Annotated in this window: 202 protein-coding genes, 3 tRNA genes, 1 pseudogene, 1 riboswitch and 1 other annotated feature (2 of these 208 running past the window's edge); of the genes and pseudogenes, 133 read left to right on the top strand and 73 right to left on the bottom strand. The window is 61.2% G+C overall.

The window, feature by feature from the left end; translation table 11 throughout:
* Together L085_RS01305 and L085_RS01300 are read right to left on the bottom strand one after the other, a co-directional pair.
* Positions 1–250: the 5' end (the start) of a CoA-acylating methylmalonate-semialdehyde dehydrogenase gene (locus L085_RS01305; protein ID WP_044029762.1), read on the bottom strand. 1,259 nt of this gene lie to the left of the window's left edge; only the first 250 of its 1,509 coding nucleotides appear in the window; the start codon lies at positions 248–250; its stop codon lies off the left edge, out of view.
* Between the two features lie 10 nt (positions 251–260).
* The gene (locus L085_RS01300; RefSeq protein WP_044029761.1) at positions 261–1,601 is read right to left on the bottom strand and encodes an aspartate aminotransferase family protein; all 1,341 of its coding nucleotides are present in this window, start codon (positions 1,599–1,601) and stop codon (positions 261–263) included.
* A 135-nt stretch (positions 1,602–1,736) separates the two neighbouring features.
* Between L085_RS01300 and L085_RS01295 the strand changes: the two genes are divergently transcribed.
* Positions 1,737–2,666 carry a LysR family transcriptional regulator gene (locus tag L085_RS01295; protein ID WP_033651382.1) on the top strand — a complete coding sequence of 310 codons (930 nt, stop codon included), beginning with the start codon at positions 1,737–1,739 and terminating at the stop codon, positions 2,664–2,666.
* A gap of 134 nt (positions 2,667–2,800) precedes the next feature.
* Here the strand turns inward: L085_RS01295 and L085_RS01290 are convergent, their stop codons facing one another.
* Positions 2,801–3,928, bottom strand: coding sequence for an iron-containing alcohol dehydrogenase (locus L085_RS01290; protein WP_004933220.1), 1,128 nt, complete (start codon positions 3,926–3,928; stop codon positions 2,801–2,803).
* 229 nt (positions 3,929–4,157) lie between these two features.
* Between L085_RS01290 and L085_RS01285 the strand changes: the two genes are divergently transcribed.
* The 3 genes from L085_RS01285 to L085_RS01275 all read left to right on the top strand — a co-directional run bounded on the left by L085_RS01285 (position 4,158) and on the right by L085_RS01275 (position 6,703).
* Positions 4,158–4,916, top strand: a complete 759-nt coding sequence (locus tag L085_RS01285) for a helix-turn-helix transcriptional regulator (RefSeq protein ID WP_015376515.1) — start codon at positions 4,158–4,160, stop codon at positions 4,914–4,916.
* 101 nt (positions 4,917–5,017) lie between these two features.
* Positions 5,018–6,319 carry an FAD-binding oxidoreductase gene (locus L085_RS01280; protein ID WP_015376516.1) on the top strand — a complete coding sequence of 434 codons (1,302 nt, stop codon included), beginning with the start codon at positions 5,018–5,020 and terminating at the stop codon, positions 6,317–6,319.
* An 18-nt stretch (positions 6,320–6,337) separates the two neighbouring features.
* Complete coding sequence (locus L085_RS01275; protein WP_004933207.1) at positions 6,338–6,703, top strand: cupin domain-containing protein; 366 nt, start codon at positions 6,338–6,340, stop codon at positions 6,701–6,703.
* 46 nt (positions 6,704–6,749) lie between these two features.
* On the opposite strand, the gene L085_RS01270 is transcribed toward L085_RS01275, so the two are convergent.
* The 4 genes from L085_RS01270 to L085_RS01255 form a co-directional block, all read right to left on the bottom strand.
* Complete coding sequence (locus L085_RS01270) at positions 6,750–7,556, bottom strand: alpha/beta hydrolase (RefSeq protein ID WP_044029759.1); 807 nt, start codon at positions 7,554–7,556, stop codon at positions 6,750–6,752.
* 93 nt (positions 7,557–7,649) lie between these two features.
* Entirely contained in the window at positions 7,650–8,762 is a 1,113-nt protein-coding gene (locus tag L085_RS01265) for a class II histone deacetylase (protein WP_033636961.1), read from the bottom strand.
* Positions 8,759–9,946 carry an MFS transporter gene (locus L085_RS01260; RefSeq protein ID WP_044029756.1) on the bottom strand — a complete coding sequence of 396 codons (1,188 nt, stop codon included), beginning with the start codon at positions 9,944–9,946 and terminating at the stop codon, positions 8,759–8,761. The genes L085_RS01265 and L085_RS01260 overlap by 4 nt, the downstream gene beginning before the upstream one ends.
* Positions 9,947–10,085: 139 nt before the next feature.
* Positions 10,086–10,733: a LuxR family transcriptional regulator gene (locus L085_RS01255; RefSeq protein ID WP_004933198.1), complete on the bottom strand. Its 648-nt coding sequence runs from the start codon at positions 10,731–10,733 to the stop codon at positions 10,086–10,088.
* A gap of 482 nt (positions 10,734–11,215) precedes the next feature.
* On the opposite strand from L085_RS01255, the gene L085_RS01250 reads away from it, so the two are divergent.
* The 7 genes from L085_RS01250 (at position 11,216) to L085_RS01220 (ending at position 18,677) form a co-directional block, all read left to right on the top strand.
* On the top strand, positions 11,216–12,928 hold the full coding sequence (locus L085_RS01250; protein WP_044029755.1) for an arylsulfatase: 1,713 nt from the start codon (positions 11,216–11,218) through the stop codon (positions 12,926–12,928).
* Complete coding sequence (locus L085_RS01245) at positions 12,925–14,109, top strand: anaerobic sulfatase maturase (RefSeq protein WP_044029753.1); 1,185 nt, start codon at positions 12,925–12,927, stop codon at positions 14,107–14,109. The genes L085_RS01250 and L085_RS01245 overlap by 4 nt, the downstream gene beginning before the upstream one ends.
* 129 nt (positions 14,110–14,238) lie before the next feature.
* On the top strand, positions 14,239–15,732 hold the full coding sequence (locus tag L085_RS01240; protein WP_015376523.1) for an APC family permease: 1,494 nt from the start codon (positions 14,239–14,241) through the stop codon (positions 15,730–15,732).
* Entirely contained in the window at positions 15,707–16,297 is a 591-nt protein-coding gene (locus tag L085_RS01235; RefSeq protein WP_044029752.1) for a DUF3156 family protein, read from the top strand. The genes L085_RS01240 and L085_RS01235 overlap by 26 nt, the downstream gene beginning before the upstream one ends.
* A complete protein-coding gene (locus tag L085_RS01230; protein WP_015376525.1) occupies positions 16,290–17,072 on the top strand; it encodes an SDR family oxidoreductase in 783 nt (260 codons plus the stop codon). Before L085_RS01235 ends, L085_RS01230 begins: the two co-directional genes overlap by 8 nt.
* Positions 17,073–17,083: 11 nt before the next feature.
* A complete protein-coding gene (locus tag L085_RS01225; RefSeq protein ID WP_044029751.1) occupies positions 17,084–17,881 on the top strand; it encodes a molybdenum cofactor biosynthesis F family protein in 798 nt (265 codons plus the stop codon).
* 4 nt (positions 17,882–17,885) lie between these two features.
* A complete protein-coding gene (locus L085_RS01220; protein WP_044029750.1) occupies positions 17,886–18,677 on the top strand; it encodes an SDR family oxidoreductase in 792 nt (263 codons plus the stop codon).
* A 104-nt stretch (positions 18,678–18,781) separates the two neighbouring features.
* Here the strand turns inward: L085_RS01220 and hpaR are convergent, their stop codons facing one another.
* The gene (hpaR, locus tag L085_RS01215; protein ID WP_004933183.1) at positions 18,782–19,234 is read right to left on the bottom strand and encodes a homoprotocatechuate degradation operon regulator HpaR; all 453 of its coding nucleotides are present in this window, start codon (positions 19,232–19,234) and stop codon (positions 18,782–18,784) included.
* A gap of 326 nt (positions 19,235–19,560) precedes the next feature.
* Here hpaR and L085_RS01210 point away from each other — a divergent pair, with 326 nt between their 5' ends.
* The 11 genes from L085_RS01210 to hpaC all read left to right on the top strand — a co-directional run bounded on the left by L085_RS01210 (position 19,561) and on the right by hpaC (position 29,976).
* Complete coding sequence (locus tag L085_RS01210) at positions 19,561–20,193, top strand: fumarylacetoacetate hydrolase family protein (RefSeq protein WP_044029749.1); 633 nt, start codon at positions 19,561–19,563, stop codon at positions 20,191–20,193.
* On the top strand, positions 20,190–20,954 hold the full coding sequence (locus L085_RS01205; RefSeq protein ID WP_044029748.1) for a fumarylacetoacetate hydrolase family protein: 765 nt from the start codon (positions 20,190–20,192) through the stop codon (positions 20,952–20,954). The genes L085_RS01210 and L085_RS01205 overlap by 4 nt, the downstream gene beginning before the upstream one ends.
* Positions 20,951–22,405 (top strand): 5-carboxymethyl-2-hydroxymuconate semialdehyde dehydrogenase, encoded by a 1,455-nt coding sequence (hpaE, locus tag L085_RS01200; RefSeq protein WP_015376536.1) that lies wholly within the window; start codon positions 20,951–20,953, stop codon positions 22,403–22,405. The genes L085_RS01205 and hpaE overlap by 4 nt, the downstream gene beginning before the upstream one ends.
* Before the next feature lie 50 nt (positions 22,406–22,455).
* A complete protein-coding gene (gene hpaD, locus L085_RS01195; protein ID WP_044029747.1) occupies positions 22,456–23,313 on the top strand; it encodes a 3,4-dihydroxyphenylacetate 2,3-dioxygenase in 858 nt (285 codons plus the stop codon).
* Between the two features lie 9 nt (positions 23,314–23,322).
* A complete protein-coding gene (locus L085_RS01190) occupies positions 23,323–23,709 on the top strand; it encodes a 5-carboxymethyl-2-hydroxymuconate Delta-isomerase (RefSeq protein ID WP_004933172.1) in 387 nt (128 codons plus the stop codon).
* A gap of 14 nt (positions 23,710–23,723) precedes the next feature.
* Complete coding sequence (gene hpaH, locus L085_RS01185; protein ID WP_015376538.1) at positions 23,724–24,527, top strand: 2-oxo-hept-4-ene-1,7-dioate hydratase; 804 nt, start codon at positions 23,724–23,726, stop codon at positions 24,525–24,527.
* Positions 24,528–24,603: 76 nt separating this feature from the next.
* Positions 24,604–25,398 (top strand): 4-hydroxy-2-oxoheptanedioate aldolase, encoded by a 795-nt coding sequence (hpaI, locus tag L085_RS01180; protein WP_033631724.1) that lies wholly within the window; start codon positions 24,604–24,606, stop codon positions 25,396–25,398.
* Between the two features lie 3 nt (positions 25,399–25,401).
* Entirely contained in the window at positions 25,402–26,772 is a 1,371-nt protein-coding gene (hpaX, locus tag L085_RS01175; RefSeq protein ID WP_044029746.1) for a 4-hydroxyphenylacetate permease, read from the top strand.
* Positions 26,773–26,806: 34 nt separating this feature from the next.
* Positions 26,807–27,703 (top strand): 4-hydroxyphenylacetate catabolism regulatory protein HpaA, encoded by an 897-nt coding sequence (hpaA, locus tag L085_RS01170; RefSeq protein WP_004933161.1) that lies wholly within the window; start codon positions 26,807–26,809, stop codon positions 27,701–27,703.
* A gap of 178 nt (positions 27,704–27,881) precedes the next feature.
* Positions 27,882–29,444 (top strand): 4-hydroxyphenylacetate 3-monooxygenase, oxygenase component, encoded by a 1,563-nt coding sequence (gene hpaB, locus L085_RS01165; RefSeq protein ID WP_004933158.1) that lies wholly within the window; start codon positions 27,882–27,884, stop codon positions 29,442–29,444.
* Between the two features lie 16 nt (positions 29,445–29,460).
* Complete coding sequence (hpaC, locus tag L085_RS01160) at positions 29,461–29,976, top strand: 4-hydroxyphenylacetate 3-monooxygenase, reductase component (protein WP_004933156.1); 516 nt, start codon at positions 29,461–29,463, stop codon at positions 29,974–29,976.
* Positions 29,977–30,009: 33 nt separating this feature from the next.
* Here hpaC and ampH read toward each other — a convergent pair whose 3' ends face one another.
* A complete protein-coding gene (gene ampH, locus L085_RS01155) occupies positions 30,010–31,152 on the bottom strand; it encodes a D-alanyl-D-alanine-carboxypeptidase/endopeptidase AmpH (RefSeq protein ID WP_015376541.1) in 1,143 nt (380 codons plus the stop codon).
* Between the two features lie 127 nt (positions 31,153–31,279).
* Positions 31,280–32,038, bottom strand: coding sequence for a FadR/GntR family transcriptional regulator (locus tag L085_RS01150; RefSeq protein ID WP_044029745.1), 759 nt, complete (start codon positions 32,036–32,038; stop codon positions 31,280–31,282).
* Positions 32,039–32,273: 235 nt separating this feature from the next.
* Between L085_RS01150 and L085_RS01145 the strand changes: the two genes are divergently transcribed.
* Genes L085_RS01145 through fucP form a run of 7 tightly spaced genes read left to right on the top strand, consistent with a single transcriptional unit; the run spans position 32,274 to position 38,435 of the window.
* Positions 32,274–33,014 carry an SDR family oxidoreductase gene (locus L085_RS01145; protein WP_015376542.1) on the top strand — a complete coding sequence of 247 codons (741 nt, stop codon included), beginning with the start codon at positions 32,274–32,276 and terminating at the stop codon, positions 33,012–33,014.
* Between the two features lie 25 nt (positions 33,015–33,039).
* The gene (locus L085_RS01140) at positions 33,040–33,885 is read left to right on the top strand and encodes a fumarylacetoacetate hydrolase family protein (RefSeq protein WP_044029744.1); all 846 of its coding nucleotides are present in this window, start codon (positions 33,040–33,042) and stop codon (positions 33,883–33,885) included.
* Between the two features lie 14 nt (positions 33,886–33,899).
* The gene (locus L085_RS01135; protein ID WP_044029743.1) at positions 33,900–35,177 is read left to right on the top strand and encodes an L-fuconate dehydratase; all 1,278 of its coding nucleotides are present in this window, start codon (positions 33,900–33,902) and stop codon (positions 35,175–35,177) included.
* Between the two features lie 14 nt (positions 35,178–35,191).
* Positions 35,192–36,055, top strand: coding sequence for an amidohydrolase family protein (locus L085_RS01130; RefSeq protein WP_044029741.1), 864 nt, complete (start codon positions 35,192–35,194; stop codon positions 36,053–36,055).
* On the top strand, positions 36,033–36,809 hold the full coding sequence (locus L085_RS01125; RefSeq protein WP_044029740.1) for an SDR family oxidoreductase: 777 nt from the start codon (positions 36,033–36,035) through the stop codon (positions 36,807–36,809). The genes L085_RS01130 and L085_RS01125 overlap by 23 nt, the downstream gene beginning before the upstream one ends.
* The gene (locus L085_RS01120) at positions 36,806–37,165 is read left to right on the top strand and encodes an L-rhamnose mutarotase (protein WP_015376547.1); all 360 of its coding nucleotides are present in this window, start codon (positions 36,806–36,808) and stop codon (positions 37,163–37,165) included. The genes L085_RS01125 and L085_RS01120 overlap by 4 nt, the downstream gene beginning before the upstream one ends.
* A gap of 40 nt (positions 37,166–37,205) precedes the next feature.
* On the top strand, positions 37,206–38,435 hold the full coding sequence (gene fucP, locus L085_RS01115; RefSeq protein WP_044029739.1) for an L-fucose:H+ symporter permease: 1,230 nt from the start codon (positions 37,206–37,208) through the stop codon (positions 38,433–38,435).
* A 1-nt stretch (position 38,436) separates the two neighbouring features.
* Here the strand turns inward: fucP and L085_RS01110 are convergent, their stop codons facing one another.
* Entirely contained in the window at positions 38,437–39,639 is a 1,203-nt protein-coding gene (locus L085_RS01110) for an MFS transporter (protein ID WP_044029738.1), read from the bottom strand.
* A 108-nt stretch (positions 39,640–39,747) separates the two neighbouring features.
* Here L085_RS01110 and L085_RS01105 point away from each other — a divergent pair, with 108 nt between their 5' ends.
* Positions 39,748–40,659, top strand: a complete 912-nt coding sequence (locus L085_RS01105; RefSeq protein ID WP_044029737.1) for a LysR family transcriptional regulator — start codon at positions 39,748–39,750, stop codon at positions 40,657–40,659.
* Positions 40,660–40,669: 10 nt separating this feature from the next.
* Here L085_RS01105 and L085_RS01100 read toward each other — a convergent pair whose 3' ends face one another.
* Entirely contained in the window at positions 40,670–41,866 is a 1,197-nt protein-coding gene (locus L085_RS01100; protein ID WP_044029736.1) for an MFS transporter, read from the bottom strand.
* A 137-nt stretch (positions 41,867–42,003) separates the two neighbouring features.
* On the opposite strand from L085_RS01100, the gene L085_RS01095 reads away from it, so the two are divergent.
* Positions 42,004–42,600 carry a TetR/AcrR family transcriptional regulator gene (locus tag L085_RS01095; protein ID WP_015376551.1) on the top strand — a complete coding sequence of 199 codons (597 nt, stop codon included), beginning with the start codon at positions 42,004–42,006 and terminating at the stop codon, positions 42,598–42,600.
* Positions 42,601–42,637: 37 nt separating this feature from the next.
* Here the strand turns inward: L085_RS01095 and L085_RS01090 are convergent, their stop codons facing one another.
* A complete protein-coding gene (locus L085_RS01090; protein ID WP_044029735.1) occupies positions 42,638–43,717 on the bottom strand; it encodes a GGDEF domain-containing protein in 1,080 nt (359 codons plus the stop codon).
* Positions 43,718–43,975: 258 nt separating this feature from the next.
* Here L085_RS01090 and L085_RS01085 point away from each other — a divergent pair, with 258 nt between their 5' ends.
* Positions 43,976–44,260, top strand: coding sequence for a DUF1435 domain-containing protein (locus L085_RS01085; RefSeq protein ID WP_033641783.1), 285 nt, complete (start codon positions 43,976–43,978; stop codon positions 44,258–44,260).
* Positions 44,261–44,358: 98 nt separating this feature from the next.
* Here L085_RS01085 and L085_RS01080 read toward each other — a convergent pair.
* The 4 genes from L085_RS01080 to L085_RS01065 form a co-directional block, all read right to left on the bottom strand.
* Positions 44,359–44,445: transfer RNA gene (locus L085_RS01080), tRNA-Leu, on the bottom strand.
* Positions 44,446–44,487: 42 nt separating this feature from the next.
* Positions 44,488–44,574 (bottom strand) — tRNA-Leu (locus L085_RS01075).
* 36 nt (positions 44,575–44,610) lie between these two features.
* Positions 44,611–44,697, bottom strand: a tRNA-Leu gene (locus L085_RS01070).
* Between the two features lie 72 nt (positions 44,698–44,769).
* Complete coding sequence (locus tag L085_RS01065; RefSeq protein ID WP_044029734.1) at positions 44,770–45,714, bottom strand: LysR family transcriptional regulator; 945 nt, start codon at positions 45,712–45,714, stop codon at positions 44,770–44,772.
* Positions 45,715–45,832: 118 nt separating this feature from the next.
* Here L085_RS01065 and L085_RS01060 point away from each other — a divergent pair, with 118 nt between their 5' ends.
* Positions 45,833–46,825 (top strand): aldo/keto reductase, encoded by a 993-nt coding sequence (locus tag L085_RS01060; RefSeq protein WP_044029733.1) that lies wholly within the window; start codon positions 45,833–45,835, stop codon positions 46,823–46,825.
* A gap of 52 nt (positions 46,826–46,877) precedes the next feature.
* On the opposite strand, the gene rsmC is transcribed toward L085_RS01060, so the two are convergent.
* Positions 46,878–47,918: a 16S rRNA (guanine(1207)-N(2))-methyltransferase RsmC gene (gene rsmC / locus L085_RS01055; protein WP_044029732.1), complete on the bottom strand. Its 1,041-nt coding sequence runs from the start codon at positions 47,916–47,918 to the stop codon at positions 46,878–46,880.
* 146 nt (positions 47,919–48,064) lie between these two features.
* Here rsmC and L085_RS01050 point away from each other — a divergent pair, with 146 nt between their 5' ends.
* From L085_RS01050 to deoD, 13 genes are all read left to right on the top strand, one after another.
* Positions 48,065–48,502, top strand: coding sequence for a DNA polymerase III subunit psi (locus L085_RS01050; RefSeq protein ID WP_044029731.1), 438 nt, complete (start codon positions 48,065–48,067; stop codon positions 48,500–48,502).
* Entirely contained in the window at positions 48,447–48,890 is a 444-nt protein-coding gene (gene rimI, locus L085_RS01045; RefSeq protein ID WP_044029730.1) for a ribosomal protein S18-alanine N-acetyltransferase, read from the top strand. The genes L085_RS01050 and rimI overlap by 56 nt, the downstream gene beginning before the upstream one ends.
* A 151-nt stretch (positions 48,891–49,041) precedes the next feature.
* Positions 49,042–50,631 carry a peptide chain release factor 3 gene (gene prfC / locus L085_RS01040; RefSeq protein ID WP_004933094.1) on the top strand — a complete coding sequence of 530 codons (1,590 nt, stop codon included), beginning with the start codon at positions 49,042–49,044 and terminating at the stop codon, positions 50,629–50,631.
* 516 nt (positions 50,632–51,147) lie between these two features.
* Complete coding sequence (osmY, locus tag L085_RS01035) at positions 51,148–51,762, top strand: molecular chaperone OsmY (RefSeq protein ID WP_004933091.1); 615 nt, start codon at positions 51,148–51,150, stop codon at positions 51,760–51,762.
* 161 nt (positions 51,763–51,923) lie between these two features.
* Positions 51,924–52,085, top strand: coding sequence for a DUF1328 domain-containing protein (locus L085_RS24265; protein WP_004933089.1), 162 nt, complete (start codon positions 51,924–51,926; stop codon positions 52,083–52,085).
* Between the two features lie 68 nt (positions 52,086–52,153).
* Positions 52,154–52,339, top strand: a complete 186-nt coding sequence (locus L085_RS01030; protein WP_004933086.1) for a hypothetical protein — start codon at positions 52,154–52,156, stop codon at positions 52,337–52,339.
* 10 nt (positions 52,340–52,349) lie between these two features.
* Positions 52,350–53,468, top strand: coding sequence for a patatin family protein (locus L085_RS01025; RefSeq protein WP_031300414.1), 1,119 nt, complete (start codon positions 52,350–52,352; stop codon positions 53,466–53,468).
* On the top strand, positions 53,465–54,247 hold the full coding sequence (locus tag L085_RS01020; RefSeq protein ID WP_044029729.1) for a TatD family hydrolase: 783 nt from the start codon (positions 53,465–53,467) through the stop codon (positions 54,245–54,247). Before L085_RS01025 ends, L085_RS01020 begins: the two co-directional genes overlap by 4 nt.
* A 183-nt stretch (positions 54,248–54,430) precedes the next feature.
* The gene (locus L085_RS01015; RefSeq protein WP_004933076.1) at positions 54,431–55,708 is read left to right on the top strand and encodes a NupC/NupG family nucleoside CNT transporter; all 1,278 of its coding nucleotides are present in this window, start codon (positions 54,431–54,433) and stop codon (positions 55,706–55,708) included.
* A 370-nt stretch (positions 55,709–56,078) separates the two neighbouring features.
* A complete protein-coding gene (gene deoC, locus L085_RS01010; RefSeq protein ID WP_044029728.1) occupies positions 56,079–56,858 on the top strand; it encodes a deoxyribose-phosphate aldolase in 780 nt (259 codons plus the stop codon).
* A gap of 66 nt (positions 56,859–56,924) precedes the next feature.
* On the top strand, positions 56,925–58,247 hold the full coding sequence (gene deoA / locus L085_RS01005) for a thymidine phosphorylase (RefSeq protein WP_004933068.1): 1,323 nt from the start codon (positions 56,925–56,927) through the stop codon (positions 58,245–58,247).
* Positions 58,248–58,317: 70 nt separating this feature from the next.
* Positions 58,318–59,541, top strand: coding sequence for a phosphopentomutase (deoB, locus tag L085_RS01000; protein ID WP_015376593.1), 1,224 nt, complete (start codon positions 58,318–58,320; stop codon positions 59,539–59,541).
* A gap of 96 nt (positions 59,542–59,637) precedes the next feature.
* Positions 59,638–60,369 carry a purine-nucleoside phosphorylase gene (gene deoD / locus L085_RS00995; protein WP_004933059.1) on the top strand — a complete coding sequence of 244 codons (732 nt, stop codon included), beginning with the start codon at positions 59,638–59,640 and terminating at the stop codon, positions 60,367–60,369.
* A gap of 169 nt (positions 60,370–60,538) precedes the next feature.
* Here the strand turns inward: deoD and L085_RS00990 are convergent, their stop codons facing one another.
* The gene (locus L085_RS00990; protein WP_004933054.1) at positions 60,539–61,222 is read right to left on the bottom strand and encodes a YtjB family periplasmic protein; all 684 of its coding nucleotides are present in this window, start codon (positions 61,220–61,222) and stop codon (positions 60,539–60,541) included.
* A gap of 110 nt (positions 61,223–61,332) precedes the next feature.
* Between L085_RS00990 and serB the strand changes: the two genes are divergently transcribed.
* The 4 genes from serB to L085_RS00970 all read left to right on the top strand — a co-directional run bounded on the left by serB (position 61,333) and on the right by L085_RS00970 (position 66,615).
* Positions 61,333–62,310 carry a phosphoserine phosphatase gene (gene serB / locus L085_RS00985; RefSeq protein ID WP_004933052.1) on the top strand — a complete coding sequence of 326 codons (978 nt, stop codon included), beginning with the start codon at positions 61,333–61,335 and terminating at the stop codon, positions 62,308–62,310.
* 19 nt (positions 62,311–62,329) lie between these two features.
* Positions 62,330–63,715: a DNA repair protein RadA gene (gene radA / locus L085_RS00980; RefSeq protein WP_044029727.1), complete on the top strand. Its 1,386-nt coding sequence runs from the start codon at positions 62,330–62,332 to the stop codon at positions 63,713–63,715.
* Positions 63,716–63,773: 58 nt separating this feature from the next.
* Positions 63,774–65,048 (top strand): multifunctional transcriptional regulator/nicotinamide-nucleotide adenylyltransferase/ribosylnicotinamide kinase NadR, encoded by a 1,275-nt coding sequence (gene nadR, locus L085_RS00975; RefSeq protein ID WP_021505379.1) that lies wholly within the window; start codon positions 63,774–63,776, stop codon positions 65,046–65,048.
* A 133-nt stretch (positions 65,049–65,181) separates the two neighbouring features.
* On the top strand, positions 65,182–66,615 hold the full coding sequence (locus L085_RS00970) for a glycosyltransferase family 39 protein (RefSeq protein ID WP_015376597.1): 1,434 nt from the start codon (positions 65,182–65,184) through the stop codon (positions 66,613–66,615).
* 31 nt (positions 66,616–66,646) lie between these two features.
* Here the strand turns inward: L085_RS00970 and L085_RS00965 are convergent, their stop codons facing one another.
* Positions 66,647–67,648 carry a zinc-binding alcohol dehydrogenase family protein gene (locus L085_RS00965; RefSeq protein ID WP_033631747.1) on the bottom strand — a complete coding sequence of 334 codons (1,002 nt, stop codon included), beginning with the start codon at positions 67,646–67,648 and terminating at the stop codon, positions 66,647–66,649.
* A gap of 97 nt (positions 67,649–67,745) precedes the next feature.
* Between L085_RS00965 and L085_RS00960 the strand changes: the two genes are divergently transcribed.
* Complete coding sequence (locus L085_RS00960; protein ID WP_015376599.1) at positions 67,746–68,657, top strand: LysR family transcriptional regulator; 912 nt, start codon at positions 67,746–67,748, stop codon at positions 68,655–68,657.
* A gap of 30 nt (positions 68,658–68,687) precedes the next feature.
* Here L085_RS00960 and ettA read toward each other — a convergent pair whose 3' ends face one another.
* The 4 genes from ettA to L085_RS00940 form a co-directional block, all read right to left on the bottom strand.
* A complete protein-coding gene (ettA, locus tag L085_RS00955; RefSeq protein WP_015376600.1) occupies positions 68,688–70,355 on the bottom strand; it encodes an energy-dependent translational throttle protein EttA in 1,668 nt (555 codons plus the stop codon).
* 142 nt (positions 70,356–70,497) lie between these two features.
* Complete coding sequence (locus L085_RS00950) at positions 70,498–70,995, bottom strand: OmpA family protein (RefSeq protein ID WP_015376601.1); 498 nt, start codon at positions 70,993–70,995, stop codon at positions 70,498–70,500.
* Positions 70,996–71,033: 38 nt separating this feature from the next.
* Complete coding sequence (locus tag L085_RS00945; RefSeq protein ID WP_021505375.1) at positions 71,034–72,281, bottom strand: diguanylate cyclase; 1,248 nt, start codon at positions 72,279–72,281, stop codon at positions 71,034–71,036.
* Complete coding sequence (locus L085_RS00940; RefSeq protein ID WP_044031909.1) at positions 72,278–72,883, bottom strand: YfiR family protein; 606 nt, start codon at positions 72,881–72,883, stop codon at positions 72,278–72,280. The genes L085_RS00945 and L085_RS00940 overlap by 4 nt, the downstream gene beginning before the upstream one ends.
* Positions 72,884–73,521: 638 nt before the next feature.
* On the opposite strand from L085_RS00940, the gene sltY reads away from it, so the two are divergent.
* Positions 73,522–75,450, top strand: a complete 1,929-nt coding sequence (gene sltY, locus L085_RS00935; protein ID WP_044029726.1) for a murein transglycosylase — start codon at positions 73,522–73,524, stop codon at positions 75,448–75,450.
* 54 nt (positions 75,451–75,504) lie between these two features.
* On the top strand, positions 75,505–75,834 hold the full coding sequence (trpR, locus tag L085_RS00930) for a trp operon repressor (protein ID WP_044029725.1): 330 nt from the start codon (positions 75,505–75,507) through the stop codon (positions 75,832–75,834).
* A gap of 11 nt (positions 75,835–75,845) precedes the next feature.
* On the opposite strand, the gene yjjX is transcribed toward trpR, so the two are convergent.
* A complete protein-coding gene (yjjX, locus tag L085_RS00925; protein WP_004933015.1) occupies positions 75,846–76,364 on the bottom strand; it encodes an inosine/xanthosine triphosphatase in 519 nt (172 codons plus the stop codon).
* 101 nt (positions 76,365–76,465) lie between these two features.
* Here yjjX and gpmB point away from each other — a divergent pair, with 101 nt between their 5' ends.
* Positions 76,466–77,113, top strand: a complete 648-nt coding sequence (gpmB, locus tag L085_RS00920; protein ID WP_004933012.1) for a 2,3-diphosphoglycerate-dependent phosphoglycerate mutase GpmB — start codon at positions 76,466–76,468, stop codon at positions 77,111–77,113.
* On the opposite strand, the gene robA is transcribed toward gpmB, so the two are convergent.
* A complete protein-coding gene (gene robA, locus L085_RS00915; RefSeq protein WP_015376605.1) occupies positions 77,110–77,979 on the bottom strand; it encodes an MDR efflux pump AcrAB transcriptional activator RobA in 870 nt (289 codons plus the stop codon). The two genes, gpmB and robA, sit on opposite strands and share 4 nt — an antisense overlap.
* A 342-nt stretch (positions 77,980–78,321) precedes the next feature.
* Between robA and creA the strand changes: the two genes are divergently transcribed.
* The gene (gene creA, locus L085_RS00910) at positions 78,322–78,801 is read left to right on the top strand and encodes a protein CreA (protein ID WP_004933005.1); all 480 of its coding nucleotides are present in this window, start codon (positions 78,322–78,324) and stop codon (positions 78,799–78,801) included.
* Between the two features lie 51 nt (positions 78,802–78,852).
* Here creA and arcA read toward each other — a convergent pair whose 3' ends face one another.
* Positions 78,853–79,569: a two-component system response regulator ArcA gene (gene arcA / locus L085_RS00905; protein ID WP_004933003.1), complete on the bottom strand. Its 717-nt coding sequence runs from the start codon at positions 79,567–79,569 to the stop codon at positions 78,853–78,855.
* 629 nt (positions 79,570–80,198) lie between these two features.
* Between arcA and L085_RS00900 the strand changes: the two genes are divergently transcribed.
* From L085_RS00900 to thrC, 5 genes are all read left to right on the top strand, one after another.
* On the top strand, positions 80,199–80,885 hold the full coding sequence (locus L085_RS00900; protein ID WP_021505374.1) for a tRNA/rRNA methyltransferase: 687 nt from the start codon (positions 80,199–80,201) through the stop codon (positions 80,883–80,885).
* 193 nt (positions 80,886–81,078) lie between these two features.
* Positions 81,079–81,165 (top strand): thr operon leader peptide, encoded by an 87-nt coding sequence (gene thrL, locus L085_RS24260; protein ID WP_071525951.1) that lies wholly within the window; start codon positions 81,079–81,081, stop codon positions 81,163–81,165.
* Positions 81,104–81,221 (top strand) — a sequence feature (Thr leader region). (Overlaps the previous gene by 62 nt.)
* A 24-nt stretch (positions 81,222–81,245) precedes the next feature.
* Positions 81,246–83,705: a bifunctional aspartate kinase/homoserine dehydrogenase I gene (gene thrA / locus L085_RS00895; RefSeq protein WP_004932996.1), complete on the top strand. Its 2,460-nt coding sequence runs from the start codon at positions 81,246–81,248 to the stop codon at positions 83,703–83,705.
* 1 nt (position 83,706) lies between these two features.
* Entirely contained in the window at positions 83,707–84,636 is a 930-nt protein-coding gene (gene thrB / locus L085_RS00890) for a homoserine kinase (RefSeq protein ID WP_044029724.1), read from the top strand.
* Positions 84,637–84,639: 3 nt separating this feature from the next.
* A complete protein-coding gene (gene thrC / locus L085_RS00885; RefSeq protein WP_044029722.1) occupies positions 84,640–85,929 on the top strand; it encodes a threonine synthase in 1,290 nt (429 codons plus the stop codon).
* Between the two features lie 47 nt (positions 85,930–85,976).
* On the opposite strand, the gene yaaA is transcribed toward thrC, so the two are convergent.
* Together yaaA and L085_RS00875 are read right to left on the bottom strand one after the other, a co-directional pair.
* Entirely contained in the window at positions 85,977–86,753 is a 777-nt protein-coding gene (yaaA, locus tag L085_RS00880) for a peroxide stress protein YaaA (RefSeq protein ID WP_044029721.1), read from the bottom strand.
* A gap of 105 nt (positions 86,754–86,858) precedes the next feature.
* A complete protein-coding gene (locus L085_RS00875; RefSeq protein WP_044029719.1) occupies positions 86,859–88,295 on the bottom strand; it encodes a sodium:alanine symporter family protein in 1,437 nt (478 codons plus the stop codon).
* A 383-nt stretch (positions 88,296–88,678) separates the two neighbouring features.
* On the opposite strand from L085_RS00875, the gene tal reads away from it, so the two are divergent.
* The 3 genes from tal to L085_RS00860 all read left to right on the top strand — a co-directional run bounded on the left by tal (position 88,679) and on the right by L085_RS00860 (position 91,803).
* Positions 88,679–89,632, top strand: coding sequence for a transaldolase (gene tal, locus L085_RS00870; protein WP_004932982.1), 954 nt, complete (start codon positions 88,679–88,681; stop codon positions 89,630–89,632).
* Between the two features lie 151 nt (positions 89,633–89,783).
* Complete coding sequence (mog, locus tag L085_RS00865; protein ID WP_015376607.1) at positions 89,784–90,371, top strand: molybdopterin adenylyltransferase; 588 nt, start codon at positions 89,784–89,786, stop codon at positions 90,369–90,371.
* Positions 90,372–90,495: 124 nt separating this feature from the next.
* Positions 90,496–91,803, top strand: a complete 1,308-nt coding sequence (locus tag L085_RS00860; RefSeq protein ID WP_044029718.1) for an MFS transporter — start codon at positions 90,496–90,498, stop codon at positions 91,801–91,803.
* Positions 91,804–91,847: 44 nt separating this feature from the next.
* Here the strand turns inward: L085_RS00860 and satP are convergent, their stop codons facing one another.
* Positions 91,848–92,447 carry an acetate uptake transporter gene (satP, locus tag L085_RS00855; protein WP_015376609.1) on the bottom strand — a complete coding sequence of 200 codons (600 nt, stop codon included), beginning with the start codon at positions 92,445–92,447 and terminating at the stop codon, positions 91,848–91,850.
* A 324-nt stretch (positions 92,448–92,771) separates the two neighbouring features.
* Between satP and dnaK the strand changes: the two genes are divergently transcribed.
* The 4 genes from dnaK (at position 92,772) to nhaR (ending at position 98,411) form a co-directional block, all read left to right on the top strand.
* Complete coding sequence (gene dnaK / locus L085_RS00850; RefSeq protein ID WP_044029717.1) at positions 92,772–94,685, top strand: molecular chaperone DnaK; 1,914 nt, start codon at positions 92,772–92,774, stop codon at positions 94,683–94,685.
* Positions 94,686–94,791: 106 nt separating this feature from the next.
* On the top strand, positions 94,792–95,916 hold the full coding sequence (gene dnaJ / locus L085_RS00845) for a molecular chaperone DnaJ (protein WP_004932969.1): 1,125 nt from the start codon (positions 94,792–94,794) through the stop codon (positions 95,914–95,916).
* 236 nt (positions 95,917–96,152) lie between these two features.
* Complete coding sequence (gene nhaA, locus L085_RS00840; protein ID WP_021505367.1) at positions 96,153–97,319, top strand: Na+/H+ antiporter NhaA; 1,167 nt, start codon at positions 96,153–96,155, stop codon at positions 97,317–97,319.
* Between the two features lie 192 nt (positions 97,320–97,511).
* On the top strand, positions 97,512–98,411 hold the full coding sequence (gene nhaR, locus L085_RS00835) for a transcriptional activator NhaR (RefSeq protein ID WP_004932962.1): 900 nt from the start codon (positions 97,512–97,514) through the stop codon (positions 98,409–98,411).
* Positions 98,412–98,482: 71 nt separating this feature from the next.
* On the opposite strand, the gene rpsT is transcribed toward nhaR, so the two are convergent.
* Positions 98,483–98,746 (bottom strand): 30S ribosomal protein S20, encoded by a 264-nt coding sequence (gene rpsT, locus L085_RS00830; RefSeq protein ID WP_004932960.1) that lies wholly within the window; start codon positions 98,744–98,746, stop codon positions 98,483–98,485.
* A 390-nt stretch (positions 98,747–99,136) separates the two neighbouring features.
* On the opposite strand from rpsT, the gene ribF reads away from it, so the two are divergent.
* The 5 genes from ribF to ispH are packed head-to-tail and all read left to right on the top strand — an operon-like array spanning position 99,137 to position 104,853.
* The gene (ribF, locus tag L085_RS00825) at positions 99,137–100,075 is read left to right on the top strand and encodes a bifunctional riboflavin kinase/FAD synthetase (RefSeq protein WP_044029716.1); all 939 of its coding nucleotides are present in this window, start codon (positions 99,137–99,139) and stop codon (positions 100,073–100,075) included.
* Positions 100,076–100,107: 32 nt separating this feature from the next.
* Positions 100,108–102,924 (top strand): isoleucine--tRNA ligase, encoded by a 2,817-nt coding sequence (gene ileS / locus L085_RS00820; RefSeq protein WP_044029714.1) that lies wholly within the window; start codon positions 100,108–100,110, stop codon positions 102,922–102,924.
* Between the two features lie 13 nt (positions 102,925–102,937).
* The gene (gene lspA / locus L085_RS00815; protein ID WP_044031908.1) at positions 102,938–103,447 is read left to right on the top strand and encodes a signal peptidase II; all 510 of its coding nucleotides are present in this window, start codon (positions 102,938–102,940) and stop codon (positions 103,445–103,447) included.
* Between the two features lies 1 nt (position 103,448).
* Positions 103,449–103,919, top strand: coding sequence for an FKBP-type peptidyl-prolyl cis-trans isomerase (fkpB, locus tag L085_RS00810; protein ID WP_016929135.1), 471 nt, complete (start codon positions 103,449–103,451; stop codon positions 103,917–103,919).
* Positions 103,900–104,853 carry a 4-hydroxy-3-methylbut-2-enyl diphosphate reductase gene (gene ispH, locus L085_RS00805; protein WP_004932946.1) on the top strand — a complete coding sequence of 318 codons (954 nt, stop codon included), beginning with the start codon at positions 103,900–103,902 and terminating at the stop codon, positions 104,851–104,853. The genes fkpB and ispH overlap by 20 nt, the downstream gene beginning before the upstream one ends.
* Before the next feature lie 270 nt (positions 104,854–105,123).
* Here the strand turns inward: ispH and L085_RS00800 are convergent, their stop codons facing one another.
* Positions 105,124–106,029, bottom strand: a complete 906-nt coding sequence (locus tag L085_RS00800) for a LysR family transcriptional regulator (protein WP_021505363.1) — start codon at positions 106,027–106,029, stop codon at positions 105,124–105,126.
* Between the two features lie 212 nt (positions 106,030–106,241).
* Here L085_RS00800 and pvcA point away from each other — a divergent pair, with 212 nt between their 5' ends.
* From pvcA to kefC, 8 genes and pseudogenes are all read left to right on the top strand, one after another.
* Positions 106,242–107,210: an L-tyrosine isonitrile synthase gene (gene pvcA / locus L085_RS00795; protein WP_044029713.1), complete on the top strand. Its 969-nt coding sequence runs from the start codon at positions 106,242–106,244 to the stop codon at positions 107,208–107,210.
* Between the two features lie 96 nt (positions 107,211–107,306).
* Entirely contained in the window at positions 107,307–108,170 is an 864-nt protein-coding gene (locus L085_RS00790; RefSeq protein ID WP_016929131.1) for a TauD/TfdA family dioxygenase, read from the top strand.
* A gap of 25 nt (positions 108,171–108,195) precedes the next feature.
* Positions 108,196–109,456 (top strand): annotated as a pseudogene (locus L085_RS00785) (nucleotide disphospho-sugar-binding domain-containing protein).
* A 263-nt stretch (positions 109,457–109,719) separates the two neighbouring features.
* Positions 109,720–110,541, top strand: coding sequence for a 4-hydroxy-tetrahydrodipicolinate reductase (gene dapB, locus L085_RS00780; RefSeq protein ID WP_021505361.1), 822 nt, complete (start codon positions 109,720–109,722; stop codon positions 110,539–110,541).
* A gap of 470 nt (positions 110,542–111,011) precedes the next feature.
* Positions 111,012–112,160 carry a glutamine-hydrolyzing carbamoyl-phosphate synthase small subunit gene (carA, locus tag L085_RS00775; RefSeq protein WP_004932920.1) on the top strand — a complete coding sequence of 383 codons (1,149 nt, stop codon included), beginning with the start codon at positions 111,012–111,014 and terminating at the stop codon, positions 112,158–112,160.
* Between the two features lie 16 nt (positions 112,161–112,176).
* Entirely contained in the window at positions 112,177–115,401 is a 3,225-nt protein-coding gene (gene carB / locus L085_RS00770; protein ID WP_044029712.1) for a carbamoyl-phosphate synthase large subunit, read from the top strand.
* A gap of 171 nt (positions 115,402–115,572) precedes the next feature.
* Complete coding sequence (gene kefF, locus L085_RS00765) at positions 115,573–116,130, top strand: glutathione-regulated potassium-efflux system oxidoreductase KefF (RefSeq protein WP_004932911.1); 558 nt, start codon at positions 115,573–115,575, stop codon at positions 116,128–116,130.
* On the top strand, positions 116,123–117,976 hold the full coding sequence (gene kefC / locus L085_RS00760; RefSeq protein WP_021505358.1) for a glutathione-regulated potassium-efflux system protein KefC: 1,854 nt from the start codon (positions 116,123–116,125) through the stop codon (positions 117,974–117,976). Before kefF ends, kefC begins: the two co-directional genes overlap by 8 nt.
* 35 nt (positions 117,977–118,011) lie before the next feature.
* Here kefC and L085_RS00755 read toward each other — a convergent pair whose 3' ends face one another.
* On the bottom strand, positions 118,012–118,626 hold the full coding sequence (locus L085_RS00755) for a LysE family translocator (protein WP_015376619.1): 615 nt from the start codon (positions 118,624–118,626) through the stop codon (positions 118,012–118,014).
* Between the two features lie 128 nt (positions 118,627–118,754).
* Between L085_RS00755 and L085_RS00750 the strand changes: the two genes are divergently transcribed.
* The 4 genes from L085_RS00750 to L085_RS00735 all read left to right on the top strand — a co-directional run bounded on the left by L085_RS00750 (position 118,755) and on the right by L085_RS00735 (position 122,713).
* Complete coding sequence (locus L085_RS00750) at positions 118,755–119,555, top strand: threonine/serine exporter ThrE family protein (protein ID WP_015376620.1); 801 nt, start codon at positions 118,755–118,757, stop codon at positions 119,553–119,555.
* On the top strand, positions 119,552–120,016 hold the full coding sequence (locus L085_RS00745) for a threonine/serine exporter (RefSeq protein WP_015376621.1): 465 nt from the start codon (positions 119,552–119,554) through the stop codon (positions 120,014–120,016). Before L085_RS00750 ends, L085_RS00745 begins: the two co-directional genes overlap by 4 nt.
* Positions 120,017–120,159: 143 nt before the next feature.
* On the top strand, positions 120,160–120,642 hold the full coding sequence (gene folA / locus L085_RS00740) for a type 3 dihydrofolate reductase (protein WP_033631766.1): 483 nt from the start codon (positions 120,160–120,162) through the stop codon (positions 120,640–120,642).
* A 181-nt stretch (positions 120,643–120,823) separates the two neighbouring features.
* The gene (locus L085_RS00735) at positions 120,824–122,713 is read left to right on the top strand and encodes a PhoX family phosphatase (RefSeq protein WP_044029711.1); all 1,890 of its coding nucleotides are present in this window, start codon (positions 120,824–120,826) and stop codon (positions 122,711–122,713) included.
* Between the two features lie 46 nt (positions 122,714–122,759).
* Here the strand turns inward: L085_RS00735 and apaH are convergent, their stop codons facing one another.
* The 6 genes from apaH to lptD form a co-directional block, all read right to left on the bottom strand.
* Entirely contained in the window at positions 122,760–123,611 is an 852-nt protein-coding gene (apaH, locus tag L085_RS00730) for a bis(5'-nucleosyl)-tetraphosphatase (symmetrical) ApaH (RefSeq protein WP_044029709.1), read from the bottom strand.
* 2 nt (positions 123,612–123,613) lie between these two features.
* Positions 123,614–123,991, bottom strand: a complete 378-nt coding sequence (gene apaG / locus L085_RS00725; protein ID WP_015376624.1) for a Co2+/Mg2+ efflux protein ApaG — start codon at positions 123,989–123,991, stop codon at positions 123,614–123,616.
* Between the two features lie 12 nt (positions 123,992–124,003).
* On the bottom strand, positions 124,004–124,822 hold the full coding sequence (gene rsmA, locus L085_RS00720) for a 16S rRNA (adenine(1518)-N(6)/adenine(1519)-N(6))-dimethyltransferase RsmA (protein ID WP_004932881.1): 819 nt from the start codon (positions 124,820–124,822) through the stop codon (positions 124,004–124,006).
* On the bottom strand, positions 124,815–125,807 hold the full coding sequence (gene pdxA, locus L085_RS00715; protein WP_044031907.1) for a 4-hydroxythreonine-4-phosphate dehydrogenase PdxA: 993 nt from the start codon (positions 125,805–125,807) through the stop codon (positions 124,815–124,817). Before pdxA ends, rsmA begins: the two co-directional genes overlap by 8 nt.
* The gene (gene surA, locus L085_RS00710; RefSeq protein WP_004932876.1) at positions 125,794–127,095 is read right to left on the bottom strand and encodes a peptidylprolyl isomerase SurA; all 1,302 of its coding nucleotides are present in this window, start codon (positions 127,093–127,095) and stop codon (positions 125,794–125,796) included. Before surA ends, pdxA begins: the two co-directional genes overlap by 14 nt.
* Before the next feature lie 65 nt (positions 127,096–127,160).
* The gene (gene lptD / locus L085_RS00705) at positions 127,161–129,521 is read right to left on the bottom strand and encodes an LPS assembly protein LptD (protein WP_021505352.1); all 2,361 of its coding nucleotides are present in this window, start codon (positions 129,519–129,521) and stop codon (positions 127,161–127,163) included.
* A gap of 228 nt (positions 129,522–129,749) precedes the next feature.
* On the opposite strand from lptD, the gene djlA reads away from it, so the two are divergent.
* A complete protein-coding gene (gene djlA, locus L085_RS00700; protein ID WP_015376627.1) occupies positions 129,750–130,571 on the top strand; it encodes a co-chaperone DjlA in 822 nt (273 codons plus the stop codon).
* Between the two features lie 143 nt (positions 130,572–130,714).
* On the opposite strand, the gene rluA is transcribed toward djlA, so the two are convergent.
* The 3 genes from rluA to L085_RS00685 form a co-directional block, all read right to left on the bottom strand.
* On the bottom strand, positions 130,715–131,365 hold the full coding sequence (rluA, locus tag L085_RS00695) for a bifunctional tRNA pseudouridine(32) synthase/23S rRNA pseudouridine(746) synthase RluA (RefSeq protein WP_004932866.1): 651 nt from the start codon (positions 131,363–131,365) through the stop codon (positions 130,715–130,717).
* Positions 131,366–131,422: 57 nt separating this feature from the next.
* A complete protein-coding gene (rapA, locus tag L085_RS00690) occupies positions 131,423–134,329 on the bottom strand; it encodes an RNA polymerase-associated protein RapA (RefSeq protein WP_031300401.1) in 2,907 nt (968 codons plus the stop codon).
* Positions 134,330–134,576: 247 nt separating this feature from the next.
* Complete coding sequence (locus L085_RS00685) at positions 134,577–136,943, bottom strand: DNA polymerase II (RefSeq protein WP_044029707.1); 2,367 nt, start codon at positions 136,941–136,943, stop codon at positions 134,577–134,579.
* Positions 136,944–137,157: 214 nt separating this feature from the next.
* On the opposite strand from L085_RS00685, the gene L085_RS00680 reads away from it, so the two are divergent.
* Complete coding sequence (locus L085_RS00680) at positions 137,158–137,928, top strand: DedA family protein (protein WP_044029706.1); 771 nt, start codon at positions 137,158–137,160, stop codon at positions 137,926–137,928.
* 27 nt (positions 137,929–137,955) lie between these two features.
* Here L085_RS00680 and ilvN (L085_RS00675) read toward each other — a convergent pair whose 3' ends face one another.
* From ilvN (L085_RS00675) to sgrR, 7 genes are all read right to left on the bottom strand, one after another.
* Positions 137,956–138,249 carry an acetolactate synthase small subunit gene (gene ilvN / locus L085_RS00675; RefSeq protein ID WP_033641839.1) on the bottom strand — a complete coding sequence of 98 codons (294 nt, stop codon included), beginning with the start codon at positions 138,247–138,249 and terminating at the stop codon, positions 137,956–137,958.
* Positions 138,250–138,252: 3 nt separating this feature from the next.
* Positions 138,253–139,947, bottom strand: a complete 1,695-nt coding sequence (gene ilvB, locus L085_RS00670; RefSeq protein ID WP_044029704.1) for an acetolactate synthase large subunit — start codon at positions 139,945–139,947, stop codon at positions 138,253–138,255.
* Between the two features lie 111 nt (positions 139,948–140,058).
* Positions 140,059–140,157 carry an ilvB operon leader peptide IvbL gene (gene ivbL, locus L085_RS25140; protein ID WP_099785722.1) on the bottom strand — a complete coding sequence of 33 codons (99 nt, stop codon included), beginning with the start codon at positions 140,155–140,157 and terminating at the stop codon, positions 140,059–140,061.
* Positions 140,158–140,259: 102 nt separating this feature from the next.
* On the bottom strand, positions 140,260–140,964 hold the full coding sequence (gene thiQ / locus L085_RS00665) for a thiamine ABC transporter ATP-binding protein ThiQ (protein ID WP_044029703.1): 705 nt from the start codon (positions 140,962–140,964) through the stop codon (positions 140,260–140,262).
* Positions 140,951–142,558, bottom strand: coding sequence for a thiamine/thiamine pyrophosphate ABC transporter permease ThiP (gene thiP / locus L085_RS00660; RefSeq protein ID WP_044029702.1), 1,608 nt, complete (start codon positions 142,556–142,558; stop codon positions 140,951–140,953). The genes thiQ and thiP overlap by 14 nt, the downstream gene beginning before the upstream one ends.
* Complete coding sequence (gene thiB / locus L085_RS00655; RefSeq protein WP_044029701.1) at positions 142,534–143,520, bottom strand: thiamine ABC transporter substrate binding subunit; 987 nt, start codon at positions 143,518–143,520, stop codon at positions 142,534–142,536. Before thiB ends, thiP begins: the two co-directional genes overlap by 25 nt.
* A 57-nt stretch (positions 143,521–143,577) precedes the next feature.
* A riboswitch (TPP riboswitch) is annotated at positions 143,578–143,696 on the bottom strand.
* A 37-nt stretch (positions 143,697–143,733) separates the two neighbouring features.
* The gene (gene sgrR / locus L085_RS00650; protein ID WP_015376637.1) at positions 143,734–145,395 is read right to left on the bottom strand and encodes an HTH-type transcriptional regulator SgrR; all 1,662 of its coding nucleotides are present in this window, start codon (positions 145,393–145,395) and stop codon (positions 143,734–143,736) included.
* Between the two features lie 90 nt (positions 145,396–145,485).
* Between sgrR and sgrT the strand changes: the two genes are divergently transcribed.
* The 3 genes from sgrT to L085_RS00640 all read left to right on the top strand — a co-directional run bounded on the left by sgrT (position 145,486) and on the right by L085_RS00640 (position 148,626).
* A complete protein-coding gene (gene sgrT / locus L085_RS24255) occupies positions 145,486–145,659 on the top strand; it encodes a glucose uptake inhibitor SgrT (protein ID WP_004932838.1) in 174 nt (57 codons plus the stop codon).
* A gap of 153 nt (positions 145,660–145,812) precedes the next feature.
* Positions 145,813–147,009, top strand: a complete 1,197-nt coding sequence (locus L085_RS00645; protein ID WP_044029700.1) for a sugar efflux transporter — start codon at positions 145,813–145,815, stop codon at positions 147,007–147,009.
* A gap of 144 nt (positions 147,010–147,153) precedes the next feature.
* Entirely contained in the window at positions 147,154–148,626 is a 1,473-nt protein-coding gene (locus tag L085_RS00640) for a DASS family sodium-coupled anion symporter (RefSeq protein WP_044029699.1), read from the top strand.
* A gap of 37 nt (positions 148,627–148,663) precedes the next feature.
* Here the strand turns inward: L085_RS00640 and leuD are convergent, their stop codons facing one another.
* From leuD to leuA, 4 genes are read right to left on the bottom strand one after another with little or no spacing between them, the layout of a single operon-like run.
* Complete coding sequence (leuD, locus tag L085_RS00635; protein WP_004932829.1) at positions 148,664–149,266, bottom strand: 3-isopropylmalate dehydratase small subunit; 603 nt, start codon at positions 149,264–149,266, stop codon at positions 148,664–148,666.
* Between the two features lie 9 nt (positions 149,267–149,275).
* Positions 149,276–150,676: a 3-isopropylmalate dehydratase large subunit gene (gene leuC / locus L085_RS00630; protein WP_044029698.1), complete on the bottom strand. Its 1,401-nt coding sequence runs from the start codon at positions 150,674–150,676 to the stop codon at positions 149,276–149,278.
* Position 150,677: 1 nt separating this feature from the next.
* Entirely contained in the window at positions 150,678–151,769 is a 1,092-nt protein-coding gene (leuB, locus tag L085_RS00625) for a 3-isopropylmalate dehydrogenase (RefSeq protein WP_004932823.1), read from the bottom strand.
* Between the two features lie 2 nt (positions 151,770–151,771).
* Positions 151,772–153,346, bottom strand: a complete 1,575-nt coding sequence (leuA, locus tag L085_RS00620; protein ID WP_004932820.1) for a 2-isopropylmalate synthase — start codon at positions 153,344–153,346, stop codon at positions 151,772–151,774.
* Positions 153,347–154,221: 875 nt separating this feature from the next.
* Here leuA and leuO point away from each other — a divergent pair.
* From leuO to cra, 5 genes are all read left to right on the top strand, one after another.
* Entirely contained in the window at positions 154,222–155,169 is a 948-nt protein-coding gene (gene leuO / locus L085_RS00615; RefSeq protein ID WP_004932811.1) for a transcriptional regulator LeuO, read from the top strand.
* Between the two features lie 464 nt (positions 155,170–155,633).
* Positions 155,634–157,442, top strand: coding sequence for a long-chain fatty acid--CoA ligase (locus tag L085_RS00610; protein ID WP_044029697.1), 1,809 nt, complete (start codon positions 155,634–155,636; stop codon positions 157,440–157,442).
* A 316-nt stretch (positions 157,443–157,758) separates the two neighbouring features.
* On the top strand, positions 157,759–159,477 hold the full coding sequence (ilvI, locus tag L085_RS00605) for an acetolactate synthase 3 large subunit (protein WP_044029695.1): 1,719 nt from the start codon (positions 157,759–157,761) through the stop codon (positions 159,475–159,477).
* Positions 159,478–159,479: 2 nt separating this feature from the next.
* Positions 159,480–159,971: an acetolactate synthase small subunit gene (gene ilvN / locus L085_RS00600; protein WP_004932806.1), complete on the top strand. Its 492-nt coding sequence runs from the start codon at positions 159,480–159,482 to the stop codon at positions 159,969–159,971.
* Between the two features lie 217 nt (positions 159,972–160,188).
* Complete coding sequence (gene cra, locus L085_RS00595; RefSeq protein WP_044029694.1) at positions 160,189–161,193, top strand: catabolite repressor/activator; 1,005 nt, start codon at positions 160,189–160,191, stop codon at positions 161,191–161,193.
* A 37-nt stretch (positions 161,194–161,230) separates the two neighbouring features.
* Here the strand turns inward: cra and L085_RS00590 are convergent, their stop codons facing one another.
* A complete protein-coding gene (locus L085_RS00590; RefSeq protein WP_004932798.1) occupies positions 161,231–161,671 on the bottom strand; it encodes an L-alanine exporter AlaE in 441 nt (146 codons plus the stop codon).
* A gap of 862 nt (positions 161,672–162,533) precedes the next feature.
* Here L085_RS00590 and mraZ point away from each other — a divergent pair.
* The 16 genes from mraZ (at position 162,534) to lpxC (ending at position 180,385) form a co-directional block, all read left to right on the top strand.
* Positions 162,534–162,992 (top strand): division/cell wall cluster transcriptional repressor MraZ, encoded by a 459-nt coding sequence (gene mraZ / locus L085_RS00585; protein ID WP_031300396.1) that lies wholly within the window; start codon positions 162,534–162,536, stop codon positions 162,990–162,992.
* A 2-nt stretch (positions 162,993–162,994) separates the two neighbouring features.
* Positions 162,995–163,936 carry a 16S rRNA (cytosine(1402)-N(4))-methyltransferase RsmH gene (rsmH, locus tag L085_RS00580; RefSeq protein ID WP_004932794.1) on the top strand — a complete coding sequence of 314 codons (942 nt, stop codon included), beginning with the start codon at positions 162,995–162,997 and terminating at the stop codon, positions 163,934–163,936.
* Positions 163,933–164,253: a cell division protein FtsL gene (gene ftsL / locus L085_RS00575; protein ID WP_015376645.1), complete on the top strand. Its 321-nt coding sequence runs from the start codon at positions 163,933–163,935 to the stop codon at positions 164,251–164,253. The genes rsmH and ftsL overlap by 4 nt, the downstream gene beginning before the upstream one ends.
* Positions 164,254–164,295: 42 nt before the next feature.
* Positions 164,296–166,059, top strand: a complete 1,764-nt coding sequence (locus tag L085_RS00570) for a peptidoglycan glycosyltransferase FtsI (RefSeq protein ID WP_004932790.1) — start codon at positions 164,296–164,298, stop codon at positions 166,057–166,059.
* Complete coding sequence (gene murE, locus L085_RS00565) at positions 166,046–167,533, top strand: UDP-N-acetylmuramoyl-L-alanyl-D-glutamate--2,6-diaminopimelate ligase (protein ID WP_044029690.1); 1,488 nt, start codon at positions 166,046–166,048, stop codon at positions 167,531–167,533. Before L085_RS00570 ends, murE begins: the two co-directional genes overlap by 14 nt.
* Positions 167,530–168,891: a UDP-N-acetylmuramoyl-tripeptide--D-alanyl-D-alanine ligase gene (gene murF, locus L085_RS00560; RefSeq protein WP_044029688.1), complete on the top strand. Its 1,362-nt coding sequence runs from the start codon at positions 167,530–167,532 to the stop codon at positions 168,889–168,891. The genes murE and murF overlap by 4 nt, the downstream gene beginning before the upstream one ends.
* Positions 168,885–169,967, top strand: a complete 1,083-nt coding sequence (gene mraY / locus L085_RS00555) for a phospho-N-acetylmuramoyl-pentapeptide-transferase (RefSeq protein WP_004932782.1) — start codon at positions 168,885–168,887, stop codon at positions 169,965–169,967. The genes murF and mraY overlap by 7 nt, the downstream gene beginning before the upstream one ends.
* Before the next feature lie 2 nt (positions 169,968–169,969).
* Complete coding sequence (gene murD, locus L085_RS00550) at positions 169,970–171,289, top strand: UDP-N-acetylmuramoyl-L-alanine--D-glutamate ligase (protein ID WP_033651671.1); 1,320 nt, start codon at positions 169,970–169,972, stop codon at positions 171,287–171,289.
* Positions 171,286–172,488 (top strand): cell division protein FtsW, encoded by a 1,203-nt coding sequence (gene ftsW, locus L085_RS00545; protein ID WP_015376649.1) that lies wholly within the window; start codon positions 171,286–171,288, stop codon positions 172,486–172,488. Before murD ends, ftsW begins: the two co-directional genes overlap by 4 nt.
* A 3-nt stretch (positions 172,489–172,491) precedes the next feature.
* Positions 172,492–173,556 carry an undecaprenyldiphospho-muramoylpentapeptide beta-N-acetylglucosaminyltransferase gene (gene murG, locus L085_RS00540; protein ID WP_004932773.1) on the top strand — a complete coding sequence of 355 codons (1,065 nt, stop codon included), beginning with the start codon at positions 172,492–172,494 and terminating at the stop codon, positions 173,554–173,556.
* An 84-nt stretch (positions 173,557–173,640) separates the two neighbouring features.
* Positions 173,641–175,116, top strand: coding sequence for a UDP-N-acetylmuramate--L-alanine ligase (gene murC, locus L085_RS00535; protein WP_044029686.1), 1,476 nt, complete (start codon positions 173,641–173,643; stop codon positions 175,114–175,116).
* Positions 175,109–176,029, top strand: a complete 921-nt coding sequence (locus L085_RS00530; protein ID WP_021505336.1) for a D-alanine--D-alanine ligase — start codon at positions 175,109–175,111, stop codon at positions 176,027–176,029. The genes murC and L085_RS00530 overlap by 8 nt, the downstream gene beginning before the upstream one ends.
* Before the next feature lies 1 nt (position 176,030).
* Positions 176,031–176,882, top strand: coding sequence for a cell division protein FtsQ (gene ftsQ / locus L085_RS00525; RefSeq protein WP_004932761.1), 852 nt, complete (start codon positions 176,031–176,033; stop codon positions 176,880–176,882).
* A complete protein-coding gene (ftsA, locus tag L085_RS00520) occupies positions 176,879–178,135 on the top strand; it encodes a cell division protein FtsA (protein ID WP_004932758.1) in 1,257 nt (418 codons plus the stop codon). Before ftsQ ends, ftsA begins: the two co-directional genes overlap by 4 nt.
* 74 nt (positions 178,136–178,209) lie before the next feature.
* On the top strand, positions 178,210–179,364 hold the full coding sequence (gene ftsZ / locus L085_RS00515) for a cell division protein FtsZ (RefSeq protein ID WP_004932757.1): 1,155 nt from the start codon (positions 178,210–178,212) through the stop codon (positions 179,362–179,364).
* A gap of 103 nt (positions 179,365–179,467) precedes the next feature.
* Positions 179,468–180,385, top strand: coding sequence for a UDP-3-O-acyl-N-acetylglucosamine deacetylase (gene lpxC, locus L085_RS00510; RefSeq protein ID WP_004932754.1), 918 nt, complete (start codon positions 179,468–179,470; stop codon positions 180,383–180,385).
* 104 nt (positions 180,386–180,489) lie between these two features.
* Here the strand turns inward: lpxC and L085_RS00505 are convergent, their stop codons facing one another.
* Positions 180,490–181,005, bottom strand: a complete 516-nt coding sequence (locus L085_RS00505; RefSeq protein ID WP_004932751.1) for a DUF721 domain-containing protein — start codon at positions 181,003–181,005, stop codon at positions 180,490–180,492.
* A gap of 26 nt (positions 181,006–181,031) precedes the next feature.
* On the opposite strand from L085_RS00505, the gene secM reads away from it, so the two are divergent.
* The 3 genes from secM to mutT all read left to right on the top strand — a co-directional run bounded on the left by secM (position 181,032) and on the right by mutT (position 184,838).
* Positions 181,032–181,562 (top strand): secA translation cis-regulator SecM, encoded by a 531-nt coding sequence (secM, locus tag L085_RS00500; protein ID WP_044029684.1) that lies wholly within the window; start codon positions 181,032–181,034, stop codon positions 181,560–181,562.
* Positions 181,563–181,644: 82 nt separating this feature from the next.
* Positions 181,645–184,353, top strand: coding sequence for a preprotein translocase subunit SecA (gene secA / locus L085_RS00495; RefSeq protein ID WP_044029683.1), 2,709 nt, complete (start codon positions 181,645–181,647; stop codon positions 184,351–184,353).
* Positions 184,354–184,433: 80 nt separating this feature from the next.
* A complete protein-coding gene (gene mutT / locus L085_RS00490) occupies positions 184,434–184,838 on the top strand; it encodes an 8-oxo-dGTP diphosphatase MutT (RefSeq protein ID WP_033631788.1) in 405 nt (134 codons plus the stop codon).
* 39 nt (positions 184,839–184,877) lie between these two features.
* On the opposite strand, the gene yacG is transcribed toward mutT, so the two are convergent.
* From yacG to coaE, 3 genes are read right to left on the bottom strand one after another with little or no spacing between them, the layout of a single operon-like run.
* The gene (gene yacG, locus L085_RS00485) at positions 184,878–185,069 is read right to left on the bottom strand and encodes a DNA gyrase inhibitor YacG (protein ID WP_004932737.1); all 192 of its coding nucleotides are present in this window, start codon (positions 185,067–185,069) and stop codon (positions 184,878–184,880) included.
* A gap of 51 nt (positions 185,070–185,120) precedes the next feature.
* On the bottom strand, positions 185,121–185,873 hold the full coding sequence (gene zapD / locus L085_RS00480) for a cell division protein ZapD (RefSeq protein WP_004932732.1): 753 nt from the start codon (positions 185,871–185,873) through the stop codon (positions 185,121–185,123).
* A 5-nt stretch (positions 185,874–185,878) separates the two neighbouring features.
* Positions 185,879–186,493, bottom strand: a complete 615-nt coding sequence (gene coaE, locus L085_RS00475) for a dephospho-CoA kinase (RefSeq protein WP_004932729.1) — start codon at positions 186,491–186,493, stop codon at positions 185,879–185,881.
* A 362-nt stretch (positions 186,494–186,855) separates the two neighbouring features.
* On the opposite strand from coaE, the gene L085_RS00470 reads away from it, so the two are divergent.
* Complete coding sequence (locus tag L085_RS00470) at positions 186,856–187,899, top strand: GMP reductase (protein WP_004932727.1); 1,044 nt, start codon at positions 186,856–186,858, stop codon at positions 187,897–187,899.
* 52 nt (positions 187,900–187,951) lie between these two features.
* Here the strand turns inward: L085_RS00470 and hofC are convergent, their stop codons facing one another.
* The 4 genes from hofC to nadC all read right to left on the bottom strand — a co-directional run bounded on the left by hofC (position 187,952) and on the right by nadC (position 192,113).
* On the bottom strand, positions 187,952–189,151 hold the full coding sequence (gene hofC, locus L085_RS00465) for a protein transport protein HofC (RefSeq protein WP_044029682.1): 1,200 nt from the start codon (positions 189,149–189,151) through the stop codon (positions 187,952–187,954).
* Positions 189,148–190,590: a type II secretion system protein GspE gene (gene gspE / locus L085_RS00460; RefSeq protein WP_044031906.1), complete on the bottom strand. Its 1,443-nt coding sequence runs from the start codon at positions 190,588–190,590 to the stop codon at positions 189,148–189,150. The genes hofC and gspE overlap by 4 nt, the downstream gene beginning before the upstream one ends.
* Before the next feature lie 5 nt (positions 190,591–190,595).
* A complete protein-coding gene (ppdD, locus tag L085_RS00455) occupies positions 190,596–191,033 on the bottom strand; it encodes a prepilin peptidase-dependent pilin (protein WP_015376659.1) in 438 nt (145 codons plus the stop codon).
* 189 nt (positions 191,034–191,222) lie between these two features.
* Complete coding sequence (nadC, locus tag L085_RS00450; RefSeq protein WP_004932717.1) at positions 191,223–192,113, bottom strand: carboxylating nicotinate-nucleotide diphosphorylase; 891 nt, start codon at positions 192,111–192,113, stop codon at positions 191,223–191,225.
* A gap of 84 nt (positions 192,114–192,197) precedes the next feature.
* On the opposite strand from nadC, the gene ampD reads away from it, so the two are divergent.
* Together ampD and ampE are read left to right on the top strand one after the other, a co-directional pair.
* On the top strand, positions 192,198–192,794 hold the full coding sequence (gene ampD / locus L085_RS00445; RefSeq protein ID WP_044029681.1) for a 1,6-anhydro-N-acetylmuramyl-L-alanine amidase AmpD: 597 nt from the start codon (positions 192,198–192,200) through the stop codon (positions 192,792–192,794).
* Positions 192,794–193,648 (top strand): beta-lactamase regulator AmpE, encoded by an 855-nt coding sequence (gene ampE / locus L085_RS00440; RefSeq protein ID WP_004932714.1) that lies wholly within the window; start codon positions 192,794–192,796, stop codon positions 193,646–193,648. The genes ampD and ampE overlap by 1 nt, the downstream gene beginning before the upstream one ends.
* Positions 193,649–193,707: 59 nt before the next feature.
* Here ampE and hemL read toward each other — a convergent pair whose 3' ends face one another.
* A complete protein-coding gene (hemL, locus tag L085_RS00435) occupies positions 193,708–194,997 on the bottom strand; it encodes a glutamate-1-semialdehyde 2,1-aminomutase (RefSeq protein WP_015376661.1) in 1,290 nt (429 codons plus the stop codon).
* 174 nt (positions 194,998–195,171) lie between these two features.
* Between hemL and clcA the strand changes: the two genes are divergently transcribed.
* Both clcA and erpA read left to right on the top strand, forming a co-directional pair.
* A complete protein-coding gene (clcA, locus tag L085_RS00430; protein WP_033634217.1) occupies positions 195,172–196,611 on the top strand; it encodes a H(+)/Cl(-) exchange transporter ClcA in 1,440 nt (479 codons plus the stop codon).
* An 89-nt stretch (positions 196,612–196,700) separates the two neighbouring features.
* On the top strand, positions 196,701–197,045 hold the full coding sequence (gene erpA, locus L085_RS00425) for an iron-sulfur cluster insertion protein ErpA (RefSeq protein ID WP_004932708.1): 345 nt from the start codon (positions 196,701–196,703) through the stop codon (positions 197,043–197,045).
* A 126-nt stretch (positions 197,046–197,171) separates the two neighbouring features.
* Here erpA and L085_RS00420 read toward each other — a convergent pair whose 3' ends face one another.
* The 3 genes from L085_RS00420 to mtnN are packed head-to-tail and all read right to left on the bottom strand — an operon-like array spanning position 197,172 to position 199,295.
* Positions 197,172–197,786 (bottom strand): TRIC cation channel family protein, encoded by a 615-nt coding sequence (locus tag L085_RS00420; RefSeq protein ID WP_015376663.1) that lies wholly within the window; start codon positions 197,784–197,786, stop codon positions 197,172–197,174.
* Positions 197,786–198,571: a vitamin B12 ABC transporter substrate-binding protein BtuF gene (gene btuF / locus L085_RS00415; RefSeq protein WP_044029677.1), complete on the bottom strand. Its 786-nt coding sequence runs from the start codon at positions 198,569–198,571 to the stop codon at positions 197,786–197,788. Before btuF ends, L085_RS00420 begins: the two co-directional genes overlap by 1 nt.
* Positions 198,572–198,593: 22 nt before the next feature.
* Positions 198,594–199,295 carry a 5'-methylthioadenosine/S-adenosylhomocysteine nucleosidase gene (gene mtnN, locus L085_RS00410; protein ID WP_015376665.1) on the bottom strand — a complete coding sequence of 234 codons (702 nt, stop codon included), beginning with the start codon at positions 199,293–199,295 and terminating at the stop codon, positions 198,594–198,596.
* Positions 199,296–199,423: 128 nt separating this feature from the next.
* Between mtnN and dgt the strand changes: the two genes are divergently transcribed.
* Both dgt and degP read left to right on the top strand, forming a co-directional pair.
* Positions 199,424–200,941 (top strand): dGTPase, encoded by a 1,518-nt coding sequence (dgt, locus tag L085_RS00405; protein WP_044029676.1) that lies wholly within the window; start codon positions 199,424–199,426, stop codon positions 200,939–200,941.
* 181 nt (positions 200,942–201,122) lie between these two features.
* Positions 201,123–202,562, top strand: coding sequence for a serine endoprotease DegP (gene degP, locus L085_RS00400; RefSeq protein WP_044029675.1), 1,440 nt, complete (start codon positions 201,123–201,125; stop codon positions 202,560–202,562).
* A gap of 68 nt (positions 202,563–202,630) precedes the next feature.
* On the opposite strand, the gene barA is transcribed toward degP, so the two are convergent.
* The gene (barA, locus tag L085_RS00395) at positions 202,631–205,357 is read right to left on the bottom strand and encodes a two-component sensor histidine kinase BarA (protein WP_044029674.1); all 2,727 of its coding nucleotides are present in this window, start codon (positions 205,355–205,357) and stop codon (positions 202,631–202,633) included.
* 66 nt (positions 205,358–205,423) lie between these two features.
* On the opposite strand from barA, the gene rlmD reads away from it, so the two are divergent.
* The 8 genes from rlmD to L085_RS00355 all read left to right on the top strand — a co-directional run bounded on the left by rlmD (position 205,424) and on the right by L085_RS00355 (position 216,375).
* The gene (gene rlmD, locus L085_RS00390; protein ID WP_044029673.1) at positions 205,424–206,773 is read left to right on the top strand and encodes a 23S rRNA (uracil(1939)-C(5))-methyltransferase RlmD; all 1,350 of its coding nucleotides are present in this window, start codon (positions 205,424–205,426) and stop codon (positions 206,771–206,773) included.
* A 9-nt stretch (positions 206,774–206,782) separates the two neighbouring features.
* Positions 206,783–209,014 (top strand): GTP diphosphokinase, encoded by a 2,232-nt coding sequence (gene relA / locus L085_RS00385; protein ID WP_004932686.1) that lies wholly within the window; start codon positions 206,783–206,785, stop codon positions 209,012–209,014.
* A 102-nt stretch (positions 209,015–209,116) separates the two neighbouring features.
* Entirely contained in the window at positions 209,117–209,911 is a 795-nt protein-coding gene (gene mazG / locus L085_RS00380) for a nucleoside triphosphate pyrophosphohydrolase (protein WP_044029672.1), read from the top strand.
* 351 nt (positions 209,912–210,262) lie between these two features.
* A complete protein-coding gene (gene pyrG / locus L085_RS00375; RefSeq protein ID WP_004932674.1) occupies positions 210,263–211,900 on the top strand; it encodes a CTP synthase (glutamine hydrolyzing) in 1,638 nt (545 codons plus the stop codon).
* An 81-nt stretch (positions 211,901–211,981) separates the two neighbouring features.
* On the top strand, positions 211,982–213,277 hold the full coding sequence (eno, locus tag L085_RS00370; protein WP_004932670.1) for a phosphopyruvate hydratase: 1,296 nt from the start codon (positions 211,982–211,984) through the stop codon (positions 213,275–213,277).
* Between the two features lie 283 nt (positions 213,278–213,560).
* Positions 213,561–214,751, top strand: a complete 1,191-nt coding sequence (locus L085_RS00365) for an FAD/NAD(P)-binding oxidoreductase (RefSeq protein WP_044029670.1) — start codon at positions 213,561–213,563, stop codon at positions 214,749–214,751.
* A complete protein-coding gene (locus L085_RS00360; RefSeq protein ID WP_081835494.1) occupies positions 214,748–215,152 on the top strand; it encodes a hypothetical protein in 405 nt (134 codons plus the stop codon). The genes L085_RS00365 and L085_RS00360 overlap by 4 nt, the downstream gene beginning before the upstream one ends.
* A 29-nt stretch (positions 215,153–215,181) precedes the next feature.
* Positions 215,182–216,375: a methionine gamma-lyase gene (locus tag L085_RS00355; RefSeq protein WP_044029669.1), complete on the top strand. Its 1,194-nt coding sequence runs from the start codon at positions 215,182–215,184 to the stop codon at positions 216,373–216,375.
* 36 nt (positions 216,376–216,411) lie between these two features.
* On the opposite strand, the gene L085_RS00350 is transcribed toward L085_RS00355, so the two are convergent.
* The 4 genes from L085_RS00350 to L085_RS00335 form a co-directional block, all read right to left on the bottom strand.
* On the bottom strand, positions 216,412–217,806 hold the full coding sequence (locus L085_RS00350) for an amino acid permease (RefSeq protein WP_015376675.1): 1,395 nt from the start codon (positions 217,804–217,806) through the stop codon (positions 216,412–216,414).
* Between the two features lie 102 nt (positions 217,807–217,908).
* Positions 217,909–219,444 (bottom strand): histidine ammonia-lyase, encoded by a 1,536-nt coding sequence (gene hutH, locus L085_RS00345; protein WP_044029668.1) that lies wholly within the window; start codon positions 219,442–219,444, stop codon positions 217,909–217,911.
* Entirely contained in the window at positions 219,441–221,132 is a 1,692-nt protein-coding gene (hutU, locus tag L085_RS00340) for a urocanate hydratase (RefSeq protein WP_015376677.1), read from the bottom strand. Before hutU ends, hutH begins: the two co-directional genes overlap by 4 nt.
* Positions 221,133–221,507: 375 nt before the next feature.
* Complete coding sequence (locus tag L085_RS00335; RefSeq protein WP_044029667.1) at positions 221,508–222,848, bottom strand: aromatic acid/H+ symport family MFS transporter; 1,341 nt, start codon at positions 222,846–222,848, stop codon at positions 221,508–221,510.
* A gap of 323 nt (positions 222,849–223,171) precedes the next feature.
* On the opposite strand from L085_RS00335, the gene queE reads away from it, so the two are divergent.
* Complete coding sequence (gene queE, locus L085_RS00330; protein WP_004932641.1) at positions 223,172–223,843, top strand: 7-carboxy-7-deazaguanine synthase QueE; 672 nt, start codon at positions 223,172–223,174, stop codon at positions 223,841–223,843.
* A gap of 30 nt (positions 223,844–223,873) precedes the next feature.
* Here the strand turns inward: queE and queD are convergent, their stop codons facing one another.
* Complete coding sequence (gene queD, locus L085_RS00325; protein ID WP_004932638.1) at positions 223,874–224,233, bottom strand: 6-carboxytetrahydropterin synthase QueD; 360 nt, start codon at positions 224,231–224,233, stop codon at positions 223,874–223,876.
* Between the two features lie 436 nt (positions 224,234–224,669).
* Between queD and cysJ the strand changes: the two genes are divergently transcribed.
* From cysJ to L085_RS00310, 3 genes are all read left to right on the top strand, one after another.
* Positions 224,670–226,472, top strand: coding sequence for an NADPH-dependent assimilatory sulfite reductase flavoprotein subunit (gene cysJ / locus L085_RS00320; RefSeq protein ID WP_015376679.1), 1,803 nt, complete (start codon positions 224,670–224,672; stop codon positions 226,470–226,472).
* Positions 226,472–228,187, top strand: coding sequence for an assimilatory sulfite reductase (NADPH) hemoprotein subunit (gene cysI / locus L085_RS00315; protein WP_044029664.1), 1,716 nt, complete (start codon positions 226,472–226,474; stop codon positions 228,185–228,187). Before cysJ ends, cysI begins: the two co-directional genes overlap by 1 nt.
* Positions 228,188–228,248: 61 nt before the next feature.
* Positions 228,249–228,983, top strand: a complete 735-nt coding sequence (locus L085_RS00310) for a phosphoadenylyl-sulfate reductase (protein ID WP_015376681.1) — start codon at positions 228,249–228,251, stop codon at positions 228,981–228,983.
* A 55-nt stretch (positions 228,984–229,038) separates the two neighbouring features.
* On the opposite strand, the gene L085_RS00305 is transcribed toward L085_RS00310, so the two are convergent.
* The gene (locus tag L085_RS00305; RefSeq protein ID WP_044031904.1) at positions 229,039–230,109 is read right to left on the bottom strand and encodes an aminopeptidase; all 1,071 of its coding nucleotides are present in this window, start codon (positions 230,107–230,109) and stop codon (positions 229,039–229,041) included.
* Positions 230,110–230,370: 261 nt separating this feature from the next.
* On the opposite strand from L085_RS00305, the gene cysG reads away from it, so the two are divergent.
* Positions 230,371–230,686, top strand: the start of a protein-coding gene (cysG, locus tag L085_RS00300) for a siroheme synthase CysG (RefSeq protein WP_044029663.1). It continues 1,115 nt past the right edge of the window; the window shows 316 of its 1,431 coding nt (coding positions 1–316); it begins with the start codon at positions 230,371–230,373; the stop codon falls past the right edge of the window.

The raw sequence follows: 230,686 nt of genomic DNA, 5'->3' as shown, positions 1-230,686 counted from the left end.
ATTGGCAGACTGCGTCGGCATGCTGCTCCAGCAGATCCTTGAGCTTCATCATGATGCGCGCGCGTTTCAGCGGCGGGGTATCGCGCCAGGCGGGATAGGCCTGTTCGGCGGCGGCGATGGCGCGCTCCACCGTGGCGCGGTCGGCCAGCTGCACCTCCTGCGCCGATTGGCCGGTGGCCGGGTCGTAAACCGGCTGGCTGCGTTCGCCGCCGGTGGCGGGCTCGCCGTTGATCCAATGGGTAATGGTCATGGTTATCTCCTTATTCGGTGGCGTTGAGGGCGTCGCCGACGGCGTTGATCAACGCGTCGATCTGCGCCTCGCTGCTGATGAACGGCGGCGCCAACTGCAGGGTGTCGCCGCCGTAGCGCACGTAAAATCCGCTTTCCCAGCAGCGCATCGCCGCCTCGAAGGGGCGCCGCGCCGGTTCGCCGGGCCGCGCCGCCAACGTGATGCCGGCCGCCAGGCCGATATTGCGAATGTCGGCGACGTGTTTGGCTCCTTGCAGGCTGTGCACCGCGCGCTCGAAATAGGGCGCCAGCGCCTGCACGCGCTCCACCATCTGTTCACGCTGCAGGATGTCCAGCGTCGCCAGCGCGACCGCGCAGCTGACCGGATGGGCGGAGTAGGTGTAGCCGTGCGGGAATTCGAGCTGGTAGTCCGGCTCGCCGCCGTTCATGAAGGTGTGGTAGATCTCCGGCCGCACCACCACCGCGCCCATCGGTTGCGCGCCGTTGGTCACCTGTTTGGCGATGTTCATGATGTCCGGCGTGACGCCGAACGCCTCAGCGCCGGTCATCGCGCCGCAGCGGCCGAAGGCGGTGATCACTTCGTCGAAGATCAGCAGAATGTCATGCTGGGTACAGATCTCGCGCAGGCGCTGCAAATAGCCGACCGGCGGCACGATCACGCCGGCGGAACCGGAGAACGGTTCGACGATCACCGCGGCGATCGTCGAGGCGTCGCGCAGCGCGATGATGCGGCTGAGCTCATCCGCCAGCTCCGCTCCCTGTTGCGGCATGCCGCGCGAAAAGGCGTTGCCGGCCAGCAGGGTGTGCGGCAGATGGTCCGCCTCGGCGCCGGCGCCGAACGTCTTGCGGTTGCCGGCGATGCCGCCGACCGAGATGCCGCCGAAGTTAACGCCGTGGTAGCCCTTTTCCCGGCCGATAAAGCAGGTTTTGCCCGCCTGGCCTTTGGCGCGCCAGTAAGCGCGCGCCATTTTCAGCGAGGTGTCCGCCGCTTCCGAGCCGGAGCCGGTGAAGAATACGTAATCCAGCCCCGCCGGCGTCAGCGCCTTGATTTTGTTGGCCAGCTCGAACGAGAGCGGGTGGCCGAACTGAAACGCCGGCGAGTAATCCAGCGTCGCCAGCTGGCGCTGGGCGGCGTCGGTGATTTCCTGCCGGCCGTGCCCCAATCCGCAGCACCACAATCCGGACAGGCCGTCGAAAATCTTTCTGCCGTCGTGGCTGGTGTAATACGCCCCTGCGGCCTGAGTAATGATGCGCGGCTGCGCTTTAAAATTGCGGTTGCCGGTAAAAGGCATCCAATGGGCTTCTAACCCTGCGGCATCGAGACGATTAAGCGAATAATTTTCAGCGGCCATGTTTTCCTCCGGGCAGGAAAATAAGTGCGATTAATTAAATAAAATGAGTTGTTAACGAATTGTTGTGCGAAATTGACTATGTACCGCTTGTTCTCTACTGTGAATAATCATATGTCGAAACTTACTTAAGGTTTTATGCAAGTAAAAAAGCGCGCGTTGCTGGGACAATTGTCGGATATGGATCTGCGTTTGCTGCGGGTATTCAAGGCCGTAGTCGACTGCGGCGGCATGAGCGCCGCCGAACTGGAGCTGAATATCAGCCTGTCGACCATCAGCAAGCACATCAAGGATCTGGAGCAGCGGCTGGGCCTGACGCTGTGCCAGCGCGGGCGCGAGGGCTTTGCGGTCACCGACGAGGGGCTGATTATCTACCAGGAAACCGTCAACCTGCTGGCGGCCACCGAGGCGTTCCGACGCGGGGTGGACGAGGTGCACCAGCGCATGGGCGGGCAGCTGCACGTGGCGATATTCGACCATACGGTCAGCAATCCGCAGGCGCAGATCGGCCGGGCTATCGCGTTATTCAGCGAGCGCGCGCCGGAGGTTTCTTTGCAAATGTATGTGGAGCCGATTAATACCATTGAACGCGGCGTTATTGACGGGCAATTTCAGGTTGGGGTTATTCCCATGCACCGCAGCGCGGAAAGTTTATCTTATCATTCGTTATTCAGTGAGAGGATGTTCTTATATTGCGGCGCGCAGCATGAATTATTTTCCGCCCGCCATGAAACATTAAATTGGGATCTGCTGCACAATTATGCCTTCGCCGGATTAGGCTATCATTCGCCGAATATGGAACTGAGCCTGCAGCAACATTTGCATCGCAAGGCGACGGGGTTTGCGCAGGAGTCGATAGCGACGTTAATTCTGTCCGGCAAATACGTCGGCTTTCTGCCGGATCACTACGCGGCGTTTTTTGTGGCGCAGAACCTGATGCGGGCGATCAAACCGGCGCTGTTCCGCTATCACTGCGAATACTCCAGCGTGCTGCGCCGCTCGCCGGTGCCGCAGCGGGTGGTGAAGCTGTTCCATGAGTGCCTGCTGGCGGCTCACGGAACAGCGTGACGCTTACTGCTCTTTCTTCTTGCCGAAGATTCTGATCAGCGCGCCGACCAGGATGCCGACCGCGATGCCGGCGAAGATCCAGCCGATGATGCCCATTAACTTACTCCTGCTAGTGCGTTGATCTGATTATATAATCATTCGACGCGAAACGCCTCTTCGATCATCCGTTGCCGCTGTGCCGGCGCATAGTCGATCCAGGAATTCTTGCTGTTGGATTTCTCCAGCGCCACCGCCAATTCCTGGCCGGAAATCGGCAAATCATCCTGCCAGAACGGCGCGATGGCGTGGCGGGTGATGAAATCGGTCAGGTAGCTCTCCGGGCTGCCCTGCCAGTGCGGGTACAGGCGCGCGGCCAGCTCGGCCATCAGCGCGCGCTGCTGCGGCTGTTCGCTGCTTTCCAGCAGGGTGAGGAACGGCAGTAGCAGGCGGCCGCAGACCTGGCCGTGATGGTAGTCGCGCAGCGCGCCGATCTCGCCGGCGATGCCGTGAATGACCCCCAGCCCGGCGGCGCTCAGCGTCAGCCCCCCGAGGTACGAAGCTTGCATAATCGCTTCGCGCGCCGCGTCGCTGCGGTTGAGCGCCGGCCAGGCGGCGAGGAAGTGGCGGATGCCGCTCAGCGACATATCGCGCGTCATGGCGCCGGCGGTTTTCGACAGATAGGCCTCGAACAGGTGGGTGAAGGCGTCGATGGCACAGTAGGCCAGCACCTTGTCCGGGGCGCCCGCCAGCAGCTGCGGATCGAGAATGGCGGTGTGTGGCACGAAGTTATTATGGCGCAGCGAGGCTTTCACCTTGCTGACCTGGGTGTCGGTGATCACCGCGTTCTGCGTCACCTCGCTGCCGGTGCCGGCGGTGGTGGGGATGGCGATCAGCGGCAGGGTGGCGCCGCTGATTTTGCTGTCGCCCACCTTTTCCATATAGCGCAGCGTCGGCAGCGGGTGCTCCACCAGCGCGGAGAACGCCTTGGCGGCATCCAGCACGCTGCCGCCGCCAATGGCCACCACGCGCCGCACCTGGCCGCGCCAGCGCGCCACCCAGGCGTCTATTTCCTGCGGCGACGCCTCGTGGCTGACGATCTCGGTGCCGATGAACAGCGGCGTCAGCGACTCGCTCAGGCCGGCGTACACTGGGCCGTTGAGAAAAGAGCGGCAGCTGAACAGCAGCGTCGGCTGCGGATCGGCCAGCAGCAGCGGCGGCAGCTGTTGGATGCTGCCGTGGCCGAACCAGGTCTGGCGGTTGGCGATGATGTGGCTGACGGACATGAGGTCTCCTTGACGGCGTTGCGGGGCGCGATGCCACAGCATAAGCCAGCGGGCGCGGAGCGGCCACCGCTTTCCCCGCCGCGGCAACCTGTGAGTTGTTTAACATGTAAACGATGTCGTTCTTGCATTTCGGCGCGCCGGATGCTTTTTTTAACAGTACCGGCCGTCATGCGGCCAACCCCATCCGAAATCGGTAGATTGTTAATGTATTAATAATGGCGAGGCGGGTATGGATATTCAGGTTGAACGCTTGTCTGCGGTGATCGATGCGGTGGCCAGCCCGCGTTTTTATCCCAGCCTGCTGAACTGGCTGGAAGGGTTTTTCGCCTTCGACAACGCCATCGTCTATGCCTTCGAACGCGGCCGGCCGCCGCGCTGCCTGATCAAAACCGAGCGGGAAAACAGCGACGCGGTCAACCAGATCTACCAGCAGGGCGCCTACCTGCAGGATCCGTTTTACCGCGCGCTGAACGACGGCGGCGAAGGCGAGGTGCTGACGCTGCGCCAGTTGGCGCCCTGTGGGTTTTATCACAGCGACTATTACCGTAACTTTTATCGCAAGACCGGCTGGCACGACGAGGCCGGCGTGCTGCTGCAATTGACGCCGGAGCGCGGGCTGGGGGTATTTTTCGGCTCGGCGCGCCGCACGGTGGCGGTGCGTTACCCGCAGCGGGCGGATCTGCGCAGCGCGCTGACGCTGGTAAAAAGCGTGGCGCGGCTGCACGGCGAAGTGGTGGCGGCACCGGCCGAGGCCGACACGGAGAACCACGACGGCGCGCAGGCGCGCTATCTGTTGACGCCGCGCGAGCGCGAGATCGTCGATCTGATCCTCGCCGGCTGCGGTTCGCAGCAGATCGCCGACCGGCTGTTCATCAGCCTCGGCACGGTAAAAAATCACCGCAAGAACATCTACGGCAAGCTGAACATCGGCTCGCAGGCCGAACTGTTCAGCCTGCTGCTGACCGCCCCGCAGCGGCGCAGCGCGTGAATGTTAATTTTTTGTAGCGAATGTCCCTAAGGGGACATAGCGGCACGGCTGCTGCCTCCCGATAATCCGATGTCATGGCATAGGCAATCGGGAGTGCGACAGTGAACAACGAAATCGAGTCCTTAACCTACTACGCGGCGACCAAAAAATACGATCTGCGCTTCCCGACGCTGGAAGAGGATCTGGACGTCGACGTGGTGATCATCGGCGGCGGCTTCTCCGGTATCAACACCGCGCTGGAGCTGGCGGAGAAGGGCATCACCAACATCGCCATCCTCGAAGGCCGCTATCTGGGCTACGGCGGCACCGGGCGCAACGGCGGCCAGGTGATGGCCGGCATCGGCCACGATCTGGAGAAGATCAAACGCCACGTCGGCCCGGCCGGGCTGGAAACCATCTTCAAGATCAGCAACCTCGGCGCCGGCATTATCCGCGAGCGCATCAAGAAATATGACATCGACGCCGACTTCTGCTTCGGCTACGGCTATCTCGGCAGCAACGCGCGTCAGGAGAAGACCCTGCGCGGCTGGCTGAAGGAGTTCAGGGCGGTGGCGCCGGAAGAGGAGATCGAGCTTTACACCGGGGCGGAGGTGAAGCAGGTGGTGGGCTCCGACGCCTACACCTGCGCGCTGAAACACATGGGCGGCGGCCACGTGCATTCGCTCAACCTGTTGCTGGGCGAGGCCAAGGCGCTGAGCGGCTACGGGGTGAAAATCTTCGAGAACAGCAGCGTGCTCAACGTGGAGTACGGGCCGCGCATCACGGTGCGCACCGCCATGGGCTCGGTGCGCGCCAACAAGATGCTGTGGGCCTGCAACGGCTTTCTCAACGGCATGGAACCGCAGATCTACCGCAAGACCATCAACACCTACGCCTTCCAGCTGGCCACCGAGCCGCTGTCTGACGATCTGATCCGTCAGATCAGCCCGATCCGCGGCGCCTACAGCGACATCCGCCCGGTGATCGACTATTACCGGGTGACCAATGAGAACCGGCTGCTGTTCGGCAGCGCCACCCGCCTGATCGAATATTTCCCGTCGGATCTCAAGGCCTGGAACCGCAACCTGATGCTGAAGGTGTTCCCGTACCTGAAAGACGTGAAGATCGATCTGGCCTGGGGCGGCCCGCTGTGCTGCAGCGCCAACCTGTTCCCGCAGATCGGCACGCTGCCGGATCGCGACAACGTGTTTTATGTGCAGGGCTACTCCGGCTTCGGCGTGACGCCGAGCCACATCGTGTGCAAGGTGCTGGCGGAGGGCATGAGCGAAGGATCCGATCGCTACGATCTGATGAGCTCGATCCCGCACGTCAACATTTTCGGCAAGGACAAGCTGCGGCGGGTGATGACCACCGCCGGTAAGGTTTGGCACCAGACATCCGGCTACTGGAAAGGCCGCCGTTAACCCTCAGAGGAGAATGACATGAAACCGTTACTGCTTAAACAACCGCTGCCGGAACTGCTGGAGATCGGCAGCGTCAGCAACCTGGGCGCCACGGTGATCGCCGGCACGCCAAACGTCGGCGTGGCCAGCATCTTCGGCGAACCGACCGACAACCTGAACTGCGGCGTGTTCAGCTGCACCCGCGGCAGCTTCGTGATGGAGTATCCGTTCGCAGAGCACGCCACGGTGTGGGAAGGCAGCGCCACCCTGACCAACGAACGCACCGGCGAGTCGGTGCACTATCAGGCCGGCGATTCCTGGTTCGTCGAGAAAGGCACTCCGGTGCGTTGGGACATCACCTCGGATCGCTTCGTCAAACACTACCTCGCCATCGTCGAGGGCTGACGCCGTCATGCCCCCCTCAGCAGGCTGAATGCCGAGGGGGAGCACCTTAACCTAACGCCCGAGCAATAAAGTCGGTTACCCGTTTGAGGATCTGATCCTTATTGGTTTCGTTAAAGCTCTCGTGCCGCCCGCCCGTGTTGATCATCCGTTCGAAATCGTCGCCCTGCAGACGATCGAGCGCGGTTTGCGTTTCGCTCATCAGCACCAGCCGATCGTCGTCGCCGTGGATCCACAGCGTAGGCAGCGCGCCGAACCCCGGCCCGGCGTTGATGGCGGCGAGGATCCGTTGCATGGCGCGCAGAGTGGGGCGTTTGAACGGCCCGTGCCACACCAGCGGATCTTCCTGATAGGCCGCGCCAACCGCCGGATCGCGCGCCAGGGTGGCGGTATCCAGCGGCGCGTCGGGGATCGTCGGCAACTCGGCCAGATCGGAAATCGCCGTTCTGTCGCCGAGCAGCGGGCCGGACAGCACCAATGCGCGCACCTCCTCGCCATAACGCTGCACGTAGCGGGTGGCGATCATGCCGCCCATCGAATGGCCGATCACCACCAGCGGCAGCGTCGGATACTGTTGGCGAAGATGCTCGACCACGCGCTGAACGTCGTCGATGATGGCGTCATAATCCTCGATCAGCACGCGCTCGCCCTGCGACAGGCCGTGGCCCAGATGATCGGGGCCGAATACCCGCGCCCCATGTGCCTGTAGCGTGCGCGCCACGTATTGATAGCGGCCGAGATGCTCGCCGTAGCCGTGTACCAGCAGCGCCAGATAGCGCGGCTTGTCGTTTCCCCAGTCGTGCACGGCGATGTCGCCGTGACGGCCTTTGATAAAGCTGACGGTTTGTTCGGACATGTTATTGTTCTCATGGTGGTAGGGTTGCCCTTCAGCGTAGCGGCTGGCGGCGAGCTTGTCAGGGGCGCCGGATGCGGCGCCCGCAGGAGGGGATTACAGGCCGAACTGGCGCGCCAGTTCGTCGAGCGCTTCGCGCTGGAAGCGGTTGAACGCGTCGCGCGGCTGCTGTTGCTGGATGAACGCCAGCAGCGGATCCTGCACTTCCGTGCGCACGCCGCTCAGCTGTTCCATCACCGCCAGCCCGCAGAACGGCACATAGGATTCGGCGTAGCCGCCTTCATGCACCATCACCAGTTTGCCGCCGCACAGCCGGTCGGCGGCGTCTTGCACCAGCGCGGTCATGGCGCGGAAGCTGTCGCTGTGCAGCTGCATGCGCGCCAGCGGATCGAGCGCGTTGGCATCGTAGCCGCAGGCGACGATGATCAGCTCCGGCTCGAATTTTTCCAGCGCCGGGATAATGATGCGCCGCATGGCGTGCAGGTAGCCGTCGTCGCCGGCGCCGGCCAGCATCGGCACGTTGACATTGCAGCCTGCCCCGGCGCCTTCACCGCGATCCTGTTCGCCGGAATAGCCCGCCGGGAAGCAGCCGTCCTGATGCAGCGACAGCGTCAGCACGTCGCCGCGCTGCCAATAGATATGCTGGGTGCCGTTGCCGTGGTGCACGTCCCAGTCGAGCACCGCCACCTTGCCCAGACCGTAGCGGGCCTTGGCGCGCTCGATGGCGATGGGAATATTGGCCAGGAAGCAGAAGCCCATCGATTGATCCGGCAGGCAGTGGTGGCCCGGCGGGCGTGACAGCGCATAGGCGTTATCCAGCTCGCCCTGCAGCACCGCCTCCACCGCCGCGCAGGCCAGCCCGGCGGAGAGTTTGGCGATTTCATAGCTGCCCGGCCCCAGCGGCGCTTCCTCCCCCAGCAGGCCGCCGCCGCTGTCGCTCACCTGTTTGAAGCGCTGCAGGTAGTGGGCGGGATGGATGCGCAGCAGGTCTTCTTCCGTCGCCGGTTCGGCGCTCAGCAGGGTGAGTTGGCGCGACAGACCGGACACGTCCATCAGATTCTTCATGCGCCGCTTGGTTTCCGGCGATTCGGCGTGGCCGGCGCCGGAAGGCGGTTGCACCCAGCCACCGACCGGCAGGGTGGTGGCGTGCAGGCCGGTGCTGTGCCAGAAACAGCGTTCATCAAACAAGAAACCGGTTGTTCTTTTCACCTTTCTCCTCCTGTTATACGGCGCGGTGCGCGCGGTGAAGCCAGCGAAATCAACAGCAGCGACAGCAGCGCGCAGCCCAGCGCGCCGAACAGCAAAGCGTTGAAACCGCCGGAATATTCGATTAAAGAGCCGGCCAGCGTCGGGCCGATGGCCATGCCGCCGCCGATCACCAGGTTGATGCCGTTCATCAGCTTGCCGTCGTTATCCAGCCCGGCGACCCGCGCCAGAATGAATGGCAGCACGAAGGTCCAGGTGAATTTGAACAGCAGGGCCGCCAGGGCGAAGCGCAGCAGCAGGGGTTGGCCTGTCAGCAGCGCCACGCTGGCCAGCAGCAGGGCGTACCCCAGTACGATCAGGCGCCCGCCGCTGAAGCGCGCGCCGATCAGCGCCGCGGCGCCGGCGCCGACGATGCCGAGCAAGGTGGCGACGGCCAGCACCTGGCCGCTGTGGGCCGGCGACAGCCCGGCGCCGGCGGCGATGCCGCCGATAAAGGTCCAGACCGCGCTCAGGCTGATGTAAAAGGTCAGCACCGCCAGCACGGCGCACAGCTTGCGCGCCGGCGAGGCGGCGGGGCCGCTGCGGGCGGCGCGGGCGGCGGTAAAACCGTTGGGGAACGCCGGGATGAGCGGCAGGCAGCACAGCATGATGGCCGCCAAAATCAGGTAGACCGCCATCAGACCGAAGTGCGCGAACAGCGGCGGCAGCACCAGCAGCCCGACCGCGCCCAGCACCAGCTGGCCGAGCACCCAGAAGGCATACACCCGGCTGGGATTGGCGGTGCCGGCGGCGCAGGTGATGCACAGGATCATCAGGGTGCCGCCCGCCAGCGAGGCGATAAAGCGCAGCGGCAGCAGCAGGGTGAAATCCTGCACCAGCGCCGAAGCCAGGTTGCCGGCGATAAACACCAGCGCCGACAGCATAGCGACCCGCCGCCAGTTGATGCGCCCGATCCACCACCACGCCGGCAGCGTGGCCAGGCTCATGGCGCCGAGTTCGGTGGAGAACAGGTGGCCGATCTGCGCCGGGCCGAGTTGCCACTGAGTCGCGAGCTGGGCGGCCACGGCGGGGGCGGTCATCAGAATGCCCGGCGCAATGGCGGCGAAGACGATAATGGCGGTCAGCAGCCGCGGCGGGCAGGGGAGCGCCGCGCCGACGGCGGGCGCGGAAACCGAATCACTGGACATAAACCTTTTCCCCAAGCGTTGAGTGACGATGAAATATCCCGCCCGGCCCGATTGCGGGCAGGGGGAAGCCGCGCCATAAATGGCGAATATGTTCTGGCGTTATTTTCCGGCCGCCGGCAGCGGCGGCCGTTATCGGGCGTTAACCGTGAGCGAGAAAACCGCCGGCGACCAGTTCGGTGCGGTTCACCACGTCGGTTTTGGCGAAAATATTGCGCATATGGGTTTTCACCGTAGACAGCGATATGCCCAGCTTCAGGGCGATGCGCTTATTGCTGGCGCCTTCGCGCACCATGTTGACGATCTCTTGCTCTTTGGCGGTCAGCAGCTGCGCCTCGCTGTCGGGCAGCAGATCGCGCGTCGCCAGCTCGATCAGCGGCAGTACCGCGCGCAGGCGGCCGCGCTCCACTTCGGTAAACGGCGTATCGCGGATCAGCGACACCCCGGCAACGATGCGCTTACGCTGGCGAATAAAAATCTCCGTCATGTCGCGCATGTCGTTCGGCAGCATAAAGTCGTGGTAATAGCGGCGGTTGCCGGCGATCGCCGCCGGGCTCATGCCGACCATGGTGATGTCCTGGCGATGGAAATTGGCCGGCTGCAGCGGATCTATCTGCTGGAAGTGGTTCAGATACTGCTGATGCGTTTTATCGGGCATGCCGTGCAGGATGTAGTGATCCGGCCGCAGGTCGCGATCGACCAGATAAAACACCCCGGCAGACACCGGGATCAGGTGCGTAATGGTCGCCAAACAGCTGTTGATAAAGGCATCGGATGCGGTGCTGTGCATGATTCGTGTTCCTCCCTTTATCGTTCAATCTGGAGAAGGTTGGCGGTCAATATATGAACGATACAAGCATAGTTGTAGCAATTTGGCAACACAATAAAAACATATTAACAACGTGAGGCCGATTGCAATAAAACACATAAATAACAAGATGACACTGCGTTAATCAGGGCTTTTTCGTTCGGATTTATCGCGATTTTCATTAATAGGTTAATGAAATAATTCACCGCTTTTCCCGCTGAATTTACAGCGCTTTTCAATGCTTGCTCGGGTGAAGCTTTCGCCGCCCCGCGCGTGCTACAGCCGCCGCTGTCGTCGCCGTCCCTCGTTCTTAAGAACGATAGCCAGGCTTTTCCGCCGCTTTCTACACTGCGAATTGAAGATAGCGCCAGGCGGCGCCAAACGTATAAGACGAAAAAATGATGACCTTTCTCGGGCTGAGGCGTCGGGTTGTTCAGTCCGCATGACCATACAGGGGACGGACGATGCAGAAAAAAACGTTGGCGGTGGCGTTGAGCGGCGCCTTATCGGGCCTGGCTCAGGGGGCGGACGCCGATCGCCCCAATGTGCTGATCATTCTGGTGGACGACATGGGCTACTCCGACATCAGCCCGTTCGGTGGCGAGATACCGACGCCCAACCTTCAGGCGCTGGCCGAACGGGGCGTGCGCATGAGCCAGTACTACACCTCGCCGATGTCGGCGCCGGCGCGTTCGATGTTGATGACCGGCAACACCAATCAGCAGGCCGGCATGGGCGGCATGTGGTGGTATGAGAGCACCGCCGCGCAGCCGGGGTATGAAATGCGCCTGACCGACCGCGTGACCACGTTGCCGGAGCGTTTTCGCGACGCGGGTTACGCCACCATGATGGCGGGCAAATGGCACCTGGGCTATGTTGATGGCGCCAAACCGACCGATCGCGGCTTTGAGCGCGCCTTCGCCTTTATGGGCGGCGGCACCAGCCATTTCGACGACGCGAAACCGCTGGGCACCGTGGAGGCGTTCCACACGTTTTACACCCTGAACGGCAAACGTGTGTCGTTGCCCAAAGATTTCTATTCCAGCAAGGCCTATGCCGACCAGCTGGAACAGTGGATCCGTGATACTCCGCAGAATAAACCCGTCTTCGCCTATCTGGCGTTTACCGCGCCGCACGATCCGCTGCAGGCGCCGGATGACTGGATCGCCAAATTCGACGGCAAATACGACGCCGGCTATCAGCAGGCCTATCAGCAGCGCATTCAGCGCCTGAAGGCGCTGGGGTTGATTTCCGATCGCACGCCGATGCCGACGCTGGCGCTGGATAAGGCCTGGAACGCGCTGACGCCGGAACAGAAAAAATATGAAGCCAAGACCATGCAGGTGTACGCGGCGATGATCGCTTACATGGACGTTCAGGTCGGCGCGGTGCTGAATACCCTGAAGCAGACCGGCCGCGACCAAAATACGGTGATCGTGTTCGCCACCGACAACGGCGCCAACCCGGCCAGCGGCTTCTACTACGGCTCGAAGCCGGAGTATTGGCGGCAGTTCGACAACAGCTACGCCAACCTCGGCCGCAAGGGATCGTTCATCTCCTACGGGCCGCACTGGGCCAACGTCAGCAACGCGCCGTACGCCAACTACCACAAAACCACCAGCGCGCAGGGCGGTATCAATACCGATTTCATCATCTCCGCGCCGGGGTTGAAGGGCCGCGGCGGTATCGACCGCACGCCGATGGCGGTGTATGACATCGCGCCGACGCTGTATGACTATGCCGGCATCGACGCCAGCAAACCGCTGAAGGCCAAACCGACGCTGCCGATGGTCGGCGTCAGCTTCAAGCGCTATTTCAGCGGCGAGGCCGACGGCGTGCCGCGCGCGACCTACGGCGTGGAGCTGCATAACCAGGCCGCCTACGTGGATGGAGTCTGGAAGCTGCGGCGGTTGGTGAAGGCCGGGCCGATGGCGCAGATGGCGCCGTGGGGGCTGTTCAACCTGCATGACGATCCGCTGGAGACGCGCGATCTGGCCGCCGCCGACCCGGAGCGGGTCAAACGGCTGAGCGAGGCGTATCGCCGCTTTGCGCAGCAGGGCATGGTTATTGAAGCCAAAGGTGCAGCGATCGACTATCTCGGCGTCGACGCCAACACCGGCGACTACATTGGCCTGGATCCGCAAACCCACAAACCGTTGCCGCAGGCGGCGCCATGAACCTGGCCCAGCTGCGCACGCAGCAGATCCCGGTAGAGAGCGAGCCGCGCGCGGCGGCGCCTTTTCACCTGCTGGTGAAACCGATCGGTGCCGGCTGCAACCTGGGCTGCCGCTACTGCTACTACCCGCAGCGCCAGCAAACGCGGACGCGCAAGATGGACGACGACCTGCTGGCGGAGTTTATCCGCGGCTACATCGCCGCTCAGCCGCGCTACAGCCGCGAGATCAATTTCGTCTGGCAGGGTGGAGAGCCGCTGTTGGCGGGGATCGGTTTTTACAAGCGGGCGCTGGCGTTGCAGCGCCGCTTTGCGCCGCCGGGCGTGCGGATCAGCAACAGCCTGCAGACCAACGGTACCCTGCTGAACGATGCCTGGTGCCGGCTGTTCCGGCAGCATCAATTCATCATCGGCGTCAGCCTGGACGGCGATCGCGAGGTGCAGGACGCTCATCGGCCGGACAAGCGCGGCGGCGCCAGCTATGACGCCGCGCTGCGCGGCATTGCGCTGCTGCAGCGCCATCAGATCGACTTCAACCTGCTGATGGTGGTGCACGACGGCGTCGCGGACCGCGCCGAGGCGATCTACGATCATGCGGTGGCGATCGGCGCGCGCTATCTGCAGTTTCAGCCGCTGATGCTGGAAGGGGATGCGCCCACCGCCGGCTATGGGCTGAGCGCCGCCAACTGGGGGCGCTTCATGCTGGCGGTATACCGCCGCTGGCGCAGCCGCGGGCACGTCGGCCAGGTGTTTGTGATGAACATCGAGCAGGTCTACGCGCAGTATTTTACTCACGTCAGCCCCAGCTGCGTGCACGCTGAACGCTGCGGCGGCAATTTGGTGATGGAGCCGGACGGTCGCCTCTACGCCTGCGATCATCTTATCAACGCGCAGCACCTGCTCGGCCATGCCGATCGCCACACGCCGCTCGCCACCCTGGCGGCAAAGGCGGCGGGGATGCCGTTCGGCAAGAACAAAAGCCTGCGTCGCGAGTGCCAACGCTGCAGCGTGAAAAGCGTCTGTCAGGGCGGCTGCCCGGCGCATGTGGGCGAAGATCGCTACAACCGGTTGTGCGCCGGCTATTACGCCTTCTTTTCCGCGCTGCTGGCGCCGCTGCGCGCCTACCCGCGCAGCCCGCAGGGGGCGATGCAGTGGCGCGCCGCCGTGAGCGCGGCCGCAGGTTGAAAGCGTCTCGTCCTTAAGGACGATAGTCAGCATTTTCCTTTCCTCTCTATAGTGAGATGACCGCCGCTGGCGGTGAAAAACCTGCAAGCACCTGCATGCATCAGGCCAAAACTATAAGAGGAAATAACCATGAACCTGTCGTCGCGGTTGCACGCCCACCTGGCTCGAGGCAAGGTCGGCTTTCCCACCACCCTGGCCAGTTCGGTCGGGGTGATCATGGCCAGCCCGGTGATCCTGACGGTCACCAGCGGCTTCGGCATCGGCGGCGACACCTTCGCGCTGGCGATGCTGATCGCCTTCATCATGATGCAGGCGCAGCTCACCACTTTCTCCGAAGCGGCGGCGCTGCTGCCGACTTCCGGTTCGGTTTACGACTACATCTCCTGCGGCATGGGGCGCTTTTTCGCCATCACCGGCGCGCTGTCGGCCTACCTGATCGTGCACATCTTCGCCGGCACCGCCGAGACCATTCTCTCCGGCATCATGGCGCTGGTGAACTTCGAGCACCTCAACACCCTGATGGAAAGCCACAACGCCTCCTGGATGGTCGGCGTCGGGCTGGTCGTCGTGTTCGGCCTGCTCAATGCGTTTGGCATCGAGGCCTTCGGCAAGGCGGAGATCGTGCTGACCTTCGCCATGTGGAGCACGCTGGTGATTTTCGGCATCGTCGGGCTGCTGTCGCCGCATGCGGTGCCGCTCGAGGGCTGGTTCGGCAGCACGCTCGATCTGAACGATCCCTTCGCGGTGTTCAGCCTGATCGGCATGGCGATGTTCATGTTCGTCGGCTGTGAGCTGGTGACGCCGATGGCGCCGGAGATCAAACGCTGCGATCGGGTGATCCCGCGGGCGATGGCGCTCGGGCTGTGCGGCGTGGCGGTGTGCATGGCGCTGTACGGCGCGGCGCTCAGCCACCAGGTGGAAAACGTGGTGATCGACGCCGCCAGCGGCACGCGTCTGCTGGAAACGCCGATGGCCATCCCGGCGTTCGCCGGCCAGGTGATGGGCCAGTTCGGCAAATACTGGCTGGGCGTCGGCCTGCTGCTGGCGGGCGCGGCGACCATCAACACGCTGATGGCGGCGGTGCCGCGCATTCTGTACGGCATGGCGCTGGATGGCGCGCTGCCGCGCATGTTCGCCTATCTGCACCCGCGCTTTAAGACGCCGGTGGTCGGCATTCTGGTGGCGGTCCTGATCCCCTGCGTACATGCCTTCGCCATTCAGGGCAACCTCGACAGGATCATTCCGCTGGTGCTGGCGGCGGTGTGCGCCTGGGGCGTGGCCTACCTGCTGGTGACCTGCTCGGTGGTGATCCTGCGCCTGCGCCGCCCCGATCTGCCGCGCGCCTATAAATCGCCGTGGTTCCCGCTGCCGCAGATCGTCTCCAGCGTCGGCATCGTGCTGGCCATCGTCTACATCACGCCGCCGGGGATGAACCCGCGCGACGTCTACATTCCCTTCGGCTGGATGATCGGCCTGACCGCCGCCTATGCGCTGTTCTGGACGCTGTGCGTGCAGAAAGTGAATCCGTTCAAGCCGGTGCCGGTCGAGCAGGTGCTGGAGAACGCGTTCGCCAAGGGCGAAAACGAGGAGGCGCAGTTTGATCGGCTTACTTCCCTCACTTAATCGCGCCTGGCGGCGAGCGCCGTCGGGCTATCGGCCGGGCGCCGCGCTGGATCGTCTGGCGCGTAACCTGGAACCCTACGCGTGCGAACGCCTGGCGCCGGGCCTGCTGCGGCTGACGCTGCCGCAGGGGCCGCAGATCGAGGTCAGCGAACAGGTGCAGGGGCTGTTTATGGCGCATATTGTCAGCCACCGTTTTCGGCTGCAGGGAGTATGCGCAGCGCAGCCCCCGCTGACGCTGGATGTGGTGACCGGCGGCTGGCTGCGGCGGCGCGGGGTGCGTTATCTGTTGCGCCAGCGCCATGCGGCCGCGCAGCGGGTGCTGGAAGGCCTGCAGCGCTACCCGCAGATCGGCGAGACGCTGGCGCAGCTGGATTTTCGCCGCGTGCGGCTGACGGTGAACGACGGGCGCTGGCAGGTGGATATCGAGCATTTCGCCGCGTCGGAGGTGGTCAGCCGTTTGCCGGCCGGCCGCCGCTATCTGCGGCTGGACGCCGAACAGCGGCGGCTGCTGTTGAGCAGCCTGCTGATGATCGGCCAACTGATGGAGAAGCTGAATCATGAATAGAGTGGTTGTGATTACCGGCGGCGGCACCGGCGTCGGCGCCGCCTGCGCCCGTCTGCTGGCGGCGCAGGGCGATCGGGTGTTCATCATCGGCCGCCGCCCGGAACCGCTGGCGGCGCTGGCGCATGAGATCGGCGCGCAGGCGCTGGTGGGTGACGCCGCCAGCGGCGAGAGCTGGGCCCACACGTTGCTGCCGGCCATTCTGCGCGACGCCGGGCGCATCGACTGCCTGATTGGCAGCGCCGGCGGCATGGGCTTCAAGCGTATTACCGAGATGACCGACGCGCAGTGGCAAGGGGCGATGGACAGCAACCTCAACAGCGCTTTCGCCAGCGCGCGCGCCTGCCTGCCGGAGCTGATCAAGAGCGGCGGCAATCTGCTGTTCGTCGCGTCGATCGCCTCGCTGGCCGCCGGGCCGGAGGTCTGCGGTTATGTCACCGCCAAGCACGCGCTGATCGGGCTGATGCGCTCCATCGCCCGCGACTATGGCCCGCTGGGCGTGCGCGCCAACGCGGTGTGCCCCGGCTGGGTGACCACGCCGATGGCGGACGAAGAGATGCAGCTGCTGATGGACGCCCATCAGATCTCGCTGGAGCAGGCCTACCAGATGGTCTGCCGTGACGTGCCGCTGCGCCGGCCGGCCAGCGCCGAGGAGATCGCCCGCGTCTGCCGTTTCCTCTGTTCCAGCGAGGCTTCAATCATTACCGGCGCGGCGCTGGTGGCCGACGGCGGCTCCACCATCGTCGATGTGCCGACATTGGCTTTCACTTCCCTGTAAGGAGCATTTCCATGAGTTCAGAAGCGGTATTCATTCAGGTTGGCGCGCTGGCGGAAGGCTTTGCGCCGCACAGCAATACGCTGGAACGCCAGCACGGCCTGGCGGGCACCACGCTGACGCTGCGTTTCAGCGACGGCGCGACGCAGCGCTGTCGGTTTACCGACGAGCAGACGCTGGAGTGGGGGGAGCGGCGCGGCGTCGCCTATCGCGCCACCAGCATTCGCCCCGGCGTGCTGTTCATCGATTTTCTCGATCCCGCCCGCGCCAACGCCAGCATTACGCTGGTATGCGACCGCAATCAGGGCAACCTTACCGCGGTATACGGCCAGCTGCCGGACGAAGCGCAGGCGCGGCTCGACGCCTTCAGCCGGGTGGAACAGGGGCTGCCGCTGACCGCGGTCGAGGCCGAATTCCGCTTCGGCACGCTGGATGACGCCGACGTGGCGCCGCCGGGTTTTACCGATGAGCTGATCGGCATGCGCAACATGTACACCTACAGCCCGACCGAACGTTACGAGCACATCTACCTGAACGACAACTTCTATGCCTGGCAGTGTCTGGACGGGGTGGAGAAAGGGCTGGCGGACGTCGACCGCTGCCACTACGTGAAGGTGGCGGAGCAGCTTTATCTGTTTGTCTGGCGCGAGAAGATCATTCCGACGCTGGGCGTGGTGATGATCGATCTGCAGGGCATGCGCACCGACGGCAAGATCCTCGGTTATCAGGGCAGCGATTTCAGCGCGCTGAGCAACTTTGCGGTGGGCGCCCACGCGCAGGTGCTCAACACCACGCGCCACCCGCGAGGATAGGCCGATGAACGCAACCTATGCGGCCGACGCCTTCGCGGGGCAGGCGGTGCTGGTGACCGGCGGCGCGCAGGGCATTGGGCTGGCGATCGTCAGCGCCTTTGCCCGGCTGGGCGCCGAGGTGACGATTGCGGACGTGCAGCTGCCGCAGGCGCAGGCGGCGGCGCAAACGCTGCGGGGCGAAGGGTGGAAAGTGCAGGCGCTGGCCTGCGATCTGGCCGAACCGGGGCAGGCCGCCGAGTTGGTGGCGATGGTGGGTGAGCGGCATCAACGGCTGGACGTGGTGATCCACAACGCCGCTTACTTTCCGCTGACGCCGTTCGCCGCCATCGACGCGGCCCTGTTGCAACGCACGCTGAGCGTCAATCTGATGGCGCCGTTCTTTCTGGCGCAGGCGGCGCTGCCGTGGATGCGCCGCTCCGGCGGCGGCAGCCTGCTGGTGACCTCGTCGGTGACCGGCCCGCGGGTGGCCTACCCGGGGCTGGCGCACTACGCCGCTTCCAAGGCCGGGGTGAACGGGTTTATTCGCGCGGCGGCGCTGGAGCTGGCGGCGGAGAACATTCGCGTCAACGGCGTGGAGCCGGGGATGATCCGCACGCCGGCGATGGCCAACCTGGGCGACGCGCAGGTGAATCAGGCGATCGCCGCCGCGGTGCCGCTCGGGCGGCTGGGTGAACCGGAAGACATCGCCGCGGCGATGGTGTTTCTCGCCTCGCCGGCAGCGGCCTATATCACCGGCCAGACGCTGGTGGTGGACGGCGGCGCGCTGTTGCCGGAAACGAATGCTCCGCTTGCTTGACGCAGCCACGCACCCCAGTCGCTTACTTGAGTAAGCGACTGGGGATTTACGCCTTGGCCGCCTGGCTGCAACGCCAATTAATGTGAGAATTCCGGTGGGTTAAATCACTGCTTGGCGGGATGCGCGGTGACGTTGGCGGGCAGGCTGTCGCCCAGGGTGATCAGCTCGTCCAGCAGCGTCATCAGCTGGTCCATTTTCTGCCGCGAGAAAGCGGCTTCAATCTCGGCGTAGCCCTGTTCCACCTGGTGGCGCGCCACTTCATACAGATCCTGACCCTGCTGGGTCAGCGACACGTACAGCTTGCGCTGATCGTTGACCGGCTTGAGGCGGAAGATCAGTTTGTCGCGCTCCATGCGCGACAGAATGCCGGTCAGGCTGGGGCGCAGGATACAGGTTTCCGCCGCCAGTTCGTGGAATTCGATCGAGCGGCTGTTGGCCAGCACGCGGATGATGCGCCACTGCTGCTCGGTGAGATTGTGGCTTTTCAGGATCGGGCGGAAGAACCCCATGGCGGTTTCACGCGCCTGCAGCAGGGCGATGGTTAACGATTCATGCATAAGTTTGGCCTTAGCTATCAAGGTGTTCGCTGTTACGGCGCTCGTCATGGGGGCGCCCGCCCCGCAAAGCCCGATTTGTTAATAACTTAATAGTAGCCAAAGTTACCCGCAGGGATAAAGCAAAAATGCGTAGCGCAGCGAAAAATGGCGATAAAAATGATTAATGCGTTGAATAATCACGCCAATGTTTGTTGTTTGTGAATATTTTGTTATCACGATCACAAATCATTCCAAGCGCGTTGCGTAAAAGCTGCACAGCGTATAAAAGTAATCATTAATATATTAATGAATGCCGGTTGTCATGTTTTGCCATTGGAGGAGTTCGCATGAAAGGCACCGTATTTTCCGTTGCGCTGAACCACCGCAGCCAACTGGACGCCTGGGATCAGGCGTTTCACCAGCCGCCGTACCAGACCCCGCCCAAAACCCCGGTGTGGTTTATCAAACCGCGCAATACCCACCTCGCCAACGGCGGGGCGATCCCGTTTCCGGCCGGTGAAACCGTGCAGAGCGGCGGCACGCTGGCGGTGATCATCGGCGACACCGCGCGCAAGGTGCCGGCAGCGCAGGTGAGCCGTTATCTGGCCGGTTACGCGTTGGCCAACGACGTCAGCCTGCCGGAGAGCAGCTTCTATCGCCCGGCGATCAAGGCCAAATGCCGCGACGGCTTCTGCCCGCTGGGTGAGATGGGCCAACTGGAGAATGCCGATCGGCTGGAGATCGTCACCGAGATCAACGGCGTGGAGCAGGATCGCTGGTCCACCGCCGATCTGGTGCGCTCGGTGCCGGAGCTGATCGCCGCCATCAGCGATTTCATCACCCTGCAGCCGGGCGATGCGGTGCTGATCGGCACCCCGCACCAGCGGGTGGCGATCAAACCGGGGGATGAGGTGACGGTGCGCGCCGCCGGCCTGCCCACTCTGAGCAACCGCGTCACCCAGGCAGGAGCCGCATCATGAAACATGCCCGTATTCGCCATCATGGCCAGATCGTCAACGTTCAGGTGGACGACCAGCTGCGCGTCACGTTGCCGAACGGCGAGGTGCTGCAGGAGCGCGAAGTGGAATGGCTGCCGCCGGCGCAGGGCACGGTGTTCGCCCTGGGGCTGAACTATGCCGACCACGCCAGCGAGCTGGAATTCAAGGCACCGGAAGAGCCGCTGGTGTTCCTCAAGGCGCCGAACACTCTGACCGGCCATCGTCAGGTATCGGTGCGTCCGGCCGACGTGGAGTACATGCATTACGAAGCCGAGCTGGTGGCGGTGATCGGCAAGACCGCACGCAACGTCAGCCGCGAGCACGCCATGGAGTATGTGGCGGGTTACACCCTGTGCAACGACTACGCCATCCGCGACTACCTGGAAAACTACTACCGGCCGAATCTGCGGGTGAAGAGCCGCGATACCCTGACGCCGATCGGGCCGTACATCGTCGATCGCGACGACGTCGCCGATCCGCACCGGCTGGCGCTCAGCACCTACGTCAACGGCGAGCTGCGCCAGCGCGGCAGTACCGCCGACATGATTTTCGACATTCCGTTCCTGATCGCCTACCTGAGCGAATTCATGACGCTGCAGCCGGGCGACATGATCGCCACCGGCACGCCGAAAGGGCTGGCCGACGTGCGGCCGGGCGACGAAGTGGTGGTGGAGATCGAAGGCATCGGCCGTTTGGTTAACCACATTATCAGTGAAAAAGATCACGAGGAGAGCCTGCGATGAAAACCATCAACCACTGGATCAACGGCAAGAACGTCGCCAGCAAAGAGTATTTCACCACCACCAACCCGGCGAACGGCGAGGTGCTGGCGGAAGTGGCCTCCGGCGGCCAGCTGGAGATCGACCAGGCGGTGGCGGCCGCGAAAGAGGCTTTCCCCAAGTGGGCTAACACGCCGATGAAAGAGCGTGCGCGCCTGATGCGCCGTTTGGGTGAACTGATCGACCAGAACGTGCCGCAGATCGCCGAAATGGAAACCGCCGACACCGGCCTGCCGATCCATCAGACCAAAAACGTGCTGATCCCGCGCGCCTCGCACAACTTCGAATTCTTCGCCGAGGTATGCCAGCAGATGAACGGCAAGACCTACCCGGTGGACGACAAGATGCTCAACTACACGCTGGTGCAGCCGGTGGGGGTCTGCGCGCTGGTGTCGCCGTGGAACGTGCCGTTCATGACCGCCACCTGGAAAACCGCGCCTTGCCTGGCGCTGGGCAACACGGCGGTGCTGAAAATGTCCGAACTGTCGCCGCTGAGCGCCGATCGCCTGGGCGAGCTGGCGCTGGAGGCCGGCATTCCGGCCGGGGTGCTGAACGTGGTGCAGGGTTACGGCGCCACCGCCGGCGACGCGCTGGTGCGCCATAAAGACGTGCGCGCGGTTTCGTTCACCGGCGGCACCGCCACCGGCCGCCGCATCATCGAAAGCGCCGGGCTGAAGAAATTCTCCATGGAGCTCGGCGGCAAGTCGCCGGTGTTGATCTTTGAAGACGCCGACATCGAGCGGGCGCTCGACGCCGCGCTGTTCACCATCTTCTCGATCAACGGCGAACGCTGCACCGCCGGTTCGCGCATCTTCATTCAGGAGAGCATCTACCCGGAATTCGTCAAACGTTTCGCCGAGCGCGCCAACCGTCTGCGCGTCGGCGATCCGCAAGATCCCAACACCCAGGTGGGCGCGTTGATAAGCCCGCAGCACTGGGAAAAAGTCTCCGGCTATATCCGCCTCGGGGTGGAGGAAGGGGCGACCCTGTTGGCCGGTGGCCCGGATAAACCGGCCGGCTTGAGCCACGGCAACTTCCTGCGCCCGACGGTGCTGGCGGATGTCGACAACCGGATGCGCGTGGCGCAGGAGGAGATCTTCGGGCCGGTGGCCTGCCTGCTGCCGTTCAAATCAGAAGAAGACGGCCTGCGCATGGCCAACGACGTGGAGTACGGCCTGGCGTCGTACATCTGGACGCAGGATGTGAGCAAGGTTCTGCGCCTGGCCCGCGGCATCGAAGCGGGCATGGTTTTCGTCAACACCCAAAACGTGCGCGATCTGCGCCAACCGTTCGGCGGCGTGAAAGCCTCCGGCACCGGCCGCGAAGGCGGCGAATACAGCTTCGAAGTGTTCGCCGAGATGAAGAACGTGTGCATTTCCATGGGTGATCACCCGATCCCACGCTGGGGCGTTTAATCAGGCCTCGGCATCGTTCACGGAATCATTTTTGTTTCATGTGAGGACTTATGGGTAAGTTAGCGTTAGCCGCCAAGATTACACATGTGCCATCGATGTATCTGTCGGAAATCCCTGGGAAAAACTTTGGCTGCCGGCAGGCGGCCATCGACGGCCATAAAGAGATCGGCGCGCGTTGCCGCGAGATGGGCGTCGACACCATCGTGGTGTTCGACACCCACTGGCTGGTGAACAGCGCCTATCACATCAACTGCAGCGCGCATTTCTCCGGCGTGTACACCAGCAACGAGCTGCCGCATTTCATCCGCGACATGACTTACGACTACGACGGCAACCCGGCGCTGGGCCAGCTGATCGCCGATGAGGCCTGCAAGCGGGGCGTACGCGCCAAGGCGCACGACATCCCGAGCCTGAAGCTGGAATACGGCACGCTGGTGCCGATGCGTTACATGAATGCCGACAAGCATTTCAAGGTGGTGTCGATCTCGGCGTTTTGCACCGTGCATGACTTCGCCGACAGCCGCCGGCTGGGCGAGGCGCTCAAAAGCGCCATCGAGAAATACGACGGCACCGTGGCGGTGTTGGCCAGCGGCTCGCTGTCGCACCGTTTTATCGACGATCAGCGCGCCGAAGAGGGCATGAACAGCTATACCCGTCAGTTCGACCAGCAAATGGACGAACGGGTGGTCAAGCTCTGGGAAGAGGGGCGCTTACGCGAGTTCTGCGAAATGCTGCCGGAGTATGCCGATTATTGCTACGGCGAAGGCAACATGCACGACACCGTGATGCTGCTGGGCCTGCTCGGCTGGGACAAGTACGACGGCAAGGTGGAGTTCATCACCCCGCTGTTCGCCAGTTCCGGCACCGGGCAGGTCAACGCCGTGTTCCCTTTGCCCGCTGAAGCCTGAGGTGTGTGAATGCCCCATTTTTACGCTGAATGTACCGACAATATCCGCCGCGAGGCGGATTTGCCCACCCTGTTCGCCAAGGTCAACGAGGCGCTGGCGGCGACCGGCATCTTCCCGCTGGCCGGCGTGCGCAGCCGGGCTATCTGGCTCGATACCTGGCAGATGGCCGACGGCAAGCAGGATTACGCCTTCGTGCACATGACGTTGAAGATCGGCCACGGCCGCAGTCTGGAAAGCCGTCAGCAGGTGGGTGAGATGCTGTTTGCGCTGATCAAGGAACACTTCGCCGCGCTGATGGCGCAGCGTTACCTGGCGCTCTCTTTCACCATGGAAGAGCTGGATCCGGTGCTGAATTACAAACAGAACAATGTCCACGCGCTGTTCAACAAGGCGTGAATAAGGGGGCGTAAATGCTGGATAAAGAGCAGGTTAACCGCGCCGTGCAGCGTCTGCATCAGGCGGAAAAGAGCCGTGAGCAGATCCGCGCGCTGTCGCTCGATCATCCCGAGATCACCATTGAAGACGCCTATGCCATTCAGCGGCAGTGGGTAGATCTGAAGATCGCCGAGGGGCGCACGCTCAAAGGCCACAAGATCGGCCTGACCTCGCGCGCCATGCAGGTGAGCTCGCAGATCACCGAGCCGGATTATGGCGCGCTGCTGGACGACATGTTCTTCAACGACGGCAGCGACATTCCGATCGATCGCTTTATCGTGCCGCGGGTGGAAGTGGAGCTGGCGTTTGTGCTGGCCAAGCCGCTGCGCGGGCCGAACTGCACGCTGTTCGACGTCTACAACGCCACCGACTACGTCATTCCGGCGCTGGAGATCATCGATGCGCGCAGCCACAACGTCGATCCCGAGACGCAGCGGCCGCGCAAGGTGTTCGACACCATCTCCGACAACGCCGCCAACGCCGGGGTGGTGATGGGCGGGCGGCCGATCAAGCCGGATGCGCTGGATCTGCGCTGGATCTCCGCGCTGCTGTACCGCAACGGCGTGATTGAAGAGTCCGGCGTGGCGGCGGCGGTGCTCAACCACCCGGCCAACGGCGTGGCCTGGCTGGCCAACAAGCTGGCGCCGTATGAGGTGGAGCTGGAGGCGGGGCAGGTGATCCTCGGCGGTTCCTTCACCCGGCCGGTGCCGGCGCGGCGCGGCGATACTTTCCACGTCGATTATGGCCCGATGGGCTGCATCAGCTGCCGCTTCGTCTAATAAGCAGGCTCGGCGAACCGGGCCGCAATAACCGGGCGGGGGCCAAGCGCCGCGCCCGCTTGTCAGGGAGAATACGATGTTAACCAACCACTTCAAGCGAGCGCTGCAGGAAAAACGCCCGCAGATCGGGCTGTGGCTCGGGCTGTGCAGCAGCTACAGCGCCGAACTGTTGGCCGGCGCCGGTTTCGACTGGCTGTTGATCGACGGCGAACATGCGCCCAACAACGTGCAGACGGTGCTGGGGCAGCTGCAGGCGGTCGCCCCTTACCCGAGCCAGCCGGTGGTGCGGCCGCCGTGGAACGACGCGGTGATCATCAAGCAGTTGCTGGATGTCGGCGCGCAAACCTTATTGATCCCGATGATTCAGAACGCCGAACAGGCGCGCGACGCGGTGCGCGCCACGCGCTATCCGCCGCACGGCGTGCGCGGCGTTGGCAGCGCCCTGGCGCGCGCTTCGCGCTGGAACCGGGTGCCCGATTACCTGCAGCAGGCCGACGAGCAGATGTGCGTGCTGGTGCAGATTGAAACCCGCGAGGCGGTGAAAAACCTCGACGCCATTCTGCAGGTGGAAGGGGTGGACGGCGTGTTCATCGGCCCGGCGGATCTCAGCGCCGACATGGGCTTCGCCGGCAATCCGCAGCATCCGGAGGTACAGCGCACCATCGACGACGCCATCGCGCGCATCCGCGCCGCCGGCAAGGCGCCGGGCATTCTGATGGCCAACAAGGCGCTGGCGCAGCGCTATCTGGAAGCCGGCGCGCTGTTCGTCGCGGTAGGGGTGGATACCACCCTGCTGGCGCGGGCGGCGGAAGCCCTGGCGGACGAGTTCAAACAGGGCGGGGCGCAAGCGCCTTCATCGGGAGTCTACTGAACCATGAACCACGTCGATTCGCTGCCGCCGGCCAACCCGGCGCAGCAACATAAAGCGTTAACCGCCGCCGAGCAATCGGTGATTAAAAAGTTGTTTCGGCGCCTGATTATTTTCCTGTTCGTGTTGTTTGTTTTCTCTTTCCTCGATCGCATCAACATCGGCTTCGCCGGGCTGACGATGGGCAAAGATCTCGGCCTCAGCTCGACCATGTTCGGGCTGGCGGCGACGTTGTTCTATGTCACCTACGTGATCTTCGGCATTCCCAGCAACATGATGCTGAGCCGGGTCGGCGCGCGGCGCTGGATCGCCACCATCATGGTGCTGTGGGGCGTCGCCTCCACCTGCACCATGTTCGCCACCGGACCCACCAGCCTGTACGTGCTGCGCATGATCGTCGGCATCACCGAGGCCGGCTTTCTGCCGGGCATTCTGGTGTACCTCACCTACTGGTTCCCGGCGTTCTACCGCGCCCGCGCCAACGCCTTGTTCATGATCGCCATGCCGGTGACCATGGCGATCGGCTCGCTGGTCTCCGGCTATATTCTGGCGCTGGACGGGGTGATGAACCTGAAGGGCTGGCAGTGGCTGTTCCTGCTGGAAGGCATTCCGTCGGTGCTGCTGGGCGTGGTGGTGTGGTTCTACCTCGACGACACGCCGGCTAAGGCCAAGTGGCTGACCGACGAGGAAAAAGCCAGCCTGAAGGCGATGATGGAGGCCGACAAGCTGCAGCTGGTGCAGCCCAACGGGCCGAGCAGCCACCGCGCGCTGCAGCAGCGCAGCCTGTGGCGCGAGATTTTCACGCCGATTGTGTTGATGTATACGCTGGCCTATTTCTGCCTGACCAACACCCTGAGCGCGATCAATATCTGGACGCCGCAGATCCTGCAGAGCTTCAACCAGGCCAGCAGCAACGTGACGATCGGCATTCTGGCGGCGATCCCGCAGATCTGCACCATCGCCGGCATGGTGTGGTGGAGCAAACGATCCGACCGGCTGCAGGAGCGCAAGCATCACACCGCGCTGCCGTACCTGTTCGCCGCCGCCGGCTGGCTGCTGGCGTCCGCCACCGATCACAGCCTGATCCAACTGCTGGGGATCGTGATGGCGTCGGTCGGTTCCTTTACCGCCATGGCGATCTTCTGGACCACGCCGGATCAGTCGATCAGCCTGGAAGCGCGAGCGGTGGGGATCGCCGTGATCAACGCCACCGGCAACATCGGATCGGCGCTCAGCCCGCTGCTGATCGGCTGGTTCAAGGATCTGACCGGCAGCTTCAACTCCGGGCTGTATTTCGTCTCGGCGCTGTTGATCGTCGGCGCCGTGCTGGTGTGGCGCATCCCGATGAAGGATTCGCGCCCGAGAGCGACGCCTTGATACGCAGACAGGCAGGATTGCAGGAGGTAATGAGGTGCGGAAAAGTACCGGTTTTATCGCCAACATCGATATTTGCAAAGAGTATGACGCGCGCTACGCCGCCGACGAGGTGCACTACGAAACCTTCGCCGGGCTGGCGGCATTCTTTGGCCGCGACATGCAGGTGCACTGGCACGACTGCTTCTTCCAGGTGCATTTTCTGGAGACCGGCAAGATAGAGCTGCAGCTCGACGATCAGCACTATTCGGTGCAGGCGCCGCTGTTCATCCTCACGCCGCCGTCGGTGCCGCATGCGTTCTTCACCGAACCGGACAGCGACGGCCACGTGCTGACGGTGCGTCAGGAGTTGATTTGGCCGCTGCTGGAGCGCCTGTACCCCGGCAGCAACCTGGCGCTCGACATGCCGGGCATCTGCCTGTCGCTGGCCGACGCGCCGCAGGAGCTGACGGCGCTCAGCCACTATTGGGCGCTGATCCGCCGCGAGTTCGCGCAGAACCTGGCCGGGCGCGAACAGACGCTGGCGCTGCTGGCGCAGGCGGTGTTCACGTTGCTGTTGCGCAATACCGCGCTGGAAGACAGCGCCAACAGCGGCGTGCGTGGCGAACTGCAGCTGTTTCAACGCTTCAACAAGATGGTGGACGAGCGTTTCCGCGAGCATCTGCCGGTGCCGGAGTATGCGCAGGCGTTGGGCGTGACCGAATCGCGGCTCAACGACCTGTGTCGGCGCTTCGCCAACCGGCCACCCAAGCGGCTGATCTTCGATCGATTGCTGCGCGAGGCCAAGCGCATGCTGCTGTTCAGCGCCTGCACGGTGCATGAAACCGCCTACAGCCTCGGCTTCAAGGATCCGGCCTATTTCGCCCGGTTTTTCAATCGGCTGGAAGGCTGTTCCCCCTCGACCTACCGCGCGGCGCAGCACGCCCTTTCGTAACCGCGATCACAGTTTGCCGCGAAAGCGGCAAACTGACCTGAAAAGTACCGGCGATTGCCGCAAAAGTCTCTTCTCGAAACCGGCTTTGGCAGCTTCAATTAAGCAACCAAAAGAAAACATTATTTTAACAAATGGCCGACTCCACGGCCTGAAAAATGCCGATGACGAGGAAGACCCGATGAAACCAGAAGACTTTCGTGCCGACAGTAAACGCCCGTTCACCGGCGCCGAATACCTGAAAAGTTTGCAGGACAGCCGTGAAATTTACATTTACGGCGAGCGCGTGAAAGACGTCACCACCCACCCGGCGTTCCGCAATGCGGCGGCGTCTGTCGGCCAGCTGTACGACGCGCTGCACGATCCGGCCAGCCAGGATCGCCTGTGCTGGAATACCGACACCGGCAACGGCGGCTACACCCACAAATTCTTCCGCTATGCCCGCAGCCCGGAAGAGATGCGCCAGCAGCGCGACGCCATCGCCGACTGGTCGCGCCAAAGCTATGGCTGGATGGGGCGCACGCCGGATTATAAGGCGGCCTTCGGCTGCGCGCTGGGCGCTTATCCGGAGTTCTACGGCCAGTTCGCCGACAACGCGCGCCACTGGTACAAACGCATTCAGGAAACCGGGCTCTATTTCAACCACGCCATCGTCAATCCGCCGATCGATCGTCATAAGCCGGTCAACGAGGTGAAGGACGTCTACATTCAGGTGGAGAAAGAAACCGACGCCGGCATCATCGTCAGCGGCGCCAAAGTGGTGGCCACCAACTCGGCGTTGACCCACTACAACTTCATCGGTTTCGGTTCGGCGCAGGTGATGGGCGATAATCCGGACTTCGCGCTGATGTTCGTGGCGCCGATGGACGCCGAAGGGGTGAAGCTGATTTCGCGCGCCTCCTACGAGCTGGTGGCCGGCGCCACCGGTTCGCCGTTCGACTACCCGCTCACCAGCCGCTTCGACGAGAACGACGCAATCCTGATCATGGATCATGTGCTGATCCCGTGGGAAAACGTGCTGATCTACCGCGATTTCGACCGCTGTCGCCGCTGGAGCACCCAGGGCGGTTTCGCCCGGCTGTTCCCGCTGCAGGCCTGCGTGCGCCTGGCGGTGAAGATGGACTTCATCACCGCGCTGCTGCAAAAGAGCCTCTCGTGTACCGGCGTGCTGGAGTTCCGCGGCGTGCAGGCCGATCTGGGCGAAGTGGTGGCCTGGCGCAACCTGTTCTGGTCGCTGAGCGACGCGATGTGCGCCGAAGCCACTCAATGGGAAAACGGTGCCTACCTGCCGGATTCCGCCGCGCTGCAGACCTACCGGGTGATGGCGCCGATGGCCTACACCAAGGTGAAACACATCATCGAGAAGAACGTCACCAGCGGCCTGATCTACCTGCCGTCCAGCGTGCGTGACATGAACAATCCGGAGATCGACAAGTACCTGGCGCGCTACGTGCGCGGATCGGACGGCATGGATCACGTCGAACGCATCAAGATCCTCAAGCTGATGTGGGATGCGATCGGCAGCGAATTCGGCGGCCGTCACGAGCTGTATGAGATCAATTACGCCGGCAGCCAGGATGAGATCCGCCTGCAGTGCCTGCGCCACGCGCAGGGATCCGGCAACATGGATCGCATGATGCAGATGGTCGACAAGTGCCTGGCCGATTACGATCAGCACGGCTGGAAGGTGCCGCACCTGCGGAACAATGACGATATTAATCAGTTGGATAATCTGCTGAAGTAATTCAGGAGGAGGTTGTATGTCTCAGGAAAATGAACAGCGGCTGCGCTTTCGCGACGCGATGGCCAGCCTGTCGGCGGCGGTGAATATCGTCACCACCGACGGCCCGGCGGGGCGCTGCGGCATCACCGCCACGGCGGTGTGCTCGGTGACCGATACGCCGCCGACGCTGCTGGTGTGCATCAACCGCAACAGCGCGATGAACCCGGTATTTCAGGAAAACCGCAGGCTGTGCGTCAACGTGCTTAACCACGAGCAGGAGCTGATGGCGCGCCACTTCGCCGGCATGACCGGCGTCAGCATGGAAGATCGTTTCCGGCTGGAAGAGTGGCAGCTTGGCGCGTTGGGGCAGCCTGTATTGCGCAATACCCTGGCCAGCCTGGAAGGGGAGATCGAGCAGATCCAGAGCATCGGCACCCACCAGATGTACCTGGTGCAGATCAAGCAGATCGCGCTGAGTGAAGCCGGCAACGGCCTGATCTATTTCAAGCGCAACTTCCATTCGGTGATCCACCAGATGGCGGTGCCGGCCTGAGGCGTGGGGGCGCAGTTGGCTGCGCCCCTCATCTCAACTCTTGTTGGCCGCCAGATCGCTCACCAGGCGGTTGACCGGATCGCTCATGTTGGTGAACTTGCTCAGCTCCGAACGGGTCACCACCACGAACACCCCGACGTTTTTCGCCGGGATCATCGCCATGTAGGTAATGAATCCGCCGCCGCCGCCGGTCTTCTGAATGATGCCCGGCAGCCCGTCCTTCGGCGCCATATACACCCAGCCCAATCCCAATGCATCCGCTTGCCCCGGCACGTCCATGCCCTTCAGCGACACCAGATCGTGGCGCTGGAAGTACATGGTTTGCTCGCTGGCGGCGGTGGCTTTGCGCGGGCCGCTGGCGCTGGAGGAGAGGAACTGCTGCATCCAGCGCTGCATGTCGCGCGGGGTGGAGTAGACGCCGCCGCTGCCGGCTGCGGCGGTGGTGTCGCGACAGGCGCTCGGGCCGGCCGCCGCCACCATCAGGCGCGAGCACTGTTCGGGGCTCGGCGTCAACGTGGTGTCGACCATGCCGAGCGGCGCGGTGATTTTCTCTTTCAGCAGCGCGCTGTAAGGCTTGCCCGCGGCGCGCGAGAGCGCGTCGGCCAGTAGATCGTACGCCAGGTTGGAATACGCGGCGCGTACGCCCGGCGGCACCGTGACGTTGGCATGCGCCAGCCATTGCCAGCGCTGAGCCTTGGTCGGCCAGGTGAACACCGGCGTTTTCGGCGGCTTTTTGCCCGGCTGCTCGCGCGGCAGCGCGCTGGTGTGGGTCGCCAGGTTCAATAACGTGATCGGCTGGCCGGCGTTGTAAGACGGCACATAGGCGCCCTTGGGAGCGTACTTGCGCAGCGGGTCGGTCAGCTTGACCTGGCCTGCCGCCGCCATTTTCACCATCACTTCACTGGTCATCAGCTTGGTGATCGAGGCGATGCGGATCAGCGAATCCGGGCGCGGGCGCAGGTTGTTGCCGGGCTTGGTGTCGCCGAAGCTGCGGTTAACCACCTGATTGCCGTCGATCACCACCAGCGCCATGCCGGTGGCGCCGCTGTTGTAGAAAATATGTTCGGCATACTGGTCGACGATTTGCGAAGCCAGCTGCGGGGGCGCGGCCTGCACGGCCAGCGGCGCGGCGCACAGGCCCAGCGCCAGCAATAAAGCGGAGACAGAGTTCTTCAACGGTCGTTATCCATTTAACAATGCAGCGGGAAAGGGCGTAATCCATCGCCCAGTGTAATGCGCCCGCCCCCCCGCTGCATGTAGAAAAAAGAGCGGTGGCGATAAAATTTTTTTAACCGCCGGCGGCTTACTGCGCGCGGGCGAAAATGGCGATCACTTCGTCCAGGTGCGCCTTCATCGCCTTGCGGGCGCCGCGCACATTGCGCGCTTCGATCGCCGCCAGGATCGCCCGGTGTTCCAGCTCGGAGCGGTGCGGCATGTCGTCCGGCGTATAGTGGCGCTGCAGCACGCGGAACATGCTGCCGTAGCGGTGGCCGAGCAGATGGCCGATGATGAACGCGTAAGCCGGGTTGCCGCTGGCCTGGGCGATGCGGATGTGGAACAGCCGATCGCCGGGGTGGGTGGCGGAGCCGGCGCGGTTATCGCGGCAGTTCTGCTCATAGGCGGCGCGGATGCCCGCCAGCTCCTCGTCGGTGGCGTGGCGCGCGGCCAGCGCGGCGGTCTCCGGTTCAATCAGCAGGCGGGTTTGCAGCAGTGAAAACGGCGGCAGCTCGGCGTTGAAATCCAGCTCGATATTCAGTTCGTCGTCGATCTCCGCCCACTGGTTGCGGCCGGCCTGAGCCATCACCGATTCCTGCGACGCCGCCGGTGGCGTTTGCGAACGCACGATCACCCCGTTGCCCACTTTGACGTCCACCAGGCCGATCACTTCCAATGCGATCAGCGCCTCGCGCACCGATGCGCGGCTGACCTGCAATTGCTGGGCGAGATCGCGCTCCGAGGGCAGGCGGCTGCCAGGCGGAAATTCGTTATTCTCGATAAGACGTTTGAGCTGGTCGGCTATCTGTCTGTAAATCCTTGGGTTTTCCAGTCGGGTAATCGGCATTTTTGACCTTTGACGATTCGGCGTTCAGTGATTTGGCGCACAATTATGCGACAAGGCGCTTGAGTAATCGTTATTCAAGTGTAAAAAAATGGTTAATTGAAATGTGGTTTCAAGGCTGTTTTATTAACTTATTCCCCCAACGATAACGCGTAAAGCGTCTTTTGTCATGTTAGAGGCCTGACCTTTAATCGCCCTTAGTGGCCTGACCATTAGACCTTTAGGCCGAGGAGTCAAGATGGATTTAACCGGGAAACGCGTACTGATCACCGCCGCCGGGCAAGGGATCGGTTTTACCACCGCCAGGCTGTTCGCCGCCGCCGGCGCCGAAGTGATCGCCAGCGACATCAACCTCGAGCGCCTGCAGGGCTGCGCCGGGATCCGCGCGCTGGCGCTGAACGTCACCGATCCGGCCGCCATCGCGGCGGCGGCGGAGGCGATCGGCCCGATCGATGTGCTGTTCAACTGCGCAGGCGTGGTGCACAGCGGATCGATCCTCGATTGCAGCGAAGATCAGTGGGCGTTCGCGCTCGATCTCAACGTGACCGCGATGTTCCGCATGATCCGCGCTTTCCTGCCGGGCATGTTGGCGCGCGGCAAAGGCTCGATCATCAACATGTCCTCGGTGGCTTCGAGCGTGAAAGGGGTGCCGAACCGCTTCGCCTACGGCGCCAGCAAGGCGGCGGTGATCGGCCTGACGCGCTCGGTGGCGGCGGATTACGTCACCCAGGGCATCCGCTGCAACGCCATTTGCCCCGGCACGGTGGAATCGCCGTCGCTGCGCCAGCGCATCAATGAGCAGGCGCGCGAACAGGGGCGCAGCGAGCAAGAGGTGTATCAGGCGTTCGTCGCCCGTCAGCCGATCGGGCGCATCGGCACCACCGAGGAGATCGCCCAGTTGGCGCTGTATCTGGCCTCCGACGCCAGTTCGTACACCACCGGCACGGTGCAGATCATCGACGGCGGCTGGAGCAACTGAGCCGCCATTTTTGAGAGAGGAACGCATGAAACTTTTACGTTACGGGGAACCCGGGCAAGAGCGCCCCGGGATGTTGGATGCGCAAGGTCGCCTGCGCGATCTGTCGCAGCATATCGCCGACGTGGGCGGCGCCGCGTTATTGCCGGCATCGCTCGCCAAACTGCGCGCGCTGGACAGCGCCGCGCTGCCGCTGGTCGAGGGGCAGCCGCGCCTCGGCGCCTGTGTCGGCGGCATCGGCAAGTTTATCTGCATCGGCCTGAACTACGCCGATCACGCGGCGGAAACCGGCGCGGCCATTCCTGAAGAACCGGTGGTGTTCAACAAATGGACCAGCGCGGTGGTCGGCCCCTACGACCGGGTGGAGATCCCGCGCGGCTCGCAGAAAACCGACTGGGAAGTGGAGCTGGGCGTGGTGATCGGCCTGGGCGGGCGCTACATCAGCGAAACGGACGCGATGCGCCACGTCGCCGGTTATTGCGTGATCAACGACGTCTCAGAACGCGAATATCAAATTGAGCGCGGCGGCACCTGGGACAAGGGCAAAGGCTGCGACACCTTCGGGCCGATCGGGCCCTGGCTGGTGACCGCCGACGAGATCGCCGATCCGCACAGCCTGAACCTGTGGCTGGAGGTGGACGGCAAGCGCTATCAGGACGGCAACACCAGCACCATGATCTTCCGCATTCCGCAGATCGTCAGCTACCTCAGCCGCTTTATGAGCCTGCAGCCGGGCGACGTGATCTCCACCGGCACGCCGCCGGGCGTCGGCATGGGGCAGAAACCGCAGCCCATCTACCTGCGGGCGGGCCAGACGATGCGTCTGGGCATCGAAGGGCTGGGCGAACAGCGCCAGCAAACCGTACAGGCTTAACCGGGAGCGCCGCCATGACCACCATTACCGCACTGCGGGTTGAAGACATTCGTTTCCCCACGTCGCTGGGGCTGGACGGATCCGACGCCATGAATCCGGATCCCGACTATTCCGCCGCCTACGTGATCCTGGAGACCGATCGCGCGGATCTCAGCGGCCACGGGCTGACGTTCACCATCGGGCGCGGCAACGAGATCTGCTGCGCGGCGATCCGCGCGCTGGAGCATCAGATCGTCGGCGAGCGGCTGGAGGATATCGCCGCTGACATGGGCGCCTTCTGGCGGCGCTTCACCAGCGACAGCCAGCTGCGCTGGATCGGGCCGGACAAGGGCGCCATTCACCTGGCGACCGGCGCGGTGGTCAACGCGGTGTGGGATCTGTGGGCCAAATCGGTCGGCAAGCCGGTATGGCGGCTGGTGGCAGAGATGACGCCGGAGGAGCTGGTGCGCTGCATCGACTTCCGTTACATCACCGACTGCATCACGCCGCAGGAAGCGCTGGCGCTGCTCAAGCAGCGGGCCGAGGGCAAAGAACGCCGCCTGGAACGGCTGCTGCAGGAAGGGTATCCCTGCTACACCACTTCGGCAGGGTGGCTGGGTTATCCGGACGACAAGCTGCGCCGCCTGTGCCAGGAAGCGGTCGACGCCGGTTTCTCCTACCTGAAGCTGAAGGTCGGGCGCGATCTGGAAGACGACATCCGCCGGGTGCGCATCGCCCGCGAGGTGATCGGCCCGGATCGCCGGCTGATGATCGACGCCAACCAGGTGTGGGAAGTCGATGAAGCCATTCCGTGGGTGAAACATCTGGCGTTCGCCAAGCCCTGGTTTATCGAAGAGCCGACCAGCCCGGACGACGTGGAAGGGCATCGCCGCATCCGCGAAGGGGTGGCGCCGGTCAAGGTGGCTACCGGCGAGATGTGCCAGAACCGGATCATGTTCAAGCAGTTCATCATGCGCGGCGCGGTGGACGTGGTGCAGATCGACGCCTGTCGCCTCGGCGGCGTCAACGAAGTGTTGGCGGTGATGCTGATGGCGGCCAAATACCAGCTGCCGGTCTGCCCGCACGCCGGCGGCGTCGGGCTGTGCGAATACGTGCAGCACCTGTCGATGATCGACTTCCTGTGCATCGCCGGCACCCACGAAGGCCGGGTGATCGAGTACGTCGATCATCTGCATGAACACTTTGTCGATCCCTGCGTGATCAACGGCGCGGCCTACATGCCGCCGAGCCGGCCCGGTTACTCGATCGAGATGCATCCGGCGTCGATCGAGCAGTATCGGTTCCGCGGGTGAAGCGGGAGGATCGCATGCCGCGCATCGACGCTCACCAGCACTACTGGCGCTACCACCCGCAGCATTACCCGTGGATCGACGAGCGGATGCGCGTGCTGCGGCAGGATTTCGATCCGCCCCGGCTGCGGCCGCTGTTGCAGGAACACGGTTTCGACAGCGCGCTGGCGGTGCAGGCACGCCCCAGCGAGGAAGAGACGCTGGCCTTGCTGGCGCTGGCTGAGCAGAGCGAGGGCGTATGCGGCGTGGTGGGGTGGCTGGATATCGCTTCGCCACAGCTGGCGCAGCGTCTGGAAACTTTGCGGCCTTATCGCGCGCTGCGCGGGGTGCGCCATCAGGTGCAGGACGAAGCGGATCCGGCGGCCTGGTTGGCGCGGCCGGAGGTGGAACGCGGCATGCAAACGCTGCAGCGCGCCGGGTATGTGTACGAGATCCTGGTGACGCACCGGGATCTGGCGGCCGCGGCGGCGTTCGCCGCCCGCCATGACGAGCACTGGCTGGTGCTGGATCACCTCGGCAAGCCGGACATCGCCCGCGGCGCGCGGCACTGGGCGCAGCAAATCCGGCCGCTGGCGGCGCTGCCGCACGTGGCCTGCAAGCTCTCGGGGCTGATCACCGAGGCGCCGGGCGGCCGGTGGCGGGCGGAGGAGCTGCTGCCGTTCTTCGACGCCGCGCTGGAGGCTTTCGGCCCGCAGCGGCTGATGTTCGGCTCCGACTGGCCGGTGTGCCTGTTGGCCGGCGACTACCGCCAGGTGGTGCAACTGTGCGAACAGGCGCTGGCGACGCTGGGGGCCGCCGAACAGGCGGCGATTTGGGGCGGCACCGCCTGGCGAATTTACGGTTTAACGGAGTCTGGTTATGGATCTGTATCTGCAAGATAAGGTGGTGTTGGTTACCGGCGGCGGTTCCGGCATTGGCGCGGCGATTTCTCATGTGCTGGCCGAGGAAGGGGCGATCCCGGTGCTGGTCACCAACGCCGCGCCGGAGGCGGCGCTGCTGGCCGATTTGCAGCGGCTGCAGCCGCGCACCGGGGTGATACTCACCGAATTGTGCGACGAGGCGGCCTGCCGCCGGGCGGTCAGCCAGACGCTGGCGACCTTCGGCCGCATCGACGGACTGGTGAATAACGCCGGGGTCAATGACGGCGTCGGGCTGGAGGCGGGGCGCGAAGCGTTCGTCGGCTCGCTGGAAAAGAACCTGGTGCATTACTACCTGATGGCGCACCTGTGCCAGGCGGCGCTGCGGGAGAGCCGGGGCGCCATCGTCAACATCGCCTCCAAGACCGCGCTCAGCGGCCAGGGCGGCACCAGCGGCTACACCGCCGCCAAGGGCGCGGTGCTGGCGCTGACGCGCGAATGGGCGGTATCGCTGCGCCATGACGGGGTGCGGGTGAACGCGGTGGTGCCGGCGGAGGTGATAACCCCGCAGTACCAGCGCTGGCTCAACACCTTCGCCGAGCCGCAGCGGCAGATGGAGAAAATCACCGCGCGCATCCCGCTCGGGCAACGCATGACCACGCCGCAGGAGATCGCCGACACCGTGGCGTTTCTGCTGTCGTCGCGGTCATCGCACACCACCGGGCAGTGGCTGTCGGTGGACGGCGGCTACCTGCATCTCGATCGGGCGCTGACGTGAGCGGCGCGGCGGCAGGGCGGCGCCGTTTCTGCCAGGCGCTCGATCTGATTGACTCACCGGCGCTGATTGCGGAGTACCAGCAGCATCATCAGCGCATTTGGCCGGGCATCGCCGCGCATTTGCGCGAGCACGGCATTCTGGACATGGAAATTTACCGGTTGGGCACCCGGCTGTTCATGATCGTGGAGGTCAGCGCCGATTTCGACGCCGCGCGTTTTGACGCCGCCAGCCTGAACAACCCCGAAGTGCAGCGATGGGAAGCGCTGATGTGGCACTACCAGGCCGCCACCCCCTGGACGCCGCAGGGCGAAAAATGGGTGGAAATGGCGCGGATTTTCTCTCTGCAACAGCAATAACGCCAACATCATCATCGCCAGACGATACGAGGGTATCACCATGCTTGCTGAAAAAAGTGCGGCCTCCGCGCAGCCGGGCGTCCCCGTGACCGCCAATCTGCGCTGGGCCTTTATCCTGGTCACCAGCCTGTTCTTCATGTGGGGGCTGTCCTACGGCCTGCTGGACGTATTAAACAAACATTTTCAGGAGACGTTGCACGTCACCAAGGCGCAGTCGGGGCTGCTGCAGGCGGCCTACTTCGGCGCCTATTTCCTGGTGGCGCTGCCCGCCGGGTACTTTATGGATCGCAAGGGTTATAAGGCGGGCATTCTGGTCGGGCTGTGCCTGTACGCGCTGGGGGCGCTGCTGTTCGTGCCGGCGGCATCGGCCAACAGCTTCGGCGTATTCCTGTTTGCGCTGTTCGTTATCGCCAGCGGCCTGGGCTGCCTGGAAACGGCGGCCAACCCGTACGCCACGGTGCTGGGCGACGCGCAGGGCGCCGAACGGCGGCTCAACCTGGCGCAGTCGTTCAACGGCCTCGGGCAGTTTATCGGCCCGCTGATCGGCGGCACGCTGTTCTTCTCCGCCGGCCAGTCCGCCGGCGACGGCGATCAGAGCGCGGTGAAGATGACCTATGTGGCGATCGCCGCGCTGGTGTTGCTGATCGCGCTGTTGTTCAGCCGCACCCGGCTGCCGGCGATCCGCGAAGAGGAAAAACCGGTGCACGGCGTGATAGCGCAGGGATTGTGGCAGCATCCGCATTTCGTCGGCGGGGTTATCACACAGTTCTTCTACGTGGCGGCGCAGGTGGGCGTGGGGGCGTTCTTCATCAACTACGCCACCGAGCACTGGCGCGAGGTGTCTAACCAGAACGCCTCTTACCTGCTGTCGATCGCCATGATCTGCTTTATGGTCGGGCGCTTCTTCAGCACCTGGCTGATGGGGCGAGTCAAACCGGCGACGCTGCTGGCGGTCTATGCGCTGATCAACATCGCGCTGTGCGGCGTGGTGATGCTGAGCGTCGACGGCGTATCGGTGGTGGCGCTGATCGCGGTGTTCTTCTTTATGTCGATCATGTTCCCGACCATTTTCGCCCTGGGGGTGAAAAATTTGGGTAAACACACCAAGCGCGCCAGCTCCTTTATGATCATGGCGATCGTCGGCGGCGCCATCATGCCTTACTTTATGGGGGCGCTGGCCGACCGTTACAGCACCGCGCTCTCTTATCTGCTACCGCTGCTGTGCTTCGTGGTGGTGCTGGTTTACGGCCTGCGGCAGCGCCGCGCCTGATTCACCCCGGCGGCGAATCGGCTTTCGCCGCCGCTTTCGGCATCTGCCGCCGGGTTCCCATCAGGATGGCCAACGCCAGCAGCAGCACCAGGCCGGACAGCGCGCCGTTTATCGTCAGGCCGCCGGCATCCACCACCAGCCCGCCCACCAGTGAACCGCAGGAAATCGCCAGGTTAAACAGCGCGATATACAGCGAAGAGGCGACCTCGGCCGCATCGGGCGCCGCCTTGAGCATCCACGCCATCAGCGCAACGGAAACGCCACCGTAGGCGATGCCCCACAGCAGCAGGAAGGCGCCGCCGCTCAGCGGCGCGTGGCCCAGCAGCGGCAGCAGCAGGACGGCGAGCGCCAGCCCGAGGGCGATCAGCGCCAGGGTGCGGCGCAGCCGTTTGGCGGCGGCCTGGCCGGCGATGAAATTCCCGACGAGGCCGGCGACGCCGTAGGCGAACAGCAGCGGCCCCACCCAGCGGCTCTCGATACCGGAGACCGTCTGCAGCAGCGGACGGACAAAGGTGTAAGCCATAAAGTGACCGGCGACCAGCAAAAACGTCAGCAGCAGCCCGGTCAGCAGCCGGCGATTCGCGCGCTGCGCGGTGAATGACCGCCAGCCGATTTCCTGCGTGACCGGCAGCGGCGGCAGCACGCACACCAGCAGCAGCAGGGTCAGCGCCGCCAGAACGGCGACCGCCAGAAACGCCAGGCGCCAGCCCAGCGCTTCGCCGAGGAATACCCCGAGCGGCACGCCGAACACCGAGGCCGCCGCTACGCCGCCGAAGATGACGGACAGCGCCAATCCGACGGAGGCCGGCGGCACCAGGCGTTCCGCCAGCCCGCCGGCGATGGCCCAGATACCGCCGATGCAAAAACCCAGCAGGATGCGCGCGGCGAACAGCAGGGCCAGGGAGGTGGCGGCGGCGGCCAGCAGGTTGGCGGCGATCAGCAGCAGCAGAAAGCCCGCCAGCAGGCTGCGGCGGTCCGTGCGCCGGGCGCCCAGCACCACCAGCGGGGCGAACAGCGCGGCGAACAGGGCCGGCAGGGAAATCAGCAGCCCGGCGCGGCCGATCGATGCGTTCAGGGTGCTGACGATCGGGGTCAGCAGCCCGACGGGCAGCATTTCTGCGGTGACGACGGTAAAGGTGGAAAGGCCGACCGCGAAGGTCGCCAGCCACGCTTTTGCGCCGCCGTCGGCGTGTAAGGCACTCATAATGACTCTCCCAACAGATGAAGAACCTCAGTGTATCCGCGCCAAAATGGCTGATAAACTGGCCTGAATGCGCAACATTGGGGAAAAATCGTGGCTAATTTACCGTCTATGCCGTTGGATAACCTGACCGACCTGCTGGTATTCATTCGCGTCGCCGACGCCTGCAGCTTCACGCTGGCGGCTGAGAGACTGGGCATCTCCCGATCGGCGGCGGGCAAATGCGTGACCCGATTGGAGGCGCGATTGGCGACCCGGCTGCTGCAGCGCACCACGCGTAGCGTCAGCCTGACCGAAGACGGCGCGGTGTTTTACGAGTATGCGCAGCGCATCCTGTCGCAGGCCGAAGAGGCGGAAACGGCGCTCAATACGCGGCGGCAAACCCCGCGCGGACGGCTGCGGCTGGATGTGCCGGTCTCGTTGGGCCGGTTGCATATTTTGCCGATTCTGCGGGAATTTTTGGCGCAGTGGCCGGAGGTGGACGCAGACGTCAGCTTCTCCGACGATTACAGCGATTTGGTGCGCGACGGCATCGATGTGGCGATCCGCGTCGGCGGCAGCGACGACAGTCGGCTGGTGCGGCGGGTGCTCGCGCCGCATCGCCTGATCACCTGCGCGGCGCCGGACTATCTGGCGCGCTACGGCACGCCTGCGAAACCGGAGGCGTTGAGCGATCACGAGACGCTGATCTTCAGCCACCAGGGATTGCCGGCGCCCTGGCGCTATCGGGTTAACGGCCAACTGCACGAACAGCCGGTGCGCGGCCGGATGCGTTTCAACAACGTCGAGGCATTGCGGGATGCGGCCGTCGCCGGGGCTGGTCTGTGTCAGGTAGGAGCGTTTCTGGTCGGCGAGCAGATTGCGGCCGGCACGCTGGTGCCGGTGCTGGAGCGCTATTGTCGCCCGGGGCCGCCGATCTGCGCCGTCTATCCCAGCCGGCGCCACCTCACCCCCAAGGTGAAACTGTTTCTGGCGGCGATCGAACGGCGCTGGCAGGGCAAGGCGATTTGGGAAAGCGCCTAGCGCGAGCGGTTCATGCCGCTTGCACGGCCAGCGTTCGCCGCATTAAGCGATAGCCGCCGGCCGCCACCAGCAGTACGACCAGGCCGGCCGTGAGCGTGACGCCAAAGCCGGCCTTGATCCCCACCGCATCGATCGCCAGTCCCGCCAAGGCGGCGCCGAGCGCCACGCCAACCCCCAGGCCGGTCACCATCCAGGTCAATCCTTCCGTCAAGCGTGAAGGCGGCACGAGGCGTTCAACCAACCCCATGGCGACGATCATGGTCGGCGCGAAAAACAGTCCGGCGACAAACATCGCCGCCGCCAGCGTTAAGACATTGTGCACCCACAGCAGCGGCAGCGTGGTGAGTGCGGTGGCGAAGGCGGCGTATAAGAACTGCCGAGGCAATGGGGACGGCAGCTTTATTGCGCCGAAAATCAGCCCGGCGAGGCAGGAGCCGCCTGCGTAAACCGACAGCACGATGCTGGCGGCGGCCGGCTGCCCCTGCTGCTCGGCGAAGGCCACGCTGATGACGTCCACGGTGCCGACGATGGTGCCCAGCGCGATCAGCGCCAGCACCAGGATCTGCATCGACGGCATGGCCAGGATGGCGCGCTGCCGCTGGTTATTGCGGGGATAAACCGGGGGCTGAGTGCTTTTTTGCCAGGCGAATGCCGAAACGCCCGCCACCAGAAGCAGCGCGGCCGCCAGAGGGCCGGCCTCAGGGAAGAGCGCAACGCTGAGCCCCACGGCGATCGGCGGGCCGACGATAAAGGCGACCTCATCCAACACCGACTCGAATGAAAACGCCGTGTGCAGCTGCGGCGTGCCGCGATAAATTTCGCTCCAGCGGGCTCTGACCATCGCGGAGATGCTGGGCATGCCGCCCGCGAGCGCGGCGAAGACGAACAGCGTCCAGTCCGGCGCCCGATAGTGGGTGCAGATCAGCAGCAGCAACAGGGCGAGTGCGCTGACCCCGGTGGCGTAGGGCAGCACGCGACTTTGGCCGTAGCGGTCCGCCGCGCGTGCGATTTGCGGCGCGAGCAGCGCCATGGAAAAGGCGAATGTCGCCGCCACCGCACCCGCCAGCCAATAGGAGCCGTGTACCTGCGAAAGCATGGTGATGATGCCGATACCGGTCATTGAGATCGGCAGGCGCGCGATCAACCCGGCAGAGGAAAACGCCTTGCTGCCCGGTGCGCTGAACAGTGTGAAATAAGGATTTGCCATGAATAGGGCTCCTGAATGTTGGCGGCTCGGTATTCGCGCAATGCCCATCATTGACATACGCCACGTATGTTACGTTAATTGACATACATGGCGTATGTCAATTATAACGTCATCAATGGCGAGACGGGAGTGAATCCATGGCACGTAAAGCGCGCACAGAAATGATTGAAGAAACCCGGCGTAAGCTGGTGGCGGCCGCCCGTCAGCAGTTCGGTGGCGTGGGGTATGCCGAGACGGTGATGGATGAGCTTACTGCGCAAGCCGGTATGACGCGCGGTGCGCTCTATCACCATTTTGGCGACAAGAAGGGATTGTTTTTGGCCGTCGTGCAGGAAATCGACGCCGAAATGGATGCGCGCCTGGCCGACATTACCGCGAGCACGCCAGATGACTGGGAGGCCTTCGCGGGGCGTTGCCGCGGTTATCTGATCATGATGACGGAGCCGCAATCGCAGCGCATTCTGTTGCGCGATTCGCCCTCGGTGCTGGGAGCCGACTATCTGCAGGCCAGCAAACTGGGTTGCATCACCTGGATGACGGGGGCCTTACAGGCGTTGATGGCGCAGCGGCGTATCGCTACCGCCGAACCGGAAGCGCTGGCGCATTTAATCAATGGCGGCCTGATGGATGCTGCGCTGTGGGTCGCCCATCAGCCGGAAAAAGACGTGGCGCTGGAGCAGGCCTTGGCCAGTTTGAACCTGTTGTTGAACGGGCTGCGTTCCACCTCTGCTTAAGTTTTACTGGCGGCCGCCGCGCCGTTTCGGCGGCGGCTTAAGGGTGAATGACGACGGGCTGGACGTTTTGCGCCAGCTGGATATTGTTGCGGCCGCTGTGTTTCGCCAGATAGAGCGCGGCGTCGGCTGCGCCTATCGCCGATTCGATGTCCAGTTTTTCCAGCGCGGAGATGCCGGCGCTAAGCGTCAGCGTGCCGCTGTGCTGCGGGCTGGCGCCGTGCGGAATGTTCAGTTCCGCCACGCGTTGGCGCACCCGCTCGGCCAGCTGCGCCGCGTAGCCTTCGTGCACGTTGGTCAGCAGCACCAAAAACTCTTCCCCGCCGTAACGCACCACGATATCGCGCGAACGCACCGCATCGCGGATGGCGACCGCCACCTGCACCAAAGCCCGATCGCCCATGGCGTGGCCGTAGCTGTCGTTGTAGACCTTGAAGTGGTCGATATCCAGCAATAGCACGTAATGGTGGCCGGTTTGCGGTTCCAGCAGCATAGTGATCTTATTCTCCAGACCACGTCGGTTATAAAGGCCGGTCAGGGGATCGAGCATGCTCAAATTATTGAATTTGTCCCGCTCGTTATACAGGTTGGCCACCAGCGCGTGGGTAAAGATTTCACTGCGTTTCAACATCAGGTGGTGAATGGAGAAAGCGATAATAGGTAATAGCGTGGTGAATAATATCCGCAGGGTATTATGCATGCCGTCTAGAGCCAGGATCATCATTGCGGAAGGTACGGCGTGTAAACAAAAGGCGGTAAAGTTATCCGTCAGAGAAATAGCGCTGATAAAAAAGATGCTAAACAAACTAATTAATAAAAAATCTTGGTTATTCGGTAGGCAATGTTGACTTTTAACGTAAATATGTGCGGCCCAGAGCAGGCCAAGTACGCTGGCGAACAGGTTGAGTTTGCACAAATATTTACGTGGCGTTTGCAGGGAAAATAGCGCCGCTACCAGACAAAATAGCGGTATACATAATAAAGGTAGGGTAAATGCGGGCGTATCCCTAAAAGGGAACAATAATGTAAATACGGAAGAGGCGGCATTCATTACCAAAAAAAGAAATAATGCCAGGCGCTGCTTGCTGTTCAGTAATTCCTGATAAGAACGGGCGTTCATACGGAGGTCACTCTTTGCAAAGTCGTTCTGTCGAATAATTAAGGTTGAGAAGCATTCCTTTGGCGCGAATATCCACTTGAATTGCATGGTTGAGGATTGTGATTATTATCATGCAAACAGGACTAGGAATTTTCTTATGTCAAATTATCATTTTTTCATGCTGGTGTCATCTGGGTTTGGTCAGCGCAGTGAAAATGATGCGGCGGCCAAAAAAGTGTTATATGATATTGGTTATCATTATCACTTGAAGGGGGTGTCATGCTTACCGCCATGATTGCCGCGTGCGGGCTGTGGGGCGTCAGTTGGTGCCTCGGGGATCGCCTGGCCAGCGCCTGGGGCGTTTTGCTGCCTTGTGCGCTGATGCCGCTGCTGGCCTTGATCGACCTGGATATGGTGCAGTTGCGCACCCTGATCGTGATAGCGATGTTGGCCACGCTGGTCATGTTGTTCAACAGCCGGCTGCGCCACTATCTGCTGTTGCCTTCCTGCATGGCGCTGGCGGGCGGCCTGGCGGCAGTCAGCCTCAACTTCAGCTTTGGGTGAAACGCCAGAAACGCCAGAAACGGCAAAACCACGCTTAAGCGTGTTTATCATCAATGCGTTGGGATTTTTTCGAAGTAACTACCGGAGAGATCATCAATTGGTGCGAAGAGAGGGACTTGAACCCTCACGTCCGTAAGGACACTAACACCTGAAGCTAGCGCGTCTACCAATTCCGCCACCTTCGCACAGTCGATGTTGTTGCTTTGATTTATATTACGTCGCCAGCTTGGTGCGAAGAGAGGGACTTGAACCCTCACGTCCGTAAGAACACTAACACCTGAAGCTAGCGCGTCTACCAATTCCGCCACCTTCGCATCGATGCTGAGTGCAATATAAATCATGTGGTTATTTGGTGCGAAGAGAGGGACTTGAACCCTCACGTCCGTAAGGACACTAACACCTGAAGCTAGCGCGTCTACCAATTCCGCCACCTTCGCGTTCCAGAAACATTACCGGAGTAACGTTACCACGGAGGCGAATTCTAGAGATTTTGGCGGGCACGTCAACAGTTATTTCCCCGCTTTGCGGGCGTTTGCTGGAAAAACAGCCATATCGCCGCTTTTCTGCTGGTCAAACAGCCAAATCAGCCAATCAATCAACACCCTGACCCGCGGCGCCAGGAAACGGCCGGGCGGATACATGATGTAAATCGGCATTGGCGGAGGCGGCGTGTCCGCCAACACCTCCACCAGCTCTCCCTGTTTCAGCCAGGGCGCCAGCGAATAGCGCGCCGCCTGAATCAAGCCCATGCCGGCGCGTGCGCCGGCGATGTAGGCGTCGGCGCCGCTGACGCTGAGCTGGGCGGGCAGCTCGCGCAGTTCCAGCTTGCCGCCGCGGCAGAATTCCAGCGGGTAATCGCGGTTGCTGGCCAGTGAAAAATACCCCACCGCGCGATGCGGCTCCAGGCTATCGATGTCAAGCGGCGTGCCGTGGGCCTGCAGATAAGCGGGGGAGGCGCAGGTGACCTGCGGCAGTTGGGCGATGCGCCGCGCCGCCAGGCCGTCGTCTTCGGTTTCCCAGGCGCGCAGCACGCAGTCCACGCCTTCGCGCAACAGATCGACGTGGGTGTCGTTGGCGCCCAGCGCCAGCGTGATGTCGGGATACCGCCGATAAAAGTCGTCCAGCGCCGGAATCACCACCTCGCGCGCCAGCGAATGGGGCATATCGATGCGCACCTTGCCGGACGGCTGCAGCTTATGCTGGCTGAACAGCGTGTCCGCCTCCTCCAGCGCGCCCAGCAACTGTACGCAGCGTTGATAGTAGAGACTGCCTTCGCTGGTCACCTGCACCTGGCGGGTGGTGCGGATCAGCAGGCGCACGCCCAGCCGCTGTTCCAGCCGTTTCAGCGCGTTGCTGACCGTGGCGCGCGGCAGCTGCAGGCGTTCGGCCACCCGGCTGAAGCTACCCAGTTCGACGATGCGGGTAAAAATGCGCATGGCTTGAACCTGATCCATGTCCACTCCGGATTGTTGGTGATTTTTGAACAGTGATGTGCAATCTGCATTATTTATCTTTGTCGCGTAAACAACCAGACTTTGCTGCGTTATCCATTCACCGCATGAGGGCAGCACAATGCAACAACGTAAACTCGGTTCCAACGGTCCCGTCGTCTCCGCCCTGGGGCTGGGGTGCATGGGCATGAGCGACTTCTATTCCACCGGCGCCGATCGGCAGGAAGCCATCGCCACGCTGCACCGGGCGCTGGAGTTGGGCGTCACGCTGCTCGACACCGCCGACATGTACGGGCCGCACACCAACGAAGAGCTGGTGGGGGAGGCGATCAGGGGCAAGCGGCAACAGGTGTTCCTGGCCACCAAGTTCGGCATCCTGCGCGATCCGGCGGATCCTTCGGCGCGCGGCGTCAGCAGCCGGCCTGAGTATATCCGGCGCTCCGTCGAGGGGAGCCTGCGGCGCTTGGGCGTGGAGGAGATCGATCTCTATTATCAGCACCGGGTCGATCCGCAAGTGCCGATCGAAGACGTCGTGGGCACGATGGCGGATCTGATCCGCGAAGGCAAGATCCGTCACATCGGCCTGAGCGAGGCGTCGGTCGCCACGCTGGAGCGGGCGCACAAGGTGCATCCGATCACCGCGCTGCAGACCGAGTATTCGCTGTGGACGCGCGACGCCGAGCAGGGCGTGCTGGCGGCCTGCGAGCGCCTGGGCATCGGCTTTGTGCCCTACAGCCCGTTAGGGCGCGGTTTCCTCACCGGCGCTATCCGGCGGCCGGAGGATCTGGCCGAGGACGATTTCCGCCGCAGTAACCCGCGCTTCCAGGGGGAAAACTTCGCCCGCAACCTGGCGCTGGTGGAGAAGGTGGGCGAGCTGGCGGTGCAGAAGGGCGTCAAACCCTCACAGCTGGCGCTGGCCTGGGTGTTGGCGCAGGGCGAGCACATCGTGCCGATCCCCGGCACCAAACGCCGGCGCTATCTGGAAGAGAACGTCGCCGCGGCGGAGATCGCGCTGAGCGCGACTGAACTGGCAGCGATAGAAGCGGTGTTCCCGCTGAGCGCGGCGGCCGGCGATCGCTACGGCGCGGAGTCGATGACCTATATCAACGGCTAAAAAAAAACGCGCGGCCTCGGGCCGCGCTCTGTCGTTTTCCGCCAACGGAAACTTATTTCTTCTTCGGCGCGCGCGGCGGGCGGCCGACGGTCGCCTGGTACACCTTGAAGCGGCCGTTTTGCGCCAGCACTTCGTGGCTGCCGAAGGTGGCGTCCAGAATGTCCGGGTAGGGCAGGAAGGCGTTGGCGACGATGCGCAGCTGGCCGCCGATCGGCAGGTGCTTCACCGCGCCGCGGATCAGCGTTTCGGCGGCGGTCAGGCTGGTCTGCAGCCCGTCGTGGAACGGCGGGTTGGAGATGATCATGTCGAAACGGCCGGTGATATCGGAGTAAACGTTGCTGACGATCACTTCGCCTTCGATGCCGTTGGCGGCCAGCGTTGCGCGGCTGGATTCCACCGCGGCGGCATTGACGTCGCTGAGGGTCAGTTTCACCTTCGGCGACAGCTTGGCCATCACCGAGGCCATCACGCCGGCGCCGCAGCCGATGTCCAGCACCTTGCCTTTCATGTGTTTTTCCAGCGTCGACAGCAGCAGCGAGCTGCCGACGTCCAGACCGTCGCGGCTGAACACGCCCGGCAGCGTTTTCACTTCCAGATCGTGCAACTGATAGCTGTCCCACCACTCGTTCAGGTCGAACTCGGTCTGCGCGTCCAGGCGGCCGTGATACAGGCCGCAGCGGCGCGCGCTGTCGATTTTCGCCAGCGCAACGTGGCCTTCCAGCGTTGGCTCGGCGCTGCGCACGCCGCTGCGGTTTTCACCGACCACGAACACGTCCGCGCCCACCGGCAGCAGCGCCAGCAGGTTGCACAGCTGGAATTGCGCTTCCTGCTTGCTCTTCGGCCAGTAGTAAACCAGCGTGTCGCAGTCGGCGACGAAAGCGGGATCGACGGTCAAACCGAACTGCACGTTATCGCCCATCGTCCGGTTCAGTAACTGCCAGTGATGGTATTGCTGAGTGTGGACGCGCACGTCCGCGGCCTCGAATTGGGCCGGCAGGCTGTCCTGCAGGTCGCCGGCAAACAGCACGCGGCGTTCGATAAATTCATCACTGTGGCGCAGCATGACTTCACTGGCGGGGGTTAATGCAGACATCAGATATTGGCTCCTGGAAATGAGACCGGGGATTATAGAGCTTTGTGGCGATATGTTCGACGGGTTTGTTGGCGCGGGCTGCGCGGGTTTGTTAGCATAGCGCGGCGCATGGCAGGCATGGCGCACCACAATGGGTAGGAATCGGCATGGCATCAAAACGCGACTGGCTGTTACAACAACTGGGTATTACGCAGTGGACATTGCGCCGCCCGGGCGTGTTGCAGGGCGAAGTGGCGGTCAGTCTGCCGCCCGAGGCGCGCCTGCTGGTGGTCGCGCAGACGCTGCCCGCACCCGACGATCCGCTGTTTTGCGACGTGCTGCGCAGCCTGGGGCTGACGCCGGCGCAAACCTACAGCCTGACGCCGGAACAGGCGGCGATGCTGCCTGAAGAGACCACATGCAACAGTTGGCGGCTGGGCGTGACGGAACCGCTCGCGGTCGCCGGCGCGCAGCTACACAGCCCGGCGCTGGCCGAGCTTTCCCAAGACGCGGGGGCCAAACGCGCCCTCTGGCAGCAGATTTGTCATCATGAACACGATTTCTACCCTGACGGCGGCCGACCTGGCTACAGCCTTCACCATTGAGCAAGCCAGCCACGCCTTTCCCTGGACGGAAACCACCTTCGCCAGCAATCAGGGCGATCGCTACCTTAACCTGAAGCTGAGCGCCGACGGGGAGATGGCGGGATTCGCCATCACGCAAATCGTGCTGGACGAAGCCACGCTGTTCAACATCGCCATTCATCCGCAGCACCAGCGCCGGGGTTTTGGCCGCCTGTTGCTCAACGCGTTGATCGAACAGCTGGAGAGCCGCGGCGTGGTCACGCTGTGGCTGGAGGTGCGCGCCTCCAACCAGGCGGCGATCGCGCTGTATGAAGATCTCGGTTTCAACGAAGTCACCGTGCGCCGCAATTATTACCCGAGCGCCCACGGCCGCGAAGACGCGATCGTGATGGCGCTGCCGCTGGGGTAATCAGCCCGGCCGGAAAAAGCATTGATTGTCACCGGTTGGCAAATCGGCGAAAATGCCCGGCTGTTATCTTTTATTCACCGCTTTGCCCGGCGCCGCGATCGGCGCGTTCTGATGATGTCGCAGGGCGGACTAACCGTAGAACCTGAAAACCATGTCTCCTAGTGAATTTGCCCGCGAAGTCTCCAAAAGAAGAACTTTCGCCATCATCTCGCACCCCGATGCCGGTAAAACCACCATTACCGAAAAAGTGCTGCTGTTCGGACAGGCGATCCAGACCGCCGGTACGGTAAAAGGCCGCGGCTCCAGCCAGCACGCCAAATCCGACTGGATGGAAATGGAAAAGCAGCGCGGGATCTCGATCACCACCTCGGTGATGCAGTTCCCGTACCGTGACAGCCTGGTCAACCTGCTGGATACCCCGGGGCACGAAGACTTCTCCGAAGATACGTATCGCACCCTGACCGCGGTCGACTGCTGTCTGATGGTGATCGACGCCGCCAAGGGCGTAGAGGATCGCACCCGCAAGCTGATGGAAGTCACCCGCCTGCGCGACACGCCGATCCTGACCTTCATGAACAAACTGGACCGCGACATCCGCGATCCGATGGAGGTGATGGATGAAGTTGAGCGCGAACTGAAGATCGCCTGCTCGCCCATCACCTGGCCGATCGGCTGCGGCAAGCTGTTCAAGGGCGTTTACCACCTGTACAAGGATGAAACCTACCTGTACCAGACCGGTAAAGGCCACACCATTCAGGAAGTGCGCATCGTCAAGGGCCTGAACAACCCAGAGCTGGATGCGGCGGTGGGCGAAGATCTGGCGGCGCAGCTGCGCGATGAGCTGGAGCTGGTGCAGGGCGCTTCTCACGAGTTCGATCAGGAAGCTTTCCTGAGCGGCGAGCTGACGCCGGTGTTCTTCGGTACCGCACTCGGCAACTTCGGCGTGGATCATATGCTGGACGGCCTGGTGGCCTGGGCGCCGGCGCCGATGCCGCGCAAAACCGACACTCGCGAAGTGACGGCGGCGGAAGAGAAATTCACCGGCTTCGTGTTCAAGATTCAGGCCAACATGGATCCGAAGCACCGCGACCGCGTAGCCTTTATGCGCGTGGTGTCCGGCCGTTATGAGAAGGGCATGAAGCTGCGCCAGGTGCGCACCGGCAAAGACGTGGTGATCTCCGACGCGCTGACCTTTATGGCCGGTGACCGCTCGCACGTGGAAGAAGCCTACCCGGGCGACATCATTGGTCTGCACAACCACGGCACCATTCAGATCGGCGATACCTTCACCCAGGGTGAAGATATGAAGTTCACCGGCATCCCGAACTTCGCGCCGGAACTGTTCCGCCGCATTCGCCTGCGCGATCCGCTGAAGCAGAAACAGCTGCTGAAGGGGCTGGTGCAGCTGTCCGAAGAGGGCGCGGTGCAGGTGTTCCGCCCGATCGCCAACAACGATTTGATCGTCGGCGCGGTCGGCGTGCTGCAGTTCGACGTGGTGGTGGCGCGCTTGAAGAGCGAGTACAACGTGGAAGCGCTGTATGAGTCGGTCAACGTGTCGACGGCGCGCTGGGTCGAGTGCGACGACGTGAAGAAGTTCGAAGAGTTCAAGCGCAAGAACGAGATCAACCTGGCGCTGGACGGTGGGGACAACCTGTCCTACATCGCGCCGACCATGGTGAACCTCAACCTGACGCAGGAACGTTATCCTGACGTGACCTTCCGCAAGACCCGCGAACACTGATAAATCGGCAGGGCGCCCGGTGCGCCCTGCCAGTTCCCCGTATTCTCACTCCGCTAATTAATAAATCTTCCTCATATTTTATCCTGCGAATCGATGCCGCCCAGGCGAGACGCGATTGGCCTGCGTTTTCCGCCACATGGTCTATCTTTAACGAGATGTCCGCACATTGCTTGAGAGTAAATCACTGCAATACGCTGATTGTTTGGTGAGTTATTCTGATGTGTTGCCGATAGGAGACAGTCTGTTTCCTTAAATATCAATGAGATGACTGTTTTACCGTTTCGTGTCACTTGGTCTGTCGTCAATAGGCGACAGTTTTTTGATTAAAAATCCGACTCAATGCTTTTTTTGTTTGATTTTTAAGGTGTTTATGAAGTTGGCACGGCGGTTGCAATATTCCTGTCGTGAACGCTTAATCGTATAGCGATGATGAAGTATTTACCGAGAGGCCGCGTGAAGGCGGCTGAAGGGTTCCGGCGCTCTGGCGCTGGGGCCCCCAACAAAAGGAAGAGATCGATGAAAAAGACCAAATTTGCACACTCGCTGATGGCTGTTGTTTTGGGTTCTGCTTTGGTGAGCGGCACTGCGCTGGCCGAAGACAGTCTGCTCAACAAGGCGTCTAACGCCGCGGACAGTGCCGGTGCCAAAATCGATAGCTCCATGAAAAAAGTTGACGGTTACATGGATGACAGCGCGATAACGGCTAAAGTTAAAAGTGCGTTGGTGGACGATAAAACCATCAAAAGCACTGACATTTCGGTGAAAACCGAAAAAGGCACCGTGATCCTTAGCGGGTTTGTCGGCAGCCAGGCGCAGGCGGAGCATGCGGTTGCGGTTGCCGGTAAGGTGGAAGGCGTCAAAACCGTCAGCGACAAGCTGCACGTGAAAGATGAAGCCAACCAGTCGATCAAATCGTATGCCGGCGACACCGCCACCACCAGCGAGCTGAAAGCCAAGCTGCTGGCCGATGACATCGTGCCGTCGCGCAATGTGAAAGTGGAAACCACCGATGGCGTGGTGCAGCTTTCCGGTGAGGTGAAAACGCAGGCGCAGTCTGAGCGTGCCGAAAGCATCGCCAAGGCTATCGACGGCGTGAAAAGCGTGAAAAACGACCTGGTGGTCAAGCCGTAATCCCGCCAGGCGCCCGTAACAAGTAACAACAAGCCGCATCTGTCGGGCCGTGAAGGCGGCCCGACGTGTACCACCAAAAAAAGAAACTGATTTGCCGTCGATGTCCCGTTGTCGGGGCGGTAGACGGCAGCGAATTTTTTCACAATGGTAAGGAGAAGCTTATGTTTCGTTGGGGCATTATCTTTTTAGTCATCGCGCTTATCGCTGCGGCACTGGGGTTCGGTTCGCTGGCGGGCACCGCCGCCTGGGCCGCCAAAGTCGTGTTCGTTGTCGGCATCATCCTGTTCCTGGTCAGCCTGTTCACCGGCCGTCGGCGCCCTTAGCCGGCCGGCATTTTCCTGCAAACTGTAACAAAGCTTAATTCCTTTTCTCACCTCGGGGAGGGCCGGCCATGAACAGCGACATTATCGTCGGGCGCTGGAAACAGCTGAAAGGTCAGGTATGGCAGGCGTGGGCCGAATGGTCCGGCAGCGATGGTGCCTGGTTGGCCGGCAGCAATGATTTCCTCGTCGGCGTGCTGCAAGAGGATTACGGAAGAGAGCGAGACGCGGTATCCTCGGAGAAAACGTCTCACTGAGGATGCCAAGTTGGGATACAGAATACCCATCACGCTCGGCAATATAGAACCGCTGGCGTCTAAACCTTTTCGACCAGGAAAAATGGCGTTGGTCTGCGAAGGCGGCGGCCAGCGCGGCATTTTCACCGCCGGCGTGCTGGACGAGTTCCAGCGCGCGGGCTTTAACCCTTTCGATCTGCTGATCGGCACATCGGCCGGCGCTCAGAATCTGTCTGCCTACATCTGTGGGCAGATGGGCTACGCGCGCCGGGTGATCACCCGTTACACCACCTCGGCCCAGTTCTTCAATCCGCTGCGTTTCGTGCGCGGCGGGCATCTGATCGATCTCGATTGGCTGGTTGATACGGCGGCGGCGCAGATGCCGCTGGCGATGGACGTGGCGGAACAGCATTTTATCGACGGGCGCGAATTCCTGCTGTGCGCCTGCCGCAGCGACGATTTCGAACCGGCCTATCTGCCGGCGCAGCGCGAACGCTGGCTGCCGGCCATCAAGGCGTCCAGCGCCATTCCCGGCTTTTACCGTCAGGGCGTGGAGTTGGACGGCGTCAGCTATCAGGACGGCGGCATCAGCGATGCGATCCCGGTTGAAGAGGCCTACCGCCGCGGCGCCGACACCATCGTGGTGATCCGCACCGTGCCTTCGCAAATGTACTACACCCCACAGTGGATGAAGCGCATGGAGCACTGGCTGAGCGACAGCAGCCTGCAGCAGATGGTGCGCATCCTGCAGCATCATGAGCAAAGCTATCACCGCATCCAGCGCTTTATTGAGAAACCGCCGGGCAAGCTGCGCATCTTCGAGATCTTCCCGCCTAAGCCGCTGGCCAGCAATGCGCTGGGCAGCCGACTGGGGGCGCTCAATCAGGATTATCACCTGGGGCGCCGCTGCGGCCGCTACTTCCTGGCCACCGTCGGCCAGTGGATGGCGCAGCAGGAACCGGACGGTATCAAGGTGCAAAAATCGTTGTCGCGCCGCCTGATCCAGCCGGAGAACGTCAGAATGCCTTCGCCGATCGTGACCGACATCGCCATGTCGCCCGATCTCACGGCGCAGCCGGAGGCTGCGGTGGCGGCGCCGAAAATCATCCTGCCGGGCGATCTGCCGCCGGGTGAAGGGGGCGCGCTGTGAGCTACGCCTTTACCGACACCCACTGCCATTTCGATTTCCCGCCCTTTACCGGACATGAGGCCGAGAGCCTGACGCGGGCGGCAAGCGCCGGCGTAAAGCGCATCATCGTCCCGACGGTCACCGCCGATCGCTTCGCGCGGGTGTTGCGGCTGGCGCAGGAGCATGCGCCGCTGTTCGCCGCGCTGGGGCTGCACCCGCTGTATATCGCGCAGCATCATGAGCCGCAGCTGGAACAGCTGGTGGCGCTGTTGGCCGAACGGCCGCGCAAGCTGGTGGCGGTGGGGGAGATCGGGCTCGATCTGTATATGGACAACCCGCAGTTCGAGCGCCAGCAAAGCGTGCTGCTGGCCCAACTGAGGCTGGCGAAACAGCATGACCTGCCGGTGATCCTGCACTCGCGGCGTACCCACGATCAGCTGGCCGCGGCGCTGCGGCGCATGCAGCTGCCGCGTCGCGGCGTGGTGCACGGCTTCGCCGGCAGCCTGTCGCAGGCGCAGGCGTTTATCCGCCTCGGCTATTACATCGGCGTGGGCGGCACCATCACCTATGAGCGGGCGCAGAAAACGCGCGGCGTGATGGCGCAGCTGCCGCTTGAGGCGCTGCTGCTGGAGACGGATGCGCCGGACATGCCGCTGGCCGGCTATCAGGGGCAGCCGAATCGCCCCGAGCGTGCCGCCGAGGTGTTTCACGCGCTGTGCGAGCTGCGGCCGGAACCGGCCGACGAGATCGCCGCCCATCTGCAACGCAATACCCAGTCACTGTTTGCCATGCCGGATTGACGAGCTTATAACGTGACTTGCGTCACGTTATAAGATTTTCATTTGCGTCTCGTTGTATACATTTGTGACATAAATCGGTGCGAGGGTGACCTCGCTCAGTATAATCCCCCCGAAACTCTCCAATAGCAGACCTCTCTTCATGAGCAGGGATGTATTTTATTTTTTGCAACAGGGAAACTTTGCATGCAACTCATCATGAGTCTGGTTGGCATGGCGGTGCTGATCGCCATTGCGGTGCTGCTCTCCAGCAACCGCCGGGCCATCAAACTGCGCACCGTCGTGTGGGCGTTCATCATTCAGGTCGGCATCGGCGCGCTGGTGCTGTACGTGCCGCTGGGCCGCAGCATCCTCGGCAGTATGTCTAACGGTGTAGCAAACGTTATCGCCTACGGCAATCAGGGCATTTCGTTCATCTTCGGCGGGCTGGTGTCCGACAAGATGTTCGAGGTGTTCGGCGGCGGCGGCTTCGTGTTCGCGCTGCGCGTCCTGCCGGTGATCGTGTTCTTCTCCTCGCTGATTGCGGTGCTGTACTACCTCGGCATCATGCAGTTGGTGATCCGCGTGCTGGGCGGCGGCCTGCACAAGTTACTGGGCACTTCGCGCACCGAATCGCTGTCGGCGACCGCCAACATTTTCGTCGGCCAGACCGAAGCGCCTTTGGTGGTGCGTCCGTATATCGCCACCATGAGCCAGTCAGAACTGTTCGCCGTGATGTGCGGCGGCCTGGCCTCGGTGGCCGGTTCGGTGCTGGCGGGATACGCGCAGATGGGTGTGCCGCTGGAATACCTGATCGCGGCGTCCTTCATGGCCGCGCCGGGCGGGCTGCTGTTCGCCAAGCTGATGGTGCCGGAAACCGAGCAGACCCATGATAAAGACGATGCGATGAAGCTGATCGCTGAAGAAGATCGTCCGGCCAACGTGATCGACGCGGCGGCTTCCGGCGCGGCCTCCGGCATGCAGCTGGCGCTGAACGTCGGTGCGATGCTGCTGGCGTTTATCGCGCTGATCGCCTTGCTTAACGGTATTCTCGGCGGTATCGGCGGCTGGTTCGATTATCCGCAGCTGTCGCTTGAACTGATCCTCGGCTGGGTGTTCTCGCCGATCGCTTTCCTGATCGGCGTGCCGTGGAGCGAGGCGATGACCGCCGGTTCGTTCATCGGCCAGAAGATCATCGTCAACGAGTTCGTCGCCTACATGAACTTCGGCGCCTATCTGCGCCCGGATGACGTAGTGGCGGCGGAAGGCCTGCAGGTACTGTCGACGCACACCAAGGCGATCATCTCCTTTGCGCTGTGCGGCTTCGCCAACCTCTCCTCGGTGGCGATCTTGCTGGGTGGTCTGGGCAGCATGGCGCCCAACCGTCGCCACGACATCGCGCGCTTCGGTCTGAAGGCCGTGGCGGCGGGCACGCTGTCCAACCTGATGAGTGCCACCATCGCCGGCTTCTTCCTGGCGCTGTAAGCCATCACGGAGCCCGCGACGGCGCGACCGATCGCGGGACTCCGCCTATACTCTAAGCAACGCGGGTGTTTGCCGCACCCGCGATCTTCAGCCGCTTCTTTAGCGAATTTGTGAACGATATCGCGTTATTTTGTGATGCTCTTCACATATAATTCCGGTCTGTTACAGTGCTATTTCATATAGTGTGACGATGAACGCGAATCGCCTCCGGCATTCGTGTTCAAATAGCTATTACTGGCCGGCCGCAAGGCGGGTGGCCATGTGCGGTGAGAAGGATCTCAGTTGCCGCCGCGGGAACGCCGTTCCCCAGCGCTATCTTCATGGAACCAAGTCCGCTCGCCAACACCCAGGTACTCAGTTGGAGAGTTTTATGACCGAATTAACCGCAGCAGCGCAACGTGCGCTGAACTTGATGGATTTAACCACGCTGAATGATGATGACACCGACGAGAAAGTGATCGCGCTCTGTCGTCAGGCCAACAGCCCGGCCGGCCACACGGCGGCCATCTGCATCTACCCGCGTTTTATCCCGGTGGCGCGTAAGGCGCTGCGCGAGCAAGGCACGCCGGACATCCGCATCGCCACCGTGACCAACTTCCCGCATGGCAATGACGATATCGACATCGCGCTGGCGGAAACCCGCGCGGCGATCGCCTATGGCGCGGATGAAGTGGACGTGGTGTTCCCATACCGTGCGCTGATCGCCGGCAACGAACAGGTCGGCTTCGAGCTGGTGAAACAGTGCAAGCAGGCTTGCCAGGCGGCTAACGTGCTGCTGAAAGTGATCATCGAAACCGGTGAGCTGAAACAGGCCGATTTGATCCGCAAGGCGTCCGAGATCGCCATCAAGGCCGGGGCTGACTTTATCAAGACCTCCACCGGCAAGGTGCCGGTCAACGCCACCCTGGAGAGCGCCGAGCTGATGATGTCGGTGATCCGCGATCTGGGCGTGGCGAAGACGGTGGGCTTCAAGCCGGCCGGCGGCGTGCGCACCGCGGAAGACGCGCTGCATTATCTGCAACTTGCCGATCGTATTCTGGGCGAGGGGTGGGCCGATGCGCGGCATTTCCGCTTTGGCGCTTCCAGCCTGCTGGCCAGCTTGCTGACCACGCTGGGCCACCGGACCCAGACCGCCGGCGGCGGCTACTGATCGATTTCGTTGGCGGGCGCCAGGCGCGCCCGTCTGCACCGACTCTCAGCGACACAGGGGGATGCCTTGTTCCTGGCTCAAGAAATTATTCGTAAGAAACGCGACGGCCAGCCGTTAAGCGAAGCGGAAATCCGCTTTTTCATCAACGGTATTCGCGACAATGTGGTGTCGGAAGGGCAGATCGCCGCGCTGGCGATGACCATTTATTTCCATGACATGAGCATGCCGGAGCGCGTGGCGCTCACCATGGCGATGCGCGATTCCGGCACCGTGCTGGACTGGAAGAGTCTGGCGCTGAACGGCCCGATCGTCGACAAGCACTCGACCGGCGGCGTGGGCGACGTGACCTCGCTGATGCTCGGCCCGATGGTGGCGGCCTGCGGCGGCTATGTGCCGATGATCTCCGGCCGCGGCCTGGGGCATACCGGCGGCACGCTGGACAAGCTGGAAGCCATTCCGGGCTTCAATATTTTCCCGGACGATAACGCCTTCCGCAAAATTATTCAGGACGTCGGCGTGGCGATCATCGGCCAGACCAGCTCGCTGGCGCCGGCGGACAAACGTTTTTACGCCACCCGCGACATCACCGCCACCGTGGATTCTATCCCGCTGATCACTGCCTCCATTCTGGCCAAGAAACTGGCGGAAGGGCTGGATGCGCTGGTGATGGACGTGAAGGTCGGTTCCGGCGCCTTTATGCCGACCTATGCCCTGTCGCAAGATTTGGCGCAGGCGATCGTCGGCGTGGCCAACGGCGCGGGCTGCAAGACCACTGCGCTGCTGACCGACATGAACCAGGTGCTGGCCTCCAGCGCCGGCAATGCGGTGGAAGTGCGCGAAGCGGTGCGTTTCCTGACCGGTGAATACCGCAACCCGCGCCTGCTGGAAGTGACGCTGGCGCTGTGCGTGGAGATGCTGCTGTCCGGCGGCCTGGCGAATGACGAGGCCGATGCGCGTGCCAAACTGCAGGCGGTGCTGGACAACGGCAAGGCGGCGGAAGTGTTTGGCCGCATGGTGGCGGCGCAGCAAGGGCCGATAGACTTCGTCGAACGTTATGATAGCTATCTGCCGGCGGCAACGCTGAGCAAGCCGGTGTATGCTGAAAATCCGGGCATCATCAGCGCCATGGATACCCGCGCGCTGGGCATGGCGGTGGTTTCGCTGGGCGGCGGCCGCCGTCGGGCGAGCGACGCCATCGATTACAGCGTCGGTCTGACCGAGGTGGCGCGCCTGGGTGATAAGGTGGATGCCCAGCAGCCGCTGGCGATGATCCACGCCAACGATGAAGAGAGCTGGCAGCAGGCGGCCGATGCGGTGCGTAGCGCAATGACGCTGAGTGACAAGGCGCCGGAAGCGACGCCGGTAGTGTATAAGCGCGTCACGGAATAACCCAAGAATCAGGAACGGCCGCGGCTTTTTCGCGGCCGTCCAAAGCGTGAGAACACGCAGGAGAGCACAGATGAAACGCACATTTATTATGGTATTGGACTCCTTCGGCATCGGCGCCAGCGAAGACGCCGATCGTTTTGGCGACCGGGGTTCCGACACTCTGGGCCACATCGCCGAGGTTTGCGCGCGCGGTGAAGCCAACGTGGGCCGCCAGGGTCCGCTGACGCTGCCTAACCTGAGCCGCCTGGGGCTCGGCAAAGCGGCGGAAGAGTCCACCGGCAACTTCCCGCAGGGGCTGGATCGCAATGCCGACATCATCGGCGCTTACGCATACGCCAGCGAGCTCTCTTCCGGTAAAGACACGCCGTCGGGCCACTGGGAAATCGCCGGCGTGCCGGTACTGTTCGACTGGGGCTACTTCAAGGACGAGCACAACAGCTTCCCGCAGGCGCTGCTGGATAAGCTGGTGGAGCGCGCCAACCTGCCGGGCTACCTGGGCAACTGTCACTCATCCGGCACCGTGATCCTCGATCAACTGGGCGAAGAGCACATGAAAACCGGCAAGCCGATTTTTTACACCTCCGCCGACTCGGTGTTCCAGATCGCCTGCCATGAAGAAACCTTCGGCCTGGATCGCCTATACGAGCTGTGCGAAATCGCGCGTGAAGAGCTAACCGAAGGCGGTTACAACATCGGCCGCGTGATCGCGCGTCCGTTCGTCGGCGACAAGCCGGGCCACTTCCAGCGCACCGGCAACCGCCACGATCTGGCGGTAGAGCCGCCGGCGCCGACCGTGCTGAAAAAGCTGGTGGACGAGAAGGGCGGCGAAGTGGTGTCGATCGGTAAAATCGCCGACATCTATGCCAACGTCGGCATCACCAAGAAGGTGAAAGCGACCGGCATCGACGCGCTGTTCGACGCGACCCTGATTGAAATGGAAAAGGCCGGCGACAACACCATCGTGTTCACCAACTTCGTGGACTTCGACTCCTCTTACGGCCATCGCCGCGACGTGGCGGGCTACGCCGCCGCGCTGGAGCTGTTCGACCGCCGCCTGCCGGAGCTGCTGAAGCTGGTGAAAGACGAAGACATCATCATCTTCACCGCCGACCACGGCTGCGATCCGACCTGGCCGGGCACCGACCACACCCGTGAGCACATCCCGGTGCTGGTCTACGGCCCGAAAGTGAAACCGGGCTCGCTGGGCCACCGCGAGACCTTCGCCGACATCGGCCAGACCGTCGCCAATTATTTTGGCCTGTCGCCGATGGATTACGGTAAAACCCTGTTTTAATTCGTGAGTTTAAGGCGGTGGCGCAGTTGGCCGCCGCCTGACATACCACGGCTTATACGTTTAACGCTATTTAATACGATTTAAAGGAAGAGAATTATGGCTACGCCGCACATTAATGCTGAGATGGGTGATTTCGCTGACGTAGTACTGATGCCGGGCGATCCGCTGCGCGCAAAATACATCGCCGAAACCTTCCTGGAAGGCGCGGTGGAAGTGAACAACGTGCGCGGCATGTTGGGCTTCACCGGCACCTACAAAGGCCGCCGCATCTCCGTAATGGGCCACGGCATGGGCATTCCGTCCTGCTCCATCTACGCGCGCGAGCTGATCGCCGAATTCGGCGTGAAGAAGATCATTCGCGTGGGTTCCTGCGGCGCGGTGCGTGACGATATCAAACTGCGCGACGTGGTGATCGGCATGGGCGCGTGCACCGACTCTAAGGTGAACCGTCTGCGCTTCAAGGACAACGACTACGCGGCGATCGCCGACTTCGACATGGTGCGCAACGCGGTCGACGCGGCGGCGGCGCAGGGCATCCCGGCGCGCGTGGGCAACATCTTCTCCGCCGATCTGTTCTACACCCCGGATCCGGATATGTTCCAGGTGATGAAGAAGTACGGCATCCTGGGCGTGGAAATGGAAGCGGCCGGCATCTACGGCGTGGCGGCGGAGCTGTACGAAGAGTTCGGCTGTAAGGCGCTGACCATCTGCACCGTGTCCGACCACATCCTGCGTCACGAAGCGACCACGGCGGCGGAACGCCAGACCACCTTTAACGAAATGATCGTTATCGCGCTGGAATCCGTGCTGCTGGGCGACAAAGCGTAATAACGCGGCGGGCGCCGTCATGGCGCCCGCCCGTCAATCTATTCACTCCGCATGGCCGTTTTTTGCTAACGCTTTACCTTTCAATTGGATGTGGATCCCGTTGTTACGGACAATCTATTCACCGAAAGGACAAGAAAACGGCACGGACGCATTCAACGCCTGGCCTGAGTTACTCCTTCTTCGGCGCTTCCTGCTTTGTCTCCGGCGCATCCTCTTCGTCGTCTTCCACCGTATTGCCTTCTTCCAGTGGCGTGTTGGCGGTCAACAGGTACGGCGACTGCTGCCAGCGGCTGCGGCGGTGCTGCAGCAGGGTGCGCGCCAGAATGATGCCGATCGCCAGCGCCAGCAGGATCATCAGGCGCAGCAGGTTGGTGGTGTTGTCCACCTGTTTGGATTCGGTCGCCAGCACGTGGGTGTCGAGGGTGATGCGGATAAAGCCGATCGGGCCGTCTTTGCCCTGAATGGATTCGACCAATTGGTGGTTGAAGTAGCTGCCGGCGCGTTTGCCGTCGAGCGACAGGCGATCGCGTATACTTATCTGCTCCCCGGCGTGGGAGACCAGCGTGCCGTCCAACTGATACACGCTGACGTCGAGAATGCGGCTGTGATCGGTGAGCTGCTTGAGGATGGCGTCGATGCGCGGGTTGTTGCCGTCGTCGTCCAGCAGCGGCGCCAGGCTGTAGGCGACCTGTTTGGTCAGCGTCTGCGCCAGCTCTTCCACCTGCTCGGATCGCGCCATTTGGTGACTCAGACTAAAATAAGAGGCGCCCTGCATCAGCAGCACCAGCAAAGCCAGGCAAATCAGGATAATAGCGGTGCGGTGCAGGCGAAATTTCAGTTTAGCGCGAGCCATGCAGGTTCCTTGGGCATCGGGGACACTTTATGTTGCCAGAACCGCTGGCGATAGGATAGCTTGATGCGTCGTTTTATCATGCAGCGTTTTTGTCCATTCAGGAGTCAATGATGTCAAACAGTCTGACCTATTGCGATCTTCCGGCGGAGATCTCTCAATGGCCGGGTCTTCCCCTTTCGCTCAGCGGCGACGAAGTGATGCCGCTGGACTACCGGGCGGGCAATACCGGGTGGCTGTTATACGGCAGGAAGCTGGACAAGGCGCGCATTACCCAATTCCAACGCAAGCTGGGCGCGGCGATGGTGATCGTCACCGCCTGGGGCGTGGACGACTATCAGGTGGTGCGGCTGGCGGGCACCTTGACGCCGCGCGCCAAGCTGTTGGCGGCGGAGAGCGGGCTGGACGTGGCGCCGCTCGGCAAGATCCCGCACCTGCGCACGCCGGGGCTGCTGGTGATGGACATGGATTCGACGGCGATCGAGATCGAATGCATCGACGAGATCGCCAAATTGGCGGGCGTCGGCGAACAGGTGGCGGAAGTCACCGAACGCGCGATGCGCGGCGAGCTGGACTTTACCGCCAGCCTGCGCCAGCGCGTCGGCACGCTGAAAGGGGCCGATGCCAACATCCTCAAGCAGGTGCGCGACGAGCTGCCGTTGATGCCGGGGCTGACCAGCCTGGTGGGCAAGCTGCAGGCGATGGGCTGGCATGTGGCGATCGCCTCCGGCGGCTTCACCTACTACGCCGAATACCTGCGCAACCGGCTGCGGCTGGTGGCGGCGGCGGCCAATGAGCTGGAGATCCGCGACGGCAAGCTGACCGGCGAAGTGCTGGGGCCGGTGGTGGACGCGCAGTTCAAAGCCGACACGCTGCTGCGGCTGGCGGAGAAGCTGGAGATCCCGCTGGCGCAAACCGTGGCCATCGGCGACGGCGCCAACGACTTGAAAATGATGCAGGCGGCGGGGCTGGGCATCGCCTACCACGCCAAGCCGAAAGTGTATGAAAAAGCGCAGGTATCGATCCGGCATGCGGATCTGATGGGCGTGCTGTGTATTCTCACCGGCAGCCTGAAACACGAAGTGCGATAACGAAAGATTGAGGTAAGACGTGGCAAAAGCGGCAAAACGGGCATTTGTGTGCAATGAGTGCGGGGCGGACTATCCGCGTTGGCAGGGGCAGTGCAGCGCCTGTCATGCCTGGAACACCATCACGGAAGTGCGTTTGGCCGCGTCGCCCGCAGCGGCGCGCAACGATCGCCTCAGCGGCTATGCCGGAGACGCCGGCGTCAGCAAGGTGCAGAAGCTGTCGGAAATCAGCCTGGAGGCGCTGCCGCGCTTCACCACCGGCTTTCTCGAGTTCGACCGCGTGCTGGGCGGCGGCGTGGTGCCCGGCAGCGCGATTCTGATCGGCGGCAACCCCGGCGCCGGCAAGAGCACCCTGTTGCTGCAGGTGCTGTGCAAACTGTCCGAACAGATGAAAACCCTGTACGTCACCGGTGAGGAGTCGCTGCAGCAGGTGGCGATGCGCGCTCACCGTCTGGGGCTGCCGACCGGCGGCCTGAACATGCTGTCGGAAACCAGCATCGAGCAGATCTGCCTGATCGCTGAGCAGGAACAGCCGAAGCTGATGGTGATCGACTCGATTCAGGTGATGCACATGGCGGACATTCAGTCTTCGCCGGGCAGCGTGGCGCAGGTGCGGGAAACCGCCGCCTACCTGACGCGCTTCGCCAAGACGCGCGGCGTGGCGATCTTGATGGTCGGCCACGTCACCAAAGACGGCTCGCTGGCCGGGCCAAAAGTGCTGGAACACTGTATCGACTGTTCGGTGCTGCTGGACGGCGACGCCGATTCCCGCTTCCGTACCCTGCGCAGCCACAAGAACCGCTTCGGCGCGGTCAACGAGCTGGGGGTGTTCGCCATGACCGAACAGGGGCTGCGCGAAGTCAGCAACCCGTCGGCGATCTTCCTCAGCCGCGGCGATGAAGTCACCTCCGGCAGCTCGGTGATGGTGGTGTGGGAAGGCACCCGGCCGCTGCTGGTGGAGATCCAGGCGCTGGTGGATCACTCGATGATGTCCAACCCGCGCCGCGTGGCGGTGGGCCTGGAGCAGAACCGGTTGGCGATCCTGCTGGCGGTGCTGCACCGGCACGGCGGGCTGCAGATGTCGGATCAGGACGTGTTCGTCAACGTGGTCGGCGGGGTGAAAGTCAGTGAGACCAGCGCCGATCTGGCGTTGCTGATGTCGCTGGTCTCGAGCCTGCGCGATCGGCCGCTGCCGAACGATCTGGTGGTGTTCGGCGAAGTGGGGCTGGCGGGGGAAATTCGCCCGGTGCCGAGCGGCCAGGAGCGGATCGCCGAAGCGGCCAAGCACGGCTTCAAGCGCGCCATCGTGCCGCACGGCAATATGCCGAAGAAGCCGCCGGCCAACATGCAGGTGTTCGGGGTCAAGAAGCTGGCGGACGCGCTGGACGTGCTGGAAGAGTTTTATTAATGTCGCCGACGGCGAGCAAGATATACTATTTTGTTTAGCATACTAAACGGAGGTGGCCATGCCGCAATTTGATTACCTGAAGACGTCCATCAAGCAAAAGGGCTGCACGTTGCAGCAGGTGGCGGATGCCAGCGGCATGACCAAGGGCTATCTGAGCCAGCTGTTGAACGACAAGATCAAAAGCCCGAGCGCGCAAAAGCTCGAAGCGCTGCACCGTTTTCTCGGGCTGGAGTTCCCGCGTAAAGAGGTTAAAGTCGGCGTGGTGTTTGGTAAATTTTACCCGCTGCACACCGGCCACATCTACCTGATCCAGCGCGCCTGCAGCCAGGTGGATGAGCTGCACGTCATTTTGTGCCACGACGAGCCGCGCGACCGCGAACTGTTCGAGAACAGTTCGATGTCGCAACAGCCGACGGTCAGCGATCGCCTGCGCTGGCTGCTGCAGACCTTCAAGTACCAGAAAAACATCCATATCCACTCGTTCGACGAGCAGGGCATCGAGCCCTACCCGCACGGCTGGAACGTGTGGAGCGACGGCATGAAGGCCTTTATGGAACAGAAAGGCATCGTGCCGAGCTTTATCTATTCCAGCGAAGCGCAGGATGCGCCGCGTTACCGCGAGCATCTGGGCATCGAAACCATTCTGGTCGACCCCGAGCGTTCGTTCATGAACATCAGCGGCAATCAGATCCGCCAGGATCCGTTCCGCTACTGGGATTACATCCCGACCGAGGTGAAGCCGTTCTTCGTGCGCACCGTGGCGATCCTCGGCGGCGAGTCGAGCGGCAAATCGACGCTGGTCAACAAGCTGGCCAACATCTTCAACACCACCAGCGCCTGGGAATATGGCCGCGATTACGTGTTCTCGCACCTGGGCGGCGACGAGATGGCGCTGCAGTACTCCGACTACGACAAAATTGCCCTCGGGCAGGCGCAATACGTGGATTTCGCGGTCAAGTACGCCAACAAGGTGGCATTTATCGATACCGATTTCGTCACCACCCAGGCGTTTTGCAAAAAGTACGAGGGGCGTGAACACCCCTTCGTGCAGGCGCTGATCGACGAATACCGTTTCGATCTGGTGATCCTGCTGGAAAACAACACGCCGTGGGTGGCGGACGGCCTGCGCAGCCTGGGCAGTACCGCCGATCGGCTGGCGTTTCAGCGCCTGCTGGAGGAGATGCTGCGCGCCAACAACATCGAGTATGTGCACGTTGAGTCCAGCGATTACGAAGAGCGCTTCCTGCGCTGCGTCGAGCTGGTGCAACAGCTGCTGGCGGCGGACGCCGGCCGGTTGGTGAACGCGCCCGCCCAGCATCACGCCGCAGGCTGAGCAAAATTAGCGTAATGTGCGATCGCGCGGCAGAAACGGCCGCCCGGGCGCACATTTAACGGCTTGTTTAAACATGGTTCATTCGACAGCGACTACGTTAAGCTTTTCTTTACAATAACGCTTAGAAGAAGACATGTCTTATCGCTTGCTCGCTCTTTGGTTGGTCTGCTATGCCGCAGCCTGGACGCTGCTGACTGTTCATCTCGATCCTACCCTGCCTTACGACGCCGTCGAGGCGCTCAACTGGGGCCTCAACGGCGAATGGGGCTCACCGAAAAACCCGTGGCTGGTCGGGGCGGCGATGCAGCCGGCGATCGGGTTCTCGTGGCTGCCGCTGAACCTGTACTGGTATGGCGGGCACTTCATCGCCATCGCCATCGGCATGTTGGGCGTCTGGCTGTTGGCGCGCCGGCTGAGCGGCAGCACCTCGCTGGCCTGGATGGCGCTGTTGACGCTCAACCTGTCCGGCATCATCAATTTCGACATCATTCCCTACAACGACAATTACCTGTTGGTGATGCTGTGGCCGTGGATGGCGCTGTTTTTCCACCTGGCTATATCGCGTTCGGCCAACTGGTGGCCGGCCTTCGCGCTGACGGCCGGTTTGGCGATGATGGCGAAGTACTCGACCTTCGCCTTCGTCTATTTCGCCGCGCTGTCGACGCTGTTCGTACCGCAGATCCGCCGCTGTTATCGCCAGCCGCAGTTCTATCTGGCGGTGGCGATCTGGTTGGCGCTGGTGTTGCCGAACGTGTTCTGGTTGTGGAACCACGATTTCGCCGCCTTCAAGTGGGTGGATTCGCAGATCAAGATGCAGCTCAATCTCGACATGCTGCAGTCGCTGCTGCTGGTGTTCTATCCGTCGCTGGTGCTGTGGGGGATCCTGCGGCGCAGCGGGGCGGTGCTGGCCTGGCCATCGGCGTTGCCGATGCGGGTGTTGCTGTGGGTCTACCTGTTGCCGCTCGGCATCATTACCTTCTGGTTCTCTTTCAACGTCGGCGGCCGGCTGACCGAATGGCTGCAGCCGTTCTTCATGCTGGCGCCTGCGCTGTTGGTCGGTTGCGTGCGCCAGCCGCCGGTGCGTTCGCTGCGCGCGGCGACCATTGGTCTGATGTGCGCGGCGCTGGCGGTCTACCTGGGGTATGCCGCGGTGATGCTGGGCAACGTGCGCAACGCCGGTCAGAAAATGGTGGGTATCAAGGCGTTCAGCGCCGAGGTGGAGCGGCAGTGGCAGGAGCGGTATGGCGTTGAACTGCGCTACGTCGGCGGCGAATACCTGTCGCAGTGGATGACGGTGTACGCCGGTTCCCGGCCGCGAACCATTACGCGTTGGTCCAATCATACGCGGCCGAATATCTACAACGTCAACATCAGCTATCCGCAGATTGCGCAGCACGGCGTTGCCCTGTTCGGGCGGTTGGGTGAGGACTGCGCGCGCAGCGACTTCGGCGGCGAGTTGGCCCACTGGCCGAAGATGCGCCTCGATTGGCAGCAGACGCTGACGTTCCGCGCCGATCCGCATAGCGACGAGCAGACGCTGTGCGTCGGTTTCGTTCGTCCGCAGTAACGGCGGCGCGCTGCGCCGCCGCGATTCAGGCTCAGTAAGCGATAACCAGCTTGCCTTGCATATGGCCGCCGAGCAGCTGTTGATGCGCGGCGGTCAGCGTGTCTACCGACAGCCCGTGCAGGGTTTCGCTCAGTGTGGTGCTCAGCTTGCCCTCGTCCAGCAGCTGCGCCACCTGCTGCAGGATCTTGCCCTGCTGCGCGATGTCCGGGGTGGTGAACATGCTGCGGGTGAACATGAATTCCCAGTGCAGCGCGGCGCTTTTCAGCTTCAGCGCGTTTTGGTCCAGCGGCTGCGCGTTTTCGACGATGGTGCAGATATGGCCGAGCGGCGCGATCAGTTCGGCCATCGCCGGCCAGTGGCCGTCGGTATCGTTCAGACACAGGATGTAATCCACCTGCTCGATGCCCTGCTGCGCCAGGTTGCCCTTCAGATCGCGGTAGTCCACCACCAGATCGGCGCCGCGCTCACGGCACCAGGCGGCGGATTCCGGTCTTGATGCGGTGGCGATCACTTTCACCTTGCTGCGCAGCGCGGCCAGCGGAATGGCCAGCGAACCGACCCCGCCGGCGCCGCCGATGATCAGCAGCGTCTTGTGCTCCGGCGCGTCCTGAATGTTCAGGTGTTCGAACAGCGCCTCCCAGGCGGTGAGGGCGGTGAGCGGCATGGCGGCGGACTCGGCCCAGTTCAGGCTGCGCGGCTTGTGCGCGGCGATGCGTGAGTCGATCAGTTGGTGACTGCTGTTGCTGCCGGGGCGGGTGATGTCGCCGGCGTACCACACTTCATCGCCGGGCTTGAAGCCGCTGACGCCGTTGCCCACGTCCACCACGACGCCGCTGGCGTCCCAGCCGAGAATGCGCGGCTGCTGCAGGCCGTTTTTCTGCAGACCGGCGTGCACTTTGGTGTCCACCGGGTTGACCGACGCCGCTTTCACTTCCACCAGCAGATCGTACTGGCCGGGCACCGGCATCTCCGGTGAGATTTCGATGAAATCGGCGGGGTTCTGCGGGTCTACGGCAATGGCTTTTATCGACATGATTGTACTCCTTTCAAATGATGCCCCCAGTGTAGACCCGCGACAGTGGGGTGATAAGATGGACAATATCTAACGGAGTGTTCGTTTAAGGTGAACAATGGAATTCAAACAACTGCAGGACATGGCGTTGTTCGCGCTGGTGGCGGAGTGCGGCAGTTTTACCGCCGCCGCGCAGCGCGTTGGGTTGCCGAAATCCAGCGTCAGCCAGCGCATCAGCCAGCTCGAGCAGACGCTGGGGCTACGGCTGCTCAATCGCACCACGCGCCAGCTGAACCTGACCTTCGCCGGTGAGCGTTATCTGGAACATTGTCAGGTCATGATGTCTGCTGCCGAACGTGCCGATCTGGCATTGCAGCGGCTGCGCGATAACCCGAGCGGCCGCCTGCGCATCTCGACGCCCGCCGGGCTGGGGGCGACCCTGGTGGCGCGGCTGGCAGCGGATTTTCAGCGCCAGTACCCGGACGTTTCGCTGGAGGTGTCGGTGTCTGACGCGATGGTGGATCTGGTGCAGGAAGGTTTCGACGCCGCGCTGCGCACCGGCAAGCCGCAGGATTCTTCGCTGATCGGCCGCCGTCTCGGGTATGCGCCGCGCTATCTGTTGGCCGCACCGTCCTATTTGGCGCAGCACCCGCCGATCGAACATCCGCAGCAGCTGCAGCAGCATCGCTGTATCGCCCACCGCGCCTGGACGGCCTGGAACCTGCGCTGCGGCGATGACTACTACCGTTGGCAGCTGCCGCTGGCGCACACCACCGACAACCTGCTGTATGCGCGCGAATGCGCCATCGCCGGCGCGGGGATCACGCTGCTGCCGGCGTTTCTCAGCCGCGAGGTGGTGGCGCAGAAACTGTTGGTGGAGGTGCTGCCGGCGTGGCGCGCAGAAGGGAATGAGCTATATCTGGTCTACCCGAGCCGCAAGCTGAATTCCGCGGCGTTGGCCTGCTTCATCGATGTGGTGCTGCAGCATCCGGCGTTCGACGACTACGCGCGCGAGCTGGCGCGGGAGTAAAAAAAGGCGCCGCATGCGGCGCCTTTCGTATTACTTGGCGATCTTCTTGTACTTGATGCGGTGCGGCTCGAGCGCATCGGCGCCCAGCGTACGCTTCTTGTACTCTTCGTACTCGGTGAAGTTGCCTTCGAAGAATTCCACCTTGCCCTCGTCCTGGTAGTCCAGGATGTGGGTGGCGATACGGTCGAGGAACCAACGGTCGTGCGAGATCACCATGGCGCAGCCAGGGAATTCCAGCAGGGCGTTTTCCAGCGCGCGCAGGGTTTCGATATCCAGGTCGTTGGTCGGTTCATCGAGCAGCAGTACGTTGCCGCCAACCTGCAGCAGCTTGGCCAGATGCAGACGGCCACGCTCACCGCCGGACAGCTCGCCCACGCGTTTGCCCTGATCGACGCCCTTGAAGTTGAAGCGGCCGACATAGGCGCGGCTTGGCATCTCGGTGTTGCCGATGCGCATGATGTCCTGCCCGCCGGAGACTTCTTCCCACACGGTTTTCGAACCGTCCATGTTGTCGCGGAACTGATCGACGGACGCCAGCTTGACGGTATCGCCCAGCACAATGCTGCCGGAATCAGGCTGCTCCTGGCCGGACATCATGCGGAACAGCGTGGATTTACCCGCGCCGTTCGGGCCGATGATGCCGACGATCGCGCCTTTCGGCACCGAGAACGACAGGTCGTCGATCAACAGGCGGTCGCCATAGGACTTACGCAGGTTGCTGACTTCGACCACTTTATCGCCCAGGCGTGCGCCAGGCGGAATGAACAGCTCGTTGGTTTCGTTACGTTTCTGGTATTCGGTGTTGTTCAGCTCTTCAAAGCGGGCCAGGCGGGCCTTACCTTTGGACTGACGGCCTTTGGCGCCCTGACGCACCCACTCCAGCTCTTTCTCGATCGACTTGCGACGAGCGGCTTCGGCGGACGCTTCCTGTGCCAGACGCGCGTCTTTCTGCTCCAGCCAGGAGGAGTAGTTGCCTTCCCATGGAATGCCTTCACCGCGGTCAAGTTCGAGGATCCAGCCGGCCACGTTATCCAGGAAGTAACGGTCGTGGGTGATCGCTACCACGGTGCCTTCGAAGTCGTGCAGGAAGCGTTCCAGCCAGGCCACGGACTCGGCGTCCAGGTGGTTGGTCGGTTCGTCCAGCAGCAGCATGTCCGGCTTTTCCAGCAGCAGGCGGCACAGCGCCACGCGGCGGCGTTCACCGCCGGACAGGTGGGCGATTTTGGCGTCCCAGTCCGGCAGGCGCAGCGCATCGGCGGCGCGTTCCAGCTGGGCGTTGAGGTTGTGACCGTCGTGCGCCTGAATGATCTCTTCCAGGCGGCCCTGTTCGGCGGCCAGCTTGTCGAAGTCTGCGCCTTCTTCCGCGTACAGCGCGTACACTTCGTCCAGGCGCTTCAGCGCGCCGACCACTTCCGCCAGCGCTTCTTCCACCGACTCACGCACGGTGTGTTCGAGGTTAAGCTGCGGCTCCTGCGGCAGGTAACCGATCTTGATGCCCGGCTGCGGGCGCGCTTCCCCTTCGATATCGGTATCGATGCCGGCCATGATGCGCAGCAGGGTGGACTTACCGGCGCCGTTCAGGCCCAGCACGCCGATTTTGGCCCCAGGGAAGAAGCTCAGGGAGATGTTTTTCAAAATATGACGCTTCGGCGGTACCACCTTGCCGACGCGGTGCATGGTATAGACGTATTGAGCCACGTTGCTCTAAGCCTCTCTATATCAGTATTTATAGGATGTCTGGCGGCATGAGTGTAGCCCGTTTCGATCTCGGATCCCAGACATCGCTCAGCGATCGCTAAGTATAACCGTTTATGCGCCGATAAAGGCGCATATTGGTGGCTTATGGCGTGACGACGATCGCGACGCGGCGGTTTTCCGCACGGCCGCTGGAGGTGCGGTTATCGGCAACGGGATCGCGCTTGCCCATGCCGCGGGTTTCGATATTGGCGCGTGGAATGCCGACGCTGGCCAGCAGATCGGCCACCGCATCGGCGCGGCGCAGGGAGAGCTGATCGTTATAGCTGTCTTCACCGTAGTTGTCGGTATGGCCGTCCAGGCGGAACTTGGTGATGCCGACGCTCAGCAGCGCACGGCCCATCTTCTGTACCGTCTCGGTGCTTTCCGGGTTCAGTTTACCGATGTTGTTGCCGAACAGCACCTTATCCGACAGGCCGAACTCCCAGCCGTTATCGGTCAGTTTGAAGCCCTGCGATTGCAACAGCGCGACCTGCTCGGGTGTCAGGCCCTGCGGTTTGCTCTGGCAGCCGGCGAGCGCCAGCAGAGCGACGAACATCATCGTCAGCAGTGAAAAACGGCCTTTAAAAAGTTGCTGTATCATAGTCAAAATCCCTAGTTCAAGTGTTATAGCCGGGGCTCTTATTTATGTATAGCCAGCCGCCAGCCTCCGTGATAACGATGCTTTGCCTGATACATCGCATCGTCAGCTTCGTGCAAAAGACCCTGAGGCGTCGATGCGTGATCAGGGTACAGCGCAATACCGATACTCAGAGAGGTGATGACCGCCTCGTCGTTCGGCAGAATGACCGGTTGCGTCATGCAGTCGATGATGTTGTCAGCGATCTGCAAGACATCTTCCGTGCTGTGTACCGGCGCCAGCAGCACGGCGAATTCGTCCCCTCCCAGGCGGGCGACCAGATCGGTCTCGCGCAGCTGCGCGCGAATGCGCCCGGCAATGGTGGTCAGCACCGCATCGCCTGCGGCGTGGCCGTAACTGTCGTTCACCTCCTTGAAGCGATCGCCGTCGATAAACAGCACCGCCAATTTCGCCGGCGGTTCGATATCGCCCAGCGCGCGGCTTAGCCGCCCTTCGAAGAAGGCGCGGTTCGGCAAGCCGGTCAGGCTGTCGTGCGTCGCCCGGTGAGCCAGCGAGTCGTTCTCTTGCTTCAGATGGGCCTGCCAGGCCTCCAGCTCGTCGAGCAAGCCGTTGAAATCGTTGCTGAGCTCATGCAGCTCGGCGATAGGCGCCGACGGCACCCGCAGGCCGAAGGTGCGATCGCGGCGCACCGCATGCGCCACGTTGGCGATGTCGTCCAGCGAACTGACGATGCCGACCAGCATGCGGCGCGACAGCACCAGGGCGCACAGGGTGCTGAGCACCAGGCAGGCGATCATGCCGACCATGCCGCGTAACAGGAAACGCAGCAGGCTGCCGCCGTTGCCGCTCAGCCAGACCTGGCCGACCTGCTTGCCCTCGTGGGTGATAGGCAGAATGACCGGTTCGGGCAGCGCCCAGTGCGCGACGATCTGCTCCAGGCCGTGCAGCGGCCCATCGGTAGGATGGCGCCAGTTGGCCAGCATCTTGCCGTTGTTGTCGAGGATCCGCGCGTCCGATACCTCTTCGTTGGAGGATATCAGCATCAGCGCCTCGCGCGCGGCGGTGCGGTCTTCAAACACCACGGCGGCCTCGACGGTATAGCTGATGGAGCGCGCGATCAGGTGCAGGTTGTGATTGGCATAGGCGCGCAGCGCAAACAGCGCCACCAGCGTCAAAAAGATGCCGGCGGTGCCGACGGCGATCAGCGCCAGCCCAAGATGCACCCGCTGCAGCACTCGGCCCAGCGTCGGGCGCGCATTGCCGGAGCGGTTTTTACGCAACAGCCTCATAGCGGCGGCGCCTGTTTGCGTGCCAGCTGCAACACGTTGGGGTGAACGCGCACGCCGCTGCGCGCCAGAGCGTCCAGGTTGACTTTGAAACTGGCCTGGTCCCCATCAATCTGCAGGCAAAATGCGCTGCCGGCGGAGCATTCGCTATCGTTCTCGCTGATGCTGAGAATGGAGTTGCCGGAAATGCGCTGCATGAAATTTTGTCTCTGCGCGGCGGTGATGTTCCCTAAGTAGATGACATCACAGCCGGTACTCAGCGTTGGGCTATCGAACGGCACGCGCTCGGCTTTAATCGGACGCGGCGCGCTCAGCAGGATCGGATCGAACAGCCCTTCGGCATACTGGGTGGGTGCGGTCACGCACAAGCGGATCGGATTAGGTTCACGCGACCAGCGTGCGTAGCTGATGATGCCTACCACTACGGTCGTCACGGCGTGCGTGCGCTTTTGATAGGGATCAGCGGCGGCGTGCGCAGGCTCGGACAACGGCAGCAGCACCAACAAAACGATCAGCAGCAGGCGGCCGATATTCAGGCGTGCGTCAAGGAAGCCCGGTTCGGGGCTTTTTGCGCAACGCATCGCTATCGCGGTCTTATTCACCATCTTCACCCGCCATTCCGGCCTGATCCACTGCCCGCAGGCCGTGGCCTGACAAGGAAAAATCCGGCCCGCTTGAAGGGACAATCGTTTTGCTGAAAGCTGTCAGTCGCACTGCCTAATGAACACTATCTAACCCATAATTGGCGCGGATTGTATTATAAGATGTCTTCGTTGGGCGCTTTATGTGCTGTTTTCTCGGAATTATCTTACTTATTTTTGATAGTATAAAAATGCCCACCCGGGTTTGCCACCGCTTTTCTGCAAAGTTGGCGTGTTTAGCCCGCTGTCAGGCGATTTGCGCAACGGTGGCGCCATATAACAAATCAAATAATGCGATGACTAATAATTAAAAAGTATTTTACTTCTCCAATAAGCGCCGGGGCAGCTAATAAAAATCCGGTGGCTGGAAATATCCCGCCGGCCTGATTTGTCAGCCAAAGTAAACGTTTTTACCTGGCCCGCGTCATGGCGATACACTTCTTCTTCTACAGTATTGAATGGATGAGCGATTGCGCTGTCTATGGTAGATATCTGCGTCCGGGCCGTGCGCCCGGTTTTATTTTGTTCTGCGGCGCCGTGGCGCGGCGGTTACCGGGGAGCTGGGCGGCTCCCGCGGCACAATCAGTGAGGAAAGAGCGAGGATGGTCAAGGTGGACAAGCGACGGCTGTTGGCGATGGGGCTGTGCCTGACGGCGTTTTCCGGCGCGGCGCTGGCGGATTCTCTGGATGCGCAACGTCAGCGCTACCAGCAGATCAAGCAGGCGTGGGACGGCAATCAGATGGACGTGGTGGCGCAGCTGATGCCGACGCTGCGCGATTACCCGCTTTATCCTTACCTGGAATACCGCGAGCTGACACAGGATCTGAGCCAGGCGGGGTTCTCCGAGGTGAACGACTTTATCAAACGCCACCCGACGCTGCCGCCGGCGAAATCACTGGTGCCGCGCTTCGTCAATGAGCTGGCGCGGCGCGAAGATTGGCGCACCCTGTTGGCCTTCAGCGCGCAGCCGCCCAAACCGGTGGCGGCGCGCTGCAACTATTACTACGCCAAATGGGCCACCGGCGACCAGCAGGCGGCCTGGAGCGGCGCCGATGAACTGTGGCTGAACGGCAAAACGCTGCCGGGCGCCTGCGATCGTCTGTTCAGCGTCTGGCGCGGCGCAGGCAAGCAAACGCCGCTGGATATTCTGGCGCGCATGAAGCTGGCGTTGAAAGAGGGTAACAGTTCGCTGGTCAGCAACCTTTATAGCCAGTTGCCGGCCGACTACCAGACCATGGGCAACGCCCTGGTGCGCTTGCAAAACGATCCGACCACCGTGGAAGCCTTCGCCCGCAGCGTGGGGCCGACTGACTTTACCCGCGCCGCTACCGGCATCGCCTTTGAACGCCTGGCGCGGCAGGATGTGGAAAACGCACGGGCGATGATCCCGACGCTCGCGCGGCTGCAGAAAATGAGCGACGACGAACGACTGGGGTTGGAAGAGGCGGTGGCCTGGCGCCTGATGGGCAGCGACGCTACCTACGAGCAGGCGCAGTGGCGCGATCAGGTGATTCTGCGCAGCCGTTCGCCTTCGCTGTTGGAGCGCCGGGTGCGCATGGCGTTGGGCAACGGCGATCGGCAGGGCGTCGCGACCTGGCTAGCCCGCCTGCCGGAAGCGTCGCGCAACAAGGATGAGTGGCGCTACTGGCGCGCCAGTCAACTGATGGACGAAGGCAAACGCGCCGAAGGCGAGGAGATGTTGCGTAACCTGATGACCGAACGCGGCTTCTATCCGATGGTCGCGGCGCAGAAGCTGAACGCTACTTATCCGGTGATGGTGGCGGTGGCGGCCAAGCCGCGCACGTCGCTGGTCGACGGGCCGGAGGTCGCCCGGGTGCGCGAGCTGATGTACTGGAATATGGACAACCTGGCCCGCAGCGAGTGGGGCTCTTACGTCGCCAGCCGCAGCCGGCCGGAACAAGAGGCGCTGGCGCGCTACGCCTTTGAGCAAAAATGGGCCGATCTGAGCGTGCAGGCGACCATTGTCGGCAAGCTGTGGGATCATCTGGAGGAGCGCTTCCCGGTCGCCTGGCCGCAGGAGTTCCGCCGCGCCACCGATGACAAGGGGATCACCACCAGCTACGCGATGGCGATCGCGCGTCAGGAGAGCGCCTGGAATCCGAAAGCGCAGTCGCCGGTTGGCGCTACCGGCCTGATGCAGGTGATGCCGCGCACCGCGCAGCATACGGTGCAGATGTTCAATATTCCCGGTTACGTCGGCCCGAGCCAGCTGTTCGATCCACAGACTAACATCACCATCGGCACCAGCTATCTGGAGTCGGTCTATCAGCAGTTCGGCCGCAACCGCATCCTGTCGAGCGCCGCCTATAACGCCGGCCCGTCGCGGGTGAACACCTGGCTGGGCAACAGCGCGGGGCGTATCGATCCGGTGGCGTTCATCGAAAGCATTCCGTTCTCGGAAACCCGCGGCTACGTCAAGAATGTGTTGGCCTATGATGCGTTTTACCGCTATCTGACGCACCGGCCGGCCAAGGTGCTGACCGACGCCGAGTGGCAGAGACGTTATTGATTTTGACGGCCCTATGGTATGCTGCTGTACTAGTTAAATAGTATGGTGGCTGCCATGACGCAATTATCGTTAAACGACCCCGCTCTTTCAGAACAAGGCAATGAGGATTGGCTGCGCTTCGTCGCGCTGCTGCAGAATTCGTTTGCGCAAGAACTGCATCAACCGCTGCTGCAGCTGATGCTGACGCCGGACGAGCGCACCGCGCTGGGCACCCGGGTGCGAATCATCCAGGAACTGATGCGCGGCGAGATGAGCCAGCGCGAGCTGAAAAATGAACTGGGCGCGGGGATCGCCACCATCACCCGCGGATCGAACAGCCTGAAAGCGGCTTCACCCGAGCTGAAACAGTGGCTTGAGCAGCAGCTGCTGCACGATGAGCCCTAGCAGGTTTTGCGCTATTGCTGATAGATGGCGTTGTGAAACGGCACCAGCGCCAGCAGAAGCGCCTGGTGATAAACGCTGGTGCGGCTCAGCCGGCCGTCGGTGAAGACGCCGATGGCGCCGCCCTGGCGCTTCACCTCGGCATTGCCGGTGATCGCCGCCATTTCGCTGCCCAATTCGCGACCGGCGCGAATACCTTGTAAGATGACCTCCGGCAGCATCAGGCTCGCCGAGCGAGATTCGCCGCGGATGTGCGGGTTCTCGATGGTCATCCAGGCGAAGGTCATATTCTCTTCAATCCCGGCTTCCACGCCGACCCAAAAATCGGCCTCGGGCCTGACCTGGCGCGCTTCCATGACGCGTTGACGCGAGCCGGTGCGGGTTTCGTGATTGCCTATCGGCTGCAGCGAGACACCGCTGGCGACGTCAACGGATTCAATGCGGTATTGGCCTGCGCCAAAGACGTCATCGAAGGCCAGTTGAATAGCCTTGATCTTTGCCGGGTTGGTAGTTGCAGCGACAACATGGTACATAACGGGTTTGATATCCTTCTGGCCGATACGCCGGGCAGCGGCAAAAGCGCCACCGGGCCGGGGATAAATGCAAATTTCACGCAGTATAACGGAAAACAAAAATGTTACAGGTATACCTCGTTCGCCATGGCGAAACGGAATGGAACGCGGCTCGCCGCATCCAGGGTCAGTCCGACAGCCCGTTAACCGCCATGGGTGAACACCAGGCCCGTCTGGTCGCCAGGCGCGTCAGCAAAGAAGGCATTACGCACATCATTACCAGCGATCTGGGGCGCACGCGCCGCACCGCACAGATCATCGCCGACGCCTGTGGCTGCGAAGTGATTAGCGATCCGCGTTTGCGTGAGCTGCACATGGGGGTTCTGGAAGAACGCCTGATCGACAGTTTGACGCCGCAGGAAGAGCAGTGGCGCAAACAGATGGTCGATGGTACTCCTGACGGCCGTATCCCTCAAGGCGAATCCATGGAGGAGCTGGGCGAGCGCATGCGCGCCGCGCTGGAGAGTTGCCTGATGCTGCCTGAAGGCAGCAAGCCGCTGCTCGTCAGTCATGGTATCGCGTTGGGGTGTTTGATCAGTACGGTGCTGGGGCTGCCGGCCTATGCGGAACGCCGCCTGCGCTTGCGCAATTGCTCACTGTCGCGCGTCGATCACCAGCAGAGCCCGTGGCTGGCTTCCGGCTGGATCGTGGAAACGGCGGGCGATGTCACGCATTTGGACATGCCCGCGTTGGACGAACTGCAGCGTTAACGCCGAATCGGGATCAGGTAATCGCACTTGATCTCGATAGGTGCCTGATGCGGACGGCGCTCGCCTTTCGGATAGAAGCGCTCGATGTCGTGCCCTTTGCGGCGCGTCAGCTGGAGCGCCGGCAGGCAGGTGCCGTAGACCGTCAGAATAAAGTCTTGCAGTCCCTCGGTGGGCCCTTCGTAGCTGAACATCGCAAACTCACCGCCCGGCAACACCAGCGGCTGGCCTTCCTGTACCTTGTCAGGCACCTGATCCGGCTCCAGCGCCGTGGTGTACAGCACTTCCTGTTCGTCGTCCTTCTCCTGGCTCGGTCGCGAGTGGTGCAGCCCGTACAGCACCGGCGGCAGGGTTTCGACGTCACCGAGGAACTGACGCCAGAACTGTGAGCGCAGTTCGGTGCGCACGGTGGTGATCTGTTCCAGCGTACAGGAGTAGCTTTGGGTCAGGCCGACCAGCTGCTTGTCCGGCAGCGAGACGAATTCCGGCTGCGGCAAGGTGAAGGCTCCCAGACGGATCGGCGGACAGATGCCGAATGCATTCCAGTCTTCGGCGCGGCGGTACAGCGCCGGCGTTTGCGCAAACTGTTTTTTGAAGGCGCGGGTGAAGGTCTGCTGCGAGTCGAAGCGATATTGCAGGGCGATATCCAAAATCGGCCGGCTGGTCAAACGCAGCGCGACGGCGGCTTTGGACAGCCTCCTTGCCCGGATGTAAGCACCGATGGCGTTACCGGTAATATCTTTGAACATCCGTTGCAGATGCCATTTGGAGTAGCCTGCCTTGGCCGCCACGTTATCCAGCGACAAGGGTTGGTCCAAATGGCTTTCCAGCCAGCTAAGCAGATCACGAATGATACCGGCTTGATCCATAGATCTTCCTCGTAAAGCTTGGGGGTAGGAACCCGAACTGTTGATTCGTCACGCTGGTGCTGCGCTATCAGACCGATCCATGAGCCATTATGCGTTGCACTCTTTGCCTCTGCTGCGCATGCCGCGCCAGAGTTGGATTGGGGTACACCGTAGTGGGCGCAAAGAAATAACGACGCCGCATCATAGCAATTTTTTTACTCCGCGACTCTCAAAGATTTTTGTCACGCTCTGTGCTAAAACGGACGGTGCGGACCCGTAAAAAACCGATTCCGTGAGCTTAGACATAAATAATGGCGACCGCCGAACCTATTTTTGCGGCAAGGTTATACCGGAGTTAAGTAAATGAAAAAAAGCTGGATATTTTTATTCGGTTTGGTTTGCGCAACCGTTGGCAGCGCGCAGGCGGAGCAGGTGGGCTCCGTTGATACGGTGTTTAAATTGTTGGGGCCGGACCACAAAATCGTAGTGGAAGCGTTCGACGATCCGGATGTTAAAAATGTAACTTGTTATATCAGCCGCGCCAAAACCGGCGGCATCAAAGGCGGCTTGGGGCTGGCGGAAGACACCGCCGACGCGGCCATTTCCTGCCAGCAGGTGGGGCCTATCGAGCTGAGCGACAAGATCAAAAACGGCAAGGCGGAAGGCGATGTGGTGTTCCAGAAACGCACCTCGCTGGTGTTCAAGAAGTTGCAGGTGGTTCGCTTCTATGACGCCAAGCGCAATTCGTTGATTTACCTGAGCTACTCCGACAAGGTGATCGACGGTTCGCCGAAGAACGCGTTGAGCGCGGTGCCGATCATGCCATGGGCTGAGACGAAATAAAAAAACGGGGTTCAGCATGCTGAACCCCGTTTTCATGACGGCAGGCCGGAATTACTCTTCCAGATCGCCGCAGAAGCGGTAGCCTTCGCCGTGAATGGTGGCGATGATTTCCGGCGTATCCGGCGTCGATTCGAAGTGTTTGCGAATGCGACGGATAGTGACGTCCACGGTGCGGTCATGCGGCTTCAGCTCGCGGCCGGTCATTTTCTTCAGCAGTTCGCCGCGCGACTGGATCTTGCCCGGGTTTTCGCAGAAGTGCAGCATGGCGCGGAATTCGCTGCGCGGCAGCTTGTACTGTTCGCCGGCCGGGCTGATCAAAGAGCGGCTGTTGATGTCCAGCTCCCACCCGTTGAACTTGTAGCTCTCGACCAGACGGCGCTCTTCGCCGAGGCTGCCCAGGTTCATGGTGCGCGACAGCAGGTTGCGCGCGCGGATGGTCAGCTCACGCGGGTTGAACGGCTTGGTGATGTAATCGTCGGCGCCGATTTCCAGGCCGAGGATTTTGTCCACTTCGTTATCGCGACCGGTCAGGAACATCAAGGCTACGCTGGCCTGTTCACGCAGTTCGCGCGCCAACAGCAGGCCGTTTTTGCCTGGCAGGTTGATGTCCATGATGACCAGATTGATATCATTTTCAGACAGGATATTGTGCATCTCTGCACCATCATTGGCTTCATGAACAATGTAGCCTTCCGCCTCGAAAATGCTCTTCAGGGTGTTACGAGTGACTAACTCGTCTTCGACAATCAGAATGTGCGGGGTCTGCATATTTGCTACCTAAAATTGCCAACAAAATAGAAAATCGGAAGTACAGAAGTCTTTGTTTTCTTAGAGGAGGGCAGAGATAGCGCCACGTTCCCTCTCAGCAAATGACTAAAGTACGTAAACTCGTTCTTGATGCACTTTCCATCTCATGTCAACAAGATCGCTAGCCTGGTGGGGATGCTGTTCCCTACAACCCCTTGGGTGCCGAAACGGCGCATATCCTAACCCCATTAACAGCAATATAACAGCGCGTGCCGAATTCATCACCCAACAAAACTACGCTTTGTTGACATATATCAAATTCAATTGTAGCACGTTAACAGATTTGTGAAAAACACTTACAGAAATGCCAGTTTAAGTCACAGAACCTCAAATTCTGTGAACGATTCAGCATTATCCGGCCCGATAGGATACAATTATTCGCTTATTGATCATCGCGTTGTTTTAACTTATTGATAAATAAACGCAGTAAAACATAAGCGCGAATAATGACTATTACGACGGGTTTATTCGTTCAACGAGCCGTTTAATCTTGTTTGTTGCTATTAACGCGTTTATTGTTGCGTAATTGTAAATATAAGCGGGCGCTGCGCCATCGTCAAAAACGCAGGCCCGCCTTCGGTGGAAGAGTCATGCAGCTTCATATTGTTTTAGTGGCTCCGGCGCGGCCGGAAAATGTCGGCGCGGCGGCGCGCGCGATGAAAACCATGGGCTTCACGTCGTTGCGCATCGTCGACAGCGAAGCGCACCTGCAGCCGGCGGCGCGCTGGGTGGCGCATGGTGCCGGCGAGATCCTCGACGGCGTACAAACGTTCGCCACGCTGGAACAGGCGCTGGCGGGCGTGGATTTTACCGTCGCCACCACCGCCCGCAGCCGCGCGCGCTTTCACTACTACTGTACGCCGCCCGAACTGCTGGAACAGCTGAGCGAGCGTAAGCAGTGGGTCGGCCAGGCCGCGCTGGTGTTCGGCCGCGAAGATTCCGGCCTGACCAACGAAGAGCTGGCGCTGGCGGACTTGCTGACCGGCGTGCCGATGCAGGCGGACTATCCGTCGCTTAACCTGGGCCAGGCGGTGATGGTTTACTGCTACCAGCTGGCGAGCCTGATGGGTGTCAGTACACCGCAGGAAACGGCGGCGTCGGAAGGGCAGCTCAAGGCGCTGCGCCGCCGCGCCGATGCTTTGTTGAATACCCTGGATGTCGGCGATGACCAAAAATTGCGCGACTGGCTGCACCAGCGCCTCGGCGCGCTGCAACAACGAGATACGGCGATGCTGCATACGCTGCTGCACGATATCGAAAAAAAACTCGCCAAGTGATAGCGGCTCCATCAGACGGTTACCCAGCGTGATCCACTAGTAAATAGGCTTTAAGTTGTTTTTTTGTTCTGTCATTTTGCTTTTCACCTGTTGCATCGCGCATTACCGCCGCTGAACGGAAAATAAGCAAAAAAAGAAATAGTTTGACTTGGGATAGCGATTGCTTTAACCAATAGAGGGGACAGAGTATTTCATGAGACAGACAGACAACATGCGCAACATCAGCCTGAAAACCACAATTATTACCACCACCGATACCACAGGTAACGGGGCGGGCTGACGCGCACAGGAAACACAGAAAAAAGCCCGCACCTAATCAGTGCGGGCTTTTTTTTCGGCTTAAATTCGGAGAGATCACACATGCGAGTGCTGAAATTTGGCGGAACCTCGGTGGCGAATGCAGAACGTTTTCTGCGCGTCGCCGACATCATGGAGAGTAATGCGCGTCAGGGACAGGTAGCCACGGTCTTGTCCGCCCCCGCAAAGATCACCAACCATCTGGTGGCAATGATCGACAAAACGGTGGCGGGCCAGGACATTCTGCCGAATATCAGCGACGCCGAGCGGATCTTTGCCGACCTGCTGAGCGGCCTGGCGCAGGCGCTGCCGGGCTTTGAATACGATCGTTTGAAAGGCGTGGTCGATCAGGAGTTCGCGCAGCTCAAACAGGTGTTGCACGGGGTCTCGCTGTTGGGTCAGTGCCCGGACAGCGTCAACGCGGCGATCATCTGCCGCGGCGAAAAGCTCTCCATCGCCATCATGGAAGGGGTGTTCCGCGCCAAGGGTTATCCGGTCACGGTGATCAACCCGGTGGAGAAACTGCTGGCGCAGGGCCACTACCTGGAGTCTACCGTGGATATCGCCGAGTCCACGCTGCGCATCGCCGCCGCGGCGATCCCGGCCGACCACATCGTGCTGATGGCCGGTTTCACCGCCGGTAACGACAAGGGTGAGCTGGTGGTGCTGGGCCGCAACGGCTCCGACTATTCCGCCGCGGTGCTGGCCGCCTGCCTGCGCGCCGACTGTTGCGAAATCTGGACTGACGTCGACGGCGTGTATACCTGCGATCCGCGCACCGTGCCGGACGCCAGGCTGCTGAAATCGATGTCGTACCAGGAGGCGATGGAGCTTTCCTATTTCGGCGCCAAAGTGCTGCACCCTCGCACCATCACGCCGATTGCCCAATTCCAAATTCCTTGCCTGATAAAAAACACCTCCAACCCGCAGGCTCCCGGCACGCTGATCGGCAAAGACAGCACCGATGCCGATATGCCGGTGAAAGGCATCACCAACCTGAATAATATGGCGATGATCAACGTCTCCGGCCCGGGCATGAAAGGCATGGTCGGCATGGCTGCGCGGGTGTTCGCCGTGATGTCGCGCGCCGGCATTTCGGTGGTGTTGATCACCCAATCCTCTTCCGAATACAGCATCAGCTTCTGCGTGCCGCAGGGCGAACTGCAGCGCGCCCGCCGCGCGCTGGAGGAGGAGTTCTATCTGGAATTGAAAGATGGCGTGCTGGATCCGCTGGACGTCATGGAGCGCCTGGCGATCATCTCGGTAGTCGGCGACGGCATGCGCACCCTGCGTGGCATTTCAGCGCGCTTCTTCTCCGCGCTGGCGCGCGCCAACATCAATATCGTCGCCATCGCCCAGGGCTCTTCCGAGCGTTCAATCTCGGTGGTGGTCAGCAATGATTCCGCCACCACCGGCGTGCGCGTCAGCCACCAGATGCTGTTCAACACCGATCAGGTGATCGAAGTGTTCGTCATCGGCGTCGGCGGCGTCGGCGGGGCGCTGATCGAGCAGATCTACCGCCAGCAGCCGTGGCTGAAGCAAAAACATATCGATCTGCGGGTGTGCGGCATCGCCAACTCGCGCGTGATGCTGACCAACGTGCACGGCATCGCGCTGGACAGCTGGCGGGACGAGCTGGCCGGCGCGCAGGAGCCGTTCAATCTCGGCCGCCTGATCCGGCTGGTGAAGGAGTATCACCTGCTGAACCCGGTGATCGTCGACTGTACCTCCAGCCAGGCGGTGGCCGATCAGTATGTGGACTTCCTGGCGGACGGCTTCCATGTGGTGACGCCGAACAAAAAGGCCAACACCTCGTCGATGAACTATTATCAGCAACTGCGCGCCGCCGCCGCCGGTTCGCACCGCAAGTTCCTCTACGACACCAACGTCGGCGCCGGTCTGCCGGTGATCGAGAACCTGCAAAACCTGCTGAACGCCGGCGATGAGCTGGTGCGTTTCTCCGGCATCCTGTCCGGTTCGCTGTCCTTTATTTTTGGCAAGCTGGATGAAGGGCTGTCGCTGTCGGCGGCGACTCTGCAGGCCAGAGCCAATGGCTACACCGAGCCGGATCCGCGCGACGATCTGTCCGGTATGGACGTGGCGCGCAAGCTGCTGATCCTGGCGCGCGAAGCCGGTTACAAGCTGGAGCTGAGCGATATCGAGGTCGAGCCGGTGCTGCCGCCGTCCTTCGACGCGTCGGGCGACGTGGAGCATTTCCTGGCGCGGCTGCCGGAACTGGATAAAGAGTTCGCGCGCAACGTGGCCAATGCCGCCGAGCAAGGCAAGGTGCTGCGCTATGTCGGCCTGATCGACGAAGGGCGCTGTAAGGTGCGCATCGAGGCGGTGGACGGCAACGATCCGTTGTATAAAGTGAAGAACGGCGAGAACGCGCTGGCCTTCTACAGCCGTTATTATCAGCCGCTGCCGCTGGTGCTGCGCGGCTACGGCGCCGGTAACGATGTGACCGCAGCGGGCGTGTTCGCCGATCTGCTGCGCACACTGTCATGGAAGTTGGGAGTTTAATATGGTTAAGGTGTATGCACCGGCCTCGATCGGTAACGTCAGCGTCGGTTTTGATGTGCTGGGCGCGGCGGTTTCGCCGATCGACGGCACGCTGCTGGGCGACTGCGTCAGCGTGGAAGCCGCCGAGACGTTCAGTCTGCAAAACGCCGGGCGCTTCGTCAGCAAGCTGCCGGCCGAGCCGAAAGAGAACATCGTTTATCAATGCTGGGAGCGTTTCTGCCAGGAGATCGGCCGCGAAGTGCCGGTGGCGATGCGGCTGGAAAAGAACATGCCGATCGGATCGGGGCTGGGCTCCAGCGCTTGTTCGGTGGTGGCCGGGCTGATGGCGATGAACGAATTTTGCGATCGCCCGCTGGATAAGACGACGCTGCTCGGTCTGATGGGCGAGTTGGAAGGCCGCATTTCCGGCAGCGTGCATTACGACAACGTGGCGCCCTGCTATCTGGGCGGCCTGCAGCTGATGCTGGAAGAAGAAGGCATTATCAGCCAGGAAGTGCCGTGCTTTGACGATTGGCTGTGGGTTATGGCCTATCCGGGCATCAAGGTCTCCACCGCCGAAGCGCGCGCCATTTTACCCGCGCAGTACCGCCGTCAGGATTGCATCAGCCACGGCCGCTATCTGGCCGGCTTTATTCACGCCTGCCACACCCGGCAGCCGCAGCTGGCCGCCAAATTAATGCAGGACGTGATCGCCGAGCCGTACCGCACCCGGCTGCTGCCGGGCTTCGCCGAAGCGCGCAAGGCGGCGCAGGAGATAGGCGCGCTGGCCTGCGGCATCTCCGGCTCCGGCCCGACGCTGTTCGCCGTCTGCAACGATGTCGCCACCGCGCAACGCATGGCCGCCTGGCTGCAACAACACTATCTGCAAAACGACGAAGGTTTTGTTCATATTTGCCGTCTGGATACCGCAGGCGCTCGACTACTGGGATAACGCATGAAACTGTACAACCTTAAGGATCACAACGAGCAGGTCAGCTTCGCGCAGGCGATCAAACAAGGCCTGGGCAAGCAGCAGGGGCTGTTCTTCCCGCTGGAGCTGCCGGCGTTCGAACTGACCGAGATCGACCAGCTGCTGGAGCAGGACTTTGTCACCCGCAGCAGCCGCATTCTGTCGGCCTTTATCGGCGAAGAAGTGCCGGAAGCGGCGCTGAAGAAACGCGTGCAGGCCGCCTTTGAGTTTCCGGCGCCGGTAGCGAAAGTGACGGAAGACGTCTCCTGCCTGGAGCTGTTCCACGGCCCGACGCTGGCGTTCAAAGACTTCGGCGGCCGCTTTATGGCGCAGATGCTGGCGGAAGTGGCCGGCGATCAGCCGGTGACCATTTTGACCGCCACCTCCGGCGACACCGGCGCCGCCGTGGCGCACGCCTTCTATGGCCTGAAGAACGTTCGGGTGGTGATCCTCTACCCGCAGGGCAAAATCAGCCCGCTGCAGGAAAAGCTGTTCTGCACCCTGGGCGGCAATATTCACACCGTGGCGATCGACGGCGACTTCGACGCCTGTCAGGCGCTGGTGAAACAGGCGTTCGACGATCAGGAATTGAAAGACGCGCTGCACCTGAACTCGGCCAACTCGATCAACATCAGTCGCTTGCTGGCGCAGATCTGCTACTACTTCGAAGCGGTGGCGCAGCTGCCGCAGGAAGCGCGCAATCAGCTGGTGATTTCGGTGCCGAGCGGCAACTTCGGCGATCTGACCGCCGGGCTGCTGGCCAAATCGCTGGGCCTGCCGGTGAAGCGCTTCATCGCCGCCACCAACGCCAACGACACCGTGCCGCGCTTCCTGACCAGCGGCCAGTGGCAGCCGCACGCTACGGTCGCGACGCTGTCCAACGCCATGGATGTCAGCCAGCCGAACAACTGGCCGCGCGTGGAAGAGCTGTTCCGTCGCAAGGTCTGGCAGTTGAAAGAGCTGGGTCACGCGGCGGTCAGCGACGAGACCACCAAAGACACGATGCGTGAGCTGGCCGAGCTGGGCTATATCTCCGAACCGCACGCGGCCATCGCCTACCGCGCGCTGCGCGATCAGCTGCAGGAAGGGGAGTTCGGTCTGTTCCTCGGCACGGCGCATCCGGCCAAGTTTAAAGAGAGTGTGGAAGCGATACTCGGCCAGGAGCTGCCGTTGCCGAAAGCGCTGGCGCTGCGGGCTGAGCTGCCGCTGCTGTCGCACACGCTGCCGGCCAACTTCGGCGAGCTGCGCAAATTCCTGATGGGGCTGCCGGCCTGAAGTTCGGCAGGGTAAAATGCGAAAAGCCGTCTTGCGACGGCTTTTTTTTATGCCTGCTCCGGGCGTTTGAACACCAGTTCATTGCCCTGCGAGGCGGCTTCGTCGAAGACGTAGCCTTCCAGGTTGAAGTCCACCAGCTGCTCGCTGCGCGTCAGGCGGTTCTTGATGATAAAGCGGCTCATCAACCCGCGCGCTTTCTTGGCGTAGAAGCTGATGACCTTGAACTTGCCGTTCTTCTCGTCGAGGAACACCGGTTTGATCAGCGAACCGTGCAACTTGGCCGGTTTCACCGCTTTGAAATACTCGTCGGAGGCCAGGTTGACCACCACGTCGTCGCCCTGTTGTTCCAGCGCTTCGTTGAGCTTTTGGGTGATCTGATCGCCCCAGAAGCTGTACAGATCTTTGCCCTTCGGGTTTTCCAGCTTGATGCCCATCTCCAGCCGGTACGGCATCATCAGATCGAGCGGGCGCAGCACGCCATACAGGCCGGACAGCATGCGCAAATGCTGCTGGGCGAAGTCGAAATCGGCTTCGTTGAAATCCTGCGCCTGCAGGCCGGTGTAAACGTCGCCCTTGAACGCCAGCAACGCCTGGCGGGCGTTGTCCGGGGTAAATTTCGGCTGCCATTCGCTAAAGCGCGCGGCGTTGAGCCCGGCCAGCTTGTCGCTGATGCTCATCAGGCTGGCGATTTGCGCCGGCGTCAGCGCGCGGCAAATGTTGATAAGCCGCTGAGACTTGTCCAGCAGTTCGGGCTGCGTGAAGCGTTCTGTCGCCAGCGGGCTGTCGTAATCGAGCGTTTTTGCAGGGGAAATAATAACGAGCATGGCCAGATCCTGTTTATCCAAGTGCGCATACTGTAGCAAAAAGCGCGGAAAAAAGGGGCAATCGGTCCAATAGGCGGGGCGTGCATCGCACACGCCCCGGAATACTCAGCGCGGCGGCGGCTTATCGTCCCACACGCCCGGCTCCAGCTGCGATTTCAGCTCCGGATAACGGTTGGCGTCGAAGGTCGGCAGCTTGCCCAGGCGGCGCTGGCGATGGTAGTCGTCGGCCAGCTTCAGCGCCACCCGCGACAGCAGCAGGATCGCCGTCAGGTTAGTGATCGCCATCAGCGCCATGGAGGTATCCGCCATTTTCCACACCAGCGGCAGCTCCGCCAGCGCGCCGAACATCACCATGCCCAGCGCCACGCAGCGGAAAATCAGCAGGCCGCCCGGATGATTGTGTTCGAGGAACACCAGGTTGCTCTCGGCATAGGCGTAGTTGGCGATGATCGAGGTAAAGGCGAAGAAGAAGATGGCGATAGCGACGAACGGCGTGCCCCAACTGCCGACGGCGGTCGACAGCGCGCGCTGGGTCAGATCGATGCCGCTGATGCTGTCGGTCGGCTGATCGAGAATGCCGGAGGAGAGGATGATCGCCGCGGTGGCGCTGCAGATGACGATGGTATCGATAAACACCCCGAGCATTTGCACGTAGCCCTGCGAAGCGGGATGCGGCGGATAAGGCGAGGCGGACGCCGCCGCGTTGGGCGCCGAACCCATGCCGGCTTCGTTGGAGAACAGGCCGCGCTGTACGCCCTGGGTCATCGCCTGGGAGATACCGTAACCGACGGCGCCGGCCGCGGCTTCCTGCAGGCCGAAGGCGCTTTTGAAGATCAGCGTCAGGATCGCCGGCATGTGCTCGATGTTATGGCCAATCACCCAGAGAGCCAGCAGCAGGTAGGCACCGGCCATCAGCGGCACCACCAGTTCGGCCACTTTGGCGATGGAACGGATGCCGCCGAAGATCACCACGCCGCTCAGCAGCACCAGACCGATGCCGACGTGCAGCGGCTGTAAGTGGAAGGCGACGGCGGAAGCTTGCGCGATGGAGTTGGCCTGCACGGCGTTGAACACCAGACCGAATGCGATGATCAGGAAGATCGAAAACAGCACGCCCATCCAGCGCATGCCAAGGCCTTTTTCCATGTAGTAGGCCGGGCCGCCACGGTAGTTGCCGTTATCGTCTTTGGTTTTATAGAGCTGAGCCAGCGAGCTTTCCACAAATGAGGTGGCCATGCCGATAAACGCCACCACCCACATCCAGAAGATGGCGCCGGGGCCGCCGGCGGTCAGGGCGATGGCGACGCCGGTCAGGTTGCCGGTGCCGACGCGCGCTGCCAGCGTGGTGCACAGCGCCTGGAAAGAGGAGATGCCGGCGCTGTCGCTTTTATTGCTGTTTTTTAACACCGAGAACATGTGGCTGAAGTGGCGGAGCTGGATAAAGCGGGTGCGCAGCGTGAAGTAAATGCCGGTGCCGAGCAGCAGATAAATCAGCACCGACCCCCACAAAATGTTGTTTATAAAATTCATCAGGTCCGTCAATGGATCCCTCCTCTTATCGAAATTTAATGCGCACCTTGCAGCATCCACCGCAGGTGAAAAACATTGGCCTATTTTTTACAAGAGCTTAGCTGGAATCTGTCCGGCGTCAGTCGATTAAGATTTTTCGCAGATTAGCGGACGAATTGCATCAATTTTTTCGAATTTAACATAATTTATTCGGACAATAGCACGTTATTGCCTTTCCATCCGCTCGGTAATGGCGAAAGATATCGGCGTAAACGGTTGCTCGCCCAAGGATAAAACAGATGCTTGCGCGCCGCGGTTTTCCAGCCTTGCACCGGGCTTGGCGCATGTTATTATCAGGGTAGGGCATGGTTGAACAATGCCAAAAGTTCATGCACAAACGATGAGATAATGCCAACATGACCGACAAATTAACTTCCCTGCGCCAGCTGACCACGGTGGTTGCAGATACGGGTGATATCGCGGCAATGAAGCTGTATCAACCGCAGGACGCCACAACCAACCCTTCGCTGATCCTCAATGCAGCCCAAATTCCTGAATACCGCAAACTGATTGACGAAGCCATCGCCTGGGCGCGCGGCCAGAGCAGCGATCGCGAGCAGCAAATCGCCGATGCCGCCGACAAGCTGGCGGTCAACATCGGTCTGGAGATCCTCAAACTGGTTCCGGGCCGCATCTCCACCGAAGTGGATGCACGCCTGTCTTACGACACCGTTGCCAGCGTGGCCAAGGCCAAGCGCCTGATCAAGCTGTACAACGAAGCCGGCATCAGCAACGATCGCATTCTGATCAAACTGGCCTCGACCTGGCAGGGCATCCGCGCGGCGGAGCAGCTGGAGAAAGAAGGCATCAACTGTAACCTGACGCTGCTGTTCTCCTTCGCTCAGGCTCGCGCCTGCGCCGAAGCCGGCGTTTACCTGATCTCGCCGTTCGTTGGCCGTATCCTCGATTGGTACAAAGCCAACGGCGACAAGAAAGAGTTCGCGCCGCACGAAGATCCGGGCGTGATCTCCGTGACCGAAATTTACCAGTACTACAAACAACACGGTTACAACACCGTGGTGATGGGCGCCAGCTTCCGCAACGTCGGCGAAATCATCGAGCTGGCCGGCTGCGACCGCCTGACCATCGCGCCTGCGCTGCTGAAAGAGCTGGCGGAGAGCGAAGGCGCGCTGGAGCGCAAACTGTCTTATACCGGTGAAGTGAAGGCGCGTCCTGCCGCACTGACCGAACCTGAGTTCTACTGGCAGCACAACCAGGATCCGATGGCGGTCGAGAAACTGACCGACGGCATCCGCAAGTTCGCCGTAGACCAGGGCAAACTGGAAAAAATGATCGCCGACCTGCTGTAATTCCCGCAGATCGCGCAGTAAAAAGGTGGCTCAGGCCACCTTTTTTTATGCCCGACGCCCCTGCCGGCGGGGGAAGCCCTTATACTCTCGGCAATGACAACAGAACGGGGGACGAGCCCGTTCGGACCCCATCAGGCTGTAGAGGTTACGCATGGATATTTTACGTATTGGTTTGGTTTCCGTTTCCGACCGCGCTTCCGGCGGCGTTTACCAGGATAAAGGCATTCCGGCGCTGGAGGAGTGGCTGGCCGGCGCGCTGGCGACGCCGTTCAAGCTGGAAACCCGGCTGATCCCCGATGAGCAGACGCAAATAGAACAGACGCTGTGCGAGCTGGTGGACGAAATGGGCTGCCATCTGGTGTTGACCACTGGCGGCACCGGGCCGGCGCGCCGTGATGTCACCCCCGACGCCACGCTGGCGATCGCCGATCGCGTGATGCCCGGCTTCGGCGAGCAAATGCGTCAGATCAGCCTACACTATGTGCCAACGGCAATTCTTTCTCGCCAGGTGGGGGCGATCCGCAAACAGGCGCTGATCATCAACCTGCCCGGCCAACCGAAGTCGATCAAGGAAACGCTGGAAGGGGTAAAGGATGAGCAGGGCAATGCGGTGGTGCACGGCATCTTCGCCAGCGTGCCTTACTGCATTCAGCTGCTCGACGGGCCTTACGTCGAAACGCATGCCGCAGTGGTAGCAGCATTTCGGCCAAAGAGTGCGCGTCGCGAGATAAACCTCTAAATTTCAGCAATCTGCGAGATCGGCCTCAGTCCGTCTGGTGTGAAAATAATTTGCCGCTATAGTAAGGATTCTTTTACAGAAAGCCTGCGGCTTTTATTTTTACAGCCTTTACCGACGGTGCCCTATGCCTCACGACACTAATCGCCGGCTGAACCGGCAAGACTACAAAACGCTGACGTTGGCCGCGTTGGGCGGCGCGTTGGAGTTTTACGACTTCATCATCTTCGTGTTCTTCGCCGCCGTGGTCGGCGATCTGTTCTTCCCGGCGGACATGCCGGAATGGCTGCGGCTGGTGCAAACCTTCGGTATCTTCGCCGCCGGCTATCTGGCCCGCCCGCTGGGCGGCATCGTGATGGCGCACTTCGGCGATCTGGTCGGCCGCAAAAAGATGTTTACCCTGAGCATTCTGCTGATGGCGTTGCCGACGCTGGCGATGGGCCTGCTGCCGACCTACGCCAGCATCGGCATCGCCGCGCCGCTGTTGCTGCTGCTGATGCGCGTGCTGCAGGGGGCGGCGATCGGCGGTGAGGTGCCGGGTGCCTGGGTCTTCGTCGCCGAACACGTGCCGCGCCGGCGCATCGGCTTCGCCTGCGGCACGCTGACCGCCGGGCTGACGGTGGGCATCCTGCTGGGCTCGGTGGTGGCGACGGTGATCAACACCACGCTCAGCCCGCAGAGCATTGCCGGCGGCGGCTGGCGTATTCCATTCCTGCTTGGCGGCATGTTCGGCCTGGTGGCGATGTACCTGCGCCGTTGGCTGCAGGAAACGCCGATCTTTATCGAGATGCAGGCGCGTAAAGCGCTGGCCGAGGAGCTGCCGCTGAAATCGGTGGTGCTCAACCACAAACGGGAAGTGGCGGTGTCGATGCTGCTGACCTGGCTGCTCTCCGCCGGCATCGTGGTGGTGATCCTGATGACCCCGACCTATCTGCAAAAGCAGTTCGGCATCGCGCCGGCCTTGACGCTGCAGGCCAACAGCATCGCCACCATCATGTTGATCGCCGGCTGCATCGTCGCCGGTTTGTCGGCCGATCGCTTCGGTGCCAGCAAAACGCTGGTGGTCGGCAGTGTACTGCTGGCCGGCTGCAGCTGGCTGTTCTATCAGACGGTGGGCGTGCGCCCGGAAATGCTGTTCGCCTGTTATGCTCTGGTGGGGTTCAGCGTAGGCGTGGTGGGGGCCGTACCGTACGTGATGGTGCGGGCATTCCCGGCGGAAGTGCGGTTTACCGGTATCTCGTTCTCATATAATGTCTCGTACGCTATTTTTGGCGGTTTAACCCCTATTTTTGTGACGTTGATCATGAAATTAACCCCGTTAGCGCCCGCTTACTATGTGTTGGCGCTGTCGCTCATCGGGCTGCTGCTCGGCTTCTACCTGCATCGTGACCTGAACAGCGAAGCCGGGGAGCGGCGAGCCGACTCCTACAGCTAAAAAAAAGCCCTGCAGTGCAGGGCTTTTTCATCAGGGGCGGGCGATTACGCCGTGACCGGTGAGGCCGCGACGCGCGCCGGAGCCGGTTCGCCAATCGGCAGCACGGTGCGGCCGTATTGCTCGTTGAGTACTTCGGCCATCGCCAGGTAAATGGCGCTGGCGCCGCAGATGATGCCTTCATAGCCGGCGAAGGTCAGCAGCGTGTGGTTGCCGGTGATGTTGCCGACGGCCAGCAGGGCGAACAGCAGCGTCAGGCTGGCGAACACGAACTGCAGTACGCGGTTGGCGCCCAGGGTGCCGAAGAACATGAACAGGGTGAAGACGCCCCACAGCGCCAGGTAGATGCCCAGCACGTGGGCCTCGGTGGCCTCTGCCAGGCCCAGACGCGGTAGCAGCAGCAGGCCGACCAGGCTCAGCCAGAAGCTGCCGTAGGCGGTGAAGGCGGTCATGCCGAAGGTGTTGCCCTTCTTGTACTCCAGCAGTCCGGCCAGGATCTGTGCCAGGCCACCGAAGAAAATCCCCATGCTGATAATGGCGGAGTTCAGTGGGAAAAAGCCCGCGTTGTGCAGGTTCAGCAAGACGGTGGTCATCCCGAAGCCCATCAGGCCGAGAGGGCCGGGATTCGCCAACTTGTTGGTGTGCATAAGTCCTCTGCGATAACAGAAAATTAACGGAAACAGCGAATTAAAATCATAAATGGTCTGAATGGCCAAAAAATCGAAGTTTTCCACCAGAGCGCGCGCATCATAATGATCCCCGCAACCGGAAACAATGATCTGAATGACGATAAAAAAAGAAATTTTTTTCGCCTTGCCCCTTGATGCCGGGTTGGATGGCCCCATCTTATTTGCAACCGCAGCTGCTAACCGCGGGTCGCACTGAGATATCGGGCAGTTGAAAAGCAAAAAATCGCCCGCATATAGGTTAGCAACCTGACTGATTATGAATTTTTTAGTGGAGACGTTTAGATGGGCAAAATTATTGGTATCGACCTGGGTACGACCAACTCTTGCGTAGCAATTATGGATGGTGCCAAGGCACGCGTGCTGGAAAACGCCGAGGGCGACCGCACCACTCCTTCTATTATCGCATATACCCAGGACGGTGAAACTCTGGTTGGCCAGCCGGCTAAGCGTCAGGCAGTCACCAACCCTGAAAACACCCTGTTCGCCATCAAGCGCCTGATCGGTCGCCGCTTCCAGGATGAAGAAGCGCAGCGCGACAAAGCGATCATGCCGTACAAAATCGTCGAAGCCGACAACGGCGACGCCTGGCTGGAAGTGAAAGGCCAGAAAATGGCTCCGCCGCAGATCTCTGCGGAAGTGCTGAAAAAAATGAAGAAAACGGCGGAAGATTACCTGGGCGAACCGGTAACTGAAGCGGTTATCACCGTACCGGCTTACTTCAACGACGCCCAGCGTCAGGCGACCAAAGACGCCGGCCGCATCGCGGGTCTGGAAGTCAAGCGCATCATCAACGAACCGACCGCGGCGGCCCTGGCCTATGGCCTGGACAAAGAAGTCGGCAACCGCACCATCGCGGTTTATGACCTGGGCGGCGGTACTTTCGATATCTCCATCATCGAAATCGACGACGTTGACGGCGAAAAAACCTTCGAAGTGCTGGCGACCAACGGTGACACCCACCTGGGCGGCGAAGACTTCGACAGCCGTCTGATCAACTACCTGGTGGAAGAGTTCAAGAAAGATCAGGGCATCGATCTGCGCAACGATCCGCTGGCGATGCAGCGTCTGAAAGAAGCCGCTGAGAAAGCGAAGATTGAACTGTCTTCCGCTCAGCAGACCGACGTTAACCTGCCGTACATCACTGCAGACGCGACCGGTCCAAAACACATGAACATCAAAGTGACTCGCGCCAAACTCGAGTCGCTGGTTGAAGATCTGGTGGCACGCTCCATCGAGCCGCTGAAAGTGGCGCTGAAAGACGCTGGCCTGTCGGTTTCCGACATTCAGGACGTGATCCTGGTGGGCGGCCAGACCCGTATGCCAATGGTGCAGAAGAAAGTCGCAGACTTCTTCGGCAAAGAGCCGCGTAAAGACGTGAACCCGGACGAAGCGGTTGCCGTGGGCGCTGCGGTACAGGGCGGCGTGTTGGCCGGTGATGTGAAAGACGTTCTGCTGCTGGACGTGACCCCGCTGTCGCTGGGTATCGAAACCATGGGCAGCGTGATGACGCCGCTGATCACCAAAAACACCACTATCCCGACCAAGCACAGCCAGGTGTTCTCTACTGCGGAAGACAACCAGTCTGCGGTAACCATCCACGTGCTGCAGGGTGAGCGTAAGCGCGCCAGCGATAACAAATCTCTGGGCCAGTTCAACCTGGACGGCATCCAGGCGGCGCCGCGCGGCATGGCGCAGATCGAAGTGACCTTCGATATCGATGCCGACGGCATCCTGCACGTGTCTGCCAAAGACAAGAACACCGGCCGTGAGCAGAAGATCACCATCAAGGCATCTTCTGGCCTGAACGAAGACGAAATCCAGAAAATGGTGCGCGACGCCGAGCTGAACGCTGAAGCGGACCGCAAGTTCGAAGAGTTGGTGCAGACGCGTAACCAGGCGGATCACCTGATCCACGGCACTCGCAAGCAGCTGGAAGAAGCGGGCGACAAACTGCCGACGGAAGACAAAACGGCGATTGAAGCGGCGCTGAAGGATCTGGAAGCGGCGGTGAAAGGCGAAGATAAAGCCGAGATCGAAGCGAAGACCCAGGCGTTGGTGCAGGTTTCCGGCAAGCTGCTGGAAATGGCTCAGGCGCAGCAGGCTCAGCAGGGTGCTGACGCCGGCGCGGACAACGCGGCGCAGAAAGACGACGACGTGGTTGACGCCGAGTTCGAAGAAGTTAAAGACAAAAAATAATCGCCCTTAAGCGGGCACGGGGCGGCCGAGGTGCCGCTCCCGGAAACCAGCACGGGCGTCGAGGCAACTCTGCGCCCGTGCACGCATGTTAAGGGTAAGCGAAAGAATGGCGAAGAAAGACTATTACGAGATTCTCGGCGTCAGCAAGACGGCGGATGAACGTGAGATCAAAAAGGCGTACAAACGCCTGGCGATGAAATACCATCCTGACCGCAACCAGGAACAAGACGCCGAAACCAAGTTTAAAGAAGTTAAAGAAGCTTACGAAGTTCTGACCGACGACCAGAAACGTGCGGCCTACGACCAGTATGGGCACGCAGCCTTTGAACAGGGCGGCATGGGCGGCGGCGGCTTTGGCGGCGGCGCCGACTTCAGCGATATCTTTGGCGACGTGTTTGGCGACATCTTCGGCGGAGGCCGCCGTCAGCGCGCCAGCCGCGGTTCCGATCTGCGCTATAACATGGAGCTGACCCTCGAGGAAGCGGTACGTGGCGTCACCAAAGAGATCCGCATCCCGACGCTGGAAGAGTGCGACGTCTGCCACGGCAGCGGCGCCAAACCGGGCAGCTCACCGGTTACCTGTCCAACCTGTCACGGCCAGGGCCAGGTGCAGATGCGCCAGGGCTTCTTCACCGTGCAGCAGGCGTGTCCGCACTGCCATGGCCGCGGCCAGATCATCAAAGATCCGTGCAACAAGTGCCACGGCCACGGCCGGGTAGAAAAATCCAAGACGCTGTCGGTGAAAATTCCGGCCGGCGTCGATACCGGCGACCGCATTCGCCTGGCGGGTGAAGGCGAAGCCGGCGAGCACGGCGCACCGGCGGGCGATCTGTATGTTCAGGTGCAGGTGAAGGCGCACCCGATCTTCGAGCGTGAAGGCAACAACCTGTACTGTGAAGTGCCGATCAACTTCGCCATGGCGGCGCTGGGCGGCGAGATTGAAGTGCCGACGCTGGACGGCCGGGTGAAACTGAAGGTGCCTTCGGAGACCCAAACCGGCAAGCTGTTCCGCATGCGCGGCAAGGGCGTGAAATCGGTGCGTGGCGGCAGCCAGGGCGACCTGCTGTGCCGCGTGGTGGTGGAAACCCCGGTCAATCTGAACGACAAGCAAAAGCAGCTGCTGCGTGAGCTGGAAGAGAGCCTGGGTGGCCCGTCCGGCGACAAGAACAGCCCGCGCTCGAAGAGCTTCTTCGACGGGGTGAAAAAGTTCTTTGACGACCTGACTCGCTAACCTGCTGTTTCTGTTGGCTTATGTGCGAACCCCGGGCTTCTGTCCCGGGGTTTTTATTTGCGCGCCAAACCGCTAATTCCACAACGTAAATGTGACTTATTCGTGCTTTTTATCGGTTTTTTCGAGCTATTTAGCATTTATAAACTTATTTTTTCGAACTAAAACGCCCTCTATACTCACTTCATGACTGTGGTTCGCAGGGCGCTATGTCCTGCACAGATTTGGAGAGACGTACTGTGACCAACATCATTCGTCAATTTTTACGTCAGGAAGCCGCGGGCGGTATCATTCTGATCGCGGCGGCGATCGTCGCCCTGATCATGGCCAATACCCCGGCGCAGGGGATCTATCAGGCATTCCTTAACCTGCCGGTGATGGTGAAGGTAGCTTCGCTGGAGATCGCTAAGCCGCTGCTGCTGTGGATAAACGACGGCCTGATGGCCATCTTCTTCCTGGTGGTGGGGCTGGAGGTCAAGCGCGAGCTGATGCAAGGCTCGCTGTCCGGGCGCGACAAAGCGGTGTTTCCGGCGATCGCCGCGCTGGGCGGCATGTTGGCGCCGGCGCTGATTTACCTGTTGTTCAACGGCGCGGATGAAGTTACCCGCCAGGGTTGGGCGATCCCGGCCGCGACCGACATCGCCTTTGCGCTGGGCGTCATGGCGCTGCTGGGCAACCGCGTGCCAACCAGCCTGAAAGTGTTCCTGTTGGCGCTGGCGATCATCGATGACCTGGGCGTGATCATCATCATCGCGCTGTTCTACACCCACGAAGTGTCGATGGTGGCGCTGGGCGTGGCGGCGGCGGCGACGGCGCTGCTGGCGGTGATGAACTGGCGCGGCGTGGGCAAGACCTCGCTGTACATGATGGTCGGCCTGGTGCTGTGGGTGGCGATCCTCAAGTCCGGGGTGCATGCGACGCTGGCTGGGGTGATTGTCGGCTTTATGATCCCGTTGAACGTCAAAAAGGGGCCATCGCCGTCGGAAACGCTGGAGCATGAGCTGCACCCTTGGGTGGCGTTCATGATCCTGCCGCTGTTCGCTTTCGCCAACGCCGGGGTCTCTTTGCAGGGCGTATCGCTGGAGGGATTGACGTCGCTGCTGCCGGTCGGGATTGCGGCTGGCCTGTTTATCGGCAAGCCGCTGGGGATTTTCCTCTTCAGCCTGCTGGCGGTGAAAATGGGCATCGCCCGTTTGCCTGAAGGTATCGGCTTCAAACAGGTGTTTGCCGTTTCGGTGCTTTGCGGCATTGGTTTTACCATGTCGATTTTTATCGCCTCGCTGGCGTTCGGCGATGCGGATGCGGCGCTCAGCACCTATTCCCGCCTGGGGATCCTGTTGGGCTCCACCACTGCGGCGGTGGTAGGGTATGGATTACTGCGTCTGGCGTTGCCGCGCGTGCGTTAATCCTGAATGTGCCCGGTAAGGGCACATAATAAAATGGCTGGTCGGAGCTGTACGGTATAAAATATGTGCAGCTTCGGCCGTTCTTCGTTGGGACTAATGGGGCTATACGTTGTCTGAAGCAGGGAAAGGAAGTTTGTCGCTCGTCACGGCACACCGTTTGCCGCTGCGAAACGTTGTTAAGGAGAGCCGCTCGTGAGGATGTCGCATATCAACTTTAATCACCTTTACTATTTCTGGCAGGTCTGCAAGGCCGGTTCCGTGGTCGGTGCCGCCGAAGCGTTGTTTCTGACGCCGCAGACCATCACCGGCCAGATCAAAGCGCTGGAAGAGCGGTTGGACGGCAAGCTGTTCAAACGCCAGGGGCGCGGGTTGGTGCCTTCGGAGCTGGGGCAGCTGGTGTTCCGCTATGCCGACAAGATGTTTATGCTCAGCCAGGAAATGCTGGATATCGTCAACTACCGCAAAGAGTCCAACCTGTTGTTCGACGTCGGCGTAGCGGACGCGCTGTCGAAGCGGCTGGTCAGCCAGGTATTGGAAACGGCGGTGGTGGTGGACAACGAGCAGATCCACCTGCGTTGCTTTGAATCGACGCACGAGATGCTGCTGGAGCAGCTCAGCCAGCACAAGCTGGATATGATCCTGTCGGATTGCCCGGTGGACTCCAGCCAGCAGGAAGGGCTGTTCTCGCTGAAGCTGGGCGAGTGCGGCATCAGCTTTTTCTGTCGCCAGCCGGCGCCGGAGCTGCCGTTCCCGGCTTGCCTGGAGCAGCGCAAGCTGCTGATCCCCGGCCGTCGTTCGATGCTGGGGCGCAAGCTGCTCAACTGGTTCAATACGCAGGGCATTCAGGTGGAAATTCTGGGCGAGTTCGACGATGCGGCGCTGATGAAGGCCTTCGGCATGTACCACAATGCGATCTTCGTGGCGCCGACGCTGTATGCGCAGGATACCTACAACGATGACAATGTGGTGGAGATTGGGCGCATCGACAGCGTGCAGGAGGAGTATTACATCATCTTCGCCGAGCGCATGATCCAGCATCCGGCGGTGCAGCGCGTCTGCAACAAAGACTTCTCGGCGCTGTTTTCCTGCTAGCGGTTCACTGAACGCAGGACGTAAAAAAACCGGCCTGAGCCGGTTTTTTTATCAAGCAGATAACGAAATGCTTATTGCATTGCGTTGATGCGTGCAGTCAGGTTTGACTTATGACGCGCTGCTTTGTTTTTGTGGATCAGGCCTTTAGCTGCCTGACGGTCCACCAGTGGCTGCATTACCAGGAATGCATTTTGTGCTGCTTCTTTGTCGCCAGCTGCGATAGCTGCGTCTACCTTCTTGATGAAGGTACGCACCATTGAGCGACGGCTTGCGTTATGCTTGCGGCGTTTCTCAGACTGTACGGCGCGTTTCTTAGCTGATTTGATATTAGCCAAGGTCCAACTCCCAAATATATTCTATTGAGGACAATTCAAAGGCCGAGGAATATGCCCTTTTAGCCTTCGTTTGTCAATGGATTTGTGCAAATAAGCGCCGTTTGTACAGGCGGCACTCGCTACGTTGTGATGGCGCAGGATTTTACCAGCTTCGCTCTTGGGAATACAGTGTTTCGCGAGAAAATTCGCCAATGATTTGCCGCGGCGGGCGCAAGCCGTTGGCCGCGGTCGAGAATCGCCCCGGCAGCGCCGGATAAACTGCGGCGAAGCCGTTTCACGCGCAGATTATCTCCGGTATGGTATGTCTATTACATAAAGGCACCAATCGCGGGTTAACCTTACCGGCTGTACAAGGTATAATCCGCCGATTTCCACTGTTTTGAGCCAGCTATGGAGCTAATTCGCGGCATTCACAATATCCGGGCGCGCCACCATGGTTGCGTGCTCACCATCGGCAACTTTGACGGCGTGCATCGCGGCCATCAGGCGTTGCTGGAACAGTTGAAGCAACAGGGGAAACGCCTCGGGCTGCCGGTGATGGTCATGATCTTTGAGCCGCAGCCGCTGGAGATGTTCGCCGCAGACAAAGCGCCGGCCCGCTTGACGCGCCTACGCGACAAGGCCAACTATCTGGCGCAGGCGGGCGTCGATTACCTGCTGTGCGTCAAGTTCGATCCGCGTTTCGCCGCCAACACCGCGCAGGCGTTCGTCGCCGAGCTGCTGGTGGAAAAACTGGGCGTCAAATTCCTGATGGTGGGGGATGATTTTCGCTTTGGCGCCGGGCGTCAGGGCGATTTTCCGCTATTGCAGCAGGCCGGAAAAGAGTACGGCTTCGACGTGGTCAGCACCCCGACCTTCCGCGAAGGCGAGCGGCGCATCAGCAGCACCGCGATCCGCACCGCGCTGAGCGAGGACGATCTGCCGCTGGCGGAGACCCTGCTGGGCCACCCGTACAGCATTTCCGGGCGCGTGGTGCACGGCGACGAGCTGGGGCGCACCATCGGCTTCCCGACCGCCAATTTGCCGCTCAAGCGTCTGGTGGCACCGGTGAAAGGAGTGTATGCGGTGGAAGTGTACGGCCTGGGGCCGAAGCCGCTGCCGGGCGTGGCCAATATCGGCACGCGCCCGACCGTCGCCGGCGTGCGCCAGCAGCTGGAAGTGCATCTGCTGGATGTCACAATGGATCTTTACGGGCGCCATATTGAGGTGGTGCTCCGCGCAAAATTGCGCAATGAACAGCGGTTTGCTTCGCTCGATGCCCTGAAGCAGCAAATCGCCAATGATGTGGTGACGGCCCGGAAGTTCTTCGGGCTACAGACACCGGTTTAATCTCTATAGCCGAAAACGGAACCGAGAATCTAATGAGTGACTACAAGAATACCCTGAACTTGCCGGAAACAGGGTTCCCGATGCGCGGCGATCTCGCCAAGCGCGAACCTGGCATGCTGCAACGTTGGTATGAACAGGATCTGTACGGGATTATTCGTACTGCCAAAAAGGGCAAAAAAACCTTCATTTTGCATGACGGCCCTCCGTATGCGAACGGCAGCATTCACATTGGTCACTCGGTTAACAAGATTCTCAAAGACATTATCATCAAGTCGAAAGGGATGGCCGGCTTCGACTCGCCTTATGTGCCGGGTTGGGACTGCCACGGCCTGCCGATCGAACTGAAGGTTGAGCAACTGTACGGCAAGCCGGGCGAGAAGCTGACGGCGGCCGAGTTCCGCCAGAAGTGCCGCGAGTACGCGGCCGAGCAGGTTGAAGGCCAGAAGAAGGACTTCATCCGTCTGGGCGTGTTGGGCGACTGGGATCGTCCGTACCTGACGATGGACTTCAAAACCGAAGCCAACATCATCCGCGCGCTGGGCAAGATCATCAGCAACGGCCACCTGCTGAAAGGCGCCAAGCCGGTTCACTGGTGCACCGACTGCGGCTCGTCGCTGGCGGAAGCGGAAGTGGAGTACTACGACAAGACTTCGCCGTCGATCGACGTGAGCTTCCATGCGGCCGACGCGGCTGCCGTGGCGGCCAAGTTCGGCGTGAGCCACTTCAACGGCGCCATCTCGCTGGTTATTTGGACCACCACGCCGTGGACCTTGCCGGCCAACCGCGCGATCTCGCTGCACCCGGATTTCACCTATCAGCTGGTGCAGGTTGACGGCCAGTGCCTGATCCTGGCGGCCGAACTGGTGGAAAGCGTGATGAAACGCGCCGGCATCACCGAGTGGACGGTGCTGGGCAGCTGCAAAGGCGCCGATCTGGAGCTGCTGCGCTTCAAACACCCGTTCATGGACTTCGACGTGCCGGCGATCCTCGGCGAGCACGTGACGCTGGACGCCGGTACCGGTGCGGTGCATACCGCGCCGGGCCACGGCCCGGACGACTTCGTGATCGGCCAGAAATACGGCCTGGAAGTGGCCAACCCGGTAGGGCCGAACGGCTGCTACCTGACCGGCACCTACCCGCTGCTGGACGGCAAGTTCGTCTTCAAGGCCAACGATCTGATCGTCGATCTGCTGCGTGAGAAAGGCGCGCTGCTGCACGTCGAGAAGTTCCTGCACAGCTATCCGTGCTGCTGGCGCCACAAGACGCCAATCATCTTCCGCGCCACGCCGCAATGGTTCATCAGCATGGATCAGAAAGGCCTGCGTCAGCAGTCGCTGGAAGAGATCAAGGGCGTGCAGTGGATCCCGGATTGGGGCCAGGCGCGCATCGAAATGATGGTGGCCAACCGCCCGGACTGGTGCATCTCGCGTCAGCGCACCTGGGGCGTGCCGATGTCGCTGTTCGTGCATAAAGAGACCGAACAGCTGCACCCGCGCAGCGTTGAGCTGATGGAAGAAGTGGCCAAACGCGTCGAGCAAGACGGCATTCAGGCCTGGTGGGATCTGGACGCGGCCGACATCCTCGGCGCGGAAGCCGCCGACTACGTGAAAGTGCCGGATACGCTGGACGTGTGGTTCGATTCCGGTTCCACCCACGCCTCGGTTGTCGACGTGCGTCCTGAATTCAACGGCCACGGCGCCGACATGTATCTGGAAGGCTCCGACCAACACCGCGGCTGGTTCATGTCATCGCTGATGATCTCCACCGCGATGAAGGGCAAGGCGCCGTACAAGGAAGTGCTGACCCACGGCTTCACCGTCGACGGCCAGGGCCGCAAGATGTCCAAGTCGATCGGCAACACCGTCAGCCCGCAGGACGTGATGAACAAGCTGGGCGGCGACATTCTGCGTCTGTGGGTGGCGTCGACCGATTACACCGGCGAGATCGCGGTGTCCGACGAGATCCTCAAGCGTTCCGCCGACTCTTACCGCCGCATCCGCAACACCGCGCGCTTCCTGCTGGCCAACCTGAACGGGTTCGAGCCGAGCACCGATTGCGTGGCGCCGGAAGACATGGTGGTGCTGGATCGCTGGGCGGTCGGCCGCGCGCTGGCGGCGCAGCAGGATATCGAGCAGGCTTACGCCAACTACGATTTCCACGAAGTGGTGCAGCGCCTGATGCAGTTCTGCTCGGTCGAGATGGGCTCCTTCTACCTGGATATCATCAAGGATCGTCAGTACACCGCCAAGAGCGACAGCGTCGCTCGCCGCAGCTGCCAGACCGCGCTGTATCACATCGTCGAAGCGCTGGTGCGCTGGATGGCGCCGATCATGTCGTTCACCGCAGACGAGATCTGGGGCTTCATGCCGGGCAAACGCGCGCAGTACGTGTTCACCGAAGAGTGGTACGACGGTCTGTTCGGGCTGGCGGAAGGCGAGCCGATGAACGACGCTTTCTGGGCTGAGTTGCTGAAAGTGCGCGGTGAAGTGAACAAGGTGCTGGAGCAGGCGCGTGCCGACAAACGCCTCGGCGGTTCGCTGGAAGCGGCGGTGACGCTGTATGCCGACAGCGAGTTGGCGGCGCGTCTGAACAGCCTGCAGGATGAGCTGCGCTTTGTGTTGTTGACCTCTGCGGCAAGCGTTGCGCCATTGGCGGAGGCGCCAGCCGATGCGCAGGCCTCCGAGCTGCTGAAAGGGCTGAAGATCGCCTTCAGCACAGCGCCAGGTGAGAAGTGCCCGCGCTGCTGGCATTACACCACCGATATCGGCCTGGTGGCGGAGCATGCAGACATCTGCGGCCGCTGTGTGAGCAACGTCGCCGGTGACGGCGAGAAGCGTAACTTTGCCTGAGAACTTGCGCCTGATGAGTAAACCAATTTGTTCGACCGGCCTGCGTTGGCTGTGGGTTGTAGTGGCGGTGCTGGCGCTGGATTTCGGCAGCAAACAGTGGATCCTCGCTAACTTTACGCTGGGCCAGTCCCAGCCGTTGATCCCGTCGTTCAACCTGTTTTACGCGCGTAACTACGGCGCCGCGTTCAGCTTCCTGGCCGACCATGGCGGTTGGCAGCGTTGGTTCTTTGCCGGCATCGCCATCGCCATCGTCGCGGTGCTGCTGGTGATGATGTACCGCAGCACCGCGCAGCAGAAGCTGAACAACATCGCCTACGCCTTTATTATCGGCGGGGCGTTGGGCAACCTGTTCGATCGCCTGTGGCACGGTTTCGTGGTCGACTTCATCGACTTCTACGTCGGTGATTGGCACTACCCGACCTTCAATCTGGCGGACAGCTTTATCTGCGTGGGTGCGGCGATGATCGTGCTGGAAGGTTTCCTGTCGCCGGCGAACAAAGGCGCAAAGAGCAAAGGTGAGTAATATGACGGCTCAGGTTATCAGTGACAGCGCGGTGCTGGTTCACTTTACACTGAAACTGGAAGACGGTTCGACCGCCGAATCCACCCGCAGCAGCGGCAAACCGGCGCTGTTCCGCCTGGGTGACGGCAGCCTGTCGGCGCCGCTGGAAGAGCAGCTGCTCGGCCTGCGCGCGGGCGATAAGCGCGCCTTTACCCTGCAGCCGGAAGCGGCGTTCGGCGCGGAGAACCCGGATCTGGTCCAGTTCTTCTCGCGCCGCGACTTCGCGGAAACCGGCGTGCCGGACGTGGGCACCATCATGCTGTTTACCGCGATTGACGGCAGCGAAATGCCGGGCGTGGTGCGCGCGGTGGCGGAAGATTCGATCACCGTCGATTTCAACCATCCGCTGGCGGGCCATCCGGTGACCTTCGACATCGAAGTGCTGGAGATTGATCCACAGCAGGAGGAGACGCATGCAAATATTGCTGGCTAACCCGCGCGGCTTCTGCGCCGGGGTTGATCGTGCGATCAGCATCGTGGAACGTGCGCTGGAGCTGTACGGTGCTCCGATCTACGTACGGCATGAAGTGGTGCACAACCGCTACGTGGTCGACAGCCTGCGTGAGCGCGGCGCCGTGTTTATCGAAGAGATCGCCGAAGTGCCGGACGGCTCTATCCTGATCTTTTCGGCGCACGGCGTTTCTCAGGCGGTGCGCGCCGAAGCCAAGGCGCGCGATCTGACCATGCTGTTCGACGCCACCTGTCCGCTGGTGACCAAGGTGCATATGGAAGTGGCGCGCGCCAGCCGCCGCGGCACCGAAGCGATTCTGATCGGCCATGCCGGGCATCCGGAGGTGGAAGGCACCATGGGCCAGTACAGCAATCCGCAGGGCGGCATGTACCTGGTCGAGTCGCCGGATGACGTGTGGAAACTGCAGGTGAAAGACGAAAACAACCTGTGCTTCATGACGCAGACCACGCTGTCGGTGGATGATACCTCGGACGTGATCGACGCGCTGCGTCAGCGCTTCCCGAGCATTATCGGTCCGCGCAAGGATGACATTTGCTACGCCACCACCAACCGTCAGGAAGCGGTGCGCAACCTGGCCGGCGATGCGGACGTGGTGCTGGTGGTGGGGTCGAAGAACTCCTCCAACTCTAACCGTCTGGCGGAACTGGCGCAGCGCGTCGGCAAACCGGCTTATCTGATCGATTCGGCGGCGGATATTCAGGAAAGCTGGCTGAGCGAAGCGCGCAATATCGGCGTTACCGCCGGCGCCTCGGCACCGGATGTGCTGGTGCAGGAGGTGATCTCCCGCCTGAAAGCGCTGGGCGGCCTGGACGTGCATGAAATCAGCGGGCGTGAAGAGAACATCGTGTTCGAAGTGCCGAAAGAGCTACGCGTGGACGTCCGTCAGATTGACTGAGGTGCGTGAGTGAATGACAACGGGGAGCTTAGGCTTCCCGTTTTTTTGGAATGCCAACGGCATTGAAAATAAAATGCTGAGTATATTCAAATTTTCTGCTAACTAAAGTCAAATTTATTCTGAGTATTTGAAATAGCGGTGGCGTCATTAATTATATAGGCTGAATGAAGTCATTAAATAGAATATCATTAGGCTGCAATCTAAATAGGGCCTGGTGTCGTCAACGTGATTACAATAATTACAATAGTAGTCTTGCAGATGTTTCTTATTTTATTCTTGTCGAATCTGTTCTAGGTCGTTTAATCCTTTCTCCTTTAAATAGAGCTTCATATGCTCCAGCAATCGCCGGACTTTTAATGGCTGGATCTCCCGTCTCGGCATAATGGCATAGCAATTAATTTCCGGTAATCGCCAGTCGGGCAATATTTCAATCAGCTCGCCGCTGCGCAACTCTCGTTCAACGTTGGCGAAGAAATTGCGAATGATGCCTTTGCCGGTCAGCGCCAGCTCCTTCATCGCCATGCCGCTGTTGGTGAACAGTCGCCCGGTCATGCGCATGCGGTGCTCGCCGCCGTCGCGATGGATCAGGCGAACAAACTGCGGATTGCCGAGCGGCGTAAAGGTGACCCAATGATGATGGGTCAGCGCCTGAGGCGAATCCGGCACCCCGTGGTGTGCCAGATAGGCTGGGGACGCGCACAGCACTTCGCGGCAGCGCGCCAGCCGCGTTGAGACGTAGCTGGAGTCAGCCAGCGCGCCGCCGCGTATTGCCAGATCGATGCGTTGCGCGATGAGGTCTATTCTCTCATCGTGGATTTCCAACCGCAGCGTGATGCGCGGGTGTTCGTCGAGGAAGCTCTGCAGCGCCGGCACCAGATAATGGGTGGCGAATTCGGTCGAGGTGGCGACGCGCAGTTCACCGACCAGCTCACCGCGCAGCGCGGCGATCCGCTGTTGCCCGCGCTCGGCGGCGTGGATCATCAGCAGACAATCTTCATAAAAGCACAATCCGGCTTCGGTCAGGCTCAATGAGCGCGTCGATCGCAACAGTAATTGAATGCCCAGATGTTCCTCCAGCTGGCGAATATGCTGGCTGACGGCCGATGTCGTCATGCCCAATTCTTTTGCCGCCATGCTGAATGCGCCACAATCGACCACTTTTGAGAAAATGGCCATGCGTTTTAAAATATTGCTCATAGTTTGTTAAGCACAACTTAACCTAGATTGTGATTTATACGGGCTAATAATATAGCACCATCTTTCCTATATTGCCTGAAGCATATAAACGACGGGCTGATTATTATTTTGCATGCGCTTTATCTCTTTTTGATAAATCTTATTGCGCTTGCCAATAATACACCCGTGCCACATCGCAACAGGAGCTCATTGTGGATAGCGCACAGAAAAAAGAAGAAATAGCATTAAAAATCCTACGTGAATTATTGCAATATCGACGTCGCCTCATCGCCGACGATGCTTCTCTGGCTGAAGAAGAGCTGCAGGTCACTCAGGTGCAATTGCCGCGCATTCGGGCATTCATTGAAAACGACCAGCGCATCGAATTCGTGCTGCCGGCTTTTCCGACCAAGTCACCCAACGCCAATAAGGTGATAGGCGCGGTGCCGGACATGGCGGAGCGGCTGTCGCTGATCTTCCTCAACTCGCTGTGCCAGCGCATTCAACTCTATTACCCGCCGGGCGCGCATATCGTTATCTGTTCCGACGGCCACGTGTTTGGCGATCTGATCCGCGTCAGCGACGAAGCGATCAACCATTATCAGCGCGAGATTGAAAGCCTGCTGCATGAAGTAGGCGCAACCCACCTGAGCGTATTCAACCTCGGCGACGTCAAAGGCCTGGCGGAGCATACCGATGACTACGATCTGCTGCGCCGGCTGTTGGTGGACGGCTATGCCGAATCGGAAGAGGCGATCAAGCGCCAGCTGATGCAGGACGAGCAGGGATTAATGCTGTATCGCGCCATCACGCGCTTCTTGTATGAAGACAGCCTCCTGCCGGGCTACAGCGGTTCCAACGCCGCGCTGCAAAAAGACGCCAAACGGCGCGCCTGCGGCGTTATCCAGCGCAGCTGGGCCTGGGGTAACCTGCTGGCCCAGCATTTCCCGGCGGCGATACGCCTGTCGATTCACCCGCAGCCGGCCGACAGCCTGAAGATAGGCATCCACATGATGCCGACCAAAGACGACTGGCTGACGCCGTGGCATGGCGTGGCAGCCAACGTTAACGGCCAGTTCGTGCTGATGAAGCGTAAAGATGCGCAGAGCCTGGACGGCGAATTGGTGGAGATCCGCGGCACGCCGAGCCATTACCTGATCGAACAACCGCAGATGGCCTGAGGCCGCTGCAGGCTTTTGCGCCCGAAATCCTGGCGGACGCGTTTTTGACGGCACGTTGCCGTGTGAGCAGCACATTCGATGCAAGGAGAATCACCGATGAATAACCAACCGCTTAATTGCCATATTCAACCGAATACCCCGTTCGGCGCGATCCTGACGCCGCAGCATCCGGGGCAAAAGATCGGCGAACTGCCGGTGGCAGCGCTGCGGGCGCTGGCGCAGGAGCATCACTTGCTGGTGCTGCGCGGATTCGACTCCGGTTTTAGCGATGGGGAGGTTTTGACGCGCTACGCCGAGCAGTGGGGCGAGATCATGATGTGGCCGTTTGGCGCGGTGCTGGACGTGAAGGAACATCCGGACGCCAAGGATCATATTTTCGACAGCAGCTACGTCCCGCTGCATTGGGATGGCATGTATAAGCCGACTATTCCCGAGTTCCAGCTGTTCCACTGCGTGGCGGCGCCGTCGCCGGACGAAGGCGGGTGCACTACCTTCGTCGACACCACGCGCTTGCTGGCCAATGCGGACGAAGCGTTGCTGGATCAGTGGCTGTCGGTCTCGATCACCTACCGCATCAAGCAGGTGGTGCACTACGGCGGTGAAGTCTGTTCGCCGCTGGTGGTGCAGCACCCGAACGGCAGGGGCTTGATCATGCGCTACAATGAACCGCCGACGGAGGGGAAAAAATTCCTCAATCAACATGCGCTGGAATATCACGGCGTGCCGGAACAACAGCAGGAACAGTTCCACCACACTCTGCAGCAGCATCTGTACGATCCGCGTCACTATTATGCCCACCAATGGCAACAGGGCGACGTGGTGGTGGCGGACAACTTCTCGCTGTTGCACGGCCGCGAGGGCTTTACCGCCCGTTCCGCGCGTCATTTGCAGCGCGTGCATATTCAAAGCAATCCGGTGTGCGCCAATCTGGCGCTGAAGCCGGCCAACGCAGAAGCTTAAAAGGAGCATTATGGCAAGGATACTGATGGCGGCGGTCGCCACTCCGGGGCACGTCTACCCGATGTTAGCTATCGCTCGCCACCTGATTGCCCAAGGGCATCAGGTGCGGGTGATGACCGGCGCGCTGTTCCGCGAACGCGCCGAGGCGGCGGGCGCGAGCTTCGTGCCGTTCGACGCGCAGGTGGATTTCGATTACCGCCACCTGGAGCAGCACTTCCCCGAGCGCGCCGCGCTGCCGCCGGGCAATGCGCAGATGGCGCTGGCGCTGAAAGATTTCTTCGCCGCGCCGATCCCGCTGCTGGATCGTCAGCTGCGTGCGGCCATCGCCGCCGAAAAGACCGATCTGCTGATGGTGGAGAACTGCTTCTACGGCGTGCTGCCGCTGCTGCAGTCTGCCGAACGGCCGCCGGTCTTCGGTATCGGCGTTACGCCGCTGTCGTATTCCTCGCGCGATGCTATTTTTTTATGGCCCGCGCATCCCGCCGGCGCTGCTGCCGCAGGCGTTGACCCGTGAGCAGCTGGTGGATGAAGAAACGCGCGTGCTGCTCGATGAAGTACAGCAGAGCTTCGATGCGGCGCTGGTGCAGGCGGGCGGGCGGGCGCTGGATCGCCCGTTCACCGACGCGCTGATCGGCGGCTGCGAGCGTTTCCTGCAGTTGGCTACCACGGCGCTGGAATATGAGCGTGACGATCTGCCGAGCGGCGTGCGCTTCGTCGGCCCGCTGCGCAGCGGCGGCCAGCCGGCGTCGGAAGAGACGCTGTGGGAGGCGGACGACCGCCGGCCGCTGGTGATTGTGACGCAGGGCACGCTGGCCAATGTCGATTTGCATCAGCTGATCGTGCCGACGCTGCAGGCGCTGGCGCATCTGCCGGTGCGGGTGTTGGCCACCACCGGCGGGCGGGCGACGGAAGGACTGATGGACGCGCTGCCGGCCAATGCCAGAGTGCGGGAGTTTATCTCCTTCGAACGCTGGTTGCCGGAGACGGCGCTGCTGATCACCAACGGCGGTTACGGCTCGATCAACTATGCGCTGAACAGCGGCGTGCCGCTGATCGTCGCCGGCACCGGCGAAGACAAACTGGAGGCGGCCGCGCGCGTGGTCGCCGCCGGCTGCGGCATCAGCCTGCACACCAGCACGCCAAGCCCTGAACAGATCCTGGCGGCGGCGACGCGCATTCTGCAGCAGCCGATCTATCGCCAGCGCGCGGCGCTGGTGCGTGAGGACTATGCCCGCCACGATGCGCTGACGGCGATCGCCAACGAAGTGGCCGCCATTACTGCCTGACTTCGCTGTGATCCTTTCTCCAGGCGCCATTTTCGGCGCCTTTTTTCTGCATTTTTTTGCCATGGAAACTGCATGATTATGTACAATCGTCGCAGGCCGCCAAATCGGTTGAATGTTAATCTCACGACAGCGCCGCTGATGAAAACGGGGGAATATCATAATTTTCTAATTATGAAATGAATCCTCTGGCGGCGCTGCAGCGGGGCAGTTACCCTGAATCGATAGCCTAATGGGATAGGCGTCAAATCAAGAAGAGAGCAAGCATGAGTGATTCACAAATCCGCATTGCGATTGCGGGCGCCGGCGGCCGGATGGGCCGTCAGTTGATCCAGGCGGTGCAGCAGGCGGAAGGCGTGGTGTTGGGCGCGGCGTTGTCGCGCCCGGGTTCAAGCCTGATCGGCGTCGATGCCGGCGAGTTGGCGGGCATTGGCGCGCTGGGCGTCAAGGTAAGCGACAGCCTGGAGAAAGTGGCGAGCGAGTTCGACATTTTGATCGACTTCACCCGCCCGGAAAGCACGCGGAACTACCTGGATTTTTGCGTGGCGCACCACAAGGCGATGGTGATTGGCACCACCGGCTTCGATGACGCGGGCAAGCAGGCGATCCGCGCTGCAGCGCAGCATATCGGCATCGTGTTCGCCGCCAACTTCAGCGTCGGCGTCAACCTGGTGCTGAAACTGCTGGAGAAGGCCGCGCAGGTGATGGGCGACTATACCGATATCGAAATCGTCGAGGCGCACCACCGCCACAAAGTAGATGCGCCGTCGGGCACGGCGTTGGCGATGGGCGAAGCGATCGCCGGCGCGCTGGGGCGCGATCTGAAAAGCTGTGCGGTCTATGCGCGCGAAGGCCATACCGGCGAGCGCGATCCGAAGAGCATCGGCTTTGCCACCATTCGCGCTGGCGACATCGTCGGCGAGCACACCGCGATGTTCGCCGACATCGGTGAACGGGTGGAAATTACCCATAAGGCTTCCAGCCGCATGACTTTTGCCAGCGGTGCGGTGCGCGCGGCTGCCTGGCTGCATAACCGGGATAAAGGTTTATTTGATATGCGCGACGTGTTGAATTTGGACCAGTTATAATTGATTTGCATACCATCGTGATGTGGTTGTATTGATCATAATGCTATGATAATCGGGCAATAATTTTATTGTCCTTTTTTTTAACATGATAAATATCATGTTGATTTTATTTCATTGCCAAAGCTGTTATTTGTCTGTGTTTACTTTGCTAATCATCTCCTTTTTTTCCACCCTCGGCTTTTTCAGCGTCTTTTTTGTCCCATTCCGGCGCTATTTTCCGTCATTCTTCCCCGCAACCGTTTTCCAGTCCCGGTTTTCTGTGTTTTTATCGCCGCTCAAGCCGCATGAGCGCCGAGAACTGCAAAAATAAAACAAAAAACGGCAGTTTGGGTAGACAAGCCAGGCACTCATCATTAAAATGCGCCCAATTTGCCAAAAATTGGCCTCGCGGACGGTTTTTGCATTGATTTAGATCGCGATATCTGAATTAATATGCAAATATTGTGATTGATTATTCCTTGGAGGGTGTTTTGATAAAGTCAGCGCTATTGGTTCTGGAAGACGGAACCCAATTCCACGGTCGGGCCATCGGGGCAGAGGGAACGGCAGTGGGGGAAGTGGTCTTCAATACGTCGATGACCGGTTATCAAGAAATCCTCACTGATCCTTCCTATTCCCGCCAGATCGTTACTCTTACTTATCCTCATATCGGCAATGTCGGCACCAATGCTTCCGACGAAGAATCCTCCGCAGTACACGCCCAAGGCCTCGTCATTCGTGACCTCCCGCTGATCGCCAGCAACTACCGTAATGAAGAAAGCCTGTCCGACTACCTCAAGCGTCACAACATCGTGGCGATCGCCGATATCGATACCCGTAAATTGACTCGCCTGCTGCGCGAAAAAGGCGCCCAGAACGGCTGCATCATCGCCGCCGATTCGCCGGACGCCGCGCTGGCTCTGGCCAAGGCGCAAGGTTTCCCGGGGTTGAAGGGCATGGATCTGGCGAAAGAGGTCACCACCCAAGAGGCCTACAGCTGGCAGCAAGGCAGCTGGACGCTTGAAGGCGACCTGCCGGAAGCCAAAACCGCCGCGGAACTGCCGTTCCACGTGGTGGCTTACGACTACGGCGCCAAGCGCAACATCCTGCGCATGCTGGTGGATCGCGGCTGCCGCCTGACCGTGGTGCCGGCGCAGACCCCGGCCGACGAGGTGCTGAAAATGAATCCGGACGGCATCTTCCTGTCCAACGGCCCGGGCGATCCGGAGCCGTGCGACTACGCCATCACCGCCATCAAACAGTTCCTGGAAACCGACATTCCGGTGTTCGGCATCTGCCTGGGCCACCAGCTGCTGGCGCTGGCCAGCGGGGCGAAAACCATGAAGATGAAGCTCGGCCACCACGGCGGCAACCACCCGGTGAAGGATCTGGACAACAACACCGTGATGATCACCGCGCAGAACCACGGCTTTGCGGTCGATGAGAACAATCTGCCGGCGAACCTGCGCGTGACGCACAAATCGCTGTTCGACCACACGGTGCAGGGCATTCACCGCACCGACAAAGCGGCGTTCAGCTTCCAGGGCCACCCGGAAGCCAGCCCAGGCCCGCACGACGCCGCGCCGCTGTTCGATCACTTTATCGAACTGATTGAGACTTACCGTTCTAACGCCAAATAATCAGGAGCAGTAAAAAATGCCAAAACGTACAGACATAAAAAGCATCCTGATCCTCGGCGCTGGCCCGATCGTTATCGGCCAGGCGTGTGAGTTCGACTACTCGGGTGCCCAGGCGTGTAAAGCGCTGCGCGAGGAGGGTTACCGCGTCATTCTGGTCAACTCCAACCCGGCGACCATCATGACCGACCCGGAAATGGCCGATGCGACCTACATCGAGCCGATCCACTGGGAAGTGGTGCGCAAGATCATCGAAAAAGAGCGCCCGGATGCGGTGCTGCCGACCATGGGCGGCCAGACGGCGCTGAACTGCGCGCTGGAACTGGAGCGTCAGGGCGTGCTGGCCGAGTTCGGCGTTACCATGATCGGCGCCACCGCCGATGCGATTGACAAGGCCGAAGACCGTCGCCGTTTCGACGTGGCGATGAAGAAAATCGGTCTGGATACCGCGCGTTCCGGCATCGCGCACACCATGGAAGAAGCGCTGGCGGTGGCCGCTGACGTCGGCTTCCCGTGCATCATCCGTCCTTCCTTTACCATGGGCGGCACCGGCGGCGGCATCGCCTACAACCGCGAAGAGTTCGAAGAGATCTGCGAACGCGGTCTGGATCTGTCGCCGACCAACGAGCTGCTGATCGACGAATCGCTGATCGGTTGGAAAGAGTACGAGATGGAAGTGGTGCGTGATAAGAACGACAACTGCATCATCGTTTGCTCCATCGAAAACTTCGACGCCATGGGCATCCACACCGGCGACTCGATCACCGTCGCGCCGGCCCAGACCCTGACCGACAAGGAATACCAAATCATGCGCAACGCCTCGATGGCGGTGCTGCGTGAGATCGGCGTCGAAACCGGCGGCTCCAACGTGCAGTTCTCGGTCAACCCGAAAACCGGCCGCCTGATCGTTATCGAAATGAATCCGCGCGTGTCGCGCTCTTCGGCGCTGGCGTCGAAAGCCACCGGCTTCCCGATCGCCAAGATTGCCGCCAAGCTGGCGGTGGGCTACACCCTCGATGAGCTGATGAACGACATCACCGGCGGCCGCACCCCGGCGTCGTTCGAGCCGTCCATCGACTACGTCGTGACCAAGATCCCGCGCTTCAACTTCGAGAAGTTCGCCGGCGCCAACGATCGCCTGACTACCCAGATGAAGTCGGTCGGTGAAGTGATGGCCATCGGCCGCACCCAGCAGGAGTCGCTACAGAAAGCGCTGCGCGGTCTGGAAGTGGGCGCCACCGGTTTCGACCCGAAAGTGAGCCTGGACGATCCGGAAGCGCTGACCAAAATCCGCCGCGAGCTGAAAGACGCCGGTTCCGACCGCATCTGGTACATCGCCGACGCCTTCCGCGCCGGTCTGTCGGTCGACGGCGTGTTCAACCTGACCAACGTCGACCGTTGGTTCCTGGTGCAGATTGAAGAGCTGGTGCGCCTGGAAGAGCAGGTGGCCGACGCGGGCATCAACGGCCTGAACCAAGAGTTCCTGCGCACCCTGAAGCGCAAAGGCTTCGCCGATGCGCGTCTGGCCAAGCTGGCCGGCGTCGCCGAGAGCGAAATTCGCAAGCTGCGCCACAGCTACGGCCTGCATCCGGTGTACAAGCGCGTGGACACCTGCGCGGCGGAATTCGCCACCGACACCGCCTATATGTACTCCACCTATGAAGAAGAGTGCGAGTCCAATCCGACCAACGACCGGCCGAAAGTGATGGTGCTGGGCGGCGGGCCGAACCGTATCGGCCAGGGCATCGAGTTTGACTACTGCTGCGTGCACGCTTCGCTGGCGCTGCGTGAAGACGGCTACGAGACCATCATGGTCAACTGCAACCCGGAAACCGTCTCCACCGACTACGACACCTCGGACCGCCTGTACTTTGAGCCGGTGACCCTGGAAGACGTGCTGGAAATCGTGCGCATCGAGAAACCGAAGGGCGTTATCGTGCAGTACGGCGGCCAGACCCCGCTGAAGCTGGCGCGCGAGCTGGAAGCCGCAGGCGTGCCGATCATCGGCACCAGCCCGGACGCCATCGACCGCGCCGAAGACCGCGAACGCTTCCAGCAGGCGGTCAACCGCCTGGGCCTGAAGCAGCCGGCCAACGCCACCGTCACCGCCATCGAGCAGGCGGTCGAGAAGGCGGCGGGCATCGGTTATCCGCTGGTGGTGCGTCCTTCCTACGTGCTGGGTGGCCGGGCGATGGAAATCGTCTATGACGAAACCGACCTGCGCCGCTACTTCCAGACCGCGGTCAGCGTGTCCAACGATGCGCCGGTGTTGCTGGACCGCTTCCTGGACGATGCGGTGGAAGTGGACGTCGATGCTATCTGCGACGGCGAGCGCGTGCTGATTGGCGGCATCATGGAGCACATCGAGCAGGCGGGCGTGCACTCCGGCGACTCCGCGTGTTCGCTGCCGGCGTACACCCTGAGCCAGGAAATTCAGGACGTGATGCGTCGTCAGGTGGAAAAACTGGCGTTCGAGCTGCAGGTGCGCGGCCTGATGAACGTGCAGTTCGCGGTGAAAGACAACGAAGTCTACCTGATTGAAGTCAACCCGCGTGCCGCGCGCACCGTGCCGTTCGTCTCCAAAGCGACCGGCGTGCCGCTGGCCAAAGTGGCCGCGCGCGTGATGGCAGGCAAAACGCTGGTCGAGCAGGGCGTGACCGAAGAGATCATCCCGCCGTACTATTCGGTGAAAGAAGTGGTGCTGCCGTTCAACAAATTCCCGGGCGTCGACCCGATTCTGGGGCCGGAAATGCGCTCTACCGGGGAAGTGATGGGCGTGGGCCGCACCTTCGCGGAAGCCTTCTCCAAAGCGATGCTGGGCAGCAACTCGGGCATGAAGAAGCAGGGCCGCGCGCTGCTGTCGGTGCGCGAAGGCGATAAAGCCCGCGTGGTCGATTTGGCCGCCAGCCTGCTGAAGCAGGGCTTCGAGCTGGACGCCACCCACGGCACCGCGGTGGTGCTGGGCGAAGCGGGCATCAACCCGCGCCTGGTCAACAAGGTGCACGAAGGGCGTCCGCACATTCAGGACCGTATCAAGAACGGCGAGTACACTTACATCGTCAACACCACGGCAGGCCGTCAGGCGATTGAGGACTCCAAGCTGATTCGCCGCAGCGCACTGCAGTACAAGGTGCACTACGACACCACGCTGAACGGCGGCTTCGCCACCGCGATGGCGCTGAAAGCGGATCCGACCGAGCAGGTGACGTCGGTGCAGGAAATGCACGCGCGCATCGGCAAGTAACCGCGCGATAACGCAACGTAAGGGGCGCTGCAGATGCAGCGCCCTTTTTTATTCAGCGAATTTTTCGGCTGGCGTTAAAAATTTCCGCTATCAATCAGTGGGCAAACTGTCACTCTGTGTGATTGGTATATGCTTGGTGTATTGGCAAGGAACGAAGGAACGACGATAACAATGATTCTGATAATTTATGCTCACCCGTATCCCCGGCATTCGCATGCCAATCACCGCCTGCTGCAGGCGGTGAAGGATCTCCCCGAGGTGGAGGTGCGCTCGCTGTATGAGCTGTACCCCGATTTCAATATCGACATCAACGCCGAGCAGCGGGCGGTGGAGCGCGCCGACCTGGTGGTGCTGCAACATCCGATGCAGTGGTACAGCTTCCCGCCGTTGTTGAAGCTGTGGATCGACAAAGTGCTGGAGCACGGCTGGGCCTACGGCCACGACGGCAATGCGCTGGTGGGTAAAGACTGCCTGTGGGCGGTGACCAGCGGCGGCGACGAGCACCACTTCGAGCTGGGCGACTTCCCCAACTTCGCCGCGCTGGCGCAGCCGCTGCAGGCCACGGCGATCTATTGCGGCATGACCTGGCTGCCTTATTTCGCCGTGCACAATACCTTTACCTGCAACGAGCCGGCGCTGCTTGCCGCCGGCGAAGCCTACCGCCAGCGGCTGGTCGACTACCTGATGGAACATGCCGAAGCGGAAACCCGGGAGGCCAGCCATGGATAATCACCACATGATGATCGAAGGGCTGATCTACCTCGGCTCCGCGGCGCTGTTTGTGCCGATCGCGGTGCGCCTGGGACTGGGCTCGGTGCTCGGTTACCTGATCGCCGGCTGCATCATTGGCCCCTGGGGGCTGAAGCTGGTGTCGGACGCCGAATCGATCCTGACCTTCGCCGAGATCGGCGTGGTGCTGATGCTGTTTATCATCGGCCTGGAGCTGGATCCTAAACGGCTGTGGACGCTGCGTGCCTCGGTGTTCGGCGGCGGCAGCATTCAGATGGTGGGCTGCGGCCTGGCGCTGAGCGCCTTCTGTTACTTCCTTGGCCTTAACTGGAAGGTGGCGTTGCTGATTGGCCTGACGCTGGCGCTCTCATCCACCGCCATTGCCATGCAGGCGATGAGCGAACGCAATCTGACGCCGTCGCCGATCGGCCGCAGCGCGTTTGCGGTGCTGCTGTTCCAGGATATCGCGGCGATCCCGCTGGTGGCGATGATCCCGCTGCTGGCCAGCAGCGGCGCCACCACCACGCTGGGCGCTTTCATGCTGTCGGCGGCCAAGGTGGTGGGCGCGTTGACGATGGTGGTGTTGCTCGGCCGCTACGTCACCCGCCCGCTGCTGCACTTCGTCGCCCGTTCGGGCATGCGCGAAGTGTTCAGCGCCGTGGCATTGTTCCTGGTGTTCGGCTTCGGCATCCTGCTGGAGATGGCCGGACTGTCGATGGCGATGGGGGCGTTCCTCGCCGGGGTGCTGTTGGCGAGCTCGGAATACCGCCACGCGCTGGAGAGCGATATTCAGCCGTTCAAGGGACTGCTGCTGGGGTTGTTCTTCATCGGCGTCGGCATGTCGATCGACTTCGGCACGCTGTTCCATCATCCGTTGCTGATCGCCTCGCTGCTGCTGGGCTTTATGCTGATCAAGGCGGCGTTGCTGTGGCTGATTGGGCCGCTGCTCGGCGTGCCGAAGCGCCAGCGCGGCCTGTTCGCCATTCTGCTGGGGCAGGGCAGTGAGTTCGCCTTCGTGATTTTCAGCGCCGCACAGCTGGCCGGCGTCTTGCCGGTTGAATGGGCCAAGTCGCTGACGCTGGCGGTGGCGCTGTCGATGGCGGCCACTCCGCTGCTGTTGGTGATCGCCGCGCAGCTGGAGAAAAATGCGCCGAAAGAGGATCGCCCGGCTGACGTCATTGATGACGAGAACGCCAGCGTGATCATCGCCGGCTTCGGCCGTTTCGGCCAGATCGCCGGTCGTTTGTTATTGGCCAACGGCGTGCACACCGTGGTACTGGATCACGATCCGGACCATATCGAAACGCTGCGTAAATTCGACACCAAGGTGTTCTACGGCGACGCCACGCGCGCCGATCTGCTGGAGGCCGCCGGCGCCGCTCACGCCAAGGTGCTGATCAACGCCATCGACGACGTGGAAGACAGCCTGGCGTTAACCGAGCTGGCCAGGCAGCACTTCCCGCATCTTAAGGTGGTGGCGCGGGCGCGCGACGTCGATCACTGGTATCAGCTGCGGCAGCTGGGGGTGGAAAAACCGGAGCGCGAAACCTTCGAAAGCTCGCTGCGCGTCGGCCGTGAAACGCTGGAGTTGCTGGGGCTGGACGCCTATGAGGCGCGCGAGAAAGCGGACACGTTCCGTCGCTATAACCTGAAGATGCTGGAAGATACGCTGGATAATTACCAGGATACTGAATTCCGTATCGCCAGCCTGCAGCGGGCCAAGGAGATGCTCAGCGCGGCCATCGAGCAGGATCAGAATCGGCTGGCGCGGGTGCAGCAGACCGGCTGGCGCGGCAGTATCGACGGCAAGGCGCCGGAGGATGAAGTGGTGGAAGCCAAAGGATAAGGGGAGGGGCGCCGTGATGGCGCCCCTTTTTTTGCTTAGCTCAGCGCGACCTTGATGCCTAAGGCGATCAACATGCCGCCCAGCAATTTGTCGACGATCTTCTGCGTCTTTTCCAGCCCGCGGCGCACCGGCCCGCTCTGGATCAAAAATACCAGCAGCGGCCACCAGATGACCGACAGGCCGAGAATAATCCCCGCGTACCACAGCTTGTCACCCAGACCGGAATCGATCTGCAGCACCTGGGTGAAGACCGCCAGGAAGAACAGGGTGGCTTTCGGATTCAGCAGGTTGCACAGGTAGCCTTGCGCAAAGGCGCTCTTCAGGCTGACCTGCTGCTGCGGCAGATTGCTGACGTTCATTTTGCCGCCGCCGCGCGACAGCAGCGCCTGGATGCCGATCCACACCAGATAGACCGCCCCGGCGTATTTCAGCAGGTTGAACAGCCACGGCGTGGTGGTGATCACCACCGCCAGCCCGGCGACGCAGTAGGACATGTGGGTGGCGACGCCGCAGATCACGCCGAAGGCGGTCATCATGGCGGCCAGCCGCGGGTAGCGGGCGGCGTTTTTGATCACCAGGAAAAAATCCGGGCCGGGGGAGAGCATGCCGAGGGCGGCAATGCCGGCGACGAACAACGAAGTTTCAAGCATGGGAGACGTCTCGCGCAAAAGGCAGCAATCTGGCGATAATAACGCCGCTTCCTCTGATGCGCATCAACCCAATGAGGTATTGTTAGGCTCTATGATAATAATTCATCTACCGCCCGCGACGGAGCACCATGCAGCAGACTACCGCCACAGACAGGCCGGAACCGCACCGGCAACAGCGTGAAATCACCCGACTGTGCATTCAATGCGCGTTGCTGCTGTTGCAGCACGGCGCCGAGAGCACGGTGGTGGAACAGTTATCAACTCGCCTGGGACTGGCGCTGGGCATGGACAGCGTGGAAAGCTCGATCTCCGCCAATGCGGTGGTATTGACCACTCTTAGCCATGGTGCCTGTCTGACCACCACCCGTAAGAACGTCGATCGCGGCATCAATATGCAGGTGGTGACCGAAGTGCAGCATATCGTGATCCTCGCCGAGCATCGCCTGGCGGATGCGCACGACGTGGCGCGCCGCTTTGAAAGGATCCGGCCGCTGCGCTACCCGCGCTGGCTGGTGGTATTGATGGTGGGGCTGTCCTGCGGGTGCTTCAGCATGCTCAACGGCGGTGGCGGCGACGCCTTCCTGGTGACCTTTATCGCCAGCGGCACGGCGATGTTGGTGCGCCAAATCCTCACCGCCCGCCAGATGAATCCGCTGATCAATTTCTGCCTGACGGCATTTGTCGCGACGTCGATCTCCGGACTGCTGCTGCGCCTGCCGGCGTTTAAAGACACCTCGAGCGTGGCGATGGCCGCCAGCGTGCTGCTGCTGGTGCCGGGCTTCCCGCTGATCAACGCGGTGGCCGACATGTTCAAGGGGCATGTGAATACCGGGCTGGCGCGCTGGGCGATGGCCAGCCTGCTGACGCTGGCGACCTGTATCGGGGTAGTGATGGCGATGTCGCTGTGGGATCTGCGGGGGTGGTCATGAATCTGTTGTGGGCCTTGTTGCAGGAGATGCTGTTGGCGGCGGTGCCGGCGCTGGGCTTCGCCATGGTGTTTAACGTGCCGCTGCGTGCGCTGCGCTATTGCGCATTGCTCGGGGCTATCGGGCGCGGTTCGCGCATGCTGATGATGCATGCCGGCATGAACATCGAGTGGGCCTCGCTGCTGGCGGCGATCCTGATTGGCATCATCGGCATCTACTGGTCGCGCTGGCTGCTGGCGCACCCGAAAGTGTTCACCGTGGCGGCGGTGATCCCGATGTTCCCCGGCATTTCCGCCTATACCGCGATGATAACTGTGGTGGAGATCTCGCATCTGGGCTACAGCGAGGCCTTGATGGAGACCATGATCACCAACTTCCTCAAGGCCAGTTTCATCGTCGGTGCCTTGTCGATCGGCCTGTCGTTACCGGGCCTGTGGCTGTACCGCAAACGCCCCGGCGTGTGAAATTTCCCGGCGGAAGAACGTTGGTTATTAGATATGCTGATAAGAGCTATCTTATATATTCATCTTGCTTGATTAGCCTATCGACGGCACTCAGGCCTTTACGTATAGTGTCACCAATTTTGCTGCCTACACAGGGTTAAACAATGATTATCAGCCTGATCGCTGCCTTGGCGGCGGATCGCGTTATTGGCATGGAAAACGCCATGCCGTGGCACCTGCCGGCGGACCTTGCGTGGTTTAAACGCAACACGTTGAATAAGCCGGTTATTATGGGCCGCAAGACCTTCGAGTCCATCGGCCGCCCGCTGCCGGGCCGCCACAATATCGTTTTGAGCAGCCGCCCGGGCAACGAAGCCGGGGTGACCTGGGTAACCTCGCTGGATGAGGCGCTGGCCGCCGCGGGCGAGGTGGAAGAAGTGATGGTGATCGGCGGTGGGCGCATCTATACCCAGTTGCTGCCGCGCGCCGACCGTCTGTACCTGACGCACATCGACGCCGAAGTCGGCGGCGATACCCACTTCCCGGATTACGAGCCGGACGAGTGGGAAACCACGTTCAGCGAATTCCACGATGCCGACAATCTGAACTCGCACAGCTACTGTTTCGAAATCCTGCAGCGCCGCTGATCTCAGCCTGTTAGCCAGTTATCCCCGGGGGGCGCAAGCAATTGCGCCCCCGGCCTTTTTATGCCGGTCATTCGTAACCTTTCCGTCACATTACCTGATTAGTATGAAGCCCAACTCCGAGCGCCACGGCAACTCTGGTGAATCTTGACCGCGGCGCCAAAACTAAAAAGGTAACCACGTTATGACCAAGCAAATTGAGCAATTAGACGCCGACCGCCTGATCGATCCCACTCGCCGCAAGCTGCTGCTCGGCAGCGCCGGCGCCGTCGGCCTGGCCGGTTTTCTCGGCGGCGGCATCTGGTCGGTCTCCGCCGAGGCGTTGGCCGAGGATCTGCCACCGAACAGGCTGCTGGGCTTTCAGGGCATCGCCGCATCTACCGCCGACGAGGTGACCATCGCACCGGGCTACCGTGCGGAGGTGCTGATCTCCTGGGGGGAGCCGCTGGTGGATGGCGCACCGGCCTTCGATCCGCAGGGCAACAACAGCGCCGCCGATCAGGAGAAGCAGTTTGGCGACAACAACGATGGCATGAGCTTCTTCCCTATCGATGACAATCACGGCGTGATGGCCATCAATAATGAATACGTTAACGAGCAGTACCTGTTCGCCCACGGCGGCGCCAAGGCCACCAGCCTGGAAGAGGTGCGCAAATCGCAGGCGGCGCACGGCGTCTCCATTGTCGCGGTCAAGCGGGTCGGCGACGGCCAGCGCTGGGAGGTGGAGCGCCCGTCGCGCTATAACCGCCGCATCACCGCCAACAGCGAGATGCAATTCAGCGGCCCGGCCGCCGGACATCCGCTGTTGCAGACCGCCGCCGATCCGAGCGGCCGCAAGGTGCTGGGCACCTTCGGCAACTGTGCCAACGGCAAGACGCCGTGGGGGACCTATCTGACCTGCGAGGAAAACTTCGATACCTATTTCGGTACCCGTCAGGCCGATTATCGCACCACGCCGGAACAGAAGCGCTACACGCTGAAGGCCAGCGAACCGGAGCGCAACTGGCCGGACTATGACGAGCGCTTCGATGTGGCGAAGAACCCCAACGAATTCAACCGCCACGGCTGGATCGTCGAGATCGATCCGTTGAATCCGACCTCGACGCCCATCAAGCACACCGCGCTCGGCCGCTTCAAACATGAAAACGCGGCGGTGACCGTGGCCAAAGACGGCCGCCTGGTGGTGTACATGGGCGACGACGAGCGCGGCGAACATATCTATAAGTACGTCTCCAAAGGCGTGGTCGACGCCGCCAATCCGGCCAACAATCGCACGCTGCTGGATGAGGGGACGCTGTACGTGGCGCAGTTCGACGGCGATGAAGCCGGCACGCCGCTGAAGGGCAAAGGACGCTGGATTGCGCTTGAGTTCGGCAAGAACGGCCTGACGCCGGAGAACGGTTTCCGCGATGAGGCCGAAGTGCTGATCTTCGCCCGCAAGGCGGCACAGCAGGTCGGCGCCACCAAAATGGATCGCCCGGAGTGGATCGCGGTGAACCCGCATGACGGGCGCGCGTACTGCACGCTGACCAACAACAGCAAGCGCGGCGAGGAAGGGATGCCGTTGAACGCCGCCAACCCGCGACCGAACAATATCTACGGCCAAATCATTCGCTGGGACGAGGGCGGCGATGCCACCGCCGACGTCTTCGCCTGGGACATCTATGCGCTGTGCGGCAACCCGATCGCCCATCCCGAAGGCGTCAACCGCGGCACGCCGAATATCACGGCGGAAAATACCTTCAACAGCCCGGACGGGCTGGGCTTTGATCGCGCCGGCCGTCTGTGGATCCTCACCGACGGCAAGTACAGCAACAAGGGCGATTACGTCGGGCAGGGCAACAATCAGATGCTGGTGGGCGATCCGGTCAGCGGCGAGATCCGCCGTTTCATGGTGGGGCCGAAGTCCTGTGAACTGACCGGCATCACCTTCACCCCGGACTACAAGACGATGTTCGTCAACGTACAGCATCCCGGAGAAGAAGGCGATTCGCACTTCCCGAACAACAGCCCGCGCCCGCGTTCATCGGTGTTGATGATCACGCGTGATGATGGCGGAGTGATTGGGGCGTAAGGTGGCAATACAGAACAAAGGCGGCCACCGGGCCGCCTTTATCGTTTCAGGATGCGGCTAATCTGCCGGCGTGGTCAGTCGCTTCGCCGCGATTGGCGGGCTGCGTGAAGTAACGGCGGTCTTCCCAGCGCAGCATCGTCAGATCGCCGCCCCAGCAGCAGCCGGTATCCAGCCCGATCACGCCCTCCGGCGTGCCCTTGCCTTCCAGCGAGGCCCAGTGGCCGAAGATGATGGTGTATTCCGGGTCCACCAGGCGCGGCAGCTCGAACCACGGTTTCAGCGGCGCCGGCGCGCTGCCCGGCGCATCTTTGCAGATCATGTCGAGCTGGCCGTTGGGGAAGCAGTAGCGCATGCGCGTCAGCGCATTGGTGCTGAAACGCAGACGCGCCAGGCCACTCAGCTCCGGCGCCCAGTTGTTCGGCATGTCGCCGTACATGGCGTCGAGGAACAGCGGATAGCTGTCGCTGCTCAATACCGCCTCCACTTCGCGCGCGCACATTTTCGCGGTGTCGATGTCCCACTGCGGGGTGATGCCGGCGTGGGCCATCACCAGTTTTTGCTCATCATCCACCTGCAGCACCGGTTGGCGGCGTAGCCAGTTGATCAGCTCGTCGGCGTCCGGCGCTTCCAGCAGCGGCGTGATGCGATCTTTGGGTTTGTTGCGGCTGATGCCGGCGTAAACCGCCAGCAGGTGCAGATCGTGGTTGCCCAGCACCATGCGCACCGCCGGGCCGAGCGAGCGCACATAGCGCAGCACGTCCAGCGAGGCGGGGCCGCGCGCCACCAGATCGCCGGTCAGCCACAGTTGATCGCGCTCGGGATCGAACGCAACCTGAGCCAGCAGCGACTTCAGTTCATCGAAACAGCCGTGAACGTCGCCGATAAGGTATGTCGACATAATTAATGGATCAGCGTTGGAATGGCTAAGCGGAACACGGGAATAGCGGTGCGGAACGGCTGACCCTGATGGTCAACCATTTCGTAATGGCCTTCCATGGTGCCCAGCGGCGTTTCCAGAATGGCGCCGCTGGTGTACTGAAACTCTCCACCGGGCGGAATGACGGGCTGTTCGCCGATCACGCCTTCGCCCTGGACTTCGGTTTGGCGGCCGTTGCTGTTGGTGATCAGCCAGTAACGGCCCAGCAGTTGCACGTTGGTCCGCCCCAGATTGCGGATGGTAATGGTATAGGCGAAGACGTAACGCTCTTCTTCAGGGATCGACTGTGATTCCACATAGATGCTCTGAACCTGAATACACACGCGGGGCGAATCAATCATGACAACAACTCCTTATTGCTGCGGCGCCGGATTGGCTGACAGCCAGTTCGCCAGCTTGCAGTACTGCGCCACAGAAATATTTTCTGCTCTGAGCGAAGGATCGACGCCCAGCTCCGTCAGCTGCTCCGGCGTGAACAGGTCGCCCAGGCTGTTGCGGATGGTTTTCCGCCGCTGGTTGAACGCCTGCGTGGTGATGCGGCTCAGCATGCGCACGTCGCCCACCGGGTTCGGCAGCTCGGTGTGCGGGACCAGGCGCACCACGGCGGAATCGACCTTCGGCGGCGGCGCGAACGCGGTCGGCGGCACTTCCAGCACCGGAATGACGTTGCAGTAGTACTGCGCCATCACGGTCAAACGCCCGTAGGCCTTGCTGTTCGGGCCGGCCACCAGACGGTTGACCACCTCTTTTTGCAACATAAAGTGCATGTCGCGGATTGCCTGAGTATAGCTGAAAAGGTGGAACATCAGCGGCGTCGAAATATTGTACGGCAGGTTACCAAATACGCGCAGCGGTTGGCCAGCTTCCTCGGCCAGTTCGGCGAAATTCACCGTCATGGCATCCTGCTGGCGGATGGTCAGCTTGTCTTTCAGCCGCGGATGGTTCTCCAACCGGGTGGCCAGATCGCGGTCCAGTTCGATCACCGTCATGCGGTCCATGCGCGCGCCAACCGGCTCGGTCAAGGCGCCGAGGCCGGGGCCGATCTCGACCACCGCTTCGCCCGGCTGCGGGTGAATGGCGGAGACAATGCTATCGATGACAAACTGATCGGTTAAAAAGTTTTGTCCAAAGCGTTTGCGGGCAAAGTGCCCTTGGTGGACTCTGTTATTCATTACAATTAATTATCATTTTAATGGCGAGATTCAGGGCCGTTTGGAAACTGCCGACATCGGCGGTGCCGGTGCCGGCCAGTTCCAGAGCGGTACCGTGGTCGACCGAGGTGCGTATGAAAGGCAAACCGAGGGTGATATTCACCGCGCGGCCGAACCCTTGGTATTTTAGCACCGGCAGCCCCTGATCGTGATACATCGCCAGCACCGCATCGGCATCTTGCAGATATTTGGGCTGGAACAGGGTGTCCGCCGGCAGCGGGCCGATCAGATGGATACCGTCAGCGCGCAGCGCGTCGAGCGCCGGGATGATGGTGTCTATCTCTTCGCGCCCCATATGGCCGCCTTCCCCGGCGTGGGGATTCAGACCGCAGACGTAAATGTGCGGCTGAGCGATGCCAAATTTGGTTTTCAGATCGTGGTCGAGAATGCGAATGACTTCGAACAGGCTCTGCTGCGTGATGGCGCCCGGCACCGCCAGCAGCGGCAGGTGGGTGGTCGCCAGCGCCACGCGCAGCTCTTCGGTCGCGAGCATCATCACCACGCGATCGCAGCGGCTGCGATCGGCAAAGAATTCGGTATGGCCGATAAACGGCACGCCGGCGTCGTTGATCACGCCTTTGTTCACCGGGCCGGTGATCAGCGCGGCAAATTCGCCGTTCAGGCAGCCGTCGCAGGCGCGCGCCAGGGTTTCCACCACGTAGGCGCTGTTGCCGACGTTCAGTTTACCGGCGGTGACCGGCTGAGCGAGCGACACCGGCAGCACGGTCAGCGTGCCGGCGCGTTGCGCCTCGGCCGGTTGCTGCGGTTGGTAGTCGCGCAGCGTCAGCGGCAGGCCCAAACGCCTGGCTCGTTCAAGCAGCAGGGCCGGATCGGCGCACACCACCAGCTCAACAGGCCAATCCTGTTGCGCCAGGGCAGCTACCAAATCCGGCCCCACCCCGGCGGGTTCGCCGGGGGTAATGACGACGCGTTTATTGCTGCGCATCGCTGCCATCGAGGATCTTCACGTAAGCCTGGGCGCGCTGTTCCTGCATCCAGGTCTGCGCCTCTTCGGCGAATTTACGGTTGAACAGCATGCGGTAAGCGCGATCTTTCTGCGCGGCGTCGGTTTTATCCACCTGACGGGTATCCAGCAGCTGAATCAGGTGCCAACCGAAGGAAGAGTGCACCGGTGCGCTGATTTCACCTTTGCTCAGCTTCAGCAACGCATCGCGGAAGGCCGGATCGTAGATGTCCGGGGAGGCCCAGCCCAGATCGCCGCCCTGCATGGCGGAACCCGGATCCTGCGACAGCTGTTTGGCTTCGTCGGCGAATTTGGCGCGGCCGCTCTTGATGGCTTCCGCAACGGATTGCAGCTTGGCGCGCGCCTGATCGTCAGTCAGCACCACCGAAGGCTTCAGCAGGATGTGACGGGCGTGCACTTCGGTGACCGACACCGACTGGCTGGCGCCGCGGATATCGTTCACTTTCAGGATGTGGAAGCCGACGCCGGAACGGATTGGGCCGACGACGTCGCCTTTCTTGGCGCTCACCAGACGTTCAGCGAACAGGGTCGGGATCTCTTGCAGCTTGCCCCAGCCCATGTTGCCGCCTTTCAGCGCCTGAGAGTCGGCGGAGTAGGTGATCGCCAGCTTGCCGAAGTCGGCGCCGCTGTTGATCTCACCCACCAGGCGTTTGGCCAGCTCTTCGGCTTTGTCGACCTGCTGCTGCGACGGGTTTTCCGGCAGCGGGATCAGGATGTGGCTGATGTTCATTTCGGTGTCGCTGCCGTTCTGCGCGCCCACCTGTTTGGCCAGCGCGTCCACTTCCTGCGGCAGGATGGTGACGCGGCGGCGCACTTCGTTGTTACGCACTTCGGAAATCAGCATCTCTTTACGGATCTGCGAACGGTAGGTGTTGTAGTTCAACCCTTCGTACGACAGGCGGCTGCGCAGCTGATCGACGTTCATGCGGTTCTGCGCGGCGATGTTGGCGATCGCTTTGTCCAGCTCGGCGTCGGAGACGGTGATGCCCATTTTCTTGGCCATCTGCAGCTGGATGTTATCCATGATCAGACGTTCGATGATCTGATGGCGCAGCGTCTTGTCGTCCGGCAGTTGCTGACCGGCCTGCTGGGCGTTGAGCTTCACCGACTGCAACAGTCCGTTGACGTCGCTTTCGAGTACCACGCCGTTATCCACGACGGCGGCGACTTTATCCACTTCTTGGGGTGCTGCGAACGCGGCATTGGCGCAAACCACCAATCCGAGAATAAGCGTTCTCCAGTTCTTCATACATTTCCCATTATGTAATCCGCAAATGCGGGTGAAAGTTCTCGTTTTCAAAGTGTTGCAAAGCGTCAGAATGCGCGCTGATACGGCAGAATGCCGGAGCGCAGCATTTCTGCGGAGCCGAGACTATGATCGCTGCTCAGGCCGCGCAGTTCGACGTTGAACGAAACTCTGTTGTCGTAAACGCTGGTATTGTTGCTGTTGTTCCAGTCGGTGATCTTGCGCTCATAGCCCAGCGTCACCGCCCAGCAGCAGGTGTTGTACTTCAGCCCCACCAGTTGATCGGCGGATTGTTTGGCGCGGGTGTCGTAGTAGTACGCCCCGACCACCGCCCAACGATCGGCGATCGGCCAGCTGCCGGTGATACCCACCTGCGAGATGCCGTCCTGGAAGGCCGGAACCGTTTTGGTGTTCAACGCCGTCTGGATATATTCTGGCGTGGCGTAACGGTAGTTCAGCTGCACCACGCGCTCGGCGTCCTGGCGGTATTCCACCACGCCGTTGCCCAGCGAGACGCTGTTCAGGCGGGTGTCGTACTGCAGGCCGCCGCGCAGGCCCCAACGATCGTCGATTTTCCAATAGGTATCGCCGGCCCAGGCCACGCTGCCGGTATCGTCGTTGTTGTCGTACCCGGTTACCCGATCGCCGGTGCGCGAACGGCTGAAGTAGTAGATTTGACCCACGGAAGCGTTAAAACGTTCAACCAGCGCGTCATCATAAATGCGGGTGGTCAAACCGGTAGACACGCGGTTCTGCGAAGCGATGCGATCCAGGCCGCTGTAGGTGCGATCGCGGAACAGGCCGGAGTAGTCGGTCTGCAGCAGCGTGGTGTCGTAGGTGTAGATGTTGCTCTGGTCACGGTACGGCACGTACAGGTACTGCACGCGCGGCTCCAGCGTCTGGGTGGCGCCTTCGGCCCAGATCATCGGCCGCTCGAACACCAGCTTGCCGTCGACCTTGAACTGCGGCAGTACGCGGTTGACCGAATCATCGAGCTCCGGCGCGGCAGCGTTTTTGCGGCTCTGGTAGTTGGCGGCGAAACCGTCAGGAATATCCTGCTGGTAATGGGTCGCCATCACCTTGGCTTCGGTGTTCAGGCTGGCCCAGCCGTTGGTGAGCGGCAGGCTCAGCGTCGGCTCCATATGCAGACGGGTGGCGTCCGGGCTGTATGGGTTGACGCTGGTGAACTTGGCCGCCTGGCCGTAGATATGGAAATCGAACGGACCGAGGTCGTTCTTGTAGTAGTTCAGATCCAACTGCGGTTGGACTTTATACGAGTCCGACTGTGAGCGATCGGTATCGTCGTAAATCTGGAACTGTTTGGAGCTCAGCGTGGCGTTCCAGTTCTCGTTGGCGTAGCCGAGGCTGAATTTCTGCGTGGCGTAGCCGTCGGTGGTGGAGCCGTATTTGGAGTCCAGATCGGTGAAGTACTTGGAATCGCTGACCTTGGTGTAATCGACGTTGAAGCGCCACACCTGATCCATAACGCCGTTGTGGTTCCAGTAGAACAGCCAGCGTTTGTTGTCGTCATGATCTTTGCCGTATTCCTTGTCGTCCGGCAACCAGTCGAACTCCATCAGGCCGAGGCCCGGCTGCACCAGATAACGGAACTCGGTCTGCCACTGCAAGCCACGCTTGGACATATAGTGCGGGGTGATGGTGGCGTCGTAGTTCGGCGCGATGTTCCAGTAGTACGGCAACATGAACTCGAAGCCGTTGTTGCTGCCGTACTTGGCGTTCGGGATCAGGAAGCCGGAACGGCGCTTGTCGCCGACCGGCAGCTGCAGGTACGGGCTGTAGAACACCGGCACGCCGCCGATGCGGAAGCGGGCGTTCCATATTTCCGCCACCTGCTCTTCGCGATCGTGGATCACTTCGGAACCGACCACGCTCCAGCTGTCGTCGCCCGGCAGACAGGAGGTAAAGGTGCCGTTTTCCAGGATGGTGTAACGGTTGGCGCCGCGCATTTTCATCTTGTCGGCGTCGCCGCGCCCCTGACGGCCGACCATCTGGTAGTCGCCTTCATAGACGTCGGTATCTTTGGTATTCAGGTTCGACCAGGCCTTCGGGCCTTTCAGTTTGATCTGATTGTCGCTGTAGTGCACGTCGCCGGTGGCGGTGACGGTACGCACCGGTTCCGTCTGGCCGGGGTTTTGCGTCTGATTCAGCTCAACTTCTTTGGCGGTCAGGGTGCTGTTGCCCTGCTCGATATGCACGTTGCCGCTGAACAGGGCGCTTTTCGGGTAGTCGGCGCGCGAGTCATCGGCATTGATGGTCACCGGCTGGCTGTTCGGATCGCCGCTGACCAAAGGCTTGTCGTAAACAGGAACGCCAAGCATGCATTGCTCGGCCAGATCAGCCAGCGCATGCTGACTGTAGAGTGCCGTCCAAATCATCGTGGCCAGCAGTGTTGGGAAACTTTTTTTCATACGCGGTTTTGGTGTTCCGTCATCAGAGGCGTCGTGTCCGGCAAACGGTCAGAGACTATATTACTCATCTGCGTTGCGCTAGTGCTAAATCCAGCCGTTTACTTGCGTCGTCGTTAGGCGCAAAGATAAATGACAGGTATGATAATCCAAATTCTAGGAAAAATCGCCTGCGCCCTTTCCTGAAGCGAAGGAGAGCGGGCGGCTTTCGGCATGATAATTGAGGAGTATATGCAGTATTGGGGAAAACTGCTCGGCGTCATCGTCGCCATCTGGTCTGGCGCGGGATTCTGGGGTGTAGTTCTGGGGCTGATTATCGGTCATATGATCGATACGGCGCGCAGCAACAAGCGCAGCCGGGGGTTTTTCACCGACCAGCAAACGCGGCAAACGCTGTTTTTCCGCACCACTTTTCAGGTGATGGGCCACCTGACCAAATCCAAAGGGCGCGTCACCGAGGCGGATATCCAGATCGCCAGCCTGTTTATGGATCGCCTGCAGCTGCACGGCGAAGCGCGCACCGCGGCGCAGCAGGCGTTCCGCGAGGGCAAACAGAGCCAGTTCCCGCTGCGTGAGACGTTGCAGCAGTTTCGCAGCATCTGTTTCGGCCGCTTCGATCTGATTCGGATGTTTCTGGAAATTCAGATTCAGGCGGCGTTCGCCGACGGCTCGCTGCACCCGAACGAACGTCAGGTGCTGTATGTCATCGCCGAAGAGCTGGGCATTTCGCGCGCGCAGTTCGATCAGTTCCTCAGCATGATGGAGGGCGGGCGTCAGTTCGGCGGCGGTCAGCAGGGCGGGTATTCGCAGGGCGGCTATCAGCAGGCTCAGCGCGGCCCGACGCTCGACGATGCGTGCAAGGTGCTCGGCGTGCGCAGCAGCGACGATGCCGCCACCATCAAACGCGCCTACCGCAAGCTGATGAGCGAACACCATCCGGATAAGCTGGTGGCGAAAGGCTTGCCGCCGCAGATGATGGAAATGGCCAAGCAGAAAGCGCAGGAGATCCAGGCGGCGTACGACCTGATCAAACGCGAGAAAGGTTTTAAATAACGATACCCGTCATACTTCGAGCTGCAGGTGTGTTGGCTGCCCGCGCTTACCCCGGTCGCGTACTTTTTGTACGCTCCCGGGGCTGCGCTTAGTTGCCGCCTTCCTGCAACTCGAATTATTTAGGGTATCTCAGGGTGATGAGCTCAGAAATCCGGCTCGGCGCGAAAGTGCATCGGCGTCTGGAAGGCGGGGTGGGTGATGCGCAGCTCTTGCGCATGCAGCTGTAGCCGTGGCGCCATCGCCTTAGCCTCCGGCGGGGCGTAGAAACCGTCGCCGAGGATCGGGTGCCCCAGCGCCAGCATGTGCACCCGCAGCTGATGCGAGCGGCCGGTGATCGGCGTTAGCTTCACGCGCGTGCTGCCATCGGCGTCTCGCGACAGCACCAGATACTCGGTTTGCGCCGCTTTGCCGGTGTCAAAACACACCTTTTGCAGCGGCCGGTTCGGCCAATCGCAGATCAGCGGCAAATCCACCAGTCCTTCGTCATGTTCCATATGCCCCCAAACGCGGGCGATATAGGATTTCTTCGGCTCGCGTTCGCGGAACTGACGCTTCAGCTCACGCTCGGCGGCCTTGTTGAGCGCCACCACGATCACCCCGCTGGTGGCCATGTCCAGCCGGTGCACCGATTCGGCGGCCGGATGATCGGCCTGAATGCGGGTCATCAGGCTGTCTTTGTTTTCCGGCGCGCGGCCGGGCACCGACAGCAAGCCGCTGGGCTTGTTGACCACCATGATGTGTTCATCCTGATACAGGATGTGCAGCGGGTCCTGCGGGGGATTGTAGGGTTCCATCTTGGCTCCGCGAAAAGGGCCGACCGGGGAGACGGCTGCCTCCCCGCGTCGCGCCGGTTACTGGTGGGTGACCACCACCAGACGAATGGCGTCGAGACGCCAGCCGGCTTCATTGAGGTTGGCCAGCACCTGACGGCGGTTGAACTCCAGCGCTTCGACTTCGTCGTCGCGGATGTTCGGGTTGACCGCCTTCAGCGCTTCCAGACGCGCCAGCTCGGCGCTCAGCTTGTCGTCCGCCTCTTGCTTCGCTTGTTCGATAAGCGTGCGCGCCTGCGCTTCCACCAGGCTTTCCGCCTGCTGCAGCATGGCGTGCACGTCTTGCTGCACGGCATTGACCAGCTTGCTGGAAGTGTGGCGGTTGACCGCGTTCAACTGGCGGTTGAAGCTTTCGAACTCGACCTGCGCCGCCAGGTTGGTGCCCTTGCGGTCCATCAGCATGCGGATCGGCGTCGGCGGCAGGAAGCGGGTCAGCTGCAGGTGCTTCGGCGCCTGGGCTTCCACCACGTATACCAGCTCAACCAGCAGGGTGCCGACCGGCAACGCTTTGTTTTTCAACAGGGACACCGCGCAGCTGCCGGTATCGCCGGACAGGATCAGATCCAGGCCGTTGCGGATGATCGGGTGTTCCCAACTGACGAACTGCGCGTCTTCGCGCGACAGCGCCCGATCGCGATCGAAGGTGACGGTGCAGCCGTCCTGCGGCAGGCCCGGGAAGTCCGGCACCAGCATATGGTCGGACGGCGTGAGCACGATCAGGTTGTCGCTGCGGTCTTCCTGATTGATGCCGACGATGTCGAACAGGTTGAGCGCGAAGCCCACCAGGTTGACGTCGTTATCCTGCTCGGCGATGGCGGCGGCCAGCGCCTGGGCTTTTTCGCCGCCGTTGGAGTGCATCTCCAGCAGGCGATCGCGGCCCTGTTCCAGCTGCGCTTTCAACTGGTCATGCTGCTGGCGGCAGGCGTGGATGAATTCGTCCAGGCCCTCCTGCTCGGTCGGCGCGGCCAGATAGCCGATCAACTGCTCGTAGCAGCTGTCGTAGATGGTGCGGCCGGTCGGGCAGGTGTGTTCGAAGGCGTCGAGCCCTTCGTGGAACCAGCGGCCCAGCACCGCCTGCGCGGTGTGCTCCAGGTAAGGCACCATGATTTGGATATCGTGCATCTGGCCGATACGGTCCAGACGGCCGATACGCTGCTCCAGCAGATCCGGGTTGAACGGCAGATCGAACATCACCAGCTGGCTGGCGAACTGGAAGTTGCGGCCTTCGGAACCGATCTCGGAACACAGCAGCACCTGCGCGCCTTCTTCTTCGGAGGCGAAGTAGGCGGCGGCGCGGTCGCGCTCGATGATCGACAGCCCTTCGTGGAACACCGCGGCGCGGATCGCTTCACGCTCGCGCAGCACCTGCTCCAGCTGCAGCGCGGTGTCGGCTTTGGCGCAGATCACCAGCACTTTTTCGTTGCGGTTGGCTAGCAGGTAATCCAGCAGCCACTCGACGCGCGGATCGAAGTTCCACCAGGTGGCGTTCTCGCCTTCGAACTCCTGATAGATCTGCTCCGGATACAGCATGTCGCGCGCGCGCGCCTCGACGGATTTCTTGGCGCCCATGATGCCGGACACTTTGATCGCGGTCTGATACTGGGTTGGCAACGGCAGCTTGATCTGGTGCAGGTTACGGTGCGGGAAGCCCTTCACGCCGTTACGGGTGTTGCGGAACAGCACGCGGCTGGTGCCGTGGCGATCCATCAGCATCGAAACCAGTTCCTGGCGCGCCTGCTCGGCGTTGTCGCCTTCGCTGTTGGCCGCTTTGAGCAGCGGTTCGATGTCCTGCTCGTCGATCAGCTCGCCCAGCAGGTTCAGCTTGTCGTCGGCCAGGCGTTCACCGCTGAGCAGCAGGGTGACGGCGTCGGCTACCGGACGGTATTTCTGCTGTTCGGCGACGAACTCGCCGTAGTCGTGGAAACGGTTCGGATCGAGCAGGCGCAGGCGCGCAAAGTGGCTCTGTTGGCCCAGCTGTTCCGGGGTGGCGGTCAGCAGCAGCACGCCGGGGATATGCTCGGCCAGCTGTTCGATCACCTGATATTCGCGGCTTGGCGCTTCTTCACTCCAGGCCAGGTGGTGCGCTTCATCGACCACCAGCAGATCCCACTGGGCGTCCGCCAGCTCTTCCAGGCGCTGCTTGTTGCGGCGCACGAAGTCCAGCGAGCAGATCACCAGCTGTTCGGTCTCGAACGGGTTGCTGCTGTCGAGCTTGGCTTCGGCGTAGCGGCTGTCGTCGAACAGCGAGAAGTAGAGGTTGAAGCGGCGCATCATCTCCACCAGCCACTGGTGCTGCAGCGTTTCCGGCACCACGATCAGCACGCGCTCGGCGCGGCCCGCCAGCAGTTGCTGGTGGATGATCATGCCGGCTTCGATGGTTTTGCCGAGGCCGACTTCGTCCGCCAGCAGAACGCGCGGCGCATGGCGCTGGCCGACTTCATGAGCGATGTGCAGCTGGTGCGGGATCAGGCTGGCGCGCATGCCGCGCAGGCCGGCGAACGGCAGGCGATACTGCTCGCTCTGGTATTTGCGGGCGCGAAAACGCAGCGCGAAACGATCCATGCGGTCGATTTGGCCGGCGAACAGGCGATCCTGCGGCTTGCTGAAGGTCAGCTTGCTGTCCAGCAGCACTTCGCGCATCGCCACGCCGCTTTCCTGGGTGTCCAGGCGGGTGCCGATATAGGTCAACAGACCGTTTTCCTCTTTCACCTCTTCCACCTGCAGCTGCCACCCCTCGTGGCTGCTGACGGTATCGCCCGGGTTGAACATCACACGGGTGATCGGCGAATCGTTTCTGGCATAGAGGCGGTTTTCACCGGTGGCGGGGAAAAGCAGGGTAATCATGCGCGCGTCCAGCGCCACGACGGTGCCCAGTCCTAATTCGCTTTCCGTGTCGCTGATCCAGCGTTGACCAAGAGTAAAAGGCATATATTGTCGGCTCGATTCTTTGTAAGTAAGTCTTGTTACCGGGCGGGAAGGGCCGCGGCACCTGTACTGAACGTCTGCTAATCCCGGTTTGTTTTAAATTTGGCGGGCAATAGCCGTTCACGCCATGCAGACGTCGCGAGACGGCAGGGCTAAGCGTGGTTCAGTTTTGGGAAGGGCGCTATGGTAATGGAAGGCGGCGCGTTCGTCACCTGCAAAACCCGATGATTTTTCTTAACCTGGCGCAATCTCAAAACAGCCCCATTTGCCCGGTGACCAGCGTGGTGAAGTCGTCGTGCAAGAAAGGGAGTATAGCGTCTGCCACCGGTTGCAGCTGACGTTCGAGGTAGTGCTGATAATCGATGGGCGAATGGCGGGTTTCCAGCGGTTCCGGCCCGGCGACGGTCATCACGTAGCTGATCCAGCCGCCGTTCTGATACTGCAGCGGCCGCCCCTGGCTGCGGTTGTAGTCGTCGGCGATGCGCGCGGCGCGGGCGTGTGGCGGCACGTTGCGCTGATAGTCATCGAGCTTTCTGCGCAGCCGCTTGCGGTACACCAGTTGATCGTCGAAGTCGCCGTTCAGGGTTTTACCGACGTAATCGCGCACATAGTCCTGATAAGGTTGCCGTTTGAAGATGCGCTGATAGAGCTGCTGCTGGAACTGCTGCGCCAGCGGCGTCCAGTCGGTGCGCACCGTTTCCAGCCCTTTGTACACCATCTCTTCCTCGCCGTCGGCGCGCGCGATCAGGCCGGCGTAGCGTTTTTTGCTGCCCTGTTCGGCGCCGCGAATGGTCGGCATCAGGAAGCGGGAATAGTGGGTTTCGAACTCCAGTTCCAGCGCGTTCTCCAGCCCGAACTGCTGCTGCAGATGCTGTTGCCACCAGGCGTTGACCCGCTGCACCAGCGCCCGGCCGATCTGCGCCGCCTGCTGCTCGTCATGCGGCTGTTTCAGCCACACGAAGGTGGAGTCGGTGTCGCCGTAAATCACCTGATAGCCTTCGGCCTCGATCAACTCGCGGGTTTGGCGCATGATCTCGTGGCCGCGCAGGGTGATCGACGACGCCAGCCGCGGATCGAAGAAGCGGCAGCCGCTCGATCCCAGCACGCCGTACAGCGCGTTCATGATGATCTTCAGCGCCTGCGACAGCGGCTTATTGTGCTGGCGTTTGGCGGCCTCGCGCCCCTGCCAGATCTGTTCGACGATCGCCGGCAGGCAGTGTTTACTGCGCGAGAAGCGGGCGTTGCGAAAGCCGGGCACCGAGTCGGCGTCGCTTGGGTGGCGCATGCCTTCCACCAGCCCGACCGGATCGATCAGGAAGGTGCGGATGATCGACGGGTACAGGCTTTTATAGTCCAGCACCAACACCGAATCGTACAGGCCGGGCCGGGAATCCATCACAAAGCCGCCGGGGCTGTGTTCCTCCGGCTGTTCGCCGAGGTTGGGGGCGACAAAGCCCAGGCGATGCATGCGCGGCATATAGAGGTGGCTGAAGGCCGCCACCGATCCGCCGCTGCGGTCGGCCGCCAGCCCGGTGACGGTGGCGCGCTCCAGCAGGAAGTTGAGCAGGTCGGCCTTGGCGAAGATGCGCGTCACCAGCTCACAGTCCTTCAGGTTGTAGCGAGCCAGCGCCGGCTTGTCTTCGGCGAAGCGCCGGTCGATCTCCGCCATGCGTTGATAAGGATTGTCGATCGCCTTGCCTTCGCCCAGCAGTTCCTGCGAAACGTATTCCAGGCTGAAGGAGGGAAAGTTCCAGGTGGCGGATTTTAGCGCCTCGATGCCATCGATGATCAGGCGGCCGGCGGCGGCGGCGAAAAAGTGATTCTGCTTGAAGCCGTGCTCGCGCCACTCCAGCAGGTTGCCGCCGCGCCCCAGCCGCAGCGGGATTTGGTAGCGCTCGGCGTGCTTCTGCAGCACCCGCAGATCGAACTGCACCAGGTTCCAGCCGATGATGGCGTCAGGATCGTGGCGCTCCAGCCAGGCGTTCAACCGTTCCAGCAGCTGGGGGCGGCTGGCGCAGTATTCCAGATCGAAATCCAGCGGCTCATCGCCGCCGTTGGCCGGTCCCAGCATGTAGACCTGCCGCTGGCCGCAGCCTTCCAGCGCGATGGAGTAAAGCTCGCCGTGGGCGGTGGTTTCGATATCCAGCGACACCAGTTTTAGCGTTGGGCGGTACTCCGGCGCCGGCTTCATTTGGCCGCTGAGCAACGGCCCATTGCCGTCGCCCTGGCCGTTGAACCACACCGGCGCGGTGATGAAGCGTTCCATCAGGTAGCGCTCCGGCGGGCGAATGTCGGCCTCGTAGACCGCAACGCCGCCTTCCCGCAGCAGTTTTTCCAGCTTGATGAGCTGACGGTGCTGGCGGCAGTACAGCCCCAGCATCGGGCGATGGTGAAAATCCGTCAGCGCCAGCGGTTTCAGTTCGACTTGCCGCTCTTCCCGCAGCAGCAGTTCCGCGCGCTGCCTTTGTTCGGCGGGGATAAACGCCACCGAGGTTTGCGGCGGCAGGCGTAGCTGACGCGGGCCGGCGTCGGTCGCCAGCCAGAATTCGACCTCGGTGCCGGCGGGCGTGTCGCGCCAGTGGCGAGTGAGCAGGAACCCCTGTTGCAGTGCTGTCATAACCCCTTCGTCTTCCGCCGGGCGGCGGGCGCGACATTCAACGAGATGTCGGTTTTGGCGCTAATATAGATAAATTACAGTATGGGTTTTTATACAGTGATTGTCCATCGCCGCGCGGCGTTGCCAAATACGCATACAATTGATCGATTGACTCGTCTGCGGCGGCACTGGAAAATCCTCCGCCCGTTTGGCCCGAATAATCCACAGAGGTGTAATGGAAGCCTATTTACAAGATTTGATCACCCAGTCACTGGCTTTCACCCTGATGGTCGTTCTGCTGGTCGCTTTTCTGGAGTCGCTGGCGCTGGTGGGGCTGCTGTTGCCCGGCACGGTGATGATGGCCAGCATCGGCGCGTTGATCGGCAGCGGCAAGGTGGACTTTTACTACGCTTGGGCGGCGGGCATCGTCGGTTGCCTGCTCGGTGACTGGATCTCCTATTTCGTCGGCCGCGCGTTCAAGGGGCCATTACACCGTTGGTCTTTCCTGAAGAAAAACAAGGCGCTGCTAGACAAAACCGAGCACGCCTTGCACCAGCACAGCATGGCGACCATTCTGATCGGCCGTTTCGTCGGCCCGACGCGCCCATTGGTGCCGATGGTGGCCGGGATGCTCGATCTGCCGCCGTACAAGTTCGCGCTGCCGAACATCATCGGTTGCCTGACCTGGCCGCCGGTTTATTTCTTCCCCGGCATTCTGGCGGGCGTGGCGATCGATATTCCAGCCGGCGCCGACAGCGCGATGTTCAAGTGGCTGCTGCTCGCGGCGGCGTTGCTTGTCTGGCTGGCGGTATGGTTGAGCTGGCGCTGGTGGCGTGAGGGTAAGCGCAGCGCCGATCGGCTGAGCCGTTGGCTGACACCGCTGCGGCTGCGCGTGGTGTGCGGATTGAGTTGGCTGGCGGCACTGGCGGCCGGTTATGCGCTGAGCCAGCAGCCGCTGATGCCGGTGTATCGCCACCTGCTGTGGAAGGTGCTGTCCGGGCAATGATTGCGGGGGCATTAGCCCCCGTTCGCCTTACTGGAAGAACGCTTCCAGCTGTTCAAATACCCGCACGTCTTCGCTGTGGCGCTTCACCCGCAGCACGTCTTCCAGCTTTTCCACCTGGCTTATCATTTGTTCCAGCCGCTGATCGTCGGCGACCAATAGCCAAATGCGGCTCTGTTGGCCGTCTTTCAATGGCAGGCACAAAATGCCTTCGACGTTGAACGCGCGGCGGGCGAACAGCCCGCAAACGTGCGACATCACGCCGGGATGGTTACGCACGGCCAGCTCCAGGATCACCTGGGGTTTATCTTGTGGTTGCAGCATGGCTTATTCTCCAATCATGTCGATGTTGGCGGCGCCCGGCGGCACCATCGGGAATACTTTTTCGTTGATATCGATCAGCGCGTGGATCAGGCAGGGGCCCGGGCGTTGGATCGCCTCGGCCAGCGCCGCCTGCGGATCTTCCGCGGCGTTCAGATCGCAGGTATCCAACCCGAATCCGGCGGCGATCTTCAGGAAGTCGGTGCGCTTCGGATAGGCGGCGGCGAAGATGCGCTGTTGGTAGAACAGGGTTTGCTGCTGGTGCACCAGCCCCAGCGCCTGGTTGTTCATCAAAATGATTTTCACGTCCAGATCGTGCTCGACCGCTGTGGCCATTTCCTGAATGTTCATCATCAGGCTGCCGTCGCCGGAGAAGCACAGCACTTTGCGCTTGGGCTCCGCCAGCGCCGCGCCGATCGCCGCCGGCAGACCGAAGCCCATGGTGCCCAGGCCGCCCGACGTCAGCCACTGGCGAGGCCGGCTCAGCGGATAGGCTTGTGCCACCCACATCTGATGCTGGCCTACGTCGGTGGTGATAATAGCGCTGTCGTCCACGCAGCGCGCGGCGGCCAGCACCAGGCCGTAGTGGCTCAGCGGATCGTCGGCGTTCGGCATGTTGAACGGGAATTCGCGCTTCAGGTCATTGACGGTGTTCAGCCATTCGCTGCGCGGCTGCGTGTCGATCTGCGGCAGCAGCTGTTGCAGCACCTGGCCGACGTCGGCATGGATCGCCACGTTGGCCTGTTTGACCTTGCCCAGCTCGGCGCGGTCGATATCCACATGAATGATGGCGGCGTTAGGGCAGAACTGCTCGGTTTTGCCGATCGCCCGATCGTCGAAGCGCGCGCCCAGCACGATCAGCAGATCGGCCTCCTGCAGAATGAAGTTGGTGCTGCGTGCGGCGTGCATGCCCAGCATGCCCAGTGACAGCGGGTGTTCCACCGGCATCGCGCCCAGCGCCATCAGCGTCATGGTGGTGGGCAAACCGGCGCGCTCGGCCAGCTCCAGCGCCTGCCGGTGAGCGTCGGCGCAGATGATGCCGCCGCCCAGGTAGAGGATGGGGCGTTTCGCCTGATTGATCATCGCGGCGGCCTGCGAAACCAGCGCCGGATCGAAGCTCGGGGCGGCGTCCGGTACGGCGATCGGCGGCAACTCTTCCAGGGTGATGGTGGCGGTCTGCACGTCTTTCGGCACATCGATCCAGACCGGGCCGGGGCGGCCGGACTCGGCGATGCGGAAGGCGTCGCCAATCACCTGCGGCAGTTCGCGGATATCGCGCACCAGATGGTTGTGCTTGGTGATCGGGATGGAAATGCCGTAGGTGTCCACTTCCTGGAAGGCGTCGGTGCCGATCATTGAGGAGGGCACCTGACCGGTGATGCACACCAGCGGAATGGAGTCGAGTTTGGCGTCGGCGATGGCGGTGACCAGGTTGGTGGCGCCCGGCCCGCTGGAGGCGATGCACACCGCCGCCTTGCCGTTGGCGCGCGCCATGCCTTGCGCCATAAAGCCCGCGCCCTGTTCATGGCGCGCCAGCACGTGGTGAATGCGGGTGCTTTGGCTCAGCGCGTCATACAGCGGCAGCGCGGCGCCGCCGGGAATGCCGGCGACGGTGGTGATGCCCTGACGCTCCAGCAGATGAACGATCAATTGTGCGCCGGTGAAGCTGGTGCCCGGTTGAGGCGTGCCCGAAGTTGCCATGTTCCTGTCCTTTCTCAAGGCCGGTGAGCTTTGCTGGGCAGGGTGCTAAAACAAGAAACCCCGCCCGGTTTGCGCCGGCGGGGTTTGGGAATCGATGCGTTGATTCGGACCCTACGGCGCATTGCCGACGACCACCACCACACGCACGACGACCACCGCGGCTGGTAGCGCGGTAACTAGTAGGGTCGAAGTCAGCGAGGATGCGATCACAGGGAACCTTATCATCAGTAAAAAAGTCAGGTTTTTATAAAAACACAGGCGCAAAATTCGCACAACAGGTTTATTGGCGCAGCATAAAAAACGCGCGTCAGATCACGCTTTGCCCGAAATGCCCAGCACGCGCGCTTCGGGCGCGCTGCCGTCCAGCAGGGCCTGCGTCGGGCCATCGTAATAGATGCGGCCGTCGACCACCAGCAGCGTGCGCGGCGCGATGCGTGCGGCGTCGTCGAGGTTGTGCGACACCATCAGCAGCGTCAGGTTGCGCTGTTCGCATACCGTCTGCAGCAGTTGCAACATCTCGTTGCGCAGCGCCGGATCGAGCGCCGAGAAGGGTTCGTCGAGCAGCAGGATCGGCCGTTGGCGAATCAAACAGCGCGCCAGCGCGGCGCGCTGACGCTGGCCGCCGGAAAGTTGCGACGGCAGGCGCTCCAGATGCTCTTCCAGGCCGACCTGACGGGCGATGTGTTCTCGCTGTTGACGCTGCTGCGCAGTCAAGCGCAGACCGGGATCCAACCCCAACCCGATGTTCTGCGCCACCGTCAGGTGCGCGAACAGGTTGTTTTCCTGAAACAGCATCGACACCGGCCGCTTGGCCGGCGGCGTGGCGGTGTGGTCTTCGCCGTTCAGCAGCAGCCGGCCGTTGGCCGCCGGCAGAAAGCCGGCGATCAGGCTCAGCAAGGTGCTTTTACCGGCGCCGCTGGGGCCGAGCACCGCGACGCGCTCGCCCGGCTGGATGCGCAGATCAAAGCGCATCGGCAGGTGGTCATACAGGTAGGTCAGTTTTTCAAGCGTCAGCATGGCGGCCCGGTAAGCGTTCAATCAGGGTAAACAACAGGAAGCACAGCAGCAGCAACAGCAGCGCGGTCACCGCCCCGTCGTTGCTGCGATAGGCGCCAATCTGCTGATACAGGTAAAAAGGCAGGGTACGGAAATGCTCGTTGCCAAACAAGGCGACCACGCCGAAGTCGCCGATCGACAGCACGCAGGCGAAGGCCAGCGCCTGTGCCAGCGGGCGGCGCAGGGCGCGCAGCTCAATCAGCCGCAGCCGTCGCCAGCCGCGGATATCCAGCGACAGGCACAGCGGGTTGTAACGTTCGGCGAGGTCGCGCATCGGGTTCTCCAATACCTTTAGCGCGTAGGGCACCGCCATCAGCGCATTGGTGAGGATCACCAGCGCATAGGGCGACTGCGGCAACCCCACTGTATCGCTCAGCAGCAGGAAGAAGCCGGTGGCCAGCACGATGCCCGGCATCGCCAGGATCACCATGCCGCTCAGCTCCAGCGCCTGGCCGCCGCGCAGCTGTTGCCGCAGTTTTAGCTCACGGCTGCTCCACAGCAGCATCATCGTGAGCGCCACGCACAGCAGCCCTGCGCCGAGGGCGATGCGCAGCGACGTGAACAGCGCCTGCCACAGCACCGGCTGGCGCAGCACGCTGACCATGGCCTGATTGGTGCCGTCGGCGATCACCGCCAGCAGAGGCGGCAGCAGCAGCAACAGTGCGGCGGCGATCAGCAGAAAATCGCCGACGCGTCGCCACAGGCTGTCATCCGGATTGCGCCAGCGCTGGGCGTGGGTATGCCCCACCGGCAATGCCTGGCTCAGGCGCTGACTGATCAACACCAGCCCGAGACAACAGCCCAGCTGGATCAGCGCCAGCATGGCGGCACGCCCCAGATCGTAGTCGTAACTCAGCGCCTGGTAGATCGCCAGTTCAATGGTGGTGGCCTGCGGCCCGCCGCCCAGCGACAGTACGGTGGCGAAGCTGGCGAAGCACAGCATGAAGATCAGCGCGCCGCTCGGCAGGATTTGGCGGCGCAGCGCCGGCCATTCGACGAAGCGGAACTGCTGCCAGCCGTTCATGCCCAATTGGGCGGCCAGCTGGCGCTGCTCCACCGGAATGTTCTCCAGTGCCTGCAGCAACAGGCGGGTGGCCAGCGGCAGATTAAAGAACAGGTGCGCCAGCAGAATGCCCTGCAGACCGTAGGGCGAGAAACCATACTCGACGCCCAGCCAGCCGCACAGCGTCGCCAGCCAGCCCTGGCGCCCATAGACGCTGAGCAGGCCGAATACCGCTACCAGCACCGGCAGCACCAGCGTCATGGCGCACAGCCGCAGCAACAACTGCCGGCCGGGGAAACGGCGGCGATAGAGCGCGCGCGCCAGCAGAATGGCGGGCAGCACCGAAATCAGCGCCGACAGCAGCGCCTGCAGGAAGGTGAAGCGCACCACGTGCCACAGGTAACTGTCCTGCCACAGGCTGCGCCAGTCGCTGTCCGGCGCGTGACGCCACAGTGACCCCAGCGCCAGTGCGGCGACGAGCAGGATCAGGCCGGCGGCCAGCAGCCCCGGCCAGAGCCAGCGGGGGATCAGCGGCTGACGGCGGTTTGCCATGCCCGGATCCAGCCGCCGCGTTGTGTGGCCACCTCTTCGGCGCTGTATTGCAGCGCGGTCTGCGGCACGTTCATCTGCTCAAAGCCGACGGGCAGCGGGGTGTTGATCACCGGGTACATCCAGTTGCCGGTCGGGATGGTGTTCTGGAATGCCGGCGTCACCATGAACCGCATGAAACGCTCGGCCAGCTCAGGCTGTTTGGCGGCTTTCAGCTTGCCCGCCACTTCCACCTGCAGGTAGTGGCCTTCGCTGAACGTGGCGGCGGCGTAAAGGTCTTTTTTCTCTTCGATCAGGTGGTAGGCGGGAGAGGTGGTATAGCTGAGCACCAGATCGCCTTCGCCTTTCAGGAACAGGCCGTAGGCTTCGCTCCAGCCTTTGGTGACGGTGACGGTCTTCTTCGCCAACTGCTGCCAGGCGGCCGGCGCCTTGTCGCCATACACTTTTTGCATCCACAGCAGCAGGCCGAGCCCCGGCGTGCTGGTGCGCGGATCTTCGTAGATCACTTTCCAGTTGCGGTCGCTGCTGACCAGCTCCTGCAGGCTTTTCGGCGGGTTCTTCAGTTTTTCTTTGTTGTAGACGAAGGCGAAGTACCCGTAGTCGTAAGGCACGAAGGTCGCGTCCTGCCAGCCGCCCGGCACCGTCAGCCTGGCGGTATCGACGCCGCTCGGCGCGAACAGGCCGGTTTGCTGCGCCGCCTGCAGCAGGTTGTTGTCCAGCCCCAGCACCACGTCGGCGGCGCTGTTCTTGCCCTCCATGCGCAGGCGGTTCAGCAACGAGACGCCGTCTTCCAGCGCCACGAACTTCAGTTCACAGTCGCATTCGGCCTCGAAGGCTTTTTTCACCGCCGGGCCAGGGCCCCAGTCGGCGGCGAAGGAATCGTAGGTGTAAACCGTCAGCGTCGGCTTGGCGAACGCCGGCGCGGCGCACAGCAGCAATAAGCAGGGCAGATATTTTTTGACCACGTTGCACTCCTGAAAAATAAGGGGGCAAGGGCATCTGAGGGGGCGAGGCGGCGTCGCCGGTTCGCTGGGCTCAAATCCCTCCGCCGGTATTGACCGGATCAGGTTCGACGGGTGTGCTCTCAGCGGAAAATCGGGCTTATTACGCGGCCCGGCTCTCCGCACCCCGTTGAGACGGCGCTATTGTAAAGATTAACCGACTTGGGCGAAAGGCGCTTATGTCTCCGGCGGGGCAAACCAGGCGGACTTGAAGTCGAACCAGCCGAGGGTGTTCATCCGCACGCCGCGCATGCTGCGCTGGCCGTGCAGCTGCAGCCAGTGGTGGAACAGCGGATGCAGCTGGTGGTTGCTGACCAGGCGCTGGCAGAACTCCGCCAGCGGCAGACGGTTGGCGCGCCACAGCGCCGCGTCCTGCGCCAGATCTTCGTTCATGCAATGCTGCATCAGCGGCAGTTCGTACAGCGTGGCGAACAGCGAAAACTCCAGCGGCAGATAGAAGTTGGCGCTGCCAAGCCACAGATCGCTGCGCGCGTCGCCCTGGTGCCAGGTGGCGTAATCCACGCTTTGCACGATCAGGCGGATGCCGTGCTGCGCCAGCAGCGGCTCGATCGCCTGACGGATGGCGTGAAACTCCGAATGCTCATTGAAGTGGGTCATCGTCAGTTCGGTCAGCCCCGCCGGTTTGGGCTGCTGCGCCAGCGCGCGGTTGTGGTGCCAACGGGGCAGCAGGCCGTACGCCGGCGACCAGTAGCGTTGGTAGAGCGGCCCGGCGTGGCTCAGCAGCGAAATGGGATTGATCAATTCGCACAGCCAGCTGCGAATGGCGGGATCGGCGGCCAGCGGGGAGCGCCGGTCGAACAGCAGGAAATAGCAGCCCTCTTCCAGCCGGCTTTCCAGTTCGTTGTTGCCGGTTTCATCGCCCTGCAGCTGTACGCCGGAATGCACCAGTTCTTCGGAGAACTCCGGCAGCACCCAGATATTCACCTCGTCGATCAGCGCCCGGTAGCCAAAATAGTCGTCGAAGGCGTGGATCTTCATCTGGCTGGGGAGATTGCGCACTACGCGATAGGGGCCGGTGCCGATCGGATGGCGGGCGAAATCCGGCAGTTCGCGCCATTCGCGCGGCAGGATCATGGCGTGCACGCTGCCCAGCAGCCAGGGCAGCCAGTGGTCGGGGCTGCGCAGATGCACGTCAATCACGAATGGCGTCGGCGAGGTGACGCTCTCGATATGCGAGAACAGCGGTTGCGAGGTCAGACGCGAAAGAGAAGTAATGACGTCTGCCATCTCCAGCTCGCGGCCGTGATGAAAATGGATCGCCGGGCGCAGGTAAAATCGCCAGTGCAGTGGCGTCAACGCCTGCCAATGGTGAGACAGATCGGACTCCAGTTCCCCGTTTTCCTCATTTATGCGCGTCAGACCGTTGAAGATCTGGCGCGCCAGATGGGTTTCCGAACGCCGCAGCGCCGAGCCGGGCAGCAGGTTGTACAACTGCCGGTAGTAGAGCACCCGCAGGATGTGTTTCCCCTGGCGGAAGCTACGCCCCAGCTGTGACAGCAGCATCTGGCGCACCACGTTTTTGTCGCCCACCAGTTGCACCAGCTGATCGATGCGATCCTGTTCCAGCAGCTCCTCGGCCCGCTGTTGCTGCAGCGCCAGGCCGGTGTAGTGGAAGGTTAGCCGCGAACGCTTGCCGCGCCCCGACTCCGCCTGCCAGGTGAGCCAGCCTTCCCGCTGCATGGCGCTCAGCAGGGAGCGCACGTGGCGCCGCGAGCAGCTGAGCACCTCCGCCAGATCCTGCAGCGTGGTGTCGGTGGTTTCACCGTGGCAGCGCTGCCACAGGCGGATGAACTGCTGCTGCAATCTGGACGTGGACATAAAAGAGGAACGCTCCCGCTTCAACTCGTCAATTTTTCTTTCCCTATATTACGCCGATAATTTTCATCAATGAAAGGGGAGGGCGTAATCATGAAAGCTTTCTTATCCAGGCAGTTCTATCAGCGCTATTTCAGCGCGGTGCGCCGCCAGCGAGCCGACTGGCTGAGCGTGGTGCCCGAACAGGCGCGGCTGGCGATGCTGGCGCACCTGACGCAATGGGACATTAAAGAGATGACCGATAAGCAGTATCGCGAGCACCTGTAGGGGCTGCGGCAACAAGTTTCTGAGTAATGGTGCTGTTTCACCAGCCAGTGGGGTGACCCACTGGTTTTTTATGCGCGGTCATGGCGATGCGCTTGCATTTTTCTCGCCGTGGCTTAAGGTTCTTTCTTCTGCTTTGAGGTCAGGGAAGACGATATGCAACGCATGAGCCGGTTGTCACTGCGCATTAACCCCATCTTTGCCGCATTCCTGCTGATCGCTTTTCTCTCCGGCATCGCCGGCGCGTTGCTGACGCCGACGCTCAGTCTGTTTCTGACCACCGAGGTCAAAGTGCGGCCGCTGTGGGTAGGGCTGTTTTACACCGCCAACGCCGTGGCCGGCATCGTGGTCAGTTTTCTGCTGGCCAAGCGCTCCGATACCCGCGGCGATCGGCGCCGGTTGATCCTGCTGTGCTGCCTGATGGCGGTCGGCAACTGCCTGCTGTTCGCCTTTAACCGCGACTACCTGACGCTGATCACCGCCGGGGTGCTGATGTCCGCCGTTGCCAACACCGCCATGCCGCAGATTTTCGCGTTGGCGCGGGAATACGCCGACAGCGAGGCGCGTGAGGTGGTGATGTTCAGCTCGGTGATGCGCGCCCAGCTTTCGCTGGCGTGGGTGATCGGCCCGCCGCTGTCGTTTGCGCTGGCGCTGAACTATGGGTTCACCGTGATGTTCCTGATCGCCGCCGCCACCTTCGCGGTTTGCGTGCTGCTGGTAGGGTTTATGCTGCCTTCGGTGCCGCGTGCGGCGGAGAATGGGGAGCTGCAGGGCGGGATGTCTGCGCCGATCGCGCCCGCCAGCGCCTGGCGCAATCGCGATGTGCGGCTGCTGTTCATCGCTTCGATGCTGATGTGGACCTGCAATACCTTGTATATCATCGATATGCCGCTGTATATCACCGCCGATCTCGGGCTGCCGGAAGGGCTGGCCGGGGTGCTGATGGGCACCGCCGCCGGGTTGGAAATCCCGGCAATGCTGCTGGCCGGTTATTACGTCAAACGCTTCGGCAAGCGCAACATGATGCTGCTGGCGGTGGCGGCGGGCGTGCTGTTTTATCTCGGGCTGACGGTGTTGGCGACCAAGCCCGCCCTGATCGCGCTGCAGCTGCTCAACGCGGTGTTTATCGGCATCGTCGCCGGTATCGGCATGCTCTATTTTCAGGATTTGATGCCGGGCCGGCCGGGCGCCGCCACCACGCTGTTCACCAACAGCATCTCTACCGGGGTGATCCTGGCCGGGGTGCTGCAGGGCGTGCTGGTGGAGAATTTCGGTCATGGTTCGGTGTATTGGATGGCGGCGCTGCTGGCGCTGGCGGCGCTCGGGATGAGCGCCAAAGTGCGTGAAGTGTGAGGTTAAACGACGGCATTCTTGATGCAAGTCATTGAGAAGGCTAAGCCGGGCGCTCAAGCTGAAGGCATATGGCGCGCGATCGTTGCGCCCACGCCCGTCTCGCTATTGAGATGCCGCCCTGTCGTTTAGAACAGTGGGAACGTTATGGATAAACTCACACCGCTCAAACCGCTTCCTTCCCTGTGCGCCCTTGGCGCCACGCTGATTATCTGGTTCCTCATTCCCGTGCCGGAGGGCGTTGCGCCCAACGCCTGGCAGCTGCTGGCGCTGTTTATCGGCACCATCATCGCCATCATCGGCAAGGCGATGCCGATCGGCGCGGTCTCGGTGATCGCCATCGCTCTGGTGGCGGTGACCGGCGTCACCAACCCCGGCAAGCCGGGCGCCGCGCTGGACGACGCGCTCAGCGGCTTTTCCAACCAGCTGATCTGGCTGATCGGCTTTTCTATCATGATCTCCCTCAGCCTGAACAAAACCGGGCTGGGCGCGCGCATCGGCTACTATTTCATCTCGCTGTTCGGCAAGAAGACGCTGGGCATCGCCTACGCGCTGACGCTGGCGGAAACCACGCTGGCGCCGGTGACGCCGAGCAACACCGCGCGCGGCGGCGGCATCATTCACCCGATCATGAAATCGATCGCCGACAGCTTTGGTTCCAAACCCGAGCTTAATACCGCCGGCAAGATCGGCCGCTATCTGTCGCTGGTGAACTACAACATTAACCCGGTCACCTCGGCGATGTTTATCACCGCCACGGCGCCTAACCCGCTGATTGTCAGCCTGATCGCCAAAGGCACCCACGGCAGCTTTGAATTGTCCTGGTCAATGTGGGCGATCGCCGCCCTGGTGCCAGGGCTGTGCTCGCTGATCGTGATGCCGCTGGTGATTTATCTGCTGTACCCCCCGGAGGTGAAAAGTACGCCGGATGCGCCGCGTTTCGCCCGCGAAAAGCTGCAGGCGCTGGGGCCGGTGACGCTGCCGGAGAAAATTACCCTCGGGGTGTTCGCGCTGTTGCTGGTGTTGTGGGCCGGCATACCGGCGATGATCTTCGGCCCGGCGCTGGCGGTCAATCCCACCACCGCGGCGCTGATAGGCCTGGCGGTGCTGCTGGCCACCGGCGTGCTGAGCTGGGAGGATGTGCTGAAGCATAAAGGGGCCTGGGATACCGTGGTGTGGTTCTCGGCGCTGGTGATGATGGCCAGCTTCCTCGGCAAGCTGGGGCTAATAGGCTGGCTGTCGCAAACCGTCGGCAACGGCATCGACCGTATGGGCATGAGCTGGGTGGGTGGCACGATCTTGCTGACCCTCATCTATTTGTATTCACACTATTTCTTTGCCAGCACCACCGCGCACGTGACGGCGATGTTCGCCGCCTTCTTCGCTGCCGGCATCGCGCTTGGCGCGCCACCGGCACTGCTGGGCCTGATCCTGGCGTTTTCTTCCTCGCTGATGATGTCGCTGACGCATTACGGCACCGGCACCGCGCCGATCATCTTTGGCTCCGGCTACGTGACGCTGGGGGAGTGGTGGAAAGCGGGATGGGTGATGAGTGTGGTTAACCTGCTGATCTGGATAGTGATCGGCGGCGCATGGTGGAAGCTGCTGGGCTACTGGTGAGGAAAAAATTCACCCGCCGGGCGGCGGGTGAAGGGGATTAATTCAGAAACGCCGGCTGCTGCGCTTCGTAGCGGGAGATATCCGCTTCGTGCTGCAGCGTCAGGCCGATGCTGTCCAGCCCGTTGATCATGCAGTGGCGGCGGAAGCTGTCTATTTCGAACGGATAGCTTTTGCCGCCGGCGTTGACCGTCTGGTTCTCCAGATCCACCACGAACTCCGTCCCTTCGTTGGCGTCCACCAGCTTGAACAGCTCATCCACCTGCTGCTCGCTCAGCGTCACCGGCAACAGCTGGTTGTTGAACGAGTTGCCATAGAAGATATCGGCAAAGCTCGGCGCAATCACCACTTTGAAACCGTAGTCGGTCAGCGCCCAAGGAGCGTGTTCGCGCGAGGAGCCGCAGCCGAAGTTCTCCCGCGCCAACAGGATGCTGGCGCCTTTATAGCGCGGTTTGTTCAGCACGAACGCCGGGTTCGGCTGCTGGCCGGCATCGTCGAGGAAGCGCCAGTCGTTGAACAGGTGCTGACCGAAACCGGTGCGTGTCACCTTCTGTAAAAACTGCTTGGGAATAATGGCGTCGGTGTCGACGTTGGCCGCATCCAAAGGCACCACTAAGCCGGTATGTTGAGTAAATTTAGCCACGTTAGCCCCTTAGTGAATATCACGGATGTCAGCGAAGTGACCGGCGACGGCGGCCGCGGCGGCCATTGCCGGGCTGACCAGGTGGGTGCGCCCACCGCGGCCCTGGCGCCCTTCGAAGTTACGGTTGCTGGTGGACGCGCAGCGCTCGCCCGGATTCAGACGGTCGTTGTTCATCGCCAGGCACATCGAGCAACCCGGCAAGCGCCATTCGAAACCGGCTTCAATAAAGATTTTGTCCAACCCTTCGGCTTCCGCCTGGGCCTTCACCGGGCCGGAGCCTGGCACCACGATGGCCTGCACGCCGCTGGCGACCTTGCGCCCCTTGGCGATAGCCGCCGCCGCGCGCAGATCTTCGATGCGCGAGTTGGTGCAGGAGCCGATGAACACTTTGTCGATCGGCACCTCGGTCAATTTGATGCCCGGTTTCAAATCCATGTAGGCCAACGCTTTCTCGGCGGAGGCGCGCTCGACCGGATCGCTGAACGATTCCGGCGCCGGGATCGCCTGATTGACGGCGATCACCTGGCCAGGGTTGGTGCCCCAGGTGACCTGCGGCGCGATCTCTTCGGCGTGCAGCGTCACTACGGTATCGAACTGGGCGTCGGCGTCGGACTTCAGCGTGCGCCAGTAAGCGACCGCCTGCTCCCAGTTTTCGCCGGTTGGCGCGAACTGACGCCCCTTCAGGTAGGCGAAGGTGGTGTCGTCCGGCGCCACCAGCCCGGCTTTAGCGCCCATTTCGATCGCCATGTTGCACAGGGTCATGCGGCCTTCCATGCTCAATGCCTCGATCGCCTTGCCGCAGAATTCCACCACGTGGCCGGTGCCGCCGGCGCTGCCGGTTTTGCCGATCACCGCCAGCACGATGTCTTTGGCGGTAATGCCCTCGGCGGCGTCGCCGGTGACTTCAATCTTCATGGTCTTGGCGCGGCCCTGTTTCAGGGTCTGGGTCGCCAGCACGTGTTCCACTTCGGAGGTGCCGATGCCGAACGCCAACGAGCCAAAAGCGCCGTGGGTGGCGGTGTGCGAGTCGCCGCAGACGATGGTCATGCCCGGCAGCGTCATGCCTTGTTCAGGCCCAATTACGTGCACGATGCCCTGGAACGGGTGGTTCAGGTCATACAGCGAAACGCCGAATTCCGCGCAGTTCTTGATCAACTCCTGCATCTGGATGCGCGCCATTTCGCCGCTGGCGTTGATGTCTTTGGTCTGGGTCGACACGTTGTGATCCATGGTGGCGAAGGTTTTGCCGGGTTGGCGCACCTTGCGGCCCATGGCGCGCAGGCCGTCGAACGCCTGCGGCGACGTGACTTCGTGCACCAGGTGACGGTCGATATACAGCAACGGCGTTTCGTTCGGCGCTTCGTGCACCACGTGGGCGTCGTACAGCTTCTGGTATAAGGTCTTGGCCATGTTATGCCCCCTGAGCTACAAAGCGAGCGATGATGTCGCCCATTTCATCGGTGCTGACGGCTTTGCCGTCACCGGCCAGATCGGCGGTGCGGTAGCCCTGTTCCAACGCCTGGTTGATGGCGCGTTCTACGGCGTCGGCCGCTTCATCGGCGCCCAGGCTGTAACGCAGCAGCAGGGTGGCGGACAGGATCTGCGCAATCGGGTTGGCGATGCCTTTGCCTGCAATATCCGGCGCGGAACCGCCCGCCGGTTCGTACAGGCCGAAGCCTTGTTCGTTCAGGCTGGCGGATGGCAGCATGCCCATCGAGCCGGTGATCATCGCGCACTCGTCGGACAGGATGTCGCCGAACAGGTTGGAGCACAGCAGCACGTCGAACTGGGACGGATCTTTGATCAGCTGCATGGTGGCGTTGTCGATATACATGTGCGACAGCGACACGTCCGGGTAATCCCTGGCGACCTGATTGACCACTTCACGCCACAGGATGGAGCTTTGCAGCACGTTGGCCTTGTCGATCGACGTCACCTTGTGGCGGCGCTTGCGGGCGGATTCGAAGGCGATGCGCGCGATGCGTTCAATCTCGAAACGGTGATACACCTCGGTATCGAAGGCGCGCTCCTGCATGCCCTGGCCTTCACGGCCCTTCGGCTGGCCGAAGTAGATGCCGCCGGTCAGTTCGCGCACGCACAGAATGTCGAAGCCGCGGGCGGCGATATCGGCGCGCAGCGGGCAGAACGCCTCCAGCCCTTGATACAGGCGCGCCGGGCGCAGGTTGCTGAACAGTTTGAAGTGCTTGCGCAGCGGCAACAGCGCGCCGCGTTCCGGCTGCTCGGCCGGCGGCAGGTGTTCCCATTTCGGGCCGCCCACCGATCCGAACAGGATGGCGTCGGCCTGCTCGCAGCCGGCGACGGTCGCCGCCGGCAGCGGGCTGCCGTGGCGATCGATGGCGATGCCGCCGACGTCGTATTCGGCGGTGGTGATGCGAATGTCAAAGCGTTGACGCACCGCGTCCAACACTTTGCGCGCCTGAGCCATTACTTCCGGGCCGATGCCGTCTCCGGGCAAGACGGCAATGTGATAAGTCTTCGTCATGTTCACACCGTTTCCTGATTATTTTGATGTTTGTTTTGCTGCAGGCGCTGCTTTTCTTTTTCTACCTGCTGTGAGCGCCAAATATTGTTCAACACGTGCACCATCGCCTTGGCGGAGGATTCGACGATATCGGTCGCCAGACCCACGCCGTGGAAGCGGCGGCCGTTGTAAGAGACCACGATATCCACCTGGCCCAGCGCGTCGCGGCCATGGCCCTTGGCGGTCAACTGGTACTTCACCAGCTCGATCGGGTAGTCGGTGATGCGATTGATCGCCTGATAAACCGCATCGACCGGGCCGTTGCCGGTGGCGGCTTCGGCTTTCTCTTCGCCGCCGCAGATCAGTTTCACCGAGGCGGTGGCCATGATGCTGCTGCCGGACTGCACGCTGAAGTAACCCAGGCTGAAGTGCTCCGGCTCTTCCTGCTGTTTGTTGATGAAGGCCAGCGCCTCCAGATCGTAGTCGAACACCTGGCCCTTTTTGTCGGCCAGCTTCAGGAAGGCGGCGTACAGGGTATCCAGGTTGTAATCCTGCTCCTGGTAGCCCATCTCTTCCATGCGGTGTTTCACCGCTGCGCGGCCGGAGCGGGAGGTCAGGTTCAACTGCACATCCTTCAGGCCGATCGACTGCGGGGTCATGATTTCGTAGTTTTCGCGGTTCTTCAGCACGCCGTCCTGGTGAATGCCGGAGGAGTGGGCGAAGGCGTTGGAGCCGACGATCGCCTTGTTGGCCGGGATCGGCATGTTGCACAGCTGGCTGACGATCTGGCTGGTGCGGAAGATTTCCTGGTGGTTGATGTTGGTGTGCACGTTCATGATGTCCTGGCGCACTTTAATCGCCATGATCACTTCTTCCAGCGAACAGTTACCGGCGCGTTCACCAATGCCGTTCAGGGTGCCTTCCACCTGGCGGGCACCGGCCTGCACTGCGGCGATGGAGTTGCCGACCGCCATGCCCAAATCGTCGTGGCAGTGCACGGAGATGATGGCTTTGTCGATGTTCGGCACGCGGTCATACAGGGTAGTGATGATGCCGCCGAACTGGTTCGGGGTGGTGTAGCCGACGGTATCCGGGATATTGATGGTGGTAGCGCCGGCGTTGATGGCGGCTTCGACCACGCGACACAGATTGTCGATCGGCGTGCGACCGGCGTCTTCACAGGAGAACTCCACGTCGTCGGTGTAGTTGCGGGCGCGTTTTACCGAGCGCACCGCCATCTCCAGCACTTCGTCGAACGAGCGCTTCAGCTTCGATTCGATGTGCAGGGTTGAGGTGGCCAGGAATACGTGGATGCGGAACGCTTCGGCGACGCGCAGCGCTTCGGCGGCCACGTCGATGTCTTTGTCCACGCAGCGGGCCAGGCCGCAGACGCGACTGTTTTTGATTTGGCGAGCGATGGTTTGCACCGACTCGAAGTCGCCCGGCGAAGAGACCGGGAAGCCGACTTCCATCACGTCAACGCCCATTCTTTCCAGCGCCAGCGCAATCTGAATCTTCTCTTTTACGCTCAGGCTGGCCTGCAGCGCCTGCTCGCCATCACGCAGCGTGGTATCGAAAATAATGACTTGTTGGCTCATCGGTGCATTCCTTATCGTGTTGATTTCACGCTAAGCGGGCAAAAAAAAACCCCGCGCAGTAGCGCGGGTTTCTTATGGGTGATCGGCTGAGTCAGCTCCGAACGTCGTCCACAGGCATACCGCGCAAACAAGATGCGTTGAGTAGTAGGCCTAGTAGACGGTGAGTACGGATCATAAGGGTTCAGCTTCTCTTAAATTGGGTGTCTGCCTAATTTGATACGTGATTGGCCTGGCGATGTCAACACCTGATTGAATGCGGGGACAATGCATCAGCCCATTAGCTAAACAGAGGATCATTCGGCAAAAAAACGACGCCTTAGAGAAAAAAATGGGGCCAGTTTGCGTGCTGCTTAGCATAAACGAATCGAATATATACTGCGCTAATTGCTTCTGGATTTCGTTGCGTTAAGATTTGTGATGAAAAAAGCAAGAGGGATTAATCACGGGGAGCAATAAAATAACATTTTCAATACAAATGGTTTAAATTTAATTCATATGAATAATTGATTGTTTTAGTCATAATATAACAAAATAATGCGTTTTTACACAAAGTGAGCGGTGTTTTTAGATGGTTTGATTGCTTATGATGTGTTTTTATAGTTTGTCTCATACAGTGCGGCGACGTTGTTCAATTGTATTAATCATTGTTGATACCTAATTATTAGTACTACCCAGGTGGCATTCTTCTCGCTGACGGGGAAAGCTGCTGACATGTATTCCATATACGACTTATATCGTGTAGATAACACGAGGTTTTTTATCGATTGATGACGGTAATGGCAGGATTTGTCGTGCAAAGATAAGACAATGCGGCGTTTCATTGTTTGTCGAGCATAAGGATTAGATTATTTACACAGGATTTAGTGGAGTGAAATATGGCTGAATATGATTCAGAAATCGCCATGGTCAAAGAGCCGGCGGACATCCATTTGCGCAGCGTCGATCTTAATTTACTGACGGTGTTTGACGCCGTGATGCAAATGCAAAATATTACGCGAGCCGCTAATTCGTTAGGGATGTCGCAGCCGGCGGTGAGCAACGCGGTAGCGCGCCTGAAGGTGATGTTCAACGACGAACTGTTCGTGCGCTGCGGCCGCGGGATCCAGCCCACCATGCGGGCCAGGCAGCTGTTCGGGCCGGTGCGGCAAGCGCTGCAGCTGGTGCAGAATGAGTTGCCGGGATCTGAGTTTGAGCCGCTGACCAGCACGCGAGCGTTCTCCCTTTCGCTGTGCAGCCCGCTCGATTTGCGTCTGGGCGCCGGGATAATCAATCACGTCAAACAGATAGCGCCGCAGCTTAACCTGCAAATAAAGTCATACATTAACAATAATATTGAACGTCAATTGCGTTATCAGGACGTGGAGTTTGTCATCGGCTACAGCCGTTTCGAGTCGGCGGAGTTTCGCAGCCTGGCGATGTTCGACGACGAATTAGTGCTGGCGGTTGCGCAGGCGCACCCGAGAATAGGCGAGGAGGTGACGCCGGAACACATGCTGGCCGAGCAGCATGCTGCGGTTTCCCTGGAAAGTTTTGGATCGTTCAGTAAACCTTTTTATTTAGACGAGCCGATGCTGCGCGCCGTGACGCAGCAGTGCACGGATCTTTACAGCGTGTTGAATATGGTGTCGCAAACGGAAATGGTAGCGATTGCGCCCGCCTGGTTGGTGCGACAGCAGACGGAGGCGTTGAAAATAAAGGCGGTTCCTTTATGTGGCAACGATAATAAAGCCACCTGCTACCTCTCCTGGCATGAATCCTCAGAGCGGGATAAAGGCCACCAGTGGATGAAATCTGTCCTGATTGAGGCGGGTAACCCAAAGTAAAGCGATAAAGATGGGAACCATATAAAGATAATATTCAACTGAGCGTTTTTTCTCATGATAAAAACTAAGAACTATCTGCGTTTTTATTAAGATATTTCTTGGTTTTGCGGCGATAGAATAACTTATTCTCAGGATAAATTTGTTCATTTAGCGAAAACAATTAATATAAATTAATATTCTGATTTTTACTTTCCAGCTGGAATTTTAAACTAACTCGATGTGGCGGCCCGAACGGGCCGCGTTTTATGGCTGCCATCAAACCTTTTCCTTCCCGTTTTGTCCAACCCATGAAAGCGCGAAAGCCGGCCTGAGTTTTGGCTCACACTTCTACGCTGAAATCGCTTTTCCCCCTGCCTGAGAGTAGGTAGACTGCGCGGAAAAAAGTAAACACGTGTAAGCTGAGATGAGGGCCGCAAGGCATCGTTCAGGCTTAACTGTATGATTCATTTCAGGCTTAGAGCACTATGATCACTAATCTGCTGCAATACCATTTGATCCATCGTATACAGCATCAAATCACCCACCGAGCCGATCGCACAGCATTTCGCCAATGGTCGCCCAACGGCGAGTTTCAACTGACCTGGGGAGCGGCGGCTGCCCGCATTGATCGCATTGCTGCCGGGCTGCTGGCGCTGGGCGCCGAAGTGCAAGAACGTATCGGTATCTTCGCCAATAACACGATGGCCTGGTCGTTGACCGATCTCGCGATCCTGCACCTGCGTGGCGTCAGCGTACCGCTCTATTCCACCAATACGCCGGCGCAGGCGGCCTTCGTCATCAACGACGCTGACATTCGCATCCTGTTCGTCGGCGAGCAGGCGCAGCTGGATGCCGCCATCGCACTGCGTGGCGTCTGCCCACAGCTGAGTCATATCATCGTGTTCGACGAGGACGCCGATCTGCGCGGCTGCGAGCTCGCACAACACCTGAGCGCCTTCGAGCGCGCTGCCGATCCGGCGGCTTTTATCGCTCAACGTCGGCAGCGCATTGAAGAGTGCGACCTGCAGGATCTCTTTACCCTGATCTATACCTCGGGCACCACCGGCGAACCGAAAGGGGTAATGCTGGACTACCGCAACCTGGCGGCGCAGCTCTACCTGCACGATGAGAGACTGACGGTCGGCGAAGAGGATGTGTCGCTCAGTTTCCTGCCGCTGTCGCACGTGTTCGAGCGTGCCTGGAGCTTCTTTGTCATGCATTCCGGCGCGCAGAATGTTTTCCTGCCGAACACCGACTGGGTACGGGAAGCGATGGGGCAGGTGCGGCCGACGTTAATGTGCGCGGTACCGCGTTTCTACGAGAAGATTTTCAGCGCGGTGCATGAAAAAGTGGCGCGTGCCCCTTGGCTGCGCCGTGCGCTGTTCCACTGGGCGATCGTCTGCGGGGAGCGCAAGTTCCTGCAAGAGCGGGCCGGCAAACCGTTGGGCAAACTGTTCGAACTCTCTCACCGCTGGGCCGACAAGCTGGTATTGAGCAAGCTGCGCGGCATTCTCGGTGGCCGGGTGCGTTTCTTGCCGGCGGCGGGCGCCAAGCTGGATGACAATGTGATCCTGTTTTTCCAGGCGATGGGTGTCAACATCAAGTACGGCTACGGCATGACCGAAACCTGTGCGACCGTGTCCTGCTGGGAAGAGGGGCATTTCCGCTTCGGCTCTATCGGTAAACCGCTGCCGGAGGTCGAGGTGCGCATCGGTGAAGAAAATGAAATTCAGGTGCGCGGGCCGATCGTGATGCGCGGCTATTTCAACAAACCGTTGGAAACCGCCGCGACCTTTACCGCCGACGGCTGGCTGAAAACCGGCGACGCCGGGGCGATCGATGAAGAGGGCAATCTGTTCATCACCGAGCGCCTGAAAGATTTGATGAAAACCTCCGGCGGCAAATACATAGCGCCGCAGATGCTGGAAGGCACGCTGGCGCAGGACCGCTTTATCGAGCAGGTGGCGATCATCGCCGATGCGCGCAAGTTCGTTTCCGCGCTGATCGTGCCGTGCTTTGAGTCGCTGGAAGAGTACGCGAAGTCAGTTAACCTGAAATACCAGGATCGCCTGGAGCTGCTGCGCAACGGCGAGATCCTCGCGATGTTCGAAAAGCGCCTGCGCGAGATGCAAAAGGAGCTGGCGCGTTTCGAGCAGGTGAAGAAGTTCACGCTGCTGCCGGCGGCTTTTTCCATGGAGTTGGGGGAGCTGACGCCCACGCTGAAGCTGCGCCGCAAAGTGATCCTGCAGCGCTATCAGCGCGAAATCGACTCGATGTACCAGGAACAGGCCTGACGCCGCCGCCGGGCCATGTGCCCGGCGAAAAAAGCGGCATATCCATCACCTGATTTAGTTCTGTAATTTCCCTCCTGTTCGAAACAATGCCTAGCCCGACAACCCTGAGGCTAGCGCATTGTTTTTATAAAGCTGCGATCTCCAGCCGCTTGGCAATAACCCCGCCACCGTTAAGCCATTTTGCCGTTTGCCTGCCCCAAATTCTGACGTTATGTTAATTCGATAGCGACAACCCATAAAAACTTTGGGGCATTGCCCCGCAGCAGGCGCTACGTTCCGGCGCCAGAGAAGAATAAGCAAGCCTGGAGGCAAACCCATGGAGATGTTGTCAGGAGCCGAGATGGTCGTCCGATCGTTGATCGATCAGGGCGTTAAACATGTATTCGGCTACCCCGGCGGGGCGGTGCTCGATATCTACGACGCCCTGCATACGGTCGGAGGGATCGATCATATTCTGGTGCGCCACGAGCAAGGGGCGGTGCACATGGCCGACGGCTACGCGCGCGCCACCGGCGAAGTGGGCGTGGTGCTGGTGACCTCCGGCCCCGGCGCCACCAACGCCATTACCGGCATTGCCACCGCCTATATGGACTCGATCCCGATGGTCGTCCTGTCGGGGCAGGTGCCCAGCTCGCTGATCGGCTACGACGCCTTCCAGGAGTGCGATATGGTGGGGATTTCTCGGCCGGTGGTGAAACACAGTTTCCTGGTGAAACGTACCGAAGACATCCCGGCGGTGTTGAAGAAGGCCTTTTACCTGGCTTCCAGCGGCCGCCCCGGCCCGGTGGTGATCGATCTGCCGAAAGACATCGTCGGCCCGGCGGTACGGATGCCTTATGCCTATCCGCAGGACGTGAGCATGCGTTCCTACAACCCGACGGTGCAGGGCCACCGCGGGCAGATCAAACGCGCGTTGCAAACCATCCTGGCGGCCAAAAAGCCGGTGATGTACGTCGGCGGCGGCGCGATCAACGCCGGTTGCGAAACCGAACTGTTGGCGTTGGCGGAGCAGCTGAACCTGCCGGTGACCAGCAGCCTGATGGGACTGGGCGCTTTCCCCGGCACCCATCGCCAGAGTGTCGGTATGCTCGGCATGCACGGCACCTATGAAGCCAACAAAACCATGCACCATGCCGACGTGATCTTCGCCGTCGGCGTGCGTTTCGACGATCGCACTACCAACAATCTGGCCAAATACTGCCCGGACGCCACCGTGCTGCACATCGATATCGATCCGACCTCGATCTCCAAAACGGTGGACGCCGATATCCCGATCGTCGGCGATGCCAAACAGGTGCTGGTGCAGATGCTGGAGCTGCTGGCGCAGAACGAGAAAGCGCAGGATCACGATGCGCTGCGCGATTGGTGGCAGTCTATCGAGCAGTGGCGCGCCCGCGACTGCCTGGGCTACGACAAAAACAGCGGCACCATCAAGCCGCAGGCGGTGATTGAAACCCTGCATCGCCTGACCAAAGGCGACGCCTATGTCACCTCGGACGTGGGGCAGCACCAGATGTTCGCCGCGCTCTATTATCCGTTCGACAAACCGCGCCGTTGGATCAACTCCGGCGGCCTCGGCACCATGGGCTTCGGCCTGCCGGCGGCATTGGGCGTCAAGCTGGCGCTGCCGGAGGAAACCGTGGTGTGCGTGACCGGCGACGGCAGCATTCAGATGAATATTCAGGAGCTGTCCACCGCGCTGCAATATAACCTGCCGGTGGTGGTGGTGAACCTCAACAACCGCTATCTGGGCATGGTCAAGCAGTGGCAGGACATGATTTATTCCGGCCGTCATTCGCAGTCTTACATGGATTCGCTGCCGGACTTCGTCAAGCTGGCCGAGGCTTACGGCCATGTCGGCATCGCCATCCGCACGCCGGATGAGCTGGAAAGCAAGCTTGCGCAGGCGCTGGCGGAAAAAGAGCGGCTGGTGTTCATCGACGTGACCGTCGATGAAACCGAACATGTCTACCCGATGCAGATCCGCGGCGGAAGCATGGACGAAATGTGGCTTAGCAAAACGGAGAGGACCTGATCATGCGCCGTATTTTATCTGTCTTGCTGGAAAACGAATCCGGCGCCCTGTCGCGCGTGGTGGGGCTGTTCTCCCAGCGCGGTTACAACATCGAGAGCCTGACGGTGGCGCCGACCGACGATCCGACGCTGTCGCGCATGACTATCCAGACCGTCGGCGACGAGAAAGTGCTGGAGCAGATTGAGAAGCAGTTGCACAAGCTGGTGGACGTGCTGCGCGTCAGCGAACTGGTGCAGGGCGCCCACGTCGAGCGCGAGATCATGCTGGTGAAGCTGCAGGCCAGCGGCTACGGCCGTGAAGAGGTGAAGCGCTGTGCCGACATTTTCCGCGGCCAGATCGTTGATGTGACGGCGACGCTGTATACGGTGCAGCTGGCCGGCACCAGCGACAAGCTCGACGCCTTCCTGAGCGCGGTGCGTGAAGTGGCGGAGATCGTGGAAGTGGCGCGTTCCGGCGTGGTCGGCGTGTCGCGCGGCGACAAAATCATGCGCTGAGCGCGGTCTGGCGGCGAATAATCGGGGCGCGGCGTGGCTGCGCCCTTTGTTTTTCGGTATTTTTTGCCCGATTGCTGGCACCTTTCGGCAAAAGCGGTTGCTAGGCAGTGTTTTCTGCTGTTAGATCGCAGAGGCTGGATTGAATAACCGTACGGGATGCCATGGTTAATCCGAGCACAGCCTTCACTTCTATTTTCAGCGTCATTAAGGGGTTAATGTGAAACTGGATGAAATCGCGCGTCTCGCGGGCGTTTCGCGCACGACGGCCAGTTATGTCATCAACGGCAAGGCGAAGCAGTATCGTGTCAGCGATAAAACCGTCGAGAAAGTGATGGCCGTGGTCAGGGAGCATAACTATCACCCGAATGCCGTCGCGGCGGGGCTGCGCGCCGGGCGCACCCGTTCTATCGGCCTGGTGATCCCGGATCTGGAAAATACCAGCTATACCCGCATCGCCAACTACCTGGAGCGCCAGGCGCGCCAGCGGGGTTACCAATTGCTGATCGCCTGTTCCGAAGATCAGCCGGATAACGAAATGCGCTGCATTGAGCACCTGCTGCAGCGTCAGGTGGATGCCATTATCGTCTCCACCGCCTTGCCGCCGGAACATCCTTTCTATCAACGCTGGGCCAACGATCCGCTGCCGATCATCGCGCTGGACCGCGCGCTGGATCGCGAGCATTTCATCAGCGTTGTGGGCGCCGATCAGGAAGATGCCTTTGCGCTGGCGCAGGAGCTGCGCACCTTCCCGGCTGAATCGGTGCTGTATCTGGGCGCCTTGCCGGAGCTTTCGGTGAGCTTCCTGCGTGAGCAGGGCTTCCGTCAGGCCTGGCAAGAGGATCCCCGCCACGTCGATTACCTGTACGCCAACAGCTATGAACGCGAAGCCGCCGGCGCGCTGTTTGCCGAATGGCTGAAAACGCACCCGATGCCGCAGGCGCTGTTTACCACGTCGTTCTCTTTATTGCAGGGCGTGATGGACGTGACGCTGAAGCAACTCGGCCGCTTGCCGACCGATCTGGCGATCGCCACCTTCGGCGATCATGAACTGTTGGATTTCCTGGAGTGCCCGGTATTGGCGGTAGCGCAGCGCCATCGCGACGTGGCCGAGCGCGTGCTGGAACTGGTGCTGGCCAGCCTGGACGAACCGCGTAAACCCAAGCCGGGGCTGACGCGCATTCGCCGCAATCTGTTCCGCCGCGGCAGCCTGAGCCGCAAGTAGTTTGCCTGACAGGGGCCCGCGTTGGCGGGCTCCTGCTTTAGACGTAGTCCGCCACCCGGAACAGCCGCCGGCAGTATTCCAGGAAATAGCCATACACCACGCCCATCGCCATGGAGACCAGCGCATTGCTGGTTACCGCCGCCAGCATTTGTTGGCCGTCGGCGCCTACGCTCCATAGAATGGCGGCATAAACCGGCGACTGGAAGCTGACGTAGGCCAGCAGATCGGCGAGGTTGCGCAGCAGGAACTGGCCGCGCGGGCAGCGGCGCGCCGTGCGGATAAACAGATCGCGATAGCGGCCGTAAGGCCAGGCGATCAGGATGTTGACCGGGATCGACAACAGGCGTGAAGAGAGGGATTGCTGGAAGCTCATGCCTGAGATCAACACTTCTATCGCCATGCCGGCGATAAAGCAATACACCACCAGTGCGAACGTATCGGCAGCGGCGCTACGCCAGTGAGTAGCGGGCGAAAGCATGTGTCACCCCTTATGGTTAAAACTCTGTTAAATCATTCGTTGTTGGGTGTTAAGGCTGGTTTTTTGCCTTTTTTATAGTGTACTAATCTGGATTATGTTTTTTAACTAGGTTTATATTTTTATTTTTAACATTTGTTCGCTTTTTGTCCCGCAGAACAGGGGCGTAGGATGGAGCGGAGAGATTAAAATCGGCGTTTTTAAATAAATCGATTAAAAACATAAGGTTGCGATTTTTCGTTTTTGAAGGGGATTTTTTCCGGCAAAAATTGTGGAAATAAAGGTGTAAGAAAATGAAACCATAATTGTAAACAGGTATTTTGGGAATAATCTTACCAAGTTGATTTGAATCGAAATTACTTCTGCTCGTAATATCCGAGCCATTTATTTTTATCGCGGCCTCATCACGGCGGTGCAAATTGAAGTAAAATAGCGCCCGGTTTTACGGTGAATAACGATTGAGCGTTATTAACTCAAGGAGTTATGGCCTTATTCCGCGATCGGTTCGCCTGGCGCCGAGCCTTGGCGGGCGCGGCTCGCCAGCGGTTACAGCCCTGAGATTGCCGAGCTGAAAAATGAGACATGGCTTGCAGAAGGAAGTAATGAGTTAATTAATCGCCAGTTCGTCAGGTTTTTAATCAGATTCTTTCCGCTTAGAAAATTCTCTCCGTTTATCATGGTGTTAATTTTTAATCGTCGAATAATCAGAGTTTCTTTCGCGAGTCAGCTCCCAAAATGACCAGAGAAATATTGCCAAAGCGCTGGCGCTCTGGCTTGACAAGGTTTTCATACCCTCCGTAAACTCCATTGTGTGGGAATTTGTGGGGTAAAGTGGTGAAAACGGTCACTAAGGGGTAGCTCAGGAATGTTCCGTGGAGCGACGATGGTCAACCTCGACAGCAAAGGGCGGCTCGCCGTACCTACCCGATATCGGGAATTGCTCAACGAGGAATCGCAAGGCCAAATGGTCTGTACCATTGACCTCCATCAGCCCTGTCTGCTGCTTTATCCTTTGCCCGAATGGGAAATTATTGAACAAAAATTATCACGTCTGTCGAGCATGAATCCCGCCGAGCGCCGCGTTCAGCGCCTGCTGTTGGGGCATGCCAGTGAGTGTCAGATGGATAGTGCCGGTCGTTTGCTGTTAGCCAGTACGCTGCGGCAACACGCCGGGCTCACGAAAGAAGTGATGCTGGTCGGTCAGTTCAACAAGTTTGAACTGTGGGATGAACAGACCTGGTATCAACAAGTCAAGGATGATATTGACGCTGAACAGTCGGCTCAGGAACCGTTGTCTGAGCGGCTACAGGACTTGTCGCTATAAGCATGTTGGAAAACTATAAACACACCACCGTCCTGCTGGACGAAGCCGTCAACGGCCTCAACATCCGCAGCAACGGCATATATATCGACGGTACTTTTGGTCGCGGTGGCCATTCTCGTCTGATTCTGTCCCAGCTGGGGCCGGAAGGGCGCTTGCTGGCGATTGACCGTGACCCTCAGGCGATTGCAGCCGCCAAATCTATTGAAGATCCTCGTTTTACCATCGTACACGGCCCATTTTCCGAGTTGTCGCACTATGTGCGGGAGCGCGAGCTGGTGGGCAAGATCGACGGCGTTCTGCTCGATCTGGGCGTTTCCTCGCCGCAGCTTGACGACGCGGAGCGCGGGTTCTCCTTTATGCGCGATGGCCCGCTGGACATGCGCATGGATCCGTCCACCGGCCTGTCCGCCGCGGAATGGCTGATGAAGGCCGAAGCGGACGACATCGCCTGGGTGCTGAAAACCTTCGGCGAAGAGCGTTTCGCCAAGCGCATCGCGCGCGCCATCGTCGAAAGAAACCGCGTGGAGCCGATGACGCGCACCAAAGAGCTGGCGGATCTGATCGCCGATGCCAGCCCGTTCCGTGAAAAGCACAAGCACCCGGCGACGCGCAGCTTCCAGGCGATCCGCATCTATATCAACAGCGAGCTGGAAGAGATCGAGCGTGCGCTCGACGGCGCGCTGGAAGTGCTGGCCCCGCAGGGCCGTTTGTCGATCATCAGCTTCCACTCGCTGGAAGACCGCATCGTCAAACGCTTTATGCGTCACCATAGCCGCGGCGCCCAGGTGCCGGCCGGCATTCCGTTGACCGAAGAGCAGCTGCGCGGCATGGGCGGCCGGACGCTGAAAGCGCTGGGCAAAATGATGCCGTCGGAAGCGGAAGTGGCGGACAACCCGCGTGCGCGCAGCTCGGTGCTGCGCATTGCTGAGAGGATGCCCGCGTGATTGGCAACGAACGTCACGGCCTGGTCGGGGTAATTGGCGGCGATCTGCTGCGCAACGCCAAGATCCCCCTGATTTTACTGATTGCGTCACTGGTCTCCGCGATTTTCGTGGTGACTACCGCGCACCGCACCCGCCTGCTGACCGCCGAGCGCGAACAGCTGGTTCTGGAGCGCGATGCGCTGGATATCGAGTGGCGCAACCTGATTTTAGAAGAGAACGCCCTCGGCGATCACAGCCGGGTTGAACGTATCGCGACAGAAAAACTGCAGATGCAACACGTTGATCCATCGCAGGAAAATATCATCGTTAAACAATGAATGGTTTAACCGGAATAATGACACGGAGTAGAAAGGAAACGCATGAAAGCAGCGCGCCCCGGTAAGTTGAGACGCCAGGAAGATCAGGCCAGCTTTGTCAGCTGGCGTTTTGCGTTGCTGTGCGGCTGCATTTTGCTGGCGATGGTTGGCCTGATGTTGCGCGTCGCGTACCTGCAGGTCATCAACCCCGATCGTCTGGTGAAAGAAGGCGACATGCGTTCGCTGCGCGTGCAGGAAGTGCCGACCGCGCGCGGCATGATCAGCGATCGCGCCGGCCGTCCGTTGGCGGTCAGCGTGCCGGTGAATGCGGTGTGGGCCGATCCGAAAGAGCTGAACGAACGCGGCGGCATCACGCTGGATAGCCGCTGGAAAGCGCTTTCCGATGCGCTCAACATCCCGCTGGACCAGCTTTCCAACCGCATCAACGCCAACCCGAAAGGGCGCTTCGTTTATCTGGCGCGCCAGGTTAACCCGGCGATCGGCGACTACATCCACAAACTCAAGCTGCCGGGGATCTACCTGCGGCAGGAGTCGCGCCGTTACTATCCGGCGGGGCAGGTGACGTCGCACATCATCGGCGTGACCAACATCGACGGGCAAGGCATCGAAGGCGTCGAGAAGAGCTTCGACCGCTGGCTGACCGGGCAACCGGGCGAGAGAACGGTGCGTAAGGATCGTTTCGGCCGGGTGATCGAAGACATCTCCTCCGTCGACAGCCAGGCGGCGCACAACCTGGTGCTGAGCGTCGATGAGCGCCTGCAGGCGCTGGTGTATCGCGAGCTGAACAACGCCGTGGCGTTCAACAAGGCCGAATCGGGCACTGCGGTGCTGATCGACGTGAACACCGGCGAAGTGCTGGCGATGGCCAACAGCCCGTCTTACAACCCGAACAACATGGCCGGTACGCCGAAAGAAACCATGCGTAACCGCGCCATCACCGATATTTTTGAACCCGGTTCAACCGTGAAGCCAATGGTGGTGATGACCGCGCTGCAAAACGGCGTGGTGCGAGAAAACAGCGTGCTGAACACCATCCCGTACCGCATTCAGGGCCACGAAATCAAAGACGTGGCGCGGTACTCGGAGCTGTCATTGACCGGGATCTTGCAGAAGTCGAGTAACGTCGGTGTTTCAAAGCTGGCGTTAGCGATGCCGTCCTCAGCGTTAGTAGATACTTACTCTCGTTTTGGGCTGGGAAAAGCGACCAATTTGGGGCTGGTCGGAGAAAGCAGTGGCATATACCCAAAAAAACAACGGTGGTCTGACATAGAGAGGGCCACCTTCTCTTTCGGCTACGGGCTGATGGTAACTCCGTTACAGTTGGCGCGAGTCTATGCAACGATCGGCAGCCTGGGCGTGTATCGCCCATTGTCGATCACCAAGGTTGACCCTCCGGTCGCCGGCGAGCGCGTTTTCCCTGAACCTCTGGTGCGCACCGTAGTGCACATGATGGAAAGCGTGGCCTTGCCGGGCGGCGGCGGCGTAAAAGCCGCCATCAAGGGATACCGTATCGCCATCAAAACCGGTACCGCGAAAAAAGTGGGCCCGGACGGTAAATACGTCAACCGATACATCGCTTATACCGCCGGCGTCGCGCCGGCAAGTAACCCCCGTTTTGCCCTGGTGGTCGTCATCAACGACCCGCAGGGTGGGAAATACTATGGTGGCGCAATCTCCGCGCCGGTGTTCGGCGCCATCATGGGCGGCGTATTGCGCACCATGAACGTCGAGCCTGACGCGTTGCCCACCGGTGACAAAAGCGAATTAGTGATTAACAAGAAAGAGGGTTCAGGTGGCAGATCGTAATTTGCGCGACTTACTCGCCCCGTGGGTGCCGACGGCACCCGGGCGCGCGCTGCGGGAAATGACATTAGACAGCCGTGTGGCGGCTGCCGGGGATCTGTTTGTCGCCGTGGTCGGCCATCAAACGGATGGGCGCCGCTATATTCCGCAGGCCATCGCGCAGGGCGTCGCCGCTGTGATCGCCGAGGCTGACGGTCAGGCCGAAGACGGCGCCATCGTTGAGATGCACGGCGTGCCGGTGATCTACCTGAGCCAACTGAACCAGCGCCTTTCCGCGCTGGCCGGGCGTTTTTACCATCAGCCGGGCGAGCGCTTGCGCCTGGTCGGCGTGACCGGCACCAACGGCAAAACCACCACCACGCAGCTGCTGGCGCAGTGGAGCCAACTGCTGGGCGAAACCAGCGCGGTGATGGGCACCGTCGGCAACGGCCTGCTGGGCCAGGTGTGTCCGACCGAGAATACCACCGGTTCTGCGGTGGATGTTCAACACGTATTAAACGAGTTGGCGGAACAGGGCGCGACCTTCGCCGCCATGGAAGTTTCTTCCCACGGTTTGGTGCAACACCGGGTAGCGGCGCTGCCGTTCGCTGCGGCGGTCTTCACCAACCTGAGCCGCGATCACCTGGATTACCACGGTGATATGGCCAATTACGAAGCGGCCAAATGGTCGCTGTTCGCCGCCCACAACGTGGGGCAGGCGATCATCAACGCCGACGATGAAGTCGGTCAGCGCTGGCTCGGCAAATTGCCGGATGCGGTAGCGGTGACGATGCAGGACAACCTGCAGCCGGGCTGCCACGGCCGCTGGCTGAAAACCACGGCGGTCGACTATCACGACAACGGCGCGACTATTCGTTTCAGCTCCAGCTGGGGCGACGGCGAGATCGAAAGCCGCCTGATGGGCGCGTTCAACGTCAGCAACCTGCTGTTGGCATTGGCGACGCTGCTGTCGTTGGGCTACCCGCTGGCGGCGCTGGTGGAAACCGGCAGCCGTCTGCAGCCGGTCTGCGGCCGCATGGAAGTGTTTAACGCGCCGGGCAAACCGACGGTAGTGGTGGATTACGCCCACACGCCGGATGCGCTGGAGAAAGCGCTGGAAGCCGCGCGTCTGCACTGCCAGGGGCAGCTGTGGTGTGTGTTCGGCTGCGGCGGCGATCGCGACAAGGGCAAGCGTCCGCTGATGGGCGGCATCGCCGAGCAGTTCGCCGATCGCGTGGTGATCACCGATGACAACCCGCGCACCGAAGAGCCGCGCGCGATTATCAACGACATCCTGACCGGATTGCTGGACGCCGGGCAGGCGCTGGTGATCCACGGCCGCGCCGAAGCGGTGACCAGCGCCATCATGCAGGCGCAGGAGCAGGATGTGGTGTTGGTGGCGGGCAAAGGCCACGAAGATTATCAGCTGGTGGGCAACCGCCGCCTGGATTACTCCGATCGCACGACGGTCGCCCGACTGCTGGGGGTGCTGGCATGATCCCTGTCTCTCTTCAGACACTGGCTGAGGTATTGAGCGCTGAACTGGTGGGCGCCGATTGCCAAATTGTCGAGGTGACGACAGACACCCGCAAGGTGACCGCCGGTTGCCTGTTTGTGGCGCTGAAAGGCGAGCGTTTCGACGCTCACGACTTCGCGGCGGATGCCGTAGCCGCAGGCGCCGGGGCGTTGCTGGTCAGTAAGCGCTTATCAGTGGACGTGCCGCAGCTGGTGGTGAAAGACACCCGTCTGGCGCTGGGGCAGCTTGGCGCCTGGGTGCGTCAGCAGGTGCCGGCGCGCGTGGTGGCGCTGACCGGCTCCTCGGGCAAGACATCGGTGAAAGAAATGACCGCCGCCATTCTGCGTGAATGCGGCGAAGTGCTGTATACCGCCGGCAACTTCAATAACGACATCGGCGTGCCGCTGACGCTGTTGCGTCTGGAGCCGCAGCATGATTTTGCCGTGATAGAGCTGGGCGCTAACCACATTGGCGAAATTGCTTACACCACCGCATTGACGCGTCCGCAGACCGCTTTGGTGAACAACCTGGCGGCGGCGCACTTGGAAGGCTTCGGCTCGCTGGCCGGCGTCGCCCAGGCGAAAGGTGAAATCTTTACCGGCCTGCCGGCCGACGGCGTGGCGATCATCAACGCCGATAACAACGACTGGCCGCACTGGCAGAGCATGCTGGGCGGCAAAACCGTCTGGCGCTTCTCGCCGCAGGCGGCCGAAGGCGTGGACTTCTTCGCGGACGACGTGCGGGTGAACGGCGCAGGCACGCAGTTTACGCTGCACAGCCCGTTCGGCACCGCCGAGATCGCGCTGCCGCTGCCGGGGCGCCACAACGTGGCCAACGCGCTGGCGGCCACGGCGCTGGCGATGTCGGTGGGCGCCACCCTCGAAGCGGTGCGTCAGGGGTTGAAACAATTGCAGGCGGTGCCGGGGCGTTTGTTCCCGGTGGCGCTGGCCGAAGGCAAGCTGCTGCTGGACGACAGCTACAACGCCAACGTCGGGTCGATGACCGCGGCGGCGCAGGTGCTGGCGGAGATGCCGGGCTACCGCGTGATGGTGGTCGGCGATATGGCCGAGCTGGGCGCAGAAGCGGAAGAGTGCCACCGTCAGGTGGGTGAAGCCGCCCGCCAGGCCGGGGTCGACAAAGTCATCAGCGTCGGCGGGTTGAGCCGCGTGCTGAGCGAAGCTTCCGGCAACGGCGAACACTATCAGGACAAGACAGCAGTGATCGCGCGCGTGGCGGAATTACTGTCGGAACATGCGGTCATCACCGTGTTAATCAAAGGTTCACGTAGTGCCGCAATGGAGCAGGTAGTACGCGCGTTACAGGAGAAAGCACCATGTTAGTTTGGCTGGCCGAGCATTTGGTCAAATATTACTCAGGCTTCAACGTCTTTTCTTATCTGACGTTCCGAGCCATTGTCAGCCTGCTGACCGCGCTGTTCCTGTCGCTGTGGATGGGCCCGCGGGTGATCAAGCGTCTGCAAGAAATGTCCTTCGGGCAGGTGGTGCGCAACGACGGCCCCGAGTCGCACTTCAGCAAGCGCGGCACGCCGACCATGGGCGGCATCATGATCCTGACCTCCATCACCATTTCGGTGCTGATGTGGGCCTACCCGTCCAACCCGTATGTCTGGTGCGTGCTGTTCGTGCTGGTGGGTTACGGCATCGTCGGTTTCGTCGACGACTACCGCAAGGTCGTGCGTAAGGACACCAAGGGGCTGATCGCCCGCTGGAAGTATTTCTGGCAGTCGGTGATTGCGCTGATTGTCGCATTCGCCATGTACGCCGTAGGAAAAGACACGCCAGCCACCGAGCTGGTTGTGCCGTTCTTTAAGGACGTGATGCCGCAGCTGGGTTTGCTGTACATCCTGCTGGCCTATTTCGTCATCGTCGGTACCAGCAACGCGGTCAACCTGACCGACGGCCTGGACGGCCTGGCGATTATGCCGACGGTATTCGTGGCGGCCGGTTTCGCGCTGGTGGCCTGGGCGACCGGTAACATGAACTTCGCCAACTACCTGCATATTCCGTATCTGCGTCATGCCGGTGAGTTAGTGATCGTCTGCACCGCCATCGTCGGCGCCGGCCTTGGGTTCCTGTGGTTCAACACCTACCCGGCTCAGGTATTTATGGGAGACGTCGGTTCGCTGGCGCTGGGCGGCGCGCTGGGCACCATCGCGGTGCTGCTGCGCCAGGAGTTCTTGTTGGTGATCATGGGCGGCGTATTCGTGGTAGAGACGCTGTCGGTGATCCTGCAGGTGGGATCGTTCAAGCTGCGCGGACAACGCATTTTCCGCATGGCGCCGATTCACCACCACTATGAATTGAAAGGCTGGCCGGAACCGCGCGTGATCGTGCGCTTCTGGATCATTTCGCTGATGCTGGTGCTGATTGGCCTGGCAACGCTGAAGGTGCGTTAATCATGGCAGACTATCAGGGTAGAAAAGTCGTCATCATCGGGTTGGGCCTCACCGGCCTGTCCTGTGTCGATTTCTTCATGGCGCGCGGCGTAACGCCGCGCGTGATGGATACCCGTATCGCGCCGCCAGGGTTGGACAAACTGCCTGAAAGCGTGGAGCGCCATCTGGGCGATTTGAATCAGGACTGGCTGCTGGCGGCGGATCTGATCGTCGCCAGTCCGGGCGTCGCGTTGGCGACCCCGGCATTGAGCGCCGCAGCGGACGCTGGCGTGGAAATCGTCGGCGACGTCGAACTGTTCTGCCGCGAGGCGCAGGCGCCGATCGTGGCGATCACCGGCTCCAACGGCAAAAGCACCGTCACCACCCTGGTGGGCGAAATGGCGAAAGCCGCCGGTTGGGCGGTAGGCGTGGGCGGCAATATCGGCCTGCCGGCGCTGAGCCTGTTGCGTCAGGAATGTCAGCTGTACGTGCTGGAGCTGTCCAGCTTCCAGCTTGAAACGACGCATAGCCTGCGGGCGGCGGCGGCGACCATCCTGAACGTGACCGAAGATCATATGGATCGTTATCCATTTGGCCTGCAGCAGTATCGCGGCGCCAAGCTGCGCGTGTATGAAAACGCCGCGGTGTGCGTGGTGAACGCGGACGATGCGCTGACCATGCCGGTGCGCGGCGCCGACGAGCGCTGCGTCAGCTTCGGGGCGGACGTGGGCGACTATCACCTGAACCGTCAGCAGGGCGAAACCTGGCTGCGGGTGCGCGGTGAGAAGGTGCTGAATACGCGCGAGATGAAGCTGACCGGCCGCCACAACTACACCAACGCCCTGGCGGCGCTGGCGTTGGCGGATGCGGTCAATATCCCGCGTGCCTCCAGCCTGAAGGCGCTGACCACCTTTACCGGCCTGGCGCATCGTTTCCAGCTGGCCTGGGAGAACAACGGCGTGCGTTGGATCAACGATTCCAAAGCCACCAACGTCGGCAGCACCGAAGCGGCGCTGAACGGCCTGCAGGTGGACGGCACGCTGCATCTGCTGCTGGGCGGCGACGGCAAGTCCGCCGATTTCTCGCCGCTGGCGCGCTATCTGCAGGGCGACAACGTGCGGCTGTATTGCTTTGGCCGCGACGGCGCCCAGCTGGCGCAGCTGCGGCCGGAAGTGGCGACGCTGACCGAGACCATGGAGCAGGCGATGCGCACCATCGCCGGCCGCGTACAGCCCGGCGATATGGTGCTGTTGTCGCCGGCCTGCGCCAGTCTCGATCAGTTCCGTAATTTTGAAGTGCGCGGCGATGAGTTCGCCCGCCTGGCGCAGGAGCTTGGCGGATGAAACTACGCTTGCCGAACTTCGGGCTGACAGAACGGCTGAAAGACTGGGTGACCGGCGCGCGCGACAACGACGCGGTCAACATGGTGCTGTACGATCGCACCCTGCTGTGGCTGACCTTCGGGTTGGCGATCATCGGCTTCGTGATGGTGACCTCGGCGTCGATGCCGATCGGCCAACGCCTGGCGGACGATCCGTTCCTGTTCGCCAAGCGTGATGCGCTGTATCTCGGCCTGGCGTTCGGCCTGTCGCTGGTGACGCTGCGCATCCCGATGGAAGTTTGGCAGCGCTACAGCAACGTGATGCTGCTGATGTCGATCGTGATGCTGCTGATCGTCCTGGTGGTGGGGAGCTCGGTAAACGGGGCCTCGCGCTGGATCGCGCTCGGCCCGCTGCGTATTCAGCCGGCGGAGCTGTCCAAGCTGTCGCTGTTCTGCTATCTGGCGAGCTATCTGGTGCGCAAGGTGGAAGAGGTGCGCAGCAACTTCTGGGGCTTCTGTAAGCCGATGGGCGTCATGGTGGTGCTGGCGGTGCTGCTGCTGGCGCAACCGGATCTCGGCACCGTGGTGGTGCTGTTCATCACCACGCTGGCGATGCTGTTCCTGGCCGGCGCGAAAATGTGGCAGTTCCTGGCGATCATCGGCTCCGGCGTGTTCGCCGTGGTGCTGCTGATTATCGCGGAACCCTACCGTATGCGCCGCGTGACCTCGTTCTGGAACCCGTGGGCCGACCCGTTCGGCAGCGGCTACCAGCTGACCCAGTCGCTGATGGCATTCGGCCGCGGTGAGTTCTGGGGGCAGGGGCTCGGCAACTCGGTGCAGAAACTGGAGTATTTGCCGGAAGCGCACACCGACTTCATCTTCTCCATTTTGGGTGAAGAACTGGGCTATATCGGTGTGGTTTTAGCCCTGTTAATGGTATTCTTCGTCGCTTTTCGCGCGATGTCCATCGGGCGCCGCGCGCTGGAGATCGACCAACGCTTCTCCGGCTTCCTGGCCTGCGCGATCGGCGTGTGGTTCAGCTTCCAGGCGCTGGTTAACGTCGGCGCCGCCGCAGGCATGCTGCCGACCAAAGGTCTGACGCTGCCGCTGATCAGTTACGGCGGCTCGAGCCTGCTGATTATGTCGACGGCGATCGTGCTGTTGCTGCGAATTGATTATGAAACGCGCCTGACCAAGGCTCAGGCGTTTGTGAAGAGGTAAGGGATGAGCGGGAAACCTAAGCGTTTAATGGTGATGGCAGGCGGTACCGGCGGGCACGTGTTCCCGGGGCTGGCGGTCGCGCATCATCTGATGGCGCAGGGCTGGCAGGTGCGCTGGCTCGGAACCGCAGACCGAATGGAAGCCGATCTGGTGCCGAAGCACGGGATCGAGATTGATTTTATCCGCATCTCCGGCCTGCGCGGCAAGGGCCTGAAGGCCCAGTTGACGGCGCCGCTGCGGATCTGGCAGGCGGTGCGGCAGGCGAAAGCCATCATGCGCAGTTATCAGCCGGATGTGGTGCTGGGGATGGGCGGTTACGTTTCCGGCCCCGGCGGCCTGGCGGCCTGGCAGTGCGGCATCCCGGTGGTGCTGCACGAACAGAACGGCATTGCCGGCTTGACCAACCGCTGGCTGGCGCGCATCGCCGCCAAAGTGATGCAGGCCTTCCCCGGCGCGTTCCCGAACGCCGAGGTGGTGGGCAATCCGGTACGTACCGACGTGTTGGCGCTGCCGTTGCCGGCGGAGCGGTTGCAGGGGCGCGAAGGCCCGATCCGCGTGCTGGTGATTGGCGGAAGTCAGGGCGCGCGCGTGCTGAATCAGACAGTTCCTGAAGTCGCGGCGCGTTTGGGCGATAGAATTACGCTCTGGCATCAGGTTGGCAAGGGCGCGCTGGAAACGGTGCTGCGCGATTACGAAAGGGTAGGGCAGACGCAGCACAAGGTGACCGAGTTCATCGACGACATGGCCGCCGCCTATGCCTGGGCCGACGTGGTGGTCTGCCGCTCCGGCGCGTTGACCGTCAGCGAAATCGCGGCGGCGGGGCTGCCGGCGATCTTCGTGCCGTTCATGCACAAGGACCGCCAGCAGTACTGGAATGCGCGTCCGCTGGAAGAAGCCGGCGCGGCGAAGATTATCGAACAGCCGCAGTTCAACGCCGATGTGGTGGCCGAACTGCTGGCGAGCTGGGATCGCAAGACGCTGCTGGCCATGGCCGAGAAAGCGCGCGCGGTCGCCATTCCGGACGCCACCGAGCGCGTGGCGGCGGAGCTGGTGCGGCTCGCCAAGTAACGAGTGCAGGGGTTCGGTGCGCCGAACCTGAATAAAAGCAATGTGATGTAGGGCCGGGGTACCGGGTCCGGATTAGAGAGAGTGATGAATACACAACAACTGGCGAAACTACGTACTATCGTGCCCGAGATGCGTCGCGTCCGGCACATTCACTTTGTCGGCATCGGTGGCGCCGGCATGGGTGGTATCGCCGAAGTGTTGGCAAACGAAGGGTATCAGATCAGCGGCTCCGACCTGGCGCCGAATCCGGTGACCCAACAGCTGAGCGCGCTCGGAGCGACGATTTATTTCAATCACCGTCCGGAAAACGTGCTGGATGCGAGCGTGGTGGTGGTCTCTACCGCCATCTCCGCCGACAACCCGGAGATCGTCGCCGCTCGTGAAGCGCGCATCCCGGTGATCCGCCGCGCTGAAATGCTGGCGGAGCTGATGCGTTTTCGTCACGGCATCGCTATTGCCGGCACGCACGGCAAAACCACCACCACGGCGATGGTCTCGAGCATTTATGCCGAAGCCCGCCTGGACCCGACCTTCGTCAACGGCGGGCTGGTGAAGGCGGCGGGTACCCACGCACGACTGGGGTCCAGCCGTTATCTGATCGCGGAAGCGGATGAGAGCGATGCGTCGTTCCTGCATCTGCAGCCGATGGTGGCCGTGGTCACCAACATTGAAGCCGACCACATGGACACGTACCAGGGCGACTTCGAGAACCTGAAGCAGACGTTTATCAATTTCTTGCACAACCTGCCGTTCTACGGCCGTGCGGTGATGTGCATTGACGATCCGGTGGTGCGTGAGCTGTTGCCGCGCGTGGGGCGCCATATCACCACCTACGGCTTCAGTGAGGATGCCGATGTGCGCATCGAAGACTACCGGCAGATTGGGCCGCAGGGGCACTTTACCCTGAGCCGTCAGGACAAACCGTTGCTGACGGTGACGCTGAACGCGCCGGGCCGCCACAATGCGTTGAACGCAGCGGCGGCGGTGGCGGTAGCGACCGAAGAAGGCATCGACGACGAAGATATCCTGCGCGCGCTGGCGGGCTTCCAGGGCACCGGGCGCCGCTTCGATTTCCTCGGCGAGTTCCCGCTGGAACCGGTCAACGGCAAAGCGGGCAGCGCGATGCTGGTGGACGATTACGGCCACCATCCGACCGAGGTGGACGCCACGCTGAAAGCGGCGCGCTCCGGCTGGCCGGACAAGCGTCTGGTGATGATCTTCCAGCCGCACCGTTATACGCGCACCCGCGATCTGTACGACGATTTCGCCAACGTGCTGTCGCAGGTGGATGTGCTGCTGATGCTTGACGTGTACGCCGCCGGCGAAGCGCCGATCCCGGGCGCGGACAGCCGTTCGCTGTGCCGCACCATCCGCAGCCGCGGCAAGCTGGATCCGATCCTGGTTTCCGATGCCGATAGCGTGCCGGAAACCCTGGCGCAGCTGCTGCAGGATGAAGACCTGGTGCTGGTGCAGGGCGCCGGCAACGTGGGCAAAATCGCCCGTAAACTGGCCGAGCTGAAGCTGCAGCCGCCGAAGAAAGAGGAGGAGCACCATGGCTGATAAAGTTGCAGTTCTGCTGGGCGGCACCTCCGCCGAACGCGAAGTTTCTCTGCAATCCGGCGCCGCGGTGCTGGCTGGGTTGCGCGAAGCCGGTATCGATGCGCACGGTGTCGATACCCGCGATTTCCCGGTGACCCAGCTGAAAGATCAAGGGTTCACCAAAGTGTTTATCGCGCTGCACGGGCGCGGCGGCGAGGACGGCACCCTGCAGGGGCTGCTGGAGTTCCTCGAGCTGCCTTATACCGGCAGCGGCGTGATGGCCTCGGCGCTGACCATGGACAAATGGCGCACCAAGATGGTGTGGCAGTCGATGGGCTTGCCGGTGGCGCCTTACGTGGCGCTGAATCGCCAGCTCTATCTCGGCGCCGAAAAAGCGGCGCTGCTGGCGCGCGTGGCGGATCTCGGCCTGCCGCTGATCGTCAAGCCGAGCCGCGAAGGCTCCAGCGTCGGCATGAGCAAGGTCACCGAAAGCGCGGCGTTGGCAGCGGCGCTGGAAGAAGCCTTCCGCCATGACGACGATGTGCTGGTGGAGAAGTGGTTGAGCGGCCCGGAATACACCGTGGCGATGCTGGGCGACCAGGTTCTGCCGTCGATCCGCATCCAGCCGGCCGGCGTGTTTTACGACTATCAGGCCAAGTACATTTCGGACGATACGCAGTACTTCTGCCCGAGCGGTTTGAGCGCCGAGCAGGAAGCCGAGATGGCGGCGTTGGCGCTGCGCGCCTACCGCGGTCTGGACTGCAGCGGCTGGGGCCGCGTCGACGTGATGCAAGACAGCGATGGCCGCTTCTATCTGCTTGAGGTGAACACCTCTCCGGGCATGACCAGTCATAGCCTGGTGCCGATGGCGGCGCGCCAGTTTGGATTAAGCTTCTCGCAGTTGGTGGCGAGAATTTTGGAGTTGGCCGACTGATATGTCGCAAGCTGCCCTGAATGCGCGCGATCGCGAGGTGGATAACGGCCCGCGCCGCAGCAATGGAACCCAGTTGGCGGGAATGATTTTCCTGCTGATGGTGTTGGGAACGGTCGTGTGGAGCGGTTGGGCGGTGCTTGGCTGGATGAAAGACGCCAGCCGCCTGCCGCTCTCAAGGCTGGTGGTGACCGGCGAACGCCATTACACCACCAACGATGATATTCGTCAGGCGATCCTGGCGCTGGGCGCACCCGGCACCTTTATGACGCAGGATGTGGACGTCATCCAGCAGCAGATCGAACGTCTGCCGTGGATCAAGCAGGCCAGCGTGCGCAAACAATGGCCGGATGAGCTGAAGATCCATCTGGTGGAGTACGTCCCGGTGGCGCGCTGGAACGATTTGCACATGGTGGACGCCGAGGGCAAAGCGTTCAGCGTGCCGGCGGAGCGGGCGGGCAAGCAGAAGTTGCCGCTGCTCTACGGGCCGGAAGGGAGCGAGCAGGATGTGCTGGAAGGCTATCGGGCGATGAGCGCCACGTTGGCGGCCAGCAAATATACGCTGAAAATGGCGGCGATGACCGCGCGCCATTCCTGGCAGCTGGCGCTGGACAACGATGTCCGGCTTGAGCTGGGGCGCGATGACCGCAACGGGCGTTTGCAGCGGTTTATCGAGCTTTACCCGGTATTGCAGCAGCAGGGCCAGGCGGAGAGCAAGCGTGTCAGCTATGTCGATCTGCGCTACGAGTCCGGCGCTTCGGTAGGGTGGGCTCCGGTGTTGGTCGATCCGCAGGCGCTTGGCGGTCAGCAAAACAGTAATCAGCAACAGAATCAGGCACAGGCAAAACAACAATGATCAAGTCGACGGACAGAAAACTGGTAGTTGGACTGGAGATCGGTACTGCAAAAGTCTCCGCGTTGGTAGGGGAAGTTCTGCCCGATGGCATGGTCAACATTATCGGGGTGGGCAGCTGCCCGTCTCGCGGTATGGATAAGGGTGGCGTAAACGACCTGGAATCGGTGGTGAAGTGCGTACAGCGCGCCATCGATCAGGCCGAGCTGATGGCGGACTGCCAGATCTCTTCGGTGTACCTGGCGCTGTCGGGCAAACACATCAGCTGTCAGAACGAAATCGGCATGGTGCCGATCTCGGAAGAGGAAGTGACGCAGGACGACGTGGAGAATGTGGTGCACACCGCCAAATCGGTGCGCGTGCGCGACGAACACCGTATCCTGCACGTGATTCCTCAGGAATACGCCATCGATTATCAGGAAGGCATCAAAAACCCGGTTGGGCTGTCCGGCGTGCGCATGCAGGCCAAGGTGCATCTGATTACCTGCCATAACGATATGGCGAAGAACATCGTCAAGGCCGTGGAACGTTGCGGCCTGAAAGTTGACCAACTTATTTTCGCCGGTCTGGCCGCGAGCTACGCGGTGCTGACCGAAGATGAACGCGAACTCGGCGTTTGCGTGGTGGATATCGGCGGCGGCACCATGGATATGGCGGTGTATACCGGCGGTGCGCTGCGCCACACCAAAGTGATCCCTTATGCCGGGAACGTGGTCACCAGCGATATCGCCTACGCCTTCGGCACGCCGCCGACCGATGCGGAAGCGATTAAAGTTCGACACGGTTGTGCGCTTGGGTCGATTGTTAGCAAGGATGAGAATGTAGAGGTGCCTAGCGTCGGGGGACGTCCTCCGCGCAGTCTGCAAAGACAGACGCTGGCTGAAGTCATTGAGCCACGCTACACCGAACTGTTGAATCTGGTTAACGATGAAATTTTGCAATTGCAGGAGCAACTGCGTCAGCAAGGGGTGAAGCATCATCTGGCGGCAGGTATCGTGCTGACCGGTGGCGCCGCCCAGATTGATGGCCTGGCAGCCTGTGCGCAACGGGTGTTCCACACTCAGGTACGCATCGGCCAACCCTTGAACATCACGGGTCTGACGGATTATGCGCAGGAGCCTTACTACTCGACGGCGGTAGGTCTGCTGCACTATGGAAAAGAGTCTCACCTGAGCGGTGAGACAGAAGTAGAAAAACGCGCCTCGGTGGGCAATTGGTTTAAACGCATCAATAGCTGGCTGAGAAAAGAGTTTTAATGTTTCAACAAAGAGATCATGCTGAGTAATCTTTTTATGATCTCGCAGCGACAGGCACAAAACGGAGAGAAACTATGTTTGAACCAATGGAACTAACCAATGACGCGGTGATTAAAGTCATCGGCGTCGGCGGCGGCGGTGGCAACGCCGTTGAACACATGGTGCGCGAGCGCATCGAAGGTGTTGAATTCTTCGCTGTGAACACGGACGCCCAGGCGCTCCGCAAAACGGCGGTTGGCCAAACCATCCAGATTGGTAGCGGTATTACCAAAGGTCTGGGTGCGGGCGCGAACCCTGAGGTGGGTCGCAATTCAGCGGAAGAAGACCGCGAAGCCCTGCGCGCAGCGCTGGACGGCGCAGACATGGTCTTCATCGCGGCCGGCATGGGCGGCGGTACCGGTACCGGTGCGGCGCCAGTGGTGGCTGAAGTGGCTAAAGATTTGGGTATTCTGACCGTGGCCGTGGTGACCAAGCCTTTCAACTTCGAAGGCAAGAAGCGCATGGCATTCGCGGAGCAGGGTATCGCTGAACTGTCCAAACACGTGGACTCGCTGATCACCATCCCGAACGATAAGCTGTTGAAAGTTCTGGGGCGCGGCATCTCTCTGCTGGACGCGTTCGGCGCGGCCAACGACGTGCTGAAAGGCGCGGTGCAGGGTATCGCCGAGCTGATCACCCGTCCGGGCCTGATGAACGTCGACTTCGCCGACGTGCGCACCGTGATGTCCGAAATGGGCTACGCGATGATGGGTTCCGGCGTGGCTTGCGGTGAAGACCGCGCCGAAGAAGCGGCCGAAATGGCGATCTCCAGCCCGCTGCTGGAAGACATCGACCTGTCCGGCGCGCGCGGCGTGCTGGTCAACATTACCGCTGGCTTCGATCTGCGTCTGGATGAGTTCGAAACTGTGGGTAACACCATCCGTGCGTTCGCTTCCGACAACGCTACCGTGGTTATCGGTACCTCGCTGGATCCGGAAATGAACGACGAACTGCGCGTTACCGTGGTTGCAACCGGTATCGGTATGGACAAGCGTCCTGAAATCACTCTGGTGACCAATAAGCAGGCCAGCCAGCCAGTGATGGATCACCGTTATCAGCAGCACGGCATGTCGCCTCTGCCGCAGGAAGTGAAACCTGCCGCCAAGGTGGTCAACGACCAAGCTGCGCAGCCGAATAAAGAGCCCGACTATCTTGATATTCCAGCCTTCCTGCGTAAACAGGCAGACTAAGAATATCCTGAGAATTTGGAATCTCCGCTCTTTGTGCTAAACTGTCCCGCCGGCCATGCTGTATGCTTGGCTGGTAGGATGGATAACATTGCGAGATAAAACGATGATCAAACAAAGGACATTAAAACGTATTGTTCAGGCGACTGGCGTCGGTTTGCATACCGGCAAGAAAGTCACGCTGACAATGCGCCCAGCGCCGGCTAATACCGGGGTCATCTATCGTCGCACTGACTTGAATCCACCGGTTGATTTTCCGGCTGATGCAAAATCCGTGCGTGATACCATGCTCTGTACTTGCCTGGTGAATGAGCATGACGTGCGTATTTCGACCGTTGAGCACCTCAACGCCGCGCTGGCTGGGCTGGGCATCGACAATATCGTCATCGAAGTCGACGCCGCTGAAATCCCAATCATGGACGGCAGCGCCAGTCCGTTCGTGTTCTTGCTGCTGGATGCCGGCATCGAAGAACTGAACTCGGCGAAGAAATTCCTGCGTCTGAAAGAGACCGTGCGTGTTGAAGATGGCGACAAATGGGCCGAGTTGTCCCCGCATAACGGGTTCCGCCTGGACTTCACCATCGACTTCAACCACCCGGCTATCGACGCCAGCTCTCAGCGCTACCGTCTTGATTTCTCGGCTGAGTCGTTCGTGCGTCAAATCAGCCGCGCGCGCACCTTCGGGTTCATGCGCGATATCGAATATCTGCAGTCCCGCGGCTTGGCCCTGGGCGGCAGCTTCGATTGCGCCATCGTGGTAGATGACTACCGCGTGCTGAACGAAGACGGTCTGCGTTTCGAAGACGAGTTCGTACGTCACAAAATGCTGGACGCCATCGGCGACCTGTTCATGTGCGGCCACAACATCATTGGCGCGTTCACCGCGTTCAAGTCTGGGCACGCGCTGAACAACAAACTGCTGCAGGCCGTGCTGGCCAAGCAGGAAGCGTGGGAATACGTGACCTTCCAGGACGAAGCCGAAATGCCGTTGGCATTCAAGGCACCGTCTACCGTATTGGCGTAAGGTCTGAATTCCTCGCCTGCTGCGAATAACGGCAGGCGCATCCTCTGAGAGCCTGAGAATTCAGGCTCGTGATGCCGTCTGATGTTTTGCAGTTGTGTCGCTGATTACTTATCACGACTGGTTGTGTTGGTACCCTCTCCGGCCAATGCAGCCAGCCGTTCCAATATCTTGCGCAGTTTCTCCGGGCTACGGCTCGCCAATCCCCTCAGCTCTTCCGCACTCTCCAGACTCAAATGCCGCATCGGCACGGGTTTTTCCGGCGCTTTCTCGGCGTTTTGCACCTGGTTGCTGCCTTTCGCCATCAAGGCCGGATTAATCCTGATGTCGATCGACGACAATGATGGTAGAATTTGCGCTCGTAGTGCAGACAGCAAAGCGGGTTGTTCGTAGCGCAAGCGCATCATCCAACTGGCATTTGCCGTTTCGAGCACTAAAATACCCTGTCGGAAATTCGCGACGCGGCACCAGGGATGCAGGGGAGCGGGCAACAGGCCCTTCACTGCACGGTTAAGCTTGAGCAGCGCCACCGCGCGTTGCTGGACGTTATGCAGCGGCCCTTTGCTGCCGGCAGACGCGTCGTCGAACAGGACATCTAATAATTGTGGACGGCTATCGCGCATAATGGGCTCCGGCGGATTATAAACTCGTGATCGGTATTCTAAATCGTTGGCGACAATTTGGCAGACGTTATTTCTGGCCCCATCTCCTGTTAGGGATGGTTGCGGCCACGCTTGGCGCGTCTTCCAATTTGTCCGGCGCTCCCGATCAGGCCGCATTGCCGAATACGTCGTCCAGCCTTAACCGGCAAAATTCGGCCAACGGCACCTTCACCAGCCTGGCCCTGCTGCAGGACGCGCACCGCCGCCCTACCTTCAGCGTAGATTATTGGCAGCAGCATGCATTGCGCACCGTCATTCGTCACCTCTCTTTCGCGCTGGCGCCGCAGGCGGTTTATGCGCGGGTACAGGAGAGCGAAGTCGAAGCGGAACCGCCTTTGCAGGTAGCGCAACTGGCGCTGCTGTCTACCCTCAACGCGCTGCTGACGCACGAGCCGAAGCCGCCGACCATCATTCGCCACACCCACCTTGAGGTGCTGCCAACGCTGGCGCGGCACCAGACCGGCCTGTGGGTGGCTCAGGTGCAGGGCATTCGCGCCGGGCCCGTCGCCCTCGTCTGATCTCGCCCTTAGGGCATAAAAACCATAAATAATAGCAAGTTGACTGCCGCATTCGGCCGTCATGACAGAGATATCAAACATCATGTTAGTGAAATTATTAACCAAAGTTTTTGGCAGCCGTAACGATCGTACCCTGCGCCGCATGCGCAAAGTGGTTGAGCAGATCAACTGCATGGAACCGGACATGGAAAAACTGTCCGATGATGAGCTGAAAGCGAAAACCAACGAGTTCCGCGCACGCCTGGAAAAAGGCGAGTCGCTGGAAAGCCTGATCCCGGAAGCCTTCGCCGTGGTGCGTGAGGCGAGCAAGCGCGTGTTCGGCATGCGTCACTTCGACGTGCAGCTGCTGGGCGGCATGGTACTGAACGACCGCTGCATCGCCGAGATGCGTACCGGTGAAGGTAAAACCCTGACCGCGACGCTGCCGGCCTACCTGAACGCCCTGAGCGGCCGCGGCGTGCACGTGGTGACCGTCAACGACTATCTGGCGCAGCGTGACGCCGAAAACAACCGCCCGCTGTTCGAGTTCCTCGGCCTGAGCATCGGCATCAACCTGCCGGGCATGCCGGCGCCGGCCAAGCGTGAAGCTTACGCCGCCGACATCACCTACGGCACCAACAACGAATACGGCTTCGACTACCTGCGTGACAACATGGCGTTCAGCCCGGAAGAGCGCGTGCAGCGCAAACTGCACTATGCGCTGGTGGATGAGGTGGACTCCATCCTGATCGATGAAGCGCGTACGCCGCTGATCATCTCCGGCCCGGCAGAAGACAGCTCCGAGATGTACATCAAGGTCAACAAGCTGATCCCTAAACTGATCCGCCAGGAAAAAGAAGACTCCGACACCTTCAAGGGTGAAGGGCACTTCTCGGTGGACGAGAAGGCGCGCCAGGTGCACCTGACCGAACGCGGCCTGATCCTGATCGAAGAGATGCTGGTAGAGGCTGGCATCATGGATGAAGGCGAATCGCTGTACTCGCCGACCAATATCATGCTGATGCACCACGTTACCGCCGCGCTGCGCGCCCACGTGCTGTTCACCCGCGACGTTGACTACATCGTGAAAGACGGCGAAGTGATCATCGTCGACGAACACACCGGCCGTACCATGCAGGGCCGCCGTTGGTCCGATGGCCTGCACCAGGCGGTGGAAGCCAAAGAAGGCGTGGAGATCCAGAACGAGAACCAGACGCTGGCTTCGATCACCTTCCAGAACTACTTCCGTCTGTACGAGAAGCTGGCCGGGATGACCGGTACCGCCGATACCGAAGCCTTCGAATTCAGCTCGATCTACAAGCTGGACACCATCGTGGTGCCAACCAACCGTCCGATGATCCGTAAGGACATGCCGGATCTGGTGTACATGACCGAGAAAGAGAAGATCGGCGCCATCATCGAGGACATCCGCGAGCGTACCGCCAAAGGCCAACCGGTGCTGGTGGGGACCATCTCAATCGAGAAATCCGAAGTGGTGTCCCGTGAGCTGACCAAAGCGGGCATCGACCACAAGGTGCTGAACGCCAAATTCCACGCCATGGAAGCGGATATCGTCGCCCAGGCCGGCCAGAGCGGTGCGGTAACCATCGCCACCAACATGGCGGGTCGTGGTACCGATATCGTGCTGGGCGGCAGCTGGCAGGCCGAAGTGGCGCTGCTGGAAGAACCGACCGAAGAGCAGATCGAAGCCATCAAAGCCGCCTGGAAAGAGCGCCACGACGCGGTGCTGGCGGCGGGCGGCCTGCATATCATCGGCACCGAGCGCCATGAATCGCGCCGTATCGATAACCAGCTGCGCGGCCGTTCCGGTCGTCAGGGCGACGCCGGTTCATCCCGCTTCTACCTGTCGATGGAAGATGCCCTGATGCGTATCTTCGCCTCGGATCGCGTGTCCGGCATGATGCGTAAACTGGGCATGAAAGAAGGCGAAGCGATTGAGCATCCGTGGGTGACCAAGGCGATCGCCAATGCCCAGCGTAAGGTAGAGAGCCGCAACTTCGACATCCGTAAGCAACTGCTGGAGTATGATGACGTCGCCAACGATCAGCGCCGCGCCATCTACAGCCAACGCAACGAATTGCTGGACGTGTCCGACGTGAGCGAAACCATCGCCAGCATCCGCGAGGACGTGTTCAAGAGCACCATCGACAACTACATCACGCCGCAGTCGCTGGAAGAAGAGTGGGACATTCAGGGGCTGGAAGAGCGTCTGAAGAACGACTTCGATCTGGAGATGCCGATCGCCCAGTGGCTGGACAAAGAGCCGGAGCTGCACGAAGAGACGCTGCGCGAACGCATTCTGGAGAACGCCAAAGAGCAGTACCTGCGTAAGGAAGAAGTGGTCGGCAGCGAGATGATGCGCAACTTCGAGAAGGGCGTGATGCTGCAGACGCTGGATTCTCTGTGGAAAGAGCATCTGGCGGCGATGGACTACCTGCGTCAGGGTATCCACCTGCGCGGTTACGCGCAGAAGGATCCGAAGCAGGAGTACAAGCGTGAATCCTTCAACATGTTCGCCACCATGCTGGAATCGCTGAAATATGAAGTGATCAGCGTGCTGAGCAAGGTACAGGTGCGGATGCCGGAAGAGGTGGAAGCGCTGGAACAGCAGCGCCGTGAAGAGGCCGAGCGTCTGGCGCAGCAGCAACAGCTGAGCCACCACGACGAGAACGCGCTGGTGACTGAAGATCCGAACGCGCCGGCGACCGCCGAGCGTAAAGTGGGGCGCAACGATCCTTGCCCATGCGGTTCCGGCAAGAAATACAAGCAGTGCCACGGCCGCCTGCAGTAATGCCGGCCGCGGTTAACCGATAACACCCAGGGGTTCAGCTTGCTGAGCCCCTGTTTTTTGGCACCCATCAGGAGGGTGAGATGAAACATCTGAATATCGCCGTGGGCATTATCCGCAATGCTCAACAGGAGATCTTTATTACCCGCCGCGCCGCCGATGCGCACATGGCCGGCTTTTGGGAGTTTCCCGGCGGTAAGATCGAACAGGGTGAAACGCCTGAACAGGCGTTGAGCCGCGAGCTGCGGGAAGAGACCGGTATCGAAGCCGAACGCGCCGAACTGCTGGAGGTGGTGGAGCACCGCTTCAGCGATCGCATCGTGACGCTGAATTTTTATCTGGTAGAAGCCTGGGCGGGTGAGCCGTTCGGCCGTGAGGGGCAACCGATGCGCTGGGTAAAACAGGCGGACCTGCGTGAAGACGAGTTCCCGGAAGCCAACGTCGGCATTATTCAGCTGCTGGTGGCACAGGCGAACGCTGCGCAATAACCAGTTTGGCCTGGCGTCCGCCAGGCCAACAGCGGGCGATCAGCGATCGTCCATTTCGCTCCAGTCTTCGCTTTCCGACAGATCGCTGTTGCTCGGAATGCGCTTCTCTTCATCGGCCCACTCGCCGAGATCGATCAGCTGGCAGCGTTTGCTGCAAAATGGCCGGAATGGGCTGACTTCACCCCAAACCACGCCGGTGCCACAGGTTGGGCATTTTACTACGGTCGTCATAACGGTTCCTTACGCCTTCTGACAATACTGAGAAGGCTTTCTTTCATAAGTTCAACAACAGGCCAGTTCGAACGTCAGGCGTTCAGGCACCGCGCCATGTTCGCTGTCCAGCGGCAGGAAACGAATAGCATAACGCGTCTTATGGCCGGAAATCTGCGGATAAAGCTGCGGCGCCAGATGGAGGCGCAGGCGCAGCAGATCCGCCCCTTCGGCGTTGTCCTGGAAAAAACCGTTCAGGCTGATTTGATTGCGGAACGGCCCGGATTGGCGGATCAGATCCAACACCATGATCAGCGCCTGGTTCAGCGGATCCAGCGACTGCAGCCAGGCGGCGACGTCGGCATCGCGATCCTGCTGCGGCGCGTGCATCCACATGTGCAGGGTCGGCAGATCGAAGCTGCAGCAACCGCCAGGAATGTTCAGCCGCTGACGCACCAGGCCGATCAGCCGATCTTCGCGCAGCGCCTGGCCGAGGCGCGGCGCCGCCATCAGCGCCGACGAGCGCGACTTCAGCTGGCCGCGCAGCTGGTCGATCAGCGCCATATCCACACCCGGCACATCGGCCCAGGCCAACAGTTTCTGCTGCTGGCGCTCCAGCTCTTTGAGCAGTTCGGTGCGCACTTCGCCGCGCTCCAGCACGTCCAGCAAGTCGGAGACGGTGCGAAAGAAGGTGAGGGCGATGGCGGTTTCACTCAGGGCGCGTTGGCCGTGCAGCTGTTGCAGCAGGAATTCGATGCGCAGCCAGGTGCGCATCTTCTCGTTCAGCGGGTGTTCAAAGAGAACGGTTGGGGAAACATCACTCATGCAGTTTAATCCTGTTGGGGCGCTGTTGCCGCCAGTTCAAGGTAGCGACGATGCAGAGCGGCGACCTGTGGCTCTATCCCCTGAGCGGCGCCGCTGTTGTCAATAATGTCATCCGCCACGGCGAGGCGCTGCTGGCGCGTGGCCTGGGCGGCGAGAATGCTCTGCGCTTGCTCACGGCTTACGCCGTCGCGCGCGATGGTGCGAGCCAGCTGGGTTTCGGCGTCGACGTCGATCACCAGCACCCGATCGGCGCGATCCTGCAGGCGGTTTTCCACCAGCAGCGGCACCACCCACAGCGCGTACGGGCTGGTGGCCTGCGCCAGTTGGCGCTGGGTTTCTCGGTGTATCAGCGGGTGCAGCAGCTGGTTCAGCCAGGTTTTGTCATCGGGATGGCTGAAGATGCGCTGACGCAGCGCAGCGCGATCCAACGCACCGTCCGGCAGCAACATTTCATTACCAAATCGTTCGGCGATCGCGGCCAAGGCAGGGGTGCCCGGCTCGACGACCTGACGGGCGATCACGTCGGCATCGACAAGGGTTGCGCCGTGGCGCGCAAAGGCGTTCGCGACGGTCGTCTTGCCGCTGCCTATGCCCCCGGTCAACGCAACAATGTAGGCCATGGTGTTAGGTGCATCCGATGTTCATAAAAAAATAATAGTCGAATCATAAAGCGATCGCGCAGAAGTGCAAGTCGGCAGGCGGCGCTTGCGCATCGGCACCGATTGGGTGGCGAGAAAAAACGCAGCGGCACGGCAAAAATGAGCGGGCAATCACACTGCGATTATGCAGGTAAATTTGTCGGATTGTAGCGTAAATAAAGGCGAATTCGCAGTCTTGTTCGGCGATTATTAGCGCGTATTATAACGTCACTGGAACTGGCATTAATCTCGCCGCCGTCTTTTTGCGCCACTGGAAAGCCGTCGGGTAGAGGTTCGAATATCCTCCTTGCGATCCGTCGCCATTAACCAGGAAATCATAAGTCATGCGTATTGAAGAAGATTTGAAGTTGGGCTTTAAAGACGTGTTGATCCGCCCTAAGCGTTCCACGCTGAAAAGCCGCTCCGAGGTTGAACTGGAACGTCAGTTTACCTTCAAGCATTCAGGTTGCAGCTGGTCCGGCGTGCCGATTATCGCCGCCAACATGGACACGGTGGGCACCTTCCGCATGGCCGAGGCCCTGGCTTCTTTCGACGTTCTCACCGCCGTACACAAACATTACAGCGTCGAGCAATGGGCTGACTTCGTGCAGCGCATGCCGGAATCGGTGCTGCGCCATGTGATGGTCTCCACCGGCACCTCCGAAGCCGACTTCGCCAAAATGCAGCAGATCCTGGCCCTGTCTTCGGCGCTGAAATTCATCTGTATCGACGTGGCCAACGGCTACTCCGAACACTTCGTCGCTTTCCTGCAGAAAGCGCGCGAAGCCTGCCCGAATCACGTCATCTGCGCCGGCAACGTGGTAACCGGCGAGATGGTGGAAGAGTTGATCCTCTCCGGCGCCGACATCGTGAAAGTCGGCATCGGCCCGGGGTCGGTATGCACCACCCGCGTGAAGACCGGCGTGGGCTATCCGCAGCTGTCGGCGGTGATCGAATGCGCCGACGCGGCCCATGGGCTGGGCGGCCAAATCGTCAGCGACGGCGGCTGCTCGGTGCCGGGCGATGTCGCCAAAGCCTTCGGCGGCGGCGCGGACTTCGTGATGCTGGGCGGCATGCTGGCCGGCCACGACGAGTGCGAAGGCACCGTGGTGGAAGAGAACGGCGAGAAGTTCATGCTGTTCTACGGCATGAGCTCTGAATCGGCGATGAAGCGCCACGTCGGCGGCGTAGCAGAGTATCGCGCGGCCGAAGGCAAAACCGTCAAGCTGCCGCTGCGCGGCGAGGTGGAGTTTACCGTGCGCGATATCCTCGGCGGTTTGCGTTCCGCCTGCACCTACGTCGGCGCCGAGCGTCTGAAAGAGCTGACCAAGCGCACCACCTTTATCCGCGTGGCGGAGCAGGAAAACCGCGTCTTCGGCAGCAAATAAGCCGCAGCTTGCATTCGGGCGCCGCGCACCGCGGTGCCCGCTATCCTCTTCTTTATCCCAGCACGCTGCCCAGTTGAAAGATAGGCAGATACATGGCGATCACCAAAGCGCCGACAATCCCGCCCACCACCAGCATCAACAGCGGCTCCAGCGTTTGCGCCAGCGTATCGGCCAGCTCGTGCGTCTGCCGTTCATACCACTGCGCCAACTTATCCAGCAAGGCGTCCAGCGAACCGGACTCCTCGCCCACCCGCACCAGCTGCCGGCACAGTGGCGGAAACAGCGGTTGCAAACCCAGAGCCTGATGAAACGCTTCGCCTTCGGCGATCTGCCGTTGCACCTGCTCCAGCGCCTGCCGGTACAGCGGATGATCCGCCGCCAGCGCCGCCGCGTTCAAGCCTTCCACCAGCGTCAGCCCGGCGCGTTGGGTCATGGTCAGGATACGAAATGTTTGGCTCAGCGCGCCGCCGCTCACCAGCCGGGCAATCAGCGGCAGGCGCAGCAAGGCGACCTGTTCGCGTTGGCGCCACGGAGGACGCGGATGCAGCCAGCGGCAGTAGCCGAACAGCAACGCGCCGAGCAGCAGCGCCAAATAGGGGCCAACGGCGATCAGCAGCGCGGACAACCCCAATAATCCTTGGGTAAACCAGGGCAGCGGCGCATCGAACGACTGATAAACCTTGGCAAATTCCGGCAGCACCATCACCAGCATCAGCACGCTGACCAGCAGCGCCACCGCGCAGATGAAGAGGGGATATCGCAGCGCTTTGGTCACCTTGCGGCGCAGCAGCAACTGGGCCTCCTGTTGTTGCGCCAGCTGCAGGCAGCAGCGATCGAGGTTGCCGGTCAGTTCGCCGATGGCGATCAGTTGGCGATAGATCAGTGGAAAAACGCTTGGTTGTGCGGCAAGGCTTTCGGAGAGCGGCTGCCCTTCGCGCACCTGGTCGGCCAGCTGGCGCAGCAGGCAGCGCCAGGCTGCCGAAGGATGCTCTGCTGCCAGCAACTGCAGCGTATTGACCAGCGGCAGCCCGGCCTGCAACAGGGCAGCGAGCTGGCGGGTGAAGTGGATTAAGGGTTCTCCGCGCCATTGGCCGGGCGTGACGCGTTTGCCGTGCCCGATCCGCCAAGGTTGCAGGCCTTGTTCGATCAGCAGCCGGCTCACCTGCCGTTTTTCCTCGCTCATCAGTTCGCCGCGGCGTAAGGTGCCCTGAGCGTCGAAAGCCTGCCACAGAAACAACCGGCGCGCTTTCATGGCGTGGTTACGCCGAGTTGGACGACGTCGATCACGCGGTACAGTTCTTCCAGCGAGGTCGTGCCTTCGGCGGCCAGCGCCAGACCCGCCTGCAGCAGCGAAAGCTGCCCCTGTTCGCGGGCGATATCCGCCAGCAGACTGGGAGCGGCGTTCGCCAGCAATGCCGCCTGAATTTCCGGCGTAATGGCCAACAGTTCATACACGCCGATGCGCCCATAATAGCCGCCGAAGCAGTGCTCGCAGCCGTCGGCGCGCCAGGCGAGCAGCGGTTCCGCCCAGAGCGCGGTGGGAAAATGCGCCGGCTGGCTTTGCGGGTAGCGGCAGTGGCGACACAGCCTGCGCACCAGCCGCTGGGCGACGACCAGCTTCAGGCAGCCGGCGAGCAGGTAGCCGGGGATACCCATGTGCATCAGCCGCGTCAGGGTTTCAGCCGTGGAGTTGGTATGCAGCGTCGACAGCACCAGGTGGCCGGTTTGCGCGGCCTTGACCGCGATCTCGGCGGTTTCCGCATCGCGGATCTCGCCGATCATGATGACGTCCGGATCCTGGCGCAGCAGGGCACGCAGCACTCGGGTGAAGTTCAGCTCGGTTTTGGCGTTGATCTGGGTCTGATTGACGCCGAACAGCGGGATCTCGACCGGATCCTCGACGCTGCACAGGTTGCTTTGCGCATCATTCAACTGGCGCAGCCCGCTGTACAGCGTTACCGTCTTGCCGCTGCCGGTCGGGCCGGTCACCAGGATCAAACCTTGCGGGCAGGCCAACGCTGCCGCGTAGCGCGCCAGATCCGTCCGGCTCATACCCAGTTGATCCAGCGGTAGCTCTTGCTGCTCGCCCTGCTGAACGCGCAGCACCACCTTTTCGCCGTGCAACGTCGGCAGGGTGGCGATGCGCATGGCATAGCGCGCGCTGTCCAGCGTCAGGCTGAGCTGCCCGTCCTGAGGTTGACGGCGCTCGGCGATATCCAGTTGGCCGAGGATCTTCAGCCGGGCGATGAGGCGCGCAGCCAGCTGCGGCGGCGGTGAGGCAAGGGTTTGCAGCACGCCGTCGATGCGCAGGCGAATGCGAAAATGCTGCCGAAAGGGCTCAAAGTGAATGTCCGAGGCGCGGCGCTGAATGGCCAGGCGCAGCGTCTGGTTGATGAACTGTACCACCGGCGCATCGCCGTCGTCGGGGTAGGCGATGTCGGTCGTGTCCTCTTCGGCCGTCAACGGCGCCGGGAGCGGCTCGTGGTGCTGGTTCAGCGCCATCTCCAGCCTGGCCGCCGGCCATTGTTCCAAATGGATGCGCTTGCCGGTGGCGAAACGCAGTGCCGCCAGCAGCCCCTGCGGCGCTTCTTCGCTGAGCGCGACCGTCAGGGTGGTCGGGTCTTCGCTCAGCGCCAGCGCCTGATAGCGCCGGCACAGGGCGTGAACCTCTTCGCTGATTTGCGCGTTCATCGCCATTACTCCGCCGCGTTGTCGAAGCGGAAGACTTCCTGGCACACCTCAACCAGCGTCGCGTTTTCGCTGCTGCACAGCCGGGTCCAGCGGGTCAGCCCATCGGCGTTCGACTTGGGGGTTAATGCCACCGCCAGGCCCTGTAGCGTTTGGCTGCCGGTCAGCGTGATCACGCCTTTGACGACTTTCACCCCGCTGACATAGCGCGACGTGCCGCCGGTGGGAATGCCTTTGCTGCCGGACTCGCAGCCGGCGGGCGCGCCTTCGTCCAGCACGCACAGCTCGACCGCCATTTTATACGGCGCCATGGTTTGCAGCATGTCGGTCATCGCCGCTTTCTGGATGTAGCGCTGGTAGGCGGGAATGCCGATGGCGCTGAGGATGGCGATGATGGCGATCACCACCATCAGTTCGATCAGGCTAAAGCCGCGTTGTGTTTCCATGCGTTGTTTCCTCCATAAGGGTGTGGAAAACAACGGTAGCGGTTTGCGCGGGGGAACGGCGAGCAGGTTTTACGCGTTTCTCGGCGTACTTCCATCAGTATTGATGTGGTTTGCAGCGGTGAAAAAAACGGTGAGAGAGGGTTCGCAATTTTACGGTAACGCCCCCGGCAGCGGCCGGGGGCGAGGGGATCATTTGAAGCGCATCGACAGATCGAGCGCGGTCACATGCTTGGTCAGCGCGCCGACCGAAATGTAATCCACGCCGGTCTCGGCGAAGGTGCGCAGCGTCTCGCGGGTGACGTTGCCGGACACTTCCAGCTGGGCGCGGCCCTGGGTTTGTGCGACCGCCTGACGCATCATCTCTACGCTGAAGTTGTCCAGCATGATGATGTCGGCGCCGGCATCCAGCGCCTGCTGCAGTTCATCGAGCGACTCGACTTCCACTTCCACCGGCACGTCGGCGTGCAGCCAGAAGGCTTTTTCCACCGCGTTCTTGATAGAACCGGAGGCGATGATGTGGTTTTCCTTGATCAGGAAGGCATCGGACAGCCCCAGCCGGTGGTTGCTGCCGCCCCCGCACAGCACGGCGTATTTCAGCGCGGTGCGCAGGCCGGGTAAGGTCTTGCGGGTATCGAGCAGGCGAGTCCGGGTGCCTTCCAGCAGGGCCACGTAGCGGCTGACTTCGGTCGCCACGCCGGAGAGCGTCTGCACGAAGTTCAGCGCGGTGCGCTCGCCGGTCAGCATCACCCGCGCCGGGCCGCGCAGCCGGCAGAGCGGTTGGTTCGGCGTCAGACGGTCGCCGTCCGCCACCAGCCACTCCACCTGCACCTGATTGCCCAACTGAATAAAGACTTCGTTCAGCCAGCGACGGCCACAGAACACGCCGGCTTCGCGGGTGATGACGGTGGCTTCGGCCTGTTTGTCTGCCGGTAACAATTGCGCGGTAATATCGCGCCCGGCGTCGACTTCACCCCCCAGGTCTTCGCGCAGCGCCTGGGCGACGGCATAGGGAATATCACTTTCAATTCGTTCAAGAAGCTCGGTGCGGCGACTGTCGGCACTGTAGCGGCGTGTCGGCATGGAAAACTCCGAAATGGACGGTTAGATCGTAGGGGAACATGCTACTCTGTTGCAGGAATAAGTACCACCGCAGAGAGGTGTCTGATGCAGTTGGAAAATGGCTGGATTGTCGGGGCGACGCGAGTGCTCTCGCCGCACTGCGATCGGCGCCCGGATGACGAGCTCCCCTCGTTGCTGGTCATCCACAACATCAGCTTGCCGCCCGGCGAGTTCGGTGGCCCCTATATCGACCAGCTGTTCACCGGCACGCTCGACCCTGCGCAGCACCCTTATTTCGCCGAGATCCATCAGCTGCGGGTGTCGGCGCATTGCCTGATTCGCCGCGACGGGGCGATAGTGCAGTATGTGCCTTTCGACCAGCGCGCCTGGCACGCGGGCGTTTCCCTGTATCAGGGACGTGAGCGGTGCAACGATTTCTCCATCGGCATCGAGCTGGAAGGCACTGACCAGTTACCCTACACCGAAGCGCAATATCGCACGCTGCAGGCGGTAACCGCGCTGCTGGCCGAACGTTATCCGCCGCTGGCGGCCAATATCGCCGGGCATTGCGATATCGCCCCCGGCCGCAAGACCGATCCCGGGCCGGTGTTCGATTGGGATCGCTATCTGGCATCTCTGGAACAACGCGGCGCGCCCGCCGACGCTATGCTTGAGACAAGAAAAAGGGAGAGGAATCGCTAATGACGCTGTTTACGCTGTTGCTGGTTTTGGCCTGGGAGCGCCTGTTCAAGCTGGGAGAACACTGGCAGCTGGATCATCGCCTCGAAGTGGTATTTCAGCGGCTGCATCGGGTTTCGCTGGCACAGACGCTGGCGATGACCGCCGCCTGGATGGTGATCGTCTGGGGCGTTCTGTGGTTGTCGCACGGGCTGTTCTTCGGCGTGGTGACGCTGCTGCTGTGGATCGTCATCGATCTGCTGTGCGTCGGCGCCGGCATCAAGCGCAAACACTACCGCGCCTACCTGAAAGCGGCGCGGCAGGGGGATATCCACGCCAGCGATCAGATGGCGGAAGAGCTGGCGTTGATCCACGGTTTGCCGGTGGACTGCAGCGAAGAGCTGCGCCTGCGCGAACTGCAAAACGCGCTGCTGTGGATTAACTTCCGTTATTACCTGGCACCGCTGTTCTGGTTTGTGGTCTTTGGGCCGTACGGGCCGATTGCGCTGGCGGGGTATGCCTTCCTGCGCGCCTATCAAACCTGGCTGGCGCGCCACAATACGCCGCTGGAGCGTTCGCAATCGGGCATCGATCACCTGCTGAACTGGCTGGACTGGATCCCGGTGCGTTTGGCTGGAGTGGCCTACGCGCTGTTTGGCCACGGCGAACGCGCATTGCCGGCCTGGTTCGCCTCGCTGGGGGATCGGCATTCGTCGTCGTATCAGGTGCTGACGCGGCTGGCCCAGTTCTCGCTGGCGCGCGATCCGCATATGGATCCGGTGCAAACGCCGCGGGCGGCGGTGACGCTGGCGCGCAAGGTGACGATGATCATCGTGGTGGTGGTGGCGCTGTTGACCATTTACGGCACGCTGCTTTAAGCCGCTGAGAAAAAAAAACGGGCGCCGAGGCGCCCGTTTTTTTGGCCATTCGGCCGGGATTACAGCTTGGCGAAGCAGCGACGCGCGGCGTCGATGGTGCGCTGGATGTCTTCCTTGCTGTGCGCCACGGACATGAAGCCCGCTTCGAAGGCGGACGGTGCCAGATACACCCCTTCTTCCAGCATCAGGTGGAAGAAGCGCTTGAAGCGTTCCACGTCACACTGCATCACGTCCTGGTAACAGGTGACCGCCGGCGCGTCGGTGAAGAACAGGCCGAACATGCCGCCGACGTTGTTGACCACCAACGGAATATTCTCTTCCTGCGCCGCGTGCAGCAGGCCAGCGGCCAGCATTTCGGTCAGTTCGGTCAGCGTCTGGTGCACGCCGACCTGTGAGACTTCGGTCAAACAAGCGTAGCCCGCCGCCATGGCGATCGGGTTGCCGGACAGGGTGCCGGCCTGGTAGACCGGGCCGGTCGGCGCCAGCGCGTCCATCACCTCGCGACGGCCGCCGAAGGCGCCCACCGGCATGCCGCCGCCGATGATTTTGCCGAGGCAGGTCAGATCAGGCTCTACGCCGTAATAGGATTGCGCGCCGGCCAGCGCCACGCGGAAGCCGGTCATCACTTCGTCGATGATCAAGAGCGCGCCGTACTTGTCGCACAGGGCGCGCAGGCCCGGCAGGAATTCCGGCAGCGGCGGCACGCAGTTCATGTTGCCGGCGACCGGCTCGACGATGATACAGGCGATTTCGGACGGGTACTGTTCGAAGGCGGCGCGCACCGAATCCAGATCGTTATAGGTGCAGGTCAGAGTGTGCTTGGCGAAGTCGGCCGGCACGCCCGGTGAGTTCGGCTGGCCGAGGGTCAGCGCGCCGGAGCCGGCTTTCACCAGCAGGCAGTCGGCGTGGCCGTGATAGCAGCCTTCGAACTTGATGATTTTATCGCGGTTGGTGTAGCCGCGCGCCAGGCGGATGGCGCTCATGGTGGCTTCGGTGCCTGAGTTCACCATGCGCACCATATCCATCGTCGGCACCAGCTCAGTGACCAGCTGCGCCATTTTGACTTCCATCTCGGTCGGCGCGCCGAAGCTCAGGCCGCGCTGCGCCGCTTCGATTACCGCGTCGCGGATCGCCGGGTGGTTATGCCCCAGCACCATCGGCCCCCAGGAACCGACATAGTCGATATAGGCCTTGCCGTCGGCATCGAACAGGTAAGCCCCGTCTGCCCGCTCGATAAACAGCGGCACACCGCCCACGCCGGTGAATGCACGCACCGGAGAGTTTACCCCGCCGGGGATCAACTGTTGCGCCTGGGCGTACAGACTTTCGGACTTGCTGTGTAGGCTCATAAATCGGCTCCTGGATTCTCTTTTGAATGATTTGACCGCGCTATTCTAGAGGAGAGCGCCGCGTTATGAAACGATCACAGTCAGATACCATTAACGGCAGCGTCCGCCGCCAGGTTGGGGTAGAATTATCGCTCTGCCTATTTGTATTACAAATTACCTGACGAATCACTCGCGATGACAGAATCACAATCACAGCCCGTAGGGACGTTGAGCCCGCGTCTGCGCCGCAGCGATGCGGTGCGTCAGTTTATTCGCCGCGATAAAACCCCGGTGGCGATCCTGGTGATGGCCGCGCTGGTGGGGGCGCTGGCCGGTTTGCTCGGCGTGGCCTTCGATAAAGCGGTGGAGTGGGTGCAGCAGCAGCGGCTGGCTTCGCTGGCGCAGGTCGCCGACTCCTGGCTTCTGGTGTGGCCCCTGGCGTTTATCCTGTCCGCCGCGCTGGCGGCGCTGGGCTATTACCTGGTGCGGCGCTTTGCGCCTGAGGCGGGCGGCTCGGGCATTCCGGAAATCGAAGGCGCGCTGGAAGAGCTGCGGCCGGTACGCTGGTGGCGCGTGATCCCGGTGAAATTCATCGGCGGCATGGGCACGCTGGGGGCGGGCATGGTGCTGGGGCGCGAAGGGCCCACGGTGCAGATGGGCGGCAACGTCGGGCGCATGGTATTGGACGTGTTGCGCATTCGCGGCGCCGAGGCGCGTCATACGTTGCTGGCGACCGGGGCCGCCGCCGGCTTGTCCGCCGCGTTCAACGCGCCGCTGGCCGGCATCCTGTTCATCATCGAAGAGATGCGGCCGCAGTTCCGCTACAACCTGATCTCGATTAAAGCGGTGTTTATCGGCGTTATCATGTCGAGCGTGGTGTTCCAGCTGTTTAACGGCCAGGGGGCGGTGATCGCGGTCGACAAACTTTCTTCGGCGCCCATCAATACCCTGTGGCTCTATCTGGTATTGGGGGCAATCTTCGGCGCGGTGGGCGTGGGGTTCAACGCGCTGATCTTTCGCACTCAGGACATGTTCGCACGCCTGCACGGCGGCAGAATGCGCAATGTCTTGCTGATGGGCGGGCTGCTCGGCGGCGTGTGCGGCATTCTGGGACTGATCCAGCCGGAGGCAGCGGGCGGCGGCTTTGGGCTGATCCCGATCGCCGCGGCGGGCAACTACAGCGTCGGCATGTTGATGTTTATCTTTATCACCCGCATCTTCACCACGCTGCTGTGTTTCGGTTCCGGCGCGCCGGGCGGCATCTTCGCGCCGATGCTGGCGTTGGGCACGCTGTTCGGCACCGCCTTCGGGCTGGCGGGGGCGCATCTGTTCCCGCAGTACGGCATCGAGGCGGGCACCTTCGCCATCGCCGGCATGGGGGCGCTGTTCGCCGCCACGGTGCGCGCCCCGCTGACCGGCATCGTGCTGGTGCTGGAAATGACCGACAACTACCAACTTATTTTACCGATGATCATCACCTGCCTCGGCGCCACGGTGGTGGCGCAGCTGCTCGGCGGCAAGCCGCTGTATTCGTCGATCCTGGCCCGCACGCTGCAAAAGCAGGAGGCGCAGCTGGCGCGGGAGGCGGCGCAGAAAACAAGTAAGGAAAATACAACAAATGCGGTGAATACTTGAACGCAACACTCAGGTATCGGATAATCGTTAATATTAATCAGGCAGCCATAGTCGCGATCTGATGCTGAACAATGTTGGGAGTAAAGAGTATGAGTGATCAAACGGCACTGCCCCTGCAATTTACCGAGGCAGCAGCAAACAAGGTTAAGTTCCTGATTGCTGACGAAGAAAACCCGAACCTGAAGTTGCGGGTTTATATTACCGGCGGCGGCTGCAGCGGATTCCAATACGGCTTCACTTTTGACGACAAGGTCAACGATGGCGATATGACCATCGAGAAGCAGGGCGTGGCGCTGGTGGTCGATCCGATGAGCCTGCAGTACCTGGTCGGCGGTTCGGTGGACTACACCGAAGGGCTGGAAGGGTCGCGCTTTGTGGTGACCAACCCGAATGCCAAAACCACCTGCGGTTGCGGTTCGTCGTTCAGCATCTGAGTTTGCCTGCCAGAATGTCAACTCGCTCGCCTTACGGCTGGCGGGTTTTTTTATGCCTACCATTCCACGAGGATCACTGCCGTGCCGTTCTCCTGCGCCGGCCGGCCGCGAGTGATGCGCGGCTGCTCAGCGTTCGAGAATAAAGGCGGGCAGCTTGAGATGCCAGCGGATGGCCGCCAGCCGAATGGCCAGGGTAATGAGCATGCCCAGCATCATGGCCTGTTGCAGCGGCATATTGAAGGTGTAAAACGCCGTGGCGTGCACGATGCCGCCGATGATGCAGGCGGTGGCGTAAATTTCGGTGCGCAGGATCATCGGGATCTCGCGCGCCAGCACGTCGCGGATAATGCCGCCGCCGACGCCGGTGATCACCCCCATGCAGATCGCCACCAGCGGGCCGGTGCCGGCCGCGAAGGCCTTGTTGACGCCGATGCCGACGAACACCGCCAGCCCGACGGCGTCGAGCACCGGCAGCACCCACTTCGGCAGGCGGCGCGGCTGGCGCACCAGCAGCAGCGTCAAGACGCAGGTGATCATCGCCACCACCAGATCGGTGGGATCCTTGACCCAGAATACCGGGCCGTTGGCCAGCGCCATGTCGCGGATGGTGCCGCCGCCGACCGCGGTGACCACGCCCAATACCAGCACGCCGAACGGATCCATGCGCAGCTTGCCGGCCAGCAGCACGCCGGAGACGGCGAACACCGCCGTGCCGAGAATATCCAGCCAGAACACCAGCATCAGCGGATCTCCGCCAGCTGGCGGCACAGCTGCTGCGCCGCCAACAGGATGCGCGGCCCGCCGCGATTGAACCAGTCTTCGTTCAGCGCGATCACCGGCACCTGCAGCTGCGGCGCCCAGAAGGCTTTCACATTGGCGGCCTCTTTCGCGCCGCCGGTGATGACGATGGCCTGCGGCTGACGCGCCAGTACCTGCTCGCGGCTGATCTGCGGCCAAGGGGTGCGGCTGTCGGCGAAGACGTTCTGCCCGCCGCACAGCGCCAGCACCTGGCTTTGCAGCGTGGCGCCGGAGCTGGTGAACAGCGGCTGGGTGCCGAACTGCAGCAACACACGGCGTGGCACGTTAGTGGCGTACTGTTGCCTGAGAGCGGCGAACTGGCGGCGAAGGCCTTCTGCGGCCTGATGCGCCTGGTCCGGGTGCGGGCTGTAGCGCGCCAGCTTGTCCAGCAAGCCGGCGATCCCTTCGAGATTGTCGGCGTCCGCATAGAAGATCGGGATGCCGAACGCGGCGAGCTGATCCAACGCGCGTTGCGGATTGCCGCCGCGCCAGGCGAGGATCAGATCCGGCTTGAGCGCCAGCACCCGCTCCAGATTGATGCCCTGCCAGGAGGCCACCTGCTCCAGCCTGGCGGCCTGCGGCGGGTAATCGGAATAGGCGCTCGCCGCCACCAGCACATCGCCCATGCCGGCGGCATAGGCGAGTTCGGTGGCGTTGGGCGCCAGGCTGATCACCCGCTGCGCGGCGCCGGCCGGCAGAGCCAGCCAGAGCGCCAACAGGCAGAACATCGAGGTGAAGCGCAGTCTCACATCAACCGCGCTTGGCCAGGGTTTGCAGCATGGCGTTGACCATCAGCGTGGACTGCTTGGCCGCTACCACCAGGAACTCGTCAAAGCTCATGTGCGATTCGCTGTCGGCGACGTCGGAAATGGCGCGCACCACCACGAACGGCGTGCCGAACAGATGGCAGACGTGGGCGATAGCCGCGGCTTCCATTTCCACGGCGGCGACGCTCGGGAAGGTGGCGCGGATGCGCGCCAGCGGTTCGGCGCCGTTGATGAAGGCGTCACCGCTGCAGATCAGGCCGCGCACCGCGTGCAGATCCAGCTGTTTGATGCAGCTTTCCGCCAGCGCGATCAGCGCGTCGTCGGCGACGAACGCCGCCGGGCAGCCGGCCATCTGGCCCGGCTCGTAGCCGAAGGCGGTGACGTCGGCGTCGTGGTAGCGCACTTCTTCCGACACCACGATATCGCCCACGCGCAGCGTGCTGGCCAGGCCGCCGGCGGAGCCGGTATTGATCACCACGTCGGGGCTGCAGTGCTCCAGCAGCAGGGTGGTGCCCATGGCCGCAGAGACTTTGCCGATGCCGGATTTCAGCAGGGCCACGTCAACGCCGCCGATCTGGCCGGTGTAGATTTCGCAGCCCGCGCGCTGGATGGTTTGACGGTTTTCGATTTGATCGCGCAGCAGGGTGACTTCCTGCTCCATTGCGCCGATGATGCCTACTTTCATAAATAACACTCGCTGATTGGCCGTGAGAATTGCGGCATAGTCTATCATGGCTGTGTAAGAGAGATAATGCGTTGCATCCGCCGCCGGGAATTGTTATCACGGGGCAGGGCGCAACGGCGGAGAAACAGATGTCCGGGATCGACTTCAAGCAAAAAATCAGCTTCCAACGGCCTTTCAGCAAACCGATCGAGGCCGAGGAAGAGTACGACATCGTGCGGCAGTTCGAGAGCGATCGCGGGCGCATCGTCAACTCGGCGGCCATTCGCCGTCTGCAGCAAAAAACTCAGGTATTTCCGCTGGAGCGCAACGCGGCGGTGCGCAGTCGCCTGACGCACTCGATGGAGGTGCAGCAGGTCGGGCGCCATATCGCCAAAGAGATCCTCAACCGCTTCAAACAGGCGGGGAAGATCGACGAACTCGGCCTGACCCGGCTGCTCGATCCGTTTGAAAGCATCGTGGAAATGGCCTGCCTGATGCACGACATCGGCAATCCGCCGTTCGGTCACTTCGGCGAATCGGCGATCAATGACTGGTTTGCCCAGCGGCTCGATCCCGCCAGCTGCGGTAGCGAGCCGGGCAGCCACGATCGCTGCCAGGTGGCGACGCTGCGCCTGCATGAAGGGGAGAGCGATCTGAACCGGCTGCGCAGCCGGATCCGTCAGGATCTCAGCCACTTCGAGGGCAACGCCCAGGCGATCCGCATGGTGTACAGCCTGTTGAAACTCAACCTGACCTACGCGCAGGTCGGCTGCATTCTGAAATACACCCGCCCGGCCTACTGGGCGAGCGACATCCCCGCCAGCCACAGTTACCTGATGAAAAAGCCCGGCTACTATCTGGCGGAAGAGGCCTTCGTCGATCGGCTGCGGCGTGAGCTGCATATGGGCGAGTTCGATCGTTTCCCGCTGACCTACATTATGGAGGCCGCCGATGATATCTCTTACTGCGTGGCCGATCTGGAAGACGCGGTGGAGAAGAGCATTTTCACCGTCGAGCAGCTGTATCAGCACCTGATTCAGGAGTGGGGCGAGGTGGCGCCGGGCGATCTGTTCGACAAGACCGTCGCCAGCGCGTTTCGCAAGATCGATCGCGGCGGCGCGCGGCGCAGCGCGGAAGATCAGTTCTTCATGTATCTGCGGGTGTTCACCGTGGCGCGGCTGGTGCCGCACGCGGCGCAGCGCTTTATCGACAATCTGGACGCGGTTTATCAGGGCAGCTTCAATCAGGCGCTGCTGGAGGATTCCAGCCCGGCCTACCGGCTGCTGAAAATATTTAAAAATGTGGCGTTCAAGCATGTGTTCAACCACCCGGAGGTCGAACAGCTCGAGCTGCAAGGCTACCGGGTGATCAGCGGCCTGCTGGACATTTACAGCCCGCTGTTGGCGATGTCGCTGGCGGACTTCAGCCTGCTGGTGCGTGAGGACAGCCACCGCGCTTACCCGATCGAAACGCGCCTGTTCCACAAGCTGTCCACCAAGCATCGGCTGGCGTATGCGGAGGCGGTAGAAGGGCTGCAGCATTTATCGCCGGAGCAGCAAGCCATTCGGGAATATTATTTCCGCGCGCGTTTATTGCAGGACTATATCAGCGGAATGACCGACCTTTATGCCTATGATGAATATCGTCGATTAATGGCGGCGGAATAATTAAGCTGAGGAATAATTATCAGCAATTCCAACCGGTTGGCTGTCTTGATTTTTGTAAAGACGGACAATATTTGTTTACTATTGCCAATCATCTGCGCCGGAACTTCAGGCTATTAATTAACTCTGAATAAGCACGCAAGACGGCCATTCTTTTTTGAACGACTTTATAAGAGACACACAGATGAAAAAAACCGCATTAGTTCTGAGCGCATTGGCATTCAGCATCGGCATGGCGATGGGCCCGGTGACGGCCAGCGCCGCTGAAACCGCCTCTTCCAGCACCCAGCAGTTGCCGAGCCTGGCGCCGATGCTGGAAAAGGTAATGCCTTCCGTGGTGAGCATTAACGTTGAGGGCAGCACCACGGTCAATACGCCGCGCATGCCGCAGCAGTTCCAACAGTTCTTCGGTGAAGATTCGCCGTTCTGCCAGGACGGTTCGCCGTTCCAGGGCTCGCCGATGTGTCAGGGCGGTGAACAGCCTGGGCCGGATGGCCAGCCGCAGGGCACGCAGCAGAAATTCCAGGCGCTGGGCGCCGGGGTGGTCATCGATGCCGCCAAGGGCTATGTGGTGACCAATAACCACGTGGTGGATAACGCCAACAAGATCCAGGTGCAGCTGAGCGACGGCCGCCGTTTCGACGCCAAGGTGATCGGCAAGGATCCGCGTTCCGACATCGCCCTGATCCAGCTGAAAGACTTCAAGAACCTGACGGCGATCAAGATGGCGGATTCCGATCAGCTGCGCGTCGGCGATTACACCGTAGCGATCGGCAACCCCTACGGGCTGGGCGAAACCGCCACCTCGGGCATCGTTTCCGCCCTGGGGCGCAGCGGCCTGAATATCGAAAACTACGAAAACTTTATCCAGACCGATGCGGCGATCAACCGCGGCAACTCCGGCGGCGCGCTGGTTAACCTGAACGGCGAGCTGATCGGCATCAACACCGCGATCCTGGCGCCGGACGGCGGCAACATCGGCATCGGCTTCGCCATTCCGAGCAACATGGTGAAAAACCTGACGGCGCAAATGGTCGAGTATGGCCAAGTGAAACGCGGCGAGCTCGGCATCATGGGCACCGAGCTTAACTCTGAGCTGGCCAAGGCGATGAAGGTCGACGCGCAGCGCGGCGCTTTCGTCAGCCAGGTGGTGCCGAAGTCTTCCGCCGCGAAGGCGGGCATCAAAGCCGGTGACGTGATCGTCACCATGAACGGCAAGGCCATCTCCAGCTTCGCCTCGTTCCGGGCAGAGATCGGCACGCTGCCGGTCGGCAGCAAGATGTCGCTGGGCATTATCCGCGACGGCAAACCGGTGACCATTGACGTCACGCTGGAGCAAAGCGCGCAGACCCAGGTGGCCTCGGGCAATATCTACACCGGCATTGAAGGCGCCGAGCTGAGCAATGCCCAGGTCGGCAACGTGAAAGGCGTCAAGGTCGACAGCGTGAAAGCCGGCAGCGCCGCCGCGCGCATCGGCCTGAAAAAGGGCGACGTGATCCTGGGCGTGAACCAACAGCCGATCCAGAACCTGGGCGAGCTGCGTAAAATCCTCGACAGCAAGCCGTCGGTGCTGGCGTTGAATATTCAGCGCGGCGATAGCCAGCTGTACCTGCTGGCGCAGTGATAAACGTCAGGCGCTAAAAGCAACAAAGGCACGCTATGGCGTGCCTTTTTGCATTATGGCCTGAGGATTCAGGCCGGTTGCGCCAGATGCACGCGCGCCGCGTGGATCACCAGTTCAATCTCATCCAACAGCTCCAGCCACTCCGGCTCCAGTTCGTCGTTGGTGATGCCCTGGCGCAGCTGCCGCTCGAGGTAGAAACACAGCTGCTTGAGGCGCGGCACGCCGCTGTAGCTGCAGCTGCCGTGCAGCTTATGGACCAGGTCGAGGATCTCGTCGTCGTGTTGCCCCTCGAGCAGCGCCTGCACCCGTTCGCGCACCTGCGGCAGGAAATCGAGCAGCATTTGCAGCAGATCGCGCGCCAGATCCGGCTTATTGGCCGCCTGGCGCAGCGCCAGCGGCCAGTCGAGCGACAGCGGGGCATCGTCGGCGACGGCGTTTTCCACGTCGCCGCTGTGGTAGCGCGACAGCACGCGGGTCAGCATTTTCTCGTCGATCGGCTTGGCCAGGTAGTCGTCCATCCCCGCCTGCAGCAGATGCTCGCGTTCGCCGCTGGCGGCATGGGCAGTGACGGCGACGATCGGGGTGGAGTTGTGGTGCGGCAGTTGGCGGATCAGTTCGCTGGCGTGAATGCCGTCCATCTTCGGCATTTGAATGTCCATCAGGATCAGATCCAGCACGTTGTTGCGCGCCAGCGCCAGCGCCTCCTCACCGCTCTCGCACAGCAGCGTTTTTTCCACCTGTTCGCCCAGCAGCGTGCCGATCAGCTTCAGGTTGGCCGGGTTGTCGTCGACCGCCATCACCGTCAGCGGCAGACGTTTACGCTCAGGCGGGGCGGCGAGCCGATCGGGCGCCTCCATTCTCAGCAGAGGGAACAGACGCGTGCTGGTGATCGGCTTGATCAGGCAGCCGAGCGCGCCTTGTTGTTTAAGCAGCTCGGCATCGATCTGCGCCTGGCACGGCAGCGCCAGAATGACCCTATCGGCCAGCTTCAGCGAGGCCAACAATTTGTCCTGATGCTGCGCCATGTTGTCGCGGAACGGGATCGGCACGCCGGCCAGCAGGAAGTCATAGTGGCTTGGCGGCAGCTGGCCCAGCGTCGGCGAGTGGGTGATCACCAGCTGCGTGACGCTGAGCATGTTGAGCGTCGCCTGCGCCGCCGTCGGGTTGGACTCGATATAGGCCAGCGTTTTGCCGTTCAGATCCGGCAGACTCGGCGCCAGCGACAGCATGCCCTCATTCAGATCCAGCGTGATATGGAACCAGAAGGTCGAGCCGCGGTTCAACTGGCTGTGGAAGCAGATATCGCCCCCCATCTCTTTCACCAGCTTTTGCGTGATCACCAGCCCCAGCCCGGTGCCGCCATGGCGGCGGGAGATGCTGGCGTCCGCCTGGCGGAATGCCTGGAACAGCTGCGACTGCTGGCGTTCGGAGATGCCGATGCCGGTATCGTGGATCTGCACTTCCACTTCCACCCGGCGCTCCAGCTGTTTGCGCAGCTCGACGCGAATGTCGATATTGCCGGTTTCGGTGAATTTGATGGCGTTGCCCAGCAGGTTGGTGATGATTTGCTGCAGGCGCAGCGAGTCGCCGATCACCTGCTCCGGCACGTCGTTGTGCACATCCAGCGTCAGCTCCAGGCCCTTGTCGTGGGCGCTGGGCGCCAGCAGCACCACCACTTCGTCCAGCGTTTCACGCAGGGCGAACGGAATATGCTCCAGCACCAGCTTGCCGGCCTCCAGCTTGGAGAAGTCCAGCACGTCGTTGATGATGGTCAGCAGGTTGTTGGCCGAGCGCTCGATGGTCTGCAAATAGTCGGTCTGGGTTGCGCTCAGATCGGTTTTCAGCATCTGGCGGGTGAAGCCGATCACGCCGTTGAGCGGAGTACGCAGCTCATGCGACATGTTGGCCAGAAATTCGGACTTGATGCGCGCCGCCTCCTGCGCACGTTTTTTCGCCAGATCCAGTTCGACGTTCTGGATCTCCATCTGCTCCAGCGTTTCGCGCAGGTCTGACGTGGCCTGATCGATGTTCTGCTGCATCTCTTCGTGATAGGCGGTGAGCGACATCGCCATCGAGTTGATGCCGTTTTTCAGCATGTGCAGCTCGCCGAGCATGTAGCCTTCCACGCGGCTGTCGAGCTGGCCACGGCGGATGCGGTCGACGGTGTTCACCATATTGCGGATCGGGCCGGTCACGTCGCGCATCAGCCGGTAAGCGAACAGGATGGCGATACACATGCACAGCAGCAACAGCAGGGTAGAGACAAAGACCTCTTTATATTGCTGCAGCCGCACCGACTGCAGATCCAGCTCGATCGCCACATAGCCCAGGTTGTTGTCGGGATGGCTGCCGCCGTCGGCGGTTTCATCCGGATACTGGCTTTCCGACAGGATCGGCGTGCGCAGGATCAGCGAATCGCCGCGTCGGGTGAGCATCAGATCGGTGGGCAACGGCACGCCTTTCGGCAGCTGCAGCTGAGCGAAGTTGTGATGATAATTGGAGGTGACGAACAAATTGTTCTGCGCATCGAACACGGTGATCGAACGCACGATGTCCGAATGGCGGCGGTGCAACAGGCTGACCAACTGCCTGACCGATTCGCGGCTGCGGAACGTCATGCCGTACTCGCTGGCCACCGCCAGCGGCTCGATGATGCTGGCGCCGGCGTCGACCAGTTGTTCCTGCAGCTCGTTATAGCGGTGCACCACGAAGAAGGTGCTGAGCAGCAAACCAATCAGCAAGGTCGGTGCCAGAATCAGGATCATCATGCGCGCACGCAGGCTGTATTTGGTCATGGGATTCCAATGTGGGAGAATTGACAGCTGACACTAGCTTAATGAACCAGCACACAATCGACAAATATGGCGCAATTCTACTCTCCCAAACGCCGCGTGACGACCCGGCAGAGCTCACAAATCTTCACCGTGACGGTGAGCGATCTCGATCCTTTCGGCCAGGGCGTGGCGCGCCACGACGGCAAAGCGGTGTTCGTGCCGGGCGTATTGCCGGGCGAGCAGGCGGAAATCCAACTGACCGAAGACAAGCGTCAGTTCGCCAAAGGCAAGCTCAAACGCCTGCTGAGCCGCAGCCCGCAGCGGGTAGAACCGCGCTGCCCGCATTTCGGCGTGTGCGGCGGCTGCCAGCAGCAACATGCGGATGAGGCGCTGCAACAGCAGAGCAAGGCGGCGGCGCTGGTGCGCATGATCGCCCGCGAAACCGGAGTAACCCCGCAACAGGAACCGGTGATCGCCGGCCCGGAATACGGCTATCGCCGCCGCGCCCGCCTGAGCCTGGCATGGCAGCCGAAGCTGCAGCGCCTGATGATGGGCTTTCGGCAGGCGGCCTCCAGCGAGCTGGTGGCGGTGGAGCACTGCCCGGTGCTGCGGCCGGAGCTGGAGCAGCTGCTGGCGCCGGTGCGCGCCTGCCTGAGCGGGCTGCAGGCGGTGCGGCGGCTGGGGCATGTGGAGCTGGTGCTGGCGGATAACGGCCCGCTGCTGGTGCTGCGTCATCTCGACGCGCTGAAAGAGGCGGATCGGCAGGCGCTGTTGGCGTTTGGCGAGCGGGAAAAGGTCGCCGTTTATCTGGCGCCGGACAGCGAACGGGTGGAAAAACTGTGCGGTGAAACGCCGTATTATCAGGTTGACGGGCTACGCTTAGACTTCAGTCCGCGCGACTTTATTCAGGTCAATGACGTCGTAAACCAACAAATGGTGGCGCAGGCCCTTGAATGGCTCGACATTCAACCCAATGATCGGGTGCTGGACCTGTTCTGCGGCATGGGTAATTTCACCCTGCCGCTGGCGCGCCGCGCCGCCGCGGTGGTGGGCATCGAAGGTGTTGCCACGCTGGTAGCGAATGGGCAATATAATGCACATAAGAATAAGCTGAATAATGCGTCGTTCTTCCATGAGAATCTGGAGGACAACGTTGCGCGGCAACCTTGGGCAGCACAAGGGTTTGATAAGGTGATGCTGGATCCCGCCCGCGCCGGTGCGGCCGGGGTGATGTCACACATTGTAAAACTGGCGCCGGCGCGGGTGGTGTATGTTTCCTGTAACCCCACCACGCTGGCTCGCGACAGCAACGTGCTGTTGAACGCCGGTTATCGTCTTGCGCGCGTGCGGATGTTGGATATGTTTCCGCACACGGGGCATCTTGAATCAATGGCGCTGTTTATCAACGAGCGTGCGCCAGAGGTCGCTGCAAAGTAGGGAGAAGTTATGGTTGCGGTAAGAAGTGCACATCTGAATACGGCGGGTGAGTTCGCTCTTGATGAGTGGATCGCCGGCTTGGGGCTACCTAACCCGCAGTCATGTGAGCGATTGGCCGCAACCTGGCGTTATTGTGAGCAGCAGACCCAAAACCATCCTGACGCCTCGTTGCTGCTGTGGCGCGGCCTGGAGATGGTGGAAATTCTCTCGACGCTGAGCATGGACAATGACAGCATGCGCGCCGCGCTGCTGTTCCCGCTGGTGGACGCCGGCATCGTGCAGGAAGAGACCCTGACCGAAGCGTTCGGCAAGGGCATCGTCGCGCTGGTGCACGGCGTGCGTGACATGGACGCCATTCGCCAACTGAAAGCCACCCAAAACGACTCGATGGCCTCCGAACAGGTCGACAACGTGCGCCGCATGCTGTTGGCGATGGTGGAGGATTTCCGCTGCGTGGTCATCAAGCTGGCGGAGCGCATCGCCCACCTGCGTGAGGTGAAAGACGCGCCGGAAGACGAACGCGTGCTGGCGGCGAAAGAGTGTTCCAACATCTACGCCCCGCTGGCCAACCGGCTCGGCATCGGCCAGCTGAAGTGGGAGCTGGAGGATTTCTGCTTCCGCTACCTGCATCCGGAAGAATATAAGCGCATCGCCAAGCTGTTGCATGAGCGCCGCATCGATCGCGAACAGTTCATCGACGATTTCGTCGCCGGGCTGCGCGCCGAGATGGCCAACGAAGGCATTCGGGTGGAGATCTACGGCCGGCCGAAACACATCTACAGCATCTGGCGCAAGATGCAGAAAAAACACCTGGCGTTCGACGAACTGTTCGACGTGCGTGCGGTGCGCATCGTGGCGGAGCGCCTGCAGGATTGCTACGCGGCGTTGGGCATCGTGCATACCCACTTCCGCCATTTGCCGGATGAGTTCGACGACTACGTCGCTAACCCGAAGCCGAACGGCTACCAGTCGATCCACACCGTGGTGCTGGGGCCGCGCGGCAAAACCGTAGAGATTCAGATTCGCACGCGCCAAATGCACGAAGACGCCGAACTGGGCGTGGCCGCGCACTGGAAGTACAAAGAGGGCGCAGGCGTGACCGTGCGCTCCGGCTACGAAGAACGCATCGCCTGGCTGCGCAAGCTGATCGCCTGGCAGGAAGAAATGGCGGACTCCGGCGAGATGCTCGACGAAGTGCGCAGCCAGGTGTTCGACGATCGGGTCTATGTATTTACCCCGAAAGGCGACGTGGTGGATCTGCCGGCCGGCTCCACGCCGCTCGATTTCGCCTACCACATTCACAGCGACGTCGGTCACCGCTGTATCGGCGCCAAGATCGGCGGCCGCATCGTGCCGTTTACCTATCAGTTGAAGATGGGCGATCAGATTGAGATCATCACCCAGAAACAGCCGAACCCGAGCCGCGACTGGCTGAACCCAAACCTGGGGTATGTCACCACCAGCCGCGGGCGCTCGAAGATCCACAACTGGTTCCGCAAGCAGGATCGCGACAAGAACATTCTCGCCGGCCGCCAGATGCTGGACAACGAACTGGAACACCTCGGCATCAGCCTGAAAGAGGCCGAAAAGCTGCTGATCCCGCGCTACAACATGAACTCGCTGGACGAGGTATTGGCGGCGATCGGCGGCGGGGACATTCGCCTGAATCAGATGGTGAATTACCTGCAGGGCAAGTTCAACAAGCCGAGCGCCGAAGAACAGGATCGCGAGGCGCTGCGCCAGCTGGTGCAGCAGAAAGCGCCGCCGCCGGCCCGCAACAAGGACAACGGCCGAGTGGTGGTGGAGGGCGTGGGCAACCTGATGCACCACATTGCCCGCTGCTGCCAGCCGATCCCGGGCGACGACATCGTCGGTTTTATCACCCAGGGGCGCGGTATCTCGATCCACCGTGCGGACTGCGATCAGCTGGTCGATTTGCAATCGCACGCGCCGGAGCGCATCGTCGATGCGGTATGGGGTGAAAGCTACTCCAGCGGTTATTCGCTGGTGGTGCGCGTGATGGCTAACGATCGCAGCGGGTTGCTGCGCGACATTACCACCATTTTGGCCAACGAAAAGGTCAACGTGCTGGGGGTTGCCAGCCGCAGCGACACCAAGAAACAGTTGGCCACCATCGACATGGATATCGAAATCTACAACCAGCAGGTGCTGAGCCGGGTGCTGGCGAAGCTGAACCAGCTGCCGGACGTGATAGACGCCAAGCGTCTGCACGGCAACTAAGCTCACATCGCCTTTCGGGCCGTATGCGCTATCGATACGGCCCGAGGTCCATGCATTCGGTGGGCGCTCCCATGCGCCCCCATTCTTTCTCAGAGATTTTTTATGACCCAATCCACTCCGCTGCAGCGCCTGCTGAACATCATGAAAACGCTGCGCGATCCCCAGGTCGGTTGCTCGTGGGACCGCAAGCAAACTTTCGCCACCATCGCGCCCTACACGCTGGAAGAGACTTACGAAGTGCTGGACGCCATCGAGCGGCAGGACTACGCCGATCTGCGCGACGAACTGGGCGATTTGCTGTTCCAGGTGGTGTTCTACGCCCAGATGGGGCAGGAACAGGGGCTGTTCGATTTCGATGAGGTGTGCACCGCCATCAGCGATAAGCTGGAGCGCCGTCACCCGCATATCTTCGGCGACGCCGAGGATGGGGACAGCGAAGCCGTGGCCGCGCGCTGGGAGCAGCTCAAGGCCGGCGAGCGCGCCGAAAAAGCGCTGCACTCGGTGCTGGACGACATTCCGCAGGCGTTGCCGGCGCTGATGAAGGCGCACAAAATCCAAAAACGCTGCGCCTCGGTCGGCTTCGACTGGAACACCCTGGGGCCGGTGCTGGACAAAGTGTACGAAGAGATCGATGAAGTGATGCACGAAGCCCGCCAGGCTGTGGTCGATGAGAGCAAGCTGGAAGAGGAGATCGGCGATCTGCTGTTCGCCACGGTGAACCTGTCGCGCCATCTGGGGCACAAGGCGGAGAACGCGCTGCAGGCGGCGAACCGCAAGTTCGAGCGCCGCTTCCGCCAGGTGGAAGCGATCGTCCAGCAACGCGGGCTGCGGCTTGAAGACGCCACGCTGGAGCAGATGGAAGACGCCTGGCAGCAGGTGAAACGCCAGGAAAGTTGAATCGCTGCGACAACAATGTTGATCGACGACAAGGTTCACGAAAGCTGAAACGGTTAAGCTTGCAGTCAGGTCACAGGCGCATGGCTGCCGTCGGCAGCAAAAGGCCAACAAACTGAAATCTAAGGCGTTTTATCGCTCCTGAGGGGCGGTAAAAAGAAATTTTCTCCGCTAACTCTTTGTATTTCCTGGAGGGTTTGCGGGGCGCCGGCGGAGTAAACCCTGATGAACACGGGAGGGCGGCCGAGATGATGGACAGCAAAACGATCGTTTGTAGGTCAGGAGAGGTTCGGGTATACTACTTTCCCGTCCTGGTTCTTCCATCGTCTTTAAACCTAAACTCTCAGGTTCAGCATGACAACTAATTATATTTTTGTGACCGGCGGGGTCGTATCCTCTCTGGGTAAAGGCATTGCCGCAGCCTCTCTGGCGGCTATTCTTGAAGCCCGTGGCCTCAACGTTACCATCATGAAACTGGACCCGTACATCAACGTGGATCCGGGCACCATGAGCCCGATTCAGCATGGGGAAGTTTTCGTCACCGAAGACGGCGCAGAAACCGATCTGGATTTGGGTCACTACGAGCGCTTCATTCGCACCAAAATGTCGCGTCGCAACAACTTCACCACCGGCCGCATCTACTCCGACGTGCTGCGTAAAGAACGCCGCGGCGACTATCTGGGCGCGACCGTGCAGGTCATTCCGCACATCACCAACGCGATCAAAGAGCGCATCATCGAAGGCGGCGAAGGCCACGATGTGGTGCTGGTGGAAATCGGCGGCACCGTCGGCGATATCGAATCGCTGCCGTTCCTCGAAGCCATCCGTCAGATGGCGGTGGAAGTGGGCCGCGAGCACACGCTGTACATGCACTTGACGCTGGTGCCGTACATGGCGGCGGCCGGCGAAGTGAAAACCAAGCCGACCCAGCATTCCGTAAAAGAGCTGCTTTCCATCGGTATTCAGCCTGATGTGCTGATTTGCCGCTCCGATCGCGCGGTTCCTGCTAACGAACGCGCTAAAATCGCGCTTTTCTGCAACGTGCCGGAAAAAGCGGTTATCTCTCTGAAAGACGTTGATTCTATTTATAAAATCCCAGGCCTATTGAAATCTCAGGGACTGGACGATTATATTTGTAAACGATTCAGCCTGAACGCGCCGGAAGCCAACCTGGCCGAATGGGAACAGGTTATCTACGAAGAAGCCAATCCGGGCGGCGAAGTGACCATCGGTATGGTCGGTAAATACGTTGAGCTGCCGGACGCCTACAAGTCGGTGATTGAAGCGCTGAAGCACGGCGGGCTGAAAAACCGTCTGACCGTGAACATCAAGCTGATCGACTCGCAGGACGTGGAAACCCGCGGCGTGGAAGTGCTGAAAGGGCTGGACGCGATCCTGATCCCGGGCGGCTTTGGCTATCGCGGCGTGGAAGGCAAAGTGATGACCGCACGCTATGCGCGCGAGAACAACATTCCTTATCTGGGCATTTGCCTGGGCATGCAGGTGGCGTTGATGGAGTTCGCTCGCAACGTGGCGGGGATGGAGAACGCCAACTCCACCGAGTTTATGCCAGACTGTAAGTACCCGGTGGTGGCGTTGATCACCGAATGGCGCGACGAAGACGGCAACGTCGAAGTGCGCAGCGAAGAAAGCGATTTGGGCGGCACGATGCGCGTAGGTGGCCAACAGTGCAACCTGAGCGACAACAGCCTGGTGCGCCAGCTGTACGGCGAACCGACCATTGTCGAGCGTCATCGTCACCGTTACGAAGTTAACAACATGCTGTTGAAGCAGATCGAAGCCGCAGGGCTGCGTGTCGCCGGTCGTTCCGCCGACAACAAGCTGGTTGAGATCATTGAACTGCCGAATCACCCGTGGTTTGTAGCCTGTCAGTTCCACCCGGAATTTACGTCTACGCCGCGTGATGGGCATCCGCTGTTCGCCGGCTTCGTGAAAGCCGCTGGCGAGCATCAGAAGCGCCAGGTGAAATAACATATTTGGTAGGCGGCGCGCGGTGAGAACCGCGCGCTGTTTGTCTGGAGTTTTAGTTTAACTTGTACTGAGGAAAACCTAATGTCCAAAATCGTTAAAGTCATCGGTCGTGAAATCATCGACTCCCGCGGTAACCCGACTGTTGAAGCCGAAGTTCATCTGGAAGGCGGTTTCGTCGGCCTGGCTGCTGCGCCGTCAGGTGCTTCTACCGGTTCCCGCGAAGCGCTGGAACTGCGTGACGGTGACAAGTCTCGTTTCCTGGGTAAAGGCGTACTGAAAGCCGTTGCTGCAGTAAACGGTCCGATTGCTCAGGCAGTACTGGGTAAAGATGCCAAAGACCAGGCGAACATCGACAAGATCATGATCGAGCTGGACGGCACCGAAAACAAATCCAACTTCGGCGCCAACGCCATTCTGGCGGTTTCTCTGGCAGCAGCGAAAGCGGCCGCAGCCTCTAAAGGCATGCCGCTGTACGAGCACATCGCTGAACTGAACGGCACCCCAGGCAAATTCTCCATGCCACTGCCGATGATGAACATCATCAACGGCGGCGAGCACGCTGACAACAACGTCGACATTCAGGAATTCATGATTCAGCCGGTTGGCGCGAAAACCCTGAAAGAAGCGGTGCGCATCGGTTCCGAAGTGTTCCACCACCTGGCGAAAGTTCTGAAAGCCAAAGGCATGAACACCGCCGTGGGCGACGAAGGCGGCTACGCGCCAAACCTGGGTTCCAACGCCGAAGCGCTGGCGGTTATCGCTGAAGCGGTAAAAGCGGCGGGCTACGAGCTGGGCAAAGACGTTACTCTGGCGATGGACTGCGCGGCTTCCGAATTCTACAAAGACGGTAAATACGTGCTGGCCGGCGAAGGCAACAAAGCCTTCACTTCCGAAGAGTTCACTCACTTCCTGGAAGAGCTGACCAAACAGTACCCAATCGTGTCTATCGAAGACGGCCTGGATGAATCCGACTGGGCGGGCTTCGCTTACCAGACCAAAGTACTGGGCGACAAAATCCAGCTGGTTGGCGACGATCTGTTCGTGACCAACACCAAGATCCTGAAAGAAGGCATCGAGAAAGGCATCGCTAACTCCATCCTGATCAAGTTCAACCAGATCGGTTCTCTGACCGAAACCCTGGCGGCTATCAAGATGGCGAAAGACGCCGGTTACACCGCAGTGATCTCTCACCGTTCCGGTGAAACCGAAGACGCGACCATCGCCGACCTGGCGGTAGGTACTGCGGCTGGCCAGATCAAAACCGGTTCCATGAGCCGTTCTGACCGCGTTGCCAAGTACAACCAACTGATCCGTATCGAAGAAGCGCTGGGTGACCGTGCGCCGTTCAACGGCCTGAAAGAAGTTAAAGGCCAGTAAGTTCGACCGATTCGGTTGCTAAATAAAAACCCGCCGCGGCGGGTTTTTTATGGTTATAACCGGTATATTAACTACGAGTTATTTATCAAGAAAGTAACTTTAAACTGGATAAATTTATTGCCATAACTTTGTCTCCGCTTTTTATATTTCCATTTTATTTGCTTTATAACTATTCGTTACTAGACTGCCAATAAGGCAGTTTATTTTCGCCGTTCTGCCGTAGACCTTCATCATCACCATACCTTAATACTGCCGGCTTGCTGGCCGGTTGAGCGAGGGCTTGATGCGACAGCGAATCATCATTGTCGGCGGCGGAACCGGCGGCACCATATTGGCCAATTTATTAGCCACAAAATTGCACCGGGAAATTATTAATAATAAAGTTGAGTTATTAATGATATCGGATTCACCGCTGCATTATTACAAACCGGCGTTTATGTATGTGGCATTCAATTCTTTTTTCAAGCAGGAGCTTACGCGCTCACAGCGGAGTTTATTGCGGCCTGAAATACAGTTTATTATTGATAAGGCGGAATCTTTCGATTTAAAACAGCGAAGTATAGCGACGCAAAGCGGTAAGCTTTACTCCTATGACTTTTTGGTTTTCGCCACCGGCTGCGTACCTTGGCCGGAGCGCATCGAAGGGTTGGCGCAGGCGGGCGATCATTTCTACCAGTATCAGGCCGCGCGGCAGTTGGCGCATAAGCTGGCGACGATCGAGAAAGGCCGCATTTTCATCACCGTGTCCTTCCCTGAAACGCCTAATGTGCCCCATCAGTGCGGCATCGCGCCGATCGAAACCACCCTGATGCTGGACGACTACCTGCGGCGGCGCGGCGTGCGCAAGGCGGTGGAGATCGTTTATACCTACCCAACCATTTCTCAACTGCTGCGCAACTGTCTGTTTTTACAGCGACCGACCGGCGAAGCGCTGCCCGCCATTTTTGCCGCGCGCGACATTCGCCACCAGCGTGGGTTTACCCTCAGCCGGGTGGACGCTCAGCGCAACATCGCCTATTCCGCTGAGGGGGAAGAGCAGCCGTTCGATATTCTGATGGCAACGCCGCCGATTCGCGCAGTCGAGGCGGTGCGCAATACCGGGTTGAGCGAGAGTCAAAACGGTGAAGGCTGGCTGCCGACCGATCATCAAACGCTGCAGGTCTACGGCCAACAGGGCGTGTATGTCATAGGCGATACTGTGGATTTGCCGGTCAGCAAGGCCGGCGGCTCTTGCCATAATCAGGCGCCGGTCATTGCCGACAACATCGTGGCGGAAATGCGACTGGGACAACCTGTGAGCCATTACGACGGCAAGGTGCAGGCGGTCGCGCAAATGGGGCTGAATGCCGGCATGCCGCTGGTGTACGACTATCGTCACGACGTACTGCCGACGCCAGCCACCAAGGCGGGCGGCATGCTGCGCAACGGGTTTAACCGCGGCCTTTACTGGGCCACGGTAAGGGGGCTGATATGACGGAAAGCACGGTGCATGCGGCTGACCTGCAATCATTGGCGGCGTTGCTCGAGAAATTGCAGCCGCTGCTGGCGGGCGGCCGGTTGGATAACGTGGTCGATCTGTTGTCGCTGTTGTCGGATGTGGTGGATATTGCCGACAACGCGTTGGTGGAGAAATTAGCCGGCGTCTTTGAAGGTTTGGTGACCCTCGGCTGGGAAGGTGGAACGGCGCTGCAGATGGCGCACAGCGAGCTGCAGTTGAATCCACCACCGGCCAGTTTTCGCGCGCTGTACGCCTTGCTGAAGCAGCCGGATACCTTGCTGGGGTTAACGTTGCTGCTGCGTACTTTACAAATCATCGGCCGGCGCACGCGAGACAGCGCGTTGCCGCCGGCCATTTCGGATGAATCAACGAATTAAGCTTTCCCACTCAGGTAAGGAGTTGCGTTATGTCCGCCATCACTGGCCATGCTTTCGCCACCCGCGCCATTCATTACGGCTACGATCCTCAGTTGTATTGGGGGGCACTGTCCCCACCGGTGTTTATGAGCTCTACGTTTGCTTTTCCCACGGCGGAATACGGCGGCGCCTGCTTTGCCGGCACCGAGCCGGGGTACTTTTACTCGCGCATCGCCAACCCGACGTTAAACCTGCTCGAGCAACGCATCGCCAACCTGGAGGAGGGGGAGGCGGCGGTGGCGTTCGCTTCCGGCATGGGGGCGATCACCGCGTGTTGCTGGACGCTGCTCAGACCGGGTGATGAGCTGATTGTCGACGAAACCGTCTATGGTTGCACCTTCAGCTACTTTCATCATGGTCTGGCGCGCTTTGGCGTCAAGATAACCCACGTTGATTTGACCCGGCCGGAGCGGTTGGCGGCGGCCATTGGACCGCGTACCCGCCTGGTGTATTGCGAAACGCCGGCCAATCCCAATATGCGTTTGATCGATATCGCCGCCGTGGCGGAGATTGCCCATCGGCATCAGGCGCTGTTGCTGGTGGACAACACCTACTGTACGCCCTATCTGCAGCGGCCTTTGGCGCTAGGCGCCGATATCGTGGTGCACTCGGCGACCAAGTACCTCGGCGGGCACGGGGATCTCCTGGCCGGGATCGCGGTGACGCGTCAGGCGTTGGCCGAGGCGATCCGTCTGGAGGGGCTAAAGGACATGAATGGGGCGGTACTGTCAGCGCAGGATGCCGCGCTGGTGCTGCGTGGGATGAAAACTTTGCCGCTGCGCATGGATCGTCATTGCGATAATGCGCAGCGCCTGGCGGAGATGTTGGCGGAGCATCCGGCGGTCGAGCGGGTATATTACCCCGGCCTGGCGAACTTCCCGCAGCATGCGTTGGCGCAGCGGCAAATGGCGCGCCCCGGTGGCATGCTGGCGTTTGAGCTGCGGGGTGGCCTGCGTGCGGGCATTCGCTTCCTCAACGCGCTGCAGCTCATCTTGCGCGCGGTCAGCCTGGGCGATTGCGAAAGCCTGGCGCAACACCCGGCCAGCATGACGCACTCGGCCTACACGCCGGAAGAGCGGAAACGGCACCACATCAGCGAGGGGCTGGTGCGGCTGTCCGCCGGGCTGGAGGCGTTTGACGATCTGCAGGCGGATATCCTGCAAGCGCTGGCGCAGGCGCAATAAAAAACCCGCCGCAGCGGGTTTTAGCCGAAGCGAGCGTTACATCTGTTGCGTCGCTGTGGTCACCGGCGAACCGCCGCCTTTTTTGCGTACCCACAGCCAGTAAGCCGCGGTGAGGAACGCGATCCACACCAGCCCGACATACAGGGCGATGCGGCTCTCTTCGAAGTAGCCGAGCAGGCCGATGACGAACGCCATAAAGGCGGTCGCCAATGCCGGCGCCACCGGCCACCACGGCACCGGGAAGCTCAACTGACGCGTTTCTTCCGGCGACAGCGTGCGGCGCATGACGATCTGCGACAGCAGGATCATCAGCCACACCCAGACGGTGGCGAAGGTAGCGATTGAGGCGATGATCATGAAGACCTTCTCCGGGATCAGGTAGTTGAGCACCACCGCCAGCAGCAGGGCGACCGACATCACCAGCACCGTCATCCACGGTACGCCGCTGGCGGTCAGCTTGGTGAAGCTGCGCGGCGCCTGGCCGTCCTGCGCCATGCCGTACATCATGCGGCCGGCGCCGAAGATATCGCTGTTGATGGCCGAAATGGCGGCGGTGATCACTACCACGTTCAGCACGTTGGCGGCGGAGCTGATGCCGAGGTTGCTGAAGATCTCAACGAACGGGCTGCCGTTCTGGCCGATGCTGTTCCACGGATAGATCGCCATCAGCACCGTCAGCGTCAGCACGTAAAACAGCAGGATGCGCACCGGTACGGCGTTGATCGCCTTCGGCAGCACTTTGGCGGGGTCTTTCGCCTCGCTGGCGGTGATGCCGATGATCTCGATGCCGCCGAAGGCGAACATCACTACCGCTAATGACGCGACCACGCCGCCGATGCCGTTAGGCATAAAGCCGCCGTGCTGCCACAGGTTGCTGATGCCGGTGGCGTGCTGGGCTTGCCCGAAACCGAACAGCATTACCGCCGCACCGCCGACGATCATCGCCACGATGGCGGCGACCTTGACCAGCGACAGCCAGAACTCCAGCTCGCCGAAAACCTTGACGCTGCACAGGTTGAGCGCGCCGATAAACAGGATGATGCTGAGCACCCAGACCCACTGGGCGACGTCCGGGAACCACAGCCCCATATAGATGCCGAAGGCAGTGACGTCCGCCAGGGCGACGATCACCATTTCAAAGGTGTAGGTCCAGCCGGTGAGGAACCCGGCCAGCGGGCCGAGATAGTGGCTGGCGTAGTGGCCGAACGAACCGGAAACTGGCTGGTGCACCGCCATTTCGCCCAGCGCGCGCATCACCATGAATACCGCCGCGCCGCCCACCAGGTAGGCCAGCAGCACCGCCGGACCGGCCAGCTGGATGGCGCCGGCGGAGCCGTAGAACAGGCCGGTGCCGATCGCCGAGCCGAGAGCCATGAAACGGATATGTCGCGCGTTTAGTCCGCGTCTGAGTTGTGTTGTTTCGTTACGCATGTTGCTTCCCGTTAAGTGTTTGCCGAACAGGCACGCGCTGCCCGCGCCGGGTGGAACGCACCCGGCGGGGCAGAACAAACTGCGTGATTCAGTATGTGATGATTATGCCTGGCTAGGCAGCAGCGCCGCAGGCAGCAGCGATGTCAGGTGACCGGCCGCCAAGAGTTGGCTGGCGGCTTCAATGTCGGGGGCGAAGAAACGATCCTTGTCGTAGAAACTGACATGCTCGCGCAGCAGACTGCGCGCCTGCTCCAGACCTTCCGAGGTCTTCAGGCCGTTGCGGAAATCCAGGCCCTGGCAGGCGGCCAGCCACTCGACCGCCAGAATACCGCGTACGTTGTCCGCCATGTTCCACAGGCGGCGGCCGGCGGCCGGCGCCATGGAAACGTGGTCCTCCTGGTTGGCGGAGGTCGGAATGCTGTCGACGCTTGATGGATGCGCCAGCGCTTTGTTTTCGCTGGCCAGCGCTGCGGCGGTGACCTGAGCGATCATGAAGCCGGAGTTCACGCCGCCGTTCTCCACCAGGAACGGTGGCAGCTGCGACATGTGTTTGTCCATCATCAGCGAGATGCGGCGCTCGGACAGCGAACCGATTTCGGCGAATGCCAGCGCCAGGTTATCGGCGGCCATCGCCACCGGTTCGGCGTGGAAGTTGCCGCCGGACAGCACGTCGCCCTGTTCGGCGAACACCAACGGGTTATCGGAGACGGCGTTGGCTTCGATCTCCAGCACCTCGGCGGCCTGACGGATCTGCGTCAGGCAGGCGCCCATGACCTGCGGCTGGCAGCGCAGGGAGTAAGGATCCTGCACTTTTTCACAGTTGCGGTGCGAGTCGGAGACTTCGCTGCGCGCGCCGAGCAGGTGGCGGTAGGCGAGGGCGGCGTCGATCTGGCCGCGCTGGCCGCGCACCTCGTGGATACGCGCATCGAACGGGCTGCGAGAGCCCAGCGCCGCTTCCACCGTCAGGCTGCCCGCCACGGTGGCGGCCGCGAACAGATCTTCGGCATCGAACAGGCCGCGCAGCGCGAAGGCGGCGGAGACCTGGGTGCCGTTCAGCAATGCCAGGCCCTCTTTCGCCGCCAGCGTCAGCGGTTTCAGGCCGGCTTTGGCCAGCGCTTCGGTCGCCGGCAACCATTGACCCTGATGGCGTGCCTTACCTTCGCCCAGCAGCACCAGGCTCATGTGTGCCAGCGGCGCCAGGTCGCCGGAGGCGCCGACGGAGCCTTTCAGCGGAATATGCGGATAGACTTCGGCGTTGACCAGCGCGATCAGCGCCTGGATAACTTCCAGGCGAATGCCGGAGAAGCCGCGCGACAGGCTGTTGATTTTCAGCACCATGATCAGGCGCACCAGATTGTCGTCGGTCGGCTCGCCCACGCCGGCGGCGTGTGACAGCACGATCGAGCGCTGCAGATTTTCCAAATCGTCGCGGGCGATGCGCGTCGAAGCCAGCAGGCCAAATCCGGTGTTGATGCCGTATGTGGTGCGGTTTTCTTCAACGATGCGCTCTACGCAGGCCACGCTCTGCTGGATAGGGCCGTAGGCGTTGTCGTCCAGCGTCAGCGTCACCGGATGTTGATAGACGTCGCGTAGCTGGGCCAGCGTCAGTTTGCCCGGGCGAATAGTCAGCGCTTTCATGCTTTTTCTCCTTGGGTGGCGGCAACCATCGGCAGGTTCAGGCCTTGCTCGCGGGCGCAGTCGATAGCGATATCGTAGCCGGCGTCGGCGTGACGCATGACCCCGGTAGCCGGGTCATTGTGCAGCACGCGGGCGATGCGCTCGGCGGCCTCATCGGTGCCGTCGCAGACGATCACCATGCCGGAGTGTTGGGAGAAGCCCATGCCGACGCCGCCGCCGTGGTGCAGGGAAACCCAGGTGGCGCCGCTGGCGGTGTTCAGCAGGGCGTTCAGCAGCGGCCAGTCGGAGACCGCATCTGAGCCGTCTTTCATCGCTTCGGTTTCACGGTTCGGGCTGGAAACGGAGCCGGAATCCAGGTGGTCGCGGCCGATGACGATCGGGGCGGACAGTTCGCCGCGGCGCACCATCTCGTTGAACGCCAGACCCAGCTTGGCGCGCTGGCCGAGGCCAACCCAGCAGATGCGCGCCGGCAGGCCCTGGAAGCTGATGCGCTCGCGCGCCATGTCCAGCCAGCGGTGCAGGTGTTCGTCATCCGGGATCAGCTCTTTCACCATGGCGTCGGTTTTGTAGATGTCCTGCGGATCGCCGGACAGCGCCGCCCAGCGGAACGGCCCGATGCCGCGGCAGAACAGCGGACGGATGTAGGCCGGCACGAAGCCTGGGAAGTCGAAGGCGTTGTCGACGCCGGTTTCTTTCGCCATCTGGCGAATGTTGTTGCCGTAGTCGAAGGTCGGCACGCCCATCTGCTGGAACGCCAGCATGGCTTTGACGTGATCGGCCATCGACTGCTTGGCGGCGGCGACCACCTTGGCCGGCTCGGTCTGTGCGCGCTGGCGATACTCTTCCCAGCTCCAACCCTTCGGCAGATAGCCGTTCAGCGGATCGTGGGCGCTGGTCTGGTCGGTGACCATGTCCGGGCGCACGCCGCGGCGCACCAGCTCAGGCAGGATTTCCGCCGCGTTGCCGCACAGGGCGATGGAGATGGCTTTGCCTTCGGCGGTGTATTTTTTGATGCGGGCCAGCGCGTCGTCCAGATCTTTGGCCTGCTCATCGACGTAGCGGGTTTTCAGACGGAAATCGATGCGGCTCTGCTGACATTCGATGTTCAGCGAGCAGGCGCCCGCCAGCGTGGCGGCCAGCGGCTGCGCGCCGCCCATGCCGCCCAGACCGGCGGTCAGCACCCAACGCCCCTGCAGACTGCCGTCGTAGTGCTGGCGGCCCGCTTCGACGAAGGTCTCATAGGTGCCCTGAACGATGCCCTGGCTGCCGATGTAGATCCAGCTGCCGGCGGTCATCTGGCCGTACATGGCCAGGCCTTTGGCGTCCAGTTCGTTGAAGTGTTCCCAGGTCGCCCAGTGCGGCACCAGGTTGGAGTTGGCGATCAGCACGCGTGGCGCGTTGCTGTGGGTTTTGAATACGCCGACCGGCTTGCCGGACTGCACCAGCAGGGTTTCGTCTTCTTCCAGCGTTTTCAGGGTTTCGACGATCTTGTCGTAGCAATCCCAGTCGCGCGCGGCGCGGCCGATGCCGCCGTACACCACCAGCTCGTGTGGGTTCTCCGCAACTTCAGGATCGAGGTTGTTCATCAGCATGCGTAACGGCGCTTCGGTCAGCCAGCTTTTTGCGTTTAATTGTGTGCCGCGTGGCGCGCGTACATCGACATTGCGAACTTTGTTATTTGTAGTCACAGCATTTTCCTCAAACAGTATCGGTGCAGATTCCATGCCGCGGTGGGGATGAGTACCACGGCATAACAATGCGTAGGGCTTATTAACATATACTTGTATGTACAAGCATATGCAACACTGACCAGTTGCCGCTGAAAAGTGGCATAAGAAAAAGTTATTTTCTTTTTATATCAGGTTGATATGCGATTTTTTATCGCCGGTCTCAGATACGGAAAGCCGGAGAAAAGTGAGCTGTTCGGCAAAAATGAATTAAAATTGACTCATTTTTGGGCGGCTAGTCACAATATTTTTACAGACTGATTACAGTTGGCGGCGGAGGATAAACAAGCCCTATCACCGCAGGAAGAAAGCCCGCCGTGGGCGGGCTTGCCAGGCTCAGGCAGCCGGTTGCAGCATCGGCTTGCGGCTCATCTTGCACACCGTGGCGATGGCGGCGATCAGAGCCGGTACGCACAGGAACATCAGGATGCTCTGCACTTCCCACTGCATCGCCAGCAGTTGGGCGCCCATCATGGTGCCGGCGACGCCGCCGAAGCGGCCGATGCCCTGCATCCAGGCGATGCCGGTGGCGCGGCTGTGGGTCGGGTAGAAGGTGGCCGCCAGCGTTTGCAGCCCGGACTGCGCGCCGTTCATGGTGACGCCCATCAGGAAGATGAAGGCGCCCAGCAGCACGATCTGCTTGTCTTCGGTGGCCATCGCCACGATCAGCAGGGCGGTGACGACAAAGCCGCTCGAGACCACTTTGTGCGCATTCCAGCGGTCCATCAGCCAGCCGGCCACCAGGATGCCGAGCGTGCCGCCGAAGGTGAACAGCGAGGTGAGCATCGCCGATTGCTCCAGCTGATAGCCCAAGCCCTGCATCAGGATCGGCATCCAGCTCAGCAACACGTAGTAGATCACCAGCCCCATGAAGTAGGTCAGCCAAAGCATCAGCGTGCCGAGCAGGTAAGGGCGGCTGAACAGCAGCCCGACGCTGGTCTTGGCCTGCGTCAGCTTCTCTTCATACAGGTAAAAACGCGTCACGCCGTCGAGGCTCTGGCTGACGAAGCGTTGCGCGATGCGTTTGATCTTCGCCGCATCCTGCCCGCGGTTGACCATATATTTGACCGATTCCGGCAGCAGCAGGATCAGCAACACCGTCAACGCCAGCGGCGCAATGGCGCCGAGCAACAGCACGCTGTGCCAGCCGTAGCTCGGGATCAGCCACGATGAAATGGCGCCGCCGCCGGCCGCGCCCAGCGGAAAGCCGCAATACATGGTATTGATCGCCAGCGAACGGCAGCGCTGCGGCGCGTATTCGGAGATCAGCGTGATAGCGTTGGGCATCGCCGCTCCCAGCCCGAGGCCGGTGAGGAAACGCCACAGCGTCAGGCTATTGAGCGAGCCGGCGTAGGCGGTGGCCAGGCTCGACAGGCCGAAGAACAGGCAGGAAAACACCAGCACGCGCTTGCGGCCGATGCGGTCGGAGATTGGCCCGGCTATCAGCGCGCCGAGCGACAGCCCCAGCAGCGCGGCGCTCAGCACCGGCCCCAGATCCTGCTTCATGATGCCCCAGTCTTTGGCGACCGAGGGGGCGATATAGCCCATGGCGGCGGTATCGAAACCGTCGATGGCGAGGATCAGGAATCCGAGAATGATCAGTGTCCAGTGAAACAGCGAAAACTTGCTGTCGTCGATGGCCTGTTGAATGTTTAACTCGCTGGTGGAATGAGTCATGGCACCCTCTAAACGCAGATGTAGTCGTGATGGAACGTGGCCGGAACTGTCGCCCGGCTTGTGTTTGCTTGTATATACATCTGCGCGTCGACGCTTTATGTCAAATATAATTATCTTATTTGTTAACTTCGTGTTGTTTTCTGTGGAGCAGGTTGCACCGTGGATGAAAGGCCTAAGACCGGTTAACAAATTAAATGAACGCCATTGGCGGTGAGATATGCTGGCGGCGGCGCGGAGGAAAAAATTTAATACAATTTTGGCCGTTTGGTCGCCGGGCCGGAATCTGCGATAATCGCTTTTTACTTTTCCAGATTGAGAAACCGATGCAGTACCCGATCAACGAGATGTTCCAAACCTTGCAGGGCGAAGGCTTTTTCACCGGCGTGCCGGCCATTTTCATCCGCCTGCAGGGCTGCCCGGTAGGGTGCAGCTGGTGCGACACCAAACATACTTGGGAAAAGGAAGCCCATCGGGAAGTCGACCTGCAACGGATCCTGGTCAAAACAGAAGAGAGCGACGCCTGGGGCAATGCCAGCGCCGAGCAGCTGCTGGCGGTGATGCGTCAGCAAGGCTACACCGCGCGTCATGTGGTGATCACCGGCGGCGAACCCTGCATCTACGATCTGGCACCGCTGACCGAGCTGTTCGAACAGCACGGCTACCGTTGCCAGATTGAAACCAGCGGCACCCACGAAATTCGCTGTTCCGCCAACACCTGGGTGACGGTTTCGCCCAAGGTGAATATGCGCGGTGGCATGAAGGTGTTGGATCAGGCGCTGCGGCGCGCCGACGAGGTGAAGCATCCGGTGGCGCGCGAGCGCGACATCGAGGCGCTGGATGCGCTGCTGGCGACGTTGCAGGATGACAAGGCGCGCATTATCGCACTGCAGCCGATCAGCCAGAAAGAAGAGGCGACCCGTCTGTGTATTGAAACCTGTATCGCGCGCAATTGGCGGCTGTCGATGCAGACCCACAAGTATCTGAACATCGCCTAAAATCAGGGCGCCATTGCGGCGCCCTTTCTTTTAACCTTTATATACGCATCCCGCCGTACAGGTCTCTTTCACCATCACCGCCGTCAATTCCGGCAGCTGGGGCTTGAGCTGCTGCCAAATCCAGGCGGCGAGCACTTCGCTGGTGGGATTTTCCAATCCTGGAATATCGTTCAGATAATGGTGATCCAGCCGTTCCCAGATCGGGGAAAACACAGCCTTGAGCTCGGCGAAATCCATCACCCAACCGGTGTGGGGATCCACTTCACCGGTCACTTCCAGACGCACCATAAACGAATGCCCATGCAGACGGCCGCATTTATGGCCCTCCGGCACGTGCGGCAAGCGGTGTGCGGCTTCAAACTGAAAATCTTTAAACAGCGTGGTTGCCATTATTACGGCCTCATTGACTCAAAAACCGCCGCATAGTACCGGAAAGCGCGTCTGCTTGCCATTTATACCGTTATGGTCTACCGCCACGGCCAACGCGCCCGTTTAACACTTTTTTTGTTTGGTGTTTGCGGCACCTATCGGCTGGGGTTATGAGCCGAAATGTTGAACGGTGAAAAAACGATGAAAAAAAGCGCTTTAATTTCATCTGGATAAAAAACTTTGTTTAACGGTTTAAGCGTTATGCCTTACCAGAAAAACAGCTTAGTCATTTTGGTTATGATTTATTGCTATCCCTTATTTAATCGTTGCTATTCTGCTCGGTAACCTTACAAACTCTCCTGATCTTTTCCGCACACCCGACGCAGCGAAGAGACAGCGACTGACACTGGCGCGCGCCTGGCAGGAAAGGCGCTAAGTATAGGAAATAAGTACAGCAATGACGACTCAGGCTCCTCCAACATCTTTGCTCCCGCTGACGCCCGAACAGCTGGCGCGCCTACAGGCGACGATCGGCGACTATTCGCCGACGCAGCTGGCGTGGCTGTCCGGTTATTTTTGGGGCATGGTCAATCAACAGCCCGGAGCCGTGGCCATTGCGCCTGTTGCCCCTGCGGCTGCCGCCGGCATCACCATCATTTCCGCTTCGCAGACCGGCAATGCGCGCCGCCTGGCGGAGCAGCTGCGCGACGATCTGCTGGCCGCCAATCTGAGCGCCACGCTGATCAGCGCCGGCGACTACAAGTTCAAGCAGATAGCTCAAGAGCGCCTGCTGGTGATCGTCGCCTCCACGCAAGGGGAAGGTGAGCCGGCGGAAGAAGCGGTGGCGCTGCATAAATTCCTGTTCTCGAAAAAGGCGCCGAAGCTGAATGATACCGCTTTTGCGGTGTTCGGGCTGGGCGACACCTCTTATGAGAATTTCTGCCAGTCTGGTAAGGATTTCGACGGCAAGCTGGCCGAGCTGGGCGCCGAGCGCCTGGTGGAGCGCGTGGACGCCGACGTGGAGTACCAGGAACTGGCCGCCGCCTGGCGCAAACAGGTGGTGTCGGTGCTGAAGGCGCGCGCGCCGGCGGAAAGCGCCGCGCCGGGCGTGTTGGCCAGCGGCGCGGTCGATCTGATCGACAGCAGTCCGTACAGCAAGGAACAGCCGCTCACCGCCCAACTGGCGGTCAAGCAGAAAATTACCGGCCGCGCGTCGGATAAAGACGTGCGCCATATCGAGATCGATCTGGGCGACTCCGGCCTGCGCTATCAGCCGGGCGATGCGCTCGGCGTATGGTTCGACAACGATCCGGCGCTGGTGGACGAACTGGTGCAGCTGTTGTGGCTGAAAGGCGACGAGCCGGTCGAGGTGGAAGGGCAAACCCTGCCGCTGGCGCAGGCGCTGCGCAGCCATTTCGAGCTGACGCAGAACACCACGCCGATCGTCGATAAATACGCCGCGCTGTCGCGCGACGAAACGCTGATCGGCCTGCTGGCGGATAAAGCCGCGCTGCAGCAGTACGCGCACAACACGCCGATCGTCGACATGGTGCGCCAGGCGCCGGCGGATCTGAGCGCCGAACAGCTGGTCGGCCTGCTGCGCCCGCTGACGCCGCGCCTGTATTCCATCGCCTCTTCGCAGGCGGAGAACGAAAGCGAAGTGCACATCACCGTGGGCGTGGTGCGTTACGACATCGACGGGCGCGCCCGCAGCGGCGGCGCCTCCGGCTTCCTGGCGGATCGTCTGGAGGAAGACGGCGACGTGCGGGTGTTTATCGAACACAACGATAACTTCCGCCTGCCGGCCAACCCGGAAACGCCGGTGATCATGATCGGCCCGGGCACCGGCATCGCGCCGTTCCGCGCCTTTATGCAGCAGCGCGACGCCGACGGCGCCGGCGGCAAAAACTGGCTGTTCTTCGGCAACCCGCACTTTACCGAAGATTTCCTGTATCAGGTCGAATGGCAGCGCTACGTGAAAGACGGCCTGCTGACCCGCATCGATCTGGCCTGGTCCCGCGACCAACAACATAAAATATACGTACAAGACAAACTGCGCGAACAGGGCGCGGAAGTGTGGCGCTGGATTCAGGAAGGCGCGCACATTTACGTCTGCGGCGATGCCAATCGCATGGCAAAAGACGTGGAAAACACATTACTGGAACTGGTGGCCGAGCACGGTGGCATGGATACCGAGCAGGCGGATGAATTTTTAAGTGAGCTGCGCCTTGAGCGCCGTTATCAGCGAGATGTTTACTGATGAGTGATAAACACCCCGGGCCTTTGGTAGTCGAAGGCAAACTGGCCGATGCGGAGCGCATGAAGAAGGAGAGTAACTTCTTGCGTGGCACCATCGCCGATGATTTGAACGACGGCCTGACCGGCGGCTTCAACGGCGACAACTTCCTGCTGATCCGTTTTCACGGCATGTACCAGCAGGATGACCGCGACATTCGCGCCGAACGCGCCGAGCAGAAGCTGGAGCCGCGCCACGCCATGATGCTGCGCTGTCGCCTGCCGGGTGGCATCATCAGCCCGCAGCAGTGGCTGGGCATCGACAAGTTCGCGCAGGAGAGCACGCTGTACGGCAGCATTCGCATCACCAACCGCCAAACGTTCCAGTTTCACGGCATTCTGAAAGGCAACGTCAAACCGGTGCACCAGCTGCTGAACCGCCTGGGGCTGGACGCGCTGGCGACCGCCAACGACGTGAACCGCAACGTGCTGTGCACCTCCAATCCGGTGGAGTCCGAGCTGCATCAGGAAGCCTACGAGTGGGCGAAGAAGATCTCCGAACACCTGCTGCCGCGCACCCGCGCCTACGCAGAGGTGTGGCTGGATCAGGAGAAGGTGGCCACCACCGACGAAGAGCCGATTCTGGGGCCGACCTACCTGCCGCGTAAATTTAAAACCACGGTGGTGATCCCGCCGCAGAACGACGTCGATCTGCACGCCAACGACATGAACTTTGTGGCGATCGCCGAAAACGGCAAGCTGGTGGGCTTCAACCTGCTGGTGGGCGGCGGGCTGTCCATTGAGCACGGCAACAAGAAAACCTACGCGCGCCAGGCCAGCGAGTTCGGCTACATTCCGCTCGAGCATACGCTGGCGGTGGCGGAAGCGGTGGTGACCACGCAGCGCGACTGGGGCAACCGTACCGATCGCAAGAACGCCAAAACCAAATACACGCTGGAGCGCGTCGGCGTGGACGTTTTCCGCGCCGAAGTGGAAAAGCGCGCCGGCATCACCTTCGCGCCGATCCGGCCGTATGAATTCACCGGCCGCGGCGATCGCATCGGTTGGGTGAAGGGCATCGACGATCAGTGGCATCTAACGCTGTTTATCGAGAACGGCCGCCTGCTGGACTATCCGGGGCGCCCGCTGAAGACCGGCATGGCGGAGATCGCCAAGATCCATAAAGGCGACTTCCGTCTGACGGCGAACCAAAACGTGATCATCGCCGGCGTGCCGGAAAGCGAGAAGACGAAGATCGAAGCCTTGGCGCGCGATCATGGCCTGATCGACGATCAGATCAGCGAGCAACGCAAAAACTCGATGGCCTGCGTGTCGTTCCCGACCTGCCCGCTGGCGATGGCGGAGGCCGAGCGCTTCCTGCCGCAGTTCGTCACCAAGGTGGAAGGGATCATGCATCGGCACGGGGTGGGCGACGAGCATATCGTGCTGCGCATCACCGGCTGCCCGAACGGCTGCGGCCGCGCGCTGCTGGCGGAGCTGGGGCTGGTGGGCAAGGCGGTCGGCCGCTATAACCTGCATTTGGGCGGCAACCGCGAAGGCACGCGCATTCCGCGCATGTACCGCGAGAACATCAACGAAGATGAGATCCTGAGCGAGATCGATCTGCTGGTGGGGCGCTGGGCGAAGGAGCGCAACGCTGGCGAAGGTTTCGGCGACTTCACCGTGCGCGCGGGCGTCGTCAAACCGGTGCTGGATCCGGCGCGAGATTTCTGGGAGTGAGGCCGGGCGGCCCTTGGGCAGAGGGGCCGCACAGATAATTTCAAGTATCAGGAGAGACAACATGGCTGAATTCGATCTGGCGGCGCTGAACGCGTTGCCCAAATCCGGGCAGGCGCTGGCATTGGCGGTGGTCAACGGCCAACTGGAGACCCTCAGCGCCGAACAGCGCGTTGAATGGGCGCTGGAGCATCTGCCCGGCGAGTTCGTACTCTCGTCCAGTTTCGGCATTCAGGCGGCGGTATGCCTGCACCTGGTGACGCGTATCCGCCCGGATATCCCGGTGATCCTGACCGACACCGGTTATCTGTTCCCGGAAACCTATCGCTTTATCGATCAACTGGCCGACCAGCTGAAGCTGAATCTGCAGGTGTTCCGCGCGGAGCAGTCTCCCGCCTGGCAAGAGGCGCGCTATGGCAAGCTGTGGGAGCAGGGCGTGGAAGGGATTGAAAAATACAACCAGATCAACAAGGTCGAGCCGATGAACCGCGCGCTGGAGACGCTGGGCGCGCAGAGCTGGTTCGCCGGCCTGCGGCGCGAACAGTCCGGCAGCCGCGCCAATCTGCCGGTCCTGGCGGTGCAGCGTGGGGTGTTCAAGATCCTGCCGATCATCGACTGGGACAACCGCAAGATTTACCAGTATCTGACCGAACACGGGCTGAGTTATCACCCGCTGTGGGAGCAGGGCTACCTGTCGGTAGGCGATACACACACCACCCAGAAGTGGGAGCCGGGCATGAGCGAGGAAGAGACGCGTTTCTTCGGCCTGAAGCGCGAGTGTGGCCTGCACGAAGGCTAAACGGCGTGATTGACATGACAGGGCTCAGCAATGCTGGGCCCTGTTTTTTTGCGGGCTACTTTTTCTTCTGTGCTTTCGGCGGGTGCGCCTGCGCCAGCTCTTTGATCAGCGGCAGCAGGATCTGCACGCTGTCGCGGCTGCGTTTGTCGATCCGCCCCGGCAGGTAGCGATCCAGATACTGCAGATTGTCATACTGCGGACGATGCCAGGTGATGCCCTGCGGGAAGTGCGGGCTGACGGCGCGCTGCTGGTAGCCATCTTTGTCGCCCAGCGACCAGTTGGTGGCCTCCACCGACAGCACCGGGATGCCCGCGGCGTCGAACACCTCTTGATCGGAGCAGCAGCCGGTGCCCTTCGGATGCTGCGCGCTGCCCGGATTGGTGGCGGCGGCGATGCCGTAGCTGTGGGCGATATCCAGCGCGCGATCGCGGGAACGCTTCGCCATTTGCGGCGGCGTATTGCGCCCGGCGTTGAAATACAGACGATCGCCGGTGATCAGGCTGTCGAGGTTGATCACCAGCACGGTGTTACTTTTCTCTTCCGCGCTCATGCGTTGCAGGTAGTTCTGCGCCCCCAGTGAACCGATCTCTTCGGCGCTGGTGGCGACGAAGCGCAGGCCGTAGGCGGTGGGGATGTTCTTCAGGCGTTCCGCCAGTTCCAGCATCACACCGATGCCGGAGGCGTTGTCGTCGACGCCCTGCAGCGTCAAGCCGCCGAGGTTGTTATCCAGATCCTCGTCGCTCTGCGGCGTATAGGTGTCGAAGTGGGCGACGACCACGATCTGTTTTGGGTTGTCGCCGTTGCGGGCGGCGATCACCGAGCTGGCGGTGACGTTGTTCCAGTTCTTCTTGCCGTCTTTGCTGGTGTAGAGATAGCGCGTATTGACGCTGCGAATGTCGCTTTGGTAACCCATCTTGCTGAATTGCTGCTTGAGATAGTCGGCGGTGAGCAATTCGGCCGGGCTGCCCGCCATGCGGCCGGGGAAGTAAGTGGCGATGTGGCGGGTCTGTTCGGCGGCGAAACGGCCCATTGGCGCGTCTTTTACGGGCTGTGCGGCACAAACGCTGAAGACGCCGCCGAGTGCGAGGGCCAGCAGGCTGGTCTTCAGGTAGAAACGGGAAAACATACCGAAAAATCCTTCTTTGCTATCGGCGCTGCCGATCATTTTTCTTCGGCACCCAGTATGAGACGCCGGGCGGCATTACACAATTTCCCTGTCTCTTAATTTTCGCGCGAACGCGCAAATCGCCGTCGCGATGAGCATGGTTTGCCTCCTGCGTTGCGGCCTATATTCCATAAAGGAACTAATCATTCCTTTTCGTCATTTCAGAGGCTAAATCTCAGCCCGTATAGTCACACTATCTTTCTGTTATATGAAAAGGCTGTTGTGGACTATCTACCAATATTCGCCGACCTGAAACAACGCCCGGTGCTGGTCGTTGGCGGTGGTGACGTGGCGGCGCGCAAAGTCTCCCTGCTTCAGCGCGCCGGGGCTGAAATACGGATAGTTGCGCAGTCGCTCTCACCGGAACTGGAACAACAACGTCAGCAAGGGCGGGTGCTCTGGCTGGGGAAAACCTTTGATCCGCAGCAGTTGGACGACGTGTTTCTGGCGATCGCCGCCACGGACGACAACGCGCTGAACGCCGCGGTGTTCGCTGAGGCGGATAAACGCCGGGTGTTGGCCAACGTGGTGGACGATC

The sequence above is a fragment of the Serratia sp. FS14 genome, from assembly GCF_000695995.1.
GTDB lineage: Bacteria > Pseudomonadota > Gammaproteobacteria > Enterobacterales > Enterobacteriaceae > Serratia > Serratia nematodiphila.
Note: the sequence above shows the minus strand (reverse complement) of the source record. Positions and strands in the feature narration are given on the sequence as shown.

Coding starts and splice junctions, on each gene's coding strand:
- L085_RS00790 (WP_016929131.1), top strand. CDS start 107,307: ATGAATAACCAACCGCTTAATTGCCATATTCAACCGAATACCCCGTTC.
- ispH (WP_004932946.1), top strand. CDS start 103,900: ATGCAAATATTGCTGGCTAACCCGCGCGGCTTCTGCGCCGGGGTTGAT.
- L085_RS00970 (WP_015376597.1), top strand. CDS start 65,182: ATGTCTTATCGCTTGCTCGCTCTTTGGTTGGTCTGCTATGCCGCAGCC.
- carB (WP_044029712.1), top strand. CDS start 112,177: ATGCCAAAACGTACAGACATAAAAAGCATCCTGATCCTCGGCGCTGGC.
- L085_RS01260 (WP_044029756.1), bottom strand. CDS start 9,946: ATGTCCAGTGATTCGGTTTCCGCGCCCGCCGTCGGCGCGGCGCTCCCC.
- L085_RS00745 (WP_015376621.1), top strand. CDS start 119,552: ATGAATCTGTTGTGGGCCTTGTTGCAGGAGATGCTGTTGGCGGCGGTG.
- hpaE (WP_015376536.1), top strand. CDS start 20,951: ATGAAAACCATCAACCACTGGATCAACGGCAAGAACGTCGCCAGCAAA.
- rimI (WP_044029730.1), top strand. CDS start 48,447: ATGAACACGATTTCTACCCTGACGGCGGCCGACCTGGCTACAGCCTTC.
- L085_RS01095 (WP_015376551.1), top strand. CDS start 42,004: ATGGCACGTAAAGCGCGCACAGAAATGATTGAAGAAACCCGGCGTAAG.
- L085_RS24265 (WP_004933089.1), top strand. CDS start 51,924: ATGTTTCGTTGGGGCATTATCTTTTTAGTCATCGCGCTTATCGCTGCG.
- L085_RS01150 (WP_044029745.1), bottom strand. CDS start 32,038: ATGCCGATTACCCGACTGGAAAACCCAAGGATTTACAGACAGATAGCC.
- ftsW (WP_015376649.1), top strand. CDS start 171,286: ATGAAACTACGCTTGCCGAACTTCGGGCTGACAGAACGGCTGAAAGAC.
- secA (WP_044029683.1), top strand. CDS start 181,645: ATGTTAGTGAAATTATTAACCAAAGTTTTTGGCAGCCGTAACGATCGT.
- ileS (WP_044029714.1), top strand. CDS start 100,108: ATGAGTGACTACAAGAATACCCTGAACTTGCCGGAAACAGGGTTCCCG.
- murD (WP_033651671.1), top strand. CDS start 169,970: ATGGCAGACTATCAGGGTAGAAAAGTCGTCATCATCGGGTTGGGCCTC.
- dnaK (WP_044029717.1), top strand. CDS start 92,772: ATGGGCAAAATTATTGGTATCGACCTGGGTACGACCAACTCTTGCGTA.
- hpaX (WP_044029746.1), top strand. CDS start 25,402: ATGAACCACGTCGATTCGCTGCCGCCGGCCAACCCGGCGCAGCAACAT.
- dnaJ (WP_004932969.1), top strand. CDS start 94,792: ATGGCGAAGAAAGACTATTACGAGATTCTCGGCGTCAGCAAGACGGCG.
- creA (WP_004933005.1), top strand. CDS start 78,322: ATGAAAAAAAGCTGGATATTTTTATTCGGTTTGGTTTGCGCAACCGTT.
- thrC (WP_044029722.1), top strand. CDS start 84,640: ATGAAACTGTACAACCTTAAGGATCACAACGAGCAGGTCAGCTTCGCG.
- leuB (WP_004932823.1), bottom strand. CDS start 151,769: ATGACGAAGACTTATCACATTGCCGTCTTGCCCGGAGACGGCATCGGC.
- L085_RS00305 (WP_044031904.1), bottom strand. CDS start 230,109: ATGTTTTCCCGTTTCTACCTGAAGACCAGCCTGCTGGCCCTCGCACTC.
- L085_RS01285 (WP_015376515.1), top strand. CDS start 4,158: ATGGATATTCAGGTTGAACGCTTGTCTGCGGTGATCGATGCGGTGGCC.
- degP (WP_044029675.1), top strand. CDS start 201,123: ATGAAAAAAACCGCATTAGTTCTGAGCGCATTGGCATTCAGCATCGGC.
- apaH (WP_044029709.1), bottom strand. CDS start 123,611: ATGTCGACATACCTTATCGGCGACGTTCACGGCTGTTTCGATGAACTG.
- lpxC (WP_004932754.1), top strand. CDS start 179,468: ATGATCAAACAAAGGACATTAAAACGTATTGTTCAGGCGACTGGCGTC.
- ppdD (WP_015376659.1), bottom strand. CDS start 191,033: ATGGAAACACAACGCGGCTTTAGCCTGATCGAACTGATGGTGGTGATC.
- hpaH (WP_015376538.1), top strand. CDS start 23,724: ATGCTGGATAAAGAGCAGGTTAACCGCGCCGTGCAGCGTCTGCATCAG.
- thiQ (WP_044029703.1), bottom strand. CDS start 140,964: ATGCTGACGCTTGAAAAACTGACCTACCTGTATGACCACCTGCCGATG.
- L085_RS01060 (WP_044029733.1), top strand. CDS start 45,833: ATGCAACAACGTAAACTCGGTTCCAACGGTCCCGTCGTCTCCGCCCTG.
- mutT (WP_033631788.1), top strand. CDS start 184,434: ATGAAACATCTGAATATCGCCGTGGGCATTATCCGCAATGCTCAACAG.
- mraZ (WP_031300396.1), top strand. CDS start 162,534: ATGTTCCGTGGAGCGACGATGGTCAACCTCGACAGCAAAGGGCGGCTC.
- dapB (WP_021505361.1), top strand. CDS start 109,720: ATGAGTGATTCACAAATCCGCATTGCGATTGCGGGCGCCGGCGGCCGG.
- clcA (WP_033634217.1), top strand. CDS start 195,172: ATGACAGAATCACAATCACAGCCCGTAGGGACGTTGAGCCCGCGTCTG.
- L085_RS01225 (WP_044029751.1), top strand. CDS start 17,084: ATGAGTTCAGAAGCGGTATTCATTCAGGTTGGCGCGCTGGCGGAAGGC.
- L085_RS00945 (WP_021505375.1), bottom strand. CDS start 72,281: ATGAGGCTGTTGCGTAAAAACCGCTCCGGCAATGCGCGCCCGACGCTG.
- prfC (WP_004933094.1), top strand. CDS start 49,042: ATGTCTCCTAGTGAATTTGCCCGCGAAGTCTCCAAAAGAAGAACTTTC.
- L085_RS00990 (WP_004933054.1), bottom strand. CDS start 61,222: ATGGCTCGCGCTAAACTGAAATTTCGCCTGCACCGCACCGCTATTATC.
- ribF (WP_044029716.1), top strand. CDS start 99,137: ATGGAGCTAATTCGCGGCATTCACAATATCCGGGCGCGCCACCATGGT.
- queD (WP_004932638.1), bottom strand. CDS start 224,233: ATGGCAACCACGCTGTTTAAAGATTTTCAGTTTGAAGCCGCACACCGC.
- surA (WP_004932876.1), bottom strand. CDS start 127,095: ATGAAGAACTGGAGAACGCTTATTCTCGGATTGGTGGTTTGCGCCAAT.
- L085_RS00750 (WP_015376620.1), top strand. CDS start 118,755: ATGCAGCAGACTACCGCCACAGACAGGCCGGAACCGCACCGGCAACAG.
- deoD (WP_004933059.1), top strand. CDS start 59,638: ATGGCTACGCCGCACATTAATGCTGAGATGGGTGATTTCGCTGACGTA.
- arcA (WP_004933003.1), bottom strand. CDS start 79,569: ATGCAGACCCCGCACATTCTGATTGTCGAAGACGAGTTAGTCACTCGT.
- btuF (WP_044029677.1), bottom strand. CDS start 198,571: ATGTTCTGCCTGTTGGCGCTCTGGCTGGCTCTGCCGGCCGGCGCCGCG.
- L085_RS01130 (WP_044029741.1), top strand. CDS start 35,192: ATGCCGCGCATCGACGCTCACCAGCACTACTGGCGCTACCACCCGCAG.
- rsmH (WP_004932794.1), top strand. CDS start 162,995: ATGTTGGAAAACTATAAACACACCACCGTCCTGCTGGACGAAGCCGTC.
- murC (WP_044029686.1), top strand. CDS start 173,641: ATGAATACACAACAACTGGCGAAACTACGTACTATCGTGCCCGAGATG.
- apaG (WP_015376624.1), bottom strand. CDS start 123,991: ATGATTGATTCGCCCCGCGTGTGTATTCAGGTTCAGAGCATCTATGTG.
- ampD (WP_044029681.1), top strand. CDS start 192,198: ATGCAGTTGGAAAATGGCTGGATTGTCGGGGCGACGCGAGTGCTCTCG.
- hpaI (WP_033631724.1), top strand. CDS start 24,604: ATGTTAACCAACCACTTCAAGCGAGCGCTGCAGGAAAAACGCCCGCAG.
- L085_RS00965 (WP_033631747.1), bottom strand. CDS start 67,648: ATGTCGATAAAAGCCATTGCCGTAGACCCGCAGAACCCCGCCGATTTC.
- gpmB (WP_004933012.1), top strand. CDS start 76,466: ATGTTACAGGTATACCTCGTTCGCCATGGCGAAACGGAATGGAACGCG.
- dgt (WP_044029676.1), top strand. CDS start 199,424: ATGTCCGGGATCGACTTCAAGCAAAAAATCAGCTTCCAACGGCCTTTC.
- erpA (WP_004932708.1), top strand. CDS start 196,701: ATGAGTGATCAAACGGCACTGCCCCTGCAATTTACCGAGGCAGCAGCA.
- L085_RS00960 (WP_015376599.1), top strand. CDS start 67,746: ATGGAATTCAAACAACTGCAGGACATGGCGTTGTTCGCGCTGGTGGCG.
- mraY (WP_004932782.1), top strand. CDS start 168,885: ATGTTAGTTTGGCTGGCCGAGCATTTGGTCAAATATTACTCAGGCTTC.
- djlA (WP_015376627.1), top strand. CDS start 129,750: ATGCAGTATTGGGGAAAACTGCTCGGCGTCATCGTCGCCATCTGGTCT.
- L085_RS01090 (WP_044029735.1), bottom strand. CDS start 43,717: ATGAACGCCCGTTCTTATCAGGAATTACTGAACAGCAAGCAGCGCCTG.
- zapD (WP_004932732.1), bottom strand. CDS start 185,873: ATGAGTGATGTTTCCCCAACCGTTCTCTTTGAACACCCGCTGAACGAG.
- leuA (WP_004932820.1), bottom strand. CDS start 153,346: ATGAGCCAACAAGTCATTATTTTCGATACCACGCTGCGTGATGGCGAG.
- L085_RS01030 (WP_004933086.1), top strand. CDS start 52,154: ATGAACAGCGACATTATCGTCGGGCGCTGGAAACAGCTGAAAGGTCAG.
- L085_RS01015 (WP_004933076.1), top strand. CDS start 54,431: ATGCAACTCATCATGAGTCTGGTTGGCATGGCGGTGCTGATCGCCATT.
- L085_RS00640 (WP_044029699.1), top strand. CDS start 147,154: ATGGATAAACTCACACCGCTCAAACCGCTTCCTTCCCTGTGCGCCCTT.
- ftsZ (WP_004932757.1), top strand. CDS start 178,210: ATGTTTGAACCAATGGAACTAACCAATGACGCGGTGATTAAAGTCATC.
- L085_RS00360 (WP_081835494.1), top strand. CDS start 214,748: ATGACGGAAAGCACGGTGCATGCGGCTGACCTGCAATCATTGGCGGCG.
- L085_RS01295 (WP_033651382.1), top strand. CDS start 1,737: ATGCAAGTAAAAAAGCGCGCGTTGCTGGGACAATTGTCGGATATGGAT.
- yacG (WP_004932737.1), bottom strand. CDS start 185,069: ATGACGACCGTAGTAAAATGCCCAACCTGTGGCACCGGCGTGGTTTGG.
- serB (WP_004933052.1), top strand. CDS start 61,333: ATGTCAAACAGTCTGACCTATTGCGATCTTCCGGCGGAGATCTCTCAA.
- L085_RS01250 (WP_044029755.1), top strand. CDS start 11,216: ATGCAGAAAAAAACGTTGGCGGTGGCGTTGAGCGGCGCCTTATCGGGC.
- L085_RS01270 (WP_044029759.1), bottom strand. CDS start 7,556: ATGTCCGAACAAACCGTCAGCTTTATCAAAGGCCGTCACGGCGACATC.
- murF (WP_044029688.1), top strand. CDS start 167,530: ATGATCCCTGTCTCTCTTCAGACACTGGCTGAGGTATTGAGCGCTGAA.
- L085_RS01140 (WP_044029744.1), top strand. CDS start 33,040: ATGAAACTTTTACGTTACGGGGAACCCGGGCAAGAGCGCCCCGGGATG.
- pyrG (WP_004932674.1), top strand. CDS start 210,263: ATGACAACTAATTATATTTTTGTGACCGGCGGGGTCGTATCCTCTCTG.
- kefC (WP_021505358.1), top strand. CDS start 116,123: ATGGATAATCACCACATGATGATCGAAGGGCTGATCTACCTCGGCTCC.
- L085_RS01100 (WP_044029736.1), bottom strand. CDS start 41,866: ATGGCAAATCCTTATTTCACACTGTTCAGCGCACCGGGCAGCAAGGCG.
- L085_RS00860 (WP_044029718.1), top strand. CDS start 90,496: ATGCCTCACGACACTAATCGCCGGCTGAACCGGCAAGACTACAAAACG.
- sgrR (WP_015376637.1), bottom strand. CDS start 145,395: ATGTCCACGTCCAGATTGCAGCAGCAGTTCATCCGCCTGTGGCAGCGC.
- thrB (WP_044029724.1), top strand. CDS start 83,707: ATGGTTAAGGTGTATGCACCGGCCTCGATCGGTAACGTCAGCGTCGGT.
- L085_RS00610 (WP_044029697.1), top strand. CDS start 155,634: ATGATCACTAATCTGCTGCAATACCATTTGATCCATCGTATACAGCAT.
- rapA (WP_031300401.1), bottom strand. CDS start 134,329: ATGCCTTTTACTCTTGGTCAACGCTGGATCAGCGACACGGAAAGCGAA.
- L085_RS01220 (WP_044029750.1), top strand. CDS start 17,886: ATGAACGCAACCTATGCGGCCGACGCCTTCGCGGGGCAGGCGGTGCTG.
- hemL (WP_015376661.1), bottom strand. CDS start 194,997: ATGAGCCTACACAGCAAGTCCGAAAGTCTGTACGCCCAGGCGCAACAG.
- ilvB (WP_044029704.1), bottom strand. CDS start 139,947: ATGGCAACTTCGGGCACGCCTCAACCGGGCACCAGCTTCACCGGCGCA.
- hpaB (WP_004933158.1), top strand. CDS start 27,882: ATGAAACCAGAAGACTTTCGTGCCGACAGTAAACGCCCGTTCACCGGC.
- ilvI (WP_044029695.1), top strand. CDS start 157,759: ATGGAGATGTTGTCAGGAGCCGAGATGGTCGTCCGATCGTTGATCGAT.
- pdxA (WP_044031907.1), bottom strand. CDS start 125,807: ATGCGCAGCAATAAACGCGTCGTCATTACCCCCGGCGAACCCGCCGGG.
- fucP (WP_044029739.1), top strand. CDS start 37,206: ATGCTTGCTGAAAAAAGTGCGGCCTCCGCGCAGCCGGGCGTCCCCGTG.
- eno (WP_004932670.1), top strand. CDS start 211,982: ATGTCCAAAATCGTTAAAGTCATCGGTCGTGAAATCATCGACTCCCGC.
- L085_RS00365 (WP_044029670.1), top strand. CDS start 213,561: ATGCGACAGCGAATCATCATTGTCGGCGGCGGAACCGGCGGCACCATA.
- hutH (WP_044029668.1), bottom strand. CDS start 219,444: ATGAAAGCGCTGACTATTCGCCCGGGCAAACTGACGCTGGCCCAGCTA.
- yaaA (WP_044029721.1), bottom strand. CDS start 86,753: ATGCTCGTTATTATTTCCCCTGCAAAAACGCTCGATTACGACAGCCCG.
- L085_RS01245 (WP_044029753.1), top strand. CDS start 12,925: ATGAACCTGGCCCAGCTGCGCACGCAGCAGATCCCGGTAGAGAGCGAG.
- cysJ (WP_015376679.1), top strand. CDS start 224,670: ATGACGACTCAGGCTCCTCCAACATCTTTGCTCCCGCTGACGCCCGAA.
- hpaR (WP_004933183.1), bottom strand. CDS start 19,234: ATGCATGAATCGTTAACCATCGCCCTGCTGCAGGCGCGTGAAACCGCC.
- L085_RS00335 (WP_044029667.1), bottom strand. CDS start 222,848: ATGACTCATTCCACCAGCGAGTTAAACATTCAACAGGCCATCGACGAC.
- L085_RS01290 (WP_004933220.1), bottom strand. CDS start 3,928: ATGTCCGTCAGCCACATCATCGCCAACCGCCAGACCTGGTTCGGCCAC.
- hofC (WP_044029682.1), bottom strand. CDS start 189,151: ATGAAAGCGCGCCGGTTGTTTCTGTGGCAGGCTTTCGACGCTCAGGGC.
- satP (WP_015376609.1), bottom strand. CDS start 92,447: ATGCACACCAACAAGTTGGCGAATCCCGGCCCTCTCGGCCTGATGGGC.
- L085_RS00505 (WP_004932751.1), bottom strand. CDS start 181,005: ATGCGCGATAGCCGTCCACAATTATTAGATGTCCTGTTCGACGACGCG.
- nadR (WP_021505379.1), top strand. CDS start 63,774: ATGCCGCAATTTGATTACCTGAAGACGTCCATCAAGCAAAAGGGCTGC.
- mog (WP_015376607.1), top strand. CDS start 89,784: ATGGATATTTTACGTATTGGTTTGGTTTCCGTTTCCGACCGCGCTTCC.
- gspE (WP_044031906.1), bottom strand. CDS start 190,590: ATGAACGCGCAAATCAGCGAAGAGGTTCACGCCCTGTGCCGGCGCTAT.
- leuC (WP_044029698.1), bottom strand. CDS start 150,676: ATGGCCAAGACCTTATACCAGAAGCTGTACGACGCCCACGTGGTGCAC.
- barA (WP_044029674.1), bottom strand. CDS start 205,357: ATGACCAAATACAGCCTGCGTGCGCGCATGATGATCCTGATTCTGGCA.
- L085_RS01135 (WP_044029743.1), top strand. CDS start 33,900: ATGACCACCATTACCGCACTGCGGGTTGAAGACATTCGTTTCCCCACG.
- L085_RS01105 (WP_044029737.1), top strand. CDS start 39,748: ATGCCGTTGGATAACCTGACCGACCTGCTGGTATTCATTCGCGTCGCC.
- ftsQ (WP_004932761.1), top strand. CDS start 176,031: ATGTCGCAAGCTGCCCTGAATGCGCGCGATCGCGAGGTGGATAACGGC.
- tal (WP_004932982.1), top strand. CDS start 88,679: ATGACCGACAAATTAACTTCCCTGCGCCAGCTGACCACGGTGGTTGCA.
- rluA (WP_004932866.1), bottom strand. CDS start 131,365: ATGGAACCCTACAATCCCCCGCAGGACCCGCTGCACATCCTGTATCAG.
- mazG (WP_044029672.1), top strand. CDS start 209,117: ATGACCCAATCCACTCCGCTGCAGCGCCTGCTGAACATCATGAAAACG.
- L085_RS00900 (WP_021505374.1), top strand. CDS start 80,199: ATGCAGCTTCATATTGTTTTAGTGGCTCCGGCGCGGCCGGAAAATGTC.
- hpaC (WP_004933156.1), top strand. CDS start 29,461: ATGTCTCAGGAAAATGAACAGCGGCTGCGCTTTCGCGACGCGATGGCC.
- L085_RS00940 (WP_044031909.1), bottom strand. CDS start 72,883: ATGGTGAATAAGACCGCGATAGCGATGCGTTGCGCAAAAAGCCCCGAA.
- L085_RS01210 (WP_044029749.1), top strand. CDS start 19,561: ATGAAAGGCACCGTATTTTCCGTTGCGCTGAACCACCGCAGCCAACTG.
- L085_RS01275 (WP_004933207.1), top strand. CDS start 6,338: ATGAAACCGTTACTGCTTAAACAACCGCTGCCGGAACTGCTGGAGATC.
- osmY (WP_004933091.1), top strand. CDS start 51,148: ATGAAAAAGACCAAATTTGCACACTCGCTGATGGCTGTTGTTTTGGGT.
- yjjX (WP_004933015.1), bottom strand. CDS start 76,364: ATGTACCATGTTGTCGCTGCAACTACCAACCCGGCAAAGATCAAGGCT.
- thrL (WP_071525951.1), top strand. CDS start 81,079: ATGAGACAGACAGACAACATGCGCAACATCAGCCTGAAAACCACAATT.
- L085_RS00355 (WP_044029669.1), top strand. CDS start 215,182: ATGTCCGCCATCACTGGCCATGCTTTCGCCACCCGCGCCATTCATTAC.
- L085_RS01125 (WP_044029740.1), top strand. CDS start 36,033: ATGGATCTGTATCTGCAAGATAAGGTGGTGTTGGTTACCGGCGGCGGT.
- ilvN (WP_033641839.1), bottom strand. CDS start 138,249: ATGCTGCAACCACAAGATAAACCCCAGGTGATCCTGGAGCTGGCCGTG.
- nadC (WP_004932717.1), bottom strand. CDS start 192,113: ATGCCGACACGCCGCTACAGTGCCGACAGTCGCCGCACCGAGCTTCTT.
- cysI (WP_044029664.1), top strand. CDS start 226,472: ATGAGTGATAAACACCCCGGGCCTTTGGTAGTCGAAGGCAAACTGGCC.
- lspA (WP_044031908.1), top strand. CDS start 102,938: ATGAGTAAACCAATTTGTTCGACCGGCCTGCGTTGGCTGTGGGTTGTA.
- L085_RS01065 (WP_044029734.1), bottom strand. CDS start 45,714: ATGGATCAGGTTCAAGCCATGCGCATTTTTACCCGCATCGTCGAACTG.
- L085_RS00590 (WP_004932798.1), bottom strand. CDS start 161,671: ATGCTTTCGCCCGCTACTCACTGGCGTAGCGCCGCTGCCGATACGTTC.
- L085_RS00420 (WP_015376663.1), bottom strand. CDS start 197,786: ATGCTGGTGTTCTGGCTGGATATTCTCGGCACGGCGGTGTTCGCCGTC.
- ilvN (WP_004932806.1), top strand. CDS start 159,480: ATGCGCCGTATTTTATCTGTCTTGCTGGAAAACGAATCCGGCGCCCTG.
- L085_RS00350 (WP_015376675.1), bottom strand. CDS start 217,806: ATGCGTAACGAAACAACACAACTCAGACGCGGACTAAACGCGCGACAT.
- L085_RS00735 (WP_044029711.1), top strand. CDS start 120,824: ATGACCAAGCAAATTGAGCAATTAGACGCCGACCGCCTGATCGATCCC.
- trpR (WP_044029725.1), top strand. CDS start 75,505: ATGACGCAATTATCGTTAAACGACCCCGCTCTTTCAGAACAAGGCAAT.
- L085_RS01205 (WP_044029748.1), top strand. CDS start 20,190: ATGAAACATGCCCGTATTCGCCATCATGGCCAGATCGTCAACGTTCAG.
- rsmC (WP_044029732.1), bottom strand. CDS start 47,918: ATGTCTGCATTAACCCCCGCCAGTGAAGTCATGCTGCGCCACAGTGAT.
- relA (WP_004932686.1), top strand. CDS start 206,783: ATGGTTGCGGTAAGAAGTGCACATCTGAATACGGCGGGTGAGTTCGCT.
- rlmD (WP_044029673.1), top strand. CDS start 205,424: ATGGCGCAATTCTACTCTCCCAAACGCCGCGTGACGACCCGGCAGAGC.
- robA (WP_015376605.1), bottom strand. CDS start 77,979: ATGGATCAAGCCGGTATCATTCGTGATCTGCTTAGCTGGCTGGAAAGC.
- kefF (WP_004932911.1), top strand. CDS start 115,573: ATGATTCTGATAATTTATGCTCACCCGTATCCCCGGCATTCGCATGCC.
- hpaD (WP_044029747.1), top strand. CDS start 22,456: ATGGGTAAGTTAGCGTTAGCCGCCAAGATTACACATGTGCCATCGATG.
- L085_RS01230 (WP_015376525.1), top strand. CDS start 16,290: ATGAATAGAGTGGTTGTGATTACCGGCGGCGGCACCGGCGTCGGCGCC.
- L085_RS01050 (WP_044029731.1), top strand. CDS start 48,065: ATGGCATCAAAACGCGACTGGCTGTTACAACAACTGGGTATTACGCAG.
- murG (WP_004932773.1), top strand. CDS start 172,492: ATGAGCGGGAAACCTAAGCGTTTAATGGTGATGGCAGGCGGTACCGGC.
- L085_RS00530 (WP_021505336.1), top strand. CDS start 175,109: ATGGCTGATAAAGTTGCAGTTCTGCTGGGCGGCACCTCCGCCGAACGC.
- L085_RS01145 (WP_015376542.1), top strand. CDS start 32,274: ATGGATTTAACCGGGAAACGCGTACTGATCACCGCCGCCGGGCAAGGG.
- coaE (WP_004932729.1), bottom strand. CDS start 186,493: ATGGCCTACATTGTTGCGTTGACCGGGGGCATAGGCAGCGGCAAGACG.
- L085_RS00570 (WP_004932790.1), top strand. CDS start 164,296: ATGAAAGCAGCGCGCCCCGGTAAGTTGAGACGCCAGGAAGATCAGGCC.
- ftsA (WP_004932758.1), top strand. CDS start 176,879: ATGATCAAGTCGACGGACAGAAAACTGGTAGTTGGACTGGAGATCGGT.
- L085_RS00470 (WP_004932727.1), top strand. CDS start 186,856: ATGCGTATTGAAGAAGATTTGAAGTTGGGCTTTAAAGACGTGTTGATC.
- L085_RS00800 (WP_021505363.1), bottom strand. CDS start 106,029: ATGGCCATTTTCTCAAAAGTGGTCGATTGTGGCGCATTCAGCATGGCG.
- L085_RS00755 (WP_015376619.1), bottom strand. CDS start 118,626: ATGCTTGAAACTTCGTTGTTCGTCGCCGGCATTGCCGCCCTCGGCATG.
- thiP (WP_044029702.1), bottom strand. CDS start 142,558: ATGGCAAACCGCCGTCAGCCGCTGATCCCCCGCTGGCTCTGGCCGGGG.
- lptD (WP_021505352.1), bottom strand. CDS start 129,521: ATGAAAAAAAGTTTCCCAACACTGCTGGCCACGATGATTTGGACGGCA.
- leuO (WP_004932811.1), top strand. CDS start 154,222: ATGGCTGAATATGATTCAGAAATCGCCATGGTCAAAGAGCCGGCGGAC.
- mtnN (WP_015376665.1), bottom strand. CDS start 199,295: ATGAAAGTAGGCATCATCGGCGCAATGGAGCAGGAAGTCACCCTGCTG.
- sltY (WP_044029726.1), top strand. CDS start 73,522: ATGGTCAAGGTGGACAAGCGACGGCTGTTGGCGATGGGGCTGTGCCTG.
- sgrT (WP_004932838.1), top strand. CDS start 145,486: ATGAAAGCTTTCTTATCCAGGCAGTTCTATCAGCGCTATTTCAGCGCG.
- ampE (WP_004932714.1), top strand. CDS start 192,794: ATGACGCTGTTTACGCTGTTGCTGGTTTTGGCCTGGGAGCGCCTGTTC.
- L085_RS00685 (WP_044029707.1), bottom strand. CDS start 136,943: ATGACAGCACTGCAACAGGGGTTCCTGCTCACTCGCCACTGGCGCGAC.
- L085_RS00645 (WP_044029700.1), top strand. CDS start 145,813: ATGCAACGCATGAGCCGGTTGTCACTGCGCATTAACCCCATCTTTGCC.
- deoC (WP_044029728.1), top strand. CDS start 56,079: ATGACCGAATTAACCGCAGCAGCGCAACGTGCGCTGAACTTGATGGAT.
- L085_RS01190 (WP_004933172.1), top strand. CDS start 23,323: ATGCCCCATTTTTACGCTGAATGTACCGACAATATCCGCCGCGAGGCG.
- deoB (WP_015376593.1), top strand. CDS start 58,318: ATGAAACGCACATTTATTATGGTATTGGACTCCTTCGGCATCGGCGCC.
- L085_RS01300 (WP_044029761.1), bottom strand. CDS start 1,601: ATGGCCGCTGAAAATTATTCGCTTAATCGTCTCGATGCCGCAGGGTTA.
- L085_RS01240 (WP_015376523.1), top strand. CDS start 14,239: ATGAACCTGTCGTCGCGGTTGCACGCCCACCTGGCTCGAGGCAAGGTC.
- rsmA (WP_004932881.1), bottom strand. CDS start 124,822: ATGAATAACAGAGTCCACCAAGGGCACTTTGCCCGCAAACGCTTTGGA.
- L085_RS00950 (WP_015376601.1), bottom strand. CDS start 70,995: ATGATACAGCAACTTTTTAAAGGCCGTTTTTCACTGCTGACGATGATG.
- L085_RS00680 (WP_044029706.1), top strand. CDS start 137,158: ATGGAAGCCTATTTACAAGATTTGATCACCCAGTCACTGGCTTTCACC.
- thrA (WP_004932996.1), top strand. CDS start 81,246: ATGCGAGTGCTGAAATTTGGCGGAACCTCGGTGGCGAATGCAGAACGT.
- L085_RS00310 (WP_015376681.1), top strand. CDS start 228,249: ATGGCTGAATTCGATCTGGCGGCGCTGAACGCGTTGCCCAAATCCGGG.
- fkpB (WP_016929135.1), top strand. CDS start 103,449: ATGACGGCTCAGGTTATCAGTGACAGCGCGGTGCTGGTTCACTTTACA.
- queE (WP_004932641.1), top strand. CDS start 223,172: ATGCAGTACCCGATCAACGAGATGTTCCAAACCTTGCAGGGCGAAGGC.
- L085_RS01085 (WP_033641783.1), top strand. CDS start 43,976: ATGCTTACCGCCATGATTGCCGCGTGCGGGCTGTGGGGCGTCAGTTGG.
- L085_RS01110 (WP_044029738.1), bottom strand. CDS start 39,639: ATGAGTGCCTTACACGCCGACGGCGGCGCAAAAGCGTGGCTGGCGACC.
- folA (WP_033631766.1), top strand. CDS start 120,160: ATGATTATCAGCCTGATCGCTGCCTTGGCGGCGGATCGCGTTATTGGC.
- L085_RS01255 (WP_004933198.1), bottom strand. CDS start 10,733: ATGCACAGCACCGCATCCGATGCCTTTATCAACAGCTGTTTGGCGACC.